Origin of the sequence: Paenibacillus sp. V4I7 (assembly GCF_030817275.1) — a bacterium.
In the GTDB taxonomy this organism is placed as follows: Bacteria; Bacillota; Bacilli; order Paenibacillales; family NBRC-103111; genus Paenibacillus_E.
Genome location: NZ_JAUSZD010000002.1, coordinates 4553165 through 4783850, shown reverse-complemented (window position 1 = coordinate 4783850; position 230686 = coordinate 4553165). Strand labels below are relative to the sequence as shown.

Annotated in this window: 171 protein-coding genes and 7 pseudogenes (2 of these 178 cut by a window edge); 149 read left to right on the top strand and 29 right to left on the bottom strand. The window is 45.4% G+C overall.

Features of this window, described 5'->3' with window-relative positions; all coding sequences use genetic code 11:
* The 9 genes from QFZ80_RS22795 to QFZ80_RS22755 all read left to right on the top strand — a co-directional run.
* Nucleotides 1–461 carry the end of a sensor histidine kinase gene (locus QFZ80_RS22795; protein ID WP_307561191.1) on the top strand. The gene continues 1285 nt to the left of window position 1, outside the view, so 461 of the gene's 1746 nt are visible here — the last part of the coding sequence; the start codon falls outside the window, past its left edge; the stop codon is at nucleotides 459–461.
* A 10-nt stretch (nucleotides 462–471) separates the two neighbouring features.
* On the top strand, nucleotides 472–2073 hold the full coding sequence (locus QFZ80_RS22790; protein ID WP_307564199.1) for a response regulator transcription factor: 1602 nt from the start codon (nucleotides 472–474) through the stop codon (nucleotides 2071–2073).
* Nucleotides 2074–2265: 192 nt separating this feature from the next.
* Nucleotides 2266–3195, top strand: coding sequence for an ABC transporter permease (locus QFZ80_RS22785; protein WP_307564197.1), 930 nt, complete (start codon nucleotides 2266–2268; stop codon nucleotides 3193–3195).
* 16 nt (nucleotides 3196–3211) lie between these two features.
* Entirely contained in the window at nucleotides 3212–4096 is an 885-nt protein-coding gene (locus QFZ80_RS22780; RefSeq protein WP_373460428.1) for a carbohydrate ABC transporter permease, read from the top strand.
* An 81-nt stretch (nucleotides 4097–4177) separates the two neighbouring features.
* Nucleotides 4178–5698 (top strand): ABC transporter substrate-binding protein, encoded by a 1521-nt coding sequence (locus QFZ80_RS22775; protein ID WP_307561186.1) that lies wholly within the window; start codon nucleotides 4178–4180, stop codon nucleotides 5696–5698.
* Between the two features lie 86 nt (nucleotides 5699–5784).
* Nucleotides 5785–8490, top strand: a complete 2706-nt coding sequence (locus tag QFZ80_RS22770) for an alpha-L-rhamnosidase (RefSeq protein ID WP_307561184.1) — start codon at nucleotides 5785–5787, stop codon at nucleotides 8488–8490.
* Between the two features lie 33 nt (nucleotides 8491–8523).
* Entirely contained in the window at nucleotides 8524–9423 is a 900-nt protein-coding gene (locus QFZ80_RS22765; protein WP_307561182.1) for an alpha/beta hydrolase, read from the top strand.
* A gap of 29 nt (nucleotides 9424–9452) precedes the next feature.
* Nucleotides 9453–11741 carry a glycoside hydrolase family 3 C-terminal domain-containing protein gene (locus tag QFZ80_RS22760; RefSeq protein WP_307561180.1) on the top strand — a complete coding sequence of 763 codons (2289 nt, stop codon included), beginning with the start codon at nucleotides 9453–9455 and terminating at the stop codon, nucleotides 11739–11741.
* A 15-nt stretch (nucleotides 11742–11756) separates the two neighbouring features.
* On the top strand, nucleotides 11757–13418 hold the full coding sequence (locus QFZ80_RS22755) for a glycoside hydrolase family 3 protein (protein ID WP_307561178.1): 1662 nt from the start codon (nucleotides 11757–11759) through the stop codon (nucleotides 13416–13418).
* A gap of 106 nt (nucleotides 13419–13524) precedes the next feature.
* Here the strand turns inward: QFZ80_RS22755 and QFZ80_RS22750 are convergent.
* A pseudogene (locus QFZ80_RS22750) lies at nucleotides 13525–14065 on the bottom strand (TylF/MycF/NovP-related O-methyltransferase); the annotation flags it as partial.
* Nucleotides 14066–14389: 324 nt separating this feature from the next.
* Between QFZ80_RS22750 and QFZ80_RS22745 the strand changes: the two are divergent.
* The 9 genes and pseudogenes from QFZ80_RS22745 to QFZ80_RS22705 all read left to right on the top strand — a co-directional run bounded on the left by QFZ80_RS22745 (nucleotide 14390) and on the right by QFZ80_RS22705 (nucleotide 29402).
* Complete coding sequence (locus QFZ80_RS22745) at nucleotides 14390–15172, top strand: squalene/phytoene synthase family protein (RefSeq protein WP_373460427.1); 783 nt, start codon at nucleotides 14390–14392, stop codon at nucleotides 15170–15172.
* 14 nt (nucleotides 15173–15186) lie between these two features.
* Nucleotides 15187–15822 (top strand): annotated as a pseudogene (locus QFZ80_RS22740) (methylated-DNA--[protein]-cysteine S-methyltransferase); the annotation flags it as partial.
* Between the two features lie 384 nt (nucleotides 15823–16206).
* Nucleotides 16207–18468, top strand: coding sequence for an AraC family transcriptional regulator (locus QFZ80_RS22735; protein WP_307553877.1), 2262 nt, complete (start codon nucleotides 16207–16209; stop codon nucleotides 18466–18468).
* A 213-nt stretch (nucleotides 18469–18681) separates the two neighbouring features.
* A complete protein-coding gene (locus tag QFZ80_RS22730; protein ID WP_307553879.1) occupies nucleotides 18682–20199 on the top strand; it encodes a DUF3502 domain-containing protein in 1518 nt (505 codons plus the stop codon).
* A gap of 196 nt (nucleotides 20200–20395) precedes the next feature.
* A complete protein-coding gene (locus QFZ80_RS22725; protein ID WP_307553881.1) occupies nucleotides 20396–21316 on the top strand; it encodes an ABC transporter permease in 921 nt (306 codons plus the stop codon).
* A 14-nt stretch (nucleotides 21317–21330) separates the two neighbouring features.
* Nucleotides 21331–22206, top strand: a complete 876-nt coding sequence (locus QFZ80_RS22720; RefSeq protein WP_307553882.1) for a carbohydrate ABC transporter permease — start codon at nucleotides 21331–21333, stop codon at nucleotides 22204–22206.
* A gap of 68 nt (nucleotides 22207–22274) precedes the next feature.
* Nucleotides 22275–23948: a hypothetical protein gene (locus QFZ80_RS22715; RefSeq protein WP_307561174.1), complete on the top strand. Its 1674-nt coding sequence runs from the start codon at nucleotides 22275–22277 to the stop codon at nucleotides 23946–23948.
* A 49-nt stretch (nucleotides 23949–23997) separates the two neighbouring features.
* A complete protein-coding gene (locus QFZ80_RS22710; RefSeq protein ID WP_307561172.1) occupies nucleotides 23998–25221 on the top strand; it encodes a glycoside hydrolase family 130 protein in 1224 nt (407 codons plus the stop codon).
* Nucleotides 25222–25454: 233 nt separating this feature from the next.
* Nucleotides 25455–29402: a discoidin domain-containing protein gene (locus QFZ80_RS22705; RefSeq protein WP_307553888.1), complete on the top strand. Its 3948-nt coding sequence runs from the start codon at nucleotides 25455–25457 to the stop codon at nucleotides 29400–29402.
* A gap of 168 nt (nucleotides 29403–29570) precedes the next feature.
* On the opposite strand, the gene QFZ80_RS22700 is transcribed toward QFZ80_RS22705, so the two are convergent.
* From QFZ80_RS22700 to QFZ80_RS22690, 3 genes are read right to left on the bottom strand one after another with little or no spacing between them, the layout of a single operon-like run.
* Complete coding sequence (locus tag QFZ80_RS22700; protein WP_307561170.1) at nucleotides 29571–31205, bottom strand: type 2 periplasmic-binding domain-containing protein; 1635 nt, start codon at nucleotides 31203–31205, stop codon at nucleotides 29571–29573.
* 28 nt (nucleotides 31206–31233) lie between these two features.
* Entirely contained in the window at nucleotides 31234–32115 is an 882-nt protein-coding gene (locus QFZ80_RS22695; protein WP_307561168.1) for a carbohydrate ABC transporter permease, read from the bottom strand.
* A 12-nt stretch (nucleotides 32116–32127) separates the two neighbouring features.
* On the bottom strand, nucleotides 32128–33096 hold the full coding sequence (locus QFZ80_RS22690; protein WP_307561166.1) for an ABC transporter permease: 969 nt from the start codon (nucleotides 33094–33096) through the stop codon (nucleotides 32128–32130).
* Nucleotides 33097–33346: 250 nt separating this feature from the next.
* On the opposite strand from QFZ80_RS22690, the gene QFZ80_RS22685 reads away from it, so the two are divergent.
* From QFZ80_RS22685 to QFZ80_RS22640, 10 genes and pseudogenes are all read left to right on the top strand, one after another.
* A complete protein-coding gene (locus tag QFZ80_RS22685; protein ID WP_307561164.1) occupies nucleotides 33347–35575 on the top strand; it encodes an AraC family transcriptional regulator in 2229 nt (742 codons plus the stop codon).
* 348 nt (nucleotides 35576–35923) lie between these two features.
* Entirely contained in the window at nucleotides 35924–37846 is a 1923-nt protein-coding gene (locus QFZ80_RS22680) for an alginate lyase family protein (RefSeq protein WP_307561162.1), read from the top strand.
* 221 nt (nucleotides 37847–38067) lie between these two features.
* On the top strand, nucleotides 38068–39288 hold the full coding sequence (locus QFZ80_RS22675) for a metallophosphoesterase (protein WP_307561159.1): 1221 nt from the start codon (nucleotides 38068–38070) through the stop codon (nucleotides 39286–39288).
* Between the two features lie 210 nt (nucleotides 39289–39498).
* The gene (locus QFZ80_RS22670; RefSeq protein ID WP_307553903.1) at nucleotides 39499–39618 is read left to right on the top strand and encodes a sporulation protein YjcZ; all 120 of its coding nucleotides are present in this window, start codon (nucleotides 39499–39501) and stop codon (nucleotides 39616–39618) included.
* A gap of 249 nt (nucleotides 39619–39867) precedes the next feature.
* A complete protein-coding gene (locus tag QFZ80_RS22665) occupies nucleotides 39868–40083 on the top strand; it encodes a CDGSH iron-sulfur domain-containing protein (protein ID WP_307553905.1) in 216 nt (71 codons plus the stop codon).
* A gap of 297 nt (nucleotides 40084–40380) precedes the next feature.
* Complete coding sequence (locus QFZ80_RS22660; protein ID WP_307553907.1) at nucleotides 40381–40815, top strand: SRPBCC family protein; 435 nt, start codon at nucleotides 40381–40383, stop codon at nucleotides 40813–40815.
* Between the two features lie 147 nt (nucleotides 40816–40962).
* Complete coding sequence (locus QFZ80_RS22655) at nucleotides 40963–41910, top strand: hypothetical protein (RefSeq protein WP_307553909.1); 948 nt, start codon at nucleotides 40963–40965, stop codon at nucleotides 41908–41910.
* Between the two features lie 68 nt (nucleotides 41911–41978).
* Nucleotides 41979–42188, top strand: a pseudogene (locus QFZ80_RS22650) (ATP-binding protein); the annotation flags it as partial.
* Nucleotides 42189–42408: 220 nt separating this feature from the next.
* Nucleotides 42409–43842: a DHA2 family efflux MFS transporter permease subunit gene (locus QFZ80_RS22645; RefSeq protein ID WP_307561157.1), complete on the top strand. Its 1434-nt coding sequence runs from the start codon at nucleotides 42409–42411 to the stop codon at nucleotides 43840–43842.
* Nucleotides 43843–44071: 229 nt separating this feature from the next.
* Complete coding sequence (locus tag QFZ80_RS22640; protein ID WP_307561154.1) at nucleotides 44072–44311, top strand: hypothetical protein; 240 nt, start codon at nucleotides 44072–44074, stop codon at nucleotides 44309–44311.
* A gap of 182 nt (nucleotides 44312–44493) precedes the next feature.
* Here QFZ80_RS22640 and QFZ80_RS22635 read toward each other — a convergent pair whose 3' ends face one another.
* A complete protein-coding gene (locus QFZ80_RS22635; RefSeq protein WP_307564195.1) occupies nucleotides 44494–44976 on the bottom strand; it encodes a hypothetical protein in 483 nt (160 codons plus the stop codon).
* Nucleotides 44977–45268: 292 nt separating this feature from the next.
* Here QFZ80_RS22635 and QFZ80_RS22630 point away from each other — a divergent pair, with 292 nt between their 5' ends.
* From QFZ80_RS22630 to QFZ80_RS22615, 4 genes and pseudogenes are all read left to right on the top strand, one after another.
* Nucleotides 45269–45715, top strand: a complete 447-nt coding sequence (locus QFZ80_RS22630; protein ID WP_307561152.1) for a stalk domain-containing protein — start codon at nucleotides 45269–45271, stop codon at nucleotides 45713–45715.
* A gap of 5 nt (nucleotides 45716–45720) precedes the next feature.
* Nucleotides 45721–46197 carry a DinB family protein gene (locus QFZ80_RS22625; protein ID WP_307553916.1) on the top strand — a complete coding sequence of 159 codons (477 nt, stop codon included), beginning with the start codon at nucleotides 45721–45723 and terminating at the stop codon, nucleotides 46195–46197.
* Nucleotide 46198: 1 nt separating this feature from the next.
* A pseudogene (locus QFZ80_RS22620) lies at nucleotides 46199–46279 on the top strand (hypothetical protein); the annotation flags it as partial.
* A gap of 61 nt (nucleotides 46280–46340) precedes the next feature.
* Nucleotides 46341–46856: an AAA family ATPase gene (locus tag QFZ80_RS22615; RefSeq protein WP_307556032.1), complete on the top strand. Its 516-nt coding sequence runs from the start codon at nucleotides 46341–46343 to the stop codon at nucleotides 46854–46856.
* A 173-nt stretch (nucleotides 46857–47029) separates the two neighbouring features.
* On the opposite strand, the gene blaOXA is transcribed toward QFZ80_RS22615, so the two are convergent.
* Nucleotides 47030–47827 (bottom strand): class D beta-lactamase, encoded by a 798-nt coding sequence (gene blaOXA, locus QFZ80_RS22610; RefSeq protein ID WP_373460141.1) that lies wholly within the window; start codon nucleotides 47825–47827, stop codon nucleotides 47030–47032.
* A gap of 173 nt (nucleotides 47828–48000) precedes the next feature.
* Here blaOXA and QFZ80_RS22605 point away from each other — a divergent pair, with 173 nt between their 5' ends.
* A complete protein-coding gene (locus tag QFZ80_RS22605) occupies nucleotides 48001–49371 on the top strand; it encodes an aminotransferase-like domain-containing protein (protein ID WP_307561149.1) in 1371 nt (456 codons plus the stop codon).
* A 109-nt stretch (nucleotides 49372–49480) separates the two neighbouring features.
* Here the strand turns inward: QFZ80_RS22605 and QFZ80_RS22600 are convergent, their stop codons facing one another.
* Complete coding sequence (locus QFZ80_RS22600) at nucleotides 49481–51286, bottom strand: SgrR family transcriptional regulator (RefSeq protein ID WP_307561147.1); 1806 nt, start codon at nucleotides 51284–51286, stop codon at nucleotides 49481–49483.
* A 233-nt stretch (nucleotides 51287–51519) separates the two neighbouring features.
* Here QFZ80_RS22600 and QFZ80_RS22595 point away from each other — a divergent pair, with 233 nt between their 5' ends.
* A complete protein-coding gene (locus QFZ80_RS22595) occupies nucleotides 51520–52191 on the top strand; it encodes an NPP1 family protein (RefSeq protein ID WP_307561145.1) in 672 nt (223 codons plus the stop codon).
* 79 nt (nucleotides 52192–52270) lie between these two features.
* On the opposite strand, the gene QFZ80_RS22590 is transcribed toward QFZ80_RS22595, so the two are convergent.
* Nucleotides 52271–55864 (bottom strand): family 10 glycosylhydrolase, encoded by a 3594-nt coding sequence (locus QFZ80_RS22590; RefSeq protein WP_307561143.1) that lies wholly within the window; start codon nucleotides 55862–55864, stop codon nucleotides 52271–52273.
* 595 nt (nucleotides 55865–56459) lie between these two features.
* On the opposite strand from QFZ80_RS22590, the gene QFZ80_RS22585 reads away from it, so the two are divergent.
* The 5 genes and pseudogenes from QFZ80_RS22585 to QFZ80_RS22565 all read left to right on the top strand — a co-directional run bounded on the left by QFZ80_RS22585 (nucleotide 56460) and on the right by QFZ80_RS22565 (nucleotide 60777).
* Nucleotides 56460–57098: a cell wall hydrolase gene (locus QFZ80_RS22585; RefSeq protein ID WP_307553927.1), complete on the top strand. Its 639-nt coding sequence runs from the start codon at nucleotides 56460–56462 to the stop codon at nucleotides 57096–57098.
* Between the two features lie 127 nt (nucleotides 57099–57225).
* Nucleotides 57226–57411, top strand: a pseudogene (locus QFZ80_RS22580) (helix-turn-helix domain-containing protein); the annotation flags it as partial.
* Nucleotides 57412–57536: 125 nt separating this feature from the next.
* On the top strand, nucleotides 57537–58790 hold the full coding sequence (locus tag QFZ80_RS22575) for an MFS transporter (RefSeq protein ID WP_307561141.1): 1254 nt from the start codon (nucleotides 57537–57539) through the stop codon (nucleotides 58788–58790).
* A gap of 92 nt (nucleotides 58791–58882) precedes the next feature.
* Entirely contained in the window at nucleotides 58883–59335 is a 453-nt protein-coding gene (locus tag QFZ80_RS22570; protein WP_307553931.1) for a GNAT family N-acetyltransferase, read from the top strand.
* Between the two features lie 176 nt (nucleotides 59336–59511).
* Nucleotides 59512–60777, top strand: a complete 1266-nt coding sequence (locus QFZ80_RS22565) for an FAD-binding protein (RefSeq protein WP_307553933.1) — start codon at nucleotides 59512–59514, stop codon at nucleotides 60775–60777.
* A gap of 200 nt (nucleotides 60778–60977) precedes the next feature.
* Here the strand turns inward: QFZ80_RS22565 and QFZ80_RS22560 are convergent, their stop codons facing one another.
* Nucleotides 60978–61952 carry an AraC family transcriptional regulator gene (locus QFZ80_RS22560; protein WP_307561139.1) on the bottom strand — a complete coding sequence of 325 codons (975 nt, stop codon included), beginning with the start codon at nucleotides 61950–61952 and terminating at the stop codon, nucleotides 60978–60980.
* A gap of 138 nt (nucleotides 61953–62090) precedes the next feature.
* Between QFZ80_RS22560 and kdgD the strand changes: the two genes are divergently transcribed.
* From kdgD to gucD, 3 genes are read left to right on the top strand one after another with little or no spacing between them, the layout of a single operon-like run.
* On the top strand, nucleotides 62091–63017 hold the full coding sequence (gene kdgD / locus QFZ80_RS22555; protein ID WP_307553938.1) for a 5-dehydro-4-deoxyglucarate dehydratase: 927 nt from the start codon (nucleotides 62091–62093) through the stop codon (nucleotides 63015–63017).
* Between the two features lie 13 nt (nucleotides 63018–63030).
* Nucleotides 63031–64026: a mannonate dehydratase gene (locus tag QFZ80_RS22550; protein ID WP_307561137.1), complete on the top strand. Its 996-nt coding sequence runs from the start codon at nucleotides 63031–63033 to the stop codon at nucleotides 64024–64026.
* Nucleotides 64027–64028: 2 nt separating this feature from the next.
* Nucleotides 64029–65486 (top strand): alpha-ketoglutaric semialdehyde dehydrogenase GucD, encoded by a 1458-nt coding sequence (gene gucD, locus QFZ80_RS22545; protein ID WP_307553942.1) that lies wholly within the window; start codon nucleotides 64029–64031, stop codon nucleotides 65484–65486.
* A 121-nt stretch (nucleotides 65487–65607) separates the two neighbouring features.
* On the opposite strand, the gene QFZ80_RS22540 is transcribed toward gucD, so the two are convergent.
* Nucleotides 65608–67932 carry an AraC family transcriptional regulator gene (locus QFZ80_RS22540; RefSeq protein WP_307561135.1) on the bottom strand — a complete coding sequence of 775 codons (2325 nt, stop codon included), beginning with the start codon at nucleotides 67930–67932 and terminating at the stop codon, nucleotides 65608–65610.
* A 229-nt stretch (nucleotides 67933–68161) separates the two neighbouring features.
* Here QFZ80_RS22540 and QFZ80_RS22535 point away from each other — a divergent pair, with 229 nt between their 5' ends.
* The 4 genes from QFZ80_RS22535 to QFZ80_RS22520 all read left to right on the top strand — a co-directional run bounded on the left by QFZ80_RS22535 (nucleotide 68162) and on the right by QFZ80_RS22520 (nucleotide 79221).
* Nucleotides 68162–69664 carry an extracellular solute-binding protein gene (locus tag QFZ80_RS22535; protein WP_307561134.1) on the top strand — a complete coding sequence of 501 codons (1503 nt, stop codon included), beginning with the start codon at nucleotides 68162–68164 and terminating at the stop codon, nucleotides 69662–69664.
* Nucleotides 69665–69688: 24 nt separating this feature from the next.
* Nucleotides 69689–71266, top strand: a complete 1578-nt coding sequence (locus tag QFZ80_RS22530) for a glycoside hydrolase family 43 protein (protein ID WP_307561132.1) — start codon at nucleotides 69689–69691, stop codon at nucleotides 71264–71266.
* 268 nt (nucleotides 71267–71534) lie between these two features.
* Nucleotides 71535–77492: a pectinesterase family protein gene (locus QFZ80_RS22525; RefSeq protein ID WP_307561130.1), complete on the top strand. Its 5958-nt coding sequence runs from the start codon at nucleotides 71535–71537 to the stop codon at nucleotides 77490–77492.
* 178 nt (nucleotides 77493–77670) lie between these two features.
* Complete coding sequence (locus QFZ80_RS22520; RefSeq protein ID WP_307561128.1) at nucleotides 77671–79221, top strand: glycoside hydrolase family 28 protein; 1551 nt, start codon at nucleotides 77671–77673, stop codon at nucleotides 79219–79221.
* Here the strand turns inward: QFZ80_RS22520 and QFZ80_RS22515 are convergent.
* On the bottom strand, nucleotides 79211–80056 hold the full coding sequence (locus QFZ80_RS22515) for a helix-turn-helix transcriptional regulator (protein ID WP_307561126.1): 846 nt from the start codon (nucleotides 80054–80056) through the stop codon (nucleotides 79211–79213). The two genes, QFZ80_RS22520 and QFZ80_RS22515, sit on opposite strands and share 11 nt — an antisense overlap.
* A 93-nt stretch (nucleotides 80057–80149) precedes the next feature.
* Here QFZ80_RS22515 and QFZ80_RS22510 point away from each other — a divergent pair, with 93 nt between their 5' ends.
* From QFZ80_RS22510 to pdxA, 11 genes are all read left to right on the top strand, one after another.
* Nucleotides 80150–81733, top strand: a complete 1584-nt coding sequence (locus QFZ80_RS22510) for a glycoside hydrolase family 43 protein (protein ID WP_307561123.1) — start codon at nucleotides 80150–80152, stop codon at nucleotides 81731–81733.
* A 448-nt stretch (nucleotides 81734–82181) separates the two neighbouring features.
* Complete coding sequence (locus tag QFZ80_RS22505) at nucleotides 82182–83696, top strand: extracellular solute-binding protein (RefSeq protein ID WP_307553959.1); 1515 nt, start codon at nucleotides 82182–82184, stop codon at nucleotides 83694–83696.
* Nucleotides 83697–83769: 73 nt separating this feature from the next.
* Nucleotides 83770–84723, top strand: a complete 954-nt coding sequence (locus tag QFZ80_RS22500) for an ABC transporter permease (protein ID WP_307553961.1) — start codon at nucleotides 83770–83772, stop codon at nucleotides 84721–84723.
* A gap of 29 nt (nucleotides 84724–84752) precedes the next feature.
* A complete protein-coding gene (locus tag QFZ80_RS22495; protein ID WP_307553963.1) occupies nucleotides 84753–85625 on the top strand; it encodes a carbohydrate ABC transporter permease in 873 nt (290 codons plus the stop codon).
* Between the two features lie 21 nt (nucleotides 85626–85646).
* On the top strand, nucleotides 85647–87077 hold the full coding sequence (locus QFZ80_RS22490; protein WP_307561121.1) for a family 43 glycosylhydrolase: 1431 nt from the start codon (nucleotides 85647–85649) through the stop codon (nucleotides 87075–87077).
* On the top strand, nucleotides 87074–88168 hold the full coding sequence (locus QFZ80_RS22485) for a hypothetical protein (RefSeq protein ID WP_307561119.1): 1095 nt from the start codon (nucleotides 87074–87076) through the stop codon (nucleotides 88166–88168). The genes QFZ80_RS22490 and QFZ80_RS22485 overlap by 4 nt, the downstream gene beginning before the upstream one ends.
* A gap of 28 nt (nucleotides 88169–88196) precedes the next feature.
* Complete coding sequence (locus QFZ80_RS22480) at nucleotides 88197–89297, top strand: glycoside hydrolase family 88/105 protein (protein WP_307553969.1); 1101 nt, start codon at nucleotides 88197–88199, stop codon at nucleotides 89295–89297.
* A 20-nt stretch (nucleotides 89298–89317) separates the two neighbouring features.
* Complete coding sequence (locus QFZ80_RS22475) at nucleotides 89318–90271, top strand: pectinesterase family protein (RefSeq protein WP_307561117.1); 954 nt, start codon at nucleotides 89318–89320, stop codon at nucleotides 90269–90271.
* A 179-nt stretch (nucleotides 90272–90450) separates the two neighbouring features.
* Nucleotides 90451–92295, top strand: coding sequence for a sigma-54-dependent Fis family transcriptional regulator (locus QFZ80_RS22470; protein WP_307561115.1), 1845 nt, complete (start codon nucleotides 90451–90453; stop codon nucleotides 92293–92295).
* Between the two features lie 223 nt (nucleotides 92296–92518).
* The gene (locus tag QFZ80_RS22465; RefSeq protein ID WP_307561113.1) at nucleotides 92519–93832 is read left to right on the top strand and encodes a four-carbon acid sugar kinase family protein; all 1314 of its coding nucleotides are present in this window, start codon (nucleotides 92519–92521) and stop codon (nucleotides 93830–93832) included.
* On the top strand, nucleotides 93829–94827 hold the full coding sequence (gene pdxA, locus QFZ80_RS22460) for a 4-hydroxythreonine-4-phosphate dehydrogenase PdxA (protein ID WP_307561111.1): 999 nt from the start codon (nucleotides 93829–93831) through the stop codon (nucleotides 94825–94827). Before QFZ80_RS22465 ends, pdxA begins: the two co-directional genes overlap by 4 nt.
* Before the next feature lie 188 nt (nucleotides 94828–95015).
* Here the strand turns inward: pdxA and nagA are convergent, their stop codons facing one another.
* A complete protein-coding gene (nagA, locus tag QFZ80_RS22455) occupies nucleotides 95016–96161 on the bottom strand; it encodes an N-acetylglucosamine-6-phosphate deacetylase (RefSeq protein ID WP_307561109.1) in 1146 nt (381 codons plus the stop codon).
* Nucleotides 96151–96945, bottom strand: a complete 795-nt coding sequence (locus tag QFZ80_RS22450) for a DeoR/GlpR family DNA-binding transcription regulator (RefSeq protein ID WP_307553981.1) — start codon at nucleotides 96943–96945, stop codon at nucleotides 96151–96153. Before QFZ80_RS22450 ends, nagA begins: the two co-directional genes overlap by 11 nt.
* Before the next feature lie 316 nt (nucleotides 96946–97261).
* Between QFZ80_RS22450 and QFZ80_RS22445 the strand changes: the two genes are divergently transcribed.
* The 12 genes from QFZ80_RS22445 (at nucleotide 97262) to QFZ80_RS22390 (ending at nucleotide 122690) form a co-directional block, all read left to right on the top strand.
* On the top strand, nucleotides 97262–99610 hold the full coding sequence (locus tag QFZ80_RS22445) for an AraC family transcriptional regulator (RefSeq protein ID WP_307561107.1): 2349 nt from the start codon (nucleotides 97262–97264) through the stop codon (nucleotides 99608–99610).
* Nucleotides 99611–99768: 158 nt separating this feature from the next.
* Nucleotides 99769–103200 (top strand): hypothetical protein, encoded by a 3432-nt coding sequence (locus QFZ80_RS22440; protein WP_307561105.1) that lies wholly within the window; start codon nucleotides 99769–99771, stop codon nucleotides 103198–103200.
* A gap of 157 nt (nucleotides 103201–103357) precedes the next feature.
* Nucleotides 103358–104344: an ABC transporter permease gene (locus QFZ80_RS22435; protein WP_373460139.1), complete on the top strand. Its 987-nt coding sequence runs from the start codon at nucleotides 103358–103360 to the stop codon at nucleotides 104342–104344.
* Nucleotides 104345–104362: 18 nt separating this feature from the next.
* On the top strand, nucleotides 104363–105250 hold the full coding sequence (locus QFZ80_RS22430) for a carbohydrate ABC transporter permease (protein ID WP_307553987.1): 888 nt from the start codon (nucleotides 104363–104365) through the stop codon (nucleotides 105248–105250).
* Between the two features lie 62 nt (nucleotides 105251–105312).
* A complete protein-coding gene (locus tag QFZ80_RS22425) occupies nucleotides 105313–106911 on the top strand; it encodes an ABC transporter substrate-binding protein (RefSeq protein ID WP_307553989.1) in 1599 nt (532 codons plus the stop codon).
* A 300-nt stretch (nucleotides 106912–107211) separates the two neighbouring features.
* The gene (locus tag QFZ80_RS22420) at nucleotides 107212–110478 is read left to right on the top strand and encodes an alginate lyase family protein (protein WP_307561103.1); all 3267 of its coding nucleotides are present in this window, start codon (nucleotides 107212–107214) and stop codon (nucleotides 110476–110478) included.
* On the top strand, nucleotides 110468–112849 hold the full coding sequence (locus tag QFZ80_RS22415; protein ID WP_307564193.1) for an OmpL47-type beta-barrel domain-containing protein: 2382 nt from the start codon (nucleotides 110468–110470) through the stop codon (nucleotides 112847–112849). The genes QFZ80_RS22420 and QFZ80_RS22415 overlap by 11 nt, the downstream gene beginning before the upstream one ends.
* A 134-nt stretch (nucleotides 112850–112983) precedes the next feature.
* A complete protein-coding gene (locus QFZ80_RS22410) occupies nucleotides 112984–116484 on the top strand; it encodes an OmpL47-type beta-barrel domain-containing protein (RefSeq protein ID WP_307561101.1) in 3501 nt (1166 codons plus the stop codon).
* Between the two features lie 377 nt (nucleotides 116485–116861).
* Entirely contained in the window at nucleotides 116862–118928 is a 2067-nt protein-coding gene (locus tag QFZ80_RS22405; RefSeq protein WP_307553994.1) for a glycoside hydrolase family 31 protein, read from the top strand.
* 51 nt (nucleotides 118929–118979) lie between these two features.
* A complete protein-coding gene (locus QFZ80_RS22400; protein ID WP_307561099.1) occupies nucleotides 118980–120581 on the top strand; it encodes a glycoside hydrolase family 43 protein in 1602 nt (533 codons plus the stop codon).
* A 20-nt stretch (nucleotides 120582–120601) separates the two neighbouring features.
* Entirely contained in the window at nucleotides 120602–121456 is an 855-nt protein-coding gene (locus tag QFZ80_RS22395; protein WP_307561097.1) for an alpha/beta fold hydrolase, read from the top strand.
* Between the two features lie 43 nt (nucleotides 121457–121499).
* The gene (locus QFZ80_RS22390) at nucleotides 121500–122690 is read left to right on the top strand and encodes a glycoside hydrolase family 88 protein (protein ID WP_373460138.1); all 1191 of its coding nucleotides are present in this window, start codon (nucleotides 121500–121502) and stop codon (nucleotides 122688–122690) included.
* A gap of 123 nt (nucleotides 122691–122813) precedes the next feature.
* Here the strand turns inward: QFZ80_RS22390 and QFZ80_RS22385 are convergent, their stop codons facing one another.
* On the bottom strand, nucleotides 122814–123674 hold the full coding sequence (locus tag QFZ80_RS22385) for a helix-turn-helix domain-containing protein (protein WP_307561094.1): 861 nt from the start codon (nucleotides 123672–123674) through the stop codon (nucleotides 122814–122816).
* A gap of 161 nt (nucleotides 123675–123835) precedes the next feature.
* Between QFZ80_RS22385 and QFZ80_RS22380 the strand changes: the two genes are divergently transcribed.
* Nucleotides 123836–125710, top strand: coding sequence for a beta-L-arabinofuranosidase domain-containing protein (locus tag QFZ80_RS22380; protein ID WP_307561092.1), 1875 nt, complete (start codon nucleotides 123836–123838; stop codon nucleotides 125708–125710).
* Here QFZ80_RS22380 and QFZ80_RS22375 read toward each other — a convergent pair.
* Nucleotides 125664–126578 (bottom strand): AraC family transcriptional regulator, encoded by a 915-nt coding sequence (locus tag QFZ80_RS22375; RefSeq protein WP_307561089.1) that lies wholly within the window; start codon nucleotides 126576–126578, stop codon nucleotides 125664–125666. The genes QFZ80_RS22380 and QFZ80_RS22375 overlap by 47 nt on opposite strands.
* A gap of 107 nt (nucleotides 126579–126685) precedes the next feature.
* Here QFZ80_RS22375 and QFZ80_RS22370 point away from each other — a divergent pair, with 107 nt between their 5' ends.
* From QFZ80_RS22370 to QFZ80_RS22290, 17 genes are all read left to right on the top strand, one after another.
* Complete coding sequence (locus QFZ80_RS22370) at nucleotides 126686–127807, top strand: glycoside hydrolase family 88 protein (protein WP_307561087.1); 1122 nt, start codon at nucleotides 126686–126688, stop codon at nucleotides 127805–127807.
* Nucleotides 127808–127834: 27 nt separating this feature from the next.
* Nucleotides 127835–128860 carry a dienelactone hydrolase family protein gene (locus tag QFZ80_RS22365; RefSeq protein WP_307561085.1) on the top strand — a complete coding sequence of 342 codons (1026 nt, stop codon included), beginning with the start codon at nucleotides 127835–127837 and terminating at the stop codon, nucleotides 128858–128860.
* 40 nt (nucleotides 128861–128900) lie between these two features.
* Complete coding sequence (locus tag QFZ80_RS22360; protein WP_307561083.1) at nucleotides 128901–132302, top strand: alginate lyase family protein; 3402 nt, start codon at nucleotides 128901–128903, stop codon at nucleotides 132300–132302.
* Nucleotides 132303–132490: 188 nt separating this feature from the next.
* Nucleotides 132491–133933: a glycosyl hydrolase family 28 protein gene (locus QFZ80_RS22355; protein WP_307561082.1), complete on the top strand. Its 1443-nt coding sequence runs from the start codon at nucleotides 132491–132493 to the stop codon at nucleotides 133931–133933.
* A gap of 111 nt (nucleotides 133934–134044) precedes the next feature.
* Nucleotides 134045–135847, top strand: a complete 1803-nt coding sequence (locus tag QFZ80_RS22350; RefSeq protein ID WP_307561079.1) for a cache domain-containing sensor histidine kinase — start codon at nucleotides 134045–134047, stop codon at nucleotides 135845–135847.
* Nucleotides 135822–137417 (top strand): response regulator, encoded by a 1596-nt coding sequence (locus QFZ80_RS22345; RefSeq protein ID WP_307561077.1) that lies wholly within the window; start codon nucleotides 135822–135824, stop codon nucleotides 137415–137417. Before QFZ80_RS22350 ends, QFZ80_RS22345 begins: the two co-directional genes overlap by 26 nt.
* Before the next feature lie 252 nt (nucleotides 137418–137669).
* Entirely contained in the window at nucleotides 137670–139001 is a 1332-nt protein-coding gene (locus QFZ80_RS22340; protein WP_307561075.1) for an ABC transporter substrate-binding protein, read from the top strand.
* A 75-nt stretch (nucleotides 139002–139076) separates the two neighbouring features.
* Nucleotides 139077–139982, top strand: a complete 906-nt coding sequence (locus QFZ80_RS22335; RefSeq protein WP_307554022.1) for a carbohydrate ABC transporter permease — start codon at nucleotides 139077–139079, stop codon at nucleotides 139980–139982.
* 1 nt (nucleotide 139983) lies between these two features.
* On the top strand, nucleotides 139984–140820 hold the full coding sequence (locus QFZ80_RS22330; RefSeq protein WP_307554023.1) for a carbohydrate ABC transporter permease: 837 nt from the start codon (nucleotides 139984–139986) through the stop codon (nucleotides 140818–140820).
* Between the two features lie 382 nt (nucleotides 140821–141202).
* A complete protein-coding gene (locus tag QFZ80_RS22325) occupies nucleotides 141203–143308 on the top strand; it encodes a DUF4185 domain-containing protein (RefSeq protein WP_307561073.1) in 2106 nt (701 codons plus the stop codon).
* A 217-nt stretch (nucleotides 143309–143525) separates the two neighbouring features.
* Nucleotides 143526–145208 carry a sensor histidine kinase gene (locus QFZ80_RS22320; protein ID WP_307554027.1) on the top strand — a complete coding sequence of 561 codons (1683 nt, stop codon included), beginning with the start codon at nucleotides 143526–143528 and terminating at the stop codon, nucleotides 145206–145208.
* Between the two features lie 36 nt (nucleotides 145209–145244).
* On the top strand, nucleotides 145245–146711 hold the full coding sequence (locus QFZ80_RS22315; RefSeq protein WP_307561071.1) for a response regulator: 1467 nt from the start codon (nucleotides 145245–145247) through the stop codon (nucleotides 146709–146711).
* Nucleotides 146712–146807: 96 nt separating this feature from the next.
* Entirely contained in the window at nucleotides 146808–148781 is a 1974-nt protein-coding gene (locus QFZ80_RS22310; RefSeq protein ID WP_307561069.1) for an ABC transporter substrate-binding protein, read from the top strand.
* A 104-nt stretch (nucleotides 148782–148885) separates the two neighbouring features.
* Nucleotides 148886–149884, top strand: a complete 999-nt coding sequence (locus QFZ80_RS22305) for an ABC transporter permease (protein ID WP_307554033.1) — start codon at nucleotides 148886–148888, stop codon at nucleotides 149882–149884.
* Between the two features lie 13 nt (nucleotides 149885–149897).
* Nucleotides 149898–150722, top strand: coding sequence for an ABC transporter permease (locus QFZ80_RS22300; protein WP_307554036.1), 825 nt, complete (start codon nucleotides 149898–149900; stop codon nucleotides 150720–150722).
* Nucleotide 150723: 1 nt separating this feature from the next.
* A complete protein-coding gene (locus tag QFZ80_RS22295; RefSeq protein WP_307561066.1) occupies nucleotides 150724–151722 on the top strand; it encodes an ABC transporter ATP-binding protein in 999 nt (332 codons plus the stop codon).
* The gene (locus QFZ80_RS22290; protein WP_307561064.1) at nucleotides 151712–152689 is read left to right on the top strand and encodes an ABC transporter ATP-binding protein; all 978 of its coding nucleotides are present in this window, start codon (nucleotides 151712–151714) and stop codon (nucleotides 152687–152689) included. The genes QFZ80_RS22295 and QFZ80_RS22290 overlap by 11 nt, the downstream gene beginning before the upstream one ends.
* Before the next feature lie 23 nt (nucleotides 152690–152712).
* On the opposite strand, the gene QFZ80_RS22285 is transcribed toward QFZ80_RS22290, so the two are convergent.
* Nucleotides 152713–153600 (bottom strand): helix-turn-helix domain-containing protein, encoded by an 888-nt coding sequence (locus QFZ80_RS22285; RefSeq protein ID WP_307561062.1) that lies wholly within the window; start codon nucleotides 153598–153600, stop codon nucleotides 152713–152715.
* A 173-nt stretch (nucleotides 153601–153773) separates the two neighbouring features.
* Here QFZ80_RS22285 and QFZ80_RS22280 point away from each other — a divergent pair, with 173 nt between their 5' ends.
* The 13 genes from QFZ80_RS22280 to QFZ80_RS22220 all read left to right on the top strand — a co-directional run bounded on the left by QFZ80_RS22280 (nucleotide 153774) and on the right by QFZ80_RS22220 (nucleotide 170640).
* Nucleotides 153774–154856 carry a glycoside hydrolase family 172 protein gene (locus tag QFZ80_RS22280; RefSeq protein ID WP_307554044.1) on the top strand — a complete coding sequence of 361 codons (1083 nt, stop codon included), beginning with the start codon at nucleotides 153774–153776 and terminating at the stop codon, nucleotides 154854–154856.
* A gap of 416 nt (nucleotides 154857–155272) precedes the next feature.
* Nucleotides 155273–155710, top strand: coding sequence for an RbsD/FucU family protein (locus QFZ80_RS22275; RefSeq protein WP_307561060.1), 438 nt, complete (start codon nucleotides 155273–155275; stop codon nucleotides 155708–155710).
* Nucleotides 155711–155744: 34 nt separating this feature from the next.
* Entirely contained in the window at nucleotides 155745–157538 is a 1794-nt protein-coding gene (locus QFZ80_RS22270) for an L-fucose isomerase (protein ID WP_307561057.1), read from the top strand.
* A 55-nt stretch (nucleotides 157539–157593) separates the two neighbouring features.
* On the top strand, nucleotides 157594–159267 hold the full coding sequence (locus QFZ80_RS22265; protein ID WP_307561054.1) for a ribulokinase: 1674 nt from the start codon (nucleotides 157594–157596) through the stop codon (nucleotides 159265–159267).
* A gap of 145 nt (nucleotides 159268–159412) precedes the next feature.
* The gene (locus QFZ80_RS22260) at nucleotides 159413–161191 is read left to right on the top strand and encodes a cache domain-containing sensor histidine kinase (RefSeq protein ID WP_307561051.1); all 1779 of its coding nucleotides are present in this window, start codon (nucleotides 159413–159415) and stop codon (nucleotides 161189–161191) included.
* A gap of 21 nt (nucleotides 161192–161212) precedes the next feature.
* Complete coding sequence (locus tag QFZ80_RS22255; protein WP_307561049.1) at nucleotides 161213–162781, top strand: response regulator transcription factor; 1569 nt, start codon at nucleotides 161213–161215, stop codon at nucleotides 162779–162781.
* 1 nt (nucleotide 162782) lies between these two features.
* The gene (locus QFZ80_RS22250) at nucleotides 162783–164129 is read left to right on the top strand and encodes an ABC transporter substrate-binding protein (RefSeq protein ID WP_307554058.1); all 1347 of its coding nucleotides are present in this window, start codon (nucleotides 162783–162785) and stop codon (nucleotides 164127–164129) included.
* An 88-nt stretch (nucleotides 164130–164217) separates the two neighbouring features.
* Entirely contained in the window at nucleotides 164218–165549 is a 1332-nt protein-coding gene (locus QFZ80_RS22245) for an ABC transporter substrate-binding protein (protein ID WP_307561047.1), read from the top strand.
* 79 nt (nucleotides 165550–165628) lie between these two features.
* Nucleotides 165629–166516, top strand: coding sequence for a carbohydrate ABC transporter permease (locus QFZ80_RS22240; protein WP_307561045.1), 888 nt, complete (start codon nucleotides 165629–165631; stop codon nucleotides 166514–166516).
* A gap of 20 nt (nucleotides 166517–166536) precedes the next feature.
* Nucleotides 166537–167340: a carbohydrate ABC transporter permease gene (locus QFZ80_RS22235; protein WP_307556040.1), complete on the top strand. Its 804-nt coding sequence runs from the start codon at nucleotides 166537–166539 to the stop codon at nucleotides 167338–167340.
* A 35-nt stretch (nucleotides 167341–167375) separates the two neighbouring features.
* Complete coding sequence (locus QFZ80_RS22230) at nucleotides 167376–168470, top strand: glycoside hydrolase family 172 protein (RefSeq protein ID WP_307561043.1); 1095 nt, start codon at nucleotides 167376–167378, stop codon at nucleotides 168468–168470.
* 166 nt (nucleotides 168471–168636) lie between these two features.
* Nucleotides 168637–169614: a LacI family DNA-binding transcriptional regulator gene (locus QFZ80_RS22225; protein ID WP_307556042.1), complete on the top strand. Its 978-nt coding sequence runs from the start codon at nucleotides 168637–168639 to the stop codon at nucleotides 169612–169614.
* A gap of 240 nt (nucleotides 169615–169854) precedes the next feature.
* Entirely contained in the window at nucleotides 169855–170640 is a 786-nt protein-coding gene (locus QFZ80_RS22220) for a TetR/AcrR family transcriptional regulator (RefSeq protein WP_307561041.1), read from the top strand.
* Between the two features lie 70 nt (nucleotides 170641–170710).
* On the opposite strand, the gene QFZ80_RS22215 is transcribed toward QFZ80_RS22220, so the two are convergent.
* From QFZ80_RS22215 to QFZ80_RS22205, 3 genes are all read right to left on the bottom strand, one after another.
* Nucleotides 170711–171499: an ABC transporter permease gene (locus QFZ80_RS22215; protein ID WP_307554068.1), complete on the bottom strand. Its 789-nt coding sequence runs from the start codon at nucleotides 171497–171499 to the stop codon at nucleotides 170711–170713.
* The gene (locus QFZ80_RS22210) at nucleotides 171496–172386 is read right to left on the bottom strand and encodes an ATP-binding cassette domain-containing protein (protein ID WP_307554070.1); all 891 of its coding nucleotides are present in this window, start codon (nucleotides 172384–172386) and stop codon (nucleotides 171496–171498) included. Before QFZ80_RS22210 ends, QFZ80_RS22215 begins: the two co-directional genes overlap by 4 nt.
* Nucleotides 172387–172652: 266 nt before the next feature.
* A complete protein-coding gene (locus tag QFZ80_RS22205; RefSeq protein ID WP_307554072.1) occupies nucleotides 172653–173345 on the bottom strand; it encodes a YceI family protein in 693 nt (230 codons plus the stop codon).
* 416 nt (nucleotides 173346–173761) lie between these two features.
* Here QFZ80_RS22205 and QFZ80_RS22200 point away from each other — a divergent pair, with 416 nt between their 5' ends.
* Entirely contained in the window at nucleotides 173762–174376 is a 615-nt protein-coding gene (locus QFZ80_RS22200) for a PH domain-containing protein (RefSeq protein WP_307554073.1), read from the top strand.
* Between the two features lie 122 nt (nucleotides 174377–174498).
* On the opposite strand, the gene QFZ80_RS22195 is transcribed toward QFZ80_RS22200, so the two are convergent.
* Nucleotides 174499–175368, bottom strand: coding sequence for a LysR family transcriptional regulator (locus QFZ80_RS22195; protein ID WP_307561039.1), 870 nt, complete (start codon nucleotides 175366–175368; stop codon nucleotides 174499–174501).
* A 184-nt stretch (nucleotides 175369–175552) separates the two neighbouring features.
* Between QFZ80_RS22195 and QFZ80_RS22190 the strand changes: the two genes are divergently transcribed.
* The 5 genes from QFZ80_RS22190 (at nucleotide 175553) to QFZ80_RS22170 (ending at nucleotide 180272) form a co-directional block, all read left to right on the top strand.
* Nucleotides 175553–176923: an MFS transporter gene (locus QFZ80_RS22190; protein ID WP_307561036.1), complete on the top strand. Its 1371-nt coding sequence runs from the start codon at nucleotides 175553–175555 to the stop codon at nucleotides 176921–176923.
* 103 nt (nucleotides 176924–177026) lie between these two features.
* Nucleotides 177027–177944, top strand: coding sequence for an NADP-dependent oxidoreductase (locus tag QFZ80_RS22185; protein ID WP_307561034.1), 918 nt, complete (start codon nucleotides 177027–177029; stop codon nucleotides 177942–177944).
* Nucleotides 177945–178232: 288 nt separating this feature from the next.
* On the top strand, nucleotides 178233–178742 hold the full coding sequence (locus QFZ80_RS22180; protein WP_307561032.1) for a GyrI-like domain-containing protein: 510 nt from the start codon (nucleotides 178233–178235) through the stop codon (nucleotides 178740–178742).
* 234 nt (nucleotides 178743–178976) lie between these two features.
* The gene (locus QFZ80_RS22175) at nucleotides 178977–179879 is read left to right on the top strand and encodes an aminoglycoside phosphotransferase family protein (protein WP_307561030.1); all 903 of its coding nucleotides are present in this window, start codon (nucleotides 178977–178979) and stop codon (nucleotides 179877–179879) included.
* Nucleotides 179880–179894: 15 nt separating this feature from the next.
* Nucleotides 179895–180272 (top strand): GNAT family N-acetyltransferase, encoded by a 378-nt coding sequence (locus tag QFZ80_RS22170; protein WP_307561027.1) that lies wholly within the window; start codon nucleotides 179895–179897, stop codon nucleotides 180270–180272.
* On the opposite strand, the gene QFZ80_RS22165 is transcribed toward QFZ80_RS22170, so the two are convergent.
* The 4 genes from QFZ80_RS22165 to QFZ80_RS22150 all read right to left on the bottom strand — a co-directional run bounded on the left by QFZ80_RS22165 (nucleotide 180243) and on the right by QFZ80_RS22150 (nucleotide 183905).
* The gene (locus tag QFZ80_RS22165) at nucleotides 180243–180662 is read right to left on the bottom strand and encodes a DUF1801 domain-containing protein (RefSeq protein ID WP_307554087.1); all 420 of its coding nucleotides are present in this window, start codon (nucleotides 180660–180662) and stop codon (nucleotides 180243–180245) included. The genes QFZ80_RS22170 and QFZ80_RS22165 overlap by 30 nt on opposite strands.
* Nucleotides 180663–181224: 562 nt before the next feature.
* The gene (locus tag QFZ80_RS22160) at nucleotides 181225–181413 is read right to left on the bottom strand and encodes a hypothetical protein (RefSeq protein ID WP_307554090.1); all 189 of its coding nucleotides are present in this window, start codon (nucleotides 181411–181413) and stop codon (nucleotides 181225–181227) included.
* Nucleotides 181414–181500: 87 nt separating this feature from the next.
* On the bottom strand, nucleotides 181501–182070 hold the full coding sequence (gene sigZ, locus QFZ80_RS22155; RefSeq protein ID WP_307561025.1) for an RNA polymerase sigma factor SigZ: 570 nt from the start codon (nucleotides 182068–182070) through the stop codon (nucleotides 181501–181503).
* An 86-nt stretch (nucleotides 182071–182156) separates the two neighbouring features.
* Nucleotides 182157–183905, bottom strand: coding sequence for a methyl-accepting chemotaxis protein (locus tag QFZ80_RS22150; protein WP_307561023.1), 1749 nt, complete (start codon nucleotides 183903–183905; stop codon nucleotides 182157–182159).
* A 253-nt stretch (nucleotides 183906–184158) separates the two neighbouring features.
* Between QFZ80_RS22150 and QFZ80_RS22145 the strand changes: the two genes are divergently transcribed.
* The 5 genes from QFZ80_RS22145 to phoU all read left to right on the top strand — a co-directional run bounded on the left by QFZ80_RS22145 (nucleotide 184159) and on the right by phoU (nucleotide 188590).
* Nucleotides 184159–185157, top strand: a complete 999-nt coding sequence (locus QFZ80_RS22145; RefSeq protein ID WP_307561021.1) for a PstS family phosphate ABC transporter substrate-binding protein — start codon at nucleotides 184159–184161, stop codon at nucleotides 185155–185157.
* 206 nt (nucleotides 185158–185363) lie between these two features.
* Complete coding sequence (pstC, locus tag QFZ80_RS22140) at nucleotides 185364–186248, top strand: phosphate ABC transporter permease subunit PstC (protein ID WP_307564188.1); 885 nt, start codon at nucleotides 185364–185366, stop codon at nucleotides 186246–186248.
* Nucleotides 186248–187117 (top strand): phosphate ABC transporter permease PstA, encoded by an 870-nt coding sequence (pstA, locus tag QFZ80_RS22135; RefSeq protein ID WP_307554098.1) that lies wholly within the window; start codon nucleotides 186248–186250, stop codon nucleotides 187115–187117. Before pstC ends, pstA begins: the two co-directional genes overlap by 1 nt.
* A 23-nt stretch (nucleotides 187118–187140) precedes the next feature.
* A complete protein-coding gene (gene pstB, locus QFZ80_RS22130; protein WP_307561019.1) occupies nucleotides 187141–187893 on the top strand; it encodes a phosphate ABC transporter ATP-binding protein PstB in 753 nt (250 codons plus the stop codon).
* 37 nt (nucleotides 187894–187930) lie between these two features.
* A complete protein-coding gene (phoU, locus tag QFZ80_RS22125; RefSeq protein ID WP_307554101.1) occupies nucleotides 187931–188590 on the top strand; it encodes a phosphate signaling complex protein PhoU in 660 nt (219 codons plus the stop codon).
* A 143-nt stretch (nucleotides 188591–188733) separates the two neighbouring features.
* On the opposite strand, the gene QFZ80_RS22120 is transcribed toward phoU, so the two are convergent.
* On the bottom strand, nucleotides 188734–188922 hold the full coding sequence (locus QFZ80_RS22120) for a hypothetical protein (protein ID WP_307561017.1): 189 nt from the start codon (nucleotides 188920–188922) through the stop codon (nucleotides 188734–188736).
* A gap of 85 nt (nucleotides 188923–189007) precedes the next feature.
* Here QFZ80_RS22120 and QFZ80_RS39125 point away from each other — a divergent pair, with 85 nt between their 5' ends.
* The 13 genes and pseudogenes from QFZ80_RS39125 to QFZ80_RS22060 all read left to right on the top strand — a co-directional run bounded on the left by QFZ80_RS39125 (nucleotide 189008) and on the right by QFZ80_RS22060 (nucleotide 200128).
* Nucleotides 189008–189115: a PCYCGC motif-containing (lipo)protein gene (locus QFZ80_RS39125; RefSeq protein WP_373460136.1), complete on the top strand. Its 108-nt coding sequence runs from the start codon at nucleotides 189008–189010 to the stop codon at nucleotides 189113–189115.
* Nucleotides 189116–189162: 47 nt separating this feature from the next.
* Nucleotides 189163–189492: an ArsR/SmtB family transcription factor gene (locus QFZ80_RS22115; RefSeq protein WP_307554107.1), complete on the top strand. Its 330-nt coding sequence runs from the start codon at nucleotides 189163–189165 to the stop codon at nucleotides 189490–189492.
* Nucleotides 189493–189507: 15 nt separating this feature from the next.
* Entirely contained in the window at nucleotides 189508–191742 is a 2235-nt protein-coding gene (locus QFZ80_RS22110; RefSeq protein WP_307561015.1) for a heavy metal translocating P-type ATPase, read from the top strand.
* Between the two features lie 27 nt (nucleotides 191743–191769).
* Nucleotides 191770–192478: pseudogene (locus QFZ80_RS22105) on the top strand (NAD(P)/FAD-dependent oxidoreductase).
* A 267-nt stretch (nucleotides 192479–192745) separates the two neighbouring features.
* On the top strand, nucleotides 192746–193198 hold the full coding sequence (locus tag QFZ80_RS22100; protein ID WP_307554111.1) for a MarR family winged helix-turn-helix transcriptional regulator: 453 nt from the start codon (nucleotides 192746–192748) through the stop codon (nucleotides 193196–193198).
* Nucleotides 193188–193502, top strand: coding sequence for a hypothetical protein (locus QFZ80_RS22095; protein WP_307554113.1), 315 nt, complete (start codon nucleotides 193188–193190; stop codon nucleotides 193500–193502). The genes QFZ80_RS22100 and QFZ80_RS22095 overlap by 11 nt, the downstream gene beginning before the upstream one ends.
* Nucleotides 193503–193606: 104 nt before the next feature.
* Entirely contained in the window at nucleotides 193607–193939 is a 333-nt protein-coding gene (locus QFZ80_RS22090) for a metal-sensitive transcriptional regulator (protein ID WP_307554114.1), read from the top strand.
* Between the two features lie 17 nt (nucleotides 193940–193956).
* Nucleotides 193957–194160, top strand: a complete 204-nt coding sequence (gene copZ, locus QFZ80_RS22085) for a copper chaperone CopZ (RefSeq protein ID WP_307554116.1) — start codon at nucleotides 193957–193959, stop codon at nucleotides 194158–194160.
* A gap of 96 nt (nucleotides 194161–194256) precedes the next feature.
* Nucleotides 194257–196686, top strand: coding sequence for a heavy metal translocating P-type ATPase (locus tag QFZ80_RS22080; RefSeq protein WP_307561013.1), 2430 nt, complete (start codon nucleotides 194257–194259; stop codon nucleotides 196684–196686).
* 24 nt (nucleotides 196687–196710) lie between these two features.
* On the top strand, nucleotides 196711–197331 hold the full coding sequence (locus QFZ80_RS22075) for an NAD(P)/FAD-dependent oxidoreductase (protein WP_307554119.1): 621 nt from the start codon (nucleotides 196711–196713) through the stop codon (nucleotides 197329–197331).
* A 24-nt stretch (nucleotides 197332–197355) separates the two neighbouring features.
* On the top strand, nucleotides 197356–198051 hold the full coding sequence (locus tag QFZ80_RS22070; RefSeq protein ID WP_307554121.1) for a response regulator transcription factor: 696 nt from the start codon (nucleotides 197356–197358) through the stop codon (nucleotides 198049–198051).
* 128 nt (nucleotides 198052–198179) lie between these two features.
* Nucleotides 198180–199115 (top strand): sensor histidine kinase, encoded by a 936-nt coding sequence (locus tag QFZ80_RS22065; RefSeq protein ID WP_307554123.1) that lies wholly within the window; start codon nucleotides 198180–198182, stop codon nucleotides 199113–199115.
* Nucleotides 199116–199255: 140 nt separating this feature from the next.
* Complete coding sequence (locus QFZ80_RS22060) at nucleotides 199256–200128, top strand: FixH family protein (protein ID WP_307561011.1); 873 nt, start codon at nucleotides 199256–199258, stop codon at nucleotides 200126–200128.
* Nucleotides 200129–200425: 297 nt separating this feature from the next.
* Here the strand turns inward: QFZ80_RS22060 and QFZ80_RS22055 are convergent, their stop codons facing one another.
* Together QFZ80_RS22055 and spoIIP are read right to left on the bottom strand one after the other, a co-directional pair.
* Nucleotides 200426–201289 carry a cupredoxin domain-containing protein gene (locus QFZ80_RS22055; RefSeq protein ID WP_307554126.1) on the bottom strand — a complete coding sequence of 288 codons (864 nt, stop codon included), beginning with the start codon at nucleotides 201287–201289 and terminating at the stop codon, nucleotides 200426–200428.
* Nucleotides 201290–201559: 270 nt separating this feature from the next.
* Nucleotides 201560–202747, bottom strand: a complete 1188-nt coding sequence (spoIIP, locus tag QFZ80_RS22050; RefSeq protein ID WP_307561009.1) for a stage II sporulation protein P — start codon at nucleotides 202745–202747, stop codon at nucleotides 201560–201562.
* Between the two features lie 145 nt (nucleotides 202748–202892).
* Here spoIIP and QFZ80_RS22045 point away from each other — a divergent pair, with 145 nt between their 5' ends.
* The gene (locus tag QFZ80_RS22045) at nucleotides 202893–203786 is read left to right on the top strand and encodes a F510_1955 family glycosylhydrolase (RefSeq protein ID WP_307554130.1); all 894 of its coding nucleotides are present in this window, start codon (nucleotides 202893–202895) and stop codon (nucleotides 203784–203786) included.
* 88 nt (nucleotides 203787–203874) lie between these two features.
* On the opposite strand, the gene QFZ80_RS39345 is transcribed toward QFZ80_RS22045, so the two are convergent.
* Nucleotides 203875–204186, bottom strand: a complete 312-nt coding sequence (locus QFZ80_RS39345) for a four-helix bundle copper-binding protein (protein ID WP_483874743.1) — start codon at nucleotides 204184–204186, stop codon at nucleotides 203875–203877.
* 225 nt (nucleotides 204187–204411) lie between these two features.
* On the opposite strand from QFZ80_RS39345, the gene QFZ80_RS22040 reads away from it, so the two are divergent.
* The 24 genes and pseudogenes from QFZ80_RS22040 (at nucleotide 204412) to QFZ80_RS21925 (ending at nucleotide 229150) form a co-directional block, all read left to right on the top strand.
* Nucleotides 204412–204753: an ArsR/SmtB family transcription factor gene (locus QFZ80_RS22040; RefSeq protein ID WP_307554131.1), complete on the top strand. Its 342-nt coding sequence runs from the start codon at nucleotides 204412–204414 to the stop codon at nucleotides 204751–204753.
* 70 nt (nucleotides 204754–204823) lie between these two features.
* Entirely contained in the window at nucleotides 204824–205006 is a 183-nt protein-coding gene (locus QFZ80_RS22035; RefSeq protein WP_307554133.1) for a hypothetical protein, read from the top strand.
* Between the two features lie 81 nt (nucleotides 205007–205087).
* Complete coding sequence (locus tag QFZ80_RS22030; protein WP_307561007.1) at nucleotides 205088–206476, top strand: NAD(P)-binding domain-containing protein; 1389 nt, start codon at nucleotides 205088–205090, stop codon at nucleotides 206474–206476.
* Nucleotides 206464–207234 (top strand): annotated as a pseudogene (locus QFZ80_RS39120) (MFS transporter); the annotation flags it as partial. The gene QFZ80_RS22030 and the pseudogene QFZ80_RS39120, both read left to right, overlap by 13 nt.
* Entirely contained in the window at nucleotides 207211–207693 is a 483-nt protein-coding gene (locus tag QFZ80_RS39115) for an MFS transporter (protein ID WP_373460426.1), read from the top strand. The pseudogene QFZ80_RS39120 and the gene QFZ80_RS39115, both read left to right, overlap by 24 nt.
* 48 nt (nucleotides 207694–207741) lie before the next feature.
* Complete coding sequence (locus QFZ80_RS22015) at nucleotides 207742–208191, top strand: MarR family winged helix-turn-helix transcriptional regulator (RefSeq protein ID WP_307554141.1); 450 nt, start codon at nucleotides 207742–207744, stop codon at nucleotides 208189–208191.
* Between the two features lie 102 nt (nucleotides 208192–208293).
* Nucleotides 208294–209340, top strand: a complete 1047-nt coding sequence (locus tag QFZ80_RS22010; RefSeq protein WP_307554143.1) for an NAD(P)-binding domain-containing protein — start codon at nucleotides 208294–208296, stop codon at nucleotides 209338–209340.
* Between the two features lie 162 nt (nucleotides 209341–209502).
* Nucleotides 209503–211848: a helix-turn-helix domain-containing protein gene (locus QFZ80_RS22005; protein ID WP_307561003.1), complete on the top strand. Its 2346-nt coding sequence runs from the start codon at nucleotides 209503–209505 to the stop codon at nucleotides 211846–211848.
* Nucleotides 211849–212120: 272 nt separating this feature from the next.
* Nucleotides 212121–213080 carry an ABC transporter permease gene (locus tag QFZ80_RS22000; RefSeq protein ID WP_373460135.1) on the top strand — a complete coding sequence of 320 codons (960 nt, stop codon included), beginning with the start codon at nucleotides 212121–212123 and terminating at the stop codon, nucleotides 213078–213080.
* Nucleotides 213081–213139: 59 nt separating this feature from the next.
* A complete protein-coding gene (locus QFZ80_RS21995) occupies nucleotides 213140–214021 on the top strand; it encodes a carbohydrate ABC transporter permease (protein ID WP_307554146.1) in 882 nt (293 codons plus the stop codon).
* A gap of 61 nt (nucleotides 214022–214082) precedes the next feature.
* Nucleotides 214083–215219: an enolase C-terminal domain-like protein gene (locus QFZ80_RS21990; RefSeq protein WP_307554148.1), complete on the top strand. Its 1137-nt coding sequence runs from the start codon at nucleotides 214083–214085 to the stop codon at nucleotides 215217–215219.
* A gap of 53 nt (nucleotides 215220–215272) precedes the next feature.
* Nucleotides 215273–216817 (top strand): extracellular solute-binding protein, encoded by a 1545-nt coding sequence (locus QFZ80_RS21985; protein WP_307554150.1) that lies wholly within the window; start codon nucleotides 215273–215275, stop codon nucleotides 216815–216817.
* Nucleotides 216818–216935: 118 nt separating this feature from the next.
* Nucleotides 216936–217997 carry a DUF4037 domain-containing protein gene (locus QFZ80_RS21980; protein WP_307554152.1) on the top strand — a complete coding sequence of 354 codons (1062 nt, stop codon included), beginning with the start codon at nucleotides 216936–216938 and terminating at the stop codon, nucleotides 217995–217997.
* 242 nt (nucleotides 217998–218239) lie between these two features.
* Complete coding sequence (locus QFZ80_RS21975) at nucleotides 218240–218380, top strand: hypothetical protein (protein ID WP_307554154.1); 141 nt, start codon at nucleotides 218240–218242, stop codon at nucleotides 218378–218380.
* Between the two features lie 19 nt (nucleotides 218381–218399).
* Nucleotides 218400–219161, top strand: coding sequence for an SDR family NAD(P)-dependent oxidoreductase (locus QFZ80_RS21970; RefSeq protein ID WP_307554156.1), 762 nt, complete (start codon nucleotides 218400–218402; stop codon nucleotides 219159–219161).
* Between the two features lie 36 nt (nucleotides 219162–219197).
* A complete protein-coding gene (locus QFZ80_RS21965; protein WP_307554158.1) occupies nucleotides 219198–220295 on the top strand; it encodes a mandelate racemase/muconate lactonizing enzyme family protein in 1098 nt (365 codons plus the stop codon).
* A gap of 500 nt (nucleotides 220296–220795) precedes the next feature.
* A complete protein-coding gene (locus QFZ80_RS21960) occupies nucleotides 220796–220894 on the top strand; it encodes a YjcZ family sporulation protein (RefSeq protein WP_307554160.1) in 99 nt (32 codons plus the stop codon).
* A gap of 273 nt (nucleotides 220895–221167) precedes the next feature.
* A complete protein-coding gene (locus QFZ80_RS21955; protein WP_307561000.1) occupies nucleotides 221168–221488 on the top strand; it encodes an NIPSNAP family protein in 321 nt (106 codons plus the stop codon).
* Nucleotides 221489–221501: 13 nt separating this feature from the next.
* Nucleotides 221502–222452, top strand: coding sequence for an aldo/keto reductase (locus QFZ80_RS21950; protein ID WP_307554164.1), 951 nt, complete (start codon nucleotides 221502–221504; stop codon nucleotides 222450–222452).
* Between the two features lie 56 nt (nucleotides 222453–222508).
* Complete coding sequence (locus QFZ80_RS21945; protein WP_307560998.1) at nucleotides 222509–223270, top strand: SDR family NAD(P)-dependent oxidoreductase; 762 nt, start codon at nucleotides 222509–222511, stop codon at nucleotides 223268–223270.
* Nucleotides 223271–223291: 21 nt separating this feature from the next.
* Nucleotides 223292–224155 carry an NAD-dependent epimerase/dehydratase family protein gene (locus tag QFZ80_RS21940; protein ID WP_307560994.1) on the top strand — a complete coding sequence of 288 codons (864 nt, stop codon included), beginning with the start codon at nucleotides 223292–223294 and terminating at the stop codon, nucleotides 224153–224155.
* A gap of 665 nt (nucleotides 224156–224820) precedes the next feature.
* A complete protein-coding gene (locus tag QFZ80_RS21935) occupies nucleotides 224821–225654 on the top strand; it encodes a helix-turn-helix domain-containing protein (protein ID WP_307554170.1) in 834 nt (277 codons plus the stop codon).
* A 240-nt stretch (nucleotides 225655–225894) separates the two neighbouring features.
* The gene (locus QFZ80_RS21930; protein ID WP_307554172.1) at nucleotides 225895–227325 is read left to right on the top strand and encodes a LamG-like jellyroll fold domain-containing protein; all 1431 of its coding nucleotides are present in this window, start codon (nucleotides 225895–225897) and stop codon (nucleotides 227323–227325) included.
* Nucleotides 227326–227359: 34 nt separating this feature from the next.
* Complete coding sequence (locus QFZ80_RS21925) at nucleotides 227360–229150, top strand: family 43 glycosylhydrolase (RefSeq protein WP_307560991.1); 1791 nt, start codon at nucleotides 227360–227362, stop codon at nucleotides 229148–229150.
* 120 nt (nucleotides 229151–229270) lie between these two features.
* Here the strand turns inward: QFZ80_RS21925 and QFZ80_RS21920 are convergent, their stop codons facing one another.
* Nucleotides 229271–230686, bottom strand: partial view of a chitobiase/beta-hexosaminidase C-terminal domain-containing protein gene (locus QFZ80_RS21920; RefSeq protein ID WP_307560989.1) — the final stretch only. It continues 1845 nt past the right edge of the window; only the last 1416 of its 3261 coding nucleotides appear in the window; the start codon falls outside the window, past its right edge; the stop codon is at nucleotides 229271–229273.

Sequence of the window (230686 nt, the reverse complement as noted above, 5' to 3'; positions counted from 1 at the left end):
AACTGCTTCATACTCAGAACTACTTGCGTATTCAAGAGCTCCGGTTTCCGGGGATTTTATCGTATCAGATCGAAGCGCCAGATGCTGTTCTATCGCTGCAGATTCCTCCGCTTGTCATTCAGACGATGGTGGAGAATGCCATTAAACATGCTGTTAATATGGATGAACAGATTCGGATCGATATCCGGGTGAATACGGAGGAAGACGAAGAAAAGCAATGGGTGGTTATTCATATTGAGGATACAGGCGAAGGCTTTCCGGATCCTATTTTGGAATTATTGAAGAGCAATATGGATCTGACTAGTGAAGAAGGGGAGCACATCGGGATCTGGAATGTCAAGCGTAGACTACACTTGTTGTATTCCGATAAAGCTTCTATTGATTTCTATAATGAAGTCGGCAAGGGCGCGTGCGTACGAATCCGCATACCGGCAGATGTTCCACCAACAGGAGGTGAGTAAATTGGTTCATGTGTTAATCGTCGACGACGAAGTGCACGCGGTGAGAGGATTACAAGCCGGCGTTGACTGGGATAAGCTCCATATTTCTACGATTTATACGGCCCATAGCATGAAGCAGGCGCAGGAGATCTATGCCACATCTCCGATTGATTTGATGATCTGCGATATCGAAATGCCCCAGGGCTCTGGCATGGATTTGTTGAGCTGGGTCAGAGAACATTATCCCCGAACAGAGACGATATTTTTAACGTGTCATTCCGATTTCTCTTATGCGAAGCGTGCAATCCAATTGGACAGCTTCGAGTACTTACTCAAGCCTGTCGATTACGAGGAGCTTGAAGATGTGATCCTGAAGGTTTTGGTCAAAATTAAAAAAGATCAAGAGCTTCTTTCTTTCGAAGAGACCTATAAGCATTATTACCAGCTATGGGAGTCTCATCAGCCATTGATGAAAGAACGCTTTTGGCAGGATCTGATTCAACAATCGATTCCCTCCACCAAGGAAAAGATAACGGAGCATTTACAAAAGTATAATTTATTGTCTTTGGATGCCATGCGGTTTGTGCTGATTATGATTCGCGTTAGGCGTTGGCATAAGAATCTGAATCAGCGTGATGAACGAATCATGGAATATGCATTGAAGAATGCTGCAGAAGAGAAAATTACGCGAAACAACCCGCATACAGCGATCATTTCTCCGAATAATGGATGTCTGCTGATTATGGTTCCTTACGAACGCCAACATCAAATGAAGGAGCTTCGAGAGGTATGCGAGGAATACGTGAAATCTTGCAATCAATACTTTTACTGCGATCTATGCTGTTACATCAGCGAACCCGCCTATCTTCATGAAGTCGTACCAATGGTGCGTAGAATGGACGATCTGGATCGAGACAATGTCTCTATGGTTAATGAAACCATTGTGCTTTGGGATGTGCGGAAAGGGGAATGCAGGGTAGTGCTTCCATCATTGAATGACTGGGCAGAGTGGATGAAGCAGGGGTCAAAGGAAAAGCTGCAAACCGAGGTTAAGTTATTGTTCAAATCGTTAAGGGAGACCAGAGAAGGAATTGGCGCTCCGCTCTTGCACAGCTTCTATCAGGATTTTCTCCAAATGCTTTTCTTCGTTCTTCAAATGAAGGGATTACATGCGAATAAAGTGTTTGCAGCTAATCTATTCACGGAAAAGCCGGAATTGGTACTGAGATCTATAACCGCTTTGGAAGAATGGGTGCAATACGTTATCGAGGTGGCTATGAATCAGATCCATTCGACGGAAGGCGGCATGTCTGTTGTTGAAAAGGTGAAACAATACGTTGCAGCTCATATTTCCGTATCGGAATTATCCAGGGATGTTATCGCGGCACACGTATTTTTAAACCCTGATTATTTGACAAGGGTGTTCAAAAAGGAAACGGGCTTATCGATTTCCGACTATTTGCAGCAGCAGCGGATCCAATATGCCAAGGATTTACTTGCGAGCTCGGATAAATCCATTATCGATATAGCGCTATTAGCGGGTTATTCGAATGTCTCTTACTTCTCGACGCTTTTCAAGAAAGCTGTTAGTATGAATCCCAATGAATACAGAAAGCAATTTGAGAAAAGATAGAAAGACTCTACCCTAAAAACATAGGTGTGGAGTCTTTTTTTTCGAAAATGTCGGAATACCTAAAGTATAAAGTCGTATTCGTGGTGAGCAGGCTAGTTAAACTTCTTCTATACTAAAGCTATAAAGAGAAGGAGTTGACATCAGATGAACACCAACGCAGAAGTTTTATATGAAAACGCAAAGGCTGTAAGGATGCCGGGTACACTACATAAGACGTTGAAAACGTTTAAACGCTACCGTGCGCTTTTTCTAATGGTCTTGCCCGGCATGATTTATTTGATTATTAACAATTATCTCCCAATGTTTGGGATTGTGATCGCATTTAAAAATATAAACTACCGCAAGGGGATATTTGGAAGTGATTGGGCTGGTCTCAAAAATTTCGAATATTTGTTTAAAACCGCAGATGCTTGGGTCATTACCCGAAATACGATTCTGTACAATGGACTCTTCATTATCATCAATTTGGCTCTGGCTGTCGCTGTAGCTATTTTACTGAATGAAGTGAAAAATCGGTTCATGTCCCGTTTTTACCAGAGTATCATTCTATTACCCTATCTGATCTCGATGGTTATCGTCGGATATTTGGCACTTGCCATGTTAAATGGTGAGAACGGATTCTTCAATCATCAAGTTTTACCGCTATTCGGAATCGAGCCAATCTCCTGGTATTCAGAACCTAAATATTGGCCATACATCTTAACGATTGTGAATATTTGGAAAAATGTCGGTTACTTATGTATCATCTTTTTGGCAGCCATTGTTGGGATCGATAACGAATATTATGAGGCAGCGACGCTAGACGGCGCGAACAAATGGCAGCAAATCCGCACAATAACGCTACCGCTTCTATCACCGGCAATCATTATCATGGCCTTGTTAAGCATTGGTCGTATCTTCTACTCTGATTTCGGTTTATTCTATCAAGTGCCTCTAAATTCAGGCCCATTACAACCAACAACGGATGTTATCGACACGTATGTATACCGGGGGTTAATGACGCTTGGCGACATCGGAATGTCTTCAGCAGCAGGATTCTACCAGTCAGTCGTGGGATTCGTTTTGGTGCTAGTATCTAACTTTATCATTCGCCGCAAAAGCCCGGAACAAGCATTATTCTAAAAGAAAGGAGCGTGCTATCATGAAATCGAATCACATGAATCAATACGCTGTCAATCTGATCTTTATTCTCATGGCATGTGCCAGCATCTTCCCTTTTGTCCTGCTTGTTATGGCCTCCTTTACCGATCAGAAGGCAATTATTAACGATGGTTATTCACTCTTACCAAGTGTGTTTAGTTTAGAAGCGTACAAGTATATGATGCAGAGCTCATCTTCATTGATTCGGGCTTATGGCATCACGGTTTTCATAACGATCTTCGGAACTGTTGTAGGCTTGGCCATCTCGACGATGCTCGCCTATCCTTTGTCACGCAGTGATATGCCGCTTCGCAAAGTGATGTCGTTTCTCGTATTTTTCACCTTACTTTTTAACGGCGGGCTTGTGTCGACCTATCTGATTTACACCGAAGTTTTCCATATCAAAAATACGATTTGGGCGCTTATCATCCCAGGATTGCTTACGAACGGTTTTTACATTTTATTAATCAGAACGTTCTTCAGCACTTCGATTCCGGCAGCGATTATTGAATCGGCATATATTGACGGTGCTTCTGAATTCAAGATTTTTTACCGCATCGTGCTCCCGCTTTCGCTGCCAATTCTGGCTACCATCGGACTGATGCTGGGTATATCCTATTGGAACGATTGGTTTAATGGATTGATCTTTGTAACCGACAGCAAGCTCTTCAGTATTCAAAACATGCTGAATCGGATGCTGAGCGATATTCAGTTCCTTCAGAAGAGCAGCATGACTAATGCTGCACAAGCTTCTTCGAACATACCGACAGATTCAGTTCGCATGGCTATAGCTGTTATCGGAATCGTTCCGATCTTCTGCGCCTATCCGTTCTTCCAGAAATTTTTTGTCAAAGGTCTTACGCTTGGCGCTGTAAAAGGTTAACGCTCAAGGCTACTCTTGGATCCTCGGATTCGATTAGTATAGATCAACCATAATTCATACACATTAGGGGGATTATAGACCATGGAAAAGAAATGGAAAAAAGCTAGTGGAGTACTAAGTGTTGTTCTTGCAGCGTCTACCTTGCTTTCAGCTTGCGGCAGCAGCAATAGCGATGATGGGAATAAAACAACGACAGAGAGCGCTAAGCCTGGGAACTCCAAGCCATATGAAATCACGATGGCGTATATACAGCTAAATGACATGCCTGAAGCGAATCTCGTGTCTGAGGCAATCAGCAAAATTACCAAAGAAAAAATCAATGCAACTGTTAAGCTGGTGCCGATCAGCATTTCCGCTTGGACGCAACAAATGAATCTGATGCTGGCAGGAAGCGAGAAGCTTGATCTGATGGTCTCCTCCTCAATTATTGGCAACTTTGGCAGCCAAGTCGCTAAAGGACAATTAGAGCCATTAGACGATTTGCTTAAGAAACATGGAAAAGGTCTTGTAGACACGGTGGGCATGGATTTGATTAATGGATCCAAGATCGACGGTAAAGTATATGGGGTTCCAAGCTTGAGGGACATTGGTTCCGATAACGGCATTATTATGAGAAAAGATTTGGTGGACAAGTACAAGATTGATTTGAGCAAAATCAAAACTTGGGCGGATCTGGACCCTGTGTTCCAAACGATCAAAGATAACGAGCCAGGACTGGCGCCATTGGTTCAGCAAACGAACACGGGAATGCCTGGAACCAATATGTATAATTCTATCGTTGATACATTAGGCGACAACCTGGGTGTCATTGCTGATCCTGGGAACAGCACTAAAATTGTGAATCTGTTCGAAACGAAGGAATTCACGGATGCCATTGCCTTAGCTCGTAAATGGTATCAAGCAGGCTATATTATGAAAGATATCGCCACTTCGCAAGAAACGGGAGTTAACCTGGTTAAAGCGGGCAAAGCCTTTTCTTACACATCCAATATGAAGCCGGGCTTCGAGGCGCAAGAAACGAATTTGTCCGGAAAAGAAATGGTTGCTGTTCGATTGACGAAACCTTTGCAAACTTCCGTATCGATCACAGGTTTCATGATGTCGATCACTAAAAACAGTCAAGACCCTGAGAGAGCTATGCAATTCTTGAACATGATGTACACCGATAAGGAGATTGCCAACTTGGTTTCCCTTGGTATTGAAGGTAAACACTATGTGAAAAAATCGGATAACATCATTGCGCTTCCAGATGGCGTGAAGCAAAGCGGTTACCAATTCAACCAATGGGAAGTCGGCAATAACTTCCTGACCTATGTATGGGAAGGTACCGACCCGAAAATTTGGGATTTAACGAAGGCGCACAACGACAAAGCCATTAAATCGAAAGCAGTCGGCTTCACATTTAACGTAGATCCGGTTAAAACAGAACTTGCTGCTGCGACTAACGTGATCAATCAATATAAAGTAGGCCTGGAAAGCGGTACGTTAGACCCGGCATTGACGGCCGAATTCAATGCGAAGCTTAAAACGGCCGGTCTTGACAAGATCATCGCTGAGAAACAAAAGCAAATTGATGCTTGGGCTAAAACGGCAGGAAAATAAAGATGAACTTGAACCGTACTCTACAACAGGTGGGGTACGGTTTTCTCTTAACAGATAGTGAATTCAGAGCAGGAGGTTACATAGTCATGTTTAAAGTAAAGGATCTTCGTTGTGAATATCAAGTGAATCCGATTGGATTGGATCACAGATCACCAAGGATTAGCTGGCGGTTGCAATCCTCTGAAAGAGCAGCGGTACAATCGGCTTATCGTATTGAAGTGGCAGAAGACGCGGATTTTCAGAAGTCAGTTTGGGACTCTGGAAAAGTGGATTCAGAGCAATCTGTTCATGTGGAATTGAAAGAGCTTCAAGTGGCTTCGCGCAAGCGGTATCACTACCGCGTTCAGGCTTGGAACCAGCATGGACTAAGTTCTGGCTGGTCTGATCAGGCCTTCTTTGAAACCGGATTCAAAGATCATTCGGAGTGGAAGGCCGAATGGATCAGTTCTCCCGCAACGCTTCCAGCGGGCTCCGATCAAGTTCCGATGTTTCGACGTGATTTTCACATTGATGGTGAAGTAAGCTCGGCCCGTGTTTACGCTTCAGCGCTTGGAATCTATGAATTAGAGTTGAATGGAAATCGGGTGGGGGACCACTATTTTGCACCTGGATGGACCAGCTATAAGCATCGCCTTCAATACCAAACTTATGATGTTACTGAAATGCTGAGCAGCGGAAAGAACGGAATTGGCGCCCTATTAGGCAGCGGCTGGTACAAAGGCGTTCTTGGCTGGGATGGGAATAATGAGCATTACGGAAACCGAACTGCGCTTTTGGTGCAAATCCACATTGATTATGCGGATGGAAGGCAAGAGGTCGTCGTTTCTGATAGCAGTTGGAAGGTGTCAGGAAGTCCGATCCTGATGTCGGAAATTTATGACGGTGAAACGTATGATGCGCGGCTGGAGCGGACCGATTGGAGCCGTGGAGATTACGATGACAGTGGATGGCATCCTGTCGATGTGATCGAACCAAGCAAAGATATTTTGGTCGCACAGGAGAACGTGCCCGTCCGTAAAATGGAAAGCATCCAACCTATCGAACTCATCACCACCCCCAAGGGAGAAACTGTCATCGACATGGGCCAAAATATGGTCGGATGGATCCGGTTTACCGTCCAGGGAGAGGCGGGTCAGGAGGTCAGCATCCATCATGCCGAGATCTTGGATCATGAAGGCAACTTCTATGTGGACAACATCCGTAAAGCGAAGCAAACGATCCACTATGTGCTCAAAGGAGGAGAAAGAGAAACTTTCGAACCTCATTTTACTTTCCAAGGTTTCCGCTATATTCGGCTTGTTGGGTTTCAGGAACCGATCCGTCTTGAAGATTATACCGGTATCGTGCTGCATTCAGATATGGAAACAACGGGAGAATTCACTTGCTCCGATCCGCTTGTCAACCAGCTGCAGCATAATATTCGGTGGGGGCTAAAAGGGAATTTTCTGGATGTTCCAACGGACTGCCCGCAGAGAGATGAGAGGCTGGGTTGGACAGGGGATGCTCAGGTGTTTGCCCGTACGTCCGCTTATTTGTCGAATGTCGTGCCTTTTTTCCGGAAGTGGCTTCATGATTTGAAGGTCGAGCAGATGGAGCTCGATGGGGGCGTGCCGTTTGTGGTTCCCAATATTTTGAGTGAGAAGGCGCAGTCTGCCTCAGCTTGGGGGGATGCGGCGGTCATCATTCCATGGACACTCTATGTATGCTATGGGGATAAGCGCGTGTTGGAGGAACAATATGACAGTATGAAAGCATGGGTAGAATTCATCAGACGTCAAGGCGACAATGAATATTTGTGGAATTCCGGTTTTCATTTCGGGGATTGGCTTGCTTTGGATTCCCGGCCAGACAGCTATATAGGGGCTACGGCTCGGGACTTTGTTGCAACGGCCTACTATGCTTATTCCACATCATTGGTGCAGAAAGCAGCCGTGGTGCTGGGTAGATCAGAGGAAGCGGAACATTATGCAGACCTGCATACGCGCATTCTTGATGCTTTTACGCAGGAATTCGTCACGCCTAATGGCCGTTTATCTGTCCCTTCACAGACAGGACAGGTGCTGTCGCTAATGTTTGGACTTGTCGAGGGCGAAGCCAAGGAACGTGCCGTGCAGAAGTTGCTGGAGTTACTTGAAGAGGAGAAGTTTCATCTTACAACCGGATTTGTTGGCACTCCTTATTTGAACCACGTACTGAGCGATAACGGCAAATCGGAATTCGCTTATAAGCTGTTACTTCAGCAGGATTATCCGTCCTGGCTGTATCAAGTGACCAAAGGCGCCACAACCATCTGGGAGCACTGGGATGGGATTAAGCCGGACGGCAGTTTTTGGAGTCCAGATATGAATTCCTTTAACCATTATGCTTACGGAGCCATTGGAGACTGGTTGTACCGTGTTGTTGCTGGAATTGATACGGATGAGAGGAATCCTGGCTATAAAAGAGTAATCGTTCGCCCGATGCCTGGAGATGGTATGACATGGGCAGAGGGGCGTATCGACACGATGTACGGAGAAGTTAGCTGCCGCTGGACGAAATTGGATGGTGAACGATTGGACATTCAGGTGGTGATTCCGCCGAACGCAACGGCTGAGATCCGCCTGCCTTATGCGCCCGAGAGTGGAGTGACCGAAAGCGGAACAGCACTTAAAGAGGCTGCGGGCATTTCGAATGTTGAGGTTGAGAATATGGGTGTAACGTTGGAAGCAGGTTCAGGGACATACAGCTTCAGCTATGTGTTGACGCAGCCTATTCCACCACTTCCGGAAGTTAAGCCATTTGTATTTGGCTAAGCAAGTCCAATTCATAGATTGGGGTGTCATGGTATGCATGTAGAAACCATTCAACTTTGGGATGAAAGTAATAGCGCTCATTTAACTGCCTACATTCTTGATAATTCTCAGGAATTCAAAATGAATCAAAACCGTCCGGCAGTCATTATATGTCCCGGAGGTGGATATTTATGGACTTCAGACAGAGAAGCGGAGCCTGTTGCCATGCGTTTTGCCGCACAAGGCTATCATGTTTTCGTGCTTCGATACACCACGCATTATTCTAGTAGACCAGACTTTCAGAACTTGCCGCCAGGAAATGAACTTTCCATGCAACCGCAGCCGCTGTTTGATTTGGCAAAAGCGATCCTAACTGTGAGGAAGCAGGCATCGGAATGGTTCATTCATACAGATAAGATTGCTGTATGCGGTTTTTCAGCGGGCGGTCATTTGGCAGCTAGCTTGGGCGCACATTGGCAGGATGAATTTTTAGCGGAACGACTGAGAGTTGATAAAAATCTACTGAAGCCTAACGCACTTATTCTGGGTTATCCTCTTGTTGACTATGTTCTGATGAAAGAAGAAGCAGAAGCGGATCCGAGCGAGATGGCAAGAGGGGGCATGGCCTACGCCATTAAAGCGGCATTTGGAACGACCGACCCTGCACCCGAAGAAATGAAGAAACACAGCCCAGTTAATTTTGTATCTTCCAATATGCCCCCGACATATATTTGGCACACCGCTGATGACCAACTGGTTTATGCTGCTAATGCCTTACAACTTGCATCAGCATTAGCGAAGCATAAAGTGCCCTATGAGCTGCACGTATTTGAGAATGGGGTCCACGGTTTGTCATTAAGTGATGAGACGACCTCAGCAGAGCCTGCACATGTGAATCCGGATTGTCAGATATGGGTCGACCTAGCTATGAAATGGTTAAGCAAGCGGTTTTAAACTATTTATTAGTTACAGGAGGAATAGCTATGAATTCGAAAATTAAAGAACTAATTTCCAAATTAACGTTGGAGGAAAAGGCCGGCTTATGCTCGGGTTTGGATTTCTGGCATACCAAAGGGATAGAGAGGCTTGGGATCCCATCACTTATGGTGACAGACGGACCTCACGGCTTACGGAAACAAAAAGAAGATGCGGATCACCTTGGCCTTCATAACAGTGTACCTGCTACTTGCTTCCCATCGGCCGCAGGCATGGCCGCTTCTTGGAATCGGGAGCTGATCGGCAGAGTAGGCGAGGCATTAGGGAAGGAATGCCAAGCGGAAGACGTTGCGGTTCTTCTTGGGCCGGGAGCCAATATCAAACGGTCGCCTTTGTGCGGCAGAAATTTCGAATACTTTTCGGAGGATCCGTACCTTTCTTCGGAAATGGCGGCCAATCATATCAAGGGCGTACAAAGTCAGGGCGTTGGCACTTCGCTCAAGCACTTTGCCGCGAATAACCAGGAGCATCGGAGAATGTCCGTTGATGCCGTTATTGACGAGCGGACACTGCGGGAAATATATTTAGCCAGCTTTGAAGGCGCAGTTAAGCAGTCACAACCGTGGAGTGTGATGTGTTCCTACAATCAGGTCAATGGTGAATATGCATCGGAGAATGCGTTTTTGTTGACTCAGGTTTTGCGGGATGAATGGGGTTTTGAAGGCTTTGTGGTTTCAGACTGGGGTGCAGTTAACGAGCGCGTAAAATCTCTTCAGGCTGGATTAGAACTGGAAATGCCCTCAAGTGCCGGAATCGGTGACGCAAAGATTGTTGCAGCAGTAAAAAGCGGCGAGCTTTCGGAGGAGACGTTGAATCTTGCGGTCGAGCGGATGTTGACCTTCATCTTTAAGGCAGCAGATAGCAGTAAGACTGATGCTGTTTACGAGTCTGCAGCTCATCATCGATTGGCTCGAGAGGCTGCCCATGAAAGCATGGTGCTTCTCAAGAATGAAGGGGGTATTCTACCGCTTCGTAAGCAAGGGAAGATTGCTGTAATTGGTGAATTTGCCAAGAATCCGCGTTTCCAGGGCGGCGGCAGCTCCCATGTCAATCCGACCAAGCTGGATGATGCGCTAGAAGAAATGATGAATGTCGCAGGAGATACGGCACAAATCAGTTATTCGCAAGGCTACAAGCTGGATAGCGACGAAATCGATGAAGATTTGGTAAGGGAAGCAAAGGAAACAGCGGCAAAAGCGGATGTGGCGGTCCTATTTGTCGGATTGCCTGATCGCTATGAATCGGAAGGGTATGACCGCACGCATATGGCCATTCCCGTCAATCATCGTGCACTAATCGATGCCGTGGCGGAAGTTCAAAGTAACCTCATCATTATCTTGAGCAACGGCTCTCCGGTTGAAATGCCTTGGATCGGCAAAGTAAAAGCTGTGCTGGAAGGATACCTGGGGGGGCAAGCTTTTGGCGGTGCGGTAACAGACTTGTTGTTTGGCCTCGCGAACCCGAGCGGCAAGCTTGCGGAAACGTTCCCTGTGAAACTAAGTGATAACCCGTCCTTCTTGAATTTCCCTGGTGAGGGCGACAAAGTGGAATATAAAGAGGGCGTATTTGTCGGTTACCGTTATTACGATACCAAAGAGATTAAGCCTTTATTCCCATTCGGGTTCGGCCTTAGTTATACCAATTTCGGATACAGTGACCTGCGTGTAGACAAATCAGCGATCAAAGATAATGAGAAGGTTACCGTTCAAGTATCTGTGAAAAATACAGGCGGCTGTACAGGAAAAGAAATCGTTCAACTCTACGTCAAGGACGTTCAGAGCAGTGTCAATCGTCCGCAAAAAGAATTGAAAGGCTTCCAAAAAGTCGAGCTGCAGCCAGGAGAACAACAAACAGTTACCTTTGTTTTGGATCAAAGGGCTTTCGCTTACTACAACGTTCAAATCGGCGATTGGCATGTGGAAACCGGGGCATTTGACATCTTACTTGGAAAATCTTCGCGAGATATCATTCAGCGCACAACGATCGAGGTCGAATCTACTGTCACCCTTCCCGGGGCGTATAATCGCAACTCATTAATCGGCGACTTGATGGCAAATCCGTTAACGGCTGATAAAGCGAAAGAATTTATTGGGAGATTCGGCTTTGACGCTCTCTTAGGAGATAACCCAGACATGCTGATGGCTATGATGAGATATATGCCGCTGCGTGCAATGATTGGCTTCGGACAAGGGAAATATTCCGAAGAGATGTTGGCTGACGATTTAAAGAACTTGAACGCCATCCCGGAAAGAAAAGTAACCGTTAGTACGCGATAAAAAGGGGAGACAGGTATGGTTAATCTGAAAGCAAAACCGTTTCATTTGGACGAAGAAGCGATTCAGTGGGTCAACGAAACTTTACGTGGATTATCTTTGGAAGAAAAAGTGGGCCAACTATTCATTACTGTAGATCTTCCGTTTGATACTGGGGCCAAAAAGAATTTGCTTGGTATTCGCCCAGGGGGAGTCCATGTATTTGGATTTTCCCCGCATGCAACGAAGCAGCATCAGGCGGTTTTAATTCGTGACTTGCAAAAGCGCAGCAAAGTACCGCTGCTAGTTTCAGGCGATCTTGAGAATGGGGGACAAGGCGGGGCAACCGATGGAACGAACCTTGCGTCTAACATGCAGTTGGCCGCGGCAAACGATCCAGACCTCGCAACCGCGTTTGGAGCTTCCATAGAAGTTGAGGGTTACGCAATGGGGTTCAACTGGGTGTACGGACCGGTCATTGACATCAATTACAACTATCAGAATCCCATCGTCAACATCCGTGCATTCGGCGATACGCCCGGTATCGTGGAACATACAGCGCTGCCTGTCATGAATGCTATTCAGAAGAACAATCGGATGGCTGCCTGCGTGAAGCACTGGCCTGGTGACGGCATGGATGACCGAGATCAGCATAAGGTGCTGACGAATAATACGTTAACGATGAAAGAGTGGCGTGAGACCTACGGCCGTGTATATAAATCGGCGATCGAGAACGGGGTCAAGACGGTTATGAGCGCTCACATCGCACTGCCAAGCTATTATGAAGAATTGGGAATCACGGACATAAGAACTAAATATACACCGGGATCCTTATCGTACGAATTGAACACGAAGCTTCTGCGGGAAGAGCTCGGGTTTAACGGACTTATCGTTTCCGATGCTACATCGATGATAGGCATGACGTGCTTTGGCCGACGTAAAGATATCATTCCGCAGTGTATTGCGTCGGGCGTGGATATGTTCCTGTTTACGAATGATATGCACGAAGATTTTCAGGCCATGCTTCAAGGCGTCCATGATGGCATACTCACGGAGGAGCGGTTGAATGAGGCGGTCACAAGAATACTGGCTCTAAAAGCGTCACTCGGTCTTCACTTGCCTCAGGCGGATGAAAGGGATCTTGACGTGGTAGGTTCAGCTGAACATTTGCAGCTGGCAGCGGAAATTGCGAGCAAATCGGTAACACTGGTCAAGGATACCCAGGGCCTTCTACCTTTAACACCGCAAAAGCAAAAGCGTATTTTGCTGTTAGCTGCTTCGGATGAGGCTTCCTTTTTTGCCGATAAGGCCGCAACGGGTGACGAGTTTGCCCGGATGCTGAGTGAGGAAGGCTTCACGGTTGTTCGGGAATATGAGGTAAAAGAAGAGGGCAACGAAATAGATGCTGTTATTTTTCTTGTTCAGAAATCACCTGGATTCATGCAAAATTCCATGCGTCTCTCTCCACAAGAAACAGGAGGACTTTTCAAATGGTACCCTACACAGGTGCCAACCGTATTTATCTCGCTGGGAAATCCGTACACGCTCTATGAACTTCCGTCTATGCCTACGATGATAAACGCATATAACGCTACCTTGGCGGTACAGAAAGAAATTATTAGATGTATGGTTGGCAAGCAGCCGTTTCAAGGAGAGTCTCCAATCGATGCTTACTGCGGTCTTGAGTGGGCCAAGTTATAGGGGCGAAGTAGTGAAAAAGTAATGAGGAACCGGCCATTTGAACGATGATTAATGTATTGAAAACCAATAGTTCAACTTTGAAAGAGCCGCCACCCGACAGCTCTTTGCCTTTGGAGACGCTCGGGTACAGTTGATACAAGCAATCCATGGTCGAACTGTACATATCTCCGTCAAATCTCAACACCGCAATCTTTTTAATCGGAGCGGAAAGTAAAGTGTCTTTATATCACCCCTTTAGAAATCGGACTTGACCATCTAAGAGATCAATAATTTCGAAAATTTTCTGTTACCTCTTCCAAAGAAACTTTCAGAAAATCAAAAGTATGATGAATTTCGCCGCTATCTTGAAACCATTCCGGTCTGGGCAATCCTTCGAAAGAGTCGGCTACCCACAAACTTCTATCCTTGACCCCGTTAACTTTGAGATAACCCCGCATAAAAATGCAAGCTCCGCCTCTCTAGACCCCGGTTTCTATGAAATCGCCCTCTATATGGTCATTCAATACGGTCTGCATGTATTGCTGCAAATTTTCTATGCGAACTCTGCCGATCATGCTATACGCGATAGGAGGCCAGTCAAAACCTATACGACGCACGTCACGGTTAGGATGAAATCGTTCAACAATCTCCAAATCCTGGGCACGCAGTTGATTCGTTCCGCAAAGTAAACCAAACGAAAACCGAGAGTTAGGAAAATGTAACATGTTTGAAATCTTATTTTCATGTGGCATTAATGAATCAAGCTTATAATAAAAATTGACCCCCTTTAAAATATAAAACTTAGACCCACAGCCCGTTGCTGTGGGTCTCTTTGTGCTATTGGACTAAAAGGCAGTTTAGTAAAGTAATGGTTATAGTATTTGGCTTGACAATATCAAGGTATGTTATCATGATATTAAGCATGAATAATTTATAAGCTAAGCTAATCATTGGAGGTAGTATCCATTAATAACGTCGTCCTGAATAATGCAATGACCATGTTGAAGAAAACGAGCCGTACTTTTTATATTCCGATAAGTTACTTGGATTTAGGATTGAGGGAGGCTGTAACGTCTGCCTATCTGTGTATGCGAGCTATAGATGAAATCGAGGATCATGAAGAACTCACAGACCAATTGAAAGTGGAATTATTACTCGGGATACACGAGGCATTCCAATCCCCATATATTATCGAAGCAACACAAAAATTACTCTCACCGTATGGGGCAGTATTACCGGCAGTTACAATGCAACTCGATGAGTGGGCGCTTCTTTGTCCATCTTCCGCAGCTCCAATCGTATATCATTACATCGCAAAGATGTCGTTACAAATGGCCGAATGGGTTCAGAACGGGTGGAACATTCATACGGAAGAGGATTTGGACCGCTATACTTATAGTGTGGCTGGTATGGTTGGAGAAATGCTATCAGAACTATGGTTGTGGCATGACGGGACGCAATCCGATCTAACGAAGGCGATTGCCTTCGGAAGAGGACTTCAGTCAGTAAATATCCTTCGAAACAGAGTGGAGGATCTTAAACGTGGCGTTGACTTCTTTCCTGACGGTTGGGGATTCAAAGAGATGCAACAGTACACACGTCGCAATTTACAACTCGCCGACTCATATGTCGCAGATCTGAAGGAAGGTCCAGCGTTGAATTTTTGCAAGATACCATTAGCGCTAGCTCATGCTACGGTAAACCTCATCGCTGTTGGTGGAAACAAATTAACGAGAGATGCGGTTCTAAAAATTGTGAGTCGTGTGACTGGATAACATGATTGTCCAACTTGAAAAGCATTAGATCAGGGGAAACGATCATTTATACACAATTAGCATCCGGTTATGATTCCAGCAGCGGCTTTAGAGACGCTTTCTCGCGCATCATGGGTACATCGCCTACTAGGTTAGAAGATAGCCTGGTACTTAAAGCAGCTTGGCTGGATACTCGGCTTGGTCCCATGATTGCCATCGGGGATGAGAGCATGCTCTATCTTTTAGAATTTGTTGATCGCCGTGGCTTAGAGCTCGAAGTGGAACGGCTTAGAAAAAGAACTAAATCAGCAATTATCCCTGGTCTAACAGAGCCAATTCGGTCGATTGAAAGGGAACTTACTTATTATTTCGACGGTACACTAACCGAGTTTAAAACCCCTCTCTTTTTAATGGGATCGACTTTTCAGAAAAGCGTCTGGGAGCAATTAATAAAAATACCGTCAGGGGAAACTCGTTCCTATTCTGACATTGCCATTTCACTCGGTAAACCAACCGGCTATCGCGCTGTAGCTCAGGCTAATGGCGCAAATCAACTGGCTATTGTGATTCCCTGTCACCGTGTTATTAACTCAAATGGTGAGTTATGCGGTTATGGCGGCGGATTAACACGTAAAAAGTGGTTGTTATCTCATGAAAAATATGGAGGATAGACATATGAATCTCAACTCGAGCAAGCCCGACATCTTCATGAGTTACATGGAAATGGAGAGCCGTCAATAGTATGGTACCGTCTGAAACACCCACACCTCACAAAGGAAGGCCTTCACTCGTAAAAGTGGAGGCTTTTTTTATTGCTAAATTAATTAGGAAAGAGAGGATGAACAAATGTCATGAATTTGATGGAATTAACAGTTAATCATCGAATGAGACTACTATGGTGAGAAAATGAGGGGGATTTGGTGTGGACTGATTTAAACGAAGATGACTCTGCTCATGTAATAAAATTCGGACTTCTTTGATAAGATTCATACTGGACAAAGCAGGTAATCTGTCATATTGTTTTCGTGGGATATATTGAGAAAGAAGGGTATGCCATGTGGAGCCGGTTAAAGCCGAAGAAGATGTATTTAAACATATTTATGTATTCATGCATTGCAGTGAGCTTACTTACCCTAGTGTTCACCGTGTTCCTGAGCCAGCAGTTCGCTAAAAGCGCAATGGATGAAATGGACAAGTCCAACCAGGTGAAAATTAATCAAATCGTTAAAACCTCGGAATTTACCCTGCAAAAAATACGCCAGTTTGCGCTAAGAATCTATTCGGATCAAAGTATTGCGCTCTGGATGAACATGGAAAAGGACCAGTACTCCCCATTGACATTGGATAAAGCAGCGACAAGTGTAAGGGAATTTATGAGCAGTGAGCCTTTCATTCGAGGCATTTATTTAATTAACTTTCATATTGATCAAATCTACACTTCTGAATCGAGCATCTATACGACAAAGAATTTTTATGACCAAACGATGTTGGACTACATTAAGAATCAAAAAACGCCGTATCTGCAGTATGTTAACCATGAGGTGGGAGGAGAATCGTTTCTTGCACTTGTCGTACCAGCAGCCGGACCTAATCAGAACTATCAGGGATTTGTTGCAATTCTGTTCAGTAAACCATTGTTGAATGAGAACATGCTGCAGATTTCAGCAGATGATCCCAATAAAATTTATATTGAAGGCAAAAATAAAGAGTTCATCCTGGGGAATACGGACCCTGCGTTAACCAAAGCGCTAATGGAAGTAGATAAAACGGCGGCAGACCAGGGATGGAAATGGAAGACTGGCAATGAAACCTGGTCCATTCAGTCGGAACGGTTCCCTGTAGAAGGATGGAATATATATCACATGTCGCCGATCTCCTTATGGCAAGATAAGGTTGCTAAGATTCGTATCCAAATTATTGGTTCTTCGATCTTTATGCTGTTAGCCTTGCTGTTATATTTGTTTTGGCAATCATACCGCAGCTTAAAGCCTCTTAGTGACTTGGCAGCTCAAATACGAAGCAAACTAGGTAAGGAACATGCTATCCTACAAGCATCAAATGCCGGCAATGAAATGGCATGGATTCATTCCGGTTTCCATTCGCTTGTTGCGAAGATCGAACAATTGGATTCATCGATCAAGAGCAGCAAAGCTTTGGTGAAGGATGATTTCTTGCGTCAATGGATTCTTAATTCGAAGTCATCCAAACCAATTGAAGAGTTTATTAGGAACCAAACGCAAATTCTCCAAACGGAATGGTTTCGCATGGCGGTCATTCGTCTGGAATCGTACGGACGCTTCGAAGAACAGTTTGACTTTGCTTCGCGCAAATTATTGCGCTTTGCATTAGGGAATATTATGGCAGAAGTTCTTTCGAATCACGGGTTTGTTGCGGAAACAGTCGATTTCGGCTCTGATCACATTGTGGCGCTCATTTCTTTGTCTACTTCAGAGGAAGAAATGGCACTAGCAATAGGAGCGATGGATGATGTAAAGGTTCAGATCAGTCGATGGCTTAAGCTGGAAGTGCATGCAGCTATCAGTTCCGTGCTTGATGTTGAGGAGAATCTGCAGATTATCTATAACCAGCTTTACGAACTGACGTTAATGGGATTCATTAATCATGAGGATAGGGTGTTTACTTCTGATGATCTGGAGCGATATGAACGAGGCAAAGACAGTGATCTCGATGAAGCATTGCTGAAACAGGTTATTCAATCTGTTCAGCTTAAGAATGATAAAGCACTTGAAGGTTATTTGGATCACCTCACCGTGCATATGCAGGAACTAAGTTATCAGGAATGCAAACTGCAGTTGACTCACATCATTTATTCAATCATGAAAAGCTTCAAAAACTATAAAACGTTTCAAGGGATGAAGAGTATCCATTCTTTTCTGGAACAATTTGCCACCTTAGGTGAAGTGAAATCGTGGCTGTACCAGGTGATGCTACAAACCATAGAACAGAACCGCAAGAAGAATGCTTTGAGCCGAAAGGATGAGGTTGCTGCGGAGATGATTGAATATGTACGTAATCATCTTCACAATCCGATGCTTTCCGTCGATGACATTGCCGCACATGTCTCCATGTCTGTGAACTATGCCAGACAAATATTCAAGGATCATTTTAATTGCTCACTATCCGATTATATTACAGACCAACGGATTGAGCATGTCATCAAGCTGCTTACAACGACCGATTGGACCGTTGCTGATATAACGGAACAGTCCGGATTTCAAACCAAGAGTACCTTCTTTGCGGCATTCAAGCGAGCAACCGGGATGACGCCGAACCAATACCGTTTGGGAAAAACATGATTTAGTGCATTGAAATTCGTACTCTGATTGTTGGGAAATTGATACTCCGCCCTTTATAACATTTCATACCGATTGATAGATACCGGACTGTACGGAAGCTGAGCAATCCGAGTATGATCTAGTACGAACCGAGCACACCGGATACACGAAACCAAAATGCGAACCATGGTTATGTCATTGCTCGGTTGATCATAAAACAGGAGGGGTTAAACAGTGAAGTCAAGAAGTAAAGGTATCTTATTAATGGTGACATCGCTAATACTGGCAGGAACATTGGCCGCCTGCGGTTCGAAGGAGGCTGCAACTTCCGAAACCACCAAACCGGCAGCTTCCACGGTGGCCAAATTAGATCCGGTTAAACTGAAAATCATGTTCCCGGGAGATCCGCCGGCCAATTGGAGTGAAGTGAAGGGAGAGATGGAGAATCGTCTTGCCGGTTCGCTTAATGTGAAGCTGAACGTGGTGTTTATTCCATGGGCGGATGTCCTTCAGAAACGCCAAGTCGCATTATCCTCCGCGGAAGATTACGATCTGATCTGGGATAATAATCCGTATCAAAATATTGCTGCTGGGCTCTACGAACCATTAGACTCAATCATTGATAAGTATGGACCTGAGATTAAAAGCAACCGCTCTGCGCAACTGCTAGAAGCCAACAAAGTGACCGGTAAATTGTACGCAGTACCGCTTGAAGTGAATTTCATTCGTCCGTGGACGTTTGTTATACGCAAGGACATCCGAGAGAAGCTAGGCATTGCTCCGATCAAGAGCTACGACGATCTGGTCAAATTTATGTATGCTGTGAAAGAGAAGGCTCCGGAGATCACCCCGTACATTCCGAACGGCACCGAACATACTGGTTTGAAGATGGCAAGTATGCTGGATCCGAAAGCCAATCTTGCCGCTATATCGAATTATCCTGGACTGTACACCAAAGGCAATGATGGAAAGGCCTATAATATCTTTGATAACATGGATCCTATGATCATGAAAAATTTCGAACAAAATTACAAGATCTACCAGGATGGGATTCTTGCCAAAGATGCCCTCATTCTTAAAAATGCGGAATTTGCTAAAGGAAAAGCAGCTGTAGCAACCTTCAATGATTTCGGTGTAGCTCTTAGCACCCGAACTTCTCTGGAAAAGTCAGTTCCGGGAGCCACCGCAGAAGCATTCAGTTTCTATGATCCCAGCATGAAGCTGGCCTCAACGTTCAAAGCAGGAAATTTCATTGCCGTCCCCGTGGTCAGCAAAAACAAAGAACGCGCCATTCAATTCGTCAATTGGTTAAACCAGAAGGATAATTACGACTTGCTTGCCTACGGAATAAAGGGTAAAAACTGGGAAGATTCGGGCGAAGGCCTTTTTAAACCCATCAAAGAAAGCCCTTATGCAGGCATTCCTTTCGCATGGGGTTGGAACTCCAAGCTGGATCGCATCGATGCCAGCTTGCCGGAAGATGTGATCAAGCTGAATAAGTGGCAGCGGGATCCCAATAATTTTACGGCGGATATTCTTGCCGGATTTACTTTCGATCCAAGCCCGGTATCCAATGAAATTGCACAATTGAGCACTGTGGGTAAAGAGTTGTATGATCCGATAGTCATGGGTCTGGTGGAACCGAAAGATGGTTTAGCGAAGTTTAAGGATAAAGCATATGCTAATGTCAAGAAAGTCCAAGTTGAGTATCAAAAACAGCTGGATGCGTACCTGGCCAGTAAAAAGAAGTAAACTGCCCTAAAAGCCGGCGACCTAGATTCTAGGTTCGCCGGCTTTTCATATTGGTAAACTCCGGACTTTCGTTGTGATAGAATTCAAACCTCTATGGGCTGTTACAGTTCAAACTCATTGATAAAAGCAAGACTATACGCCAGCTCCACGAATGGGTAAGATACAAACACATACGAAAGGAAAGGTGAGCATGAACATGAGTATTATACGAGAACTCAGGAAGAACATATGGCTATATGCTATGGCGCTTCCTGTAATTGTGTACGTATTTATATTTTCTTATTTGCCAATGTCTGCACATCTATTGGCCTTTAAGCAGTTTATACCTGCTAAGGGGATCTGGGGAAGTCGATGGGTGGGATTTGACAATCTTACATTTTTTTTCACAGGACCTGATTGGTTGGCGGTTACATTAAATACCGTATTTTTGAATCTTTTATTCATTACGGCAGGCACCGTGAGCTCTTTATTAATTGCCCTGCTGCTGAATGAAATTAGACAAGTTTTTTTCAAGAAGGTAACCCAATCACTTGTGATTTTGCCGCATTTTATTTCCATTATCGTTGTTAATCTGATGGTCTTGAATTTCTTTAACGGGCAGGACGGCATGATTAATCAGCTGCTGAAAGATGCCGGCTTTCAGACGGTCGATTGGTTTCAGACACCATCGGTCTGGCCTATGCTTTTGACCATTATATTCGTATGGAAGGGAGCCGGTTGGGGTTCGATTATATATCTTGCGACGATAACCGGCTTCTCAGAAGAATATTATGAAAGCGCAAGAATTGACGGCGCCAAGCGCTGGCAGCAGATCTGGCACATTACCCTGCCGTTGTTGCGGCCGACCATTATCGTACTGACGCTTCTCGCTTTGGGACAGATCTTCTACGGTGAATTCGGCTTGATTTATGGAATTATTGGAGACAATTCTCTGCTCTACAAGGCTACGGATGTCATTGATACTTATACGTACCGATCCTTGAGGGATTTCTCGAATATGAACAGCTACAGCAATGCTGCGGCAATAGCATTATTCCAGTCGGTCATGGGTTTTATCACCATTCTTTTCTTCAATTGGATTGTCCGCCGAGTTGATAATGACTCCAAGTTATTCTAGAGAGGAGCTTTAGTATGATATTGAAACAACGAGATGCATCCCAATGGACCGTGTCCGCCGTAGCATATGTATTCATAGGTTTTTTTGCCCTTATTTGCCTTATTCCTTTCTGGCTTGTGTATATCGGATCATTCACAGCGGAGCATCAGATTGTTAAAGGCTTTCAAATGTTCCCTACGGAATTTACGCTTGATTCCTATCGTTTCTTATTTAATGGCAGTCAGGTGTACCGAAGCGGCTTTGTTTCCATATTCGTTACTGTGGTTGGTACCATCGGGGCAGTGCTCATGACTTCCATGTTCGCTTATGTTACAGCTCATCTGAAGGTGAAGTATCGGAATTTCCTTTCCTTTTACATTTACTTCACAATGCTTTTTGCGCCTGGTCTAGTAGGCTATTATTTGCTCATCTCCAACTGGCTGAACTTGCGGGACTCGTTATTAGCGCTGATCTTGCCCCAATTGTTCTCCGCATTCAACGCATTCTTAATGACATCCTATTTCCGAACGCTTCCATTTGAATTAAATGAGGCGGCGACCATGGATGGAGCGCATGAGCTGTATATCTTTTTCCGCATCATCTGGCCGATTTCCATGCCTGTGATTGCAACGATCACGCTGTTCTATGCGCTTTCCTATTGGAATGACTGGTTCAATGCACTGATGTTTATTGACGATCCGCATAATCACCCACTGCAGATGATGTTAAGAAGAGTTGTGTCCAATGCGCAGAATTTAGATTATTTAAATACGAATGTAAATATTCCGGTTTCAGCGGCAGGCGTTCAGCTTTCGACGGTATGCATCACGATTGGACCGATCATATTCTTATACCCATTCCTGCAGCGTTATTTCATCAAGGGTATGACGATTGGTGCGGTTAAGGGATAGTCTTAAGTACACACATTTTAATCTGCGGAGGATAACTTATGTCGGCTCTCAGCAATAAGGAGCATCTAATGGCAAGTCTTTCGGAACGGGAAGCTTCATACAATCCCGCGGTGAAACTGCAGTATGGACCGATTACGAAAACGTACCATACAGCTCTTAAAAAGGATTCCTATCCTTTTGTGCACAGCACCTACTTGTCTGTTATATATGCGTTAGATTTGTTGGACAGTTCGCTACCTCATTATTCGGAACGGGCAGCCGAAATATTATCGGTCATTTTGCAATTGCAGGATAAGCGTCAGGATAGTCCTACCTATGGTATTTGGTCCTATTATTATGAGGAGCACTTGGACCAGATGGAAGCTCCGGATTGGAACTATGCCGATTTCATCGGCAAGAAGTTGGTCTTAATGCTGAAGCGCCATGGGGATCGCTTAAGCGAAGTGCTCAGACAAGGATTGTCAGAAGCAATAGGGTATGCCTGCCAAGCCATCGTGAAACGGGATGTCGGCCCTAGCTATACCAATATAGCGGCCATGGGGGCTTTCGTTACACTCGTAGGCGGAGAGGTCACTAGACAAGAGACATTTGTACAATATGGCCGGAATCGACTGCAGCGGCTTTATGATTACACCATGAGTCTTGGCACCTTTGTCGAATTTAATAGTCCCTGCTATACGCCGATTACGATCGAGGAGCTTCACCATATTCATGAGGAGACCAAGGACTCCATTTCCATCAAATTAACAGAGCAGCTGCTTCACGTCGCATGGAAAATGATAGCTGAACGTTACCACCCGCGTACGAAGGAATGGGCGGGGCCTCATAGCCGCTCCTATTCTCCTATGCTAAGTGAGAGCAGCTTTGAGTACGGTTTGCTAAGAGATGCATCTGAGAACAATTCTAACCCTCAAGCAATTCGTTGTCCCGAGGAACTGTTGCCTTATTTCAGCTTGGAAGAAGAACGGGTTCTCCGCTGCCCAGTATTCGACGAAGAGGAGATGGGCTACCAGAGCTATGCCACCACGTACATGCAGGAAGCATATTGTTTAGGTTCTTTTTCAAAGGACATGATGTGGAATCAGCGCCGGAATCTGATTGCATATGTGGATAACCATGGTAAGGCCGCCTATATACAGCTGCGCTTTTTGAAAGATGGCATGGACTTTTCGTCGGCTGTCTTCACGGGAGTACAGGATAAGAGTGATATCGTATTCGGAATCAATATGGCTTTGAATTTCGGGGATTGGCACCCTGTACTGGACCCTGTTAACGGTGTGTTTGAGGCGGAGGACCTTCGGATTCGTATAGAAATTGGAGGTTATATCGAGGGAGTAGATTGTTTCTCCGGCAACACGCTTGATTACGATGCTGCAGTTGTCATCGGGGGTCAAACTTTGCGGGTCAAGCAGTTGTCCATCTTTTCGGACATGGGAGTGCCCCGTATTGCGATCACGAGATCAGAGCAAGAAGGCACCCTAGGCATCGATTACATCATCTATGAAGGACCGAGGAAAGAAGTTAATTTCCATGAATGGAACCAAGCGGCATGGGTGTTTTTATTTACATTATCAGCGCAAGCGGAAGAACTGCAAGCGGGCAGCGAATATAACGATGGTTCACTATACGCCTGGTGCGAGAAGCAAGGACGGAAGATGGGCATCACCATCCCTGTGAAACCGGAACGAATTGAGCAGCTATTCCGAAATAATGAAGTCTCTTTTATGACAGAGGATGTGTAGAAATGACTTATGTGAGCAAGCAGGTCCCAAAAACAGGAGGAACATCTTCATGAAGCCGCATTTCCGATATTCCCTGCAGCCGGTGCTCGAACCGGTTCCTGGTTGTGAGTGGGCAAGCAAAATGGTGCTAAACCCAGCTATTGTAAAAGATCTGGCTTCTGATAAGCTGCATATGCTCTTTCGGGCTACGGGTCCATGGTCTCAAAAGCGCAAGGAAGGTAAGCACGACCCATATCCGATCTTTCTGGGGTACGCAGTAAGCAGCGACCTAGGCAAGACGTGGGATGCCGACTTTTCCAGGCCAGCACTTGCTCCTGCTCTGAATGAGGGGTTCGAAGACATCTACATTACAGATATACACGGTAATCGGGTGCGTGATTATTCCAACGGCTGCATCGAGGATCCGCGCATATTTCCAGTGGAAGGGGAGCTGTATCTTTCCGTGGCATGCCGGATGTTTCCGCCGGGTCCGTATTGGCTCATTGATCAGGAGCCTTCGGTTGATACACGCAACGACTATGTGCCGGAGTGGGTGAAAGAAGGTGATGATGCATTCAGCGTTGCAGCGCGCACCAACAATACCGTAACCGTCTTGTATAAGCTGGATTTGGATAGGCTGAAAGCAAGCCGCTATGAAGAAGCTCTTATCTATGTATGCCCATTGACGGAAGGTCATGTAAGCGATAATCGCGATGTCTTCCTGTTCCCCGATAAGATGCGAATTGATGGGAAAATGCAATATGTGATGCTTCACCGTCCGATGAAACCTGCATTATTCCCGCAAGGATCTCAAGTAAAGAAACCGTCGATCTACCTCGCTGCAGCGGAGAATTTGGAGGACTTCGCAACGGACCGGGTAACCCACCGACTGCTGGCAACCAGCCAATTCCACTGGGAGAACAACCGGATCGGAGCAAGCTGGGCGCCGCTCAAGATTTCAGCTAACGAATGGCTCGTTTCTTATCATGGTAAGAAGGATATCCACTTTGGGTATACACAATCCTTCCTGATTGTACGCGAGCAGGATAACGACTTCCCGGTTGTGACGCATCGATGCTCTGAGCGTTTAATGTACGCCGGGCAGGCTTGGGAAATGCCGAGCGATTATCCTACGCCATGTTTGTTTACAACAGGTGGAATTATTGCAGGAGATGATCTGATTATGTCTTATGGCGCTGCAGATCAAAAGGTGGGTATTTCTTGGGTGAATTTCGCTGAGCTGGTTGCGTATGTTAAGCAATTTGACGCTAAAGGCCGGAAGATGGAGGAGTAATACAGACGAGTAAAGTATTGAATTGGCGCAAGAAATCGAGGGTATCGATGATGCGCCGATTTAACCCCATATTATGGAAGCGCTTATATATCTAGGTAGAATGAGAGGGGGTGGTCGATATACAGCATCAAAATCAATGTTTCATGAAGAGGACTAAACAGATGCATTCGAAGTAAGTTTTTCTCGTTTGTAAGCGTATTCTTAAAAACTTGTAGGAAGAAAGAGGAGATTAAATGATGGGAATATGGCGTAAATGGCGTAAATGGTATCCGACCCGTGTTTTGACAGTATTTCTAGCACTCATCATGGCAGCAACGTTTATCCCTGCCGGAGGTGTTCATGGGTCAGGAACTCTGCTTAAAACCGGCAATTATAGCTACAGCGTCGCACCGAATGGGGGCAGTTCTCCGGATAAGGGAGTAACCGGATTGATATCCTCGGCCAATGGCGTGCTGCTTGACGGATCAACCACAACGTATGCCGGATTCATGGGGAGCGGCACGGGTACCCCAGGGAGCGTACAGGTCGTATTTGACCTGTTGAAGGATTACCCGTTGGACAGTATAAACGTCGTGCTGAACTCACCCAATTCGTTTTGGGGATTTAATGAGTTTACGGTAAAATACCGCCCGGAGTCTGCGGAATATTACTATATTGCTGACAAACACACCAGAACACCAGGAATAACCTCAACGAGCCCAAGCTCAGATTGGAACTATTCGGTCAACATACCGATGTCGAACAAAACGGCCAGATTTATTATCATCGATATTAAGCGTCCTCATGCCTTTCAGCATATCCCCCTCACCGAAGTTCAAATTTATAAAGGGACCGGACAGGAAGGCGTGAATCCCGGACCTGCGCTTACTGCGGAGCAAATGGTTCTCGAACTGAACAAAGACAGCATAATGGCAGATAATTTGCTGAAAACCGGCAATTATTACTTTAGTGTTGCCCCGAATGGAGGCAATAGTCCAGACAAAGGAGCAACCGGGCTCATATCCTCAACCAATGGCGTGCTGCTTGATGGATTAACGACAACGTATGCAGGATGGACGGGGAGCGCGACTGCCCCAGGAACTATACAAGTGGTATTTGACCTGCTGAAGGACTATCCGCTGGACCGTATAAACGTCGTCCTGAATTCACCCAATTCGGCTTGGGGATTTAAAGAGTTTACGGTAAAATACCGCCCTGAGGCTGTAACGGATTATTATTATATTGCTGCCAAACACATCAGAACACCTGGAATAGTCTCGACAAGCCCAAGTTCAACCTGGAACTATTCGGTCAACGTACCGATGTCGAACAAGACGGCTAGATTTATTGTCATCGATATTAAGCGTCCTCATGCCTTTCAGCATATCCCCCTCACCGAAGTTCAAATTTATAAAGGGATCGGACAGGAAGGCGTGAATCCCGGACCTGTGCTTACTGCGGGGCAAATGGCTCTCGAACTGAAAAAAGACGGCTTAATGGCAGACAAGTACGGGCAGTGGGTTTATGAAACCTGGCCTGGAAAGGTAACATCCGACGAGCAGCTGCAGCAGGAATATACGAATGAGGCGAATGCACTGTCAAATGTTTCACTTGATCTTGCAAAATTCGATCCGTACGGCGGGATTAAAAGTGGAGGAAGTTATACAAGCAGCGGTTATTTCAGACTTCAACAAATCGATAACAAATGGTGGTTTGTTACCCCGGACGGGTATAAATTTATTCTAAAAGGTGTGGATGCTACAAGTATTTGGGAGTGGGGATACGGGACGCCGCTTAAAAAAGCTGACGGTACTCCGAGAGGGGTGTTTGAGGAACTTCCCGATCCGGTCGCTTATGCTCCTGCTTATGTAAACGATTCTAATGGCGAAAGAGTAAGCTTCGTTATCGCCAATATTATGAAAAAATACGGCAGCAACTATGAGTCGAAATGGGAGGATATCACAAAGAAACGTTTGATAGATTGGGGCTTTAACGCCTTCAGCAAGTGGACCAGACCCAAAAATATAACTTTTCCGTACATTAATGTCCTGCAAGACCCCGGCGGCTTAAAAAGGATTCAATGGACTTACGATGTTTTTGACCCGCAGAGTGAAGCCATTATAGAAACGGCATTGACCCCTCAGCTTGATAAAGCGAAGAATGACCCGTGGCTAATCGGTTATACTTACGATAATGAGGCCGGATGGACAACCGATATTGTAAAAGATGTACTGACATATAATTCGACTTCTGCGGCTAAAAGCTCTTTTGTGGCTTTTCTCGCACCAAGGTACAACAATGATATTACTGCCGTCAACCAGCTTTTGGGTACGAGCGCGGTATCGTTTGACGAGTTAAAGAATATTTCGATCAATATAACCAAGGTGCCTGCTGCGGATGTATCGGAATATATCAAGCTGGCATCCAGAACTTATTTCTCAACGATCAAAAATATAATCAAAAGACATGATACAAACCATCTGTTCCTAGGTTCGTCTGTAGTTCCCACTTGGAGGACCAGTCTGGAATGGGATTCGGCGGCAATGGAGTTTGTAGATGCATTTTCAGTGGACAATTACACGAGCGATCCAAGTTGGATTTCCAGATATGAAGCTTTCGGAAAACCGCTATTGAATCTGGAATATACATTTAGTACTACAGCGCGGGGGTTGTCACCCGTAAATGGGGGTACAACTGTAGCAAGTATAGCGGATAGAGGCATGGCTTACAAATCTTTCGTGGAAAGCGAAACATCACATCCGTTATATATTGGCTCAGGCTGGTTTTCGTACTTCGATCAAGCGGTTACATGGCGTAAAGACGGCGAGAATTTCAATATTGGCTTAGTAAACCAACAGGATCAGCCCTATACGGATATGGTAAATATCATGAAGATCGTCAATGCCGGCTTGGAGAATGTGCATACTTACGGAGTGAACCTCGCATTGGACAGACCGGTTACGGCCAGTTCATCCAAAACGGCTGCTTTAGTTGCCGGTAACGCATTCGATGGGAAGACAACTACAAGGTGGGGATCGAATTATACCGACAATGAGTGGATATATACGGACCTCGGTACAACGAAGAATGTGAGCAGGGTTAGACTAAACTGGGAGACAGCATACGGTAAAGAATACAAGATACAAGTGTCCGACAATGCTGTTGACTGGACTGACGTCTACAATACCCAAATAGGTAATGGAGGAATAGACGATATCTCTTTCTCGACAACCAGCGCAAGGTATGTAAGGATGCTGGGTTTACAAAGAGGTACCGTTTACGGATATTCACTATGGGAATTTGAGGTATATGCGCAGCCTGGAGCTGCGCAGGATGATATTCCGCCGATTACGACCGATGATGTGCCTTCAGACTGGAAGAATACGGATGTAACGGTAACGCTTGCCGCTACTGACGATCAATCCGGTGTCGAAATCACGAAATACCGGAATAATGACGGGCAGTGGCAACCGTATTCGAGTCCGATTACCGTTTCCGCTGAGGGTAATACCGTTCTGGCGTATATGAGCGTCGATAAGGCCGGAAACGCTGAATCCCCGAAGAGCCTGTCTATCAACATAGATAAGACGGCTCCGGTCACTACAGCCGAATTACCTTCGGCCAATGCCAACGGATGGTATCATTCGGATGTAAAGTTGACCTTAAATGCGTCGGATCCATTATCCGGTATCGATAAAGTTCAATATCGGATCAATGGCGGCCAATGGCAAACCTATGATGGCGCCATAGACGTTTCAGCTGAAGGAACGAATACAATAGAGTATCAAAGCAAGGACAAGGCAGGAAACACGGAAGAGCTAAAGAGTGAAGTCGTGAAAGTAGATAAAACAGCACCGGAAATGCAAATGAATCAGGATAAAAACGAGCTGTGGCCGGCTGATCATAAAATGGTGACCGTAACGGCCGACACTTACGGCGCAATAGATCCAATTTCCGGCATTCAGTCTATTGTTTTAAAATCCATCACCTCTAACGAACCAGATGATGGTCTTGGAGACGGAGACACCTCGCAAGATATTCAAAATGCGGACTTTGACACACTGGATTATATGTTTGATTTGAGGGCTGAGCGATCCGGAAGCGGAGGAGGACGGGTATACACCATTACTTACGTCGCTACGGATTATGCAGGTAACGTGAAAACAGTAACATTGACGGTAACCGTTCCGAAGAACCAATGACAAGGATGATCTGATAAACAATGGCTCTCGCACTAATTGTGGGGGCCATTTATCGTTATATTTTTACAATAATGGAGCTGAACTCGGAAACATATTGGGGCACCTCTGCGGGAACGAATGTGCAGGGTGCCCCGATTGTTCTTAATCTCTCTTCCAGATCAGCTTCCTCTAACGGGTACCGCTGGAATATCTTTCGTACGCAGCTTTATAGACGGACAAGTATTGGTCTAAGCCCATTTTTTGAACAGTCGCCACATATTTATCCCAGTCGTCGAAGGAAGCCGTTCCGTTGATAAGGTTAGCCTCGGTCTCGGTGATGAACTTCTGAATGTCGGCACCCTTGGAGCTCATAAATGCTGTTTCCTCTTCCGTGAAGTTAAAGCTGTACCACATTTCTTTAACGAGATTCTTGGACGCTTTCATACCTGCATCGACCGATTCCGGCAGGCTTTCGGAGCCTTTAAAATATTTCTCCTGTACATATCCCGGATAACTGCCTCCAGGCCATGTCGTGAATTTGGCTACCGCCTGATCCAGGGTCAGTCCGTTCGGATTATTCTTCACTTCGTCAGTAAACTCCAGCTTGCCGTCTGGCTTTTGCGTATAGGTGACATCCTTTTGTCCCATAAAGTAGAAGGTAGCTCCTTCATCTCCATAGAAATGATCGATCCAGCGGAGCGTAGCCTCCGGATTTTTGTTTTTATCCGTAATGACGAAGGCCCCAGGCCATGCTATTGGATTTTTCACAGATACAAACAACTGATCCCCGTGAGGACCTTTTAACGCTCCAAGTCCCACAAAGCCCTTCTGATTCATGACCGCTTGGGGATGAGGAACGAATGCCGCTCCCAGCAGACCTTTCTCACCTTTGGCATAAAGCGCCGTATCCTTCAGCGTGAAGATCTCTTTATCAATCAATCCCTCTGAGTACAGCTTGTTCATATACTGCAGCACTTCTTTATACTTCGGATCGGTCCGGTAGAACCTCAGATTGTTGGAAGCCGGATCCATGTCTACGTACGGGTGGGCGACGGCTCCCCTGTTGCCGAAGCCCCAGCCACCGCCGATGTAGCGTTGAATCGTTTGAATACCGAACATACCGCTTAACGGGACCTCGTCCTTCTGGCCGTTGCCGTTCATGTCCGAATCTTTTACAGACTTCAAATAGTTGTAAAACTCCTCTGTGGTTTCGGGTTCTTTCATATTGAGTTTATCCAGCCAGTTCTTGTTGATCCACAGCGGCGTACCGATCAGCATAGGCAAAAATTCCGGACTATATATGGAAGGAAAGGAGTAAATGCCGCCGTCCGGCATCGTTAATCCCTTTTTCAAATCAGGATATTTGTCCAAAAGCTTCTTGAAGTTAGGGGCATTCTTCTCGATCAGATCATTCAGCTTAAGGAATACGCCTTGGCTGCCGTACTTCATCAGATCCGCGACAGGCACTCTCGCCGAATAGAAGGCATCCGGATAATCTCCGCTTGCCAGCGCCAGATTCCGTTTCTCAGTAAGACTTCCAAAGGGAACCAGTTGGAACTCCGCGTCGATGTTGGACATCTTGGCATACTCTTTCCAAACTGTCGTATCCTCGAATTTGTTGCCGTTTTGCGGTGATTGGCCGGTAAACAATGTGAGCTTAAATTTCTCTTTCACAATAGGAAAACCGGTGGCATTTACATTCTGCGATGCTTTGTCTTCCGTTTTGGTGGACTTTCCTCTATCTTCCATATTTCCGCAGCCGCTCATCAATCCAAAAGTAAGTACTGCGGACATCGCCAAGGCCGTCGTTTTGGTTGCTTTCATAATAAAAATACCTCCGTTTTATATTTTTCTATCCTTTGAGGGCGCCGACCATCACGCCTTTATTGAAATATTTTTGCAGGAACGGATACAAAATGAGAATCGGTAGATTCGCCACAATGACGATAGCGTACTTGATGGATTCCACGTCGAGCATCGAATTGGACAGAGACCCCTCAGATACGTCAACCATATCCTTGGTTTCCCCCTGTATCAGAATCTCCCGTAAAATGAGCTGGAGCGGGTACTTGTCCCGATCCGACAAATAGATCAGCGCATTGAAGTAAGCATTCCAGTGCCCCACACTATAAAAGAGTACCATAACTGCCAGGATGGGTGCAGACAGGGGAAGCACGATTCTCAATAAAATTCTCAGGTTCGAGCAGCCGTCGATGGCAGCAGCTTCCTGCAGCTCAAAGGGCAGCCCGCTTTGAAAAAAGGTACGCATCAGCATAATGTTCCAAACGGAAACGGCGCCTGGAAGAACCATGACCCAGTAGGTATTCAACAACCCGAGCTGCTTGATCAGCAAATAGGTAGGGATCAGTCCTCCGCTGAAAAACATCGTAAACACCATGAAGCCTGAGATCCAATGTCTGCCCATAAAATTTCGTCGTGACAGGGGAAAAGCAGCCGCTACGGTAAGCGCAAGATTAATGGCCGTTCCGCTCACCGTATACAGGATCGTATTGCCGTAGCCCTGTATAATCTCCCGGTTCTGAAACAGTTTCTCATAGCCCCTCCAAGATATTCCCTTCGGCCAAAGCCAGATGTCTCCGCTCAGCACTAGCTGTGGACTGCTAAAGGAGGCAATTAGCACGAAGTACAAAGGGTACAGTACAAGCAGCATTACGATTATTAAAAGGCAATATACCGATATGATAAAAATTCGGTCCATCAAGCTTTGCTTCATTGGTTTTCTCCCTTACCATAGGCTGGTCTCGCTAACTTTGCGAGCAATGGCGTTAACCACAACCAGCATCACAAAATTAATCAACGAGTTAAACAGGCCGACTGCCGCAGAAAAACCATATTCCGCTCCGAGAATACCGCTTCGGTACACATGCGTGGAAATCACGTCGGAAGCCTGCATATTCAGCGAGTTTTGCAGCAAATAAATTTTCTCGAATCCGACGCCGAGTACCGTACCCATATTCAGGATAAGTAGAATAATAATGGTAGGCCGCAAACCCGGTATATTTATATGCCAGATACGCCGAAGCCTGCTGGCACCGTCCATTTGGGCGGCTTCGTGAAGATGGGGATCGATCCCCGCCAAGGCAGCGAGATAAATGATGGAATTCCAGCCCATTTGCTGCCACACCCCGGATGTAACGTACATGCTTTTGAACCACCCCGGATGCGTCAAAAAGGCAATCGGTTCTAAGCCCAACCAAGCAAGAACATGATTGACGAGACCATTTTCTTGGGATAGGAAGATCATCATCAGCCCAACTACGATCACGGTGGAGAGAAAATGAGGGGCGTACAGGATGGTTTGCACCCATTTCTGGAAACTTTTTCGCCCGATTTCATGAACCATCAGCGCAAGTAATATAGGTACTGGGAATCCTGCGGCGATCTGAAAAACCCCGATGGAGAAGGTATTGGTAAGGATTCTCCAAAAGTAGAAGCTTTCAAAGAACCGCTCGAAATGTTCGAAGCCGGTCCACGGGCTCCCCCAAATTCCTTTTGTCACGAAAAAATCTTTGAAGGCAATCTGTATTCCGTACATGGGCACATATTCGAACAGGATGAAGAAGACGATCACCGGAAGGATCAGCATATATAAATCCCAATTTCGCTTAATACCCTTCCAGCGGTTTTTCCAGCGCTGCCCGCTAAGCTTTTTTACCGGATACGTCTTGCTGCTGCTAGGTACTGTTTGCTCCAAAAAGTCACACCTCCTTTCATCGCTTTCAAGGTTGATGATAGTAGGTGGCCGGTAGAAATGAAATTGACTCTTTTTTAGAGAATAGACACTTTCTTTGATTCATGCATGGGAGAAATGGGTTAAGCCCTTGCGGCACAAGGAAATGATGAGTTTTTTAGGGAGGATGATAAGGTTTTGTAAATGTGTTGCCTGTGGCCTTCGCGACCTGCTAGCATGAATATAGAAGATTTTGAGGTTAGGGAGGGGTATCATGGAACTCATGAATCAGAAGCGAAAATCGTTTCTCGTACGAATATTTATCAGCTTTTTGACCATCATTGTACTGTTATCCGTCTTTAATTTTCTATTATTTTCTTTTTTTCAACAGAATATAAAACAGGAGATTATTCGTTCCAATAAGCATGTGCTTACTCAGGCTTCGGAGCATTATAACAGTCATTTCAACCGTCTAAGAACCGTGTTGTTTCAAATGTATCACGACAATACCATTACCAAATTCAACGGGCAGCTGCTTTCGAACGAAAGCGGGAAAGCCAATTATTTTCTTGTGGTCGATATGGTACGAAGTCTGAGGGAAACCGCTGGCAACCCGTTATTTTACCTGGATAATCTTATGGTGCTGTATCGCTCGAATCTGTTTATGGCGGACAAGGAAGGCAGCAGCACGGAAGTCGTCCTTGATTCCCTGCCGAACTTTCATGCGCCTTACGACCTGTCTTATTGGAAGAAGGAATTCGACCGTCCGGGGAACTATCATATGCACCCGGCGCAGGCATACCCGCTCGATCGCTTTAGTAAGGACAAAAAAACGTACATTCCATTCTCCTTCAAGCTGCCGGACGCCAATTACGAATTAATCGCTATGCTGGACGCAGACAAGCTGAACCAGACGCTGCTAGGTGATGTGCCGTTTGTTATTCAAACCGAGGAGGGAGAGACCCTCTATCGTTCAACGTCCTCCGCTTCCATAGAAGAAATTCCGGTCTTCACTTCGGGTGAATCGTACAAACTGTTTCAAAACTGGTATTTCTTTATCCATGAGGATACGGATAATCACCTCCGATACGTAACAGCTGTCCCTTACGCTAACATCGCGGCCCAAATATCCAATCTTAGGGTTACTCAGATCGTCGTTCTGTTTACTTCCATAGCCATCGCACTAGGCATGTCTTACTGGTTCAGCCGGCGTCTTCAGTCACCAGTGAAGCGGATTATCGCCTCTTTGCAGCACCCGGAAGATCAGCATCTGCGGATGGAATCCGCCATTCATGAGTTTGAAACGATCAGCAATTACATTGACACGTTGAAGGAAGAACGGAAAAAGATCCATAACGAACTGAAGAGTAGTAACTCGCTACTGACCAATTACGGATATATCGCCAAACTGAAATCGCTGCATACCGGCATCTCGGGGTGGCGCGATTTTGCCCAGACGGAGGGGCCTTTCTTGCTGATCTTATACCAGCTGAATGCAAGAAGCTCCGAAAGGCTAAGCGTTGATATCAAGCGTTATATCGGGGAATACATTGAAATCGTCCTCTCCGAGTATGAGTTGAACGCCTATACGTTCCAAATTGAGAACGATCAGATCATTTCCGTCGTATTCAGGCAGGATAAGCCGGACCGGATGACGGAAGCGCTGCTGCAGGTAAAGGAAACACTGGATAAAGACCGTCATGCTTGTCTCGTTATGATGGCGGTCAGCTCTGTGTTCGAACAAAGTGCCGAGCTGAACATGGCCTACGAGCAGGTGTCGGATATGCTTAAGCAGGTCCGTACGATGGATGAAACGCAAATTATCGTCAAGCAGGAACCGACTCCGTCCTTGTTTGTTTTTCCAGCTGCGCAGGAACAAGAATTGTACGCGTATCTTCAAGCCGGCAATGAAAAAATGTGCCTGCATGTGGTTCATCGTATGCTGGAGGAGATGGAGCGGAGCCAAGTGACATTGGCCCAGTTCCGTCAATTCAGTGAGGCATTAGCCTCCCGTATCGTGAATACATTGGAGCAAAATGAAGCGGATAGCGCAGTAAGGAACCAGGTCGTAAGCCTGCGGAAGGAATTGAATATCTGCTTTACTTTGGCGGAATTCAAGATGTGCTTTGACATGCTTGTTCCTAAATATGCAGATTGGGTTCGGGTGAAGAAGGAAGAGAAAGACGAAGTTATCGAATATGTCATGAAAACCTTGGAGACTCAATATTCGGATGACATTTCATTAGATCTGATCGCGAATAAGCTGGACATGTCCAGTGCTTACTTGTCTGTATACATAAAGGAGAAGACGGGGACGAATTTCAGCGATCATATGAATCGGATTCGGATTCAGAAGGCAAAGGAGCTGCTTGTCGGCTCCGGTCTCAGTATTCAGATCATCGGGGAACAGATCGGCTACCGCAATGGCACCTCGTTCATACGGATGTTCAAGAAAATAACCGGAGAAACGCCCGGAGAGTTCCGGCGCTGCCAGACAGTTTGAATTTGGTCGATGAATCGTGCGGTTGGGGAATGGATGAAAGGTATCAATAATCGATTCCCCAAAAGGTTAAAATCGGAAAGTAATTTTTTGCGAGAAGTTAGTTGCTTAATAGTTAACACAAAAAGAGCTGGATACTTGCTAATAACAAGCATTCCGCTCTTTTTGTGACTCTGCAGCTCAGCGAACGGATCCAAAAACAAACCAAGGCAGATTCATGCTTTTATTGAGAAAAAAAGTATCATTCTCCCCTTAGTAAAGTTGAAAAGCCTATCTCTTGCGATTCGCGCACTCTATTATAATGTTCATATAAATAGAAAGTAGAGACTAAGCCTAAGAGGAGGAACTGAATTGAATTATTATTTAACGAATCAGGAATTGATAGATACTGGGAAGCATTATCTTCAAGAGTATCCAGAGCTTGCAAAGGCTTCCATCGAGAAAGCAGAGCAAGCATGTAAGAATATGTTCCTCGTTCCCTATACCATGGACATGGATCATTGGGTTCACATGGGGGATCCAATAGATTGGTTATATAATCCTTCTAAGGATCTCGAATTCACGTGGGTACTTAATCGGCATTGGTACATGCTGGATTTAGGCAAAGCTTATTTGATGACGCAAAAAGAGGAGTACGTCCATACATTTATCAAACATCTGAGAGGCTGGTGGCTGCAAAATCCCGTTCCGCAGAATCCTTCCTATGAGACAGCTGCTTTTTTTCAACAACCGGGACCTTGGCGCTTATTGGAGGTGGGTCTACGTGTTCAATCATGGATATCCGCTTATAAATACATGGAAAAAAGTCCGGTTATTTCAGAGATCTTCCGAGAAGAGTTTTTATTGGCACTAGTTGAACATGCGAATTATTTGACTAGTTATTTGGGGAGCACTGAAATCAATCATGCTATCATGCATATGCAGGGCTTATTTATGATAAGCGTTTTTTATCATGACCACCCTAGAGCCTCATTTTGGCGGCAATTTGCAATCGAGCGACTGGAGTTGTGCATGGTCCATCAAATTGGCCCCGACGGCGTACAATGCGAGTTAACGACGCATTATCATAATGGAAGTATTGAGATGTTTGGTGCTCCCTATTTACTCGGAAAGCTATCAGGCAATCCGATGTCGGAATGGTATGCGAACAACCTTCGCAGAATGGGAGCTTTCACACATGCGATGATCAGACCCGATCACGGGTCTACAGCTGCAGGTGATTCCGACCTGATAAGTTCAGGTACGGAGCGTCTTGCTTTACTGGGTGCGATTCTAGAAGATGAGCAATTTATCTCAATGGGCGAAGTTAGCGCTGAAATTCTCTGGATGTTTGGTAGTGAAATGTATGAAACGTTCAAAAAACAACAGCTGTCCTTTAATCCACAGCGTCCTACTACTGTATCTTTCCCTCGAACGGGGTTTTACATCATGAAGGATGAACAACATTATGTATTTTTTGACGCCGCCTCCATGGGAGGGGCACATGGACATGCAGATGCTCTAAATTTGGAATGGATGTGGAAGCGTAACTTGCTCTTTCTCGATCCAGGAAGGTATACCTATGAAGAAGGGGAGTGGCGCCGTTATTTCAAGAGCACCCGTGCGCACAATACCATTACTGTGGATGGGTTGGATCAGACGCCTTATGTTTCCTCACAGGAATGGGGAACACCGCTTGCGGAATGTGTGACGAACCGATGGATCACGGGGGAGGAGTATGATTTTATCGATGCCTCCCATAATGGTTACATGAGGCTTGATGCTCCAGTTCTTCATCGCCGATGGCTGCTGCTTTGGAAAAAGAGCAATCTGATGATCATCGTGGATTGGCTGGATGCCGAAGGGGGACATGACATTGAACAGAGGTTTCAACTTCCTCCCTCTGCGAATGTTCGAATCTCAGATGGAGGCAATACAGATATGAGAAAAGCAACTGTTGACTATTCCTCAACCATTCAGTTAGATATGCATTGGAAGACAAGCTGCGATCATACAGCTGATTTTGCTATTGGCAGCGAGAAGGGATGGGTATCTGAAATATATGGAGTCAAAAAGGAAACATCCACAATTGTCGGTAAAGGAACAATGACCGGTAAACTGGGCATTGTGACCGTATGCACGCCGGTTGACTTAGAGGAAGATACGGACCCGCCACTAATAACTCGACTGGAGATTGACCATATTCGGCAAGATGTATCGATCTCAACTACAGATAAGGCGGGAAATTTGGATATTCATCTTGATTGTAACGAAATTTCTCATCAATTTAAATGATTTAGTCGTATTGGAAAGAAGCCGCAGAGATATCTTCGCGGCTTCTTTCTGTTAATCGAGGATGCAGTTCCCATTTCGATATGAAATACTTGGAACTAATCTTCGCTGACTGTAAAGACATCATTTACATAACCTTTAGATCAAGGTTATATTCACCGTACATTTCTTCGATAAATTGAGGGGGGGGCTTATCCCAATAAATCACAGGAGGTATTTGTTCGATGAGCCAAGATGAAGCAAGTAAAAGCATGAGCAGGAGGGATTTTATTAAAGTCGGGGGGGCGAGTGCGCTGGCGCTCACGCTCGGATCGGCGGGTGTTCCCGTCGAATTGTTTGGCGGAGGAGAGGTACAAGCCGCAACCAACGACAATGTGAAGCTGCAATTTAACTCTGACGGAAAGTTCAAAATCGTTCAGTTCAACGACACGCAGGATGACGAAAATATCGATCGACGGACCGTGGAGCTGATGGAGAAGGTACTCGACACCGAAAAACCGGATTTTGTCGTACTTAACGGCGACAATATTACCTCTGGCTGCGATACGGCGATGGAGATGAAGCAAGCGATGAACAACATCGCCCAGCCAATGGAACAACGAGGAATCAAATGGGCTGTAACCTTTGGGAATCACGACGAAGACTCAACTCCGAACGCGGGTCTATACGAAGAGGAAATGCTGCAATTTTATATGGCGTACAAGCATAATGTGAACCAGCCCGGAGAAAGAGGGGTTACCGGGACAGGGAATACCAACCTGTTGATCCAGTCCTCCCAAGGGTCGAAGGCGACTTTTAACCTCTGGCTGTTGGATAGCGGAAGGTATGCGCCGGATACAATTGCCGGTCAAGACTTCGAAGGTTATCCGACCTGGGACTGGCTGCGGTTGGATCAAGTGGCGTGGTACTACGAAACCTCCAAAAAACTAGAGGAGAAACTGGGTTATAAAGTGCCGTCACTCATGTTCATACATATCCCGCTCTGGGAGTACCGATTCATGTGGTATGCCAGCGTGGACGGAAGATCCGAGGCTGACCATGCAAGGGCCGTTGGCAAACACCAGATTGTGGGGGAACGGAACGAAGACGAATGCCCCGGTCCGATCAATAGCGGCATGTTCTCGGCGATTTTGGCCCGAGGCGATGTCAAGGGCGTTTTTTGTGGCCATGATCACGTCAATACGTACCACGGCAACTACTACGGCGTACTGCTTGGCTATTCCGGAAGCACGGGTTTCGGCGCTTACGGTCTTCCCGGAGCGGATCGGAACCGGCTGCGTGGCGCCCGGGTATTCCATCTCGACGAACACGCCGAAAACGTTCTTATCGATACCCATATGGTGTATGCCAAGGAATACGGCATCGATCTTACCGCGAATGACCAAAGCGCGGAGCCCGCGCCAATCCCGGAAAACAAGAAGCAGGAGAAGATTGTGAAGCCTTAAGCCCCTCGATCGTCAAGGCACCGTACGGCCGGGATCGCCTCCCCGCTGTACGGTGTTTTTGCGCGGCCGCATTGGGGGAAGAAATACCGAACATTACGTTTACGCGTTTCCTCAGCATTTGCCTCACAATGGTATACGTCCAAGCAAGCACTATGTACCGAACATATATTTATACCGTAGTGAAAAAATCACTGAAGGGAATGAGTAGACATGGGAGCAGTAGGTTATGGTGTAGGTTGTGGTGAAGGTTATGGTATGGGCAAAAACGTAGCATTTATTTTGGTTCTTTTTATTCTTTTGGTAATCATCACATCAGCTTTTGCAATTTAATCCAACAACATAAAAATATATCTTGAAAACAAGACGGCCCTATCGCGAAATAGATGCGAACACTGGCCGTTTTTTCTCGTTGTTCTTATCATAAAAAAGCTACCCTTAAACTTTGCTCTTTATTTGATTTCATTGAAGTAAAGTGCAGGATTGTTGTGTCGATCTGCCATAGTGAACGATTGGCTCGTCTTTTTCTGGTGATTGCTGGATATACTTGTATATTAACTATCGTACATAGGAGGCAAAGTAATGGCAGACGAAAACAAAGTGACAATTAAAGTGAATGACAATGGATCGCTTCGGGTGACCGGGCCGGTCGAGCTGGTGGACGCAGAAGGTAACCCGTTCGAGCACAAAGAATCGTTCTCGTTGTGCCGGTGCGGAGGATCGGGCAACAAGCCGTTCTGCGACGGCACGCACAAGTCGATCGGCTTCGAAAGCACACCGAGAGCAAAGAAGGAGTAAATCGTGGCAAGCGACAACCCGGTCTAGCATGAAAGGTTTAAACGGGTTTAGACCACGCCCAGTTGATTACTAGCTGCCCGTGGATGCACTAACGGTGAACGACAGCTGAATAAAGACACAAAGGCAGCCGACCAGACGATCGGCTGCCTTTGTGTTGAGCTTCAGGATCGCAGTTCAGAGAATACCAGTTTAATTTTCGAAGAAACTTTTAGAGTCATGGCACTTCAAACATATCGACAGCAGTAAATGATTATGGTAATATTTGAGAATAATAGATTCATCTCAGGAGGTTATATAATGGGAACAAGTAATCAGGCAACGATTACGGTAGAAACAATTGTTCATTCTCCCGTCGAAAGCGTGTGGAAATATTGGACGGAGCCGAAGCATATTATGCTATGGAATAAGGCTTCGGATGACTGGCATACTCCATTCGCCGAGAATGATCTGAGGGCCGGCGGTAAATTCGTCTCGAGAATGGAAGCCAAGGACGGCAGCATGGGATTTGATTTCGGCGGTGTATACGACGAGGTGAGCATGAACGAGAGCATCTCCTATTCGCTTGGCGACGGTAGAAAAGTGAAGATCACTTTTATTGGCCAAGACAACGACACGAAAATTATAGAATCGTTCGAAGCGGAAGAGACCAACGCCATCGAGATGCAGCAAGCCGGATGGCAGGCGATTTTAGATAATTTCAAAAAATATGTGGAAACGGCTAAAGAAGAATAAAAAACTTTAGCAGCCCTAGAAGCGCATGCCAACATTGGCATGCGCTTTGCTATGTACGCCCTTAACGGGCAGGATAGTCGAAATGATCTCGCGAATATTTGGTGTAAATAAACGAAGCAGAATTTGTGAAATAGGGGGGGGGATATTATGTTGAATCAATCCATTTTGAGGGACGGGTTAGCGATCATCTCTTCATGCAAAAAAGAAACAGGTGACATTTGGCAGGCTCACTTTGGTGCTGCCGCTATCAGCAGTTATTTTTTCGTTAGATCAAATAATCTGAGTCAAGAACTGACTCGACTGGTAATTTCGCAGGCAGAAGCGATGGTAAAAATGATTCATGGGACGAACGGCGTTCAACGCCGTTCCGGTTGTGGCGAGCAAACAGCCGTAAATGCTATACTTGAGGCACTTGATAAAACGATCGATCAGCTACATTGGGTCGGTCATAATGTGATATACAGCGCAGCGAGTTTGTTGGCCATCCATGAACTCAAAGGCTGGGGAAGTACTGAGGATATCTCAGGAATAACTGATCTCATACGCGCGTTTGAGAGGACGATTCCGGGACGGTCATGGATAGGGTTCTCTGCATCCGAAGTGAAAAGGATGGAGATTACAGACGAAGATGGTTTTCCGGCCATATCGAATCCCAATGAGCTTTCAACATTTGTGCTGAAACAATTGGCCGAGTTTCCCGTCATTTATCGCGCAGAATCTCATCATGATTTGATTGGTCATATGCTGACTTTTTCACATGCGTTAAACATCTTGTTTGACCTAGGCCATATCTCCTTTTTCGAAAGAGGATTACCGCCTATAATGAAGCTGATTAAAGTTCTGCGCAACAGCCGTAACGTTAAACCTGGAGATTCAATCAAATTGGTTTCACCTGTTGATCAACTGCCTTTGCAACCGGCGAAACGGGCGAACGTGCTGCCGATAGAGATTAAGTTTTGGGAAAAGGACTATAGCGAGAATGATTGGGATTACGGACACGTATTTAAATTTCCCCATAGTTTTTATGACCATTTACGACGAATGGAGCAAAAGAAAGAATCGTATATTGAAAACTTTCGGTATATCATTGTTTAATCGACACACCTCGAATCACGAATGGAAAAACGTGCTTTATTCTTTGAGCGGAAAATGACGATCTAAAATTAATCTGGGATCGATTTTACAGGGTAGAAAAATCTCGAGATCGAAAAACAGGGGGAACCGGACTCGGCTTATCCATCGTAAAGAATATACTTGAGATGCATGGAAGTTGGTTTGGTGTTGAAAATACAACGTATGGGGTTTGTTTCTATTTCACTTTAACAAGTCCCTCAGATACCTCTTTAGACTTGTCATTTTTGAGCAGAGGTTGACGAAGCAAGCCCTTTGGTAATCTGAACACCTTTAAGTTCCATGCTACGATATCGTAGCTTATCGGTGCTTTAAGGTGTTTTTTTGTAGAACTGAGAAGTAAAAAATTGTTTAATTTGTTTTTGGACTTGTATAAGTGCCAACTCTGTTGTATTTTATAGCGGAACCGAATAGATAGAGAACTATTCAAAGTAGTTTTCAGGAGAGGGAAGTGAAAATCATATGAAGCAATATAATACGCGGGCTATAATGGCGTCTCTGCTCATTTGCGGCTTCGTAGGCATGTTCAGTGAGACGGCACTCAACATAGCAATTAGTAATTTAATGGACGTGTTCCAGATTTCGGCCGCGACTGCACAGTGGTTAACGACAGGTTTTTTGCTGACTCTCGGTATTCTGATGCCGATGACAGGTTTACTGCTACAATGGTTGACAACTAGGCAGCTTTTCATTGTTTCGCTTGCAAGCTCGATCGTTGGGACATTGATTGCAGCGCTTGCACTCAATTTCGAAATGCTGATGGTCGCTCGCGTTCTGCAGGCAGCCGGCATGGGTTTATTGATTCCGCTCATGTTTAATACGATTCTCGTAGTTTACCCTCCGGAGCAGCGTGGGGCAGCGATGGGCTTCGTTGGTCTAGTTATCATGTTCGCACCGGCGACTGGCCCTACTGTGGCGGGTATTTTAATCGAATATTTAACATGGCATTACATTTTCTGGCTGTCTCTTCCATTTTTGGTCATAGGGCTATTGATAGGATTGAAATACCTGGAAAACGTCACCGAGGTCACGAGACCGCGCATTGATCCATTGTCCATTATTTTGTCAACAATAGGCTTCGGCGGCGTAGTCTTTGGCTTCAGTAAGGCAGGCGAAGGGGAGGGAGGCTGGACTAGCGCGATCGTGCTCTCATCGATCGTCATCGGACTTATCGCGCTTGTATTGTTCACACTGCGCCAGATGTTAATGCGCGAGCCGATGATGAACTTACACGTCTTCAAGTACCCTATGTTTATCGTGGGGCTGCTTCTTGTGCTGTCGTGTATGATGATCATCTTATCGAGTATGATTATTTTACCGATGTATCTGCAGAACGGGATGAAACTATCCGCGTTCGCTACCGGGCTCATGCTGCTGCCTGGCAGCGCGTTGAATGGTATCTTGTCGCCACGTATGGGACTCTTATTTGATAAGTATGGGCCAAAGTGGCTCGTAATCCCCGGCCTCGTCATCGTAGCGGTGATGTTATGGTTTTTTTCCAGTATATCAGTTGCATCTTCTATAGCCTTTATCGTGGCCTTGCATATTGGTCTCATGATTGGTATCTCCATGGTATGGATGCCGGCGCAGACAAACGGACTTAACCAACTGCCGCCGGAACTTTACCCACACGGAACGGCAGTCATGAACACGCTGCAACAGGTCGCAGGTGCGATCGGTACGGCAATCGCAATCAGCATCCTTACAAGTGGCATGGAGAAATATTTGATCAGCTCTCCAGTGCCGAGTGAACCGGTCGAGATGGCTAAAGCCATGATGATCGGTTCCCAGAACGTGTTCATGTTCGCGATGATTGTGACAATCATCGGGCTAGCCGTGGCGTTCTTCATCCGCCGCGTCATCGTTAAGCATGCGACGATGAATTCGATGCATTGACGTTCCTTTAAGGGGACTGAATGCGTATAACATAAACGCAGTGTTACACTGCCGATATCATTCAGAATATCCACCATATTGTTACAAAAAGTGTTGAACTACGAGAAACTATAGTGGAGGAGTTCGCTTAGCCGCGGCTCCTTTTTTTGTAAATGTAGCGCGAATAAATATCAGAGGTATTTATTTCCTGAATTTTCCTAATGAAAGAAGAGTACGAGGGGTGAGTCGTATGGGATTACTAGGAATTTCTGAAAGAATCGACGAGTATCGGCTACAAGCTATATCTAACGACATTCTCAAAATCGATGATGGTTTCATTACAGATAGGTACTGCGATTCCATTGGATCGCCCAACCGCAATTTCGTCACTGAAGGGGTCTACCGTATATCGGGAACAACCGATATCGGTAAAGGAGTGATCCGTTCGTGGAAGCTCGTTCTCAAAGTCGTAATTGCCGAAGTGAATTGAATCAAAAAAAGTGAAGCGTCAGGCAACTTGCCCAACGTTTCACTTTACCTTTATTTAAAACCCTGCCTAATAAATGAACCAATTTATGGTATGATTTTGATTTGAATTGTGTTAGGTAGATTTACACCTTCGCAGAGATTCAAGTTATCTGCAACTACTTTCACAAACATGTGGGCTTTTCACTACCTCGATTTCTTTCTGTGCTTGCTAATCCATTTATTCAAAGCAGTTCCGCCTCCACCGACAGCGTGCTGCTGTTTGGTACCTGGACTTTCAATTGCAGAGTTAGTCCCGCTCGTACTGTATCTTCCGCCGCCGCTTGCCACCTGGGTAGCCGAGGCGTTAGCGGCATTTCTGGGAAGCTTGACGATTTGATCATTAAGGACAATGATAATTTCTTTGCCGCAACGACGCGTTCCGAACCGGGAATTACCATGATAAAGTCCGTCATTGGCGCCCTTCAACCATTTGTTCTTGGCTTTTCCTCCTGCCCCGACGCTCTGTTGCTGTTGAGTATTCGGGGATTTAATAGCGGCGTTGTTGCCTGCAGCGCTGCTGCGGCCTGCACCGCTTGCAATTTGCGTCGTGTTGGGGGCGTTGGTAAATTGATGGTTTACGACGAACACCAGTTTGTCAATTCCAGTGATCGGCGTTCTTGCGATCATGCGTTTTTTACCTTTTTCTATAATAATCGTGAGTCGGTCTGATTTCATAACCACATGCATCCTCTCCATCGGGTTTTCTTAAGTATATGTCCACATCAAGAATCCGTAAGGGATATCTGTCAGGTAGTTAAAAAAGATGTGATGCCTATAGTGGAAAAGAAGGGAACAAACGCAGGGCACTCAAATTTGTGTTCTAAAATTTCGCCTTTGCAATGATACATTGAACCGTATCACAAGTCATTCACGAACGGGAAACTATAGTTGAGGGGCCTTGTTCGCGGTAGCTCCTCTTTTGTTAATTAAAGTAGCAGATAGGATTGTAAATATGAGAAAATATGCCATTGGGCTTTTTGCAGGAATATTATTATCATTCTGTACGATTGTTAGTGCTTCTGAAACAATCCAAGCTTACTTGTTTCCTTCAAAGATTTTTATTAATGGTGAGCAAACGGAATCTGGACCAATGTATGAAGTATTAAATTATAAAAATTTAGCCTACGTTCCAATCCGTTTTTTCTCTGAGAATATGGAAGCAAAAGTTGATTATTTAGAGAACCCAAGAACCATATCTGTAACTTACGAAGACATGTATTTACTGGACCTGAAAATCCTCGATGAAGTCTCCTTTAGTGGGGTAAAGTTACTCCAACCCGAAGAAGATGTAATAAGTGCATTAGGTACAGGCCAGAGTATTGATGGTTGTTTTTTGGATAAATTCCTTACTATAAGAATGGAGTGAATGTATTGCAAACCATGTTCCATTACAATTGGCAAGTCAGGGAAGATTGGTATCGGTGGTGTGAAGAGATTTCGCCGGAGGACTTACTTCGAGATCGAATCGGAGGGGCAGGGGGAATTTTGCGTACACTTTTCCATATCATTGACGTAGAGTGGAGCTGGATTCGATCCTTGCAAGGGAAGCCAGATTTCCAAGAAAACTTTGAAGCTTACAATACACTGGAGATGATCCGTAAGCTGGATGCCGAATTCCAAAAGGAAGTAAGACCATTTGTACTGAATTGGGAGGAGAAATTGGAAATAAAGATCTTTACTGACATAAGGCAAGATGGTAGTACCGCATCTTATACATGGGGGGAAGTCATGCGTCATGTAATCGCCCATGAAATACACCATATTGGGCAACTGTCAGTTTGGGCGCGTGAAATCGGCAAAAAGCCGGTTTCTGCCAATTTGATCGGCCGTGGGCTATCCATTTCATAGAATGAATCCTAAGGATGATGAATTTTTAAGTAAAGCTAAAAAGTGGAAGGAAGAATATGAGAAGTTGAGAAATATCGTTCTTTTCTCAATGGAAAGGGATTAAATGATTAGTGAAGGAACTTTCACAAAAAGTGGGGATCCATCTGAACGAGAATATTCCGAACAAAATACATATCATAGGTTCAGTCGGGAGCGGAAAAACCACACTTGCTAGAAATTTATCCCTTAGGTATGGCATTCCGCATTATGAATTAGATAACGTGGTTTGGAAACGGCATAAATCTGAAGATATAAGAAGAACTGACGAGGAAAGAAATGAGTACTTAGACAATATAATCCGTTCTAACCGATGGATTATAGAAGGTGCTCATAGCCATGATTGGGTTTTAAAAAGCTTCCAGAATGCCGAATTAATCATTTTCTTGGACACCCCGTATGCGTTAAGAATAATTAGGATTATTAGAAGATTTATCCTGCAAAAACTAGGGGTCGAAAAAGCGAACTATACACCAACAATCCATATTTTCATGAAGATGTTTGAATGGAATGCTGGATTCGAAAAAAATAGTAAACCGTTAATATTAAAAATGTTCCGTCAGAATAACATGAAGTCTTTGATTTTAAAGGATAACAGTAAGATTGGCCAATACTTTAAATGAAGTCCAAGAGTAAATGTAAACGTGTGAATTGGCTTTCATTTTGAGGAACAATGGGAATTTTTTGAACGTCGTTAACCTAACGGAGAACGATAATTTGAAGTAAATTAGGCGTTCACTCTACGGAGTGAACGCTTATTATATTTTCTTGTATGGGCGTTTTTATTTATTTGCATTTATTCGTTGATGATCTTCATTTTCTCCAAGGATTCCATCGTCAGCTGTTTTGCTTTCGTTCCGCTACCGGCTACATTAGTCGCGAAAACCCAGGTATCCTTATTTGTTTCAATATATCCTACATACCATCCCAAGCCCATATCCGACAATCTTGTACCTGTTTTGCCATGTACGATATATTCGTCTTGTTCGTCATCGATCATGATTCGTTTGACCGTCTTCATTGTTTTTTTCTGAAAAGGTAAATCCTCTTCCACCAGTTTTTCCATAAATGCTGCCTGCTCCTGAGCGGAGATCTTTAAGCTGGTGTTCAGCCAGAAGGTATCGATTCCTCCTGTTATGTCTCGATTGCCGTAATCAATTTGATTAAGATAATCCTCCATAGTTTCTTTGCCGATATCGCGGGCCAACTCCTGATAATACCAAATGGCAGAATGTCTCATGGCGGAACCCAACGTATGATCCCGGTTCCAACCCTGGAACTCTCTCTCGACACCGTCCCATCTCTTAATGTCGTATTCATCGGCTACGACTTTCACTTCCAGTCCGATTAACGCATTCGGAACTTTAAAGCTTGACTCCGGGGTGAATCGTTCCTTGCTTCTTTCCGGATTATAAGCATATACTTTATCTGATTTCAGGTTTTTGATTACTAGAGTCCCTTGGTTAGCCTGGAAGACATCTTCCAGTTCAAGAGTGATGATCTTCGGGTCTGCATAGGCATACGTCGTGAACGTGATGAATACGGCAGTAAGTAGAGTAGCAACAAAAAACAAAAGACCTTTTAACCTCTTCATTTGCATCACTCCTATTAGTATCAATTTTTTCGGGAAAGATTTCGATGGCCATCGAACAACGGTCCCCAATCCAACATGCATCTTGTAACCATGAGTCTACTTAAATCGGTATAACTTGTAAATCAAGTTTTTCTTGGTTTGTACCTGTACAGATAGAAGGGGGAGCGAACAAATTGATCTATGCAGTGGTCATGAACTATATTGAAAAACAAATCGAGGAAGACGAATTAAAACCGGGGAACAAGCTGCCGTCTATCAGGGCTCTGGCCGAGCAGTTCTCATGTAGTAATAACACCATCATAAAAGCTTATTCCGAATTGGAAAAGAAGCATATGATCTATTCCGTTTCCAAGAGTGGTTATTATGTTGTGGAACGTTATCATTCCCGTAAACCCGGTCAGATGGATGCGAGAACCATTGATTTTCTATCGGCCGGTCCTGACAAGAATGCGATGCCCTATCGAGATTATCAACACTGTATTAATCAAGCCATTGAAGTATATAAAGAAGAGATGTTCACTTATTCGGATATCCAAGGGATATATTCGCTGCGAGCGGAGCTAGCCCGGCATTTGCAAGATCTTCAGGTTTTTACTGTACCCGAAAGAATATGTGTGGTTTCCGGTTCGCAGCAAGCACTCCATCTGTTTGTTATGCTTCCTTTCCCCAACGGAAAAAGAGATATCTGTGTCGAACAGCCCACTCACTTCAGCTTAATCGAATCAATCAAGCTTCAAGAAGTCACGGCATTCGGGGTTGAAATAACTTCGAAGGGAATAGACATGGAGCGTTTGGAAAATCTGTTCAAATTCAAAAATATCAAGTTCTTCTACACGGTCTCAAGGTTTCAAAATCCAACCGGATATAGTTACTCGAACGCGGAGAAACGGAAAATCGTGGAGTTGGCTACAAAGTACGACGTCTATATCATCGAAGATGATTACATGGGGGACCTTGATTCCAACCTGAAGCAGGACCCTATGTTTGCTTACGATCCATCAGGAAGAGTCATTTATACCAAAAGCTTTTCCAAAGTGATGCTTCCTGGTTTGAGACTGGGTCTCGCGGTTATTCCGGATTCCTTGCGAGCCTCGTTCTTACGCGCCAAATTTGCTACGGATTTACATACACCGGTGCTCACACAAGGGGCTCTGGAAATTTATCTTAAAAGCGGTATGTTTAAGGCTCATATTCAACGTATGAGGTCGATCTACAGCAACAAAGCAACATTATTGCAAAAAGCTTATAAAGAGTACTTGCCGCCTTCCGCTGCATATTCGGGTTCCCTATCCGGTTTTTACTCGACAATCAGGCTACCAAATCCACTGAATGCAAAGCAATTTATTACGTATATGAATAAGGAAAATGTATACATGGACGACGCAAAAAAGATGTATCTTCCTGAATTTGAAAAAGAAACGTTAATTCGACTGAGTGTTTCTCAAGTGGAGGAGGAAATGATCGGCATCGGAGTCCAAAAAATCGCTGATGGTATCAAGGAGTTGCTGAATACGACATCGTTGTTTTCCCATCGCTCCAATTAATCTGTGCAGGATGAAGGCAGGTCGGTAGCCTGTTGAGGAGGAATCACGAAATTCCCCTCGAATTAGTAACTATATAAATACCGCCCAACTTAAAGCGGTATTCTTTTGATCATTTTTCTAGCCAAATTTGTTTAAAGTCAATCCAGCCGTTAGAGTTGAATGAAGCACCTCTAACCGAAGGATGCATATAAGTATTCAGCTGCCGATGATGCAGGAAAATGATATGGCACTCTTCCCGGAGCCGTGTTTCGATATCGCGCAAGTGGCTTCTACGGGCTTGAGCGCTGTCAGAGCCAAGAGCCAAGTCAATCTGCGCAAGAATCCAGCTTTTGAGTGAAGGCGCCAGATACGTACTGGAGATGCATTCCTCATGTTCATACATGTCGATCTCGCAGACGTCTTCTTCGGCCAGAATGATCCCTGAAATAGTGAAATCGGCGCTGGATATGATTTCAGGATCTAAAACTTGCGACCAATCCGCCAAAAACAGGTCGACAGCAATGCCAAAGCTATTCATGCGCGTCGCGACCCATCGTCCGTCTCGTTCATACTTTTCGTGTACGACAAGTCGAAGTTTGGTCCCGTCGTAGCCGGATTGGGACAGTGCATGGTAGATTTCCGGAACGGTTGCGGTTTGGCGTTCATATTGCATGCTGTCTTCCGGGCGCAATGAATAAGCCGGCAGCACGCGTTCTCCACCTAATTCAGCTTGCATGGCTACGGGATCGAGCAAGAGCCGCACGGCTTTACGGAAGGTCTCGTTCTGCGTCCACCCCTGTTTATTCCCGTTCCATGTCATCATCGTGCAGCCGTTGCACAACCGGGCGAGAGCTTGCCATTTTTCTTCTGGATTCTCTTCCTGCTCCGATTTATCTCCATCTTGAGTTTGCATCACGGAGGGCAAGCCAATGGTTGACATCTGTTGGCAATCCTCCGGCATGATGATGATATCGACGCCATCCAGGTAGGGTCTTCCCGCATAATAGGAGGTATTGGCCGCCAATTCGATGCGATGTGGAGAAAAGGAGACCAAGTGGAATGGTCCTGTGCCCGTCGGCAGTCGCCAATAGTCTTCTTCACTCTGTTCGTCCAAATCCAGAGGCAAGATAGATGAAGCGGCCGAGCATAAAAAACGATCGAAAATCCGATTCGGTTGCGACAGTACAAAACGCACAGTACGCGGCCCCAATGCTTCCACAACCGAAAGACTTCTCATCATCCAGCGGTTCGGCATGTTTTGAGAGCGAAGCCGTTCGAAGGTATAGACCACATCCTGAGAGTTCAGTTCACGACCTGAATGGAACAAGACGCCTTTGCGCAAATAGAAAGTCCATTCCATTGCCTGTGAATCTGCGTTCCAGGCATGAGCAATTCCGGGAACTATCCGATCTACTGTCTCGTCATAAGTGACGAGACGATCGAAGATTTGCCGGATGATGTGTGAGTCGAAGGCATAATTCACTTTAGCAGGATCGAGCGTTTGGACGCTACGGTAGACGGGAAAACGAAGCGTATCGCATTCGGTAAGACCTCTCACCGTTTCCTTCTGATAGCCGAATCTCCCCTTCAGCCATTCGAGGAACTTGATCTTGGCTTCGGTCCCTTCACCGTAATTGCTGAGCACTTCGAACGATGTGCGGTAATCGCCAACATCGGCTTTGGACGTAGCCAGGTTGAGCAAGAAGTTTTCCTTATGCACCTTGAAAATTATGTGTGATCGATTACCGCGACCGCGGCCCGGCAGCCAATTTACGAGACAGTCTTCCTCTAATTTCTTCAGCACAAGTTTCGCGTTTCTTGGCGTGCAGAATAGCGCATTGGCCAACTCTTCCAGAGTTGCCACTACAGGTTCGCCATTCGAGTTTTCACCGCCAAAACGGTCGTATAAAGTCAGATAGCGTTCAGCTACCAGCATGCCGATCACCCCTTTGGTCGCTAAAAATGCAGAACATCATAGTAGATTATTGAAGTATAACATTTTAGGATATCTGAGACTACGGCACAATGGTGTGAAATGCAGATAAGTAAATATGAACCACAGTTCCCTATAAAAAGCGAGAAATAAACGTAGGTGATTTAACATATTAATGCAAATCATTTTACTTGAGGGACTTTATGTATTCTTAGTTATTAAGGGGGAGCCATCCTATGGATTTGCAAACTATTCAGGTTTACGCGCCTTATCTGTACTTTGATAAAAATGAACCCTTTTTTCCGGTTCGGGTCGGGGTAACGGTTTTTGAACAGGAGGGGGTCTCCCCATCCTTTCGAAGATCGTTTCCATTTAATGATATACGTTTGAAGAAAATTATTGAATACGCAATTTATTGGGATTATGATATTCAGCATTTGTATGAATTGGAGCATGTATGGGTTTACATAGGCCATGATGGAAATGTCATCGATTGTGAAGCGAGCTTTCACGGCAAGTATTTGAAAGGGCTCCTGAAGGACCGAAGCAATTTGCTCGATGGGACGCATGTGCGGCTGTTTTCGCAGCCTGGGAAGCATGCATTTAGTCCAGTAGCTGAGTTTTTGGAGCTCGTTCCACACTTTATGACTGCAGTAAACGAAGATGCTGGTGTTGATGGTTTGACCATTCCTTATTTTCTGGAAGGAACGATTATGACGAACGAGGAAACGAACAAGCTGGTAGAGACTTATTTGAAATCTTGTGCGTTTACACCTGCCTTAGTATATAAGGAATACCGTTTGGACGAGGAACTTTTTGTGCCTTGGTTTAAGCTGTTAAAGGAGATTCCCGAGAGGATTCAGACAAAAATTGCAGATCTAACGGAATTGTATGGGAAAAAGTCATGACTTCCGAGAGGTCAGGAATTTCATTGGCAATGAATCGAAAACAGACCCCACACATAATGCGTGGAGTCTGTAATCATTTTTATTGAAGAGCTCGAACTAACCTTATAAGAATGTCCGCTTGTTCCATTGTAATTCGCTTGCCTGTTTGAGCATCAATCTCATGAATGAAAGCATCGATTTGCTGGTGTTCCAGCTTTTTCAACAGTGAATTCTCGATACCTTGTTCACCAGATCCCGTGACGAATTCACGGATTAAGTTCGCGAGACTGTTCTCAGTAACCTGCACCGTGTACGAAGTAGAACCTGTTCCTACGTTGCCTGCATGATCCGTAACTTGAACCGAGACATTGTGGAGGCCGAGCTCCAACTGATAAGCAGGAGCACTGACCAACGGCTCTGCGCATGGATTATAAACAATGCCGGATACAGTATCCACTGCTGTGCAAGTGATCGATACCATCTGATCGACGGTATACGCTTTCGCTCCGGTGATTTGTACCGTCGGTGCCGTTCGGTCTATCGAGATTTGCATCGTCCGTGTTTGTTCTACGTTGCCGGCGCTATCCGTTGAACGGTATAGCAATGTATGATCCCCATCGGCAGTTAAGGAGATCGGTGAGATATATAAATTCCAGTTTAAGCCGTTATCAGTGCTGTAATCTGTTTGCTTTACACCTGTTAGATCGTCACTTGCCGATAGTTTAATCCGAACTTCCGACACATACCAATCGTTATATTGGGTGCCTTCGATGGCAGATGCAGAGACAGGTGGCGTAACGTCCAGGATGTTGGTCATCGTAACGGGGTTGCTGGCAGCACTTTCGTTATGAATCCGGTCAACCGCTGTTACGATATACGTATATACTTTTCCATCTGTCGCATTCTTGTCTAAGAAGGTGAGATCGAAACCCGTTTGTGTACGTACTTTTGCAACAATATGAGATGGATCCTGCAGGTCTAAGGCAGCCCCTCCGTCAAAACGATAAACGATATAGTAGGCTATGTCACTTGATTGGGCTTTCTTCCATGTAATCTCTGTCCCTGCCTCTTTTCGAAGTGCGGATGCCAAGACCGGCGCATCGGGTGCAGCCTGATCCAACCAAGGCATCACAGGGGCTAAAGCCGGGTACCGATAAAAGTCGTTCTTCAATCGATTCGTGAATCCGAGAGGATTGTCTTTAAACCATTGAGCACTGAAAAATATGCTTCCGTGCACTTGATCAAAGTTTCGATTATAAGCGACTTGGTTAGGCATTTCGTCTGGGTTTTGCCACGCTGGATCGGCCGATCCGATCCGGTAGACCGCTTGACCGCTGTACAGGTGGACATTTTTTCCGGTCGTCACGCCGCTCCACCACTCGATTAACTTATCGTAGGATGCCGGTGAATATCCCATATACCAGTAGATTTGCGGCGCAATATAGTCGATCCACGCTTGATCAACCCATCTTTTCGTATCCGCATAGATAGCGTCGTAGCTGCTAAGTCCGTTGGTATCAGAGCCGGAAGGATCTTGGCTTTTGTTTTTCCATATCCCGAAAGGACTAATCCCAAACTTGACCCAGCGTTTCTCTTGTTTGATGGCGGCATTCATGTCCTGAACGAACGTATTTACATTGCTGCGTCTCCAGTCCGCTTTGTTCGGGAAAGAGGAGCCATATTTCGCATAGGCGTCTTGGTCCGGGAAATCCACGCCGGTTACTGGATACGGATAAAAATAATCGTCAAAATGTACAGCGTCGATGTCGTAATTTTTCACCACTTCCATGATGCTGTCTGAGATGAACTGTTTTGCTTCCGGGATCCCCGGGTTGAAGTAAAGCTTGCCGCCATATGTAACGACCCAATCAGGATGCTGCCGTGCCGGATGATTGGGAACCAGCTTATCAATACGATCCTGCAGACTGATCCGATAAGGGTTGAACCAGGCGTGGAATTCCATATTCCGCTTGTGGACTTCCTCCAGCATAAACGCGAGAGGATTATAGCCCGGGTCCTTGCCTTGTTCACCTGTCAGCCATTCCGACCAAGGGGCGTACGCCGAGGGATAAAAGGCATCTGCGGTCGGCTTCACCTGAACGATGACCGCATTCATGCCAGCCGCTTGCAGCTCATCCAACTGCTCGATAAAATCGCGCTTTTGCGCTTCCGCTTCGACAACGCCTTTTTTCGGCCAGTCGATATTATCGACGGTAGCAATCCAAGCGGCTCTTAATTCTCGCTTCGGCACAGTCGCCACTTTGTTCACCACCAGGTAAAAATCACTCGATTTGCCTCCGTACGTCGCCGTAATTCTCGAGGTTCCCATCTGCATTGCTGTAACCATTCCGCTTGCGTTAACGGAAGCGACACCAGGATTACTGCTTGTGTAGGCAACGCCACTTGTCAGTTCGACCGGATCAGGAAGCCATGTGTAAGTGCCGACCACTTTCGTTTGCCTGGACTCTCCGACGGTCATCGCCTTCAGGCCGGTTAACTCGATTTTTTGCAATACCGGAACCGGATTCGTTACCGTGAGCACGTATTCTTGGGAGACACCACTAATGGAAGCAGTGATCGTCGTCGTACCGGCCTTCACAGCTTTAATGAGTCCGGAGGCATCGACAGTCGCAATTTCGGGGCTGCTGCTCTGGAAGTTGGCTCCGGTCAGAATAGATACCGGTTCTGCAGCGCCGCTGTATGCAGCGTACACTCTCAGCCGGTTTGTCGCGCCGGTTTCGAGCTTGGATAGCGCTGAAAGCTCCAATTTCTGTGGAATCGGCGCTTCTTCGGTGACCGTTAACGTATAAGCCGCTTCCGGTGCATTACCGTATACTGCAGCAATCGTTACCGTGCCTGCTTGCAGTGCCCGGACAGTTCCGTAAGGTTCGACTGTCGCAATCCGTTCATCGCTGCTCCGATAATTGATTCCGCTTACGATAGGAACCGGTTCGGTGCCGTTTTGATAAGTAGCGTTAACAGTTGCTTGCTTCGTATCTCCCACCTGCATGGGCGGAAGTCCAACTACGTCGAGACCAAAGACAGTCGAGTCCGTATAGTAGGCATTCAACTGGTCAAACATCAGCACACCGCTGTTTTTGTTGTTGACCTTCGTTTCTACGACATAAATTTGATTGATCTTAAGAGGAGCTATGAGATTGTTAGGCACAGTGGTCGTGACATACTTCCAACCGCTCCAATTAAGACCGTTGCTGGTCGTGAAATCAACTACAGGTTTCGTCCCGTTCGCATCCTGTAGTTGTGCGCGCAGCCAATGGTTGTTTCCGTCGCCGTAGACCCACACCCCCAGCTTTTTCGGAATCCCTTGAAGTGTACGCCCGGCTGATCCGCTCGGGTCTTTGAAGTTGATATATGCTGCCGACGTTCCCGGCATCCCCGTGAAATCGTAAGCTAATTTTACAGCATGGTAACCATAATAGATCGTCTCCGGTCTGCTGATTAAGCCGATACTGACGGACTTGGCTTGTGCAGAGGAAGCAGACAGGCTTGTTGTCTGTTCAAAATTTTCCACATTGGCATAAGCCGGCGAACTTGCAGAATCGATTTCGACTACAGAATCTGCATACACGGAAGGTAATACATTGCCAAATCCCGAGATGATTGTACCAATAAAGAAGATAAATGCTGTTAGAATGGGAATCAAAATGGTCAGCTTTCGTGAACTATTTGTCACCTAATCACATCCTCCTAAAAGTATGAAACCGCTCTCAAATGCTGTACTCAAAATTCCTTGTCCCATCTCCTCCTCATCGTATCGGTTCGGTTTGGTAAAGATTAGGTATGGTTCATTTCTAGACTATTAAATTTTATTACAAAAATCAATAAAAATATTAAAATTTAATTTCATTAAAAATGGGTGAAATGAACACTTAGTTTTAGACTAAGTAGTCATTTTATTGATTAATACTCTAGGATGATAAGTTTCATTCACCTAACGGCAAACGATAAAGGAGGAGCTTTTTCGCGGCAGCTCAGGGCTTGAAAAACTTAACTTGTACATTCCTGTTTTGTACTTGGGATATGATCCTATTACGGAGAGCCCGCAGAACGTTAGTGGAGGAGCTAGCCTATTGGCATAGCTCCTTTTTGTGATTTGCGACCCTAAATAGGTGTTTCTCCCGAAGTGTATAAGGGACAGCTTGATGCTGTTCTCTATTTTCAGAGCGTGTAAGGCAACATCTTGAGTCGGATCAACACCCCTAAATTTGTAATGCTGCATGTCGTTGCCATGTGCGGCGCGTAAAAGGAAGAGGAGGTTATCTTGCAACATGAAGAAGAAATTACAAGCTCTTATCTGTGTCTGTTCCCTTGGTGTAATGGGGATGGCCGCACCGGTCGGTGCGCAATCGTTTGGACAGGGCACACAAAGTGACCAAGTACTGGATTTGCAAGAACGATTAAGCGCATTGGGTTACTTTAAAACAGGAATTACCGGTTATTACGGTAATCAGACTAAGAATGCGGTAAAGAAATTTCAAGCCAGCTATGGCTTGTCAGTTGACGGTGAAGCCGATTCCTTAACTCTGTCTAAATTAAAAAAAACGATTTCACCCCAACAGTCGGTGCTGGATGAATTGGCGCGAATCATTCATTCCGAAGCCCGAGGGGAGCCCTTTGTTGGACAAGTTGCCGTGGGAGCTGTCGTTCTTAATCGAGTTCAGTCCGAAAAATTTCCTGATTCCATCACTGAGGTTATCCATCAGCCAGGTCAATTTTCAGCCATTGATGATGGCCAGTTTAACCTTAAACCAAATTTGTCAGCCTATAGCGCGGCAAAAGCCGCTTTGAATGGTTTGGATCCAACAACTGGGGCCCTTTATTTTTACAATCCTGATATTGCCCAGGCATCTTGGAGCAAAAAAAGAACCGCCAAGATTACCATTGGTAACCACGTATTTACCTTTTAAGAGTAGATATAATGACAAAAGTCGCGTAAATCGCGGCTTTTTTTTATTAATGACATTAAATAGCTTGAAATTCGATTCAGAACATAACAAAGCATTGGCATATATTGAGGCATAGCTTGACGATGAAATCGACTTTCAATAAGTGGCTAGAATCGCATGCTGTTCAGAGCATCAATTCAACCGGATGTTTTCTTTCCTCTCGGGAATTGGCTTAGCGGAGTATATTCGGTGTAGACGTCTTACCTTGGCGGCGATGGAGCTGCAGTCCAGCAATGTGAAAGTAATCGAAGTTGCTGTGAAATACGGCTATAATTACAGGCTGCGACAGAGAAATCAAGCAATTTTTCAATTTAGGTCTTTCCGAAGAAATAGGATTGAACCGGATGCCGCCGCCATGTAAGATAAAGCACATACAGTAGCAAAAGGAAAGGTGCATCCATGTGGACGTATACCGTAAATTTAGTTCGTGATTTATCTCCTGACGTGAAGCGTTTCATCGCGACCGAGAGTTTGTTTGGCATCGGAGTAGGCATCTTCGGCCTCATCCTGAATTTACATCTCTTGAACCTCGGTTTCTCCAAAGGTGACATCGGTAGAATAACGTCGCTGGGGGCGTTGACAATTGGCCTAGCCAGTCTGCCTGCAGGTTTCATCGTGAAGAGCGTCGGGCGCAAAACGATGCTCGTCACCGGCATGCTCCTAGCATTCCTTTCGCTCACTCTCTTCGGCTTCGGAACCAGCCTTGGCGCGGTTACCACAGCGCAGCTCATCTGGTCACTCGGCATTACAGCGATCGTGAACTCCGAAATTCAGCTGATTTTCCAATATTGCCGAAGCAAGAAAGAAGAGACGAGCGCGTATTCTTTGTTATTCGCCGTATTTACTTTTTTTACCGGCCTCGGCACATGGCTTGGCGGCTACCTGCCGGATTGGCTGCCAGGGCATACCACGTTGTACCAGTATGCATTCTTCGTTGCCGGCGGATGCTTGGCGCTCTCAGGCATATTACGGGGAATGCTGCTTCCATCTACACATGCAAGGGTGAATAGCGCTGCAGCAGATGAGGTCAGTGGTGTTCAACCAGCGAAGCCTCCGGACCGGCCGAAGAGAGGGCATGCGATGTATTTTCTGCTGCTGCTTTCGCTGCTTATTTTCAACTCCGGCTTTACGTTCGGGCTGCTTAGCCCATTCCTGAACGTCATTCTGAAATTCCGGTTTCAGATGGAGGACGGCAACATCTCCATTTTGCTCGCGTTGTCCGGATTATTCTTCTTTATCGGCTCGATCGTTATGCCGTACGTTGTAGAGAGATGGGGCAGCCGCAGGACGTTTGTGTTCCTGTTTCTGTATAACATGTTTGTCGTGGCGTTGATGGCGCTCACCATGCCGGCCTTTGTATTTGCGGTACTGCTACTCATTCGCGGGACGGGCTTCACCATGTTAAACAACTTAATGGACAGCGAATGCATGTCTGCTGTCGCCGAAGAAGACCGCAACTTGTTTGCAGTCATGCGGACGGTATCGCGCAGCATCGGCAACACTATCGCCTCTTACTGGGCGGGCTACATTTTGGCTGGAAATCATTATTCGCTGCCCTTCCTTCTTACGGCGGTTGCCATACTGGCTGGGTATGCCGTTTATGCGTGGTTCGTGCAGGGCATGCTGGATCGGAGACTGCAAGCACAGTCTTGACGTGGTCGCGAATTTTAGCTACATCCTTATCTTCAACTAACGGAAACTATACTTGAGTACGGGCAATGATGGTTCAACAAAGGAGGATTAGAATGGAAATACGCAAGTTAGATACTTACGAGTCGCCTCCAATGGAGCTGTTATTGGTAGCTGACCCTTCTGAACAGATTGTTAACGAATATCTTAAACGAGGTCAGTGCTATGTAGCAGAGATGAATAACACTATTTTAGCAGTTTATGTATTATTGCCTACAAGACCTGAGACAGTTGAGTTGGTGAATATTGCCGTCAGCGAGAACCACCAAGGTAAAGGGATAGGAAAGAAGATTGTACAGCATGCAATTAAAAATGCTAAGTTTCAGGGTTATAAAACAATTGAGATTGGCACTGGGAACTCAGGAATGGGACAACTCGCTCTATATCAAAAATGTGGTTTTAGAATAGTTGGGATTGATAGGGACTTCTTTGTAAAGCATTACTCTGATGAAATTTTTGAAAACGGTATACAATGCAGGGATATGATACGTTTATCTCAAGACTTATGAGGAACTGGACATGATTTTTTCGAACGCACTCCGAAAACACCAAGAGAAGGCTGCCGATTAAATTGTGAAACGGAGGCCTTTTCTCATCTAATTAGCCTTTAAAGCATGACAAGGATTTCAATAGTCCTATATCGAATTTTTATACACTATAAATACTTTCGAAGGTGTGTGAAGATATGAAAAATAATTGGAATTGGGCTGGCAACTACAAGTATAGTGCCTCTGAACTCCATGTTCCCACAAGTGTGGAGCAAGTACAGGAATTAGTGGCTCGCAGTAAGCAAATAAAGGTGCTTGGCACACGGCACTCGTTTAATAGCATCGCCGATTGTGCCGAAAGCCTTCTTTCACTTCAGAAACTTAACCGTGTGGTAGCATTAGATACTGTAAAAAATAAGGTAACTGTTGAAGCAGGAATCCGGTATGGAGAGCTATGTGAACATCTTCATAACTATGGTTATGCGCTTCACAATTTGGCGTCGCTGCCGCACATAACCGTTGCAGGTGCATGCGCTACGGCAACGCATGGTTCTGGTGATCGGAATGGCAATCTTGCTACAGTGGTTGATTCTATGGAAATCATTCAGGCGAACGGGGACATGGCTGTATTCTCCCGCGAGCAACAAGACATCGCAGGTTCAATTGTTGGGCTTGGAGGATTGGGCGTAGTCACTAAAATTACACTGGATGTGATCCCAACATTTCAAATGAGTCAGCATGTTTACGATAATCTGTCTCTAGTGCAACTAAATGAGCACTTTGACGATATTTTTTCCAGTGCATATAGTGTTAGTCTATTCACCGATTGGAAGAATGCGAATTTCAATCAAGTATGGATAAAGCAGAAACTGACTGATCAAGTCTCTGACCAGGTAGCACCTGCACCTGAGTTTTTCGACGCACAATTAGCAACTTCACCTCGGCATCCAGTGCCAGGACATACAGCGGAGAATTGCAGCGAGCAGATGTGCATCGCGGGACCATGGCACGAGAGATTGCCGCACTTTCGCATGGATTTCACTCCGAGTGCTGGAGAGGAGCTGCAAAGCGAGTATTTCGTGCCGCGACAAGATGCCTATCAGGCATTAAATGCACTTAATGGCATACGGGAGCAAATTTCGCCACACCTTTATGTTTCTGAAGTTCGTACCATTGCAAAAGATAATTTGTGGATGAGCCCTAATTACAATCAGGATTCAGTTGCTATTCATTTTACGTGGAAACCGAATTGGGAGGCAGTCAAACAAGTTCTGCCGATGATCGAAAAGCAACTTGCGCCTTTCCGGGCTCGTCCGCATTGGGGAAAGCTGTTTACCATGCAACCCGCTCAGTTGAAACCGCTCTATGAGAAGCTGCCAGACTTCCGACAACTGCTCCTTCATTGTGATCCACACGGAAAGTTTCGTAACGACTTTTTGAATAAATATTTGATGGAGAAATAGATTTGGTAAAGGGGAATGACAACCCCGGAAATACAGTGACACAATTGGGGTTGGGATCATGTCCGACCGGGTGATGAAATCATTCCAGGAATGATACTGGCCCATATGGGAGAGAGCATGTATAGCGGTTGTTTTCGCAAATCCATACAGGATGCGCAAACAACCGCTATATGCTTTGGGGAAGGGAATGAGGAGAAGCGTTAATCGGGACGATCTTGCTGTTTATATTTTTGATAGCGAGTCGCTACCTGCTCTAAATACTTGTGAATCCATGCATCTACGGATGCGGAGTTCAAACACTTTTTGCGGAAGCTGCTGGGCGGAGTACCCATTTCCCTGGTGAAGACCTGCGTAAAGTAATGGATGCTTTCAAAACCGGTATCTTCAGCGATTTTTTTCAAAGGGATGTCCGTATATCCTAATAAATAAGCAGCTCTTTTGATTCTTTCGGTTTTAACGATCGAAGGAAAGGATTGTCCCAATTCTTCTGCTATTAGGCGGGACAACTGACGTTCTGACAAATGGAGGCTTTGAGCTACATCCGAAAGCACTATTTTATTGGAGAGATTCGTCTGTATATAGGCTTTGGCCATTTTAAGTGTTCCTTGTAATTCCGAGCCAGTAGCGGATGAAGCCGTATCGCCAGAGCGACAATGATGCAAAAATAGACTGATACAGCTTATGATAAGCGAATAGGCCAACTGCTCCATGGATTCTCTATAGCGAATGCTAGAATCGGAAGCTTGGATGAGCAGGGCTTGCCAAATTAACATAGGTGCAGTTTGGTCTGCATTCGGGATGAACAAATGAGGATAAGAGCATAATTGCTCAAAATCACGTATAAATGGTTGACTCGATTCTGACGCTATCGGCTCAAGTGCTAGAAATAGAAGCAGCATGCCTTCTTCACTTTGAATATAGTGACGGCTTTCGGGCTTGGAACAATAGAGCGTTCCTGCCCGGAGTGGATAGGTAACACCATCGTGAGAGTATACCCCTTCTCCTTCTACGACATAACAAATCTCGAAAAAAGAATGTGCATGGGGACTATTGCCTTTATGCTGCGGCTTCGCTCCCCAGTAGTGAACAAAGATGGATGCAGTGGCTCCTTTTAACTGAACCAGGTTTTGGTTGAGATACAGGTTACTTCGTGAATAAACAGAATGACTCAGCACGTATGTGATCTCCCCTCTGGCAGGCTGATGTTCATTATATCACGGAATTTTTTAAAAAAGCGGCATGTTTTTATAAAGACTGCTCCCGCTCGAATCTCCTATAATGAGATGAAAGCAAACGAAAAGGGGCTGTTACGTATGGGGAGCGATAAACATATTTCGCTTGCAGGTATTATGGGTTTTCCAGTTACGCCGTTTCATGATAGCGAGCAAGTGGATGAGAAAGCATTCGAGGCCAACGTCCGATTTTTGCTCGACAATGGATTAGATTCTATATTTGTTTGCGCTGGTTCAGGTGAATATCAATCTTTGGATTTGCAGGAATATGAACAGTTAGTTTCCACCGGAGTATCTACGGTTGCAGGACAAGTACCCGTGTTTGCAGGTGTCGGAGGAAATGTCAAAGATGCGGTGGAACGTGCTCAATTGGCGGAACGGCTTGGAGCAGACGGCTTATTGCTGCTGCCGCCATACCTCATTATTCCAGAGCAGGAAGGTCTGTACCAGTACTATCGGACGATTGCTCAGAGCACGGACTTATCTGTTATCATCTATCAACGGGATAACGCGATCTTCACACTAAGCACGATAGAAAAGCTGGCATCCCTTCCAAATGTCATTGGGTTCAAAGATGGATTAGGAAACTTCGAGTTAAATATAGAATTCGTACAGTCGCTGGGCAGCAAGCTGCAATGGATGAATGGGATGCCGCTTGCTGAACTGACGATGCCGGCATACGCAGCGCTTGGATATCATTCGTATTCATCGGCTATCTCCAATTACATGCCACAAGTATCGAGAAAGTTTTACGAGAGCTTACTTGGCGGAGATCAGGCTTTTGTTCAAACCCTTTACCGTGAAGTGCTCTTACCGATCCACCGCATTCGTCAACTCCGTAAAGGGTATGCGGTTTCACTCATTAAAGCGGGTATGGACATCGTCGGTTTGCCCATAGGGTTATCTGTTCGTCCGCCGCTAGTACGGGTAGAAAGAGAGCATTATGTGCTTTTGGAATCGATTATTAAACGGAGCATAGACCTTATCGCTATTTCCAATAAAGGTTAGGGGGAAGTCATCCATGATGAAGGTATCCGTTCAAGTTCCAACTTGTGAATTGTCAGATAGCGATTTAAGACAAATGTGCCAACTTGGGGTTGACTGTATTGATTTTACGCAAGGTGGTTCTTTTCCAGGCGTCCGTGAACAAGGGTATCCGGATCTAGATAAGCTGCTTCAATTAAAACGCAGGATTCGCTCCCATGGGATGGAAATTAATCGGGTGACGCTTCCGAATATGACAAGCAGCTTTATGTTGGATGAGCCTGGCTCAGAGATTCAATTGGACAACGTATGCAGCGCTATTCAAACATTCGGTGAAGCGGGAATTACCCTTGTCCGGCAGCGGTTTGCGGGCGATGTGTTTCCCTATATGGCGGAGGAATACACAGCCGTGCACCGAGGGGGGACACTGGTACGCGGGGAGTCTATGAAGCGAAGTCCTGACCAACAGCCTCCCACAGTGGAACAACTAAATGAATGGTGGAAGCGCTTCGATATCGTATTCGGGAAGTTAGTTCCGCTTGCCGAAGCGTATAATGTGAATTTAGCCGTGCATCCTTCAGACACACCCTACCATAATACGCCTTTTGGGGGGCTGGGTTTAAATCGAGTGATCGATGCTTTCCCAAGCAGGAATGTAGGCCTTGTCTACTGCGTGGGTACCCGAGGAGAGGCAGGGGGCACACCGCTTGTTCTGGATGAAATTTATCAGTACGGACGCAAGGATCGGATCTTTCTTGTCCATTTCCGCAACATCCGGGGCAGCCTGGCGACAGCGGGTGCGTTCGAAGAAGCGATGCTCGACGATGGTCATATGAATATGGCGAAAATCCTATTAGCTCTTCATAAAGTTGGATATAACGGTTGTATCAATCCGGACCACATTCCAATGCTGGAAATGGATCGCGCACCTCGGCCTCAATCCGGCATGAGTTGGGTCGGATGGGCTTATGCTGTTGGTTATGTGAAAGCTCTCTTGGCGGCTTTAACTGAATTTAGAGGTGGGAGGGATTAAACGTGACGGAGATTAAAACTTATCTAAATTATGTAAATAGCGCGTGGAAAGCAGCATCCAGCCAAGAGGTGGATGCCAGTATGAACCCGGCCAATCGCCATGAAATCGTCGCATACGTTCAAAAGTCGTCCACCCTTGATCTGGATGAAGCCGTAACCGCAGCTAAGATGTCACTGCAGGGATGGCGCAAATTGTCGGGGGCAGCCCGTGGCGAATTTCTGTTCAAAGTAGCGGATCGATTGGAACGCCGTTTGGATCAGATTGCGGAAATGATGACACGTGAGATGGGGAAAACGCTGCCTGAGGCAAAAGGGGAAACGGCGCGTGGCGTGGCGATTCTTCGCTACTACGCAGGTGAAGGGATGCGGAAGATTGGCGATGTTATCCCGTCTACGGATAATGCCGCTTTAATGTTTACGACGCGTGTGCCGCTTGGCGTTATTGGTGTTATTACCCCATGGAACTTTCCAGTTGCCATTCCGATTTGGAAAATAGCGCCTGCCTTAATCTACGGCAACACCGTGGTGTTTAAGCCTGCTCAGGAAACGGCCGCAACGGCAGCGCTGGTCATCGAATGCTTCCATGAAGCGGGTCTTCCCTCCGGCGTCATTAATATGGTGACGGGCCAAGGGGGAGTGATCGGACAAGCGATGGCCGATCATCCGGACATTGGCGGCGTCACATTCACAGGATCCGACCGAGTAGGGAAAGGGGTGGGGCAGAGTGCTCTGGCGAGAGGAGCCAAGTACCAGCTGGAAATGGGCGGCAAGAATCCAATTATCGTGGCGCATGATGCGGATCTGGACCTTGCGGTCGAGGCGACGATCAGCGGCGGCTTACGATCCACAGGGCAGAAATGCACAGCTACGAGTCGGGTCATCATTCAGAGCGAGATCTATGAAGCGTTTAAGATGAAGCTGCTGAAGAAGATTGAAGCGATTCGAGTGGGCCCTGGTTTGGACGCAGAAACTTGGATGGGGCCGTGCGCAAGCGAAAACCAGTTCCATACCGTTCTGTCTTACATCGCCAAAGGCGTGGAAGAAGGAGGTACCTTGCTTTGCGGAGGCGGTAAAGCTCAAGGACAAGGGTTGGAAGCCGGATTCTTCATTGAACCTACGGTCTTCGAAGACATTTCCAGTTCCATGACGATCGCGCAGGAAGAAATATTCGGTCCTGTGCTAGCTTTGATCAAGGTAGATTCGTTCGAGGAGGCAATCCGAATTGCCAATGACGTGAAGTTTGGACTCAGTGCGTCGGTATTCACACGGGATATTTCGAAAATGCTTACGTTCATGCATGATATCGATGCCGGACTTGTGCGGATCAATGCCGAAAGCGCAGGCGTGGAGCTGCAAGCACCGTTCGGAGGTATGAAGCAGTCCAGCTCAGGTTCGCGTGAGCAAGGGCAGGCTGCCATAGAATTTTACACGGATATTAAGACTGTATTCATTAAATCCTAAAATAGATGAACTAGCCAGCTGCTGCAGCTGGCTAGTTTTATTATGGGGTGAGTGATGCTTACCCGCATTTTACATTAACAAGAGAGGAGTTCTTTTGTCAAAAGGGTGCGAAACCGCCGAATTACTTATATTTATTTTGCGCAGAGAACTGGGTACGGTATTGGCCCGGAGTCATTCCTTCTAGCTTTCTGAAGAAGCGGATATAGTTTTGGGCATTCGTGTAAGTTAGTTTCTCAGCAATATCCTTGATGGGTAAATTCGTTTCTACCAGCCATTTCTTGGAGATTTGGAAGCGATAGTCAGCTAGGTATTCACTAAAAGACATATTCGTTTCTTTCTTAAAAACACTGCTTAAATAGAAGACGTTATAATGCATGCGTGAAGCACATTCTTCTAGCGTTAAATCTCGCTCGTATTCCTTATGAATGATATCGATGATTTGTTCGGACAAGTTCTGGTATTGGGATTCCTGCCGATCCCGGAAAACCTGAATCATGGGCAGAATAATTCGATCCTTGAACCAGGTTTCGATTTCTGAGCTAACATAGAGCTGAAGCAGTTCCTCGTATAAGGAGCCTTCTTGCAGATTTAGCTGTTCGAGTCGAATGCCTGCTTCCTGCATGACGATCATACAATTATTCAATAGACGAACTAAGGAAATCTGATATTCGTGAGGTGATCGTTCTTTTTGGAAAACTTCTTTCAGCCATTGGTTAAGCACAACGGAAGATCGATCCTCATTTGCCAACTTGATGGAATCGATAAGCTCGTTCTCCTGCAGCTTCGGGTAGGCATAGATAAGCGTATGTTTTCCTGCGTTGATACTCGCATACGGGATAATGACGCCTTCCCCTAACGTGAGCCTGCGCTTCAAAGCCTCAAGTCCTTCCTGATAAGCTCTTGGAGCTTTGTGGATATGGGTGAAGGGCAGGCTTATCCCGATGCTGACGTCAAGTTCCAAATAATTGCGGATCATTCGCTGGATCTCTTCCGTCCATTGATAGAGCTGGTTACAGAATGCTTCGGTTGTGAGGCCAGAGCAGCCGATCGTCGTAGTTAGTGTTTGTTCGACGATAACCGGGGACAAGCAGTTATCACCCGGGATCAGCTCCTCAATAATATTTTTAATGGCAAACAAAAGTAGATCCAAATCCGCCTGTTCATACCGCGTTTCCTTCAGTAGGTCGATCTGCAGGGTAAGCGTGGAAAGATTGTTCCAGGAGGAAATCTGCTTCGAATATCCGAAGCGTTCAAGACTTTCTTCAAGCTCTCTGTTGCCGACGATTCCCTGATACAGCTTGGCAAGAAAAAAGCTGCGTACCTGCATCCCGGTTTGGTAAAGCTCTCCATGAAGCTTGGAATTAGAAGCAAACAAATCTCTGAGATGCTCGTCAATGAATAGTAACTCGTTCTTATGCGGCTTGTCAGAATTGGGAAGTCGATCTGCGATTCCTTTCAGTATCCCGTGAATAGGGAAGTACATTCTTCTGCTACCAAACCAGACGAAGAAAACGCTCAGCACAATGATTCCCAATAACACGTAGAGAGTAAACCAGCCAATGGCTCGTGCTTCCTTAGTCGTAACAGCAATATCCGTTATCGAAACATAGGTCCAACCGTTAAACTCAGATCGAATAAAAGTAATCGTAGAGTCTTTGTCATTCGAATTGGACTGAAATTGACCGGATTTCCCCGCCAGGAGGGCGAGATCCGTTTCTGGTATGATGCCTGATTCCGTTACGAATTGCCCGACTTTAGCTTCATCCGAATGGATGACGATCCGATTGCTTTGGTCAAGCACCATCACATTATGGGAATCCGAAGGAGCTCCCATGAGGGCCGCTAAACGACACTGCGGGATAGCGGCAAATAATAGCCCTCTTTTTTCCGAAGTATGTAAAGGCATTTTTTTGATCAATGTAATCATGTATTTGCAGCCGGAGCTTTCCGTATCTGCAGCTCCTAGGGAATTGTTCGGCAGAAGCAGCCAGTTTGAATTGAATGGCAAATTCGAGTAGAGGAGCAATGAATTTTTGAAAGCGTATTCATTTAAGTTGTACAATCCCGTGTTCGTGATCACCCAATTATTAGTTGAATTTACCAAAATGATATCCGTTACCATGGTCTTTGAGGACTGCTGATATGAAAGCTCTTTACGAATGGCATTATAGGCCTGAAAATCATAGGTGGTCATGGGCTTGTACAAAGCGTCCAGCATTAAGGTTGAATTGATGAAGTTATTGAGGGAATGGTCCAATGTTTGCAAAGTTTGCTCCAAATTGCTGCTCGTTTGTTCCATAAGCTGCACATTGCCTTGATTGACATGTTGTTGAATGGAGTGCGATGATTTCATGTAGGAAAAGAAACCAAGCGCCAGAAGTGGAATAATGCAGATGGCGCAACTGAATAAGATGAGCTTGGTGTAAAAGCTTTGTTCGCGCAGCATAACCCGCACTCCTTTCTTGGCCGGTATCTAGTTCAACCTAGTTACTCTATTCTAATGAAAAAGCCCGTTAGGGGCAATAATCACTTCAAAATGAAAATAATCATCAGATAATAAAAAGGCCTGCAACCCCTGTAAAACTGCGGCCTAATCACATGATTATATACGTAACCTGTGTTAATTCATATGATTAAGTTATGAACATCAATCACTCAGATTAAGGAGGCCCAAATTGACAAAGAAAAATACCGCCATATTGCTCTCCGCTTTAACGGCGGTTTCCCTGATAGCCGGATGTGCCAATAAGATCGACTCAAGTGCTGAAGCAACGAAATCAGAAGGTGAAGCTCCCAAAGGTCCGATCAAGATTAGCATCATGGCTGATTTGCAAACGACCGAGGTACCATCCGATAAGCTCGAGAAGGTTCTTGAGCAAAAAACAAATTCCGAACTGCACATTCAATGGGTGCCGGACGGTTCTTATGATGAGAAATTCCAAGCTGCTTTTGCAACGGGCTCCCTGCCCCAGGTTGTTTATTTGAAGAACGCGGCTTCCTTTACACTCGTGCGCGACGCCGTTAAGAATAATCAGTTTTGGGAAGTCGGTCCGTTCTTGTTGGATTATCCAAACCTGAAGAGCTTGAATCCGACAATTCTTAATCATACGGCTGTTGGAGGGAAAATTTACTCTCTATACCAGGAAAGACAGCCAGCTCGTGCGGGTTTCATTTACCGGAAGGATTGGGCCGATAAGCTGGGACTCACTGCACCAAAAACGGTAGACGAGCTATACACGATGCTGAAGAAGTTCAAAGATGCTGATTTGGCTGGCGGCGGCAAAACGATCCCACTGTCTGACCGTAATGATCTCATTTACGGCGCCTTCAAAACTGTTTCCATGTTCTTCGGAACACCGAACGGCTGGGGAGTTCAAGATGGCAAATTGATTCCTGACTTCATGACCAAAGGTTATGTTGACACCATGAAGTTTATGAAGAAGCTCCGCGATGAAGGCCTGATCAATCAGGATTTCCCGGTTACGAGCAAAACGGATCAGCAGAACCTGATGGTTACCGGCCGCTCAGGACTCTATATTGGGACGATGGGCGATGTCAAAGGACTTCAAGAGAAGACGGTGAATAACGTTCCGGAAGCGGAGTATGAGGTAGTGAACGATATCCAGGGCGTTGACGGCAAGAACATTACATGGGGGCTTTCAGGCTACGGAACTGTTGTCCTTTTCCCGAAATCTTCCATTAACTCCGAACAGGAGCTCAAGAGTATCTTAGGCGTCATGGATAAGTTCTATTCACCTGAAATAGCCGATCTTCTCAAGTACGGTCTCAAGGACGAGCATTATGCATGGAAGGATGGCAAAATAGTTCCTTCCACGGACAGCAAGCTAATTGAGAAGGAAGTAAGGCCCTATCTGAATATGGCACTGTACGAGTCAACAAATGTTACGCCTGCGTACTATTCTCTTCCTGTTTTTGAGAAAGCCATCAAGCTCTCGAATGGAGCCGTGAACTTTATGATTACGGATCCTACGATATCCTTGGACTCCAAAACATTCAATGAAAAGGGCTCCAGACTTCAGGATCTGATGAAAGATGCCACTTACCAGTTCATTTTGAACAAAATCGACGAGGCAGGCTTCCAGGCTGCTGTGAAAAAGTGGGAAAACGACGGCGGTCAAAAAATCATTGACGAATTTAATGAGCAGTACAAGAAGTAACAATCAAAAAGCGGAGGATTTTTCATGAAAACATTTCGAAATCCCATCTTACCTGGTTTTTACCCGGACCCATCCATTTGTCGCGATGGGGAAGATTATTACATGGTCACCTCATCATTCGAGTATTATCCGGGTGTTCCGATTTTTCACAGCAAGGACTTGATTCATTGGCGGCAGCTTGGTCATGTCCTGGATCGTCCTTCGCAGTTAAATCTGGACGACACACCATCCTCTAGGGGGATTTATGCTGCGACAATCCGTTATTCTAATGGCATGTTTTACGTAGTTTCGACGTTTGTCGTTAGCGCTACTGGGGAACGGAGGAACTTTTATGTCACGGCCGAGGACCCAGCAGGTTCATGGTCAGATCCTGTCTGGTTGCCCGGTGCTGTCGGCATTGATCCTTCCTTATTTTTTGATGATGACGGGAAGGTCTACTATACGGGCAACCGTAAGCCGCCTGAAGGGCAGCAATATGAGAAGCACGTAGAAATCTGGCTGCAAGAATTGGATTTGGAAGAGAAGCAGCTGACAGGACCGACATACAGCTTATGGGATGGAGCCCTTAAACAAATTCATGCGACGGAAGGACCCCATCTTTACAAGATTAACGGTTACTATTACTTGGTCGTTGCCGAGGGTGGAACGGGTCACACACATTCAACGACGATTGCCCGCAGTAAAACCTTAACCGGCCCTTATGAGGTGGCCAAAACAAATCCGATTTTGACACACCGTCACCTCGGTCGGAGCTATCCCATCGTAAATGTGGGTCATTCGGATTTCATTGAAACGCAGAACGGCGAATGGTATCTCGTTTGTCTGGCATCCCGCCCTTACGGTGGTAATTACCGTAATTTGGGTAGGGAAACATTCCTCGTACCGTTCGTCTGGGAAGACGGCTGGCCGGTGGTGAATCCAGGTAAAGGAATCGTTGAGTTCGAGCTGCCGTCGCCGAATTTGCCGTTGCGACGATGGCCGTCACTCGCAGCCTGCGATCATTTTGATGCAGAGATCCTTGAGGATCGGTGGAATTTTATCCGTACGCCACGGGGGGATTTCTGGAGTTTGTCGGAGCGGCCAGGTTACCTGCGTCTACGACTGAAGCCTGAGACGATCACGCAAGTGGCGAATCCAAGCTTCATAGGCAGGAGGCAGCAGCATATGAATTTTGCTGCACGAACTGCATTAGAATTTACTCCACTTAACGAAGGGGATGTGGCTGGTCTGGTGCTTCTGCAAAATGAGGATTACCAGTATCGCATGGAGTCGGCGCTAATCGATGGAGAAGGTGTCCTCCGCCTGATCAAGCGGGAAGCGGGTAAAGATGAAACGCTGGCCCTCCGTCCTTACCAGGCAACCGGGAGATTGTATCTCATGGTCGAAGCGATTGAGCAGGCTTATAGTTTTTACTTTGCCACGAATACTGAACAGTGGGAGCTCTTGTACGATTGCGCCGATGGCCGAATTCTTAGCAGTGATGTGGCGGGAGGTTTTACCGGGGCTTATCTTGGAATGTATGCAAGTTCCAACGGGCAGCTCAGTACGAACCAGGCGGATTTCGACTATTTCGAGTACATTGAAATTTTCCCGAACAACTGATGAGAGATAACAAAAAGATTGCTTACTACTTGGCCTTACTGGTCAGGTGGTTGGCAATCTTTTTCCTTTTTAGAGGCAATAATCATTGCAGAGCGAAAGTAATCATCGGATTTGAAATGGACTTTTATCCCCAGTTAGAGCGCGGACAAATCCCAGGATTATATACGTAACCAGGGGCTCCTGTTTATGATTAAGCCATCAGGTGGACGTTCGTTTCTTACATGCAGTCGAAGGTCCACCATGAATTCACTCGTAAGGGGGTATTTAGATGAAGAAGTGGTTGCCGAAACTCTTAATTGCTTCAATGCTTGCTGCAGTTATTCCTGTAAACGCTGTCAATGTTTCTGCTGCAGGAGCATTACCAGCTTTTCCGGGAGCTGAAGGAGGCGGTAAATATGTGAGCGGTGGCCGAGGGCAAGTGGTGTATGAGGTTACTACGCTTGAAGACTACAAGAGTAACGAAACACCAATTCCAGGCTCGCTGCGCGACGCGGTTAGTCAGAGTGATCGGACCATCGTGTTCCGTGTAGGAGGCACTGTCCGCCTCAAGGAAAGTCTAAAGATTAAAGGTTCGAATTTGACCATCGCAGGTCAAACCGCTCCCGGTGACGGGATTACGGTAACTGACTATACGACGAATATTGAAGCGGACAATGTGATCGTAAGGTATATGAGGTTTCGTTTAGGTGACCGTTATCCAAGCGAGGATGATGCGTTCGGGGTCCGTTACCATAAAGACATTATGATTGATCACAGCTCATTCAGTTGGTCAGTCGATGAAGTCGTCAGCTTGTACGATAATGCCAATACGACCGTGCAGTGGTCAATCTCCGCAGAGAGCATGCTTATGACTTCACATCATAAAGGGCGCCACGGGTACGGGGGTATTTGGGGAGGCAATCAAGCAACGTATCACCATAACTTGATTGCCCATAGTGTAAGCCGGAATCCGAGATTTCCAACGGTCATCACCCAGTACCCGGATATTACGGAGGCATCCAACAATATCATCTACAATTGGGGCTTTATGTCCACTTACGGCGGCGGTGATGGGCAGTATAATTTGAACAACAACTATTATAAGTTTGGTCCTAACACTTATTCTAACGTTCGTAACTTGCTGTTCGGCGAGTTAGGCTCTCCAAGCAAAATGTACATTAATGGCAATATGATGGATGGAGATTCTTCCGTAACGGCCGATAACTGGAAGGGCGTTCTATCGGTTGCGAACCCGGCATCAAAGCTTTCTGATCCGGTAGCCGTGAACGGCGGATACATGTCCGAATCGGCGCAAGCGGCTTATGAGCATGTGCTCGCGAATGTGGGAGCCAGCTTGCCCAAGCGTGATGCCTACGATGCGAGGGTTATTCATGATGTGATACACCGTACAGGGCAGCATATTAATTCTCCGCTTGAGGTAGGCGGATATCCCGATTACCCGGAGGTCATCTCTGCCGTCGTCGATCAAGACCACGACGGCATGGACGATGCGTGGGAAGCTGCAAAAGGGGTATCTCCTGCCAATGCCGATGATCGGAACGCAACGAACCTATCTCCAGAAGGGTACACGAATCTGGAGGTATATCTCAACGATTTGATTGTTCAAGGAACCGCCAGCAACAAAAATACGGATAATCCGGCCGTTTCCATCACCTCGCCGGTGAATAACAGCCTGAAGGAAGCCGGAAGCCAAATTACGGTGGAGGCAAGCGCATCCGATAGCGATGGTATTGCCAAGGCGGAACTGATTATTGACGGAGCAAAAGTAGCAGAGGATACGACGGCTCCGTACAGCTTTGATTGGAGTAACGTAACGGACGGTACTCATTTCCTTGTCGTTCGCGCTACCGATACCATGGGGCTGTCCACCCACTCTGACAATGTCGCCGTTCATGTGAACACGAGCGGCCCGATTACTCCGTGGCAATCGCAAGATATTGGCAATGTCGGCATTCCTGGCCATACGCAGCTGGGAGGCGATGCACAGACCGTCACAGTGAAATCGGCCGGCGATATTGGAGGAACCGCGGATTCGTTCCACTTCGCCTATCAGCCGTTGACAGGGAACGGCGAGATTATTGCGCGAATCGAGCACGTTACGCCTACCGACGATAATGCGGAGGCAGGTGTCATGGTCCGCGAATCGCTGAATGCTTCCTCCAAGATGGCAATGCTCTCGATCCCTTATGTCAAAATGGGGGAAAAAGGCGTCATGATCAGCCGTTCGTCGACGGGCGAAGAGTCGGCGAGAATCGAGCCGGACGATTTCATTGCAACCCCATATTGGGTGAAGCTTGTACGAATCGGCAGCCAGTTGACGGGCCTGATTTCTTCAAACAAGACAAACTGGAAGCAGATCGGATCCCTTGATATACCAATGGCGGAAACCGTCTATTTCGGTTTAGCGGCAGACGCCTCGAAGGCACCGGACGATATTCATAAGTACAACACGTCTGAATTCAGCGGTGTGGAGCTTCATACGCTTGCCGCAGACTTTCCAATGCCACCGCAGGCGCTGACGGCAACAGCAGGAGAAAAGAAGGCGGTGCTGGCCTGGTCCCCGGTAAGTGAAGCAACCGGTTATCATATCAAACGAAGCGATACTCCTGGCGGTCCTTATACGACGATTATGTCAAACATTGCTTCACTGTCTTTTACCGATTCGAATTTAACAACTGGTAAAACGTATTATTATGTCATCAGTGCTGTAAATGCGCATGGTGAAAGCTTCGATTCAAAGGAGGTCAACGTCACTCCTACCGGTGCACCGGAGGTCGTTTGGCTCGTTGCGGATGATTTCGAAGGAGATGCTATCGGAGAGATGCCGACCGGTTACACCTTAATCAATCCTGTTCCGATGACAGCCACGAATAAAGTGATCACACAGACGGTTCCTGGGACAAGTGCGGGAAACAGCTCATCCAAAGCGATGCAGCTTTATGATACAGGCTCGGTTAACACCAGGACAGCGAAGAGCTTTACTCCGCAAAAGGGCACAGTCATCATCGAAGCGGATTACATGCAGCAATCGATGATCGGCTCGGCCGGCCTGTTTCAGTTGCAAACGCCGGATGGCGGCAAAACACCTTTGTCATTGGAAATCCGCAAACCGGCAAATGAAAGCAATAACGTGTTTGTCATCAATAATGGCGGTTCGTATATCAAGGTGACAAACGAGCAGCCGTCATTAAATCGTTGGATGAATATCAAAATCGAAGCGAACGTCTTGACGGGTAAAGCAAAAATTTATGTGGATAATGTTCCGGCCGCGACTCCGGAGATCGACTTCCTCAGCACGGCGCTGGCGGATACGAAGGCAAAGGGAATAGGCCGCATTCATTTCTCCACGCCGGGCTCCGGAACAGGGAGCCCATATTGGGATAACGTGAAGGTGTATGTAGAACCGGTAGCCTCACCAAAGGGATTGGCTGCGGTGCCGGGTAACGCACAGATTCAATTGAATTGGGATGCGGCGCAAGGAGCTGAGTCCTACACCGTAAAACGGAGCACGGCCAGCGGAGGTCCTTATCAAACGGTAGCCTCCGGTATTACGGCTACATCCTATATCGATGCAGGGCTTCAGAACGAAACGGCCTATTATTATGTAGTGACAGGAGCCGGCGCTTTCGGTGAAAGCGCTCCGTCCAACGAGGTGAAGGTAACGCCGTCACAGTCAGCGGAAAAACCGGAAGCTCCTGCCGGGCTTATGCCGGGCGTAAGAAACAGTCAAATAGATTTGAGCTGGCACAGTGTAAATCATGCGGTTTCTTATATGGTCAAGCGAAGCCCAACGAGTGATGGTCCGTATACGAAAGTTGCTGAAACCACCGCTACCTCATATCGCGATGGCGGTCTGAGCAACGGGACGACGTACTATTACGTGGTTTCCGCTAAGAGTGTTGGAGGAGAAGGCCAGAATTCCGCACCGGTTCAAGTCCAACCTGCTGCGCCAGTCGCCGCTCCTGCGATCAATGTTTTATGGGGGAACGGTCAGGCTGAGCTTCGTTGGAACGCAGTGGATGGCTCTTCGACCTATACAATTCAACGCGCATCGGCTTTTGAGGGACCTTACATAACCCTTCAGCCGATGGTTACCTCCACAAACTATACGGATACGGGGCTTGAAAACGGTAATGTTTATTATTATAAAGTAACGGCCTCGGGCGTAAATGAAACGAGCTTGGAATCCGCCGTCGTTTCCGGACGACCTGTGGAAGATATTGGAATTCCGGCGGCTCCGGCAGCAGTAAAGGCAGTAAACAGCGCAAACCAGGAGATTAGCCTGTCGTGGAACCCCGCCCAGGGTGCGGCTGCTTACCGCGTTAAAAGAAGCGAAGTCGAGGGCGGCCCGTATCAGGTTGTGGCCGAAACGGTTGCCGGTACTCGGTATGCCGATAACGGGCTAACCCAAGGGAAGACTTATTTCTACATCGTTACGGCCGTCAATGCCAATGGAGAAAGCTATAGCTCGGCACAGGTGAAGGCTGATGCGGTTCCGGTAATTACGGTAGCGAAGGATCAGAGCGGGCAGTTCAGCACTGTTCAAGCGGCTGTTGACTCCATTCCGAACAATAATCCGTCCCGTACCGTTATTCGTGTGAAAGCCGGAGAATATCGGGAGAAGGTTCTCATCGGCACCGGAAAAACCAACCTTAGCCTTGTCGGCGACGGTCCGGAGCTTACGAAAATCATTTATAACGACTCGGCCAGCAAGCCTGCACCTGGTGGGGGCACGATAGGCACCTCAGGCAGCTATACCTTAAGCGCACAAGCGAACAATTTTGTGGCCCAGGATCTGACGATTGAGAACGATGCGGGCTTGACGGCGGGCCAGGCGGTAGCTTTGCAAGCCAGAGGAGACCGCCAGCAGTTCCGGAATGTCCGGCTTGTCGGCTTCCAGGATACGTTATTGGCAGATGGCATAGGAAGACAATACTTCGTTGACAGCTATATCGACGGCTCAGTAGATTTCATCTTCGGTTCCGCAACAGCCGTGTTCGATCGTGCGGTTATTCACAGCAAAGCACCAGGCTATGTGACCGCAGCCTCTACGCCTCAGGGAGCAAAGGGCTATATCTTTGTGAACAGCAGGCTGACGGCGGATGCAGGGCTAAGTGGGAAAGTAGACCTTGGAAGACCGTGGAGACCTTACGCGAATGTGGTATATATCAATAACTTTATGGATGATCATATCCGGCCTGCAGGCTGGAATAACTGGGGCAATGCTGCAAACGAAGCTACTGCCGATTACGGCGAATATTTGAGTTACGGACCGGGAGCCAACCCGACGGGGCGGCTTTCCTGGACAAAGCAATTAACGAAGGAGGAGGCTGCCCAGTACACAGTGACAAAGGTTCTTGCCGGTAATGACGGTTGGAATCCTGTGTCAGAAGATATTAGGCTATTGAACAGCAATGCGGCTTTAACCGGCATGATGATAGACGGCACGCAACTGGCAGACTTTACGAAGCAGAAGTACGATTATGTCGTTACACTGCCTTATGGAACGACAAACGTTCCACAGGTTAGTGCAAATGTGAACGAAGCTACTTCAACTGTTCAAACGGTACAGGCGGATAAGCTGCCAGGCAAGGCCGAACTGAAGGTGACGGCGGAGGATGGAACGCAGCGTATTTACAGGATAAGCTTTGAGGTAGATCCTGACCGTGTACCTCCGTCGGCTATCGTTACCTACAGTACATCACAGTCGACAAATCAACCTGTTACGGTGACGATGGAGCCAAGTGAACCTGTATTTGTAACAAATAACAACGGATCGTACAGCTATACCTTTATGACCAACGGCAGCTTTACCTTTGAGTTTACAGATGAAGCGGGAAATAAAGGAACGGCAACGGCTGTCGTGAGCAATATCGACACAGCAGCGCCGACTTTGGAAGTGATTCCGGATCATCTATCTTTATCGCCTGCGAATCATAAGCTGGTATCCGTCCATATGAATGTTTACGGACAGGATGAGGGTTCCGGCGTAAGTACGATCGTACTGAACTCGATTACAAGCAATGAGCCGGACAACGGCTTAGGCGATGGAGATACGGCGGAAGATATTCAAGGTGCCATCTATGGAACCTCGGATACGGATTTCCTGCTGCGGGCTGAGCGCTCAGGCAAAGGAATGGGCCGCATCTATCGGATTACGTATACGGTGACAGATCTGGCAGGAAACCAAATGACGGCTGTTGCCGAGGTTAAAGTGCCACATTAAGCGGTTAATAAATAATGGAATGGAAAAACGGGCAGGGTTCGTCCTGTCCGTTTTTCTGCCTTATTTGGACAATTATATATAATTTCTTGATATTATGTCATGGATATAGCAAGAAAATGAGTGATAATTTGCTATATAATTTGAAGTGTGATTATGCTTGGAAAGGAAGGGGTTTGTTATGAATCAAACGGAAATTGTGAACCAACCATACAGCGCAATGCCAGAGGTGATGCTTCCTCGTATTCCGGACCGTACGTTTACTCTGACCGATTTTGGTGCTGTCGGGGATGGGCAAACGGACAACTCGGAGGCGTTCCGATCGGCTATTCAGGAGGTAACTGAAGCCGGGGGCGGGAGGCTAATCATTCCTGTCGGTTTGTGGTTGACTGGTCCACTCAAGCTGACGAGCAGACTGGAGCTGCATGCGGAGGCAGGAGCTACAGTATTGTTCAGCAAGCGTTTCGAGGACTATCCGCTGCTGCACTCGCAATTTGAAGGAAAGCCGGTCGTACGCTGCCAATCTCCGCTGGATGCAGAGGGGCTGGAAGATATCGCTATTACGGGAGGCGGCATTTTCGATGGCGGCGGGGAAGCTTGGCGGCCAGTAAAGAAATGGAAGATGACGGAGAAGGATTGGAACCGCCTCAAGAGTAACGGTGGTGTCATCGATGAATCAGCGGGCATCTGGTGGCCTTCTGCAGCAGCCATGCAGGGAGCAGAACTAGTAGAGAAGCTGATTCAATCAGGCGAGCAGGATCCACAAGCTTACGTCCCAGCACGTGAATATTTGCGTCCAAATCTGCTTAGCTTCCGTCGGTGCAGCCGTATTTTGCTGGAAGGAGCCACGTTCCAAAACTCTGCCGCATGGAACCTGCATCCTTGGGCATCTGAGCATATGACGATACGCCGGGTCAATGTGCGAAATCCCTGGTTCGCTCAGAATGGTGACGGCTTGGATGTAGATTCGTGCCGCTATGTGTTAGTGGAGGACAGCACGTTCGATGTCGGTGACGATGCCATATGTATCAAATCAGGCAAGGATGAAGCGGGACGCGCGCTTGGCATGCCGGCCCAGTATGTGACGATACGTCGATGTACGGTTTACCATGGGCATGGAGGCTTCGTTATCGGAAGCGAGATGTCGGGCGGCGTCAGCGATATCCATGTCACGGATTGCACGTTTATCGGAACCGACATTGGCCTGCGTTTCAAAAGTGCAAGAGGACGCGGTGGCATCGTTGAGCGTATAAGGATCGAGCGCATTCGCATGACGGATATCGTAGGGGAGGCCATCTCCTTCCATTTGTTCTACGAGGGTGTAGAAGGGTCTGGTTCGGCACAAGAGGAGATGCATCCCATATCGGAACAAACACCGGTTTTCCGGCAAATTGTCATAACTGATATTGATTGCGCCGGCGCGAATAAGGCTTTCCTTATCAATGGTCTGGCTGAAATGCCGCTGGAGGATGTTACCCTGCGCAATTATCGCGTTTCCTCGGTGCAAGGCGTCATTTGCCATAATGTCAAGCGGTTGCTGCTTGAGGGGATCGATCTAAAGCTTCGACAAGGGCCGCCGATAAAACTTCATCAAGCGCAAGGTGTTTGCATTAAAGACTTAACCGTAGCAGGAGCGCAAGAATTCGATTCCCTGCTGGTCGTAACGGGGGAGAGGACAGAAGGAATTGAATGGGAAGGGGAGGATGAGGTTTCTTCCCAGCTTACCTTCTGATGTGCTGCTTCCGATATTGCAGCGGTGAGCAGCCGCTTACCTTTTTGAACGTTTTATTAAAATGGGAAATGTGCTCGAAGCCGACGTGCTCGGCGATCTGCTGAATTTTGTCTCTGGTTGTTCTCAGCAGCTTTTGAGCCTCACGTACGCGAATGATTCGGATATATTCACTTACATGAAAGCCTGTTAGCTTCAAGAAGACACGACTTAAATACGACGGGCTGATATAGAAGTTCGCGGATAGCTGCTCAAGTGTAATCAACTCGCTGTAATGGTCATGAATATAAGCTGTAATTTCGGATACCTTCTGGTGCATCGGATGCTGAGGTTCGGTCGAATTATCCTCTAGTGAGCCGATCCGGTGCAGGCGGATGAGCAAGCCGATCAGAAGCTGCCTGATATAGGATTCGTAAAAGGCTTGATGCTCCTTGCACTCGGAAAGCATGTATAGAAGCGAATTCTCTAGCTCCGCTTGCTCTTTTAGCGGAACGCGCAGAAGAGTGGATTGGAGAAAAGGGCGAAGCTCCAGCACTTGACGGTCGGGCATGGGAATGAATCCGGAATCGAAATGAACGAGCACTCTCTCCACATGCTCGACCTGGGAGCTTGCCGTCGAGTGCAAATCGCCCGGAATGACGATAACCATATCGCCCTTTTGAGCAGTGAATACCTTGCCGTTTATAAAGTAGATACGTTCGCCTTGCAGCAAATAATACAATTCAAAACTTGTATGCACATGTGGGCGAGGCATGATGGAATAGCCCGTTTGCTGAAGCTGCTGAATGGCGAAAAGCTGGTCATGGGTCGTAAACTTTTGTCCGATTCGATCACTCATAGGGAAAGATCCTTTCATTAACTAATGAACATCGCAGTTTCGATCTATTATTTGTACATAGTAGCACAGGTGAAATCGAAAGGGGAAACGAAAATGGAAACGAAAATGGAAAGAAATCAAGATAGTATCTCCATTTGGGCAGCTGATCTGGGAAATGGTAACTTCAGGAATCCGGTAATTTACGCCGATTATTCGGACCCGGACGTAGTTCGTGTCGGTGAAGATTTTTATATGACAGCATCGAGCTTCAACAGCTCACCCGGATTGCCGATTCTTCATTCCAAAGATCTTGTCAACTGGCAGATCATCGCACATGCCGTGGACCGGCTGCCCGGCGGTTATGACAATGTGGTGCGGCATGGGGATGGCGTATGGGCTCCCAGCATACGGTTTCATGACGGTAAGTTTTGGATCTACTTCAGCGCACCGGATGAGGGTATCTATATGACGACTGCGGAGGAGCCGAAAGGACCGTGGTCCCCACTTCATCTGGTGAAGGAGGTCAAGGGCTGGATCGATCCGTGTCCATTCTGGGACGAGGATGGTGAGGCTTACTTAATACATGCTTTTGCGAAAAGCCGAACTGGAATCAAGCATAAGCTTAAGCTGTGCCGTATGAGTGCGGACGGCAAAGAGCTTCTGGACGATGGTGAGGTCATTTTTGATGGGGAAGCCGATCATCCGACGATGGAAGGACCAAAATTGTATAAACGCAACGGGTATTACTATATTTTTGCGCCTGCTGGGGGTGTTCCTACTGGGTGGCAGACAATTCTTCGTTCCAGAAGCATTACGGGACCTTATGAGGATAAAATTGTGCTTCATCAAGGTGACACTGAAATTAATGGACCTCATCAAGGCGGTTACGTCGAATTGAGTTCCGGGGAGTCGTGGTTCGTACACTTTCAGGATCGGGAAGCATACGGGCGTATCGTCCACCTACAGCCGATCCGTTGGGAGAACGACTGGCCTGTGATGGGCATCGATTCGAACGATGATGGGATCGGAGAGCCTGTGTTGGTGCATAAGAAGCCGGATGTTGGGCGGGATTGGCCGATTACCGTTCCTACTACGAGCGATGAATTCGAATCGCCGTCTCTGGGTCTGCAATGGCAGTGGCAGGCGAATTGGAAGACATCTTGGTATTCCTTAAAAGATAGCCCAGGTAAGCTCCGTTTATATGCCGAGCCTCTGCCGATTGGCGTATCGACGCTTTATCATACGCCTAACGTTCTGTGTCAGAAGCTTCCGGCCCCCGCACTCACTGCGACGGCGAAGCTGACGTTCCAGCCTGGAACAACATGGGATCGAGCCGGTTTTACTGTATTTGGGCATGAATACCGATATATGGTGATGAGTCAAGATGAAGAGCGGTTCCTGCTTACTTATGTTCAGGGAAAGGGAAGCAAGGAAGGCTCGGAAGAAGAGATATTGGAGAAAATTGAACTCCCGGCTGGTGTGAGCACTGTTTATTTCAAAGTAACCATTGTGCTGGAGGCGGAGTGTTCGTTCGCATATAGTTTGGACGGCGAGCACTTCGTACTGATCGGCGATCGTTTCACTGCGGTGCCTGGCGGTTGGGTCGGTGCGAAACTCGGATTATTTTGTTTACAGCAGCAAGGGCAACCAGGGGGAGGTTATGTGGACGTCGACTGGTTCCGGGTGAAAGAGCAATAATTACGAATACGGCCTTATAAAGCTCGTTTGATGAGTTTTATACGGCCGTTTTTTTTAAAGTTTGATAAAGTATAAGTTTTCTGAGGCACGAGAGATCTCCTTTTGGCTAAGTTCAAGCTGTAAAGATATTTTTCATCGTTACAGATACGAGGGGGATGTGGAATCGTGTCTGTAACCATATATTTCATCTTTACAGACGGGATGATGGCGGATGGGTATCTATCCGAGATGTATCCGGAATATGAAAGAGGTATAGCGCGCTTGAGTTCCCTTAAATAGGACTGGATGGCAATAATCACTTCAAATCAAAAATAATCATCAGATTATAAAAGATCAAGTATCGCCTGTAATTTCACAGACAAATCTCATGATTATATACGTAATCTGCGCTTCTCATTATGATTAAGCCATCAACATCCATCAACACCAATTCAAGGAGGTCCACAAGATGACAAAGAAGAAAGTCGCCATTATCCTTTCCGCACTGACGGCAGTTTCCATGCTGGCCGGATGCGCCAGTAAAACAGACACAGGTTCCGAAGCAGCGAAAGCAACAAGTGAAGCACCGAAGGGTCCTGTCAAGATCAGTATCATGGCCGATTTGCAAACAACCGAGGTTCCTTCCGATAAGCTTGAGAAGGTTCTTGAGCAAAAAACAAATTCGGAACTGGACATTCAATGGGTACCGGACGGTTCTTATGATGAAAAGTTCCAAGCTGCATTTGCAACGGGCTCCCTCCCCCAGGTTGTTTACTTGAAGAACGCGGCTTCCTTTATCCTCATGCGCGATGCCATCAAGAATAACCAGTTTTGGGAAGTCGGTCCTTACTTGAAGGATTATCCGAACCTCAAGAGCTTGAATCAGAAAATCCTTAATAATACAGCCGTTAGCGGGAAAATTTACTCTCTGTACCAGGAAAGACAACCGGCTCGCGCTGGCTTGATCTACCGGAAAGACTGGGCCGATAAGCTTGGACTCTCCGCGCCAAAAACGGTAGACGAACTATACAACATGCTGAAAAAGTTCAAAGAAGCGGATTTGGCCGGCGGCGGCAAAACGATCCCTATCTCAGACCGTAACGATTTAGTGTACGGCGCCTTCAAAACACTCTCCATGTATTTCGGAACACCGAACGGCTGGGGAACTCAAGACGGCAAGCTCGTTCCTGAATTCATGACCAAGGGATATACGGACACGATGAAGTTTATGAAAAAGCTCCGCGATGAAGGCCTGATCAACCAGGACTTCCCGGTTACGAGCAAAACGGATCAGCAGAACCTGATGTACACCGGCCGCTCAGGACTATATATCGGGACGATGGGCGATGTCAAAGGCTTCCAAGAGAAAACGATGAAAAACATACCGGAAGCGCAGTACGAGGTAACCAATGACATTCAGGGCGTTGACGGCAAGAACATTACTTGGGGGCTTTCTGGCTACGGAACTGTTGTGCTTTTCCCGAAATCTTCCGTTAAATCCGAACAGGAATTGAAGAACATCCTTGGTGTCATGGATAAATTCTACTCTCCTGAAATAGCCGATCTACTCAAATACGGTCTCAAGGACGAGCATTATACGTTGAAAGACGGCAAAGTAGTCCCTTCCACGGACAGCAAGCTGATTGAGAAGGAAGTAAGACCTTATCTGAACATGGCGCTGTACGAGACAACAAACATAACACCTAGCTTCTACGCTCTGCCTGCTCTTGAGAAGGCAAACAATCTTGCAAATGAAGCTGTTAAATTTATGGTAACGGACCCATCCGTATCTCTTGACTCCAAAACGTTCAATGAAAAGGGTGCCCGGCTCCAGGATCAAATTAAAGACGCTACGTACCAGTTCATCATGAACAAAATTGACGAGGCAGGCTTCCAGTCGGCAGTGAAGAAGTGGCAAAATGACGGCGGTCAAAAAATCATCGACGAGTTCAACGAGCAGTTCAAAAATAACGGTGGAAAATAATCAGCGTTAAAAGGTGGAGGCTGCTGAATGACTCAGCGGCCTTATCTTTCAACAAGGAAGGAAGGCCCACATCATGAACCATATAGCTGCTCGGTCTGAGCTGACATCAGTCCCAAAGGCGAAAAACCCGTTCTGGAAAAGGGTTCTCCGGAACAAATTTATTTATCTTATGGTTTTACCAGGCTTTTTATATTTTATTATTTTCAAATATATCCCCATGGCTGGACTCGTCATCGCATTCCAAGACTATCAGCCTTACAAAGGTTTTTTGGGAAGTGAGTGGGTTGGGCTGGAACACTTTCGTCGGTTGTTTACCGATCCTGGGTTTTGGCAGATATTTAAGAACACACTGATTGTGTTCGTGGTCAATATCGTGTTCTATTTCCCAATACCCATTATTCTATCGGTCATGCTGAATGAAGTAGCGAATGGTTACTTTAAACGGCTTGTTCAGACGATCGTTTATATTCCGCATTTTCTTTCATGGGTCATTATTGTATCCATCTCTTTCGTCATGTTGACCATGGACGGAGGGATAATTAACGAAATTATGGTTATTCTCGGCTTACAGCCTGTCAACTTCCTTATGAACTCGGAATGGTTTTATCCCATGTATGTTCTGCAAGTGATATGGAGAGAAGCGGGTTGGGGAACCATCGTTTTCCTAGCAGCAATGGCGTCTATTGACCCGGGCCTTTATGAGGCGGCACGTATGGACGGAGCCGGCCGATTCCGGCAAATCTGGCACATCACGCTCCCTGGCATCCGCAATGTCATTGTGGTGCTGTTGATTCTCAAAATCGGAAATGTGCTGGATACCAGCTTTGAACATATCTATCTGATCCTCAACTCCATGAATAAAGACGTGGCGGAGATTCTGGATACGTTTGTATATACGGCAGGATTAAAACAAGGGCAGTTCAGCTTCAGTACCGCCGTCGGCTTGTTCAAATCTGTCATCGGCTTTGCCCTCGTGGTAGGATCCAACTGGCTGGCGAAGAAATTCGGCGAAGACGGTGTTTATTAAGAACCGCTACATATGAAGGAGGACTAACTATGGTTACAGATAAAACATTCGCCGGCAAGATGTTTGATCTTTTCAACATCCTTTTGCTTAGCCTTATCGCTATTTTGATGCTGCTTCCGTTCCTTCACGTGGTAATGGGGTCGTTTACGACTGCGGAAGAGATGGCACGCAAACCGTTTGTCCTGTTCCCGACCGTTTTTACTTTTGATTCCTATCGATATATTTTTTCAACGAACACACTGTTCAAAGCCATGGGGGTATCCATCGGCGTTACCGTCGTGGGCACGCTGATCAGCATGATTCTCACTTCAATGATGGCCTATGGCCTTACGAGAAGGGATTTGGATGGCCGCAAAACGATGAATCTGATGATTGTGTTCACGATGCTGTTCCACGGCGGCTTGATTCCTTCCTTTCTGATCGTGAAGAACCTTGGATTAATCGATACGTATATGTCTTTAATTCTTCCTGGAGCGATCAGCGCTTTCAACCTGATTATATTACGGAGTTTCTTCCAGGGCTTGCCTGACGGGGTAGAGGAATCGGCCAAGATCGACGGCTGCGGGGATTTCGGCATACTATTCCGGATCGTTCTGCCTCTATCGATGCCGGCTCTGGCTACGATTTCTTTGTTCTACGCTGTCAACTACTGGAACTCTTACTTCGGGGCGATTATGTTCATGAATGATGCGGACAAATGGCCGATTCAAGTTCTGCTGCGCCAAATTGTAATTGCGGCAAGCGGTATGGCGGCTGATACGAGCAACGAGTTCGTCAAGCCGCCGGAGCAAACGATAAAAATGGCCGTTATTGTGGTTTCCACTTTGCCGATCCTTATTGTTTATCCGTTCCTACAGAAATATTTCGCTAAAGGCGCTTTAGTAGGCTCCGTTAAGGGGTAATTGAATTGGAGGCTGTCATTGATGAAGCAAAAAAGCGCTTATCCTTTGCAGGCAATGAGAGGCAACTACGCGGATCCATCAGTTATTCGAGTCGGCCGTGATTATTATATGACGCATACCTCTTACAAGTATTTGCCGGGGCTGCTGATTTGGCATTCCCGGGATTTAATCAATTGGAAGCCGGTTTCAGCTGCTCTTCGTCAGTATATCGGGGATGTTTGGGCGCCTGATTTTGCAGAGCATAATGGAACTTATTATATCTATTTCCCCGCAAACCGGACGAATTGGGTAATCACAGCACCGTCGCCATTAGGACCATGGAGCGATCCCATCGATCTTAATATCAAGGGCATCGATCCGGGACATCTTGCTGCACCGGACGGCAAGCGGTATCTGCATCTCTCCGGCGGGGATTTTGTAGAGTTGGCACCGGACGGTCTGTCCGTGATAGGATCGCCAAGACATGTCTACGATGGTTGGAAATATCCGGAGGATTGGGTGGTGGAAGCCTTCAGTTTAGAGGGTCCTAAAGTGACATACCGGGAAGGGTACTATTATTTAACCGTTGCAGAGGGAGGGACGGCGGGTCCGCCTACCGGTCATATGGCCGTATCGTCACGATCTGTTAACCCTTGGGGGCCTTGGGAGCATTCGCCTTACAATCCGATCGTAAGAACGTTATCTCGGAACGAAATTTGGTGGTCCAAAGGACACGCTTCTTTGATCGATACCCCGGATGGGGATTGGTGGGTGTTCTATCACGGTTATCTGAACAGCTTCCATACATTAGGCCGGCAAACGCTGATTGAGCCAGTCGAGTTTACGGAGGATGGTTGGTTTAAACCATCAGGTACGGCAATGAAGATGCGGTCGGAACCGGATAGCGGAATGCCGAAGGAGGACGACTTTACCGGGACAGAGTTGGGGCTTCAGTGGCAGTGCAGCGGCCATCCTCCGGAGGAGCGTTTTCGGGTTTCAGAAGGAACTCTTATTACAGCCGGCCGGAAGGAAAAAGAAGAGGGTTCGCCACTTTTGTATATGCCGGGTGACGAGAGCTATGAGGTCACGATAGAAATTGCCGCGACCGATGAGGCGGAGGGTCGGCTCGTACTTTACTATAACGATGAAGCCCAGCTCGGTCTGGGAGTTACGACGTCCGGAGTCCGTCATTTCCGCAGCTTCAAGAACTACAGGTCCATCCCGGTGCAGGGGAGCAGCACCTTATTACGTATTCGCAATGATCATCATATCGTTTCCTTCCATTACAGCGAGGACGGTATGATTTGGAATCAGTATGACAAAACGGTGGATGCCTCCGGACTTCATCATAATACGCTGGGCGGATTCCTAAGCTTACGAATAGGACTCGATGCCGTAGGTAACGGAACGGTGATATTCCGTCGATTCCGATACCGGCCGATCGGTCGAAAGAGTGGGGAGGATTTGCGTTGAACCGAAGCATCGAGAATATTTTAAAGGAAATGGATGGGGTATTCGAAGGTTTTTTTACATGGCTGGAAGGACAGTACGACGAGACAACAGGGGGCTTCTTCTATGCCCGAAGCTCTAAGGAATCAGGAACATTCACGCCTGACATTGAGTCTACGTCGCAGGCCGTCAATATTATGGAGCGCTGCGGGATTTTGGAGAAACTGAGTCCGGAACGCAAAGAACGTATGGTACGCTTTTATCAAGCGAAGCAGGATCCAACGTCCGGGAATTTCTATGATGAAGACCCTAACATGCGATTGGACGATGTTATGGTGGGCCGGGGCATCGGCTACAGCCTTCATTCCATGGCTAAACTTGGAGGGGCTCCGCTTTACCCCCTATCGAAGGAGCGGCAAGCTTCTCCTGAATATATGAAGTCCCCAAAAGCTTACGGAGAATGGCTTCGAAGCATTAGTCTAGCCAACAGTTGGCGTGGATGCGATCGGCTTTGTAATTCAGCCCCGTACCTTGGACAATTGACGAAAGAGGAGCGGGAGCCGTTTCTGAAGGAGGCACTTGGCTATTTCGATTCCATTCAGGACAGCCATACAGGGCTATGGGGAGAGGGGGACTGGTATGTCCGGATTTCGGGGACCTTCAAGCTTCATACTTTTTATAACAGGTTTCAAATTCCTCTTCCGCGGGTCAGGGAAATGTATCAAAGCATCCAATATTCACTTCGAAACGACGATGCCAAAGATATGTGCTATATCCGCAATCCTATTAATCTTCTGTCTTCTATGAAGCTGAAAGTTCCGGCTGAGGACATGCGAGAAATAACTGAAATCACACTGGCCAATATGATTAGACTGAAGCAGAGTGACGGCGGATTCTCCAGAGAGCTTGGTCATTCTCCCATTGCGCCTAATGTGGCGCAGGTGAAAGCAGAGGAATTTTATCCCGATATGCCGATCGCCGTTCCACTGGGATTGGGGCTCGCCGAGGGAGATATGAATGCGGGAACGCAGGCGATTCTCATTCGGTGGTTATGCCATGAGCTAGCCGGATTGAAACCGAAGCCGCTTCCCGTTCTTACACGATTATTCGAATAATTGCTGCTCGAAAGGAGCTTTACCTATCATGAGTCTTATGAAAGATACGTTACCGCAAACGCCCGTCGAGTGGGCTAAAGCCGCCTGTGATTCCTTGATGACCAAATTTAAACCCGAGGAGCTGCCGCCTGCCAAAAGGTGGCATTATCATGCGGGTATTTTTTTATACGGAATGATGCAGGTCTGGGAAAAAACAGGGGATGACGTATACCTGAACTATCCAAAGGGTTATGTCGATTCTCTCGTGGATTCGAATGGAAATTTTTTCTTTGCCCGAGATGAACTGGATGCCATTATGGCCGGTTTGCTTCTGTTTACGTTGGATGAAGAATTTGATGATCGGCGGTATCGGGTGGCGGCGGAAAAGCTGCGTCAGCTGTTCAACACCTTGAACCGAACAACGGAGGGAGCCTTTTGGCACAAGGATAAATATCCTTACCAGATGTGGCTGGACGGCCTGTACATGGGTGGCGTCTTTGCAGTCATCTATGCACGGAAGTACGGAGATCTACAGCTGATAGAAATGGTGCTTGACTGGGAACATTTAATGCGAAAGCATATGTCGGATGAGCGTACTGGGCTTCTGTATCATGCTTGGGATGAGAGTCGACAGTTTCCTTGGGCGAATCCAGATACCGGGTGTTCTCCTGAGTTTTGGGGTAGGTCTCTTGGTTGGTATGGGATGGCGCTGGTTGATTTCCTTGACGAATTACCGGCGGATCATCCCGGCCGGGAGAAATTGGGGCAGGTGCTGCAGCGCTTCGTTCACGGTCTAATCAGATTTCAAGATGAGAAGACGGGGTTATGGTATCAGGTAGTGGATAAAGGGGATCGGCCAGACAATTGGTTGGAAACCTCGTGCAGCAGCTTGTTCGTTTATACCATTTCTAAAGCGTATCAGCACGGATGTGTGGATGAAACTGCCTTGGAAGCTGCGCGCCAAGGATTCCGTGGTTTGACGGAGCGGGTTTATTTTGATGAAGAGGGTCGTCTTGTCGTACCGGACATTTGTATAGGTACTTCGGCAGGCGACTATCAAAATTATATTTCCCGTCCGGTAAGTGAAAACGACCTTCATGGAATGGGCGCCTTTATTCTGGCCTGTGCGGCCATGGACGGCTTAGTTTAAAGGAACAAGAGGAGAGAAACATGGACAAACTCATAGTGGATGCCGGCGGCGGCGGCCATTTTCGAACTGTTCAGGAAGCGATCAACGCTGTGCCTGACCATTCGGAGAATCGTACTGTTATCTATATCCGCAAGGGGATATACCGGGAGAAGCTTATAGTCCCACAGAGCAAACGGAATCTTACCTTGCTTGGTGAAAGCCAGCAAGAGACGGTGTTGGTATATGGCGACTACGCACGCATGAAGGATGCCGAGGGACAGGAGATCGGTACCTTCAAGAGCTGCAGCATGTACATTTATGCAGATCTGTTTCAGGCGGAGAACCTGACGATAAGCAATGATGCGGGCTGTGGGGATATTGTGGGTCAGGCGGTTGCCTTGCATTCGGAGGGAGACAAAGCCGTCTTCCGCAGGATCCGCTTGCTAGGCCGTCAGGATACCCTGTATACACCTGGGAACGGACGGCATTATTTCGTGGATTCCTATATTGAAGGAACGGTAGACTTTATTTTCGGTTCGGCGACGGTCGTTTTTGAACGCTGCGAAATTCGAAGCATAACCCGTACCGGCGATGAAATGAACGGCTTGAATCCGAAAACCGGCTATATTACCGCATCGAATGCACCCGAAGGGCAGTCTTACGGATATGTATTTCTGAACTGCTCGTTGACGGGAGCCGCTCCCGAGCACAGCGTTTTCCTAGGCAGGCCTTGGCGGGCTTATGCACATGTCTTGTTTCTCCGATGTGATATGGAGAAGCATATTCATCCGGATGGCTGGAATAACTGGCGTGATCCCGCACGAGAGCTGACGGCCCGTTACGGGGAATACGGCACAAAGGGGCCGGGAGCCGACCCGGAGAGCCGGGTACGTTGGTCACGGCATCTTACAAAAGCGGAGGCAGATGCAATTACTGTACAGACTGTGCTCAGCGGCATAGACAGCTGGGATCCGGAGGGGGAACTCCATCCATGAGGGCCGCAATTCATATTTACTTAGCAGGAGATTCGACAATGTGCTGCTACGATGAATCCGTCGCACCATAGGCGGGCTGGGGAACGATAATACAAAAGGCTACTCTATCTAAGGGTGGCCTTTTGTATTATAATTTCAGAAAAAGTGTTTCATTATGAAACGATTAAGGGGTGCAGGAGATGAAAATTAACGTTTTAGCCATAGCTCCCTACGTTGGGTTAAGAGATCTTTTGCTCGAGATGGTGCAGGAAGAAACAGCTATTCACATGGATGTGGAAGTGGCTGACCTGCAGGAGGCCATACCGCTAGTGCAGCTTGCTGAAGAACGCGGTTACAATATGATCGTAAGTCGCGGAGGCACGGCCAGCCTGATTCGCCAGCATTCTTCCCTTCCAGTAGTGGATATCCCTGTATCTGGTTACGATATTTTACGAGTGTTAACGCTCGTTAGGAAAGCAAACTCCAAAGTAGCCATCATCGGTTTTCCTAACATATGTAAAGCTGTGTCAGAGGTGTCAAGTCTATTAGAGTTTAAAATCCCTACATTTTCTATCGGGGACCCGTCGGAGGTAAAGAGTGCGCTGCGGCAAGCTTTTCAATCTGATGTGAAAATCGTACTGGGCGACGCCGTTACGGTACGTGCCGCGCAGGAGATGGGTTATCATGGGATCTTGATTACTTCGGGACGAGAATCGGTAAGCGACATGTTTCAAGAAGTGAGTAGAGTCTTTGATGTATATAGACGAGGGCAAGAAAAGGTGATGTTTTATCGGGAAATATTGGATAACGACGCAAGGGCTATCTTTGCTTTGGATCAAAAGAAGAACGTGACATATATAAATAAGGCAGCAGGTAACATGATAGGCGGAAAGCCGGAAGAAGATGTGTGCGGTAGCAGTATACAATTGCTTTTTCCTGTCCTATATAAATTAATTCAACAATTTGAAGAAACGCCGGGCACTAAGGACCTGCTGCAGCAATTCCTTCACGTGAACGACCAGCAATATAAAGTCAGCGTCACGGCTCATGGAACAGTAGGCCCTTTTCATTACTTGGTTAGCCTAGATTCCATTGAAAATTGGAGAAATGAGCGAAGATTTGCGGCTTATATCCCTTCAAGGATCACTACCTTTAATCAGTTAGTCGGTTCGAGTTCTATCCTCAAGAAAACGATATTACGGGCTAGTAAGTATGCACAAACCAACCGTAATGTTTGGATTTCAGGGGAGAAGGGAACGGGCAAGACTATGTTTGCCCAAGCAATTCATTCCGCAAGCAAGCGGCATGATCTGGGTTTTTATATGATTTCGTGCGAGGAGATGACGGAACAGGAATTGGATGGTTTGTTAATGGGCACCAAAGAGGAGCTTAGTTTGCCGGAAACAGGTTTCGCGGGGACCTTATATCTGAATAATGTGGACAGGCTAGATCGTGTAGCGCAAGATAAATGGCTCCAAGTCGTTAAACACTATAAGAGCATCCGCTTTGTAGCATCCTCTTCGACCACATTGAACCGACTGAGAAGCAGGGCTGATGTTAACCATGATCTCATTATGGCTCTTAGTGAGCTTCATTTTACGATCCCTCCGCTGAGGGAACGTGTGGAGGATTTGGATGAGATTGTAAGAGTGATCATTGCCTCATATAACTCACAATCAGGCAAGCAGATCGTAGGTTTTCGCGATTCGGCGATGGATGAACTAATGCAATATCATTGGGCGGGCAATCTGCGTGAACTAGTAAACGCAATTCATGAAATGCTTATATTAACCAAAGGGAATTATGTTGAATCCAAAGAAGCAGCGTTGGTGATTGATCGGTATAGGCAATCTGCGAACCTGAACATAGCGACGGCTTCCACACAAATAGATCTAAGAGGAACTATGGAGGAAATTGAACGGCGAATCATCACGCATGTCCTTCAGGAGGAAGGAATGAACCAGTCCCAAACTTGTAAAAGGTTGGGCATCAACCGCACAACGTTGTGGAGAAAGCTAAACAAAACGTTGAATAATGAAACATAATTACTATTGAGTTGATCGATAGAATCTTTGTATAATAGAAATGTAGCGCTTGCGAAATGCAAATGTGTTTCAAAATGAAACAATAAATAGGGGTAACACTTATGAGAATTAAGGCGGACCATTGAACGAATCCCTGGCGTTATGATGATTATCAACGATAGACTTCAAAGCTACTCCGTATATTTTGAAAAAGGGCGGCACACTTTTAGAAGGAGGTAGGAAAGTGGAACGGATATCCATTATTGCAGATGATTTGACGGGCGCATCGGACTCTGGTGTCCAATTTGCCAGAAACGGGTTGAAGACGCAGGTTATCTTTGATTGGATGTCTATCTCGGACGTAGACAATGAAATAGATGTCATTGTAATTGATACGGACAGCCGCTCCATAGCGGGAGAGATGGCCTATCAAAGAGCCAAAAGCGCTGCACTCGCACTAAAGGATAAGGGCTTTACTTGGATTTATAAAAAAATGGACTCGACACTTAGAGGTAACCTTGGACAGGAAATCAAAGGCGTCATGGATGCTTTCGGTTTTGAGGCAGCTTTTATCGCACCTGCATTTCCGAGAATTGGTCGAGCGACAGTGAATGGGATTCACTATTTGAATGGGATTCCTATTCATGAGACGGAAATGGCAAGAGATCCGAAGACTCCAGTACCGGATTCGGACATCGCACGTATCCTCCTTAAACAATCAGGGAAGAGTTGTGCCAATATTGATTTATCCTTGCTGCATGACGGTCTAGATTCGGTGAGCCACTATATTAAGGACGCAATAAAGAACAACACGAAATTGTTCGTTTTCGATGCTGAAACCGACGAGGACCTGAAACGCATCGCCGCACTTATTCAATCATTCGGCTCCCGAGTTCTCTGGGTAGGATCTGCAGGTTTAACAGAGTTTCTGTTACCGATGGATCGTCCTCAGAAACAAGAAAATCATCACAAAAAACCATCTGCGCAAGGACCCGTAATGTTGGTTGCCGGCAGTATATCGAATATTACTCGCGAGCAAGTAGCGGAAGTCAACCAACAAGCGAATGTGACAGCATTAGAAATGAACCCGCTCGCAGCCATTGGTACACCTGAAGTGAGAGATCAAGAAATTGAAAGTTGCCTAGCTAAATTACTGTCCGCCCTTTCCGAAGGGAAGGATGTTTCTTTGCACGCAGGTACTTCGCCTGAGCAGGTAAACGCAGCAAGAGAAAAAGGGGCAGAACTAGGATTAGAGCCTTCGGACGTATCCAATCGTATCGCAGACACTCTAGGGGTCATTACAAGCAAAGTTGTTTCAGCCGTGCCGCTCAAGGGACTCGTACTGACTGGTGGCGATACGGCCAAGGCGGTCTGCAGAAACTTAGGCGTACATGGTATTGAACTGCAAAATGAAGTGGAGCCAGGCATTCCTTACGGAACGTTGCTTGGAGGGGATTGTTTGGCGACGGTGACCAAAGCTGGAGCTTTTGGAAACAAAAAGTCTTTATTACATGCCATGCAATTTATCCATCTTGAGAAAGGGGAGAAACAGAAATGACGAAACCGGTCATTGGTATTACTATGGGGGATGGAGCAGGTGTCGGTCCCGAGATCATTATGAAGGCATTGGGGGATAAGGATGTCTACGAAGGCTGTCGCCCATTCGTCATTGGAGATGCCAAAATTTTGGAGCGAGCAGGACACGTTGTCCAGAGTCAGCTGCAAATTCGTTCGATATCGTCCCTATCGGAGGCGAAGTATGCTTTTGGAGTTGTGGACTGTTTGGATTTAAATCTGCTGCCTACCGACCTGCCTTTCGGTCAGGTTTCGGCCGAAGCGGGACACGCTGCTTTTATGTACTTGAAGCAAGCAATCGAGATGGCTAATGAAGGACAAATCGATGCCATTTGTACAGCTCCCTTGAATAAAGCAGCTCTGCATAAGAGCGGTCACATTTATCCTGGCCATACCGAGATTTTAGCTGAATTAACGGGTACGCAAGATTTTGCTATGATGCTATCGGCACCTAAGCTGAAGGTCATTCATGTGACAACCCACATAGGTATTATTGATGCTGTCAAAATGATTGAACCGCAGCGCGTATATAATGTGATTCGCATGGCTTATGAAACACTCCAAAAGGCGGGATATGTGAACCCGCGAATTGCCGTGTGTGGCATAAACCCTCATGCCGGAGAAAATGGTTTGTTCGGATACGGTGAAGAGGATGAGAAGATCGTCCCAGCAGTGGAGCGTGCGCAAAAAGAAGGAATTCAAGTCCAAGGACCGCTCCCGGCAGATACGCTCTTTTTCAGAACGACAAGAGGGGACTTTGATATTGTGGTTGCTATGTATCATGACCAAGGGCATGGTCCTGTCAAAGTGCTTGGGTTAGAAGCAGGGGTCAATATTACTGTAGGATTACCGATTATTCGTACCAGTGTCGATCATGGAACGGCTTTCGATATTGCCGGCAAAGGGGTAGCCGACGAGCAGAGCATGAAGGAAGCTCTGCGTCAGGCGATCGAATTGGCACCGAAACGTAACAATTAAGCTATAGCATAACCCTAAGCTGAGCTTAATCCCAGAAATGTTCATATGTAAAAAACCCCCGGTGGGGGTTTTTGTGTTGCAGACAGCGAGGAATCGCACGGAGATATAATCGTGCTCCTGATTCATTGAATCTAGTTTCCAAACGCAAACTGTGAAGGACAGCTGCTTAGAGGGAATTTACCCAAACATTAGATGATATGACCCCTAATCATTGTCCATTGCACTTGGAATTGTTCATTTAACAAGACAAGATCAGCGTCAAAGCCCTTGGTGATTCTGCCTAGGGTATTAAGGCTTAATATTCGTGCAGGTGTGGTTGAAGCCATTTGAACCGCGTCTTTTAAAGGAATGCCGGTTTCAATGGTTAGACGCAGTGCCTCATTCATCGTAACCGTACTGGAGGCTAAAGTCCCATCCTCTAGTCGAGCTACACCGTCGGAAACCGTAACATGATGGCCGCCGAACACATAATTCCCATCACCAAGTCCCATGGCTTGTAAAGCATCTGTGATAAGTACCATGCCATCGGGTCCTTTCAGACGATGCATCATTCGAACGATTGCAGGATGCAAATGAATGCCATCCACAATCGCTTGGAGGCTTACATGTTCTTCTTCAAAAGCGGCTACAACCAGACCTGGATCACGATGATGAATCGGACGCATGCCATTGAAACAATGCGTTACGTGACTCGCTCCGGCCTCGAAGGCTTGCTTTGCTTCCTCGTAGGTGGCATCCGAATGCGCAACGGCGATGATGACGCCCTTTTCTTTCAGAAAAGAGATGAGCTCCATCCCGCCAGGTAATTCGGGGGCTATTGTAACCATCTTAATCAGTCCATTTGCTTCGTTAAAAATCTCTTGCATTTCAGTAAGATTCGGATGTCGTAAAAACCGTTCATTCTGCATACCTTTACGCTTCGGATTCAGGTAAGGACCCTCTAGATGAAGCCCGGCAATTTTGGCCCCGACTTCATGCCCGATTACACGTTTCACACTACGAATCATGGTTAGTAATTCTTCAATTGTAGAGCTAACAGAGGTAACCAGAAACGAAGTGCAGCCCGTTTCAGCACAAGCCCGCGAAACCTCCTGAATACTCTGTTCACTGCCATCCATCATATCGAACCCGTTAGCACCGTGGATATGCACATCGATCATGCCAGGTATCAATAAATGTCCTTGGCCATCTATAAGTTCATATTCGCCCACCGGAAGAGAAGAAAGACCACTTTCTAGCTTTTCAATAATTCCGTTTCTTATCCAAAGTGTGGCAGGTAGAACAAGGTCGTCTGGTTGAACCACGTTTACGTTGTGCAAAATTTTAAGACTCATCTTTGTTATCCTCCTCATCTTTGTCTTTCTCTTCACATTGAATAATCGCTATATTTTTATGATGGAGTACTTCTTTTATTTCGTTAGGCACCTCTTGATCGGTAATCAAAATATCCACAAAGTCAAAATCTAAACGATAAACCGATTTGCTTGTAAACTTCGTGAAATCTGCTACGACGATTACCTGATCCGATCTGCGGGCCATCTCTTTTTTTACAGAAACATCATCTTCGTAAGGAAAGTAAAGCCCATCAGCTTGTATAGCTGTAGCTCCGATAAATGCCTTATCAGCTCTTAATTCTCTTAACTTATCAATGACGGAAGGTCCATATAATAACCGATTTTTGGTATGTAAATAGCCGCCTAGCACATAAACTTGCAGATCTTCCCGACCTGAGAGAATCCCTACAATGTCTATGGAGTGTGTGACAGCCGTAATATTTTTAGCTGAAATTTGTTCTGCTACAGACTGTACCGTAGTTGATACGTCTAAAATGACTGTTTCCCGATCTTGAACTAGTTTAGCTGCGATCTTCCCAATTTTTCTTTTACTGTCTGTTTCGTCAATTAAACGTTCCTGATAGGTGGCTATTTCCTTCTTCAATTGAGGCAAAGCGACGCCTCCATGTGTACGAATGACGACCCCTTCTTGTACTAATTTAACAATATCTCTTCGGGCTGTATCCCTAGAAACATCTAGAAGAGAGCAGATATCCATAACACTCATCGCATGGTGTTCTTTAATATAGTCGAGTATTTTCAGTAATCGTTCTTCTTGATACATCATCATCACCTCTTATAAGTAAGTTTATCATGAATTTTAAGTGTATAAAAGTAATTTTTAAGTATTTGTAAGTATTTCAAAGTCATTTGCTGCGCGAGCAGCACGACTATTTCAACTTGCCTAGCTTATTTGTTTAGTCGAGGCAATAGATGCCACTTCTAAAAAAAGAACAGTTTTGTCTATAAAAACTTCATTCATTGAAAATTAAGTGGTGATATGCTATGAGAAGATGGCAGCGATTTCATTATTTCTAGAAAACTATTCCCGTATAATATTAATTCGACAAATGTTACAATAAGGCCGGGGGGGAAAGAATATGATCAGTTACATCAAGTCGTTCATGCGCAACAAAAACTTTCTGATCCGGATTGTTTCGTCTTATGTTCTTTTCGGACTGCTGGTCATTGTGGTCTTGACGTTAGTTATTACTTCTAAAGTTTCAAGGAATTTGACTGATGAAATCAATCGCTCCGCGGATCGCTCCGTCGAGCAGTCATATAATGCGGCGAACATTTTGCTGAACTCAATGTATGAAAATTTTGCTAGCGCTTTCCAGAACGCTGATGTACAGTACGGTTTTTATAACGTGGATTTCAATACAACTGAATTGGGAAGAATAGGCAGCAAGTTGTATGAACTCAGCAATACGAATCCATTGATACACTCGATTTATTTGTTAAATTATCAAAAAAAACTCGTTTTCTCATCTATATCTACTGTTCAGACCTTTGACGATTTCTACGATCCAGGAATGATTCAGCTGCTGGGTAATTTACAGGTGAATAAATCCGGCATATTTTTTTCGCGCCATATTCAGCATGACATCAACGGGCGAAAGTATGACAAAGATCTGGTCTCCATTGTTTATTTGAACTCAATCGGGAAGAATGCGAACGGCGCTATGGTATTGAATCTGGATCAGCAAATCTTGCAGAGAATGGTCATGAACGGGGCGGGCAGCAATTCTTTTCAAACGATGATTCTGAACAAGCAAGGTACGGTCATTTCGCATACGGACAGTGCTATGATCAACTCGAATTTGTCCGATCAAAGCTATGTGCAGGGAATCAGCGCTTCGAGCGAGCCCAGAGGCACCATTGAAATGACGAAGGACGGCCAAAGCTACCGCATCTCTTATATCAAATCCGACAGCTTGGGCTGGACCTTCATAGGCGTTATCGATTATGAGAGTCTCCTCCGCAATGTGAAGGAAATGAAGCGGTATATTTTATTGGTAACTGGTGTCCTGCTATTGACCGTGATCGGGCTCGGGGGCTTCTTTACCCGCCTCATTTACGGTCCGATTCATCGTCTGATCCGAAGCGTTCGCGACTCTTCCTCGGATTCATGGGAGAGGCAACCCGTTTCTGAGCTGGACTTGCTGAGTGGGACATTTGCTTATTTGGAGAATAAAATTCAGGATTTGCAAACCAGTGTCACGGACTATCATTCTGCGAAACGCAATGAAGTGCTGCGGCTGCTGACATCCGGCAGCCTGACGGACGATGCCGGAATAGCCCGTAAGCTCAATCAAGTAGGCATCGCATTCGAATATCCTCAATTTCTCGTATGTTTGCTGCGAATCGACTCCTTTCGCAGCCTGCAGAATGCCTATAAGCAAACGGATATTTCTTTGTTCAAATATGCGGTTTCCAATATCGCCGTTGAGCTTGGATCGAACACGTTCCGGACGGTCTGCTTCGATTGCGGGGAGGATGAGATTGCGCTAATCGCCAATATCCCGGAGGATATGACGAATGCGGACCAACGACTTGCAGCCGCGCTTCAGGACATTCAGACGAATGTACGCAAATATTTGAAGCTGTCGATTTCCGCAGCATCGGGTACGTTTGTTCATAGTTTAGCGCAGGTCAAACTATCCTGGAGCGCCGCCTATGACGCCTCACGATACAGAATTGTGCTTGGACCGGGTTGTTTGATAGGCCAAGATTTTCCGGAAACACGAGAACCGCTGCAGGAAAGTCATGTCATGTTGTTGGAGAAACAAGTGACTGACAGCATGAAACTGGGGGATTTGGGGAAGACAAGAGCGGCTGTTGGTGAGTTTATTGCTAATGTGCGGACGGCTTCATTCGACGAGATGATGCTGGTGTTTACCCAGTTGCTGATCGCGATCGTACGGATTTCCAAATCGATGGGAGCGGCCGATCATGAAGAGGCCCGTATGGACATCGGCTCCCTTAGCAAGCAGTTATATTTGATGGAGACGATGGAAGAGATCGAGCAGTGGTACTTAAACATATGCGAGAATTCGATCAGCCAGAGAGACCAGCAATCGCTGCAGAAGAACAAATGGATTGTCGACAAAGTGATCCAGTATATTCATGAAAATTACAGCTCCCCAGGCTTGACCGTTGATACACTTGTGGAGGTCGGAGGATTATCGACCAATTACATGCGCAAAGTGTTCAAAGATATCGTAGGTCAAACGATGACCGTCTATTTGACGGAGTACCGATTCACGAAAGCGAAGGAGCTGCTGATTCAGACGGATTTGCCGGCGAACAGGATCGGCGAGATGGTAGGATTCGAGAACACGAATTATTTCTATGTGTCGTTCAAGAAGCACTGCGGCAAAACCCCCGACCATTTCCGCAAGCAATCGAAATATAGCATGATAGATGAAAGTAAAATTAACATTTAATGAAAGTGGTTGGATTTTAAAGCTTTGAATCGTTGCCGATCGTTTATTATGATCGAAACTTGAACTATGACTGGGCCTTGAGCTCGACTACGATAAGAGTCGAGCCCAAGGCCCAGTTGTATTTATTTCTAACATAACGATTCGGAAGGCGTGATTGAATGACAAAGACTATAGAGAATCTCTCCTTATGGACAGGGATGAGCGGATCCGATATGGATTATTCTCTTCTAAGCCATGAGGCGGAGGCGATCTTCGAATACGATAAGGCACAGGATTGGCGGCCATGGGACGCTCTTTCGTTAGAAGTCTATCTCCCTAAGAATACGACGGCCCTTCTGACGTTCCGCATTTATCCGATCTCTATCGGCAGACCGGAATATATTCCTTATACAATGGCTGCTGCGGCAGTGAGCGGCGAAGGCTGGACCTCGATTGAGGTATCGTTCGATCAATTCGATTATTCCCATGCTACACCCGCATTTTGGCGCATGGTCAGCAGAGTCGGCGTGAAGGCACATTTCTTGAATGGCGGGCAAGCGGATGAGATTCAGGTCAGAAGGCTTCGGCTGAAGACGCTAGGTCGGATTTCCTTACATGCGCAGCAGCTGTCCCGATCGGCTGAACTGGGAGAAACCGTCGTCTATGACCTGACGGTCCGCAATGAAACGGACGAAACGCAGGCTGTAGCTCTCGGCTTGGAACGTTACGGGTACGAATCTATGGAGTTGCTGCTCGAACCGAAGCTTCTTCTGCTCGGTCCCGGACAATCGGGCATGGCATCGCTGCAGGCGGCCGTTCACGATGGAGTAGCTCCGGGCGGGTTTGAGAAACATAACGTAACTGCAATACCGAACGGCAATGCCAATTACGCCAAGCGACAGACCTTATACACCGTACGAAAGCTCCGGCATCCTTATATCATTCACACGGAAGCCGGATGGGAGCAGGTCAAGCGAAATGCAAAGGACTACGATTGGGCGATGAGAGAGCTGGACAATTATATCCGGATGGCGGAGGAATGGGTTGTCCCCGAGGCGCAGGGAGCTGGGAAGCCTCATGCCTTCGACCTGTCGCAGAGATTTAAGCTACATGCGGCGGGCGTGGCATGGAAGCTGACAGGACGCGCGGATTTGCTCGAAAAGGCGGTACTGTTTCTACGGCGATTCGCAGATCCTTTGACCGGATACCCGGCTACGGATGCTCCGGTACTACACATCTATGCCTCCCGCGAAGAGAGGGCATTGCCGACTCCTGGAGCAGTCAAGGTAAGTACCGGCGGGCTCATACATGAAGGAGAAATGATGTTGGACATCGCTTCCATCTATGACTTGGTCTACGATGCGGAATGCTGGACGGAAGAAGACCGTCGCAGGATCGAGGCGGCGTTCCGACTCTTTATCGAGAAGGTCGATTGGATGATCACCGACGGGGATACGAATAATATTCCTTCCGGTGGCATGGTCGGTGCGTTCCTGTGCAGCTTAGTCATTCAAGACATGCATTGGATTCAGCGCTTTCTCCACGGACCGGGCGGTTTCGTTGATATGGTGGGAACCGGGGTCATGGATGACGGCTGGTATTTTGAAGGGGCAACTAACTATGTCGTCTTGTTCGCTGATATGTTTACGCGCTTGGTTCAGGCCTGCGAGCCTTGGGGTCTTAATCTGAAAAACTGGAGTGTGCCGCCCTCCTACCAAAGGAATGCCATGCTTTCTCCTTGGTCTATGCCGAACGAGAAGCCCTTTCTCGGCATGTCCTTCGAAAAATTCGGGCCTGTTCGCCGTAATTACAGATCGGTGCGCGACGTCTGGGATGCGATGCTGCCTTTCATCGACGACCGCGGCATTCTGTTCGGCGCCAACGACTCTACGGCGAAGGATATGGTGAAGTGGTACGATCTGGCTTATTATGTTTGGCGCGAACCGAAATATACATCGGTACTTCGCAATGCGAACAGGCGCGATTTGATCTACGGAGTCGGGGAATTGCCCGAGCCGCCGGAAAGCCATGACGAACGATCCGTATATGCCGCCAACGTCGGATTGGCTATGCTGCGCTCCCGTAAACCGAATGTTGCGCCTTCCTCACAGATCCAGGCTGTTGTGAAATATGGCAGTCACGGCGGTTATCATGGACACTTCGACCGTATGGGACTGGCCGCTTTGATGCGGCATGGCAGAAACGCATACGGCCCGCTCGCTTCTTGGTTCGGCTATCATTCGTTTATGTTCAAGATGTGGGTGCAGGCTTCCGTGTCCCACAATATGGTCGTTGTCGATCAGCGTATGCAGGAGCCGGTACCATCAGAGCGTCTGTTGTTCTACAGCGGCTCGATGCTGAACGTTTGTGCCGTCGAGACGTCGGCGAGGTGGAGCGATCCGCCGTACGGAGGCCAGACGCCGTACCCCGAGACGTTCCCAGAGGAACGGGGCCTAATCGAAGGCCGCGATGTTCCGGTTCCCTCCATCGCTCGGAAGCAGGGAGATATCGGGACGTATTCGGAGCGGGTTCTGCAGCGCAGGCTGGTCGCGGTGACGGATGATTACGTCATCGTAGCGGACTACCTGCGGGGGGAAGAAACGCATACGTTCGACTGCCTTCATCATTATCAGGGCTTCCATGACCTTACGTCAGAGCGGAAGCGGCACATTCGCCATACGGGCCAAATGAACGACGATCCTTACGGCGCCTGCCAGTTCATAACCGACTGCGATTGGTATGAATGCGAAGCTCCTGTGCAAATCCGTTTTTCCCACCAATACGACCGGGTAAAGGACGATAGTGACGGCCGCCACGCCATGTACAATGAAAATGGCCCTATGAATCTCCATGTGCATTCGCTATGGCCGCGCCAGCAGGAGGTTATGACCGGTTGGTATGCAGAGGCCGACCAGATCAACAAAACGATAAGCTACAAGGTTTCAGGAGACGGAGTAAAGCTGACGGAAGGACGTTTCGGCGCCTGGATATTGGGGAAAAGAAGCGTACAGATTGATCTTTCGGGCGTGAAGGAGCTTAAACTGCAGATCGAAACGGATCGAGCAGCCAAGAAAACCGTCTTCTGGGGAGACCCCTTTGTGCTGACAAAGGACGGCCGCCGGATTCACCTCTCCGAATTGCCTGCTCGTTACGACAATGTAGATCGCGGGAACGGCATCGGAATCGATTACTATGGAGGTCCTGTGCATCTGGTAGGGGAGAACTATGATGGTGCGCTGCCGTTCGAGCCGCTAGATTCTGGGCGGCCGGCCGAAGCTGTATTCGACTTGAACGGTCTCGATGTCGTCAGCTTCGAGGGGACTATCGGTGGCGATTATCCGCTAGGCAACGATGCCGCTCGCAGGAAAACCGTGAGTGTCCGCAGCGTCGGCAAAGAAGCGTACTTCCTGACGATTCTTGAACCGCACGAAGGAGATTCGGCAATTGTATCTGCTGAAGCTTCCTCGCCGGGAGAACTGACAGTTCGTCTCGCTAACGGACGGACTCAAGTGTTGTCGATCCGAGGCCTGGAAGGGGACAGGGAAGGCATTCACGTTCATGCCCGGGAGCTTGTAAACGGCATTATCGTGCGGGAGGAAACAGCGGAATGAACACTAAATCGTTACGATTCGACCAAAGTAGTGAGATTTTACACCCTGATTTGATGAGCAATTAATGATTTTATACGAAATCCAAACTTTCGCCGGACCAACAATGATCCTATAGTAAGGGTATTGTTCGAGATGAGATAAAGTAGGAGGGGACAGAATGAACGAAACTATATCGTCGGCAGTACGCCCTGAATACACAGGCAGCCGCAGCAAGAAAAATCGCGGAGTCGTCGGGCGCTTCTTTTATGAACTGCTCCGCAATAAATTTATGTACGCTTTAGCCCTTCCCGGGATAATATGGTTCTTTGTATTCGCTTATCTTCCAATGGGAGGCATTGTTATTGCTTTCCAGGACTTCAAAGTGGTAAAGGGGATAACGGGCAGCAAGTTCGTCGGATTTAAAAATTTTGAGTTTTTCTTTCGATCAAGCGATTGGATCAAGGTAGTGAGCAACACGTTGTATCTAAATATTTTATTTATTGTGATAGGAACAATTGCCGCCGTAGCCATTGCAATCATGGTGACGGAAATCGGCGGGAAGATGTTCAAGAAAGTATCGCAGTCGGTGATGATCTTTCCTCACTTCCTGTCATGGACGGTTGTGGCCATGTTTATGACCGCATTCGTCGCGACGGATGGAGGCTTTATCAACCAATTTCTCGGGGTTTTCGGTATCGCGCCGATCACTTTCTTGTCGTCGCCGCAATATTGGCCCGTCATTCTGGTGCTGCTGAAAATTTGGCATGGCGCAGGATTCGGCTCCATCATCTACATGGCCACAATTGCCGGAATCAACCCAGAGATTTACGAATCCGCTTCGATGGACGGTGCCAGCCGCGGGCAGAAAATTCGCTTCATTACGTTGCCGTTATTAAAACCGACGATTATCTTGCTGACCATCCTTGCGGTAGGCGGCATATTCAACGGCGATTTCGGCTTGATTTATGCGATTATCGGACGTAACCCGATGCTGTACCCAACAACGGACGTCATTGATACTTATGTATTCCGCGCCTTGATGGACCTTGGAGATTTGGGGATGTCGGCCGCAGTTGGCTTTTTACAATCGTTCATCGGATTCGTGCTTGTCATAACCGTCAATGCTGCCGCCAAGAAAGCGGCGCCGGATTCCGCCATTTTCTAGCAGGAAGGGAGTTTTAGAATGATCAAGGAAAGTATACCAGATAAGCTGCTCAAAGCGGCATTTTACGTCATCATCGCTGTCTTTTCAGTGTATTGTCTCGTTCCGTTCTATGCCGTTGTGGCCAACTCATTTACTTTAGAGTCTGAAATTGTAAGGAACGGGTATATGCTGTTGCCCAAGAAATTCAGTCTGGAAGCCTACAAGCTGATTTTTCAAGACAATACCATCTACAGAGCTTACGGCGTGACAATGTTCGTTACATTAGTCGGCACGGCATTGTCAATGCTGTTCACCTGCGCATTGTCCTACGCCATCTCATCGAAAGCGGTAAAGTACCGTAATGCAATCGCTTTCTACGTCTATTTCACGATGCTGTTCCATGGCGGCTTGGTTACCTCCTATCTGCTCATATCCAAATATTTGGGCATGAAGGATTCGATTTGGGTGCTGATTATTCCCAGTATGATTAGTGCATGGAACATGTTTCTGCTGCGGAATTTCTTCGCTACCATTGACGAATCGCTCTCGGAATCCGCCAAGATTGACGGAGCCAACGATGCCTATATTTTGTTCCGCATCATTTTGCCGATTTCGCTTCCCGCAATCGCAACGATTGGGCTGTTCTATGCGTTAGGATACTGGAACAATTGGTTTAACGCGCTTCTCTACATTAATGACTCGGATAAGTATCCGCTGCAATATTTGATTCAGCGCATCATGAACAATTTGGATTATATCAACCAGGTGTCTCCGAACGCCAACGTAAACATTCCGAATTACGTTGCTCCAGCGATAACAGTTCGATTGGCAACGACGATCGTGACGATTGGTCCGATCATTCTCCTGTATCCGTTTCTTCAGAAATATTTTGTCAAAGGCTTAATGGTTGGCGCAGTTAAAGGCTAAAAACGCCTATTTGGCGGTTTAGTATAGATGAATTAAAGATAATAAAGGGAGGAATAACAAACATGAAAACGAAAAGAATCTCAGTTGCACTCCTTGCACTAACCGTACTCGGGGCAACGGCATGCAGCAACAGTGAGCAGAATCAGGCAAGTCCAGCCGTGAACGGCTCTGGAACGCAACCGGCGCTGGCGCCGGTTACGTTGAAGGGAATGTTGTTCGGCGATCAGCCGAAGGACTTACAGCTGGTATTCGACGAATTTGAGAAGCGGACGAAGGATACCCTGAATACGAAGCTCAACATTCAATGGAATCCGATCAGCGATCATAAACAGAAGGTTAAGCTGATGATGGCCGCCGGCGAAGAGATGGATTTTGTTTTCGAGGCCGATTTTATAAGTCTGAAGGAGCTTGTGCCGCAGGGCGCCTATGCCCAACTCGACAAATACTTCAATAATGATGCGTATCCGGGTCTCAAGAAAGCGTTTCCGCCGGAATTTGTAGAATCGAACAAGCGGTTCGACGGACACCTGTACACGATTCCGTTCACGCAATATTTCTATGATATTCCTGTCGTCTACCTGCGCAAAGACCTGCGCGAGAAATACGGACTTCCGCCGATCAACAGCTACGACGATCTGCAGAAATTTTATGATAAGGTGCTGGAGAACGACAAAGGTATAACACCGCTTGCATTGCGCGGCAATAGAGGGTTCCAGGAAATTTTTCAAGGAGAAACTCCTGAGCTGCCGAATGTGGCGCAAGTCTTGGGGGGGCTCCCATCTATTGTGAAATTATCTGATGATTTGAAGAAAGTTGAGACCATTGTCTCGGTAGGCGATCCAGCATCGGAGTGGGCCAAGCTGCCAGCGCCTTACAATACGCCTAAGACTGCATTCCCTCATTTAGATAAGTGGGCGGAGTGGAGCAAATACTTGGAAAAGGACGTCGTCAGCCAGAAGGATGATTTGGGTTACTTCATGTCCGGCAAAGCAGCATCTTATTATTCAACCTTGAACGCTTTCGCAAAAGACAGGAAGAAGCTGAGGGATACGATCCCTGGAGCGGATTTGGAAATGTTCGTGCTCAAAACGAAAGTTCGGGAGATGAAGCCGCATGCAATCGGTGTGGACTATGTATCGAACAACTCTGTTGCGATCCCGGCCACTTCTAAAAATATCGACAGAACGATGAAGTTCTTTGACGCGGTGTTCAGCAGCAGAGAAAATCACGATCTGCTTGAATACGGCATACCGGGCAAGCATTGGGAAGCGGTTGGCGACAATCAGATCAAATTGCTCGACGAAGCGAAAAATTACAATTTCCCTGGCTATGAGCTCACATGGAATCCTTCGATGATCCGACTGAGCACCGATCTGGACGAAAATACGAAAAAGTATTACGAATATTCAGCGAAACCGGATACGTATTATACGCCGACGCTGAAAAAATTCAAGTTCGACAATACCGCCGTTAAATCGGAAAGCGCCAACATTGCTTCCAAAGTTGATCCATTCATCCAACTTCTCAAGACAGGTCAAATCAAGGATTGGGAAGTGCAAATGGCCAAGCTGAAGGTCGAGCTGGATGCGCTTGGCGGTGACAAAATCGGCGCTGAATCGAAGAAGCAAATTCAAGCTTACCTCGACAAGGGCGGCAAGTAATTAAGTGTAGGCAGGTTGGCCAACCGATCTCATCCGTTAGAGATGGGATCGGCTGCCGCCAAGCCCTTCGCAGCAAGAGAGGGAGGAGATAGACAGGTTTATACGGACGATAGTTCGGGTGGGATTTCTCATTTTCATTAAAAGGAGGACCTGTATCGTTCAACTCGGCACTCGCTCTTACTCCAAATAAACATACAAGAATTACATGTATGCGACAAATATCTTTGCTAGTACAAAGAACCTTATCCCCATCTGCCTCGGCGAATGCCAAGAGGCTATATCTTTTCAAGGAGGAACCACATGATGCGTAAGACTACTTTTCATATAGGAGTTCTATGGAAGCGTTTACTAGCGGTAGTTGCCGTAGTGAATATGATTGCAACGCTTATGCCGATTAGCACGGCTACGGCTGCGGACGAAACCGTCAGCGCAGGATATCAAGTCGAAATCAATGAAACGATCACCAATGGCTTTACCCACCCGGGTGTCGGCTTAACGAAAGCCACACTTGAAAACATGAGAACACAGGTACTGGCGCAAAAGGAGCCTTGGTACTCCTATTATAAGGCAATGACCGTATCTTCTACCTCTTCAACAACGATTACGTCGAGCAACCAAAGCTCCACAGATCCGACAAAACCGGCCGTCACTTCTTTTGACAGTCAGGGCTTTAATCAGAGATTTATACAAGATGCTTTGAAGGCGTATACACAGACGCTTATGTATTATGTTACCGGCGATGAGGTTTATCGGGCAAATGCGATGCGCATTATCCGTATTTGGTCCCAGATGGATCCTGCGAAATACGTGTATTTTAATGACGCGCATATTCACACGGGAATACCTCTCAATCGTATGGTAGCTGCGGCCGAAATCTTAAGGTACTCCAGTTCCCAAACCGAAGAGCTGAAATGGACGGATAAGGATACGGCCGATTTTACGGCTAATCTGATTACTCCGGCAATCGAAACCTTTCAGCATGAAAATAACCATTTTATGAATCAACATAATTATCCGCTGCTGGGGGCAATGGCAGGTTATATCTTTACCGAAAACAGAGAGAGATATAATGAGGCTGTCGAATGGGCAACCGTTAATAAGATGGCTGTCAATCAGGGCTTCAATGGATCCATTAAGCAACTATTCCGATTGATTGATACCAATGCAGCGACAGGCGAGAAATTGGATAAGCCGGTCGTTCAGCATGTGGAGATGGGTCGAGACCAAGCGCATGGCGCCGGTGACTTAACGAATTCGGCCATCCTTTCTCGTATGTTTCTTGCCCAAGGCACCAAAGTCGACCCGGTGGAAGGCACTGTATCCACACAAGACAATGCAGTAGGTTATTATGAGTTTCTGGATGATAGATTTTTAGTGGCCGGCGACTTCTTTTGGAAGTACATGCTTGGCCATGACACACCCTGGGTGCCAGTTCCATACTCCACTTACCCTGATGGAACGGTAAGAGGCATCTACCAAAAGTTCTCGGACTCTTATAGAGGAAGAACGAATACCGCTTTATTTTGGGATATGTACTATTACTATACGTATGTGAAAGGGATTAATGTAGCAGATAAAGCGCCTTACTTATATGATGCATTTACCAAGAGAAGTCCATCCAATTATTACTATAAAGGGGCACTTACTCAAGCTTGGGAAAGCGTGGATGGAGGCGGAGACTTCTGGATTTATATGCCAAAGGCGGCTGAGTCTGAGGGGGCGAAGTATCTTCCCAAGGAGCAAACAAGCGCTGCGCTGGTAGAAGTAGAAGACCGTTATACGGCATTTGACAACAATACGGCTACCAAGCAAGAGGGAGATACCTCCTATGTGGAGTTTACGGCAACAGCTCAAGGAAGTGAAATTGCCGTACAGAATCTATCCTACGCTGATCGTACGAATTCCCGTCTTATTGGATTAAAATTTAGAACGGGCGGCCCGGCTATATTAGAGTTAAGTAACGGCGTAACAACGCCATACTATACGTTGGCGCTGCCGAATACGAAGGGTCAATGGAAATATATAACCTATGATATGGGAATTAATAATGTTTCCTATGGTCAGCTCGATGGCGATTACAGCCTCGTTTATATGAATGTAAAAGGAGCAGGCACGACGGTTGATTTTGACCACTTCAATGTTCAGGCAGGCACTGGGCTGACACCTCCTTCATTTAAAGCTGGAAATTCGGATTTGAATATTTTTGCCTTTGTCGGGTCGCCATTGACTTTGGACTTCTCAGCTACGGATTCTGGTACGACGGATACGGTTGCTTATCAGAGTGGCAATAAGCCGGAAGACGCCGATTTAAATGCGAATACGGGCGCATTTTCGTGGCAGCCGACGCAAGCCGGAGCGTATTCCTTTATCGTTGAGGCTTCTGACGGCACAACGATTGCAACCAAGAAGGCCAATATTATTGTTGGTAGTGACAGGGCTTCTGCCGTACAAGCGGCTATTGCGCCATATAATCCAAACATAAGTTACGTTTCAGGATCGCTGAATAATTTTAATACCGTATATAATAACACCATAAGTCAGATTCAGACTGCGTCAGATAGCGCCTTTTCTCAGCAATTGATAACCCTGAGGAGTGCGGTCGAAAGCCTTCAATTGTTAACGCCTTCATTACAAGCTGACGGAAGTATGGCTTATACCAATATGATTACATCCAGCTTTGGCAATTCGATCTCTCTCCTCGTGGATGGTAACAATAATACTTTTCCAGTCTATACGCTGGCGCCGTATCCGAATTTGTACCATATCTTGGATTTCGGGCCGGATTATAAAGTAACAGCTGATGCTATTGCTATGCAAGGCAGAATGAATTTCGTGGATCGTATGGCAGGCATGACGGTATTCGGGTCCAATGACAAGGAAAACTGGACGCGGATAACACCGGAACAAACAGCGTTTACGGATGGCTTTTCAAAATTAGACGTAGCCGATGCCTACAAAAATGAGAAATTCCGGTTTATCAAGTTAGAAATGATTGATCCACAGCCTGATGTTCTTCGCGGTAATATACAGAACTTGCTTGAATTGTCCGAATTAAGAATCTTCGGCGAGCGCCATGAGATTAATAACAAGCTAGAGTCGGTTTCGATAGGTTCAGATAAGAGCGTCAATGGCAGGATAGTTCTAGGCAATACGGTAAAATTAACGATTAAAGCAAAAGAAGCCATCAATAACGTTAGTGTCAAAATTCAAGGCCAGGATGCAGCGGTTAGCACGCAAGATAATATCAATTTTACGGCCGTGGCGACTTTGAATGAGAATGTACAAACGGGTATAGTGAAATTTGCCATCGACTACAAAAAGAATGACGGAACCAATGGAGACACAACCTATTTTACAACCGACAACTCCAAGCTTTACCTTGCCGATGAGTCGGATTTGATCCGCAATGTGGTTAGTATTACCAATTTAATTGATTCTACTACAAGTTCAGGAAGAACAGCAGCAGAAACCTTGAAACAGACGAATTATCTATTTGACAACGATTTAAGCACGCTCTTCCGATTATCGTTTAAACGGCGGGGGATCTGGAAGCTTCATTACATTTGATTTCAAGGAAGGTAATCAAACTTCGCTTTCGAGTGTAGAGCTTCTTGCAAGACAAGATAATAATCTATACAGCAGAATCAGGGGTGCAGTGGTTCAGGGATCCAACGATAATGCTACCTGGACGACTCTCTCGAAAGCAGCAACATCTACGATAGATTGGCAAACGCTGGCGATTAGCGGCACAGAATCTTACCGTTATATCCGTATTCTCAATCCAAATGGATGGTTTGGAAATATGGCTGAATTGAGATTCCATGGTGTTGTTAAGTCCCTAAGCAAAATCGAATCAGCTTCATTGAGTTCGGATCAAAACCTCAATAAAAGGATTGTTCCGGGCAACACGGTCAAATTAATAATCAAAGCAAAAGAAGCGATCAATAACGTCAAGGTTGCCATTCAAGGCCAAGATGCAACGGTTAGCACACAAGACAATATTAACTTCACGGCAGTAGCGACGTTGAATCAAGGCGCAGCAGCAGGACCAGTGAAATTCACCATTAATTACAAACAGCAAGATGGAGCGGATGGATTCCCCATCACAACTACATCGGATAACACCACGCTGTTCCTGGCTGACGAGTCGGATTTGATTAGCAATGTAGCTAGTATTGCCAATTTAATCGATTCTACTTCAGGAAGAACGGCAGCAACCACATTGCAACAGGTGAATTATCTGTTCGATAGCAATTTAAATACGAGTTCCGATTTCCGTTTAGGCAGCAGCTCCGGAACGGGAAGCTACATCACATATGACTTTAAAGCAGGCAATCAAGCTACGCTTTCAAGTGTAGAATTGCTGGGAAGACAAGACCAAAATTTATTTACCAGAATTAATGGTGCAGTGGTCCAGGGATCCAACGATAATACGACTTGGACGACACTTACAAAAGCAGCGGTATCTACAGCGGATTGGCAAAGCTTTGCGATCATCAGCAAAGTACCGTACCGTTATATCCGTATTTACAATCCGACAGGGTGGTTCGGTAATATGGCTGAACTGAGATTGCATGGGGCAGTGAAAGCGGCCGACCTGACGCCTCCGGTTACAACGGATGATGCACCGCAGGGATCGGTCAACAAGGATACGAAGGTAAGCTTCAATGCGACTGATGCAGATTCCGGCGTTGCCTCAACCTTTTTCAAAGTAGACGGCGGCGCGCAACAAACCGGGAATTCGGTTACTTTGACTACTGAGGGAACGCATACGTTAGTGTATTGGAGCGTGGACTTGGCAGGCAATGTGGAACAGCCGCATACGGTTGCAGTAAACATTGACAAGACGGCACCTGCCGATGCCACTTTCTCCCCAGACGTTACAGCGCCGACCAACAGTGATGTTACTCTCACGATCGGCTATCCGGCTGATGCCGCTGTGGTGGAGTACAAAGTTGGCGAAAGCGGTACATGGACAGCTTACGGGGCTCCCGTGGTTGTTTCCGCAAACGACACGGTGTATGCAAGAGGAACGGATGCTGCAGGTAACGTAAACAATGTAACCAGCTATGAGGTAAACAACATTGATCATGTAGCACCGGTAGATGCAACTATAGCTGTAGAAACCACAGCGCCAACCAACCAAGGTGTTACCGTAACGATCAGCTACCCGGCAGACGCAGCGGTGAAAGAATACAAAGTTGGCGAAAGCGGCACATGGACAGCATACTCCGCTCCAGTCATTGTTTCTGATAATGAAACCGTGTATGCAAGAGGAACGGATGCCGTGGGCAATGTGTCGAATGTAACGAGCATGACAGTAAGCAACATTTACAAGATTGCCCCCGTCACAACTGCAACGTTAAGTCCGGCTGCGCCTAACGGGAATAACAGCTGGTATACGACAGCTGTATCGGTAAGCTTATCCGTAACCTCCAATGTTTACGGAGGAGCAGTGACAACGGAATATCAGGTGAATGACGGGGCTTGGACTACCTATACCGGTTCTATTCCTGCCTTCAGTGAAGGGATGTATAAGTTCGGTTACCGCAGCAAGGATCAGGCAGGCAATGTAGAAGAACTTAAAACCGTCGAGTTTAAAGTTGACAAGACAGCGCCAGCGCTATCCGTGCAGCTGGATAAGACGTCGATTTGGCCGGCGGAACATAAAATGGTGACGATTAATGCCACGCTGAATCCGAGTGATGCTACATCGGGTGTTGAATCTGTGGTGTTAACCTCCATCACGAGCAATCAACCGGATAGCGGCCAAGGCGACATTCAGGCCAATTTCGGTACAGCCGCCACTTCATTTAGTTTACGTGCGGAAAAATCACGTATCTATACCATCACTTATACGGCAACCGATAAAGCGGGTAACAAAACGGTTGTTCCTGTAACCGTTACGGTACCTCATGATCAATCCGATACTGAATAATTAAATCGTTGCCGATTGTTGATTTTAATCGAAACCTGAACTATACCTGGCTTTGGGCTTGACTATGATAGAGCCCAAGGCCGGGTTACTTTAATTGCTTACACATAATCACGATAACTTGGAGGAGAGTTGACATGCGAATCAACCGATTGAGAAAAAAACTTGTCTCGAAACTTATTTTAGGCTTGGCCTTGCCTCTAGCTTTGTTCGCGGGAGCCGTCGGCCAGCCGCAGACAGCCGCTGCCGACGTAAGCTTTGTCCATCCCGGAATGATCTTTACACAGGCTGATCTGGATCGCATGAAACAGCTAGTTGCTTCCAATCAAGCTCCGGCAATTTACGAATGGAACAATTTAAAAGCGAATCCAACAGCTTCTTTGAATTATGCTCCATCCAATTATCATCCAATTGTTTACAGAAATGATGCTGTGAATGGAAATAAAGGAAATACCGATCTGTATTACAGCGCATCGGCAGCCCTTCTGAATGCGATCGAATGGAATATTAGCGGAGATCAAGCTTATGCGGATCATACGATCCAAATTCTGAACGGCTGGTCCTACAATTTGACCTCCATCCAAGGCCATGACGCCCAATTGGCGGCGAGCATCTACGGGTACAAGCTGCTGAACGCCGCCGAGATCATTCGGTACAGTAATGCGGGGTGGTCCTCTGCGGATATAAGCAAATTCACCGACATGATGACGAACGTATTCTATCCGCTAACAAGCACGTACGGTCAGGTGAATGGCGGCTGGGCAAACGGAAACTGGGACGCCGTCGATACGGTCTTCAATCTTTCCTTCGGCATTTGGACGGGAAATAAAGAAATTTATAATCAAGCCGTAGACTATTATAAGAATGGTGCAGGCAACGGAACCGTCATGCATTATATCCAAAATGACGACGGCCAGGTTCAGGAAAGCGGCCGTGACCAAGATCACACTCAGGGGGGTCTCGCAGGTCTAGCCGAAGCGGCGCAGATTGGCTGGAATCAGAGGGCAGCGGTTCCTAGCGGTGGCGATATGTACTCGTATCCGAACAATACGTACCGGTTACTCAAAGGCATCGAATATACGGCGAAGTATAACTTGGGCTACGATGTTCCTTATACACCAATCCCAGGTGTAGGTTACACGCTGGACGACATGTCGAAGGGCTTCTCATGGATCCCTGGTTTGGCGATTTCGCCGAGAGGCCGGGGGAAATTCAGTCCGATATTCCATCAGGTCTATAACCTCTATGTTAATGAGACTGGTTTGCCGGATTCCATGCTGCCCTATACCAAACAAGTGATAGCGAGACAACCGTTTCAAGCGTTTGCCCTAGACTTCCCGTCGTACGGGGGACTGTTATTCAACAGCCAAGATACCCCGCATTCCGATCAGTGGGGCAAGTCGGAGACAATCACGATTACGAATCGCGGTGCAGGCAAATCTATCGTTGTCATTAACGATCAATCACCGGCTTCCGTGGAACAGCAGTTCATCTCTGCGGCGGATGCCAATGTACGCGGAGGCACGTCTTCCAATATCAACTATGGCCCGGACGCAACGATGACGAGCAAGCTATCTACAGCAGATTTCACGCGGGAAGCCTATCTCAAATTCGACTTGAGCGGATACGCAGGAACCAAGGTCGATTCCGCTACTGTGAGGCTGTACGCCACATCTGTAGGCGCCAATGTAGGCAATACGGAGGCCGATTATGTAGCGGACGATAGTTGGATCGAGAGCGGCATTACCTGGAGTACGAAACCGGCCTCCGGCACCGTTCTTGCCACTTGGCCAAAGCCGAAGGCAGCAGGCTTTATCCAGTTTGACGTGACGAATCAATTGAACGCCGAACTAGCCCGATCCGGGGATAAGAAGCTTTCCGTCCGAATTCAATCTCTTCTTAATGGCGATGGAGTGGACTACAGCACCAAAGAGGCAACTACAGCAGGCAACCGTCCGACACTCATCCTCAAGAACGAGGCGAAGTCGTACCAGTATGCTTTGGAATACCTCGGCACAAGCAATTTGTACGCTTACCGGTCGCTTGCCAACAATAAATATTTGACCGTGATGCCGGACGGCACACTAGCGGCCAATTCGAACACCATCGGAACTGAACAAACGTTTGCTTACAGCAATAATGGTTCAGGCAACGTCATGAAGTCGATGGTGAACGGCAAATATGTGGCAGTCGATTCGGCAACGGGACTGTTGAAAGCGAATGTGGACAATGTAACCAACGATTACGGGCGCTTCGATTATTTAACCCCGCTGGATTCGCCGGTTACAACAGCCGAATTGTCAAACACGGCACCCGACGGGCAAAATGGGTGGTATGTGCATCCGGTTTCATTGGCGTTAACGGCATCCGCTTCGGTGCTTCCAGTGAAAAACACCGTTTATACCCTTGATGAAGGTCAAACTTGGCAAACCTATACGGGACCGATTGCGTTCAATCAGGATGGCTTGTATTCGGTTTGGTATGAATCGAGGGATAGCGGGGGCGGCGTAGAATTTGCCCGGAACGTCTCATTCAAGCTGGATGCGACCGCTCCGGCCGATGCCACCTTCGATGCAGATGTGGCAGCGCCGACCAACACCGACGTTAACGTAACGATCAGCTATCCGGCAGATGCAGCGGTGAAAGAATACAAAGTGGGCGAAAGCGGCAACTGGACAGCTTATGGGGCTCCCGTGGTTGTTTCCGCAAACGATACCGTGTATGCAAGAGGAACGGATGCTGCAGGCAATGTATCTAATGTAACTAGCAAAGAGGTCAACAATATCGATCATATAGCACCGGTGGATGCAACATTAGCTGTAGATACCTCAGCACCGACAAACCAAGGCGTCACCATAACGATCAACTATCCGGCAGATGCAGCAGTGAAAGAATATAAAGTGGGTGCTAGCGGCACATGGACAGCGTATACCGCCTCAGTCGTCGTTTCGGAAAATGACACCGTTTATGCAAGAGGAACGGATGCCGTAGGCAACATATCCAACGTAACCAGTCTTACAGTAAGCAACATTTACAAGATTGCCCCTGTAACAGCCGCAACGTTAAGTCCGACTGCCCCTAACGGGAAGAACAGCTGGTATACAACGGATGTTACGGTAAGCTTATCCGTTAGCGCCAATGTATACGGAGGAGCTGTGACAACCGAATATCAAGTAAATGACGGTGCCTGGATCACCTACACAGGTTCCATTCCGGCCTTCGGTGAAGGGACTCATAAGGTCGGTTATCGCAGCACGGATCAAGCAAGTAATGTAGAACAACTCAAAACCGTCGAATTTAAGGTTGATAAGACGGAGCCATCATTAATTGTCCAATTGGATAAAACGTCTATTTGGCCGGCAGAACATAAAATGGTGACTATTAATGTTATATTAAATTCGAGTGATGCTACATCGGGCGTTGAATCCGTAGTATTAACGTCCATCACGAGCAATCAACCGGATAGCGGCCAAGGCGACATTCAGGCCAATTTCGGTACAGCCGCCACTTCTTTTAGTTTACGTGCAGAAAAATCACGTATCTATATGATTACCTACACGGCAACCGATAAAGCGGGCAACAAAACGGTTACTTCCGTAACCGTCACTGTGCCTCATGATCAATCCGATAATCAATAGGAAGAAAGAGAACCTCCATCTCCACTTCATTCTAGTGGAATTGGAGGTTCTTTTGTAATTGATAGGGATGAAAGAAAAAAAACATACCTCCGAATGTCGTGCGTCTGCTGATTAACAACGCCGGTTCCTTGCCCTTCGTGAACAAAAAGTATCTCGCAGCACTGATGCCAGTGATAATATCCTTTAAAATCATGGTTCAAAATAAACGGGTTCGACTGCAGGTTCATAATTCCCCAAAGTGGATAAGATTCAAACATTTTCTCATATTTTATTATAACTTTTTCGATGGTCGAAGGGATATAATCAGAACAAATATCGTTTGATGTTGATGAAATTATTGGCTCGTTTCTGGGCAAAACACAGAAAGAAGGTTAACGATGGACAAAATAGCAAACGGCATATGGAGAGTGCGTTTCGGACAGCCCGAAGCCCACACTCCGGTTAATCATCGTGAAACGGAAGTGAAAACGGAAGAACTCGGGAAGCTCGATTGCCAAGGAGTTTCCCCCTTCTCACTTAGTGACATCGTGATAAAGCAATCGGCAAGAGGGATTTATCTTGAACTTCCTCTGAAAGCCGATGAACATATTTATGGTTTCGGACTGCAGCTGCACCGTGTGGATCATACAGGCAGAAAGAAAGTGATTCGCGTCAACAGCGATCCCGTGGCCGATACAGGAGATAGTCATGCACCTGTACCGTTTTATGTAACAACCGCAGGATATGGCGTCTTTATTGACACTTCGCGCTACGCAACTTTCTATTGCGGGACTAATTTGCGTAAAGGAGCTTCGGAGAACAAGAAATTCGAACAGAAGGAAATCGGAACCTCTGAAATAGAATTGTACGGCTACCAGTCTACAGAGGGGGATCGATCGGTTGTTGTCGATATTCCGTCAGCGGAAGGTATTGATGTATATTTGTTTGAAGGTCCGGACATGGTGACTGCCGTACAGCGATATAATCTGTTTTCTGGAGGAGGCGTTCTACCTCCTATGTGGGGTCTCGGGATGTGGTACCGGGCTTACAGTGCAGCCTCACGTGAGGATGTCATGCGGCTTGCCAAGGGCTTTCGGGACGATAAGATGCCGGTCGACGTATTTGGGTTTGAGCCCGGTTGGCAAACGAAGGCATATTCTTGCTCTTTTGTATGGGATGAAAGCCGTTTCCCGGGCCATGAAGGGATGCTCGATGAATTATACGGTATGAGTTACCGGGTCAACCTCTGGGAGCATCTCTTTGTGCATCCGACTTCCCCCATGTACGAAGAATTGATGCCTTATTCCGGTGATTACGAGGTTTGGGAAGGACTTGTCCCTGACCTGTCCGTAAAGGAAGCCAGAGACATCTTCGCCAAGCATCATTTGAAGGAGTTTGTAGAAAAAGGGATATCCGGATTTAAATTAGATGAATGTGACAGCTCCGACTTTGTGCATTCGAATTGGTCCTTCCCGGATATAGCGCAATTCCCCTCAGGGATGGACGGGGAGCAGATGCACAACCAACTGGGAACGCTGTATCAATCCGCCATACAGGCTCCTTTCGAAGCGCATGGCCGAAGGACGCTGTCTCAAGTCCGATCCTCCGGATCTCTTGCTTCGCCGTTTCCCTTTGTGCTTTACAGCGATCTATACAATCACAAGGTGTTTATACGCGGTGTCGTGAACTCCGGATTCTCCGGGCTTCTCTGGTCGCCCGAAGTCCGTCAAGCGGAATCCCCCGAAGATTTGATCCGCAGGATTCAAACGGCAGTCTTCTCTCCAATGGCTCTGCTCAACTGCTGGAGAATTCCGAATCCGCCATGGATGCAAGTGGAACGTGACAAAAACATACGTGGTGAATTCCTCGATAACTATGAAGATATTCGAGACATTTGCCGCACATTGTTCGAAATACGTATGACATTGATTCCTTACCTATACACAAGCTATGCGAAATATAGTATAAAAGGGTTGCCGCCTTTTCGGGCGCTTGTCATGGATTACCCGGATGACCCAAATACGTACGAAATCGACGATGCCTACATGATGGGAGATTCTATCCTTGTGGCGCCAATCATAACAGGTACATCAGAGCGCGACGTGTATCTGCCGAAAGGCCGCTGGCGGTGTTTCTGGACAAATGAGGCCTTCGAAGGCGGACAAGCCTACACCTTTGCGCCAGGCTTGGAACGTATTCCGGTCTTCGTGAAGGATGGTACACTTCTACCGCTTGCTAAACCTTTGCCATATATTTCAGATGATGCCACCTTCGACATCACCGTTAGAGCTTATGGAGACAGACCGTCAGATTGCTTCCTTTATGAGGATGACGGAACAACATTCGAATACCGTGAAGGCAGCTTTAATTGGGTGAAGCTGACTTGGAACGAAGGTGTTGATGTTGAACGCATAGGCAACTATAAGGGCAAACGATATCATATAACCGGCTGGGAATCCGTTTAAGTTGAAGAACAAAACGACATATATGTAAAAAGAATAGCAGGAGGAACAAAAATGACAAAATCAGAAGCAAAGTTGAAAATTACGAATCCCGTGCTGCCGGGATTTAACCCAGACCCATGGATGCTGCGGGTCGGTGATGACTATTACATTGCGACATCGACGTTCGAGTGGTTTCCGGGGGTTGCGATCTATCATTCGCGAGATATGGTCCATTGGCAGCTGCTAACCCATCCTCTATCAAAGGCCGGTCAGCTTGAACTACTCGGAGTGCCGAGCTCCGGCGGTATTTGGGCGCCGAATCTGACTTACGATAACGGTACGTTCTATCTACTATATACGAATGTAGTGGGGCGCAAGGGCGTTTTTAAAGACTTGCACAATTATTTGATTACGGCTGATAATATCATGGGTCCATGGTCAGAGCCGATCTATCTGAACGCCAAAGGATTCGATCCGGCATTTTTCCACGATGACGATGGACGCAAATGGCTGATGCAGATGCGGTGGGATTTTCGGACAGGCCGTCCGCGCTTTAGCGGTATTTTGATGCAGGAATACAATCATGCCGAGGGCAGGCTGGTTGGAGAGGAGTCGGTCATTTATCGAGGAACCGAAATTGGCGTCACCGAGGGTCCAAGTATGTTCAAGAAGGACGGTTACTATTATTTGATAACTGCTGAAGGTGGTACTGGATGCAACCACGCAGTTACTGTCGCCCGTTCCCGTAATATCGAAGGACCGTACGAAACAGCTCCGGATAATCCGATGATGACGACGGCTTATGATCATGAACATCCGGTGCAAAATGCAGGCCATGCGGCCTTCGTAGAGACACAGAACGGAGAATGGTATATCTCCCATCTGGGGATACGTGTATTGCCTGATGGAAGACGTTTGAACCCGCTCGGACGCGAAACATTGATCCAGCGGATCGTATGGACGGAAGATGGATGGCCCCGTCTTGATAACGGCACCCGATTACCTTCACTGGAAGTTAAAGCTCCTGAGTTGGAGCCGCATCCGTTCGCACCTTTACCGGAGAGGGACGATTTCGATGCTCCTCAGCTGAATATTCATTTCAGCACGCTCCGAACGCCGGCTGATGAAAGCTGGCTCTCTTTGCAGAAGCGTCCGGGCTATCTTCGCTTACGCGGCAGGGAGTCTCTGAATTCCTGGCACAAACAAAGTATGGTGGCGCGTCGTGTGCAGCACTTTGAGTTCGAAGCGGAAACATGTGTCGAGTTCGATCCGCAATCGTTTTTTCATATGGCCGGTCTCGTTTGCTACTATGACGAACAGGATTATTACTATCTGCGCATCAGTCATGATGAACACTGGGGCAAACATATCGGCGTCGCCAAAAGTGTCGGGGGTAAATACGAAGAGCTTCTGGATAGCGTCGTTATTGCTGATGGCTGGGAACGCTGCTATTTGCGAGTGACGATTGAGCACGGGAAGCTTCAGTTTGCCGTCAGCGCAGACGGAAGCAATTGGTCTACCATCGGGCCTGCGCTCGATTTCGGCGTCCTTTCCGACGAATACGGTGGAAAGCTAGGCTTTACAGGTGCAATGGTCGGCGTATGTGCACAGGATATGAGCGGCGGCGGACATCATGCCGATTTCGATTATTTTACTTACCGTGAACGGGTATGACCGAAAGGAATAGGATTAACATGGACAATCTTCAAATCCATTCAGGGCGTCTTGACATCGGTGGAAAAGAGCTCTACTACGAAGTCTCCGGATCAGGACCAGCTGTCGTCCTGCTTCACGGTCATTCCGTAGATCGTAGAATGTGGGACGCTCAGTTTGCGAGTTTAGCTACCCAGTATCAGGTACTTCGTTATGACTTAAGAGGCTACGGCCTTTCCGATATGCCGCAAGAGGGAGAAGATTATTTGCATGCCGAGGATCTGTACAAAGCAATAAATCATCTGGGCATTAAGCAAGCACATATCGTTGGTTTATCCTTGGGGGCCTTTGTAGCACTGGACTTTCTGTATCTACATCCGGATCATGTGATGACTGTCTCCGTTGCGAGCGGAGCCATCTATGCGAATGAGGAAGATGAGTCTGTAAACAATGAACTGTTTCAGGATGCAGATTCTGCTCACGAATCCCAATCGTCAAGACTAGGGCGTAACGACCCGGTGATCCAAGAGAATGTAGACGAATGGTTCATTAATCTGATGGACAGCTGCGGGAAGTACAAGGATGAAATCCGTGGCCAGCTATGGAGAATGATTGGCGACTGGTCTGCATGGACGCTAAGGCATCGAGAACCTAAGTGCCTGATCGGTTCTGATCTCGCACGCGGCTTTCGCGCACACGGTGTGGAAAAGCCCATTCTTGTCATCATTGGGGGGGACGACTCGGAGGGCAGCATCCGTTCGTCGGAAAAGCTGCTCGATCTTGTGCGATCCGCTCGCAGAGCGGATATCGCAGATGCAGGTCATTTTTCCAATATGGAGCGGCCGGAAGTTTTTACGAACGTGCTGGAGCTTTTTTTTGAAGAACAGGAACAGTGAGAATATGAAGATAATCTACAATGAAAAGAAAGAGTGATAACCTGTGCATGCGATTAATTTGGAACCATTGTGCCGTCTGGAGCAGTTTGGACAACCGCCAGTCATAGATTCAACATTTGCAGAGGAAGCCATTGGTTTTATCCTTAAGCAAATCGATCGTAATCTGGAAGCATTCACGCATCAATTTCCGGCGCCTGCAAGCGAAAATCTTATTTATCCGGGCATTGACAATGTGGAGTGGACTTCGAGCTTCTGGACAGGTATGCTTTGGCTTGCTTACGAGTATACCGGGGATGACAAATACCGCCATGTCGCGGAAAGCCAACTTCATGGCTACAAGGAACGCGTGCAGAAACGGATCGAAACGAATACGCATGATATTGGTTTTCTGTATTCCCTGTCTTGTGTCGCCGCTTATAAGCTAACCGGCAATGAAGAGGCTAAGCAGACAGCTTTGCTCGCAGCGGATTTATTAATGGAACGCTACTTTGATAAAGCAGGCATCGTGCAGGCTTGGGGAGAACTCAGCGACCCCGAACAGCAGGGCAGAATGATTATTGACTGCAACTTGAATCTACCGCTTCTGTACTGGGCGACTGAAGTGTCGGGCGAACCGAGGTACGCCGAAGCAGCGAGAAGTCACGTCAAGCAGGCAGCTGCTTATATTGTCAGAGACGATGCATCAACGTACCATACTTATTATATGGACGTGAAAACCGGATTGCCGAGATTCGGAAGAACTCATCAAGGCTATGCCGACGATACATGCTGGTCGCGTGGTCAAGCCTGGGGAATCAGCGGCTTCCCGCTCAGCTATTTATATACGGGTGATACAGAACTGCTCGAATTGACTAAGAAGCTGTCAAACTATTTTCTTAACCGTCTGCCGGACGATCTTATTTGTTACTGGGATTTGATCTTCTTGGAAGGCAAAGAACAGGAGCGAGATAGCTCAGCGGCTGCGATTGCCGCATGCGGTTTGCTCGAACTCTCCAAACAATTGCCGCTTCTAGACCCGTCGAAGAACGTCTACGAGAATGCGGCACTGCATATCCTGAAATCACTGCACGAAAACTACACGGCCAAGAATTACCCAGAGTCAAATGGCGTGTTGATTCACGCCGTGTACAACAAGCCACGCGGAATGGGCATCAACGAGTGCAACATTTGGGGCGATTATTTCTATTTTGAAGCATTAATTCGCATAGAGAAAGATTGGAAGCCCTACTGGTAATCGAGCTGGCAAGGGACCGGTTTTAAATGGATATAAAGATGATATGAACAACAAAAGGGGGCGACGAATGTTTAAATTCGATCTGCCCCTTTTTGATATTATGCAGCTTTTCAAATCCTTGGTTTAAGACTTGTAGAATTGCCGCATGTACGCTGAAGGCGATTCGCCATACACTTTCTTGAACACCCTGCTAAAGTAAAAAGGATTCTGATACCCGAGCCGCTCACTAATCTCCGCTAAGTTCAACGAGCTTAGTCGCATCAGCTCGATTGCCTTGTTCAACTTTAACATCGTATGAGTCTCTACGATGCTTTTGCCCGTTGCTCTTTTGAATGAGGCAGAAATGTAGCTGTAATTCATATTCAAGTATGTTTGCAGTCTGGCTGCTTCGAAAGGCTCCTCGAGATGTGCCACCAAATAGGTCATGATTCGTTCGGTCGTCCGACGAGCAGCTTCGGTGATTCCGTCCTGATTGGAAGCGGCCGCATGCAGTTCGAGGAAGAATTGATAGACGTTCAAGCTTGCCCGTGTCATCTTGTGAGCACCCTGATCAAGCATTCCATGGATCATAGCATGCAGTCTTTTCTCTGTTCCTATGGGCGCTGTAGCGAATTTGGGCAGTACGATGCGGTATTGATAATGATCGGGATAGTAATACTCCAGCTCGGGACGCGGGGTATGGTCTTTGTAATCCTTTCGTTCGTCAGCGACTGTGTCGAAATGAATCCAATACCAGGAAGTTCCCGCCAGCGTCTCAGGTAAGCCCCAGTGGTGTAAGCCTTTATTTAAGAATAAGTACTCTTGTTCACCTACAACATAGGAAGATCCTTCCTCGATGACTTGCATACCTCCTTTGGCGACATAGAGAAATACATGGTAGTCCAACATACGGTCGGGATGGGTATATCGTGTATCCGTTCGGTTCAAGCCAATATCCCGGATCAACGGGAATCGGTCTGCAGTTAAATCAACGAACTTGTCCATAGAGTGAATCCTCTCTCAGAATGTTTGCTGTTCAATAAATAACAAAAAAAGTATATGAAAATTCAAAATATAGTGCATGGAATGTAGTATAGCATAACTTTAAAATGAAAAAGAAAACAAAAAAAAGGAATGGATGAGAAATGATGAGAGGAAAGACGGTCATGAGAGATTTTCAGGCGGGACACGTTCGATTGCTACCGGGTCCACTCAAGAAGCGGTTTGAACTAAATAAACAGTACATGATGAGCCTGACCAACGAGAATTTACTCCGTAGTTTTTATCTGGAAGCGGGACTGTGGAGCTATAGCGGCAACGGCGGCACTACTAGCGCTACGACCACAAGCATGGATGGTCCGGAGCATTGGCATTGGGGTTGGGAATCGCCAACCTGCGAGCTGCGAGGGCATATTATGGGTCACTGGCTTTCGGCAGCTGCGCGCATCTATGCGCAAACTGGCGATCCATTAGTGAAAGCAAAGGCTGATTATATCGTAGCTGAATTGAAGCGCTGTCAAGAAGCGAATGGAGGGGAGTGGCTTGCTGCGTTCCCAGAAACATATATGGAGCGCATAGCTAGTGGTAAATTCGTATGGGCACCTCACTATACGATTCATAAACTGCTTATGGGATTATATGAAATCTATGCAATCACGGACAATGAGCATGCGGTACATCTGATTTCAGGCATCGCAGCCTGGTTTTATCGCTGGACGGGACAATTCTCGCAGGAGCAGATGGACGAGCTGCTTGATCTTGAGACAGGAGGCATGCTGGAAGCATGGGCAGATCTGTACGGTATCACAGGCGATGAGAAGCATCTCGAGCTCATACGAAGATACGATCGGCGGCGATTTTTCGATGCACTGATTGATGGAAAAGATGTGCTGACGAACAAGCATGCGAATACACAAATTCCTGAAATTCTTGGTGCTGCACGGGCTTGGGAAGTAACAGGGGATGAACGGTATCGCAAAATAGTGGAAGCGTTTTGGGCAATTGCCGTTACAAATCGCGGTTATGTCGCTACAGGGGCAGGTGACAATGGCGAGCTATGGATGCCGGCAAACGAAATGGCTGCCAGACTCGGCGTCGGTCAGGAGCACTGCTGCAACTACAACATGATGCGGCTTGCTCATGTGCTTCTCCGATGGACTGGTGATCCCATTTATGCCGACTATTGGGAACGTCGGTTTATGAATGGCGTACTTGCTCATCAACATGGGGATACAGGCATGATTTCATACTTCCTCGGCGCAGCGGCAGGCAGCAAAAAAACATGGGGCTCGCCGACTCAGCATTTCTGGTGCTGTCACGGTACGCTGATGCAGGCTAACGCATCCTATGAGTCGCAAATTTTCATGGAGGAAGAGAGCGGAATCACCATCTGTCAATTGCTACCCTCTGAGCTGCACTGCGATCACAGCGGCAATGCGATAAGTATTCGTTTGGAGCAGGAAGGACAACACGGCATTTATCCGCTTAACAACTGGTCCGTTGAAGGTATGACCGCGATTACGAAAGTGAACATTCCGTCCATTCCGGTTCAACGTCCTGATAGTTTCATTTATAAAATTACCGTCAAGGTTGAGCAAGCTACTACATTCACATTGAAGCTGCGAATGCCTTGGTGGCTGAAGGGCCGGCCAAAGATTTCAGTGAATGGCATCGAACCGGAGCAGAAAGTAGTAGAAGCATCGTCCTTCTTCCGACTCACCCGAGAATGGCTTAGTGGCGATACGATTACTCTCGAACTCTCGAAGGCTCTAACAGCTGAGCCTCTTCCTGGAGAGCCAGGCACCTATGCGTTCTTAGATGGTCCGATCGTGCTTGCGGGATTAACCAGTGAGGAGCGGGTGCTTTCTGGGGACCCTTCTCGTCTGGAAACGATGTTGGCTCCTGACCGAGAGCGGAACCACGGCTGGTGGAATCCCGGATATTACCGCACGAAGGGAGTGGACCACGGATTTAGGTTCATTCCTTTATATGAGGTTAAAGATGAAAGCTATTCGATTTATTTTCCAATCCAGACGTCTTAAGAGATGGTGCGTTTCTATCATTCCTGTATTTAAGCGGAGTTGTTCCGATCACCCGTTTAAAGAGTTGAATAAAGTAAGAGGCGTTCGGTATGCCGATTCGAATACCGATTTCCTCGACTGCCAAATCCGTCGTCTCAAGCAGTCTGCAGGCTTGTTTCATCCGTCTGGCCGTCAAGTAATCTGTTACGCTGCTGCCTGTCTCCTGACGAAAAACTCTAGAAATGTAGCTCGTGGATAGATGTGTTTCTTTTGCCAAATTTTCAAGACTAACGTCATCCTGATAATGCTTTTCGATCCAACTCATAATCGTTTCCGAGTAACGCGGATTTCTTCTCAGCGCCTCTTGTACATCTTTCACTTTCCCGTACACACTGTCCACAACATTCAAAAGTTGTAGCAAAAGCAAAGTGATATCTTCACAATCGCGAAAGTTGTCATCGTTATTGCGATCAAAGGATGAGTAAATCCATTCTATCGATTCTGCTTGTAGGGAAAGATCATAAGCATGATTACGGTCTCTACCTTGCCATAATGCAGTAAAAAGGGCGTGTTTTTTCGGAAAAGGACGTAATTGTTGTTCAATGAGAACAGGATCCACATAAAAAATGGATCGAACATAGGGTGTTTCAGAACTAACCATAGCGTGGATACGATGGAGTTGAAAAGGCTGGAAGAAGAAGAACATTCCTCGTCTGATTTCGTAAGCCTGGCGATTCAGGACGATGCTGCCCTGTCCTTCGTGTACGAAGACTGCTTCACAGCATTGATGCCAGTGATAGTAGCCTTTGAAGCCATTTTCGGATCGAAGGTGATAATCCCAAACGATGTCTTTATGATCAAAGATAACAGGTTCGAATAGCCGGTTCATAGGACTACCTCCTATATGACAAAATATCAACATTTATTGATATTGTATCATAACTTTTGTGTGAAATGGTGATCTATAATGGATAAAAACAGATGGAGGTATTCATAATGAGTACAGCATATTGGCAAGAAATCATGGTAAGACTCGATAGTAAAGTTACACGTACGATGGATCAAATGGGTACGAAATGTCCGCATTTCGCAGGAGAAGATGGCAAGTTTGATGACATCGGCTCCGATTGGTGGACGACTGGCTTCTGGCCGGGCATACTGTGGATCATGAATGACATGACAGGTAAAGATCACTATAAAGAGGCTGCCTGGCACTGGGATTGCCTTCTGGAAGAGTGGTTCGTGAAACCAACGGAGGAGCTTCATCATGATGTAGGATTTCAATTTCTGCCAACAGCTGTTATCAAAAATACATTAACAGGGGATTCGGATGGATTCCGCCGAGGGATTGAGGCAGCGAATTTTCTAGCAGCACGTTATAATCCTGTTGGGCGATTTATTCGAGCCTGGAATAATGGACCTGACGGTAAACCAGTACCCGGTTGGGTCATTATCGATTGCATGCTGAACATCTCACTTCTGTTCTGGGCTAGTAAGGTGACTGGCGATCCTAGGTATAAACATATGGCGATTCGTCATGCCGAGACGACGATGGCGTATGGCATCCGAGAGGATGGATCGACGAAACACATCCTTTCATTCGACGCCGAGACGGGTGCTTATATCGAAAACTTTGGCGGCCAAGGCTTATCTCCGGAATCATCGTGGAGCCGCGGTACGGCCTGGGGATTATACGGTTTTGTGAATACATATCGTCACACGGAGGATGAGCGGTTTCTTCATACAGCGAAGAGGATCGCGCATTACTTCATTGCAGCGCTGCCTGAGGATCATGTCCCGTATTGGGATTTCCGTTTGGAATCGGAAGAGGGCATGTCGAGGGATACCTCAGCAGCGGCCATTGCCGCTTCAGCCTTTCTTGATCTCGCGGATTTCGTGCCAGCAGGAGAAAAGAAATTATACGCCGGTGCAGCAGAGCGGATCCTGCGTTCGCTGACTGAAAACTATGCGACTTGGGATCAGCCGGAGCACGAAGCCATTCTGCTGCATGCTACTGGCAGCGGCACTTCGTTTATTGATGTCTCGCTTATTTATGGCGATTATTATTACGTGGAAGCGATATCCAAGCTTAATGGATGGAAGCACCGCATCTTTTGATGGATGTGTTGGAAGAGAGGAAGCAGTATGAACTGGACAACGGATGAATTTCTGAAGCGATTGTACGAGGAAACGAAGAATGAGCGGCTTAAGCTGCGGTCCGGAAAGAAGCATACCGGAGTAGATCGGCAGGAGCTGTGCGGCCGATTAAGGAAAGCGCTGGGAAGTTTTCCTAGAACGGTAACACCACTTCAACCAATTGTGCTGGAGAAGGAGGATTACGGCGATTATTATCTTGAGCACATCAAATATACAACCATGGAATCCGTAGACGTCCCTGTCATGGTGCTGGTACCGAAAGATGGAAAAGGCTCATGGCCTGCGGTGCTGGCTTGCCATGGACATGGCAATGGTCAACGAGACGCTGTTGGTCTTGCTCTGAACGGCAGCGTGCTGGGCGAACCCGGAATCCATAACCGTTTTGCTGTCGAACTGGTGAAGAGGGGGCTGCTTGTGGTCATCCCGGAAATCATGGGTTTCGGAGTGCGTCGGATGGCGGAAGAGATCATAGCGAATCCGAACTACAGCTCCTGCGGTACGCTGTCGTCCCAATTGTTGATGTTCGGTAGAACATTGGCGGGCATGCGGGTTTACGAAGCCATCCGGGCGCTGGATTACATACAATCTCGAGATGATGTCATAGCTAGCCGCATCGGGATTTTCGGCTTTTCCGGAGGCAGTCTGATCAGCGCATTTACAGCAGGACTAGATGATCGGATTAAGGCCACCGTGCTTGCAGGGTGGACGAGTACGTTTCAGGGAAGCATTCTTGCCATGCATCATTGCATCGATAATTACTTGCCCGGTATCCTGCTCGATGCCGAACAACCGGAGCTCATCGGCTTAATAGCCCCTCGTAATTTGTTCGTAGAATCAGGCGAGAACGATCCAATCTTTCCGGTAAAGAATGTTCGCGAGGCTATTGCGGAGCTTAAGGAGATTTATAATGGCATGAATGTTCTGGATTGTTTCCAATCGGATCTTTTTCCGGGAAGTCACGAAATATCGGGACGTAAGTCCTTTGATTGGCTTGCGGAGTGCCTGCGATCATAAGGGAATTCGTTGGAAATTAAAACCATAGTGAGGTGAGCTCGTGTTAAATCGTATTCATCTTTTGGAAGATTGGCATGTCGCAGGACAACGAAGCGATCATGGTTATGATCTAAGGGAGACTGTAAAAATAGAATATCCAACACCCGCAAATGCTGTAGGCTGGTATCCCATCGGTTTTGAAAGAGGCAATGACTCTTCGCTTGAAGCAATGGGTTGGCATGGATTAAAGCTTCATTTGAATGCGTATGCGGAGGAAACAGAAATAAAGGTCAAAGCTAATTTTATCGATAATCGGAGTGTTAACGCGAGAATTGTACTCGCTGGGTCTGGAAAGCATGATGTAAAGCTGAAGCTGTCCGATTTTGAAATAGAAACGAGTAAAGGGGATATATGGAGATTTCTGAAAAGTTTTGAACTGCAAGGGAATGCTGAATTGATTTCGGCTAGCTTTCATCGAGGAGATCAGATATTTGTTGAAACGAATGTGCTGGGTAAATCTGGTGATGTAGGGGAAGAAGTCGTATACACGATGAGTGTGTATAATTGTTCGGAAGCCAAACAAAATGTTATCATCAAACAAGTATTTGAAGGCTGGGAGTCTTTATTTCCTATTGTTACACCAGCCCAATTTGTTTTAGAGCCGAATGCCAAGCAGGACATAACAGCGATCGTAAAAGTACATGATTATATGGTAGCGGGCGGGCATGAAAATACGCTCCTTAAATTTATTGCTAATGGTGACAGTGATCGTGCTGTTACCGTAGAGTTCAAAACGTTAAGAAGATTGCCGCATCCTTATATTTATCATAACGAGCAGCAGTGGAAAGAAACAAAAGAGAAAATTGATAAGTATCCGAAATTCAAACCTGCGTATGATCAATTAATAGCAACCGCGGATGCATGGGAAGTCAAACCACCAATTGAAGAACGAGATTACTGCTATAACACAAGTGAAGAGCATGATATTATGTCAGCCGCCTATGCTTATGCGCTTACCGAAGACATCAAATACGCTGAGAAAGTGGCTAAATTTCTACGCTATTTCATAGATGAGGAAATAGGGTATCCGAAAAAGAAAAAAGGCTGCAGCCAGAGCTATGTTCAGGAAGGACATTTCTTCCAGCACCTAGCGATCCCTTACGATATTATTCATCAAGCAGGTGTTTTGACGCCTGAAGAACACCAAGGGGTAGAAAAAACGTTTCGCATCTATATGGATATCTTAGATACACATTTACATCAAGGACATATTTCTAATTGGTTATTATCAGAAATAACAGGCGCTTTTTATTGTGCGCTGGCTATAGAAGATATCGAACGAGCCTTACGGTTTGCATTCGGCATGGGGGGCTCCATTCATCACTTGAAATATGGTTTGTTTAATGATGGTTGGTGGCATGAATGTTCCGTTGGGTATAACACATGGGTATCCTCGATGTATATCCACACCGCACATGCCTTGCTTCCTTTCGGAATTAACATTTTGCATACGCATTACCCGATCCCATTTAATGATGAAATCAATAGTACCTATAACGGTGAAGATGTAAAAGTAAGATTCGGCATGTATAACAAAAAGTGGGGTGGCAATAGAAAGAACTATGTCTGTATCAAAGACATGTTCGATGCGACGATCCCATTTTTGGATTACAGGGGGGTCCTGTTTGGTATTAGTGACTCTGATGAAAAGAAATTAGAGGGAGTGCACTTTGGTTCGACTTTCGACTTGGCTTATAGCTATTATAAGGATCCGGAATACATCCCTGTTATCCATCAAAATGTCAATGTGGACCCGATATTTGGACATGCCGAATTGCCGGAGTATCCTTCTTCTTACGTTAAGAACAATGCATATGCGGATAATGTTGGCATAGCGATGTTAAGAAGTCAGACTGAACATAGAGAGCAGAAGGACCAAATTCAAGCGGTTATGCGATATGGCTCACATGGGTATGCTCATGGACATTTTGATCGTACGGAAATCTTATCTATTATGCGTTATGGGCGCAGCTTTTATAACCCTGAGCATGTATGGTGGGGCTATCCGCATTTTATGTATAAATTCTATGTCCAAAACTCGATGACCAAAAATATGGTCGTAGTCGATCAAAAAATGCAGGTGCCCAGTGATTCCAAAAGATTGTTATTTTATAGCGGTAAAGCGATACAGGCTGTTGCAATAGAGACAAATTCGAAATGGTCTTATCCTCCTTATGGCGGAATGATTTACAACGAGACAAAAACTTTAGAAGAAAGATGCAAAATGAATGCGAGTTCATTGCCAGAAGTGAAAGATGCTCCACCTTATGGTGAATTGTCAGAGTTCACAGAACCAATCACACAAAAAAGAGTGATGGGGGTAACCGACGATTATATCGTGATATTTGATTACCTTAAAGGCGAAAAAGAGCATCAATATGATAGCTTGTTCCAAATTAAAGGTTTTAAAGGGATAAAGTCCGATACCTTGAGCGAACTGCAGCATACTAGCCAATTTACCGAAAACCCTCTATCTGATGCACAATTTATAACGGATTGCCATTGGTATGATGTAGTTGGGACAAGTGTCGCAAGCTTTGAAACCATCTTTGGGGAAGGCGAAGATATGCGTGGCACTCGAACCGCCCATAATACACCAGGCTTATTAAAAATGGATGTACACACCGCTTGGCCTAAACAATCGATTCAAATCATTGGCAGAACTGCAGAGGATCACGGATATATGATACCGATCGAGTACCGAGTAGAAGTAGATGGTGATGTAAAAGCAGAAGGTGAGTTTGGCGCATGGCTCCTAAGCGAAGGGAAATGTGACATCGATCTTCAGGGGGCTAAAACATTAACGCTAAGAGTCAAAAATAATCCTACCTACAACGAACAAAAGTATCCGCAAAAAACAAAACAAGGGCTTTTCTGGGGTGAGGCATATGTGGTCACTGCAGATGGCGGGAAGTTTAATCTTTGCGATTTAGACGTAGTCTACGAAAATATTGATCGTGGCTGCGGTATAGGTAAGGACTACGAGGGTGGACGGGTTACGATCGTAGGGAATGAATACCCGAAGGCCATACCTACAAGTCCAGTTGACCATGACAAGGTGGGCATCCTAACCCTTGATTTATCAGGAATAAATGCTGTGCGTTTTGTAGGATTGATTGGAGCCGATGCCTTCCCTGGTGATGAAGCCCAAAGACGCAAAACGTACGCTGTAAGGACGAAAGGTACCATTGGCCGATATATCACCATCGTTGAACCTTTCGAGACGGAAAGCATGATCCTATCCGTGCAGGCTGCCGATGCAAATACGGTCGAAGTGATTCTTAAAGACGGCAGAATACAAATCATAACGGTCAATCAAATTGAACATGACGAAATAACTGTAAATATCTTGGAATACAAAGATGGTATTCTCATCCACAATGAATTAGTGTGTGGTAAGTAAAAAATAACTGCATAATTTGAGTATACACGATGAACTCTCTGTGGAGCTGTAGCGGTTTCATCATCCTAAAAAACCTCAGTTTGATCTTAAAAAACAGCATTTCAGGAGGTTCACCCTCATGATAAGCTTGGAAAGCGTATTGATCTGGTGGGTGCATCTGGAAACTTAATGATATTCAGGAGGAAATAATGACTAGCAGATTAATAGTTTATGAGGCGCCAAAAGGTGCTATTGGACGGAATGACTTCACTGTAAAAGTACGTACAACGGGTCAAGAGTGGCAGCAGCTGTTCGTTTATGAAGTGAAGGTAGATATGCATAACGTTCGCTCTGCATCCATGGTTTATTTCGACATGGAAGGAACGATCGAGGTTCAGGTGACAGTGCTAAACCAAGAAGTCGACCAAGCGGTTATACGTCCGCTATCCACCCATGTTCCATTTTCGATGAATGAGAATGTTGTTACTTTTACATTGGATCGTCCACGTAAGCTGTCCATTGAAATCAACGGTGAGCGATTTAGTAACCTTCATCTTTTTGCCAACCCCATAGAAGAGAGTGTGCCGCAGCAGGACGATCCGAACGTGCTTCTGCTAAAGCCTGCCATTCATCGTACCGAGGATATCTATCGCTTGGCCGCAGCACCTATTCTACCAGGAGGCCATACGCCAAAAGTCATTTACTTTGCTCCAGGTATGCATTATTTGGAGGAAACCATCCTGCGAATACCGTCAAACACGACCGTTTATATAGCTGGAGGCGCAATCGTAGTAGGATCGCTCGTTTGTGAGCATGTGGAGAATGTCCAGATTCGGGGCAGAGGGTTCCTTTATTTGTCTGACTTTCATCGGTTCTCTGCGTTTCGAGGCATCCGAATCCTGTTTTCCACGCATATATCCATCGAAGGCATCATGACGTTGGATCCACCGCATTATAGTATTTATATCGGGAAGTCGGAGCATATCCATATTCGTAACTTCAAGTCGTTTAGTACGCGCGGTTGGTCGGACGGCATCGATATGATGGCGAGCTCTAACATCGAGATTGATGATGTCTTTTTACGCACATCCGATGATTGCATAGCCTTTTATGGTACACGCTGGGATTATCATGGAGATGCGAGAAATCTGACGGTGCGCAATTCGATATTTTGGGCGGATGTCGCTCATGCGTTGATGATCGGAACCCACGGTGACCATGACCAGGATGGGGATACGATTGAGAATGTGTTGTTCGAAAATATCGATATCCTGGAGCACCATGAGCCGCAGGTTAATTATTGGGGAGCCATGGCGATTAACGCCGGAGATAAGAATACAGTCCGAAATGTGACCTATGATAACATTCGGGTGGAGGATTTTGAATTAGGTCAATTGTTTGACCTGCGTGTCGTTTGGAATAAGGACTACAATCCAGTTGCAGGCAACCGAATTGAAAACATTACGTTCCGGAACGTCTCGTATAACGGAAGGAATACGAACCCGAATCGTATTCATGGATTTGATGCAGATCGCGCCGTAGAAGGCGTCCAATTCATCAATCTTCGGATTAATGGTGAATTGATCCTGAGTATTGAGCAAGGAAATATAGATATGAATGAGTACACAAAGGATATTTCCTTTCATTCCTAAATAAGAAAATCCTTGTATCTTTGAGATATAGGGATTTTTTTGCGGTGGTAATATAGGAGCTTTTTGTTATGATAGTCTTACAAGGATTGCGTTTAGGAATGAGGTGAGATTTTGAAAAATAGGACACTGCTGCGACTACGCAAAAGCATTTTCGCCAAGTTTACCCTTTCGTTTATTACCGTTGGGCTAATTCCGCTGCTTGTTTTAAGTTATATTTCACTAAATACGTTTAGTAATTATATGGAAAAATATGTAATTAACAACTTCGAACAAATGCTCTTATTTGCCGGCAAAAATGTGGATGACATGTATATGAAATACAATAATATTTCCAAACTGATGTATTCTTATGGTGTTGGCGGTATGTATGGACAGCTTGGAGAGGCTATCGCGGCTCAGAATCTTGAAGTTGATACGAATTCGGTTAAAATCGTGGACAATTTCCTGCTTACAGCGTTATATACGGATATCCATCTCCAGAGTGTGTTTTTTGTCTATCCGAACGGGAATTTCCAAAGCCTCAATAAAGAAAAGAAGCCATTAGATTTTGATTACGACTACCCGAATAAAGAGTGGGGGAATGCGCTGCTGCTAAATCGCAACCAACTCACCTATTTTCCTACTCATCCTGAAAGTTACTATCTGGGATCAAATACGCAAGTTTTAACCTTTGGACGGAATTTGATTGATGTGCTTGGGGCAAAGGGGCTTGAAGGGCGAATCGTAGGGACATTCTTCATGGATGTCGGGATGGAAGCATTCGATGAAATTTTCAATCAAATGATGCTAAATCCCAAGGATGTGATCTACGTGTTAGATCAGAACAATACGGTGTTATACAGTAATAACAAAGCCAATATTGGGTTAACCTATACCCCTACGGAATCCAGTGACTATCTTTATAGGCAGCAAGATAATGTGAATGTTTCCTGGAAAATTGTAGGCGAGCTTTATAAGGAAGAGATGTTTCAGAAAATTCAGCAAATCATTGGAACCATCACGATTGTGATCGGGTTATGTATGGTGTCACTAATCATGGTTGCCGTATGGTTCTCCAAACGGTTCTCTAAACCGATTCGCAGTATTACAATAGAAATGGCAAAGGTAGAATCAGGCAATTTTGATACGCAAGTGACCGTGCAATCGGTTGATGAGCTCGGTTTATTGTCCCGCGGCTTTAACAAAATGGTGGTTCGTCTGCAAGATTACATCAACGAGGTATATGTCGCCCAGATTAAGCAGAAGCAAGCGGAACTTAACGCTTTAAAGAGTCAAATCCGGCCGCACTATTTGTATAACACCTTGGAAGTCATTCGAATGAGTGCGGTAGCCAATGACGATAATGAAGTTGGGGATATGATTTTATCACTATCACATCAGTTGAAATATGTGTTGGATTACGGCCAAGAAACGGTGACTCTGCAAGAAGAGAAGACGAACATAGAGCAGTATTTCCGGCTTATGGAGCTTCGTTATGGTGAACACAAGCTAGCCATGGATTTCCGCTATGAAGGGGATGTCTTGGGCTGCGTGTTACCGAAACTATCAATACAGCCCATCGTTGAGAATGCGGTGTATCACGGTATCATGCCTAAGTCTGGCAAAGGAACCATAAGAGTTATAGCTGAGAAGCTATCGGATCATCTTCTTAGCGTAACGGTCGATGACGATGGTATTGGGATGACGGAAGAAACACTGCAGCAGGTTCGTCAGAAGTTGGAGAGCAGCTATTCGGTGGAATCAGGGAGCAGCAGCATCGGGTTAAAAAATGTTCACGATCGCATCGTAACGTTGTACGGGTCGGATTACGGTATTGAGATTACTAGTAGTAAGGATATAGGTACCTCCGTAAGGATGGTTATTCCGCTTGGACAAGAGGTGATTACGTATGCTGAACGCCATACTAGCCGATGATGAACCGATTATTATTAAAGGCTTGAGAAAGCTGATCCCCTGGCAAGAGCTCGGCATTCAAATCATTGGGGAAGCAAGGACGGGAAAAGGGCTCATTGAGCTCATTGAGAAGGAAAGTCCGGATCTGGTCATAACGGATATTAGTATGCCCGATGGTACAGGGATTGATGTTATTAAGGAAGTACAAAAGCGTAGACTTCATACGAAAATTATTTTTATCAGCGCGTATCAAGAGTTTTCTTATGCCAAGGATGCGCTAGCGTTCGGTGCTGTAGATTATTTAGTGAAGCCTATCGAGAAGAACCTGCTTCTTGAAGCCGTGCAAAAAGCTGCAGCCCTGCTGCAGGAAGAAAGCGAAGAACAAACCTTCAAAGGCAAGTTAACTGTTTATGAGAAAAAGGATAAAAACACGCAGCTAGAGGAATTGTTCGATCGGTTAACGGAAGGCGATATCCGTATGGAAGAAGCAGCACGCAAGCTGCAGGCTTTAGACGCGCACTTCCCTCAAGAATGTTTTACCATTATGATGCTAGAGATAGAGCAGCTTCAGGTATTAAACAGTAAATGGGAGGAGCATGAGAAACGTCTATTGCTATTTGCGATTTCGAATCTGACCGATGAGCTGCTTCGTGAATATGGATTGGGATTAGTCATTCGTAAGTCTGATAACCTATGCGCGATCGTCAATCATCCGGCAGAACGTGGTATATTACCTTTAGCCGAAGAAATTCTGGACAAGGTCCGTTATTTTTTGAAAATAAGCCTTACCATTAGCGTAGGAGAAACGGTTTCGGACATCAATCAAATCAAGAGCTCTTACTCATCAGCGGTGCAAGCGCTTAAAAGCAGCTTTTTCACCGGCGGCGGCAAAGTGATTCCGCGGCTATCGCTGCCCATAGCAGGACATGAATCGGAACGACAATTGAATGAGATTCGACAATCCATCATGCAAGATCTGCTTGCTAAAAAGAGAGAGCAGCTGACGCTGAGAATGGAAGAATTGTTCACTCAAGTAGAGGCATTAGCTCGTGGAAGTAAAGAGGCAGCAGTGATGAGCTGCTATACGGTACTCATGGAGCTGACAGAGGAGTTAACTGGGGTCGGCATAGGGCCTAGCGCTTCGAAGCAGGAGCAGCAGGAGTGGACTCTTTCGATGCATGCGTTCAATTATTTCGAGGAGTTGAAAGCATTTATAACCTCCAAAATCACAGATATGCTAGAGCAGCTGCATCTAGCAGGTGGAGGCAAGGAAGCTCAGCAAATGAAGTTTGTGAAAGAATATATGGAGCAGCATTACAGTGAAAACATTACGCTCGAAAGCATTGCCTCCATGGTGTATATGAATCCCTATTATTTCAGCAGCTTTTTCAAAAAACATACGAATGAGAATTTTAAACAGTATTTGACCGATATTCGCCTGAAGCAAGCGGTTAAATTATTACTGCAAACGGATTTGATGGTTTATGAAATCGCTGAGCAGGTCGGGTACAATAATGCCAGGCAGTTTAGCGATATGTTCAAGAAAAGCTATGGCAAGCTGCCTCAAGAATATAAGACACGGAAAGAATGACATGCGCTTGACCCTCTTTAAATGATCCTCTACCAGCTGATAATAGAAGTTGGTGGAGGTTTTTTCTATTCTGAGTTTGTTAAAACGACATTTTTCAACACATCTTAAAATCATGCATATGGAACTTAAAAAACTTCATTCTAAAGCAAATTTGCATGTGTTAAATTGAAATCACGGAATAGATGCAGGGCCGAATCAGATGTAAATCGACAGGTCACCGTCAATGGATTCATAAAGGGAGGATTATCAGACATGTCCAAAAAAATGACAAAAGTATTAGTAGGAACGACAGCGATTGCTCTTGTTCTAACAGCATGCGGCGGAAAAGAAACTACGAACTCAAGCTCTCCAGCAGCTTCAACAGCTGCAAGTGCAGCACCTAAGAAAGATGTGACCTTCAGCGTTATTTACGCGACAGGTGATCCAGCAACGAAACAAGCGGTAGCTAATTCGATATCGGCCTTTACCAAAGCTAATCCTCATATCAAAATTAAAGATCTTAGTGAAACTACATCGGCTTCCTACCTGGATTTCTTGAAAACGAAGGATGCAGTAGGGGAATTCCCGGATCTGGTTGAAATGCGTGACACGCAGCTATTCGCTGATAATGGTAAACTTGCAGAATTACCTAAGGAATTGCAAGGTTTGTTCGAATCGATTCCTCAAGTAAACGGTAAAGTCTATAATGCGCCAATCGCTCTGGAACCGCCACACGGGATTATTTACAGCAAAAAAGCTTATGCAGATGCAGGTATAACAGAAGAGCCTAAAACTTACGCAGACTTTCTTGCAGCACAGGAGAAGTTGAAGGCCAAAGGCATTTCGCCGATCGTGATGGGCGGCAAGGATATTTTCCACTGGGGCTTCTGGATTAATAAATTTTTCATGGACGAAGTTCATGGCGATGACCCTAACTGGAATTCCAAGCGTTCTAAAGGTGAAGTAAGCTTCGCGGACGCAGGACCTACGAAAGCGATGACTCTTTTCACTGAACTCTTTACTAAAGGATATGTAGATCCGGGCTTTATGAGTACAGCTGATAACCAAACGGCTTCGATGCTTGTAACAGGCAAAGCGGCCAGCTTGTTCTCCGGTCCTTGGATGTTCCCGCAAATTGCGCAAGCGGATCCTAAATTCGAATTTGGTTTCTATCCGGTTCCAGATCAAAAAGGCAGAATTATTGTCAACGGGTTGGCGAAACCTTCTGGATGGACGCTATCCGCTGCGGCAGCTAAAGATCCGGATAAAGTGGCAGCGATGAGCGAATTTATTAAGTTCTTCTTCAGCAAAGACAACTATGCGGCTTATCTGAAATCAGCGAGCGCAATTCCTTCTACCAAAGAGAAAATCAGCTATGAAGCCAGTCCCCAGCTTAAAGAGGTTCTCGATTTGATGGCTGATCCGAAGACAATTAAATCCCTTCAAATCAATGCGTTCTGGGGTGAGAATCAAATGCCTCCAACATGGCGCAACTGGTTCTATAAGCTTGCTCAGGATTGGATAATTAAAAAGGACTTCAGCGCAGATTACATGAAAAAAGCGGACGCGGAATGGGATGCTGCCGTTAAAGCAATGAAAAAATAATACTCGGCTACAAATGAAGGAACCTCTGCAGGCAGCGGAGGTTCTCCTTCTTTAAGCCTATTGGAGCGTGAGAGAATGGCAACCACCATACAAAGAGAAAAGAGAAAGAAGTCGTGGCTTTCCTATTCCGTACTATTTCTTCTACCAGCTTTTATTCTATATACCATGTTCGTAATTGTTCCTACATTTGGCAGTTTGTATCTAAGTTTTACTTCATGGGATGGAATAAGTAATGATATCCGTTATATTGGCTTTGATAACTTTGTAGAAATGTGGCACAGTGACCGCGTGCATAACGCTCTCAAAAATACACTCATTCTTTCCATTGTTTTGGTTGTTTTAGAGAATATCATTGCTTTAGCCCTGGCTATGTTGGTTGATCAAGTGAAATGGTTCAGAAACCTCTTTAGAAGCATATTTTATTTGCCAGTTCTATTAAGCGGTATCGTATTGGGTTTCGTTTGGACAATTATTTTAAACTATAACTTCGGTGTGCTTACGCAGATACTGGATAAGTTAAACTTATCTTCTCTAAAGCTTGATTGGCTTGGAAATCCAGATTATGCACTCATCGCTATCATCATCTTTACAGTTTGGAAGGCATCAGGCTACTATATGATTATTTATTTAGCCGGTCTTCAAGGGATCCCGCCTGAATTAACCGAAGCGGCAAGTATTGATGGAGCCAACCGCTGGCAGCAATTCAGACATATCACATTTCCTTTGCTTGCGGGTGCCTTTACGGTATGTATGATGCTGTCGATGATTGGATCTTTGAAAATATTCGATCAAATCGCCGTTATGACCGATGGTGGTCCTGGTTTCTCGACAGAAACATTGACTTATATCATCTATAAAGTAGGTTTTGGTGAGTTAAGACAAGGTTATGGAACGGCACTATCGCTTGTACTATTCATATTGATCATGATTGTCTCGATTATTCAAATTAAGGTTCTTCGCAAAAGGGAGGTTCAGATGTAACATGAAAACACTAAGACAAAAAAAAGGGTTAGATCTGCTCCTCTTTATCATAACCTTATTTATCGCTATTATTTTCTTTTTTCCCATTTATTTCACTCTCATATCGGCATTCAAAAGCAATGGAGAGATCTTGCGAGATGCGATCGCATTTCCAACCAGCTTGTATGTAGAAAGCTTTAAATATTTATTGACAGAGACTGATTTTCCTCATGCTATGTTGAATAGTATTCTATTGACCCTAGTCTCGATTATTTGCATGGTCGGTGTTATTCCAATGGCGGCTTATGCGATTGAACGAACGAACAAAATGTGGACATATCTTGTGTATGTATACTTTCTAGCCGGGATGATGATTCCTTTTCAAGTGTATATGATTCCGTTGTTCAAGGAAATGAAAATGCTAGGGTTGTATGGAAGTTTGGGATCCCCGGTTCTTATCTATATTTCCGGTTCGGTTGGGTTCGGATGTTTGCTGTATACGAGCTTTTTGAAGGGAATTCCTCGCGAGATTGAAGAAGCCGCTGAGATTGACGGATGTTCCAAATACGGTATATTTTGGCGAATTGTATTTCCGCTGCTGGGACCTTGTACGGCGAGTATGGTGGTACTTCAAGGCCTCGGAATTTGGAACGACTTCTTGATGCCTAGCCTCGTGCTTCCATCCGATAAACCAAAAACGATGATTGTAGAAATATTTGGTTTTGTAGGTGAATATGCGTCTCGATGGGATATGGTGTTTGCCGGTACGGCCATGTCTATCGTTCCTGTTCTTATCGCATTTATCGCGCTGCAAAAGTATTTCATCAAAGGAGTCGCAGCAGGAGCCACAAAGGGCTGACGGAAAGATGTAACCGATGTGGGATACCAAGTTACTCAGAATCAGGGAGATATTACCCAGGAAATAGTTGCAGAGTCAGCTGAAATTTATAATAAGAGGAACAAATCGAAGCCTTTTAAAGTGGATTATATTCACTTGAAAGGCTTTTTTGATTGTATGTACTCGGCAAAGTACGTATACGTTTTCGCGAGTAGCAAGAATGGACAATGAATAACAAATACCAACAAAGAAAATAGGTAAGTAGTCTGATAATATTAGCCATGTAATCGGAGAATGGTTACGGTTACAAGGAGGTGTGACATGCCTTGTTGAATGAAGGTCGGAGAACATAGCCTCAGCAGAAAATCCGAGAGTATTTTAAAAAAGAAGGTGGCTAAGTGATATGAAGACATTTAGGAAAAAAAGCAAATGCGTAATTCTGGTTTCAGTGGCTTCTTGCTGGATGCTTGCAGGTGCGCCGTCATTACCGGCGCACGCAGTCGTGCCGCAGGACAGCACTTTTTTCTCCACAACAGCAATCGAATCGTCGGATACAATCAATACGGCTTCACAAGGCGACTTATGGGCATCGTGCTGGGCAGATGACGGCCATCTGTATGCGGCCAACGGAGATGGAAAAGGCTTTACGCTCGGTTCGACATCACCAAACAGCATACCGCCTGCGCCACCGAACCCTGACATCGCTGTCAACCGCATTTCCGGCAGCATTGGCAGCCTTAGCGGTGCGACGCTTGCCACTAATCATGCAGTTGGACAAATTTGGAACACAAGTGGCTCTTACAACCGCAAGCCGACCGGGATGGTGTGCGTGAACGGAGAACTCTATTTGGCCGTGCAGGATTTAAACCTCGACTTCAATGATGCGCCGAATGCGACGATCGCGAAATCGACAGATCACGGTACGACTTGGACATGGAACACAGCAGCTCCGATGTTTAACAATCATACATTCACTACAATTATGTTCCTTGACTATGGACAAAATTCAGCGTGGAATACGTTTGACAATTATGTATACGCTTACGGGCTCGATAATAACTGGCGGGATTCGTTCGACAATACGGTGTCCGATCCCAACAAGCTGTTCCTCGCGAGAATACCGAAGTCGAGTATCCAAAACCGTACGACTTGGGAGTTTTACACCGGAGACTTGAATGGGAACGCGACCTGGTCGAGCGATATCAACCTGCGAAAGCCTGTGCTTCAGGACGACCGGCGCATTTACGCAAGCACCCGCGATTCCGCCCATCCGAGCAATACGTCAGTCTTGTCGCAGGGCGGTATTGTCTATAATAAAGCATTAAATCGTTACTTGTATACGTCGTGGACGGAGTACACATTTGAATTTTACGAAGCGCCGCAGCCATGGGGGCCGTGGAAAAAGTTCATGACCAAAGATTTTGGCGGTTATCCTTGGTCGGATACGAAGAATGGCGGATACACGACGGTTATCCCTTCCAAATACATTAGCGCCGACGGGAAAACGATGTACGTACAGTCCAACACATTCGTCGGCGGAGCGACCAATTATAACTTCTCGCTGCGCAAGTTCGTCGTAGAACCATACGTTTCGACTACAGCGGCGAACTTGAAAAGTGACACGATCAATTTGGCAGCTCCGGCAAACGGTACGAAGCCTATCGAGAAGGTTGCGCATTACGGCAATACACAATTCTACAATGACGACAGCACCACGCAAAATGAGGATAGCTGGGATCAAGAGAATAAGACGACAGACTGGTGGGGCTATATGTGGCCTCGGAATTACAACATGAACAAACTCGTTTACACAACCGGGCAAATGTTTAGCGACGGCGGCTGGTTCAGTGGCGACTTGAAGGTGCAGATACGCCGTAACTCGCAATGGGTAGACGCAACGAACGTGCAGGTCGGGCCGAATTACCCTTATAACAATACGGCAGGTCCCAATAAGTCATATACGTTTACGTTTGACGACACTTGGGGAGACGGCATACGCATCATCGGTACGCCCGGAGGCAGTGCAAAATTTACCTCCATCAGTGAATTGGCGGTCTACTATGCCAGCGGTGTCGTGCAGGATGCGGGCTTTGAGAATCAAGCGAATTCAACGGTTTCCGCACCTTGGACTACGGATGGGCCGGACAGCAAAGGCATCGACCGAGGCAGCGGTTTTGCGCATAGCGGGGCGAATAACGCCTGGATCCGAACGTCGACAACGAATTGGAACGCCCTGATGCAGCAAGTGAACGTGCTGCCGAACACCAATTATGTGCTGAAGGGCTGGATTCGGAACTCGAACAACTTCTCGGGCGGTTTCTTCGGCGTACGCAACTCGTCTGGAGGCGTCATTAGCGAAGTTAATTATGGAGGTTTACTGAACTATACACAGCAAACAATCGCCTTTAATTCTGGCTCTAATACATCCGTCACACTTTTCGTTGGCTATTGGGCTCCGGGGGTTGACTCATGGATTCAAGTTGATGATATCGTTTTGGAAAAACCATAGCAGAACAAGGATGGTGAAAAGCATGTATCGATTCAAAATACTCGCTTCACTCATCGTTGAATCAATTTCTTACAGGCCGCCTCTTACGGGTGGCCTGTTTTTTTACGTCATCATTCAATTGAGCAATTTGGGATAAGTTTTGTTCAGTTCGGCTAAATCTTTATTTGATAAATGGGATTACAATTTGAGTATGAACCTCATTGCAAAGGAGAACGGCATGCATACTTCGCTCAAGTCGAAGATCATCCTATTTTTTATACTTTTTTCTAGTCTTATCTTACTGTTGCAGATCGGGATATTTCAGCATTGGATGGGCGCCATTATTTTGAAAAAGTCGGACACCTATTTTCAAGAAACCGTTAATCAGGTTGGAAAACGGGTAGAGCTTCAAACGAAGCAGTTTAATAATTTGGCAGTGGGGATGAGAAATAATCAAGTTGTGAAAAATTATTTATCGGATCTTAAAAATCATACGATTAATTACAATATCGCCAAATACAAAATCAGTAATGAAATATTAAGAACAACCAATATGGAATGGATAGACAATATCTACATCTTTCCAGTCAGCACACAGCCGATTAATTTATACTACTCGACTGCTGTTTTTGAAGCGGATGAAACGATTAAAAAGTTGTTAAATGAGGGTTTCAAAAACAATCCAGATGAAATGGTATGGACGGATTTACAGTCGGAACCGTATTCTTTCTCCGCCCTTTGTCTGATTCATGAAAAAGATCGTTTGGGCATACTCAAAATTAGTCTGAATGAACTCCTTTTTAGTCAGATTTTAGATGAAGTGCATCTGGGAAAGGAAGGGAAGGCCTACCTTGCCAAAGATAATACGATCATTTACGCGAAAAATCGGGAGTTCATTGGAAAACCGGTGTCCGTTCTGGACAATATGCTCAGTACCCAAGTGGAAGTTGAGCTCGAGGAAAAGGGGTGGAAGATCATTGGAGCTGTGCCTCAAGCCGAAATTCTACATCAAATCGACCAATTCAATCGGATTTTTATTTTCATGGTCATCTGTATTCTAGCGGCTATTATGGCATTCGCGATCGCTACGGCACAGGTCGTTTTGCGGCCTTTAAGAAAGATCATGAGAGGGATGGAAAGTGTTCAGCAAGGCAACTTACACGTTGTTCTGGATCATAAGAGCAATGATGAATTTAGAACGATCTTCTCTCATTTCAATTACATGGTAGAACGGATTAATCATCTCATTGAAACGATCTATCAGCAGCAGACACATCATAGGAAAGCAGAATTACTGAGCTTACTCTCCAAGTTAAATCCTCATTTTTTGTACAATTCGTTAGATATGATTTATTGGAAGGCCATTATGAAAGAAGAAGAGGAGATTGGAGGAAGTATTGTTGCCCTCTCCAATATTCTCAGGTACTCGATATCGCATCAAAATGAGTTTGTGACAGTGACGGAAGACATGGAACAGTTAGCGAATTATTTGATGATCCAAAGAATGAGATATGAAGATAAATTGCAATATGAATTTGAGATTCAACATGAGATAGTGGACTATAAAATTCCTAAGCTGGTCATTCAACCATTGGTTGAAAATGCCATTAAATATGCCTTCCAGGATATGAAGCATGATGGAATTATTCAAATTCGGGGTTATATGGATGCGGATGGTTTGTATTTTGAGGTGGCCGACAATGGGATTGGCATGTCAGAGGGGAAAATTCAGATGCTCTTGTCAACTTGCGAGTCTGTAAGCGAGGAAGCGGGGTTGGGGATCCAACTCGTTCATCAAAGAGCGAAGTATATGTATGGAGAGGAGTATGGGGTTTCTATTGACAGTGTAGTCGGAAAAGGAACAACAATTAAAGTGAGACTGGGCATAAGAAAAGAGATAAATCTGGCGGCAGTGATGTGAGCGCTATCATTAAATATAAAGAGGGGGTACCTTTATATGCTCAAAATGATGCTCGTTGATGATGAGAAGACTGTTTTACATGGAATTTCACATATTTTGAACAAATATTGCCCGAATTACGAAGTAATAAGCATGGTTCAAAGCGCTGCGGAGGCACTGACCATTCTCCAAGATGTTTGCGTCGATGTCGTGATTACGGATGTGAAAATGCCTGATATGGATGGAATTGAACTTACAAAACAGATTCGGACGTTATACCCGCAAACCGAAGTGGTTGTTTTGAGCGGATACGACGATTTTGAATTCGTCAGACAGACAATGAAGAACGGGGCGTATGATTATTTATTAAAGCCGTGTCACTATCAGAGTATTTTGGATATTTTACGTAAGCTTGAAGAAGGTATCGTGCAGCGTGATAATAAAGCGGTTATTTCGGAAGAGCAAGAATGGTTCGAAAAGTATGCCGATTACGATAACCTAAAAATGGCCGTTGTTTCCGTTCAAGGATGCACAGATTCGGGATTTATGGAGCATCTCAAACAAGAATTGAAGAAAGGGAATATGCCCAAGGAATTTGTTGAATGTATCGCGGTTGATCCTCATTACGTAATCCTTTTTCAACATTCCTTAGATGTAACCGCAGCAAGGCAGCGATTTTACGGTTATCGGCAAAGCTTGTTCCAGAGAGGTTATTCCACGAACTGGGTCGTTGCCGACTGCCATCATGGCCCGGCGCGCTTGAGTCATACGTTTGATTTTTGTGTGGAAATGATTGACTTTTTACAATTCAATGAAATGACCCTAGTTTTGGATGTGGAGATGTACCAGAAATATGTGGACAAGCAAAAAACGCTGCATTTTAGCCATTACTTTTCAAGCGAAATACTGGGAAAATATTTGTTGAATGGAGATTTTGAAAAATTGAGTCACTATCTAGAAACGAAGTGGAATCAACTGTATCACAGGGATTCTTTCTGGGATCCGAAATTGCTAAAGAATGAGGCAGTGAAAGAAGTACTGTATTTGGAACATCAATTGATGGATCATGGACTTCAACCTATTAGCGGTGAATTTGCGGATTATATTGAAAAAATCAAGCTGTTGCCCACCTGCCGAACGTTATTAGATTGGTTGAAAAATATGATCATGGACATCGTTACGAATTTGCATGTCGAAGGGCCTACGCCTCAATACATTCATGTTGTGAAGAAATATATTGAAACTCATTATATGGAAGATCTATGCTTGAAGACGGTTTCGGACACCGTGTTTCTGAATCCATGGTATTTTAGCACCCAATTCAAGAAATATATGAATATCACTTTCAGTGAATATTTGAATCAAGTCAGGGTGCGTATGGCGAAGCAATTTTTAAGACAAAGGGATTTAAAAGTGTATCAAGTGGCAGAAATGGTAGGTTTTCAAGATGCTGCTTATTTTAGCACTGTGTTTAAAAACGTTGAAAATATGAGCCCCAAGGATTTTCAGAAAACGGTTTCATAAAAGTGCTAATGCTTTTAAAAGAAATCAAAGATTATTAAAATTTTTAATTTTGCACAGCTGATACAATCTAATAAATCGTACAAAGGAGGAGTCGAAGTGAGAAAAAAGCAAGGTTTTATCAGCTTGGTTTTAGCGTTAATGCTGCTGATGAGTGCATGCAGTGAAGAAGCATCTAACACGCAAGAGCCTGCAAGTACGGACTCGGATAAACCAACGGCAAGTGCAGCTGCAACCGCTGCAAACACTGTGGGCGGCGGGAAAATGACCGATGTCGGTACGCCAAGAAATCAAACACTGATTGTTGACATTTTGAGCGGTAAAACCGCTGACCCGGATCTGGTGAATCCTTACGTGCCAGGTGCGGTGCCGATGGATGCCGGGTTCCATCAATTGATTTTCTCTAGCTTATGGGAAATTAATACAGAAAAAGGGGAACAAATTCCTGACTTGGCGGCGACATTTCCGGAGCCTCTGGACAACACCAATACGAAATTCAAATTCAAGCTGCAAGAGGGATTAGCTTGGTCCGATGGTGTGGAATTCACGGCAGATGACGTCGTGTACACGTCAGATATGATCATTAAAACGAAAGAACTCGGATATAGCGGTTATTACGCGAGCCTCGTGAAAAGTATGAAAGCGCTAGATAAATATACGATCGAGGTAGAAACGGTTAACCCTGAAACTAGATTAGCCCAAAAATTAGGTGTAGTCATCTGGGGAACTGCCTTCCGAGTCATGCCTAAACATATTTGGGAAAAAGAAGATCCGACGAAATTTAAGTTCAAGGATCCTGTCGGTCTCGGACCGTATACGTTGAAATCACGTGATCCACAGGGGAACTGGTTCCTCTATGAGAAACGCAAAGACTGGCAAAAGAGCGATATCGGTAAAATCGTTGGTGAGCCCGGCGCGCAATACATCCTGTTCAAGTTCTTCGGGCCGGAAGAAAAACGGATCATCGCATCCATTCAACATGAGATGGACATTCTGCAGGATATTACGCCTGAGAGTTGGGATGTACTTCGTCAAAAGAACAAAACGGCTCTTGCCTGGTATGAAAACTTCCCTTACGCAGATATGAATGACCCTTGTGAACGAGGTATGTCTTTTAACGCTTCGAAAGCCCCGTACAACAATGAGGACGTACGCTGGGCGATGGCTTTGATGACGGATATCAAGAACGTATCCTTGGCTACTTTCGGCGGGATGCTGAGAGTTTCACCGATTCAACTTCCGCCGATCTCTGTGCTGCAAGAGAAATACCACAAGCCTATGGTAGGTTGGCTTAAAGACTTCCAACTAAGCGACGGTTACAAGCCATTTGACGAAAGCTATGCGACAGACATGGTGGAAATGTTGAAGCAGCAAGGCATTAAAGGTTTGCCGACAGATACGAAAGAAGCTGTGAACACCTTTGGGGTAGGTTGGTATAAATACGATCCTGCCCAAGCCGGTAAACTGCTTGAAAAAGCAGGATTCAAGAAGCAAGGCGACAAATGGTTGAAACCTGACGGCACACCATGGAAAGTGACGATCAACGCACCTGCCAACTTCGAAGTGCAATCTATGCGACTTGCATTTGCGGTAGCAGACAGCTGGAAAAAGAACGGCATTGACGCAAATGTTCAACAAATGGATGGCGCTACATTCTGGGATAGTGAATCTACAGGCGCATTTGAGGTTGGTTCCTATTGGCCGGCTTGCGGTTTGCTGCCTGACAGCACCGCTAACTTCCAAGGATGGCATAAACAATACATTGTTGATAACGGAAAACAAGCGCCAGGTAACCGCAATCGCTGGGCCAACGACAAAGTAAGCTCATTGATCGACGAGTTAGCCGGCATGCAAAGCAGCGACCCTAAGGTTATTAGCCATATTACTGAAATCAATAAGGAATTCGTTAAGGGTATGCCGTTCATCCCTATGTTCGGCACCTCGAAATTCGTTCCTGTCGATACGTATTATTGGACTGGTTTCCAAACATCTAAAAATGCATTTGAAGGCCCGTGGTGGTGGTGGTCACAGTTTAAATACTACACGCCTCACTTCAAGCCTACGGGTAAGTAAAGCCTTATTTACCAACATAGGTCGCATACCGGGCCCGTTTGGCTCGGTATGCGATTTTAGCCTTACCATTGGATCTAGATGTTAAAAGAGGGGAAGTGACTCCTGTGGGATTTTATAAGTTTTTGCTTTCCAGAGCAATAACGTTTGTACTCGTCGTATTTATCGGCATCACAACGGTGTTTTTTGTGCCGAGATTTTTACCTTCTGATCCCGTGGAAGCAATGATCGGTCGAATGACTTCCAAATCGGCTTTTATGGAGCCGGGAGCAGTTGAGTCCATGCGTAAAACATTAAACGAATCGTTCGGTTTGCAAGGTACGATCGTGCAGCAATATTTCGGTTTTATCAAAAGAGTTGTTTTTACCCATGATTTCGGACCGTCTCTGGCCAATTACCCGACACCGGTAAACGAGCTCATTGGTCGTGCATTGCCGTGGACAATGGGATTGCTGCTTATATCCACATTGATTTCCTGGCTTATCGGAAATGCCATCGGTCTCTTGTCAGGATTCCGCAAGGAGAAAGCGTATTCCAAAGTACTGGAAGCCATTTCTATCGCCTTGTATCCAATTCCCTATTATATATTTGCGTTAATTTTAATCATGCTTTTTGCTTACATCATTCCCATATTCCCGCTTTCGGCGAATTTTATGGGGAAAGGCTTTTCCTGGGAGCATATCAAGAGTCTGCTTGTGAACTCGGCGCTTCCGGCGCTTTCTATTATTTTAGTCGGAACCGGCTGGTGGGTCATTAGTATGAAAACATTGTCTTCTGGCATTGCAGAAGAAGATTACGTGCACTTCGCCCGCTTGAAAGGGCTGAAAGAAAGAAAAATCATGACCAAATATGTGCTGCCCAATGCCGCATTGCCTCAAGTTACCATGCTTGCTCTGCAGCTCGGGAGTATTTTTAACGGCGCATTGATAACGGAATACTTATTCGGCTATCCGGGGATAGGAACTTTAATCTTTGGAGCCATTTTGCAATCAGATTATAATTTAATTATGGGAACGATTACCATTTCGATTATTGCTGTGGCAGGCGCGACATTTATTATAGATTTCTTGTATCCGTTCCTGGATCCCCGGGTGCGTTATAAGTAGTGGAGGAATACGCATGAAAAATTGGAACTTTCGTTTGAAAACCGGGGTGTTCATTTTGGGGATCTTTCTGATTTTAGGATTTATCCTTCCTCTTTTCCACCCGGGCAACCCCACCGAGTGGGGGACATATCCGAAAAACTTAAAACCGAGTTCGGCTCATTTTTTCGGTACGACCAATCTTGGTCAAGATACATTTTGGTTATTGGCTAAGTCTGTACAAAACTCCTTTATTATAGGGATTGTGGTTGCCTTTTTCGCAACGGTGATTGGCGCGCTGCTCGGTCTCTTGGCTGGATTTAAAGGTGGCTTTCTCGACAGAGCGATTACGTTGCTTACGGATTCTTTTATCGTGATCCCCTCCCTGCCGATATTGATTCTATTAGGGAGCTTGATGAAAGGAAGAGCCTCGTTATTTTACATCGCACTCGTATTAATTATTTTTAACTGGCCGTGGCCGGCAAGACAGCTTCGTTCCATGGCATTATCGTTGAGTGAGCGAGAATTTATCAATACCGCTGTGTTTTCAGGTGAAAGCACAATGAAAATTATTGTGAAAGAAATATTTCCTTATGTGGCGGGTTGGTCCGTTGCGAACTTCGTTAATACGATCCTGGTTGCCATAGGCTCCGAATCCGGTTTGGCCGTAATCGGAATGTCCAGCAACGAGAAAGCGACACTGGGAACGATGATCTACTGGGCAAACCAGCATCAGGCTATGTTAGCCGGACGATGGTGGTGGATCGGTTCACCCGTAATCGCCATTGTTTTGATTTTCATTGCTCTATTCCTGACTATGACAGGATATCAACAATATTCTGCGTTAAGGAGGGGGAAATAACATGCTGCGATTAAATAACGTAAGCGCACAATACAACATGCTGACTGAATACGTGAAAGCCGTGGACCATGTCAATTTTGAAGTTCGAAAAAATGAAATTTTTGGCATTGCAGGTGAGTCGGGCTGCGGCAAATCGACATTATTGAAAGTCATGTACGATTTGATCAGCTATCCCCTGGAAATTTCAGAAGGCTCCGTAGAGATCCATTCGACAGATAAAAATGGCAATCCGCTGGTTTATCAAAACGGTGACATCCACAAAAGTTGGTGGAAGATCATTTCTTATGTACCGCAGGGTGCGATGCACGTAATGAATCCTGTGGCCAGAATCAAAAGCCAGTTTTTCGATGCAATCAGCAAATACCATGATAAAAAGAACAAAAAAGAGCTGGAAGCCGAAATCGCGGCCTATTTGAAAGAATTGGAGCTTTCGCCTGAAGTGTTGAACGCTTATCCCCATCAATTAAGCGGAGGGATGCGGCAACGTGTGTTGATTGCATTGGCTACATTTCTCCATCCGGAAATTGTACTGGCTGACGAACCGACAACTGCACTGGACGTTATCGTCCAAAGAGGAATTTTGACCATGCTGTCCCGCGTCCAAAAGAAAATGGGGAATTCAATGGTTATCGTTTCCCATGATATGGGTGTCCATTATCAAATCACGAATCGAATGGGCATTATGTATGCGGGGCAAATGATCGAAGTTGGGCCGACGGAACAGATCTTTACTAATCCCCAGCATCCCTATACCAAAATGTTAATTAGCGCACTGCCTAAAGTAGGTGACAACAGTCAGAAGGAAGGAATTCCTGGCACGCCTCCTAGTTTGAAACAGCCCCTCGCAGGATGCAGGTTTGCGGCAAGATGCCCTGTTGCTATGGACTTATGCCGTACCAGGGAACCGGCCCGATATGAGATTGGGGCAGATCATTTTGCCAGCTGCCACTTGCTGAGTGATGTGGATATTGCCGCGGAGGTGGAGAAGCATGGCGCATAATCGCTTAGAAATCAATAATCTTTCGCGGCAGTTTAAAATCGGCGGCATGCTGCTGGGCAAGAAAATCGTAGCTGTAGACAAGATCGATCTGATACTGCCAGGAGACAAACCGCAAATTTTGAGTATCGTAGGCGAATCCGGATGCGGGAAAACGACATTGGCCAGAATGATTCTGCGCCTGCAAGAACCGTCATCGGGCGAGATTAAGTTAGATGGAATCCCTTTGACTCATTACGACAAACGAAAAAACCGAAAAGAGTTCCTAAAGAAAGTACAACCCATTTTCCAGAACCCCTTCACCTCATTCAGTATGAGAAAAACGGTGGACACCTATTTATTTGAAACGGCATTGAACCTGGATATCGCCAAGAATAAACAAGAAGCCCAAATGGTTGTGAGTGAAGTCTTGCATTCAGTCGGGCTTGAACTTGACCATATTAGGGGGAAGTATCCGAATCAATTTTCAGGTGGAGAGCTGCAAAGGATTTCTATCGCGCGGGCATTGATTCCTAAACCGAGTTTGATTGTCGCCGATGAACCTGTAGCGATGATTGATGCTTCCATGCGTATGAATATTGTGAATTTGTTTAAAAAGCTCAAAGACGAGTACAAAGTTAATTTTATTTACATTACGCACGACCTTTCAACGGCCTACTATGTTAGCGACTATATTGCGACGATGTATCGCGGGCAATTAATTGAATTCGGCGATGCGAAACTTATATTAAATAAGCCATCACATCCGTATACGGAATTATTGTTAGATTCAATACCTAGAGTGGGAAAGAAATGGAACGAAGATAGGGTGCTTCCTGATATGGAAGACAAGGAGTACGGGCTTGACGGCTGTAAATTTGCAAATCGCTGTACGTATGCCAAGGATATTTGCCATTCGAGAGTGCCTAAAAAAGTCCATATCGACAAGGAGCACATGGTTCTCTGTTTTAAGCACAATGATTACAGCTAAATGACAAAGGTGTGGATTCGCCGCTAGACACCCGGGTACGTCTGCATGAATTGCCTAGGTGACACACCTTCTGACTGTTTGAATGCCTTACTGAAGGCGAATACGCTGCTATAGCCGATCTTTTCGGCGATGGAAGTCAAGGAAAGCTGGCTGTAGATCATGAGTTCCTTTGCTTTTTCAAACCGATATTTCATTTGAAATTGATGGGGGGAGAGTCCAAATTTTTGCTTGAACAGTCTTGAGAAATGGTAAACGCTTAGACAGGCTATTTTTGATAAATCATCAAGACTGATAGACTGACCATAGTTTTCTATGATGTGCGTAACGGTGTTTTCCAAAGCGGTTTGATGAAGGATAAACGGGGAACTCACGGCCGGCTCCAGGCCTTTCAAGATCAGATAAAGGATTCTGAGTGTCAGGGATTTTTGAAGGATGGGGAAGTCCGTATCACTTCTTTCGTAGGCATGAATCAATTGAATCAAGCTTAGATGAATCTCACTGTGATTCTTAATCCGTATGACATCGGGAATGTTTAAAATATGGCCGAGCACGTCCGGACGAATCCAGGTAGTCTCGATTTCCTGACATTCGGTCTTCCTTTTGAAATTAATGGGAACATCCTCAAAATTGTCGTAGTACAGCACATCGAAATGAATGTGCGGCATCCAGCTTTCACCGACTGACCCTAGAAATTCATGTTCTTTCCCAGGTTTAAAAAGAACGATGTCGCCCGGCTCAAGGGCGTAGACCGTTTCTTCAATCCGGACACTAAGTACGCCTCGTTCCAAATACAAGAGCTCATAATCGAAAATAATTCTTGGTTTCATCTTCATCTCAGGTACACGATGGTTCCACGCTCTGCGTACGTTCGGAGAGAGATGCATGAGGAGATTTTTTTTATCAGTTTCCATGAAAATCTTCGCCTCCAATAAAGCAAGAATGGACATGTTTTAACAATTACGGGCAAAGCATAGGACGGACAAATTTGATACTATTATTACCGTAAACGTTTACATTATATATGGATTAACAGGTGGAGAGCAAGAGGTAACCCTTAATTAAAAACGGATAGGAGAGAGACGGCATGGTTATGTTTAATGGTTTGGATATGGGAATGGGAAGTTTGGCGCGACTATCGAATGCCAAGACTCGATCCATCAGCGCGGAGAATTTCCAAGGTGACAATGGAAAAGGGGGCATGGCGGTAGAGGGAACGGGCGCCGATTGCGCAAGGGATTTGGGCATCGGCTGGAAGTTATCTCCATCGGTAGAGATTGAGGCCGGAGCGATTTTTACAATGGCGGAAATCGAAGGGCCGGGAGCCATTCAACATATATGGTTAACCTGCTTCCCCAGCCATTGGCGCAACCTCATTATCCGTATGTACTGGGATGAGGAGACGGAGCCTTCCATCGAAGTCCCGCTCGGCGACTTTTTTTGCAATGGCTGGCAGGAACGATGTAATGTCAATTCGATTCCGATAGCTGTCAACCCGGCAGGGGGAATGAACAGCTACTGGTTAATGCCTTTCCGCAAATCTGCCAAGATTACAGTTGAAAACCTTGAACCGGATAAGATCGTTCTGTATTACCAAGTCGACTACACGTTGACTGAAGTACCGGAAGACATGGCTTATTTGCATGCGCAATGGAGAAGAAGCAACCCTGTCCCTTATAAGGGTGTTCATACGCTTATCGACGGCGTGAATGGTAAAGGACATTACGTAGGCACTTACTTGGCTTGGCAGGTCAACAATACAGGCTGGTGGGGAGAAGGAGAAATTAAATTCTACATGGACGGTGACGATGAATTCCCGACGATATGCGGTACCGGAACCGAGGATTATTTTGGCGGGGCTTGGAATTGGGAACAGCCGCAAGGGCAGTATGGCACGTATTCGACACCATTTCTGGGGATGCACCAGGTCATTAAGCCTGACGGTCTGTACCGCAGCCAGCAGCGCTTTGGCATGTATCGCTGGCATGTGATGGATCCGATCCGTTTCGAACAGGAGCTAAAGGTGACGATCCAAGATTTGGGTTGGCGTTCCGGAAGAAGATATTTGCCGCAGCAAAGCGATATTGCCTCAACTGTGTTCTGGTATCAGGCTGAGCCTCATGTGAAGTTTCCTGAGCTGCCAGGGAATGATGAACGTGAAGTCATTTAACGATGTGGCCGATAGGACGGATCGTTTGGCTGAGCTAGGCATGGACAGGATATAGCAAATAAATAGGTTACAAACTATAAAGGCACAATTCAGACCACCTGTTCGGACTATTCATGTCCTTAAAGGTGGTTAGTTGTGTTTGGGTTCATAAAAACAACGGAGGATTCTGCAGTTTTTTTTTGCAATGGTATGACCTGCGAATATTTCATTATATATGCAACGAAAGTGGAGATGTAACGGGAAATTTTTTAGGCGGGGGAGACTATTTTTGTTCTCGAAAAATGCGTGGGATGAATAAGAAAAATGTGGTTGACAGACGAATGTTTGCGGAATTAGAATATGTGTAAACGATTACGTAATCGATTACACATTATTAAATTAGATCCTTGCAGCTGTAAGAAGAGAGGTTGAGAATCTTGTTAAAAGGGATACCGAGTCTTATATCACCCGAGATGCTTAAAATTCTCATGGAGATGGGACATGGGGATGAACTTGTTCTAGGCGACGGCAATTTTCCTGCGGCCAGTTGCGCCAAGCGACTATTAAGGGCAGACGGGCACGGAATATCCGCGTTTCTTGAGGCTGTGCTTAAGCTTTTTCCTCTCGATATATCTGCTGATTCAGTCACCGTCATGCAAGTAGATCCCGGCGACCCTGTTGTGCCTGGCATTTGGGAAGATTACAAGCAAATTGTTCAGCGTGCCGCGAATCAACCTGTTCCAATCGTGGCGTTGGAACGTTCCGCTTTTTATGAGCGATGCAGAAATGCTTACGCGGTAGTGGCTACCAGTGAAGGCGCCTTATATGCCAACGTAATGATAAGAAAAGGTATCGTTACATCAGATGACCAGTAACACACAAATTTCAGAAAAGCTGGAGTGATCAATCATGGGAATTGTTAAAGTTGAAAATCGTTTGCAAGGTTCTATGCCGAAAATCGGTATTCGTCCTGTCATTGATGGAAGAAGAGGAGGAATCCGTGAATCGTTAGAAGATGTCACGATGGATATGGCCGTTACAGTGGCTCGTTTCTTGAGCGACCATTTGAAACATTCGAACGGGTTGAACGTGGAATGCGTAATTGCTGACACCTGCATCGGCGGTGTTGCGGAGGCTGCACTGGCAGCAGAAAAGTTTACGCGCGCGGGCGTCGGAGTAACGATCACAGTAACTCCTTCCTGGTGCTACCCGACTGAAACGATGGACACGGATCCTCATTTGCCCAAAGCGATCTGGGGCTTTAATGGAACGGAACGTCCTGGGGCCGTATACTTGGCTGCAGCATTGAGCGCTCATAACCAGAAAGGACTGCCTGCATTCAGCATTTACGGCAAAGATGTGCAGGATATGGGGGACAATTCCATCCCTGAGGATGTACAGGCTAAATTGTTGCAATTCGCCAAAGCGGGTCTTGCCGTAGCAACAATGCGAGGGAAGTCGTATTTGTCGATGGGATCTGTATCGATGGGAATCGCAGGCTGCATCGTAGACGAGAACTTTTTCCAAAACTACTTGGGCATGAGAAACGAGTACGTGGATATGAGCGAATTCGTGCGCAGAATGGAACGAGGAATCTATGATCCTGAGGAGTTTGAGAAAGCTCTCGGGTGGACCAAAGAAAACTGTCAAATTGGTCAGGACGTGAACCCGCCGCATTTGACAAGGACGGATGAGCAGAAGCAAAGTGATTGGGAGACTGTGGTGAAAATGACGCTCATCGCCCGTGACATGATGGTGGGCAATCCGAAGCTCGCGCAATTGGGTTACGGCGAGGAAGCGCTCGGACGCAACGCGATTGCAGCGGGATTCCAAGGCCAACGGGCTTGGACGGATCACTTCCCGAACGGTGACTTCATGGAAGCAATTTTGACCAGCTCCTTTGATTGGAACGGCATCCGCGAGCCTTACATGCTTGCGACTGAGAACGATACGCTCAATGGAATTACGATGCTTTTCGGTCACCTCTTGACCGACGCGGCACAAATTTTCGCTGATGTGCGCACGTACTGGAGTCCGGATGCGGTGAAGCGCGTAACAGGCCATCAGCTGACAGGAATGACAGCAAACGGAATTATACACCTCATTAACTCCGGCCCGGCGGCACTGGATGGAACCGGCAGACAAGAGAAAGACGGAAAGCCTGCCATGAAGCCGTTCTGGGAAATTACGCAGGACGAAGCGAAGCAATGTCTGGAAGCGACGCAGTGGTGCCCAGCCGTTGACTTCTTCCGCGGAGGCGGGTATTCCACCGACTTTACGACACGCGAAGGAATGCCGGTTACCATGGCTCGCATTAATTTGATCAAAGGGCTTGGTCCCGTTCTTCAACTTGCTGAGGGCTATACGGTTGAGCTCCCGGACGACGTTCATGACAAGCTCGACCAACGTTCGAATCCGACATGGCCGACGACATGGTTCGTACCGAACCTTACGGGTGAAGGTGTCTTCAAGAATGTTTACTCTGTGATGAATAACTGGGGTTCCAATCACGGCGCGCTCAGCTACGGCCACATTGGAGGCGATTTACTTACGCTGGCAGCTATGCTGCGCATTCCGGTTTGCATGCATAATGTTCCGGAAGATCGCGTTTTCCGTCCGAGTACGTGGACCGCATTCGGCGTGATGGAACCTACGGGTGCCGATTTCCGCGCATGCGCGAACTTCGGGCCGTTATATCGTTAACTAGCTTACGCTTACGAAGAAAGTTTTGCTAAAGCAAAACTCTAAGGAGGTACTTATGCCAGCATCAAACAGGCTTTATACAATCGGAATTGACTATGGAACCCAATCGGGCCGCGCGGTGCTCGTTGATATTCAGAATGGACATGAGGAAGCCGTACATGTGACACCCTATCGCCACGGCGTGATGGATGAGTTTCTTCCCTCTAACGGCATGAAGCTGAAGCCGGAATGGGCTTTGCAGCATCCAAATGATTACTTGGAAGTGCTGCGCACTTCCGTACCTGCCGTGATCAAAGCTTCCGGGATCGATCGGTCTCAGGTGATCGGCGTTGGCATCGATTTTACGGCTTGCACCATGCTGCCCGTAGATACGGAGTTTCAACCGCTTTGCCTGAAAGACGCATGGAAGGAACGGCCCCACGCATGGTTAAAGCTATGGAAGCACCACGCGGCGCAAGAAGAAGCGACGGCTATTAATAAGCTGGCCGAAGCCCGCGAAGAACGGTGGCTGCAGCGTTACGGTGGCAAGCTATCCTCGGAGTGGATGCTGGCGAAGAGCTTGCAAATATTAAAAGAAGATCCAGAAGTCTACACGGAGGCGGATTTATTCGTGGAGGCCGCAGACTGGATCGTCGCGCAAATGACAGGTCAGTTGAAAAGAAACAGCTGCACAGCCGGGTATAAATCCAATTGGCACAAAAACGAAGGATATCCATCCAGCGAGTTTTTGGAGCAGCTGCACCCCGGCTTAGCAGATTTATATGCGACGAAGCTGCGTGGTGAGGTATCGCCACTCGGAAGCTTGGCCGGAAGCCTGCTGCCCGAAATTGCCGAACAAATGAATCTCTGCCCAGGAATTGCGGTTGCAGTGGGTAATATTGACGCGCATGCCGCAGTACCTGCCGTAGGCGTAGTTTCTCCGGGGAAGATGGTCATGGTGATGGGCACATCCACTTGCCACATGCTGCTTGCCGAGGAAGAACGATCCGTTGAGGGCATTTGCGGCGTTGTGGAAGACGGCATTATTCCAGGTTTGTTTGGCTACGAGGCTGGACAATCAGCCGTAGGTGATATTTTCGCATGGTTCGTTGAGGAGTCCGTACCGGCATATGTGCAAGCTGAAGCTCAAGAGAAAGGCATTTCCATCCATGAACTTTTGGAGGAAAAGGCTTCGCAGCTGCAACCTGGCGAAAGCGGGTTGTTGGCGCTGGATTGGCACAACGGCAATCGTTCCACCTTAATGGATGCAGACTTGACCGGATTGATACTAGGGATAACACTTAGCACGAAGCCTGAAGACATTTATCGGGCGCTTCTCGAAGCCACAGCTTTCGGTACGCGTACGATTGTAGAAGCTTTCCGCAAGGGTGGCCTGGACGTGAACGAACTGTATGCCTGCGGAGGCCTGCCGAAACGCAATAAGCTTCTCATGCAGATTTACGCGGATGTAAACAATATGGAGATCAGGCTGTCTGACACCGAATTAACTCCCGCTATCGGTGCAGCGATGTTTGCAGCGGTTGTAGCCGGTTCTGAGGCAGGCGGTTACAGCTCTATCCAAGAGGCAGCCGTGTTTATGGCCAGAGTCAAAGAGGAGACCGTAAGCCCGATTCTTGAGAATGTTAAGATTTATGAGGACTTATACAACCAATATAAAAGGCTTCATGATGTATTTGGTAAAGATATAGATAGTGTTATGAAAAATGTGAGACGGATCAGAAACGCATAGATAGGCTGCAAGTGCTTTTACCTACCAAGGTGTAAAGCACTTTTTCTTTCATCTCGCAGATGGAGATGGATGATTTTTCTGACTGCGTTCCAGATAGCTTATGTTATACTTTTGTCAAAGACTACGTGAATTGGAGAAGGGGTCCATGCATCTATCGTTCCTGAAAACTTGGAATCTGCGGACGAAATTAATGATTATTCTCGTGTTGTTTATTTTATCGCCATTAATGATATTCGGCATCCTGTTCTACCAAAGCTCCAAAGACCTCGTGTCACAAAGAACGGATAAAGAGGGGCTGCAGGTACTCACACTCGTCAATCAAAACGTTAGCCAGCTTCTCAAGGGATACGAATCCCAATTGAACGATATTTATGAGCATGAAGATATCATTAAACAACTCAGTGATTCTATTGAAACGAAGTCAAGTGATCAGATATCACTGAGCGACGATTCCGTGAATCGCTTTCTTCGCGACTTCCTGAGAGGGAAGGATGATTTGGATTCCATCTATTTGTTCACGCTTAAAGCTACGTATTTCGGTGATTTTAAAGGACCTAACCTTTTTACGCAATTTTACCGAGATCATCCGATGTGGGATCGTTTCATTTCTTTAGGTACCGGACGGGCTGTTTGGCTGCCAAGCTATGAGCTTCCGCCTAATCAGTACAATTCCAAGACTTCGCATTATTTTGCAGTAGGCATGCAGGTCAAGGATGTGTATGATTCTCTTCAAACGTTAGGCACTTTAATTGCTAACGTAAAAATCGATGCTTTGGATAAAATCATCAGTAACGTTCAAGTGAGCCCGAATAGCGTATTATTAATTACCGATCATCAAGGCAACTTGATATGGAACCGAAATCCAGATGCCTACGGCATTAATTTGTCGACTTATCCTTTCTTTAATCAATTGGATCAACAGGAAGACGGGCGCTTTACTCAGGAAATTAACGGCAGTCCTTATCGAGGCACATTCCTGCGTTCCGCTTATAACGGTTGGTATTATTTCTCCTTTGTGCCGCAATCCGATTTGAACGCGCAAACCAATGATCTGAAGCGTTTCCTAGCGGCAACGGTCGTTGCCTTCGCCGCTTTATTCATTTTTCTGGCTGCATTTACATCGAATTATATTACACGTCCGATACGCCAAATGGCTCTAGCGATGAAGCATATTCAAAAAGACAATTTCGAAATGACGCAGCTAACCCAATCTTCAGATGAAATGGGCATGCTGCAGGCCGCGTTTCTCAGTATGCGTGGAAGGATAAATGAGCTGATTAAGGAAGTTAGATTGATTTCCAATAAGGAAAAAGAAGCTGAAGTCAGGGCGCTTCAGGCTCAGATTAATCCGCATTTTGTCTACAATTCACTTGATGCGATTAACTGGATGGCGATCGAGAATGACCAAAGCCGAATCAGCCGTATGATTACCTCTCTGAGCGATATTATGAGATATGCGATCAAGCCGGGCGAACAGCTGGTTACGATCGAAGAGGAGCTAAAGTGGGCGCAAAATTATGCTTACTTGCAAGAAATGAGATTTGAAGATAAATTTGAAGTCATTTTTGATGTGAAAATTGACACGTTGGATTTAAAAGTACCGAGATTGCTGTTTCAACCTTACTTAGAAAATTCGATCATCCATGGGATGGAAGATATCGATACAGGCGGCGTCATTCGGATCACGGTTCAGAGTACCGGGAGTGAAGAAGAGATGAAGCTTACGGTCATCGTTGAAGATAACGGCGGCGGTATTTCAGCGGATAAGCTCCAACAAATTAAAGAGCGCCGAAGCCATGGCATCGGCATTTACAATTTGGATGAGCGGTTGAAGATGGAGTATGGGCCGAGTTACGGGACGACGATACATTCGGTCTTTGGAGAAGGTACCATTGTCACCATTGTCCTGCCTTATATTCGTTAAGACACAACGGGGGAGATCAACATGTACAAGGTCTTAGTGGTAGATGACGAGCCGAGAGTTCGCAGAGGACTGACGAGTTTAATTCCGAAGCTTGACAGCGATTGGATCGTGATTGGTGAAGCCAAGAACGGGTATGATGCGCTGGAGGCGGTCAAAAAAGAGATGCCTGATCTGGTCATCACGGATATCCGCATGCCGCATATGAACGGGTTGGATCTTCTCAGTCATTTGAAGGAATATCCGGTACATGTCGTCATCCTATCGGGATATGGATATTTTGAATATGCGCAAACGGCAGTTAAATATGGCGCTTTCGATTACTTGTTAAAGCCTCTAAAGCCTGAGGACATCGAGAGTGTGCTGAAAAGAGTGAAGAAGGAACGACAATTGGTTCCAGCGGTATCTCAGACCAGCTCCAGCCGACCGAATTATTCGAAGCTGTGGAAGGATTGGCTGCTCGGACTCCAAGAGGAGAAAGAGCCTCCGGAGCAGCTCAGCCCTTTAATCCCTAACGATATTTCTACGTTTCGGATCATGGTCATTGAAGTGGATCTCATTGATGAACTGATCAACGAGGATCAATGGGGGGACAGACAGTTGGTTTTGTTTGCCGTCCGTAATATTGTCCAGGATGTTACCGAGATGAAAACAAACTCGGATTCTCACTTTTTATTCGTGAGCGGTGCTCACTTGTTCTTTCTCACGATTAATGAATACGATACGAGACAGTTAGCCAAAACAAGTATTGAGGAAGTCAGCCGCTGGCTCAAAATATCGATTTCCATCGGGATCAGCGACGTCACGGACTCTTACCTCGAGCTGCCGGAAATTCTGCAGCATGCACGCGTTGCCTTACAAAATAAATGGCTTTACGGGTGCGGAACAGTAAGCGATTACGACGATTTGAAAATGGAGGACATCATTGAGGTTGGTTACCCGAACGCGTTGGAAATGGAGCTAGTCAAGTCGATTCGAAGCGGTCAGTCCCATCAATCTTCGCTCGTTCTGACCAAGTTCATAGAAACGGTCAAACAAAGAAATGTTTCGTTCCGGTTGTTTCGGAGGTTTTGCTTACAATTGGTTTCCGCCGTTATTCGATTGACCTATGAACAAAAAATGTACGATCTAGTTCTCGCGAATATGGCTCGTCCTATCGACTTATTTGACAGGAACTTTACACTCGAAGAGTATGTTGAATTTATGTTAAGTCTTACCCAATCATGTATTGTGTCTATGGAATGGAATAGAACGCAGAAGCAGAATCGGACTATCGAGAAGGCGCTCTCCTACATGCAATCGAACTATTCGCAAGACATTTCGTTAGAAGACGCAGCGCGGCATGTGCAAATGAATCCGAGCTATTTGAGCTCTTATTTTAAACTCGAAACCGGCAGTTCGTTTGTTGAATATTTAACTGGGCTTCGTATGGAGAAGGCGAAAACATTGATGATGGATGCCCAATTAAGATTGTATGAAATCGCGCAAATGGTCGGCTATCAGGAAGTAAAATATTTTTCACGGTTATTCAAGAAAAAAATGGGTGTCACCCCCGTGGAATACCGACAGTTTTTCTTCCGGAAGGAGGATTGACATGAAAAAATCAATGGCAATGAGGGTAATGCTTGCCAAAAAGCTGCTGCTTGTAGTGGCTGTGTTCAGCATGCTAATTTCCTGCGAGCAAAGCACGGAATCAGCAAAATCACCGGAACTCGACAAGCTGTTTCGCCCGCAGGGAGGGCAAAGCAAGGATACGAATGCGCCTAAGAAGGTGCTTCGCTTATGGTCGTTCCATACGTCCAAGGAGTTTGAATTTTGGCAGGAGCTGGGCAAGCAGTATCAGCAGCTGCATCCGGATATAGAAATCAAAGTGGAGTACGTGTCCAGCGATGATTATTTTACGGGGGAAAGACTGCTCGCTTCATTTGCATCCGGAACGGGTCCGGATATCTTTTTTGTATCGTCGCCCATGATTAAACGTCTAGCGGATGTCAGCATGTTAATGCCGCTCGACTCGTTTTTTACACCGGCAATGAAAGAGGATTTCTACCCAGCAGCCCTGGATTCCGTTACTTTGTATAATAATATTTATGCGGTTCCGATCGAAACCGAATTAATGGGTTTATTTTACAATAAATCAATGTTTCAAAAGCATGAGATATCGCCGCCCAAAAACTGGAATGAGATGATGGAGGCGGCGCAGAAGCTGAGATCCTCACGTGTAAGCGGTTTAACGATAGAGACGTTCGGCGGTGTGTATCAGAACTTCTCCTGGCTTCCGTTTTTTTGGCAAACCGGTGCAGATTTAATCTCAGATGACGGTAAGAATCTCGGACTGAGCCATACGAAAGGCGAGGAGATGTACAATTTTTTTCGGGGTATGGTGAATCAAGGGTTGATTAATATGCAGCCATCACGGCCGGCAACGGATATTGGCATTTTGACGAATGGTGAAACGGCGATGCAGGTGAGCGGGACGTGGAATATTCGCATGCTGGAAACGCAATACGCCGATCAGCCGATCGGAGTCGTTCCTCTGCCGACGCCGGATGGCGGGAATCGTCTTACGATTGCAGGCGGATGGAAAATTGCGGTGAACTCGCGAAGCGATTATGCAAGCGAAGCCGCGAAGTTTGTGATGTGGGCTTTTTCCGGCGATACGAGCATACCGCTCAGATGGTGCAGCGATGTGAAGTTCGCTTATTCCCCGCGCAAGTCCGTCATGGAAGCGGGTTCTGACTATTACCGGCGCGGTCTTCGAGAGGTCTTTACGAATGAAATTTTCGGTACGGAGCGGATGGAACCGCAATATCCCGAAGAAATCAACCGGATATTTACCCAGTCGTTACAGAGCTTACTGTACAGCAGGCTATCCGGTAAAGAAGTGGCACAGAGCATGGAAGAGAAGATCGACCGCTTCCTGTCCAAAATCCAAAAATAGTCCACCTAGCTAAATTATTTCTCGTTATGTACAGTTGTCCCCCCGGATTATACTCAAGGTGTAGTCGAAATGAAAGGGGATACAACAGATGAAACGGAATTGGAAAACGTTAGGGGTTGCGGCGATTAGCTCCGTACTTGTTTTACAGCTAGGCTGTGGTTCATCACCGACAGAAGCTCCAAAAGCCGGCGAAGCAACACCGAAAGGTACAGAAGCCACCAAGGAAACAAGCTCCGCCAAGAAAGACAAAGTTAAACTGGCTTTCTGGGATATGCACACCGAAGCTGAGAGTAAGTTCTTCAAAGATTTGGTCGATGCTTACAACAAATCGCAAGATCAAGTGCAAATTGAGTATTCGACTTATGACCAGGCCTCCTACACGACGACCAAGCTCCCTACGGGTTTTGCAAGCGGTGCAGGGCCGGATCTCTATATGATCAGCCCGGGCGATTTTATGAAATTCGCCAAATCCGGTTTGATGAAAGATTTGACACCTGATTTCCCTGCAGGCGTGAAAGAGGATTTTCTTCCTGCATCTCTTGAAGCTGTAACTTATAACGGCAAGATCATGGCTCTGCCATTCGAATTGGAAACACTAGGTCTTTACTATAACAAGGAAATGCTGGATAAAGCCGGTGTTCAAGTTCCTAAGACATGGGATGAGCTTCATGCCGCAGCGAAGAAACTGACAACCGATAAGGTAGCGGGTCTGATTATTCCGCCAGACAAAGGACCATACTTCAACTTTATCTGGTATCCATTCCTGTGGCAGCAAGGCGGTAACGTGCTGAGCGCAGACGGAACCAAATCAACATTCAACACGCCTGAGACGGCCAAAGCACTCGATTTCTGGGGAAGCTTCTTCAAAGACGGTCTGTCTCCGAAAAAACTGCAGCTCGGTCCTTGGGAGATCGATAACCTGGGTAACAAAACTGCAGCCATGCAAATTGTCGGAACATGGGCGATCAATCGAATTGAAGAGAAATATAAAGATGTGCCTATTGGTCTAGCACCGCTTCCGATTCCTGCCGGCGGTAAAGCTGCAACGGATGCAGGGGGTTGGAAAATGGCTGTTAACGGTCAAAGCAAGAATGCGGCTGAAGCTGCCAAGTTTGTCATGTGGGCTTTCGGTTCATCGGATCTGAGCCATGCATTGAAATGGGGTACGGAAGTGAAGTTCGCTTACTCCCCGCGTAAATCCGTAGTCGAAAAAGGGAAGGACATTTACAACAAAGGTCTGCGTAAAGTGTTCACTGAAGAAATTTATAACTCCGCGATCCCAGAACCGCGTTATCCATCCGAAGTGGTCGAGGCCGTCGGTGATGCGATGCAGTACGTCATGTACGGTAAAATGTCAGGTGCTGACGCCGCCAAAACCGTCGATGCAAAAATCACGGAAATTCTAAGCAAACAGAAATAACAGGAATCTGGGGAGAGGGGCGTCTTGCTCCGTAAAACTGCAAGACGTTTCCTCCTTTTCAATTCGGGAGGGGTAAAGAGTGACTCCAAGACGCAGCAATGCCCGTATGATTCAAGAATGGGTTACAGCTTACAGTTTCTTGCTTCCCAACATTTTGGGATTAATGATATTTGTTTTTATACCGATTCTCTATGCTTTTTATGTTAGTTTGCATGATTGGAACGCATTATCACCTAAAGTGTATGTTGGATTTCAGAACTATGTCACCTTAATCTCGGATGAGCAGTGGTGGCATTCCGTAACACGAACATTGCTCTTTAGCGTTGTTTATGTGCCATTGTTGTTTTGCCTCGCATTGCTTTCTGCACTGCTTGTAAACGGGCTGCGGGGTAAATCAGTAGGTGTGGTTAGAACGATGTTTTTACTGCCATTTGCGGTCACATCGGTTATTTCAGCTATCATTGTCATGTTCCTGCTTGATCCGAGAAACGGCCTTGCCAATCAACTGCTTTCTCTTGTCGGTATCGGAAAACAACAGTTTCTCGGCTCTCCTACACAGGCCATCTTTTGTGTCATTCTGACATTGCTGTGGATCAACATCGGCTATAACATGACGATTTTTTTATCGGCTATTAAGGAAATTCCGATCGATTATTTCGAAGCGGCACATATAGACGGGGCTACCCGCTTTCAAAGCTTTCGCTATATTACTTTCCCTTTACTGAGAGAAACGAATACGTTTATTTTGATCGTCACGACGATCGCTTCTTTTCAAATTTTCGACCATATCATTGTTATGACAAAAGGGGGCCCAATGAATTCAACGGAAGTTAGCGTGCTTTATATCTTTAAAGAAGCTTTCCAAATGTTGAATATGGGGTATTCTTCTGCGCTCGCTTTCGTTTTGTTCTTGATCGTATTCGCGTTTTCTATGATCCAACTTAAATTTTTCTCTTCTAAAGATTAGGCGGTGCTACTTTGCGAATAATGAACCGATTCATAATACCGACGGTGTCGATTATTGTCGGGGTCGCCATGATTTTTCCAATTTACATGTTATTCATAGGCTCTCTTCGTTCCGAGACGCATGTTTTTGACATTCAACTTTGGCCTACGGAATTTGAGTTTGCCAATTTTGTTGAGGCTGTTACCTCATCGCATTTGCTCAGATCCATTATGAACTCCCTTATCGTGTCTACGAGCGTAACGGTGATTGCTATGCTGTTCCATGCGATGTCCGGATACGCGCTTGCCCGGTTTCAATTTCCCGGGAAAAATGTGATCTTCGCATGGATGCTCAGCACGCTAATGATTCCCTTTGCTGTCATCATGCTGCCGTTGTATTTGATAACGAAAAACTTAGGCATGACCAACTCATTTGCCGGTTTGATCATTCCTGCCATTTTTAACGCGTATGGAATATTTCTGTTCCGCCAGTTCTATCGGGAATTTCCAAAGGAGTTGGAAGAGGCAGCCTATATAGAGGGGCTTTCTCAGGCAGGGACGTTTTTCCGAATCGCATTGCCGCTGTCGATGCCGATTATCGCGCCATTAACAATCGGCTTTTTCCTGGCTAACTGGAATTCCTATATCTGGCCTCTTATCATTACACAAAAAGAGACGATGTGGGTCATTCAGGTTCAACTGGCTAATTTGGTTGGCGGGGGTTATGTGACTCCATGGAATATCGTGCTTGCAGCGGCGGTAATTGCTGCATTGCCTACTTTCTTATTGTTCTTCTTTATGCAGAGATATTTGGTGGAAGGCATCAAAATGACCGGTATCAAATGATGCCGGTTCCATAACAACTAGGAGCTGATACGATTATGTTAGGATCATCTTTAAGAGATTTATACCGAACTCGCCAAGGAAAGCGCAAAAGAGCTTCAAGTTATGATACAACGGGCGGGAATCGTGACTATAGCAAGCTTTATCCAGGAGAGAAGATCACAATTTTTGATGTAGACGGCTCCGGCTGTATTACCCATATCTGGATGACGATGGCGCCGCTCGACGACGCTGCGATCGAAACGTACCTGCACAGAAAAGTCGTACTCAAGATGTATTGGGATGGCGAAGAAAACCCGAGTGTACAGGCTCCGATCGGTGATTTCTTCGGTATGGGTCATGGCATTACGAAAAACTTCAGCTCAGCGCCGCTTGCGATGAGTCCGGAAGACGGAAGAGCGCTGAATTGCTTCTTCCCGATGCCGTTTGGAAGCAATGCCAGGATTGAAGTTGAATCCGATGCCGATCAACCGATCAAGTTTTACTTCTATGTCGATTACGAACAATATGCGTTCCCGATCGATAGCGAGCTTAGGTTTCATGCCATCTGGCGCCGCGAACTTACGGATGGTATCGAAGATACCATTTCCAATGCGCTTTTTGAATTCGGCGGAAAAAATATAACAGGCGACGGCAATTATGTGATGTTGGATGCAGTTGGAAAGGGCCATTATGTCGGCTGCAACCTGAACATTCATAACTTGCGTATGACGCGGGAATGGAACTGGTACGGAGAAGGGGACGATATGATCTTCATTGATGGGGAACCATGGCCCCCTTCACTCCACGGTACGGGGATGGAGGATTACTTTAATACGGCATGGTGCCCGCAGCAGGAACAATGTACGCCGAATCACGGTCTTATACTCGGTGGAGGCCCGAACTGGTCAGGCAAAATCTCAGCGTACCGGTTCCACATTGAAGATCCTGTGATGTTCGACACGTCCATTAAAGTGACAATTGAACATGGACATAATAACCATCGCAGTGACGATTATTCCAGTACCGCATATTGGTATCAGACAGAGCCTCATAAAGATCATCCCATTATTTTGCCTGTAGCAAAAAGATTGCCGCTTGCTGATATTTTAACCTTCAATCAGAATGACTTGAAAACATGTTTTGATTATTGATTATAATCCAATTGAATAACCGCTGCTCTCATTATTGAAGGCTGCGGTTATTCGCATTTACGGTCGTTGACGAATCAGAGTTCTCCAGATAGTATTAATGTGGTAACGTTAACATGGAGAATCGGCTCGATGACGCTGATGTAAAGGATGGATCCTCTTGGTCAAAATGACAATCAAGGATATAGCTAAAGAAGCAGGGGTGTCCACAGCAACGATTTCGCGTGTTATGAACAATTCCGGTTATGTGAGTGAGGATATCAAGCAGCAGGTGTTGGAAGTCATTCGCAAATTCAACTACCAACCAAATGCGATAGCCAGAAGCTTAAAACAAGAAAAATCACGCAGTGTGGGGATTGTTCTGCCTGATATGGCGAATCCTTATTTTATGAAAATTGCCCGTACGATTCAGCATCGCTGTTTCCAGCAAGGCTATCATCTACTCTTTATCGACACCGAAGAGAATCCTGAGAAAGAAAAGGAAGCTCTCGAATTTCTGATGGAAAAAAGAATTGAAGCTCTTATTCTTGCCGGTACCGGTGAAAACAGAGATCAAATTCAGGCAATCAGTGACTCAGGCATACATGTTATTTTGGCTGACCGCCGTTTTTCCAACCTGAAACTGGATACAGTAACAGAAGACAATATTTACGCCGCTAAGTCTGCCATTGAGCATTTACTGGAGAAAAAACATACGCGAATAGGTATTATTAATGGCCCCAAGACCATCAGCACCGCAAGGGAAAGAAAGCAAGGCGCGATTATCGGGCTGGAGGAAGCGGGGATTACGCCAACGAATGAATACATGTTTGAAGGTGATTACACTAGAGAATCGGGCATTAAAGCTATACGGTACTTCAGCCAATTACCTGATCGACCGACAGCTATTTTTTCAGCAAATAATGAAATGACTTTCGGTGTTTATTTGGGTTTACAAGAATTAGGAATGCCGCTGGATAGCATCGAAGTGGTCTCATTCGGCAATCTTGAATTTTCTTCTTTGTTTCATCATAAACTATCTGTCATTATGCAAAATCCTCAGGAGCTAGGGGAAACGATTGGTGATTTGTTAATTAAACGCTTAAGTGGTGAAACCGATCCTGTACAGAATAAAATCTTAATGCCACACCTTGTTCCGTCGAAGTAATAGTTATGATAATGATCTTATGGATCATTTTTTTGTTTTTTAAAGGAATGTAAACGATAACAAAATAAAGCGAATGAGGGAGCTAGCCACCCGGCAGAGAGAACGTATCCCCTTGTAAAACTTGATGTAATTATGGAAAGAGGGATGAACTCCATCTGAGCGTTATAATAGCGATTGTGATATACTGTATACGAAGTATACAATTTCGGGACTTACGCTGATGATGGAGGATCGAACAACATGGAGACCGGCGATGGGATCGATGAAGAAACATTAAATAGGTTACCGTCAGGGATTACCCTGAGCTGGGGAATCGTCAAGCAGCCTCGGAGGGGGCCCAAAGGCGAGCTTAGCGTCAAGAAAATCGTTGACGCAGCGATTGTCATTGCCGATCGGGATGGTCTTGCGGCTGTTTCGATGAGCAGAGTCGCCCAATCTTTGGGTTTTACCACGATGTCTTTGTATCGCTACATTACGAGTAAAGAAGACCTGTTGGTGCTCATGCAGGACGCGGTCTGCGACATTCCGATTCCACCTGAAGTAGCGGGTAAAACGTGGCGTCAGGAAATGAGGGAATACGTCTGGGCTTGCGTGGATGTCTTCAGGAAACATCCATGGTATGGCGATATCCCGATTACGAGCGTACCGCTCACGCCAGGCAATCTACAAGTGATCGATTGGATGCTTAGAATAATGCGGGATTTCCTGCTTAACGATTTTGAGAAAATGTCATTCCTACTGCTTGTAAGCAGCTATAGCCGGGCATGCGGCCTAATTGCGCGAGACATGGACCGTGCCATCCGTGAAGGCGCAAGTCCGGAAACGTTTAGCGGCGTGGGCTACAGCAGCGCCCTCAAACAGTTGGTCAAGCCAGATCGGTTTCCATATTTACATCCCATCTTGATGTCAGGTGCTTACACGGACGAAGCGGATAATCCCATTGGTGACGATCTCGATTTCGGACTCGAACGGATTTTGGATGGCATCGAGCATTATTTACAGCAAAAAATATCGGGTCAAGGATAAATGGCATCCAGTGCTAACATTTAAATAAAAACAGCGTTTCTGCATCGCAGGAACGCTGTTTTTATTTATTTTATCGCCTTCCGCCAATACGGCGGAAAGCGAGGCTGCACCAGCCGATCGCAATCACCAGGAGCGTTACACACCAACCGATGGCCCACCAGCCGTTATCCATCACCGGTGTGCCGGTTAACAGCCCGCGAATCGTCTCAATGACTGGCGTAATCGGCTGATGGTTAGCGACCCCTTGCAGCCACGCAGGCATCGTGCTAGTTGGAACGAAAGCGCTGGACAAGTAAGGGAGGAATAGCAAAGCGAAACCGTAGCCGCTGGCGGCGGAAGGGCTGCCCGTTACGAGGCCGATCGCGGCGAACAACCAAGTAAAGGTCAGAATGAACAATAAGATGACCCCAAGAGCTCCTAGCCATTCCAACAGGTTGGCGGAAGGGCGGAAACCGACAAGCAACGCCACCCCGATGACCATGCAAGTAGCGAGCGAATTCCGGACGAGACTAGCGGCGACATGCCCCGTAATTACGCTTATGCTGCGGATCGGCATTGTTCTGAACCGGTCGATAATGCCATTCGTCATGTCTGTTGCGACATCGACAGCCGTGCTGGACGAGCCGAAACCAGCGCACAACAGAATAATACCCGGCACGACATAATTCACGTAGTCGCCGCTCGGATCGATTGCACCGCCGAATACGTAGGTAAACAGCAACATTAACATAATGGGCAGCATGATCGCCATAAGGAGCGACTCGATGTTGCGCAAGCTATGAAGGATACTGCGACCGATGAAGACGGTATTGGTTGCTGCAAAAGAAGCGGGCTTTGGAACTGGTTGAAGATCGTTCATGTGAGTGAAGCCTCCTTTTGATCGATGGATGTTAAGGCAAGAAAGACGTCATCCATGCTAGGCTTTCGAATGAAGAGCCGTGTATCCGGTGGGCATAAGTGGGCGATCTCGCTCAACGTGTGGCGAACATCCTGAACACTGCCGCTCGTCGGTATGGATCGAATGACTTCGTCCATGTGATTCCGCAACTCGATGACTTCGCCGCCGACGCGCGCCTTCAAAGCCTCGGCGGAGCCGGTTGCAACGATTCGTCCGCGACCCATCACCGCGATTTCGTCTGCAAGCTGGTCGGCTTCTTCTAAATATTGTGTCGTCAAAAAAATCGTCATTCCTTGCTGCTTAAGTCGCAAGATGATTTCCCAAAGAGAGCGGCGGCTGACGGTGTCAAGTCCCGTCGTTGGTTCGTCCAGAAAGAGCACCGGACGGTTAACGACTAGACTTACGGCAAGATCCAACCTACGGCGCATGCCGCCTGAGAATGTTTTCACACGCTTGCCTGCGGCGTCTTCGAGATCGAAACGTTTCAGCAGCTCTGCTGTCCGTAAGCGGGACTCCCCCCGCGATAAACCAGACAGCCGGCACATCATGATGATATTCTCGTGACCAGTCAATACTTCATCAACTGCCGCGAATTGGCCGGTGAGACTGATCGACCTACGGACCTCGTATCGGTTGGATACGACGTCGTACCCTTCGATTCGTGCGAATCCCTCGTCCGGCTCGGACAGCGTTGACAGGATGTTAATCAGTGTCGTTTTACCAGCGCCGTTCGGCCCGAGCAGCGCGAAAATCGTACCTTTGGCTACCGCCAAATCTATGCCGTCCAGAACGATTTGTTTGCCGAAGCTTTTGCGCAATCCGTTTACTTCAATGGAATTGATATTCATTTTGTATCTCCCTTTTTCAAAATTGCGGATCATGTAAACAGTATATTATATACTCAGTTATTTATGATCGTTCTCTAGACCGATATTGGGGCAGAGTTGTTTCTATCATGCATCAATGTGATCTTAGTTTAGGTTAATAAAGAGTGTGAAAGTGGGGGCGATATGACCATGAGGGGCAAACAACGTATGCGCGAAGCTGTTAGTGACAAAAATAAAAAGAACAAAGTCGCAGAGAATGCGGCTTTGTTCTTTTTTGTGTAAGAGTATTATGAAGTTGTCTTCTTGCCCATGACCAGACTCAGAGTGATTGTCACATTATTCTCTGTGTCCAGAACAACGGTATGAGGATTCTTCATCCCAAAATCATCAAAAGTCACGGCCGTACTGCCCCCTAGCTTAATAACACCCTGGTTATAAGCAGCATCGGTCTTAAATACTACGTCTTTCGTTGTATTTTTAATTGTGAGGGTTCCTAGCATGTCAAAGGAAACTTTCTCACCTTCTTTCCATTCTTTAGGAAAGTTATCGATTGATTTGAGCGTAAACTTGGCCTCAGGGAACGTTTGTGCATTTAAGTATTGCTGACCTTTAATGTGACCGTCCCTTTGGGAATTTCCAGATTGCAGCGTATCGATACCAACGACGGCTTCAGCTTTCATTTTGGCCAGATCAGTGGTGTTTAATGCCCAGTTCCCTATCACTGTGCTGCCTTCGAAGTTTACTTTTTCCTTGGATGTAGTTACTGAGAAGTAGACTTTAGAATCTGGCTGAATGCTCCAGTCTCCGTTCAATTTACCTGTATCAACAGCAGCAGCTGTACTGACCTGAGTAGAAGCACCATTCACAGGAATAGCTTCTTGAATGGTCACATGATTACCGGCATAGTAATCATAAGCATAATAAGCTCCACCTAATACAACAACAGCTCCAACAGCCAACGCGGTTAGTTTAAGTTTCATCTTTATTCCTCCTTGTAGATGTAATCTAAAAAACTATTTTATAAATGAACTGCCTCTGTAACCTAACCTCCATTTCATGAACACTACATGGCGTAGTTTTCGATTGCAAAAAATCAAATCTATTAACACTACATTGTATAGTGTTGTTAAATTTGATTTTTATACTAACAATAGTATCTGAATATTTACTGAAAACAACCTTAATATAACCTGAAAATTTCAATTTTTCGCAGGATTGAACTCTTGCTGTAACCTCAAAGACATTGACGGACTCATAATACTCTAATCACAGCAATCCAACTACTTATGTAAATTATACCATTAATGTATAATAGGGTTAAACTAAGGGATCGATTTTTTAAATCCCGAGTTGGAAACTGACTTATCTTTATTTTCAAAATGAGAGGATGATTCCATTGTTCAAGAAGTTTGCGGCAGATGCATTAGGTTTAAGTGATATAGGTAAGGTTATTAGTCCGAGTGATTTCGACAAGGTAGATTCAGATGATTATGTCATGCATGAGGATGGCGAGAAGATTTTCTTCATCATCAAGTCGAAGAAGGACGAATACTGCTTTACCAACCTTGCCCTAATCCACCTTGATGGAGATAGTGCTATTAGCAGCAAGCGTATGCTGAAACGTTACAGCTACCATACAAATGCAATTTCCAAGGTGTATTTGGAAACTGCAGGAACTATCGATCTTGACGTCGAGATCAAGTTCATTATCGGTGACGTCAACTTCTCGATTGATGTCGACAAGAAGCAAATCGAGCAGATCAAAGACTTGTATAAAGCCTTAATTAAGATTTCCGAGACGGTAGCACATAACGAGGACTTGTTTAGTTATGCGAAGCAAAGCGTAGTTATTGCTAAGGAAGCGACAGGTCGTATCACAACTCAAACTACTTCCCCGGTAGCCCAATTCGATGCAATCAACGAATCAACCTACAATTGGTTGAAGAATAAGCACTCTGAGTTAAAGATCAAGGATTTCGGTTACATCTTCGAGCGCTATATCAACAACTAAATGTGAGTAAAATTGTTATCCCTCTGCATAAAAAATAACTCTCCAGACGTGGAGAGTTATTTGCATTTCTGTCCGCAAATTTCTATCAATTGAATTTACCCCTTCACCCGTAAGGAAAATCCTTATGAAGCAGCAAAATACTGGATCACAAAATCCCTGAACTTGCGAGCGGCCATGGAGAGGTAACGTTTGTTATGCCATACAATTTGAAAATGACGTTGGCAAACAGGATATTCAATGGACAACAGATGAAGAGGGGAATTCGGCCCTCCGCAATTGCCGACCAACGCAACGCCTAGTCCGGCGCGGACAAGATTGGATATGGCGGCAGGTTCGTCTACCCGACAGACGTAATTTGGCGATATCCCTACTCTACGGAAGAAATCATCATTCATTTTTTGAAAAGGAAAACCTTCTTTGTAACCGATAAACGGTTCATCAGCCACCTCGTTCAAGCGAACGCTGTGAAGGCCCGCTAATCGATGCGACGGAGGAACTGCCAGATATACATCTTCGTTTAATACGGACGACACACTGAAATCCGGCCTTTCCATAGGCAAAGGTGTAAAGCAAATATCCACTTCTCCGACTTCAAGGAGATGAGCCATTTCTTCCAGCGAGGCCTGAGTGATCCGAAAATTAACATTCGGGTGAAGAGTAAGGAAAGAGCTCAAAGGTTCTGACAGACGATCTAGCGTCGATGTCGCCAAATGAATGCTCCCGTACTCCAATCCCGCAAGATCGGATATTTCTTTCTGTCCTTCTTCCAATAGGGTGAGCGCCGCTTCCACTTTATCCAAAAACGCTTTGCCAAACGTATTAAGCCGAATTTGCCTGCCATGACGGTCAAATAGCGGCACGCCTACATCCTTCTCTAGCCGGGCGATCGTCTTGCTGAGAGCGGGCTGCGCGATCCGCAGATCTTGTGCTGCCTTCGTCATATGCTCCATTCTGGCAACCGTACGAAAATACTGCAATTGCAGCAGTTCCATCTATAATCCCTCCTCTTATATACTCAAAGGAATGTATGATATAGAGTAAGATGTATTTTTTATTTATCAATTATCCGCTGTAAAATCAAACTATGCAAGCGAAATAAAAAACTTCCCGGGAAGAAGGGCTTGCCATTCGAATTCGGTGTACGGAACTCCACCTTACGGAAAGCAGGATGAAGAAATGGAAACCGGAGTTCAACAGCAAGCAGGAGAAAAATTGATCCGAATTCTCGCATTCACGCTTGTCATCTCTGTGATGAGTGCGTCTATGTTCAATATCGTATTGCCCGAGATCCGCGCGGAATTTCAGCTTTCCTTCGCGCAAGTGAGTTGGGTTACGTCAGCCTTTTTACTAATATATGCCATCGGAACCGTGATCTATGGGAAGCTGGCCGACATCTATAAGCTCAAAAATCTGTTGACGTTCGGTCTGATCTTTTTTGTATTCGGCTCCCTGATCGGCCTCGTTGCCCAAGCTTACTGGATGGTTCTGCTTAGCCGGATTTTGCAGGCGGCAGGGGCTGCGGTAGTTCCAGCAACGGCCAGCATTATTCCGGTTCGTTATTTTCCTCCGGAGAGCCGGGGACGGGCACTGGGGATATCAATGACCGGTTTGGCAATCGGCGGTGCAATCGGCCCGCTCGTGGCCACTTTGGTGGTCAGTATAGTTCATTGGCGTTGGCTGTTCTGCATGCCGCTCTTTACTCTATTCACATTGCCCTACTACCGCAAATATTTGGATAATGAACATGAAGATGCAGGCAACATCGATTGGATAGGCGGCGGACTGCTCGCTGGAACAGCGGCGTTGCTGCTACTTGCGATCACGTACGAGGCGTGGATGCCGGCTGCAGGCTGTCTTATTTTGTTCGTCTTGTTTATAGCAAGAATCCGTTCTGTGGCGAAACCGTTCATCCGGCCAGAACTGTTCCGTAATAAAAGCTATTCCCTTGTGCTGGCGATTGCTTTTCTGACGACAGGGATCGGTTATTCACTAGCGTTTCTGAGCCCCCAGCTATTGTCCCAAGTCAACCATCTGGCACCGGGACTGATCGGCTTCGCGATAGCTCCGGCAGCCGTCACGACTGCAATTCTGGGTCGAAAAGCAGGCAAGCTGGCGGATGCAAAAGGTAATCCATTCCTTTATTACGTGGCATCTTTGCTGTTATTGACCTGTTTTGCTCTATTGTCTTCCTTTGCGGGAATCTCACCTGTTTATATCGCCGTCTTTCTGATCTTCGGCAATGTGGGGCAATCGTTCATGATGATTGCCTTGTCCAATACGATTTCCCGAACACTGCCAAAGGAACAGACGGGGGTCGGCATGGGACTGCTCGCGATGCTGAACTTTGTTGCTGGGGCCGTTTCCGCAAGTATTTACAGCACGACAATTGATCAAGGCGCAAGTTCCGTTTGGAATGCGGCAAATTCGTTTCCGGTCGCGTTCGTTTACAGCAATATTTATTTTGTTCTTGCCTTCTTGCATGCGATGATTTTACTGATCTATTATTTTCAATTCGGCAGAGCCGAACGCAAGAGGAAAGCGACATGACGATGATCTTATTCAAAAGCAAACAATCGTAAAGGATCCGTTCAGCGGGAAATTGTACGTTGCATTTTGACATTCTGATCGAACAAACAAGGAGGAATATCCTATGAGAGCAGCAGCATTTACTTCAATCGGAGGACCGGAAGTCATGAGAGTTATGGAGTTTCCGGATCCGCAGGCAGGTCCGGGTCAAGTTAGGGTCCGCGTGAAAACCGCTGGTGTACAGCATTACGACTGCGCCATACGCAGCGGCTGGACGCCATCATATGGGGTCGCGGTGAATCTTCCGCAAATTCCGGGTAATGAATTCGCAGGAATCGTGGATCAGGTTGGGGACGGTGTAACCGGCTTCTCCGTGGGCAACCCAGTGCTCGGCTTCACAACATTGAATGGCTACGCTGAATATGTTGTTGTCAGCGCCGATCAGATCGTGAGCAAGCCAGATACCATGTCCTGGGAAGAAGCAGGCGGGTTGACTGGCAACGGTCAGGGTGCTTACATCGCCTTGAAGGCGATTGGAGTGAAACCGGGCGATACAATCCTGATCAACGGCGCGGCCGGATCGCTAGGCGCTTTCGCCGTACAGCTGGCTAAGGAGTTGGGAGCCAAGGCCGTTATCGGCACAGCCAGCGAGAGCAACCACGAATTTCTCCGTTCGCTGGGCGCCATACCGGTTACGTATGAGGAAGGTCTGGCCGAGCGGGTACGGGCACTCGCACCGAATGGTGTTGACGCCGTGTTCGATACGGCCGGAGGTGAAGGGATTCGAGCGGCGGTGGAATTGGTGAGGGACAAGAACCGCATCTGTACGTTCTTCGCGTACGACCTCATTGAGGAGCTCGGACTTCGCGTCGTCCGCGGGGAACGTTCGGCAGCCCAGCTTGCAGAACTAGTGGATCTTCATTCAAAGGGCAGGCTTCACATCCAGATCAGGCAGATCTACATGTTGGACCAGGCGGAAGATGCACACCTGGCTATCGAAACCAGGCACGGTCGCGGGAAAATTGTGCTTAGGATTAATTAAGCTTTCAAATATGCGGGAAGAATCTGTCGCTCCCAATTTCCAAAAATGAATGGGATTGAAGTATTGGAAGAAAATGATTGTCATTCCGCTACGAAAACGAAAATAGGAGCTGCTTTGTAGCAGCTCCTATTTTCGTTTTCTTCAAAGATGTATTCGTATTAAAAACATAAAAAAACGTTTACAAGGGAACGTATGTACTCTATAATTTGCATATGGATAAAAATTCCATTATCAGAATAAGCAAGTGCGTAACATCCCCACATCCCAAAATAAGGAGAATAACCACTCATGATTATCGAAACTAAAATTATCGAAAAACCAGCCTTCATCGTTGTTGGAATGACCGAAAAGATTCATTTTGATATGTCTGTGCCACCGTCCGAGAACGCCATTGCCAAGCTGTGGGGGGAATTTAATAAGCGCATTCCAGAAGTTTCTAGTCAGCTCGGTTGGCGAAGCTACGGACTTATGCTGCAAAATCCGGACAATCCGCCCGGCGAACCATTCAATTATACGGCCTCTGTACAAATCTCTCAGGATGGTGACATTCCCGAGGGCATGACGCGCATCGAAGTACCAGCTGCGCGCTATATCGTGCTGACGCATCGGGGTCCTCTTGACGGTATAGGCGATGCCTTTGGGCATTTTTGGGGACATTGGCTGCCGAACAGTCCTTACGAATACGACGGTGGTTCCCGCACGGGTAAATATGAATTCGAGTTTTATGATCAGCGTTATACCCAGCCGGATGATCCCAACTCCGAGATAGACTTGTTTTTCCCTATTCGTACGAAATAAACCAAGGAAGCCAAGTGGTAGTCATCTAGGTTCCTATTACGCTAACGAAATTATTAATGGAGGAGTGTGCTTCGCGGCAGCTCCTTTTTGATTATTCAAGTAAGAGCAGGAAAGTTTAGCTATAGTTATCCTTTACTACGTTTGAAAAACCTTACTATGCTATTATGAAATGGAAATTTGCTTCATTCAGAGCAAGAAAGTGGATAAATCAAAATTGCGGAAGGATGTATTCAAATGAGCCAAGCGAATGAGATAGTGATCGACTTAGCTCTCGTGAAGCGGTTGATCGCTGCACAATTTCCGCAATGGGCAGACCATCGCATCCAGCCGGTCGAATCAGCCGGGACGGACAACACGATCTATCGGCTCGGCGAGGATATGACCGTACGATTACCCCGCGTCGAATGGGCAATTGCGCAGGTGGAGAAGGAGCACCGTTGGCTACCGAAACTTGCCCCGCTAACACCGCTTTCGATTCCTACCCCGCTCGCGATGGGGATGCCCGCCGAGGGCTACCCTTGTCGCTGGTCCGTGTATCGGTGGCTCGAAGGAGAGAACGCAACCATCGGGCGAATCGACAATCCGCACCAAGCAGCGACCGCATTGGGTCAATTCGTAGCCGCTTTGCAGCGGATCGATCCCGCTGGGGGGCCAGCCCCAGGACCGCACAACTCTGGCAGAGGCGTGCCATTGGCTATGCGAGATGCATCTGTCCGGAACGCAATCGCAACCTTGAACAACATGCTAGATACGGACGTGGCAACCGCTGCGTGGGAAGCAGCCCTCCAGGCACCAGTGTGGCAGGGTAAGGCAGTCTGGCTCCACGGAGACCTCCATCCGGGAAACCTACTGGTTGAACAGGGCCGGTTAACCGCCGTCATAGACTTCGGTACTCTGGGCGTAGGCGATCCTGCATGCGACTTAATGGTCGCGTGGACTCTCCTCTCCGCCGAAAACCGTGATTTATTCCGCGCAGCGCTAACGGTTGATGACGCGACCTGGGCTCGAGGTCGCGGCTGGGCACTGTCCTTCGGGCTGATCGCCTTCGCATACTACTTAGATACGAACCCCGTACTCGCTGCAATATCCCGACGCGCTATCGATGAAGTCCTTTTCGAACACACGAACGGCATATGACGTTAAGGTTTGAACATGCAAACCATAATTTTAATATTAAGAGGTACTCCTGGTACAGAAATTTTTGTGGCGGAAGAAGAAACGGGGGAGCTGCTCGGTTTTTTGGAAGTAAAGCCACATAAAGATAATTTAAGCGGTATAGAACAAGGTTATATAGTGGCGATTGCAGTTTCTCCACAAGGTGAAGGCAAAGGGGTCGGCAAGGCACTAATGACCAAAGCAGAAGAGTGGTCAAGCCAAAAAGGCTACCGACAGTTAATCCTGAATGTTTTTATCAAGAACGATCGTGCCGTGAATTTCTATAAACATCTAAATTATGAAATTGAAGTTGTGAAAATGGTAAAAGAGCTAAGTCTGAGGTTATTAATTCGGATAAAACTCTTTCAAAAATAGGATAGATTGGTTTATTAAGGCCCTTAATACCTCAACATCGATATCTGCTACTTTATTGATATATACACACGCTTTTCCTGCCGTATGTATGCCAAAGTCCTTTAATAACTCCTCTCGTTTGGTGTCACCTGTCGCAAAATATAAACTTATTTTGGCTTTTCTAGGTGAAAAACCAACTAGCGGTGCATCGCCCTCGTGACCGGATTCATATTTATAATGATAGGAGCCAAATCCAATAATACTAGGTCCCCACATCTTCGCTTCATAACCTGTCGTTTCAGTAAAAATATCTAATAATTTATATGCGTCTTCACGCTTCTTAACGCTTTCGACATTTTCAATAAACTCAAGGACACTGCTGTCCGTTTCTTTTGTTTTTAGTTCGTACATCGTAGAAACCACTCCTCGTCCATTATTATTCCCAAAACTTCAACCCATTTAAAAGTTTATCTATAAATGTTGGTATAAAATAGTTCCTATTAGACCCAGTTAACTTTTCAAAAAACGTTCTTGCTCGTAACGTTCATTTTACCAAACAAATGCCCCTTTATGCTACCGGAGAACAATAGACTATCATACACGCAGCCAAGTCGGATCGGAAAGTTTTAACGTCGCCGCCTATTGTGACTTGTAATGCCAAATCCATTAATTCCCGACTCTTTGCGAAATAGCTTTGATGTATAATCGTTGTTAGATGAAACAGGGAGGCATACGCGATGAAATATCACGTAATCAGCAAGAGAACGGGCAACGTACATCGCTGCACCATTCAGAAGTAAATGATATGGATTATGACAGTGAATGGCGAGTTATCGTATTCGGAACGGACCAAGAAACCTATTATTTACTTGCCGATTCGGCATTAATCATAGAGGAATAATGACGTAATAAAAAAACGCCAGTGCAGCGGGATATCCGTTACACTGGCGTTATTTTGTTAATTTAGATTGTACTAGCAGCAGGAATTTAAAGCAGTCTTAGTTGTAACTGAATTCGAATTACAACCACAACCATCCTGCCCAGCAGCCTTCGCATTCGCATCTTCTGAACAACACGCATTTGTCTCAATCGGTGCAGGTCCCCCACAACAGCTTTCATTTCTTAAATTTCCTTGTTCGTCCTTATTATTTTGTTTGCTCATATTCTTTTCCTCCCTAATGATTAAAGTGTGTGTTACATATCTGTAGACGCACGATAATACGTAAGGACGCAATTCGTTTTTATCTTATTAACAACAATCCGATGCGCTGCATTTAGTTTTGTTATTATTTCGAGAAGTGTAATCAATGATATTGCCTAACCGGTCAAATTCAAAATTACAACAATTAAGCAAGAGCTCTTTTAGCTTCTCCCTGCCGCGCTGTACTCTAGATTTTGCTCCAGAAAAAGAAATACCCAGTTGCTCACTTAGTTGTTTTTGAGTGTAGTCCCCTAATTCGGTTAGTTCAAGAGCGTGCTGATAATTATTGGAGAGCTGCCCGATCATGGGTCTGATACAAGAGGCTATTTCCTTAATAGCCTCATTGAGATCCTCAGTTTCCTCTAAAGGTAAATCTGTTGGTAATTCAGCCTTCAGTTGGAATTGTTCTCTTCTGTAATAATCAATAATGCTATTTCGAGTAATTTGATATATCCAAGATTGCAGCTTCTGATCGTCCTTTAGAGTATCTAGATTAGCGTCTATTTTGATAAAAACATTCTGTAGAATGTCATCAGCATCTTGCTCACTTTTTACCCGTTTAATAATGAAATTCCGCAAAGGACTATAAAATGATCTCCATACTTCTTCGGTGTTCATACTCTTCCCCCAGCATTGTTTTTATTATAGAGACGTACGAATTTGCAAATGGATGCACTTTTTCGAGAAATTAGAAGGAACTTGTTCTATTGATCGTCTTCATTTGAGATTTTAAACTTGCTGATTTCTTCAGACAGTTGTAAGACAAGCCCTAAGATATCGTCCGACTGCGTTGCGATATGTTGAATGGCTATATCTTGTTGAGTTGATGAGGAATTGACTTCTTCAACGCCTGCTGCAGTTTCTTGAGCAATGCCAGCTACTTGCTGAATCGATTCAACTAGTGTGGCGTTTTTCTCTTCCGCTTGCTCAATCAATACGTGTGCCTGATCGATTTGATTCGAAAGACCGTCCATGGATTCACGAATTTCATTGAAGGCCCCTAAGCTATCATTCATCTTTTGGTTTTGCTCACCAAAGGAGAGTTTAGCCGCAGCTAATGACGATTCAAGCCCTGACATTTGCGAAAGCAGCGATTGAACGATTTGATCAATTCCCTTGGAAGAATTATTCGTTTGCACAGATAACACCCGAACTTCCTCAGCAATGACGGAAAAGCCGCGACCATGCTCACCCGCTCTTGCTGCTTCTATCGCGGCATTCAAGGCTAACACGTTGGTTTGGGTGGATATTTCGGTGATGCTTCCTACGATTTTACGAATTTGCGCAGAGCTATTTGATAGATTTTCCATCGCCATGTAGACCTGGTGAAGGATTTCCTCGGAGTGAACCACCGCAGATTTCAAAGCTTCCATCGACTTCGAGCCGAGATGAGTATTATAAGCAGCTTCCCGACTAGTGTGGAGCATCATGTTTGTAGAATCGGATATTTGACGTATTTCTTTGGACAACTCAGTTAGAATAGCGCTGCTCTTGTCCGAATAGTCTGCCTGCTTCTCCGCTCCAGTAGAAATCTCTTGAATCGATCGAATGATGTCTTGATTGGCTGTAGCTGTCGCTCCTGAAAACTCTCGAAACGTTTGAGAGTGATGAGACATAGAGGAGGCAATCGTTTGTGTATGTTGCAGCATATTGCGTACTCCATCAATCATATGGTCAAAGTTTTGACTAAGAAGACCGAGTTCGTCTTTCGCCTTGCTGTTAATCTTATTGCGCAAATCCCCGCTTGCTATCTGTTTTACTGCGTTTTGCAAACGCTGAATTGGTTTCATGAAGGATCGAATAAGTACAAATGATATGAAAAGGGTAAAGAGTAAAACAAGGAACAAAGTAATAAGTGCCACTTTAACGGTGTTATCTAGAAGCTTGCCTGAGCTAATTACTGCATTTGCCGCATCATCTATATATGCTTGACTAAACTTGTCGACGAGTTCAAATATATATTCCTTATGTACTTGTGAAGAGGTATGTATAGCTTCTAATTGCTTAGCAATATCCTGAGTGGATAGACTTTTATTCTCAACAACGGAAAGCGCGGTATCAAATGTAACTGTATATTCCTTTGAAGTATTCGTTAGACGGGCGCTCCAATTTCGTTCGTCGGAATTGGAGGCGGTAGCTAAAATCTGAGCTACCAATGTATAAAACTCTTCTGATTTTTGTTTGAATGGACTAACAAGTTCCGTATTCTTTGAAATTATCATCGCGGATTTCAAAGCATCCAATTCATTTACCTTTATTTTGAGATTTAAAGAAAGCAATTGTTTATCTGACTGTATATTTTGAAAAGAAAACTGCCGCTTAATCTGATTCATTTGAGTTAAATTAAAAATAGATACAGCTGTGAAAATAATAAATAATAAAGAAAAGCTTACAATTAATTTGGCTTTCATAGTAAATGTTATCCTGTTCTTGAAATGAATTAATCTCTTCATAAGTTTCCTCCTATATATAGGTATGTCTATGTAATAGTTCAATTGTACTAGTAGAGGATTAATTCAATATCGTTAGTATGTTAATTTGATGTAAATTATTGTCGAATAAAGAGGGAATCTCGAACTCTATGAAAATAAACTCGAATTTCAGATATTTTACACTCCGTTTACAAATGTATTAAATAAAGAAAACAATTGCAGGGTATTATGAAGTAGTAGAGTTGAAAAAAGAAAATATTAGGGAGTGGTTGAATTGTTTAAGGTTTTTTCGCGTAAGAGTACAATCGCAATAACGTCCGTTGTTTTAGCTTTATCATTATCTGCGTGCGGTAAAGCAGCACCCGATCAAAATCAAGGTGCAGCACCAACTACAGGCACTACTGCAACAACTGCTCCGGCTCCTGCTGGTTTAAAAGGTGACATCAAGATTGATGGTTCTTCCACGGTATTCCCAATTTCCCAAGCGGTTGCCGAGGAATTTATGAAAAAAAATAAAGATGTTAAAATTACTGTCGCTGAGTCTGGGTCTGGGAACGGCGCGAAGAAATTAATCGCTGGTGAGATTGACATTGCTGACATGTCCCGTAAATTCAAAAAAGAAGAACTTGATGAATTAAAAACAAAGCTAAGTACAGAAGCTATCGAAATGCCAGTAGCTCTTGACGGTATTACTGTCGTTGTTAATAAAAAGAATACTTTTGCTAAAGAATTAACAGTTGATGAACTTAAAAAAATATGGTCCAAAGATAGCACAGTAAAAAAATGGAACCAAATTCGCCCTGAATTCCCAGACAAAGAAATCAAGTTGTATGGTCCAGGAACGGCATCAGGTACTTTCGAATTCTTTACGGAAGCAATTAACGGGAAAGCAAAAGAATCCCGCAGCGACTACACACCATCTGAAGATGATAATGTACTTGTAAAAGGTGTTTCTGGTGATGAATTTGCAATGGGTTACTTCGGTTATTCCTACTACAAAGAAAATGAAGCAAAATTAAATGCAGTTGCCATCAAAAAAGATGCGAATGCTCCTGCTGTCTTGCCTTCACATGAATCAATCGAAAAAATGACTTATGTTCCGCTTGCTCGTTACATTTATATATATCCGACGAAAAAATCTATGGAACAACCGCATATTAAAGAATTATTGAAGTATTATAACAGCGCTGATGGTGCAAAACTGGTTGAAGCTGTTAAATACATCAAACTTCCACAAGATACCATGAATAAAAACTTGGATCTTCTGAAATAATCTAACCATCCACCCAATACATGTAAGAAAAGCCGTGGCATCCATTAGAGCGCAAGCCCTATGGAATGTCACGGTTTTCATGATATTAAATGCAATAAGTGGGGGAAATGCTAATGGGAATGGAACATGTGATGAAAACTAAAACGAAAACGAATATCAACTCAACATTGGATCATCAAGAACAAAATAAGATAACAAGTTTTAAAATGAAAAAAAAGATGCTCTCATCTGACGTGCTGATACCGAAAATATTAGCATTTTTCGCAGGGATTTCTGTTTTAACAACGGTTGGCATTGTGTTTGTCTTGGTGTTTGAATCCATTGGATTTTTTAGAGAAATTCCAATATGGGATTTTATAAGTGGAACCAAATGGACACCTTTGTTTAGTGACCCAGAATTTGGCGTGCTTCCGCTAATCACAGGCACTTTACTTGTAACTGTTATTGCAAGCATTGTAGCTATCCCGATCGGATTAGGAAGCGCTATTTATTTAAGTGAGTATGCTCAACCCAAGGTTAGAAATGTCGTTAAACCTATTCTTGAAATTCTTGCGGGAATTCCGACGATTGTTTATGGATTCTTCGCTTTAACATTTGTTACACCAGTACTTAAATTTATCATTCCGCAAACTGAAATCTTTAACGCATTAAGTGCAGGTATTGTTGTTGGTATTATGATCATACCTATCATATCTTCTATGAGTGAAGACGCTATGGTTGCCGTTCCTGCCTCATTACGCAATGGTGCCTATGCACTTGGTTCGACCAAGCTAGAAGTAGCGATCAAAATTGTTGCCCCAGCTGCATTATCTGGGATTATAGCATCTTTCGTTTTGGGATTGTCACGTGCTATAGGGGAAACTATGATTGTGACCTTGGCAGCTGGTAACTTGGCTCATTTGTCCTTTAATCCACTAGAAAGTATACAAACATTAACTGCATATATTGTGTCCGTAAGTTCGGGAGATACACGTTACGGTTCTATTGAATATCTGACGATATATGCCGTAGGTATAACACTTTTCGTTATGACCCTTGTTATGAATATTCTAGCTGGTTATATCTCTAGAAAGTTCAGGGAGGAATATTGATGGCAACAACGGAAGAACTGCAGCATATCACGAAACGGAAAAGAAAGAATAAAGTCTATCATTCCCTGTTTTACATCTCAACCTGTTTTGGAGTTATAGCTCTAGCTTTATTATTAATACAAGTCGTTGTTCAAGGTGGTAGCTGGCTAAGTTGGGGCTTTCTTACCAATTTCGCTTCTCGCATTCCTGAAAATTCGGGCATAAAAGCAGCCTTAGTAGGAACATTGTGGTTAATGCTCATTACGGCTCCGTTGACGTTTATCATCGGTGTATCCACGGCTATCTATTTGGAAGAATACGCAAAAGACACAAGGTTTAGCCGATTTATTCAAACGAATATTGCTAATCTTGCTGGTGTTCCATCCATTGTTTACGGTTTACTTGGACTAACTGTTTTTGTACGGTTGCTTGCCTTAGAGCGAAGCGTACTATCAGGTGCTCTAACGATGACATTGTTGGTTCTCCCGATTATTATTGTATCTTCCCAAGAAGCGATCAAAACAGTTCCGCAATCGTTAAGAAATGCTTCTTTCGCACTTGGCTCTAACCGGTGGCAAACCATCGTTCGTGTTGTCTTGCCGTCTGCCATTCCAGGTATTATGACCGGATCTATTCTGTCTTTGTCCAGAGCAATCGGTGAAACAGCACCGCTTATTGTTATTGGCGCTGTATCCTACGTGGCATTTTTACCTAAATCTCCTATGGATACCTTTACTGTAATGCCCATTCAAATTTACAACTGGGCAAGTCAACCGCAAGCTGAATTTGCATATCTTGCCGCCGCGGGTATTATTATTTTGCTAATCATGCTGCTAAGCATGAATGCTTTCGCCATTTATTTGCGAAATAAGTATCAACGAAAGTTTTAGAATAGGATCAGGGGGATTACCATATGTCTATTGTTAACATCGATAAACTGAATTTATATTATTCCGAGTTTCATGCTTTAAAAAATGTCGGTATGCAAATTAACAAAAATTCGGTTACAGCTTTTATTGGTCCCTCGGGCTGTGGGAAGTCCACTTTATTGCGTACTTTAAACCGGATGAATGATATGATCAAAGGCATCAGGATTGAAGGCGATGTCCAAATTGCGGGTGAACAAATTTACCATCCAGACGTCAATGTAGAGCTTCTTCGCAAAAATATTGGCATGGTATTCCAGCAGCCAAACCCTTTTCCCAAATCCATCTATGATAACATTGCTTATGGCCCGCGTATTCACGGAATAACGGATAAAGCGCAATTAGATCATATTGTGGAAAGCAGCTTAAAAGCCTCTGCCCTTTGGACAGAAGTGAGTGATAACCTGAAAAAATCAGCATATGGCCTGTCGGGAGGCCAACAGCAGCGCCTTTGTATTGCCCGAGCGCTAGCTGTAAATCCACAAATTCTACTAATGGATGAACCAACCTCAGCTTTGGATCCAATCTCAACGTTAAAGATCGAGGAACTAATTAGAGAACTTAAAGATAAATATACGATTATTATCGTAACTCATAATATGCAGCAAGCTGCACGTATTTCGGACGATACCTCGTTCTTCTTAAATGGTGAGGTCATCGAAACCAATGTAACAGATAAAATTTTCACTACGCCATCCGATCAAAGAACGGAAGATTATATTACAGGTCGTTTCGGATAATTAAGTTAGCGAGAATCAGGAAAAGGGGAGCTTCATTTTGGATAATCGAATTAGTTATCATCAATCGTTAGTATCTTTACAGAAAGACCTGCTTAACATGGGGAGCCAAGTAGAGTATTTAATCCATCAGGCTGTTGAAGCACTCGCAAAGATGGATGACGAACTAGCGAAAAAAACAATTGAGCAGGATGATCTCGTTGACGAGATGTTGATACGTATCGAAGAGAGTTCTCTCCGATTGATTGCCCTTCAACAACCTATGGCAGGTGATCTCAGAATCATTAGCACGGCGCTCAAAATCGCTACGGACCTGGAGCGCATCGCCGATCATGCGGTTGACATCGCCAAGATATGTATCCGCATGAACGGTGAAGAATTATTAAAGCCACTCGTAGATATTCCTAGGATGGCAGAACTTACAAAAATTATGCTCCAAGAAAGCCTTCTATCCTATACAGAACGTAACATCCATCGCGCGGCGGCTTTGGCTGAGAAGGATGATGAAGTAGATAAGCTATATAGTAGTATTGTAGATGAGCTAACCCGGTTATTGGATGGTGATTTCATGAAAAACCGCCAAATAACCCAACTAATGAATGCAGCTCTATTCTTGGAACGCGTCGGCGATCATTGCACGAATATCGGCGAGGGCGTCATTTATATGGTTACAGGGAAACGCAACGATTTGAATGTATAGTTCATGATAGCCGGATAGTGTAACTGTCCTAATAAATTGAAAAGGAAGCACCTGATTCTCAATGACAGACCTGATAAAGGATCTGTTTGATATCGGCTGCTTCCTTTTTTGTTCCTATAAGAAAAGCACGAAGGTCTAATAGATTATTTACTTGTACCGTAGGGGTTGGCTATGATCGTACCATTTAACCACTCAAATTCATATTCAAATTGTTCCGTGGAATCGTATAATTCTGGTGAGTAAGGACCAACAACATGACTCTCTGTTGCAGCGACATCAATAGCAGATAGGAATAAAAAACAGACCAATGAAAGCACTACTTTGGATGTCATAGTTCAATGCCTCCGCCACTATAAGATATTTCAATTGTACGGTGCATATGTAATTGGAGTATTATCACTAAGTAAATAATTTGTTTTGAAATCAGTTATATGGGATGACCATGGTACCCGCTGCGGAGTTTGCATGCAAATTGCTGTGCAGTCCATAAAACCAAAGCTCCATCACAAATGTTGGGGTTTTTAATTTGACACATATATTAGTGAATATTAATTCGTGGGGAGGTAGTCTCAATGAATCAAATTCCATTAGAGCAATTAGATGTTAAAGCCAAGTTCATTCGCGGCTTTAGCGATAAGACACGTCTTCAAATACTGGCATGTATTAAAGATAAAGAAAAACCTGTATCTCAAATCGTTGATGAAATTCAAGGGAATCAATCGAACATTTCCCAACACCTCGCGTGTTTGAAGGGCTGCGGGATTATTGTTGGAAGGCAAGAAGGGAAATATGTGTATTACAGTTTAAGCAATGAGAAGATTAAGGAAATGTTACATATGTTCGATACGGTACTATCCCTAGTCCATGATGGTGTTACCAAATGTGATACAGACCTTTACTAAAACGGGGGGATTGAGATGTCGGACAAAGAACCGAAATTCAAAAAAAACCTAATCTTGCTGGATGTAAGTGCCAGTTCAAATACAAATGCCGGTTGTGAGGATGATTGTTGTAAAGTATCTGAAACTCCACAAGTACAAAATACTGCAGGCCAATCTGGTCAAAAATCAGATTTTCTGATCGGCGGGATGGATTGCACTTCCTGTGCAGTAACCTTAGAAAATCATATGAAAACCCTTCTCTCGGTCAAGAGGGTAAGTGTCAATTTCTCAACTGGAAAAATGACTGCTGAACACGACAGTTCAGTCGAAGAAATCATCAAAGAAGTATCCAAATCCGGCTATAAAGCTACGCTAGTTTCGAACAAGAGGAAAAGTGCTGAGGTCAAAACAGACAATTCAGGTACAAACCTTATAAGTTTATCAGGAGTTCTACTTATTTTTGGTTTTCTTGGCTCCTACGCGAATGTTTCACCAAGCTTTACTACTCTGCTTTACGCAGTATCGATTATAATAGGTGGCTATAAACCGGCTAGAAGCGCCTATTATGCTGTGAAAAGCCTTTCATTGGATATGAATGTATTAATGACTGCAGCTGTGCTTGGTGCCTCGGCAATTGGTGAGTGGTTAGAAGGCGCTTTGGTAGTTTGGTTGTTTGCACTAGGAAATGTTCTTCAATCGAAGTCCATTGAAAAGACTCGAAATTCGATTCGAAGCTTAATTGACCTAGCACCTCCCGAAGCATTCGTGAAAAATGGTCAGGAACTTGTCAGAAAGTCCGTAGAGGAGATTTCTGTTGGTGATGTCATTGTTGTTAAACCAGGCGATAAAATCCCGTTGGACGGACTAATAATTAGCGGAGAATCGAGTGTAAATCAAGCGCCAATTACAGGAGAATCCATTCCTGTTGATAAGCATGTTGGTGATGGTGTATACGCAGGTACAATTAACGAACACGGATCATTAGAGATTAAAGTAACCAAGTTGGTTGAAGATACGACCATCTCCAAAATCATTCACTTGGTCGAAGAGGCGCAAGAACAAAAGGCTCCTACGGAAGCTTTTGTAGATAAATTTGCTCGTATTTACACGCCAATTGTATTTATTCTTGCACTCGTCGTGATGGTTTTCCCCCCGCTTGTTGGTGTTGGAACATGGGGAGAGTGGTTCTATAAAGGATTAGAATTATTGGTTGTTGCATGTCCTTGTGCATTGGTTATTTCAACGCCAGTGGCAATTGTTTCAGCTATAGGAAATGCAGCCAAGAACGGGGTTCTTATCAAAGGTGGAGCCTTCTTAGAAATAGCAGGAAGGATTTCAGCGATTGCTTTTGATAAAACGGGTACTTTAACGGAGGGAAAACCAAAGGTATCTCAAGTTGTATTAGCTGGATCGAGTGAAATTGAGTTGCTCCGTATTGCCCGAACATTAGAGGAATACTCTACACATCCCATTGCAAAAGCAGTAGCCCAGTACGCCAAAGATAAAGGCGTCTCTACCCTTCTAGGCGATAAGTTCAGAAACATCGTAGGTAAAGGTGTTGGCGCGATTATCGGAGATAAGGAATACTTTGCAGGAAACCTTAAATTGTTCCAGGAACTAAGCGCTTCTCTAGGAGAACTAGAATCACGAATCTTATCCCTTCAACAAGAAGGAAATTCAATCGTTATTATTGGAACTAAAGAGAAGATATTCGGTTTAATTGCCGTTGCAGATGCTATTCGTCCTACTTCCGTAAAAGCTCTTAAAGGACTTCAAGCCGCCCACATCAACCAAGTTGTGATGTTAACAGGCGACAATGAAGGTACCGCTAAAAAAATTGCTTCTGCAACCGGGGTAAACCGATATTTTGCAGAGCTATTACCCGAAGATAAAGTAAAAGCCATTAAAGAACTTCAAGAAGAAGGCAACATTGTAGCGATGGTTGGAGATGGCATAAATGATGCTCCTGCGCTTGCAACTGCCAATATAGGTATTGCAATGGGTGGAGCAGGAACTGACACAGCTATGGAAACCGCAGACATCGTGTTGATGGCTGACAATCTAGGAAAACTACCCCATACTGTTAAATTGAGCCGTAAAACAATACGAATAATCAAACAAAATATTGGGTTTTCGCTCATCGTTAAATCTATTGCTTTGATCTTGATTTTCCCTGATTTACTTACCCTATGGATTGCTGTGATTAGTGATACAGGCGCAGCTTTAATTGTAATTATGAATAGTATGCGATTAGTGAAAGTTAAGGGGTGAAACGAATTATGAATGAAGAGGTGATGAATGAAAACTGAGATTGACGTCATAATTATTGGTGTTAGTCAAGCAGGATTAGCCGCGGCGCATTTCCTAAAAGAAAAGAACATATCTTTTCTCATCATCGGTAAAGAACAAAACATTGGCGATGTCTGGAGAAATCGCTATGATTCCTTAGTCTTGTTCACGCCTAGATGTTACAGTTCCTTGCCAGGTCTTCCGCTTGAAGGTGATCCTAACGGATTCGCTACCAAGAACGAGATGTTTATTTATCGATCGGGCATAAACTGAAGTTCTTTCCGCTCGATATTATGGGAAAAAGTATCTTTTGGTGGTTTGATAAGCTGGGTGTATTGAGCGCTAATATTCATAGTAAACTAGGTCAATTAATTAGTAACAGGGTGATCCGATATTTGGTCTTGAACTTAAAACCTTAATCAGAGAAGGAAAAGTAACAATCAAATCCAGAACTAATGGAACTCATCATAAATTAATATCATTTGACGACGGAAGTAAAGTGGAAGTTGAAAATGTGATATGGGCAACGGGTTTCCATTCGGATTATAGTTGGATCCAGATCCCTGGCATTTTAAACGGAAAAGGGAAGCCGATTCACAGCAGGGGGGTTTCAAAGGTTAAAGGATTATACTTTTTGGGATTACCGTGGCAATACAGAAGAGGATCTGCACTGATCGGTGGCGTTGGAGTTGATGCAAAGCATATAGCCGAGAATTAAGAATCAATTTTTTGATCGCTGGTGAAGGTCTTCAATAAATAAGATAAATCGAGCTTAATGAGCTCGATTTTCTTGTTTGATCACTGATATCATTAATATAATGTTTGATACGCCAACATGGTGCTGCATTGTTCAAATTCCAGTGAAACAAGTTCTTTAGGAGGTTTATGATGTTAAAGATTTTAAGTTTGATTTTGTGTATTTCCAATATCGAGTTTTATGTGTATAATACATTATATGTATTATACACATAAGGAGTTGGTTATTTTGGAAATAAACGATATTTTGGAACTTCGATTGAATGTACAAAAATTTATCAGGCTTTTTGGTTTATTAGAGCAAACCGTAACCCCATGTGGTTTTCAACTTTCAGTATCACAGGTATATGCTTTACAAGAAGTTGAGAACTCCACTCTAATACTTGGTGAATTAGCAGATAGGCTGCATCTAGAACGAAGTTCAGTAAGCCGACTTGTTGATGGGCTAGTAAAAGGAGGCTTCGTACGCCGGGAAATCAACGAACAAAACCGAAGAGAAATGTTAATTTCTCTTACAGAAAAAGGTGAACGGACAATTGAGCAGGTTCGTCAGCAGTCCATTCGATTTTATCAAAATGTTTTGCAACATATGACCAAAGATGATCAGCAACTGTTTCGCGAGGGACTTCATAAATTTACTGCTGCTTTATTAAAAAACAAGGGGAAACAGGATGAAATATAAAAAAAGTCAAACAGCTACAAGTATATTATCGTTTATTTTTTCCTTTCTGGCTTCATCCCATCATTGGCTTCATATGGGGATTTTACTTCTTTTGGGCGGCTCAACGAATATGATGGCGACAATGTCAGCAGCACTTTGGATTAGACGTATCATGATCATTGCAACCATTATAACGATGCTTGTATCGATGTATCGTTTATTTAAACATAAGTCTAAGGTGCCCTGGGTGATTATTATGACTTTTCTCTCTGCCACGATTTCATTAGGTTTTATCATGTATACTCTTGTGAAGTTTGGTTGGTAAACTCTATAAGTGGACCCAGTCAATTTTTATGGAAAAAAATCTTAAAAAGGGCTTGATATAGGGTAAGGGGGTATGGTATATTCTAAATGTGAGGAGGAAATGCTATGGAACAACATGATAAACAAGAATTAAATGAGGACGGTTGTCATTCGGGCAGTGATCGAAAAAGTCATCATTCTGATAAAACAAAAAACAATTTGATCTCTAGGCTCAATCGCATCGAAGGACAAATTCGAGGTGTTAAAGGTCTTATTGAGAAGGATACGTATTGTGATGATGTGTTAAATCAAATCGCCGCGGTTCAATCAGCTTTAAACGGTGTTGGGAAACTGCTTCTCGAGCATCATCTAAACAGCTGTGTGATCGAACGCATTCAAGAAGGCGATAATGAGGTTATTAAAGAGCTAATGGTTACCATGAATAAATTAATGAAATAATAAGGGAGAGATAAGACATGCAAACAGTTACACTTAAAGTTGAAGGTATGTCCTGCGGTCATTGCGTGAATTCCGTTGAAGGCGCAGTTAAGAAACTTGGTGCTTCCGGCAAAGTTGATTTGAATGGTGGATCCGTTACTGTAGATTTCGATGAGTCTAAAGTTACTTTGGACGCTATTAAAGAAGCAATCGAAGATCAAGGCTATGACGTTGCAAAATAAAGGATGATGAGCCGCTGCATGCGGCTCAATAGTAACACCTATTTTTTTTGAAAAAATTATACCCCATGGGGGTATGTGACTACAGGAGGGACTGAAATGGCGAAACCATTAGAGCAGCAACAAGCGAGTTTGCAAATTACGGGCATGACATGTGCGGCCTGCGCGAACCGGATAGAAAAAGGATTGAAGAAATTAGACGGTGTATCAGATGCCAATGTTAATTTTGCCCTCGAGAAGGCATCAGTGACTTATAATCCGAGTCAAATCAGCGTATCTGCCATGGAAGAAAAAATACTGGATCTGGGTTACAGCACCGTAAAGGATGCCGTGGATTTTAATATCGTAGGTATGACATGCGCAGCGTGCGCCACACGTATTGAAAAAGGCTTAAATAAAATGCCAGGAGTTAGCAAAGCTACTGTTAACCTTGCATTAGAAACTGCCCATGTTGAGTATAGTGCTGCGGAAGTTTCGGTAAGCGATATAGTTAACAAGGTCGATCAACTCGGATACAAAGCCGTACGTAAAGAGGAAGTGGCAGCTGAAGGCGATTATAAGCAAAAAGAGATACGCCACAAGAAATTACAGTTAGCGGTATCGGCAATCCTTTCGTTACCACTTCTGTGGGCAATGGTGAGTCACTTTACGTTTACATCGTGGATCTACTTGCCCGAGTTCTTGATGAATCCTTGGGTGCAGCTCGTGCTTGCCACACCTGTACAGTTTCTTATCGGTTGGCAATTTTATGTAGGGGCATACAAAGCCCTTCGTAATAAAAGCGCCAATATGGATGTGCTTGTTTCTCTGGGAACATCAGCCGCGTACTTCTATAGTTTATACCTAACGCTGCAGTGGGTAACTTCAGTTGATGCCCATCACCATGCGCCTGATATGTATTATGAAACAAGCGCGATACTTATTACTTTGATTATTTTAGGTAAATTATTTGAAGTGTTGGCAAAAGGGAGAACTTCTGAAGCCATCAAGAAATTGATGGGGCTTCAAGCGAAAACAGCGTTAGTCATTCGAAATGGTGAAGAAATGGCTATACCAGTTGAAGAAGTTATCATTGGGGATATTGTTCTTGTAAAACCGGGTGAGAAAATTCCAGTCGATGGTGAAGTTGTAGATGGTTTGTCCGCTGTTGATGAATCCATGCTTACGGGGGAAAGTATCCCTGTTGAGAAAAAAGCCGGTGACGCCGTTATTGGCGCTACAGTTAATAAAAACGGCAGCTTAAGAATAAAAGCAACCCGTGTTGGGAAAGAGACAGCTCTTGCTCAAATTATCAAAGTTGTAGAAGAAGCCCAAGGATCAAAAGCGCCTATTCAGCGTATCGCTGACGTGATCTCGGGTATCTTTGTCCCGATTGTTGTAGGAATTGCTGTTGTAACATTTCTGATTTGGTATATCTGGGTTGCTCCTGGTGAGTTTGCAACTGCGCTGGAAAAGGCGATTGCAGTCCTTGTCATTGCTTGCCCTTGTGCTTTAGGACTTGCAACACCAACCTCTATTATGGCTGGATCCGGTCGCGCGGCGGAATTTGGGATCCTATTTAAGGGCGGGGAACATTTAGAATCGATGCAAAAAGTGCAAACCATCGTGCTTGATAAAACGGGTACGGTAACGAAAGGCAAACCGGAACTTACAGATGTTCAAATTGAAAACATGGATGAAAAAGATACAATTCTTAGACTAATCGGCTCTGCCGAAAAACAATCAGAGCATCCGCTTGCTGAGGCAATTGTTGCTGGGATTGTTGCTAAAGGTATCCTACTTACTGCTACTGAGAAGTTCGAAGCCATTCCCGGCTACGGAATTCGAGCCATCGTGGAAGGCAAGGAAGTGCTGGTTGGAACCCGTAAGCTCTTGCAGCGTGAAGCCATCGACTTTGGAAAAGCAGATACGGCTATGGAAAAGCTTGAATCCGAAGGTAAAACCGCTATGCTCGTAGCCGTGGATAACAAGTACGCAGGTATGGTAGCCGTAGCGGATACAATCAAAGACACATCGAAAGAAGCAGTCACTCGCTTAAAACAAATGGGCATCGAGGTCATCATGATGACAGGTGACAACAAACGGACGGCACTTGCAATAGCACAGCAAGTTGGCATCGATCATGTTCTTGCGGAAGTTCTTCCGGAAGGCAAAGCCGAAGAAGTGAAGAAACTTCAAGAACAAGGAAAGATAGTGGCCATGGTGGGTGATGGCATCAACGATGCTCCTGCTCTTGCGACTGCAGACGTCGGCATAGCTATCGGCACCGGCACTGATATTGCGATGGAAGCAGCGGACGTGACACTGATGCGCGGAGAACTTACAAGCATTACAGACGCCATTTATATGAGTCGTAAAACGATGACGAACATTAAACAGAACCTGTTTTGGGCACTCGGTTACAATACGCTCGGGATTCCGATTGCGGCTCTTGGACTTTTAGCACCATGGGTAGCCGGTGCTGCTATGGCACTAAGCTCGGTATCCGTTGTGCTAAACGCCTTACGCTTGCAACGAGTGAAGTTATAATCGGCATACATGGGAGGGGAAGACATGCAGATGATGAAGTTTGCAGTTACCCCAGGGTTTCATACTGGGGGCACCTTATTTAAGCCAGAACAATTGGCTGTTCTTGGATCTATCGTCGGTGAGGATGCCAAAATAGAATTAACGACATTCAAACAATTGTATGTTGAAATGCAAGAAGAGAGAATGGATGAAGTGAAGGAAAAGTTGTCTGGCATCGGCTTAGAAATATATCCTACTGGCTTCGTGACCAAGAGCCTCATTACGTGTAACTTTTGCCGTGGAGCAGAAGATGCAGGGCTTGAAATGGCTGAATCGTTAAACAAAGCGATCTCTGGGATCGAAACGCCAACACCTATAAGAATCGGATATGCGGGTTGTGCGCTCGGAACGAGCGCACCGCTTTTGAAAGATATCGGTGTGGTCAAAATGAGAGATATGTTTGATATTTATGTCGGTGGCGAGCCCAAATCGTTAAAACCATCTTTTGCGGTCTTGCTAATGTCCGAAGTTCAAGCAGACAGGTTGATTCCGATAGTTCGAAAACTCATCCATCATTATCAGCAACATGGCAAAATGAAGGAAAAGTTTTCGAAATTTATCAATCGGGTAACAATCGAGGCATTGCGCGAGGCAATTGTAGAGTAAGTGTAACGGGGGTCTGTTCGATTTATGAAGACAATTTTAATCGTTGATGATGAAGAAAAGATTCGCGAAGTTGTTGCATCCTATTTGCAAAATGAAGGATATGCTACTATTCAAACCGGTACTGGGAACAAAGCACTTGAACTCGTTCGTGGCGGAAATGTTGATCTTCTTATTTTGGATCTGATGCTTCCGGACATGTCTGGGGAAGATGTATGCAGAGTGATACGGCAGTTTTCTCCTGTTCCTGTCATCATGCTAACAGCGAAAGTTTCTGAAGATGACCGCGTCCAAGGATTAACGCTTGGTGCCGATGATTATGTCGTGAAGCCATTTAGCCCACGTGAATTAACAGCAAGAGTAAAAGCCATTTTGCGTCGCACGCAAGATGATACGCTTCTTGCAGAAGTCATCTCGTTTCATAATGACGACCTTGTCATTCGGCCGATGAAACATGAAGTTTATAAAATTGGGAATCTGATTAGTCTGACACCAAACGAATATAAATTGCTACTGATTTTGGCGCATCATCCAAACCGAACCTTTACACGGGAGGAACTAATTGAAAAGTTGCTCGGGTTTGATTTTGAAGGTGATACTCGCTCGATCGATCAGCATGTCAAAAACCTCCGTCAAAAGATAGAATCAGATCCCAAAAAGCCTAAATACATCGTTACCGTCTTTTCCGTAGGCTACAGGTTTACTGGAGGCGAATCCTCATAAAAGGACTATATGCACGAATTGTCATCGCATTTATTGGGGTAGCCTCCGGTGTTTTGCTCATTTCAACTATAGCGTTTATCTTAGAGACTCACTACCACTTCTCCTTGTATCAACATCAGGCTACGGATATGAACTCTCCAGCATTTGATGCCCATTTTGAGCAGGCATTAGTACAGTCTGTTCTTTGGTCTGCCATCTTGGGTATTTTGCTCTCGGTTCTGTTAAGTCTTTTCGTCGCTAAGAGGATCACAGCCCCGCTGATACACATGAAAAAAGTCGCAGAGCAAATGGCAAATGGAGAGCTTAGAGCAAGAACGACAGTCAAAGGCAATGACGAGATCGCCGATCTTGGGGGCTCCCTTAATCATCTCGCCGAACAGCTCATCCACCAGGAGCAGTTACGCAAAACGATGACTGCTGATGTGGCGCATGAATTAAGAACGCCGCTTGCAACCCTTAAAAGCCACATGGAAGCGATGATTGACGGCGTTTGGATGCCAACTCCAGAGCGCCTTGAGTCTTGTTATGAGGAGATTGAACGTTTGCGGTTCCTTGTTGGTGATTTAGAGCAATTAACGGAAATGGAATCCCCACATTTCAAGCTGAAGCTGCAGGAAGAAAATGTTTCAGCAATTGTTCATCGTAATATCGAAGCAAGCCGGGCTTCTTTTGATCAAAAGGGAGTTAACCTTTTATTTGAAGGTTTAACAAAAGTTGAAGCTACCTTGGATAGGCAGCGTCTGGGTCAAATTGTGGTGAACCTTTTAACGAATGCGCTAAAGTTTACGCCTCAAGGGGGAAAAGTATCTGTTGAAGTGAAGGAAGAAGAACACGCGGTGCTTATTAGTATATCGGATACTGGGATTGGTATGAATGAAGATGATCTACGATTTATATTTGAACGTTTTTACCGTGTAGAAAAATCCCGCGATCGTAAATCAGGAGGGAGTGGGATTGGTTTAACGATTGTGAAAAAATTGGTGGAAGCCCATGGAGGAACCATTCGAATGGAAAGTCAGTTGGGTAAAGGAACATCTGTAGAGATACATTTACCTAAGACTTAGTACCGATCCTCACAAGATCTACACAAGTCCCTTTTATAATAAAGGTGATAGAAAGAGGAGAGACTTTGAGCTACGCTCAAAGATCCCAGAGCAGAGAGACTTTGAGCGTAGCTCAAAGATCCCTATATTAGGAGGAAATCATGAAAAAAGTAGCGATTTCAATTTTACTTACAGCTGCCCTCTTAACGGCATGCGGAGAATCAGGCAGTTCGACGGACCATTCTTCACATAATGAAACTTCAGGATCAACGAATAATGCTGCGCATGGTAATACAGCGGGAATGGATCATAGCGGGAAGGCAAAAGAAACTGACTCGAAGCAAGAAGATGTCCAGGCTCAGTTTAAGCTTTCTACCGATAAACCGCAGCCGAACCAAGAAACGGCGATTACGATTAAGATTCAGGACAAAAACGGCAAACCGATCGATAAGTTGGATACCGTCCATGAAAAACAGATGCACCTTATCATTGTAAGTAAGGATTTGTCATTCTTTAACCACATTCACCCTGAGAATAAAGGAAACGGCGAATTTACAGTTACGACTCAATTTCCAACAGCTGGCGATTACAAGGTGATTGCAGATATAACGCCAACCGGTATGGGGGCAATGAATAAGAGTCAGTGGTTTACAATCCAAGGAAACGTACCGGCACCAAAAGCTATTGATCCAGATGCAACACTAACCAAAGTGGTTGATGGAAAAGAAGTAACCCTTTCGATTGATCATCTAATGGCGAATAAGGAACTGAACTTGAACTTCAACATTAAAGATGCTCAGACGAAGCAGCCCGTAACAGACCTCCAGCCTTACCTAGGAGCTGTAGGACACGTCGTGATCTTAACCCAAGATGCAGAAAACTATCTCCACGTGCATCCGACAGAAGAAAAGGCAAAGGGACCTGATGCCAAATTTATGACAACATTCCCGCAAAGCGGCGTATATAAGATTTGGGGACAATTCCAGCAGAATGGTAAAGTATTTACTGTACCATTTGTTGTAAAAGTACCGTAATGAGTAATGCCCAGTTTTCTCGGAAAACTGGGGTGATGAGGCATCAGAGCGAAATCAATGCGAGGCTGAGGACCGCCCTGCGGAGTTCGCTCGTTTTTTTGCTGGGGAGTATGTGAATTGGAATGCGCCGACTTATTCAGTAATTCAAGAGCTATTAATTTTCCATTAATCGCAATAGCCGGAACAGATTGAATGCCGTAAGCTTTGGCTTTATCCTCGGATTCGGTGGTACCACATTTTTTATTTAAATCATAAACAATAACTTCACATTTGTCGTCGCCTTCATTATTTTTAGTTTTAGGGAGTTACAGTAAGCGTGATCACCATTCCTGATTCCTTATGACCCGGAAGCGTGCAGACAGCTTTATAGATGCCTGGTTTATCAATACGAATGACATCGCTATCTTCTGTTCTCGGCATTGCATGGATATGGATGTTCGCTCCTTCAATTTCAAAATCATGCTCATTTTTCCCGCTATTTACTAAAGTAACTTTTACATATTCATGAGCACTTATCGTTATGTGTTGAGGTGAAAATGCAAAATCAGTAGCTTTGATAACAAGTTCTTTTGTGTAATTGCTATTTGACTTTTCATGATGGTGATTTTCTGGGCTCATATTATCCATATGGGCGGGGAGAGGTTGGGAAAAGAAAAGGGAGATAAACAATAAGATATCAACTGCAAACATCGTTTGTGGTAAGAAGAATAATCGTGATCGCGGTGTTGAACCTAAATCTCTGACTTCTCCAATTAACATGATGAACAGAATGAAAATAATACATGCAGTGAATACCCCCGCAATTTTAAGTGTGGGTGTAATATACGCAGCTGGTAACATTGCAATTAGCATGGCACCCATCATTCCGCCCATCATGCCTGATAACAAGCCATCAAGTACAGCCATGGTGCTGATCGGAATTCCAGCCATAGCGCCAATCATTCCGGCAAGTAACATACTGATCATGCACGCTTGGAAAAAGTGTCCAGGAAATAATGCAGCAATTAGTGTACCTGCTCCAAGACCTATCGTCATTCCAAGACTCATGGCGCTCATCATACCTACCATGCAGGTAATTCTGGATCTAAATCGAATAATGAAAGCTATAATCCAAAAGGAAAGCAAGGAATATTCAATTATAAATATTAAGGAACCGGTCATCGTTTCTCCCCCTTTTATAGGATACATATGTAGGGTATAAGTGCAATATGTACAAGTTTTCGTAAAATCAAAAGATCACACGGTGAGTAATATAATTGATTAGAGAAGGAGTTTTACGTGAAAAAGTTGTTACTCGTTTTTATGTATTCCGAAACCGTAAAGTAGAGTTTTTTCACAAAAACATTTGAAGCGAATATTGGGTAAAGATGAAACAAAATAGAAAAGAACAGCCCTGACAAGTGGGTTATCCTTTTCTATTCATAAACATGCTTACTTTTTTGCAACGATTGTATTTCCTTCTACTGCGTCAAAATAAATATTAGATACTACTTCCGCTAATAGGTCGGCAGTTCGGTAAGATTCAGCTAATGTATTTTCCACTCCACCTATTTCAATTAATGTGCTATTCGGGTTCATAGATTGGTTGTACTCACCATTGCCATTAGAGTTTTTCTGATAAATCCCTTTCGAAATCCCTGGGTATTTTGCATTTAACTGATCATGGATCTTCTTCGTAAATTCCAAGTTTTTTTCCCAGTTAGGATTCTTTTCACCAATGACAAAATAAATTTGTGCGTAATCTTTCCCATTAATCGTTTTTGTCGTTTTTGAACGTTTCTGTGAATCTCTATGTATATCGAATAAATAATTGATGTTTGGATGAGAACTAAATGCTTCTTGTACGGTTTTTTTAGAGTATTTATACGAACTCGGGTACTTAAAATCTTTAACTGAAGAAGGATAATCTTTATCAGAGTGTAAAGTTGCTACTCCACGCTTTTCAAGTTTTTGCTTAATTCTTTCCCCCACAAGCGTTATGTTTTTATTCTGATCGAGTGCAAAATCAGGGTTTTTAACCCCTTTTAGTTCAGGTAACCAAGACTCTCGGTTATGGGTGTGGTAAATGAGTACAGCTTTACTTTTTGATGTCATTGCTTCTTTACTAGGTGGCTCAGTTTGTTCTTTTTGTTGATCGTTACTTTTTGTCTCTGGTGGGGATGAGGGTTTCGTTTTAAGTGCATCGGCTGGTACATCGTTAATATCCGACGGGTAATCAATATCAGATGTGTTTTCACCAACTAATAATTTTGAATTGTCATTATGAACATCTTGGGCATTATTTGATTTTTCAGGGGCATCCTGATTACTTTTTGGAGCTCTTTGTATTAAGGAATTGTATATACGTGTGGGAGAAAGAACTTCCTTTTTTTCATCCCTATTTAAGTTAGGAACTTCCATCGAAAATAAATTATATAAGATAGCGGGAGAAGCATTCGAGGTTAGTGAATGCATACTAGCAATTGGTGCTCTAGAAACTTTACTTTGTAGTAGAATAGAAATGCTAAGGAAAATAAAAAGAGTGAATGAAAATACAGATAAAAATAAAAATATTCGGGAATTTATAGCTATGTCACAAAGAAATCGCTTTATTTTATGATACAAGCTATACCAATTCATTGTTTGTTCCTCCGTTAATTTTTGAATCTATTAATTATTCTATGAGGAATAAACGAATGATAGAACTCATAAGAGTTTTGTGAATAGAAAAGGTGCTTCAAAATCATGACATAGAAAGTATCAAACCAAGAAAAGGGGAAAGAAAATGAAATATAAAGTTAATCTCGTTTCTTCAATAGTCGCAGCTTCATTAATGCTATCAGCTTGCTCTGCTTCTAAACTGTCAATGGAGCATATCCACGGATTGGGTTATAGCACAGATGGAAAACAAATTATGATTCCTGCGCATACAGGTTTGGTTGTTTATTCGGGAAGTAAATGGAGTCATGTCGACGCTCCGCAAAACGATTATATGGGCTTTGTCGCTGTTGATAATGGTTTTTATAGCAGTGGTCATCCCGGAGTCGGTTCTAACCTGAAAAACCCCATAGGAATCGTGAAAAGTTCCGATATGGGGAAAACAATAACGAAACTCGATTTGGAGGGCAGTAGCGATTTCCATGGAATGACGGTGGGTTATAAGACTCATACCATTTATGTCTTTAATGCACAACCCAATCCAAAGATGAAATCGGCGGGATTGTATTATACAAAAGATGATGCAAAAACGTGGAGTAAATCAGAAATGAATGGTTTTTCAGGAGAACCTTTAACCTTGGCAACTCATCCATCCGACGATAAGGTGATAGCACTCGGATCCAAGGAAGGATTATATCTTTCCAATGATTCTGGAAATCACTTCGAAAAGTTGTTTCCTGGATTAGTTGTAGCATCTTTAGCATTTAGCAATACCGGTGAATTGTTTATAGCGGCGACCAATTCTCCGACGATGTTTCAATTCAATCTAAGCAGTAAAGAAAAGAAAGAAATCAAACTTCCTACCTTGGATAAAGGGGATGCCATTTCTTATATTGCTCAAAATCCTACTGACTCGAATGAAATCGCGTTGGCAACTTTCAATAAAGATATATTTATAAGCAAAGATGTAGGAGCGAAATGGACCGAAATTGCCGATAAGGGCAAAGGAATTTCGAAATAATAGGAGGCTTTACAGAGTGATGTTGTAGTCAAAAAGAATTCCCCACCCATATCGGTGGGGAATTCTCATAATGAAAGGGTTTCTATTATTATGCTGCCATTGCAAACGAGCGGCATTCTCTTGCACAAACCAAGCACATTTGACCGCACATTTGGGATTCGTGGTCATTATGCCTCAAACATTCGTGGCCACATACATCACAAACATAAGCACAAAAATCACACATGGCTTTCATAACTGGGCTATGACTAGATATTGACCTTGCACATAAATGACAGATTGAAGCACATTCAGTTAAAAGTTTGATTTGATGTCTTCGTAAATGTGCATCTGCTCGATGAAGTAATAAATGAACGGTATGTTCACACATAGCAGCACAGTCATGAAGCATCTTTAGCATTTCAGGCGTCATTGTTTGAACTGGCACTTATAGCACTCCTTTAAGGAACTTCTAATTTTCCTTAATAACATATTCAATGTGCTGATGTCCCGATACGCTGGACACATATAAAATTACTTTAATCAGTTAATCAAAAAAAAATGATTATGTTATTGCAATCTGATTTGCGATGGTATATATTGTTATTAAATCAAAAATAATTGATTAATGAATCGGGTGATAATAATGAAAACCATAATCCCAATACATGAGGTAAAGATAAATACGTCACCAAACGACTCCTTTTTTGAAACGTATGAGGCAAAGTTTAAAGCCTTGGCGGATCGCAAGAGATTGCAAATCATGTATGAGTTAACACAGCGGGGAAAAACGTGCGTTTGCGACCTATGCGATATCGTGGAAATGGCTCAATCCAAGTTGTCTTATCACTTGAAGATCCTTTTAGACGCCAATCTAATTACAAAAGAAATCATTGGCACCTGGAGCTATTACGAGATCAATAATTCTGAAGTGAACGGGTTGCTTTCAGAAGAGCTGTGCTGCATTTTTAGACCGAGTCGTTCTTAATTTTTTTTAAACATTATATCAATTTTTTTTGATGTATAAATCAATATATTTTGATTAAGGAGTGGTTTACATGTTATTTCACGATATCAATCCACAACTGATGTATGTAGAACAGCAAGATAAACAAGTCATCATAGCGAAAGTGGCTCAAGCTCAGGGACAAAAACAATTTAGCTTTAACCTCAAAGAGTTAGTAAGGTTATTCCGTATTAACAAAAAACAAAATGTTTGCTGTGCATGTGCTTGCTCTTAAGAGGGAGTAAGTTTGCGTCTTTCGAAAATAGCGAACGTCTTAAATGATGATAAAGAAAACAAAAATATGGAGGTATCTTTAATGAGTGAAAATACAGTTCTATCTAAAGCGAAATTACCTGTAGCGATCATAGGTGCTGGGCCTGTCGGCCTTGCCGCAGCGGCACATTTAGTTACACGAGGAGAGTCCTTTGTATTGTTTGATGCAGGGAATGCGGTGGGGGCCAGTGTCCTTAAATGGGCTCATGTACGTCTCTTTTCTCAATGGGAATATAATATAGATAAAGCAGCGCGGCAGCTACTTGCTTCACATGGTTGGATAGCTCCGAATCATTCAGAAATCCCTACGGGATTAGAGATGGTTGAGAACTATTTTAAGCCTTTCGCCGAGTTGCCTGAAATCAAACCTTTCATAAACTTGAACGCGAAAGTGATCGCTGTGAGCCGCAAAGGCTTGAACAAGGTAAAAACATATGGCCGCGAAGACCTTCCGTTTGTCTTGCATGTTCAGAAGAATGGAGAGCACCTCATGGTTGAGGCCAAAGCTATCATTGATGCATCGGGTACTTGGACAAATCCGAATCCAGTCATTTCTGAAGGTGTATGGACACCTGAGGAACAGTATTTAAATAAACAAGTATTTTATGGTATTCCCGATGTACTTGGTCAGCATAAAAATCGCTATAGTGGAAAGAAAGTTCTTGTTGTTGGCAGCGGTCATTCCGCGATCAATACACTTTTGGAACTCGGGGAGCTTAAGGGGCAAGTACAGGAGACTGAAATTGTCTGGGTACTAAGAAAATCTAGGCTAGAGGATGTTTACGGGGGGCGGGAGCAAGATCAACTTGCTGCGAGAGGAGAACTCGGAACGCGTATTCAGAAGCTAGTTGAATCAGGAAATGTTAAAGTGATGACGCCATTTCATATTCAAGAATTAAAAAAGGATGGGGAAAAAATTCAGGTAGTTGGTTCTTTGAACAGCGAATTGATCCAAATTGATGCCATTGATGAGATCGTTTCGAATACAGGTTCCCGTCCCGATTTTTCCTTCTTAAGAGAAGTTAGGGTGACTGCAGATCCAGGCTTGGAAAGCGTCTTGGAGTTAGCGCCTTTAATCGATCCGAATGTTCATAGCTGCGGTACGGTTAGACCACATGGAGAGAATGAGCTAAGACAACCAGAGAGGGACTTTTATATTGTTGGGTCGAAGAGCTACGGTAGAGCACCGACTTTCTTGATGGCGACAGGGTATGAACAAGTAAGATCCGTAGTAGCAGCTTTAGTTGGCGATCGTGAAGCAGCTGAGAGGGTTGAACTTGAACTGCCTGAAACGGGAGTATGTAGTACCCAAAGTAACTCATGCTGTGGACCTGAAAAAAGCGAAGTTATGGAAGTGGAATCTGATGAAGTAAGTTCTTGTTGTTCACCAAATGCCAAACCGGTGGCATCGAAATCTTCATGCTGCAGCTAGAAAATGCTAATCTCAAACCTATAATTTTTTTGGCACTTATCACAGCGGTCTCACTATGTGGTGATTCGATGCTATACGTTGTATTACCGATTCATTGGTACGATGTGGGACTTACATCCCTCATTGAAGTTGGCATTTTGCTCTCGGTGAATCGCTTTGTGAGATTACCGCTCGGTCCCTTGATTGGATGGTTGTACAAAAAAAACAGTATCAGAAATGGTGTGTTTTTGGCCGTATTCCTAGCAGGAATGACTACATTACTTTATGGATGGGTAGATGGTTTTTATAGTTGGCTTATTCTGCGGTGTATTTGGGGTGTGGCTTGGTCGTTACTCCGTTTGGGCTCGTACTTCATGATCCTCGAACTATCGGATGATCTTAACCGAGGTTACTTCATGGGGACTTATAACGGGCTTTATTGAATAGGCAGTTTAGTGGGCATGCTTGCTGGTAGTATCTGTGTGGAGTTATTTGGATTACGGGCAGTTGCTATAACTTTTGGTGTTCTGGCATTCCTTGTACTTCCTGCTGTTTACAAGTTTGTTCCCAAGGCGAAAAAACAAATTAAATCGGAAGATGCTCCACTCGAAAAGAGGGTGCTTATAAAACTTCCAGCCTTGCAGGGGACTTTAATTTCTGTGTTTCTAGTTGGGATGTGTCTTGACGGCATGCTCACTGCAACGTTAAGTCACCTGATTGATGTTCATCATAAGACGTCTTTTATGTTCTATGAAATAGTTATTGGAGCCGCTACCCTAGCTGGTGCTCTCCAGGCGGTACGATGGGCGCTCGGCTCATTTATGTCTCCTTGGTTTGGTCGATTATCAGACCGCAAGTGGGGACGCAGACCGCTGCTTACCGGCTCGCTTGCTTTGGCTGCGATATGTATGGCTGCGACAAATTTTGAGATTCCTTTTGGCCTTTGGTTACTTGATCTACTAGCACTGCTCATTGTTACAACTTTGTTATCCACAATTATGGATGCAATGGTTTCGGATATCGCATTCGGATCTGCTCGAACATTTATAATGACCATGTATGTAGTCGTATCCGATGTGGGGGCGTCCATGGGACCGTTGTTTGGTTATGTATCTGAGCATTTCATTGGTCTAAGCATGACGTATTGGCTTTCTGCATCGCTTCTTTTGCTGCTAAGTATCTTTTGGTTTATGAAAGGTCATGTAGGAATGAGGAGGAATATCGTCGCAAATCAATAGTTGCATTTATCAATTAATATGTGTTATAAAATAGTTAGGTGATCGAATATGAACAATAATCCACAATTCCCAGATGTGAGAGAAGTGCTGCAAATACTTGTTCGGAGATTCGGACTGCTTCAGAAAGATGGCGCACAGTGTTGCGGTTTTTCTGTCATACAAAGTCATATCATTTATGAACTCATGAAGCATCCTAATATTGCTTTAAATGATTTAGCCCAAAACCTTTCCACCGATACAAGCACAATCAGCAGGCAAATTCAGCAATTGGTCGAGTTGGAGATGGTGCGAAGAACTCCTGATCCTAAAGATCGGCGTTATGTGGTTCTCTCCTTAACCTCAAAGGGGGAAGAGCAGCATCAAGCCATATCCAAAACAATGGACAATTATGTTCAAGGGATTTTACAACTCATACCGGAAAATAAGCGGGATCAAGTCATTGAAAGCTTAGGCCTTTTGAGTCAGGTTATGAATCAAAATTGTTGCTCCTCCTCTTAAAAGAGGAGATTATTTTTGGGATATTAGTTGCTATTATCAACTATTACAAAAATCATTTAATCAGGTGTCTTTAAAAAAGAAGAGTAAGGTTGTGAGGGAGTTATGTATCAAACCATTGTCATCGGCGGAGGGCAAGCTGGACTTGCAGCAGGATATTACCTTAGACAATATGGACTGTCATTTCTCATTTTAGAAGCAGGACCTGAACCAGTTGGATCATGGCCACATTATTACGATAGCCTGAAGCTGTTCTCACCCGCTAAGTATTCTTCTTTGCCAGGTTTCCCATTCCCAGGTGGGGGCAATCGTTATCCCTCGCGGGATGAAGTGATTTCATACCTTCGAGAATATGCATCTAAGTATAATATGCCGGTGAAGACAAACACTCGTGTTGAAAGAGTAGAGAAATTTAATGGGAGTTTTCAAGTTACGACAACGAGTGGGGAGATTCTTGAAGCTGAATCCGTTATTTGTGCAACGGGCTCATTTCATAAACCTTATATTCCTGACATCCCTGGATTACCAGAGTTTCGAGGTGAAGTTATTCATTCCTCTGCGTATCAGAATACTACTCCCTATCAAGGTCAACGTGTTATTGTAGTCGGGAGTGGGAACTCAGCGGTTCAGATAGGTGTTGAACTCTCGGAAGTATCCACTACGACCCTAGCGGTTCGGACACCGGTTAAACTTCTACCCCAGGTTAAATTTGGGCGTGATCTGCACTTTTGGTTGATAGCTACCGGTTTAGATAAATTCCCGTTTCCTTTGTTTGGCCGTTCTGTGCCTGAGCCAACTACTGTTATTGATTCAGCAGGGTTTAAACAACGATTAGAGAGCGGAAAGCCAAATCAAAGACCAATGTTTACCTCGTTGTACGAGGATGGTGTTATATGGGAAGATGGGGAGAAAGAGAGCGTTGATGCAATTATTTTTGCAACGGGCTTTCGGCCGAATTTATCTTTTTTGGCGGGATTGAATGCGTTGGATGATCGTGGTTTTCCAAAACATAAGGTTGGAGTGAGTCATGTTACGGATGGGTTATATATTGTTGGACTATCTGGGCAAAGATCAATTGCCTCTGCAACACTGCGTGGAGTTGGGGGCGATGCCCGATATGTTGTTAGAAAGGTGACCAGGAAAAAGCAGTAAAAGTGTTGTGACGTTAGTCGAGATAGAATGAGCGCTGACAATGGAGTCGGCTCTCTTTTGTTTGGAGTTGGAGGAAGAGTTGTCAATCCGAGAAGACTATGGCAGTATATATATGAACTTCGAATATTCTGACCTTTATGCGATAGGATGTGAAGTGAGAAATTGAGCAAGGCGAAAGGTAAAAGTAGAGGGATTATTTTCTGGAAAAATTTAGGCCTGGTTCTACTGATTACCTGCATCCCTATTGCTTTCATAGGCGCCATTCTATATTCCATGGGAACAAGCCGAATCGAAGCGGAAGTGAACAGAGCTCACCAGAATCAGCTCAATCAGTCGATTCAGCAAATGAATGATTACTTGATTAATCTGGAGCATTCTGTCGTGAGGCTTGCCTTCGATCGAAGCTTGGACGAAATGCTAGAGCATATGGATTTAATTCAAGAATTCAGTAAAACAAACGAATTAATGAAAACGTTCTCATTAATAACCGAATCGAATTCTCTTATTAACAGTGTAGGCTTATATCTGCGTGATGCCAATAAACTGATTGGCGATGAGGTCGGATTTCAATCCATAGGAAGCGAAGAGGACCGGAGGGTCCTGAATGCCTTGTTGGATAAAGAGCGAACGATCTATTGGGATTATTCATTAAGAAAGATCAATAGACCGGAATCCCAGAATAAAGCCATCATTATCAAGCTTCCCGGGGGACAAATGTACGGCTCTTACGGCGCATTTATTATTTATTTGGATCAGGATAAATTAAATGCGATGGTACATAAGCTCGTTTCAGGAGAAGGGGTTGCTTTTTTATTTAACGAATATGGTGACTTTTTAACTACACCTCCTGTTCAAGGGGAGAACGTTCATCAGCTGACTCTGGAGGATGCGTTAAAAAAACGAATTATGGAAGAAAATTTTAATGAGCATATGTTCAAATTTGACTGTCAGCATAAAACCTATACAGTTTCGTATGGGAAAATAGCTAAGCTAGGCAGCAAATGGACGGTTGTTTCCGCAACTCCGATGTCACAAATCACAGCTCCCGTGACTTACTTATCCAGTCTCATTTTATGGATCAGTATAGTAGGACTTTCAATTGGGCTACTCCTGTCATGGTTCGCTTCCAATAAAATGTATGCCCCGATCCATCGATTGAAGAGATTGTTCGAGACTTCTAAAAATGGTAGGACAGAAGAAAAGGATGAAATTATTTATATTGAAAATCAATGGAAGCAGCATTTGGAAGAACAGCAAGCGCTAGCTTTAAGAATCAAACAATCCATTCCAGCGCTGCGGGAAAGCTTTATTCTGCAATTTTTGCAGGGTCATCTTTACACCCACACGGAATCAGAGCTTATCGACAAGATGAAGCAGCTGGATTGGGATGTTAAGGATAAAAGGTTTGCTGTTATGGTCGCGCAGCTGCACGGCCTTTCGGAGCTAGGCGGGAAATTTATGGAGCGGGATGCGCAGCTTATTACGTTCGCTGCTTCCAATATCATTTTGGAACTTTGCTCAGAGAAGCTGAAGATGGTCCACGTCATCAACTTTCAGGATTTGTCGGCAGGTGTTTTCTTCGTACTGGACAAAAGCTATTCCAATGAGGAGATTAAGGCCGTACTCAATAAGCTGGCTCATGACTATATCGTTGCGGTGAATAACGTTCTTCGTCTCAAGATTACGATTGTTATGGGAAGAATTTCCGATTCTATCCTGGAGATGCCGAGTGTGCTCGATCAAACACGCAAAGCGCTGCGTTTCCGGGATCTCCATACTTCCAACCAAATGCTGGACATGAATCAATTTATGATGGAGCCAACGAGTCAGAAGCATTTTCCATCGGAACTAGAAAGAGATATCGTGCATGCGGTAAACATGGGTCTTGAAGAGGAAGCAGTACGTCTTATTAAGCAATTTATGCATGAGCTGCAGAGCAACAACAGCACCGAATTAATGGTTCATCAAGGGATGATGAAGCTGTTAGGCACTCTGCACGATACGATCATCAAGCATGATGTGAACCTGTACACGTTATATGAAGGGGTTCATCTCTATGAGCAGCTGATGCAGATATCGGAGCCGGAGCAAATTGTTGACTGGTTTCAAGGGAAGTTGATTCACCCTTTTATCAAAACGCTCAGCATAGCTTATGATAGCAATACGAGAGAAATCATGGATAAGCTGATGAGGCAAATCGAGAATGACATTCTCCTTGATATCTCACTTGACATGTATGCGGAGCAATTGCAGTTGAGCTCATCCAAGCTCAGTAAAGCGTTCAAGCATATCCATGGCACTAATTTTATCGATTTTGTTATTCGTTTAAGAATTGAGAAATGTAAAGAACTGTTGGTCACATCGGACATGAAAATTAATGACATTGCTGAGCTGCTTCACTATCAACCTTCCCATTTAATTCGTATCTTTAAGAAAAGTGAAGGGATTACTCCGAGGCAGTATCGCGAAAAGCACACCCAAGGAAATCAAGCAGATTCGTCTGCGTAATAAGGCGCCCTTCATACGGTATGAAGGGCTTTTTTTGTTCATTTCAAAAAAAGACGATGGCCGGAAATTTTTAAAAGACATAGCGATAATTTATTATTATTGCGGTTTGATTGAAAGCGCTCTAAAGTTTGAGATGTCACCAGATCACACAGCACAGACTGCCAAATGGAAGAGGGGGAATCAATCTATTCACTTCAAATGTTAAAGGAAATGCCTTAGGAAATGAAGACAGCAGCTAATCATTGTATGAACAAGAAAGGGGGAAAAGGGAGATGGCGATTGAAGTAACGAAGTCCATTTCACAGCCACTTGCCAAAAGAAAAAGGAAGACGATGCTCTGGTCAGATCTTAGACGTGATAAGTATTTATATCTGCTGGTGTTACCGGGAATCCTTTATTTTCTTATTTTCAAATATTATCCGATGTGGGGCATCGTCATAGCCTTTCAAGATTACTCCCCATATCTGGGCGTATTGAAAAGCACTTGGGTAGGGGGCGAGAACTTTATCCGATTTTTCACAAATCCAAGCTTCTACATTCTGTTTCGAAATACGATGATGATCAGCTTACTAAGCTTGGTGTTCTTCTTTCCTTTACCTATAGTTCTGTCGCTTTGCATGAATGAGGTGGGAAACAAATATGTTAAGCGAGTTATTCAATCCGTTGTGTATCTACCGCATTTTCTGTCCTGGGTTATTATCGCAGGGATCTCTTTTCTACTGTTTTCCCAGTCCAATGGCATCATCAACCTGATGCTCGAATACATGGGATACAGTAAGGTTCCTTTTCTAACGAGCGAGAGCTTCTTCTGGGGGTTGCTTACAGGACAGAATATATGGAAGGATACCGGCTGGGGAACCATTATTTTTCTGGCTGCCATAACAGGAATCGACTCTCAGCAGTATGAAGCAGCGAAGATGGATGGAGCAAACCGGATAAGGCAAATCTGGCACATAACACTGCCGGGTATTCGCAATGTCATTATTATTTTATTAATTTTGCGGCTCGGTCATATTATGGATGTTGGTTTTGAACAGGTGTTTCTGATGTCTAATGCGGCGGTATCGAATGTCTCTGACGTATTTGAAACCTATGTATACCGAAACGGCATTCAGCAGGGTCAATTCAGCTATACAACAGCCGTCGGTTTATTTAAATCTGTTATTGGATTAGCGCTTGTTGTTGGTGCCAACTGGATGGCGAAGCGTTTTGGAGAAGAAGGTGTGTATTAAGGAGAGGCAGATGGAGTTACGAGTAAGCTTCTAAGAAAACTTTTAGGAGGGAGCCAGAAATGAGAGAAAGCCTAGGGGATCGCCTATTTGGCATAGCTAACATCGTGCTGCTGGTTATGGTTGGAATCGTTACCTTGTTTCCCTTGTACTATGTATTCGTCGTTTCCTTTACGGAGCCTCATGAATACATCGAAAAGTATGGATTTGTACTTTTTCCGAGCAAATGGAGCTTAAGCTCCTATGAGTATTTAATGTCTACTTCGGCTTTTATACGGGCTACCGGAATCAGCACTTTTCTCGCAACGGTTGGGACCGTCTTAAGCCTCATAGTGACATCCGCCTTCTCATTCGGGTTATCCCGGAAAAGACTGCGTGGCAGAAAGCTGATGCTGTTCTTGGTTATGTTCACGATTCTTTTTAATCCTGGGATTATCCCTATCTACCTGTTGGTGCGTGATTTGGGTCTAATCAACAGTGTGTGGTCCTTGATCATTCCTGTTTTGACCAGCGGCTGGTATGTGATCCTAATGAAGAGCTTCTTTGACAGCATCCCTGTTGAGCTGGAGGAAGCGGCTTTGATAGATGGCTGTAATGACTTGAGCATTTTTTTCAGAATTATATTGCCGCTTTCTGCCGCTTCGCTCGCTGCGTTCGGGTTATTTTATGCCGTAGCCTACTGGAATACCTTCTTTAGCGCTGTACTCTATATAAATGATTTTACGAAAGTGCCTTTACAGATCGTTTTACGCAATATGCTCATTGACTCCGATACCGCAATGGGGGGAGCGTCGGCAGTGGAAATGGCTTCGGATAAACAGCTTCCTACTCAAACGATCAAGATGGCCGCTGTTGTTGTATCCACCCTTCCCATATTAATGGTATACCCTTTCTTGCAAAAGCATTTTACCAAAGGAGTTATGTTAGGGTCTGTCAAAGGATAGGCACGCTCTATTATTAAAATGAAAAAAGATACTATACACATAAGAAAAGGAGAATGAAAAAATGAAAAATAACTTGGAAAGCAGCTGGCGAATTGAGAAAATTGAGCGTGTGCTTATGAAGGGGGAACGCCGGAGATTGGCAGGCTGTAATGCTAGACTGGGAGTTCACGGCAAAGAAGTCAGCTTCCCGCTGCTCCGGATTACAATAGGTGGAATTGCAGGTTATGGTTGGTCCAATATTTCGTGTGAAGCCGCAAAAGATTTGATTGGGGCAACTGTTAACGAGATCTTCTCGGAGGAGCATTGGATTCAGGATCGCTTTCAGAAAATTCAGTTCCCGCTATTCGATTGGCTTGGACATGTAAGGGAAGTTCCAGTCTATGAGCTGCTGACGAATAAACAGTGGACAACTCCGCTGAGTGTTCCATGCTATGATACTTCCCTTTATTTTGATGACCTACATCTGAGCTCAGAGACCGATGCGGTACGCTTACTTCAAGAAGAAGCAATGCAGGGCTATAATGAAGGATTCAGGGGCTTCAAAATCAAAGTGGGCCGCGGCGCCATGCATATGGATTTGATGGAGGGTACGAAAAGAGATATCGCCATCGTCAATGGGATCAGAGATGTGGTAGGTCCAGACTGTCATATCTCCATCGATGCAAACAACGGATACAATCTGAACCTGACAAAGCACGTATTGAAAGAGACGGCTCAGTCCAAGCTGCTCTGGATCGAGGAAGCCTTTCATGAGGATGACAGGCTGTACCGTAATCTAAAGGAATGGCTGGCCGAACAGAAGCTAAATGTTCTAATTACGGATGGGGAGGGACTAGCAGCCGGACCTATCGTTGAATGGGCGGAGCAAGGCCTGATCGATGCCATCCAGTATGATTTGAAGGACTATGGCATTGTCAACTGGTTGAAGCTTAGCCAAAGACTTGCCAAAAGCGGTGTTAAAGCGGCTCCGCATAATTACGGCGGCTTCTATGGCAACTTTGCTTCCGCCCAGGTGTATCCTGCTATTGAAGGATTTATGTTTGTAGAATGGGATCAGGCCGAAATTCCAGGAATTGATACGTCCGGCTATTCGATTAAGGATGGCAGAATAGAAGTATCCTCCGCTCCGGGGTTCGGATTGCATATAGACGAAGCTAACTATACTAGTAAGGTCCGTGAAAACGGTTGGATCGTATAGTCATGCGTACCTTGTGAGCGTTTCAACGATGATATGAGGAGGATGAAATAACTATGAAAATGTGTGATACAGGTATTCTGAAGAAGCCGGCAACGACCTTTTTATCCATCCTAGTTATTTGTTCTTCACTTGCTGCAGGATGCTCCAGCCCGACAACTGCACCCACCAACGAGGCGAGCGGGAAAGGGGAGGCCAAAGAACCTGGCAAGCCATCTGAGATCAGAATCATGGCGGACTACACGATAGCTCAGCCTCCATCACCCGATAATCCGGTGCTGAAGGAGTTTGAGAAAAGAACCAATACGAAGCTGACGGTTCAATGGGTGCCAGGGGGCGATTATGCGGATCGTGTTAATGTGGCGCTGGCTGCAGGGGATATTGCTGATTTAATTAAAATCCCAAGCATCACAACTCCTTTATTCCGTCAAATGGTGAAGCAGGGCGCATTCTGGGATCTGACTCCTTTTGTAAAGGACTATCCGAACTTAGTGTCACTAGATCCTAAAGTATGGAACAATACTAAAATCGATGGCAAAAACTATGCAGTTCCAGCCGGACGGCCTCTGAACGGGGGAGGATTCTTCTCTATTCGTAAAGATTGGTTGGATAAGCTCGGCATGAAAATGCCTCAGACGATGGATGAGCTTTATACCGTAATGAAGGCTTTCAAGGATCAGGCACCTGACGGTAAAAAAGATACGGTAGGCTTCACAATGCGAGGCGCAAATGTTATAGAGGAAGTGTTTACAGGGACGGTTGGCAAATGGAAAGAGAAGGATGGCAAGCTCATCAACATGAATCTTGAGCCTGAGGTAAAGGAGTCATTAAATTATCAACGCAAATTGTATCAAGAAGGATTGATTCCGCAAGATTTCCCTGTCCTGAAAGAAACACAATTTTGGGAGCTCGCAACTAGCGGAAGAGCAGGGGTTACAGTAGAAACTCCTGAGGCGTTGTTCCGATATACATTGGACCAATGGAAGAAAGACCCGAATGTAGCATGGACCCCAATGGTGTCCTTAAGTCCTAAAGCCGGAGGAAAGGCATACGTATCTCAGAGCACTGGCATGAATGGCGTTCTGGCTATACCGAAAACAGTGCCTGAGGAAAAGATGAAAGCTATCTTGAAATTCATTAATTACGGCTCAGGTGGTGATGGTCTCGATTTGACACTTTATGGTATTAAAGATGTTCATTACAGTGTTGTGGACGGTCTGAAGGTAGCTAACGACAAGGCCGTAGCAGACAGTGTAGGAACCGCTTCTTGGGGGAAAATGTTCAGCACGCCTGTGGTGGATTTATGGCAATATGCGGCAGGTATGCCTAAAGAGATTTATCAAAGAAACATGAAAATTGCTGAAGAAAGAGGCAAAATTTCTACTGGTGATCCGGCCATTGGTTTGGTTTCTGAGACGGAGCTTAAGATGGGGGCAGACTACACGAAGAAAATTGCGGATATGAAAACGCAGGTCATTATCGGAAAAATTCCTATGGAGGAATGGGATAAATACGTCGAACAGCTTAAAAAGGACGCTAATTATCAAAAAATAATAGAAGAAATGAATGCAGAGTACAAGAAGCGGTCGGCTCAAAAGTAGTTTGAGTATAAAATGTTAGGAATGCCCGGTGAGGTTTGTCTAAAAGACATGCCGACACCGGGCTTAACTGGTGTTAAACTGTATGAAGAACTGGACGACGAATAAGGAGGCGTGGCGAATGTCTTTTATTAAAGGAATAGAATTATGCCGTCGGTTTCATATGGAAATCGTCGAACCTGTAATGACGGATTCCTATTCTTTCTTATCCTATTCATCAGCTCTTATCGGTCCCGGTAGTGAAGTACTCGGATATGATACGGAGATGTCAACGGATCACGATTGGGTGCCTCGAACATATCTTTTTCTTAACCAACAAGATGTTGGATATTCAGAACAAATACGAATATCTCTGCAAGAGAGAGCTCCGGAACAGTTCTATGGCTTCCCGATCGATTTAAGGAAGAGTCTAATTACAACGGTGCCGAGTTTCATCGAAAATTACTTGGCTATTAACATAAATGAACCATTCGAATTAGTGGATTGGCTTACGTTTCCTTCACAATCACTTCTCGAAATAATTAGGGGAGAAGTATATAAGGACGATAACGGTCAACTTTCCGCGTTACGCAATAAATTTGAATATTACCCTCCGGATATTTGGTTGTACCTTATGGCATCCAGTTGGCAGCGAATCGGTCAAGAAGAACATCTGATGCTGCGTTCTGGTTTTATTGGTGACGAGCTTGGCTCAGGAATTATAGCTTCACGCCTTATTCGAGATATTATGAATCTCTGCTTTTTTATGGAGCGTCAATATGCTCCGTATCCAAAATGGTTTGGAACGGCATTTAAGCATCTGAAGTGCAGTGATCAAATGATGCCTTATTTATGGGAGGCTCAAACAGGAACTCATTGGAGAGAACGTGAGCATGCATTGAATAATGCTTACACACATTTATCAAGAATGCATAATGGACTTGGGATAACAGAAAGGATTCCTGAAGAAGTTTCATTCTTTTTTGATCGTCCCTTTAAAGTAATGAATGGTTCAGAAGTTGCTAGCCTCATAGCAAATAAAATCAGTGATTCAGACATTAAAAAGTTATCCCACAAATGTTTGATTGGTAATATAGATCAGATTACAGACAATACAGATTTCAGAAAAATGAATAGTTGGCCCGAGGGAGAAGGGGCAAGAAATGTTTTGAAAAAACTGTATAAGTCAACGGAAAGGGATTAATAGACTAACAAAATCGACAAACTTGATTGAATTCAAAGTATATGGAAGCTTAATCCGCTATCCCAAGGAAGGAGAAAAGTACAAATACGAAAAGAAGCGCCAAAATGTTCACGCATCGGACTGCTTTTTTTCTTTGCATCAGAAAATCTATTTATTTCATCGAATAAATCATGTATGATATACGATATGAGTGAAGTGGAAATTAATAACATAAATCCCATCAAGATATTGAGGCAATTGATATGAAAAAGAGCCTAAGCCGCTATGTATTAACCGATGAAATCTATACATTAATAAAGGAACGAATCCTTAACCATGAAATTACTTCTGGTGGAAAAATCAATATTGATCAACTCGCCCGCGACACACGATATATGATTTGAAAGAATGGAGGCAACGATAATGAACCTACAAGGTAAGGTAGCCATTGTAACGGGAGGCGGCTCGGGTATCGGCGAAGCGATTGTCCGCTTGTTCGCTGAGCGAGGCGCAGCGGTTATCATAGCCGACTGGAATGAGAAGGGGGCATCGCAGCTAGCTGAGGAATTAACATCTTCCGGACATCAAGTCGTGGCGGTAAAAGTCGATGTTTCAAGAGATTCGGATGTCCGGGAGCTTATTCAAGAAACCCTACATAGGTTTGGGCAGCTAGATGTACTAGTCAATAATGCAGCGGTTATTTTACCTAAGTTTCTGGAAGACGTCGAGGAGGAGGAGTGGGATCGACTCTTCCATATCAATTTGAAAAGTGTGTTCCTGATGATCAAGCACGCCATTGCTGAATTAAGAAAAACGCGTGGTGCTATCGTTAACATGGCTTCCCTAAACGGTTTGGTTGGGCAAAAGATGAATCCCGTTTATGCTGCAACGAAAGGCGGTGTCGTCGCCATGACCAAGGCATTAGCACTCGACTATGCGCCAGATGGCGTCAGGGTGAATTGTATTTGCCCGGCCGGTGTCTCTACTCCTCTGCTGCAGAATTGGATTCAAGAGCAGGATGATCCGATTGCGACGATTCAGATTTTGAATGATATGCATCCCATTGGCCGACCGGCAACTTCGGAAGAAATTGCTCAAGCTGCGTTGTTTCTTGCAAGCGCTCAATCCGGTTTCATTACAGGTGTTGCTCTTCCCGTCGATGGTGGAGCTTCACTTGGCTACTAATAGAATGTACTCATAAAAACTAGGGAGATGGATTCAATGAAAATTACAAAAGTAGAAAGCTTTGTTTTGCATGTACCGATTACACCGCCAATTACAGACGCCATCAACGTAGCTACACACTGGGGATTAGCTGGTGTTCGCATCTATACAGACGAAGGCTTTGTTGGATACGGTTACACAGGTACTTGTGCCCATGGTGATGATATGATCGTCGATACGATCGATAAATACTATGCGCCGCTTTTGGTTGGGAAAGATCCATTTATGGTACGAGAACTATGGAATGACATGCGTTTTGGCAAAATGCACTGGATCGGCAGATCCGGCGTAACGCACATGGCGCTTGCAGCTGTGGATATCGCGATATGGGACATTATGGCAAAAGCTTCCAATAAGCCGCTATGGCAGTACCTTGGCGGGGCGAAATCGAAACCGATTAAAGCCTATAATACGAACGGCGGCTGGTTGAACTGGTCGAAAGAGCGTTTGGTTAAAGATTGTGCTGAAATTGTAGAGTCAGGCTTTACGGGTGTTAAAATCAAAGTCGGTAAACCGGATTCGCGTGAGGATTATGATCGTTGTAAGGCAGTACGTAAGGCGATTGGTGACGATGTGATATTCATGATCGACGTCAATCAACAGTGGAACATTAATACCGCAATGACGTGGGGCAAAAAGCTTGAAGAATTCGATTTGTTCTGGTTGGAAGAGCCACTTAATCCTGATGACATTATGGGCCACAAAAAGCTAGCAGACGAGTTAAATGTTCCGATTGCTTTAGGAGAGCATGTCTATAACAAATATGCGTTCAGAGATTATATTCACCAAGGCGCAATTGAATATTGCCAAGTTGACGTAACGCGTGTCGGGGGTATTACAGAATGGCTGCAAGTAGCAGGTTTAGCAGCTTCTTATGATGTGCCGATCTGTCCGCACGTGGGTGATATGGGCCAAATTCACCAACACCTTGTAGCATCTACACAAAATGCAATTATGCTTGAGTACATTCCATGGATTCGTCATATTTTTGAAGAGCCGGCTACGGTGAAGGAAGGGCATTATGTACTGCCTCAAATGCCAGGTGCTTCGACGACAATTATCCCTAAATATTTCCAAGAATATCGGATTAGATAAGGTAACGCTATACACAATCAGGATGGTGGTCGTTTTTGAAGATAGAGTCTATGCCTAATGGGGGGGGGATACAAATATCATTCCAAAATCAATCCAACCAAGGCTTGGTTATCTTCGTCCAAGATCAAGGTAACTGTCAATTCAGAGCAAAATTAATCATGGGACTACTGAGGGAATCGAACTGCTTTTTCAAAAATAAGAACAAGTATTGTGTGTAAATGATAAAAAATTATTGAGATATACAATCGGTGAAAGCTGAGACTGGACCCGCATATTCCTGTTAACCTTGAGTCATCGAAAGTTGAACTTTGCTAGGTTAAAAGAATGCATCAAGCCCTCTCAGTAAGGGCTTTTATATGGCGGACATAACTTGCCGTTACTTATATACGTTTTCGCTTTTCCTGGGCGTTTGCCTCCCAGTGGCAAACGTCCAAGCAAGCAGTATGTACCGTACATATAATTATACCGTAGTGAAAAATCACCGAGGGGAATGAGTACACATGGGAGCAGTAGGTTATGAAGGTTATGGACGTTCAAGCGCATTTATCTTGGTTCTTTTTATTCTTTTGGTCATCATCACATCAGCTTTTGTAATTTAATATTTAATCCAACAAAAAAATATCAAAAAAAATAAAGACGGCCTATCGCGAAATAGATGCGAACATGGGCCGTTTTTTCTCATTTTTCCACGAAAGCAACCGCGTAGTATTTGCATAGGCCGGGGCACATCTTAGCAACTGGTGATCTGATTTATTGCCTATTTTATGCCTACAGTTAACTTAAAGTAACTTAGTTTAAATTTATTCACTTCTTCTCATGACAGAAATCATTATTTATAATTGAAAATGTACGTGATCGGAGGTGAATGACGAATGATTTACGAATTGAGAATTTATACGATTCTTCCCGGAAGAATAGATGCGATTCGAAAGCGCTTTTCCGATCATACGTTTGGTATTTTTGCCAGACTCGGCATGCAGGTGTGTGATTTCTGGGAGGACGATTTGGAGGAACAACCCAAGCTATATTACACGATGAAATACGAAAGCATGGAGGAACGGACAAGACAGTGGGAAACTTTCTCGCAGGACAAGGAATGGAACGAAGTGAAACAACAATCCGAGCAGGACGGGAAAATTGTTGAACGCGTCGAGCAGATTTTTATGAAACGAGCGGAATATTTTAAAAAATAGAGGAGTTATACTCATGAGATATCGTAAACTTGGCAAGAATGGTCCGGAAATTTCAGTTATTGGCTTCGGCTCTTGGGCAATCGGTGGAGGAGGCTGGGCCAGCGCTTGGGGCAACCAGGACGATGATCAGTCAGCCGAAAGCGTGCGCGTTGCTTTGTACAACGGGATCAACTTTTTTGACACTGCGGCTGTCTATGGTCTGGGCCATTCCGAGGAAGTTATCGGGAAAGCGTTAAAGGGCGACCGTGACAAAGTGGTGTTGGCGACCAAATGCGGTCTGGTTTGGGATGAGAACCAAAACATTTCCAAGAACGGAACCTACGATTCCATCCTACGCGAAGCGGAAGCATCGCTGCGTCGTCTCGGTACCGATTATATCGATTTGTACCAAATGCACTGGCCGGATACAGATGCTAATGCTCCGGCGGAAGAGACTATGCGCGCCATGGATAAGCTTGTACAAGATGGAAAAGTACGTTATGTAGGCGTAAGCAATTACAATGTTTCGTTATTGGAAGCATCGCTTTCCGTAAGACATGTTGATTCTCTTCAGCCGCCGTATTCCATCCTGAGGCCTGCCGTTGAGAAGGAAATTCTGCCGTTCTGTCTGGAGAAAGGTATCGGTGTCGTCGCCTACAGTCCGCTAACTTCAGGTCTCCTGTCAGGAAATTATACCTACGACACCAAATTCTCAGATGATGATTGGCGCTCCCGCAACGCTGCACATACCGGGGAAGGTTTGAGGAAAAACGTGGATCGCGTCGAGAAGTTGAAAGTTATCGCGAGCCGGTTCGGCATGACCATGCCTCAGCTTGCCATTGCGTATGATCTCGCTCATCCAGCTTTGACCAGCGCTCTTGTAGGCGTTCGGAAGCCGAGCCACATCTTAAGCGTACTGCCAGCCATTGATGTGACTTTGGATGAAGCTACACTTGCGGAAATTCGTACAATAGCTGTCGAATAAGGCATGACACACTCTGCTATAAACACACGTTCATCCAGATCGGAGGAAGAGTCTTTATGAACATTGATTTGAGAGGTCAAACAGCGCTTATTACCGGGGCTTCAGGACAGCTTGGCCGTGTCATGACCCGAACATTGGCTCTATGTGGAGCGGATATTGTCATTCACTACAATCAGAATGAGTTGAAGGCGGCAGAGTTACAGGCTGAGATCGAAGGTATCGGGAGCCGGGCTGTTATTGTTCAAGCCGACGTGACCAAAGCGGATGAGGTCACCGCGATGAAGGAGCGCGCGCTCGGACTTACGGGGGCTGTAGATATTGTCGTTGCCAATGCCGTTGTACAGTACAAATGGACATCGGTACTCGATCAGCCAATGGAAGACTACATCAGCCAGTTTGAATCGTGCGTTTTACAAAGTGTACTGCTCGCAAAAGCATTCTTGCCGGACATGGTGAAACGCAAAAAGGGCAGAGTTATCGGTATTAATACGGAATGCTCCATGCAAAACTTCCCTTCCCAATCCGCTTACGTGAGCGGCAAACGAGGGATGGACGGGCTGTACCGAGTACTGGCAAAGGAAGTCGGCGAACATCAGGTGACTGTTAACCAAGTGGCGCCAGGCTGGACGATCAGTGATAAGGATCGGGAAAATCTTACGGAACGCCAAGAGTCGTATGAAAGCAATGTACCGCTGAAACGCCGCGGCACCGATCAGGAAATCGCCAATGTGGTAGCGTTTCTGGCATCAGATTTGGCGAGTTTTATTACGGGAGCATTTATTCCCGTGAATGGCGGCAACGTAATGCCGACGATATGAAACTAGGAGTGCGATATATCGATGAAAAAGCGAATAATCGTGACAGGCGGAAGCGGAAAAGCCGGTAAATGGATTGTGAAAGAGTTGGTTGAGCAGGGGTATGAGGTATTGAATTTGGATTGGAAGCTGCCGGAAGAACCCTTATGCAAGACACAGATTGTAGATCTGAACGATTTGGGTCAGGTTCACAATGCCTTATCACAATACAGTGTCAGGAATAGACAACCCGTGGAAGCGGTGATTCATTTCGCTGCGATACCGGAAGCGTTTATTTATCCGAATGACGTGACATTTCGGAATAATGTTATGAATACGTATAACATCTTGGAGGCTGCAGCGAATCTCGGTATCCGCAAGGTGGTACTCGCATCCAGCGAATCATCCTATGGTATCGTGTTTGCAAATCAATTTTTCGCGCCGAATTTCCTTCCAATTGATGAAAGCCATCCTCAATTATCGGAAGATAGCTATGGATTATCCAAGATGGTTAATGAAATGACTGGGGAAGCTTTCCATCGCAGGACAGGCATGCAGGTCATTTCCTTCCGTCTAGGAAATATTTTGGAACCGAAGGATTATCCGCGAGTAAGGCTAACCTTCGCTAATCCAGAAGAACGAATTCGCATTCTTTGGAGCTATATCGATGTTAGGGATATGGCAGTAGCCTGTAGATTGGCTGTGGAGAAAGATGGGCTTGGCGCACAATCACTCATTTTGGCAGCTGACGATACTTCATCCGATCTGTCTAGTGAAGAGCTAGTTCATAGGTTTATGCCTGAGCTTGCTAAACACGTCCAACATTTGCCTGGACGTGCCAGCTTTCTATCGAATGCTAAGATCAAAGCAGTTCTAGGCTGGAAACAGCAGCATTATTTCATGGAATAATAAACCTCAGCTTTTCGCTTGGAACAAGAGGCTGACTCAAAAGTAACATTATTGATGTGTGGGACAGAACCAATTGTTTAAAAATAGTGAATACTTGAATGAAAAAGGAGCTAAGCGGCTTGTATGTGCTTAGCTCCTTTGTTTTTGGCGTCCACTGCCGCTTTCTTCAGTAAGTTGTGGGCAAGCGAAAGTCGGCGACTTTTTGCACAACCACTTTTGTTGCAATGATGTATTTCATTGTTAGATTCAAGTTGAGGTAATTACGATTGCTGCATCGATGTTTTACATCGTTACGAGGGAGATTGGGCGAATAACTGTTCATATAAGGTTGATGGAACGATGGTTTACATTGTTGCAATGGAGCTCAATCATCGTTTTAATGCTGTAACGATACTTTTCATCATTGCGTCACAAGTCGGCAAACTCTGTGTGAACTGCCTATCTCTTAGACATCTTCGACTACTTTTTGGACAGCCACTTTCATCGTATTGTCAGGAAGTAGACGAACGGATAAAATGATAGCGTTACCATAGCTCGGATGGAAAGGGAGATGTAGGACCTAAATGCTCTTTCTTCCATCCAACTCCATGTCTCCATACTTGAAATTGTGCTAAAATATAGTCATGGGAACTAGGAACCAAGTTGTTAAGAGAGGTCCAATGACGATGATAAATAAACCCGGCAAGCATGGGCCCGTATATCACCTGCCTCCGTTAGGAGAGCCTCCTCTGAGCGTCCAGTTCTTAGGGGTTAATTACTGTGATACGGATTACCGCAATATTCGAAAGATTTCAAAAATTACCGTTTTCGGTTTTGTACTATCAGGGCAAGGCAGTGTTCAGGTCGGTCCCCAAGCCTATATGGCTCGTCAGGGAGACATGTTCATCCTACCTGCAGGCTATTACCATGAAGTTGCTTCAGACCTAGACCACAAGGAGCAATGGAGTTATATATGGCTAAACATTAGCGGAAGCTGGATTCTGAAGATGCTTGAAGTCTACCATCTGCTTTTACATGTCGTGACGTCCGATAGTGGATTGGAGCGCTTGTTTAAAGAGGCTATTGAAAGCGCTAAGCAAAAATCAGTAGAAGAAATGCAAAGTGAGCTTCAGATCATCCTTATGCGAATTATCGTCAGCCTCTCCGAAACTTTACGTAAAAAAGGGGAAGCGTTAACATCAACGGTTCAAGCTATAAAGCAATTTTTGGATAACAGCATCCTTCATCCTTTCGATCCTACCCAGCTCTCTTCACAGATGGGCATTTCCAATAAGCAGATAAATCGCTTGTTTAAAAGAGAAATCGGGACTACCATCTATAACTATGTCATCTCCAAAAAGATAGAATCCGCTAAACTGATGCTACTCGACACACATCTGACCATAAGTGATATTGGTTATAAGCTTGGTTATGTCGATCCCCATTATTTTTCGAACCTGTTCCATAGCAAAACCGGAGTGAGACCAAGCGACTTCCGAAAGCAATTTATTAAAATCTAATAAACATGCCGCGAATTGTTCAGGAATTGTGAATGATTCTTCACGGCATGTTTTTGTTTTATGGAACAATAATAGGCGTCCATAATCCTCACCCGACCGACCGTCTCTGGATGATGAAATTTTGATTCTTTACGTTGTTATGTCCATTTTCCTCACCTAACGTACCGTTTTCTCCATTTTAATGTTGTACAAACCACGATATACTTAACCTAAACACAATCACGAAAGGGGTAAACATCCATGCTTACTTCAAGCAATAATCATCAAAGCACATTTCTCATGGGGTATTTTCGCTCTGGTCCCGGGCAGAGTCACAAGGTTGAAGAATTGCATTATGCCTATAGTCGCAATGGCTTGCATTGGTATGAACTTAACGATAATGAACCGGTCTGGGCCTCCAGTTTAGGGGAAGGTATTTTGAGAGATCCGTTTATTAGCAAGGGGCCAGATGGTAAATGGCATCTTGTATTTACGATTCGCCCTCTTGGGCCATCGATCGGATATGCGACCTCGGATGATTTAATCCACTGGAAAGAAGAAAAAGCGCTGCCTGTCATGAAGGATATTCCAGATACCTTCAACAGTTGGGCACCTGAGTTTGCCTATGATCCTGTTCAGGAGGATTTTCTTATTTACTGGGCTTCCAGCGTAGGCAAAGACCTTAGTAACAGCAAGCACTATTGCACGCGAACGAAAGATTGGAAAACATTCTCCAAGACGGAATTGTTCTATGACCCGGGTTTTCAAACGATTGACGCAAGTCTCGCTGAGCATGAAGGGAAATATTACATGGCCATTAAAGATGAAAGTCATGTCTATGAGCCAATAACATATACGCATCCGCCGATGAACTTTTTGACTGTATCTGATCAACTAGAAGGTCCTTATGAAAGGATTGCGGGTGTTCAAACACCGGATTACACAGAGGGGCCGGAGTTTCTTTGGGTGGACAGCGAGAAGAAATGGTTGTTGTACTATGATTATTGGGCTTATGGCAAGTTCGGCGTGATGGAATCTACAGATATGATCCACTGGTCCAATGAATTGGATGAGGAGATGATTCGGTTCCCTTACCGTGCGAGACATGCAACCATGTTTCCTATCAGTGAACAGGAGCTTCAGCTTCTGTTGGATAAGTATGCTTTGCTGGTACAGTACAGGACGCCGACTTTTTCGCCTGTCAGAGTTGCAGCGGAGGGAACGTACGGCTTTTTCCACGATGCCTTTTCCATGCGATCCTTTACGATGGACATTCAGCCGCAGTCTGTTTCCGGCACTCACGTTTTGCTGGATGAAGGTGATTCAACAAACGGTCTATCGCTTCGTATACGGGATGGACGTTTGGAAGCAGCGGTTTGCTCTAACGGTAACCAATTATTCGTTTCCGGTGAGCCAGTGCAGCTGGAACTAGCGCAATGGAGCCATGTTGCGATGACCTATGATGAAGGAAACCTGTGCCTGTATATAAACGGAACCCTTGTCGGTGAAGGCAACGCTTCGTTTGCTTTAGTAAGAACCCATGATAGCGCAGGCGGCTACGGTGGAAGATTTGGAACAGATGCCTTTGGCGACCAAGGAAGCAAAGACGCTTTTGACGGAGGAATGAGGAATGTGCGTATCTACTCTGTTCCACTGCAGAGCGAGGATATTCGTTTAATTACAGGCTCCTAAAAGATTCTCAAAACGATAGGAAGGGAAGAAAACAATGAACAGCGATTTTATCATCCAGCCGCCTCATCCTGAAACGGAATGGTCCGCCTGTACAGGCTATTCTGAATCTGCAGTAATGATAGAACGAATTTTGGATGTGTCATTCAAAGATGCCAGTATTTGCACAGGCCCGGATCAGACGTACTATATGACCGGAACGACAGATGGCACATGCTTGCAGGTATGGATATCTACGGACTTAAAGTCATGGACGGGACCTGCCGTAGTATGGAATTTGGAGCAAGAGGGAACGTGGCAAAAGGAGAGCAAGGACCTCTCTCGTATTTGTGCTCCTGAAATCCACTATGTGAATGGAACGTTCTGGATCACCTATGGATTGAATCAAGGCGGCACCGGCCTGCTCAAAAGCTTGTCTGCCTCCGTCAATGGCCCTTACCAGGATATGGGGAAGATAACTTCTGACGGGAAGGATGCCTCTTTATTTGAGGATGAAGACGGGGTTGTGTATTGGGTTTACAGCAATGGCAGGATTGCCCGAATGAATGAGGACATGACAGGACTTGCGGAAATTCCCCGGATGGTAGAAGTGCAGCCTTGGAAGGTCGCGGGGCGAGAGGATCATCCATCGTACACCCGGAATTTACAGGTAGGAACGTACGGGGCTTTTTTATACAAGCGGGATGGGTACTACTTTATGTTTTGTGCAGATGCGCTTGAGAGGATGGGCAGCGATGCTGTTGATACCTTTGTGGCAGTGAGCCAATCGATCTATGGTCCATATAGCAGGCGGTATCTGGCGCTTCCTCATGGCGGACAAGTCTCCTTATTTATAGGACCGGACAATCAATTATACGCTTCCTTCACGGGCTGCGGCAGCTATTCACCGGTTGAGCATTTTCCTTCCGTTGTACCCATGTCCTTTGTAAGCCCGGAATTCATAAGGCCGATTGAGGAAGCGGTGCTGGAGAAGGGACTTGTGGGAAGTCTTAAACCTGTCGCGGACTTTCTGATTCGGGATCCTCATATTAGCAAAGGACCGGATGGAACATATTATTTGACGGGGACTTCAGACATGCCGCATCGAAATTTCTGGGACCGGAATAACCAGCTTCACTTGTGGAGTTCTAAAGATCTGAAGGAATGGAATCGTGTGGCGAAAGTATGGGATTTAGCCGAAAATGGTACATGGGAGAACAACATCTATGAGAATCCTTGTCTCTGGGCTCCGGAGATGATCTATTTGTACGGAACCTTCTGGATCACTTATTCTCTTCAAGGCGGAGGCACCGGGTTGATTAAAAGTGTATCCGGACATGCAGAGGGACCGTATATCGATATGGGACGAATGACGAATACGGATATCGACTCCAGTCTGTTCCAGGATGATGATGGTCAAGTGTATTTTGTATGGCAGGACGGTAAAATTGCCAGGATGAAGAAGAATATGACGGGCTTTGCAGAAGACCCCCGTAAGCTGTTAAGCTCAGATGGACAGCGCGTTGGATATGAGGGTGCATTTATCGTGAAGTATAAAGGTAAGTATATTCTTGGTGCGGCGGAATGGAATGGCGATAAACGAGTGGACGGCACTTACGATTTGATGTATGCCGTTGCTGATGATTTGTACGGCCCTTATACCCCGAGACAGTTGGCGGTACCTCACGGTGGCCACGGAACGATGTTTATCGATCATGACGGCAGACTCCTGTCTACATTTTTCGGTAATGATCGAACGGCTCCATTTCGGACCCGTGTGGGAATTGTCCTCCTTCAAGCCGAAGAGGATGGACAGGGGTTGTGCATAGAGCCTTGTTGTGAAATTTAGAAATCAGTCGAAGGGCTAGCTCCTTCATGTCCGTAATCCATGAAAGACGCCTCCATTACCACGATCTGAGTGGGGATGGAGGCGTCTTTCGCTGCTAAATCCAAGAATCACAGGGTGTAGTTAGGGAGCGGATGGTACAAGTACCGAATAATTCTGAACTAATTCTTCACTCTCATTCATTCCGCCCTTCACAGCGATGGCTCTCAGCGTTACAGGCTTTGTAATGGATATTGGCCCTTTATATTTCTGACTGCTTGGGCTTGGCGCGCTTCCATCCATAGAATAATAAATACGGGCTCCCTCCGTGTAGGTGGACAAGGTTACGCTCGTACCTGAAACGAGCTCTCCGTTGGCTAGATCCGCTTTGGGGGCGAAGACTTCCAACCGGGGGGGGTTCATTTCGAATGTAGTGATAGAATTGAATCTGGCGGCCAAATCGTTCGAATACAACCCTGCCTTTGCCGGTGAGCCGGCAAACGGATCGGCTTGCTTAAAGATGAGTTGATTGTTAACCCATACGTAAAGCTGCCCATCTTTGCGAACCGTGCGGTAAAAGTTTTGGGCGCTTATTTCCTCATGAACGGAGAACGCAAACGGGCGATTGATTTTTGCCGGAACCTTGAGGCGGATTTGATCTGTCGTCAGGTTCGAATTGAATTTGGCGGTCTGGTAGATGCCCTTCTTACCGTTGCCATCGTATGTAAATCCAGCAGGAGACCAGGCCCCCGTGTCTTTATTCCATGAATCGAATCCAAAATTAGATGAAGTCACATTCGGCAGTAAGAACGTGGTTTTTAAATATTTGAACTCTCCAGCGGTCCAAAGAATGTTCGCGCGGGACACTTCAGCTGGCGCCCGCAGCTTATACATATATTCCCGCTGCCCAATATCGCATGCCGGCGTAGCGGTTCCACCGCAGTTTAGATTGTAATTAGCCGGATCGTAATTGTTATGTCCATAAATCGTATCGCGAGCGGTTGAAGCGCTTTGAATAAGCTCGCTTTGACCATTCACGACTTTGTATAACTCGAATTGCCGGGTTTCAAAATTAGTGAATGCTGCTACGTAATTATTTTCATCTATATATTCAACGATAATGCCGGCTTTGCCTGTTGCAGGGAGTGTATCCGTGCTAACGTTAGCTGAAAACTCATACTCGCTTAAAGCATCACCTTTTACATTCAGAGACGGACCGGCAGCAGATGAGGTTAGGCCTTGTCCGGTCAAAGTCCATGGGCTGATCCAATTGTTGATCTGGTTTCCTGACTCGCTCCAGCCGGATGTCAAGGAGACGTTATCTATGCTGCACACGGAGTTTTGGCACACAAGCCCCACCTTGCCGGGTTTGTTCAACAAAGCATTTTCCATGACAGGCAGATCGTTATTCAGTTTATAATGATCCAGTTCCGCGAACAGCTTGGAGCCATTCTTATATACCTTAAGCGTATGAAATTGCTCGCCGAAATCGGCTGCGCGCGGGTCTTCATGAAGGAATTGGTACGTATAAGGGAGTTCCGCTTCCTGAGTCGAGGCTTG

Excerpts from the sequence above, each read along its gene's own strand:
- QFZ80_RS22765 (WP_307561182.1), top strand. The coding sequence starts at position 8,524 with ATGCATGTAGAAACCATTCAACTTTGGGATGAAAGTAATAGCGCTCAT.
- QFZ80_RS22575 (WP_307561141.1), top strand. The coding sequence starts at position 57,537 with ATGTGGACGTATACCGTAAATTTAGTTCGTGATTTATCTCCTGACGTG.
- QFZ80_RS22565 (WP_307553933.1), top strand. The coding sequence starts at position 59,512 with ATGAAAAATAATTGGAATTGGGCTGGCAACTACAAGTATAGTGCCTCT.
- QFZ80_RS22410 (WP_307561101.1), top strand. The coding sequence starts at position 112,984 with ATGCGAATCAACCGATTGAGAAAAAAACTTGTCTCGAAACTTATTTTA.
- QFZ80_RS22445 (WP_307561107.1), top strand. The coding sequence starts at position 97,262 with ATGATCAGTTACATCAAGTCGTTCATGCGCAACAAAAACTTTCTGATC.
- QFZ80_RS22370 (WP_307561087.1), top strand. The coding sequence starts at position 126,686 with ATGAGTACAGCATATTGGCAAGAAATCATGGTAAGACTCGATAGTAAA.
- spoIIP (WP_307561009.1), bottom strand. The coding sequence starts at position 202,747 with ATGAATTGGTATAGCTTGTATCATAAAATAAAGCGATTTCTTTGTGAC.
- QFZ80_RS22600 (WP_307561147.1), bottom strand. The coding sequence starts at position 51,286 with ATGCTGGTAGCTGAACGCTATCTGACTTTATACGACCGTTTTGGCGGT.
- QFZ80_RS22175 (WP_307561030.1), top strand. The coding sequence starts at position 178,977 with ATGAGCCAAGCGAATGAGATAGTGATCGACTTAGCTCTCGTGAAGCGG.
- QFZ80_RS22245 (WP_307561047.1), top strand. The coding sequence starts at position 164,218 with ATGAAACGGAATTGGAAAACGTTAGGGGTTGCGGCGATTAGCTCCGTA.
- QFZ80_RS22710 (WP_307561172.1), top strand. The coding sequence starts at position 23,998 with ATGAAGCCGCATTTCCGATATTCCCTGCAGCCGGTGCTCGAACCGGTT.
- QFZ80_RS21995 (WP_307554146.1), top strand. The coding sequence starts at position 213,140 with ATGAGAGAAAGCCTAGGGGATCGCCTATTTGGCATAGCTAACATCGTG.
- pstA (WP_307554098.1), top strand. The coding sequence starts at position 186,248 with ATGGCAACAACGGAAGAACTGCAGCATATCACGAAACGGAAAAGAAAG.
- pstC (WP_307564188.1), top strand. The coding sequence starts at position 185,364 with ATGAAAAAAAAGATGCTCTCATCTGACGTGCTGATACCGAAAATATTA.
- QFZ80_RS22055 (WP_307554126.1), bottom strand. The coding sequence starts at position 201,289 with ATGACCGGTTCCTTAATATTTATAATTGAATATTCCTTGCTTTCCTTT.
- QFZ80_RS22040 (WP_307554131.1), top strand. The coding sequence starts at position 204,412 with ATGAAAACCATAATCCCAATACATGAGGTAAAGATAAATACGTCACCA.
- QFZ80_RS22700 (WP_307561170.1), bottom strand. The coding sequence starts at position 31,205 with ATGAAAGCAACCAAAACGACGGCCTTGGCGATGTCCGCAGTACTTACT.
- QFZ80_RS22270 (WP_307561057.1), top strand. The coding sequence starts at position 155,745 with ATGGGAATTGTTAAAGTTGAAAATCGTTTGCAAGGTTCTATGCCGAAA.
- QFZ80_RS22250 (WP_307554058.1), top strand. The coding sequence starts at position 162,783 with ATGAAAAAATCAATGGCAATGAGGGTAATGCTTGCCAAAAAGCTGCTG.
- blaOXA (WP_373460141.1), bottom strand. The coding sequence starts at position 47,827 with ATGAAGAGGTTAAAAGGTCTTTTGTTTTTTGTTGCTACTCTACTTACT.
- QFZ80_RS21975 (WP_307554154.1), top strand. The coding sequence starts at position 218,240 with ATGAAAAAGAGCCTAAGCCGCTATGTATTAACCGATGAAATCTATACA.
- QFZ80_RS21955 (WP_307561000.1), top strand. The coding sequence starts at position 221,168 with ATGATTTACGAATTGAGAATTTATACGATTCTTCCCGGAAGAATAGAT.
- QFZ80_RS22490 (WP_307561121.1), top strand. The coding sequence starts at position 85,647 with ATGAAGCAAAAAAGCGCTTATCCTTTGCAGGCAATGAGAGGCAACTAC.
- QFZ80_RS22280 (WP_307554044.1), top strand. The coding sequence starts at position 153,774 with ATGGTTATGTTTAATGGTTTGGATATGGGAATGGGAAGTTTGGCGCGA.
- QFZ80_RS22075 (WP_307554119.1), top strand. The coding sequence starts at position 196,711 with ATGCAGATGATGAAGTTTGCAGTTACCCCAGGGTTTCATACTGGGGGC.
- QFZ80_RS22530 (WP_307561132.1), top strand. The coding sequence starts at position 69,689 with ATGAAAACATTTCGAAATCCCATCTTACCTGGTTTTTACCCGGACCCA.
- QFZ80_RS22215 (WP_307554068.1), bottom strand. The coding sequence starts at position 171,499 with ATGAACGATCTTCAACCAGTTCCAAAGCCCGCTTCTTTTGCAGCAACC.
- QFZ80_RS22290 (WP_307561064.1), top strand. The coding sequence starts at position 151,712 with ATGGCGCATAATCGCTTAGAAATCAATAATCTTTCGCGGCAGTTTAAA.
- QFZ80_RS22045 (WP_307554130.1), top strand. The coding sequence starts at position 202,893 with ATGAAATATAAAGTTAATCTCGTTTCTTCAATAGTCGCAGCTTCATTA.
- QFZ80_RS22670 (WP_307553903.1), top strand. The coding sequence starts at position 39,499 with ATGGGAGCAGTAGGTTATGGTGTAGGTTGTGGTGAAGGTTATGGTATG.
- QFZ80_RS22120 (WP_307561017.1), bottom strand. The coding sequence starts at position 188,922 with ATGACATCCAAAGTAGTGCTTTCATTGGTCTGTTTTTTATTCCTATCT.
- QFZ80_RS22230 (WP_307561043.1), top strand. The coding sequence starts at position 167,376 with ATGTTAGGATCATCTTTAAGAGATTTATACCGAACTCGCCAAGGAAAG.
- QFZ80_RS22265 (WP_307561054.1), top strand. The coding sequence starts at position 157,594 with ATGCCAGCATCAAACAGGCTTTATACAATCGGAATTGACTATGGAACC.
- QFZ80_RS22235 (WP_307556040.1), top strand. The coding sequence starts at position 166,537 with ATGAACCGATTCATAATACCGACGGTGTCGATTATTGTCGGGGTCGCC.
- QFZ80_RS22775 (WP_307561186.1), top strand. The coding sequence starts at position 4,178 with ATGGAAAAGAAATGGAAAAAAGCTAGTGGAGTACTAAGTGTTGTTCTT.
- QFZ80_RS22760 (WP_307561180.1), top strand. The coding sequence starts at position 9,453 with ATGAATTCGAAAATTAAAGAACTAATTTCCAAATTAACGTTGGAGGAA.
- QFZ80_RS22285 (WP_307561062.1), bottom strand. The coding sequence starts at position 153,600 with ATGGAAACTGATAAAAAAAATCTCCTCATGCATCTCTCTCCGAACGTA.
- sigZ (WP_307561025.1), bottom strand. The coding sequence starts at position 182,070 with ATGAACACCGAAGAAGTATGGAGATCATTTTATAGTCCTTTGCGGAAT.
- QFZ80_RS22500 (WP_307553961.1), top strand. The coding sequence starts at position 83,770 with ATGAACCATATAGCTGCTCGGTCTGAGCTGACATCAGTCCCAAAGGCG.
- QFZ80_RS22160 (WP_307554090.1), bottom strand. The coding sequence starts at position 181,413 with ATGAGCAAACAAAATAATAAGGACGAACAAGGAAATTTAAGAAATGAA.
- QFZ80_RS22080 (WP_307561013.1), top strand. The coding sequence starts at position 194,257 with ATGGCGAAACCATTAGAGCAGCAACAAGCGAGTTTGCAAATTACGGGC.
- QFZ80_RS22340 (WP_307561075.1), top strand. The coding sequence starts at position 137,670 with ATGTCCAAAAAAATGACAAAAGTATTAGTAGGAACGACAGCGATTGCT.
- QFZ80_RS22070 (WP_307554121.1), top strand. The coding sequence starts at position 197,356 with ATGAAGACAATTTTAATCGTTGATGATGAAGAAAAGATTCGCGAAGTT.
- QFZ80_RS22640 (WP_307561154.1), top strand. The coding sequence starts at position 44,072 with ATGGGATTACTAGGAATTTCTGAAAGAATCGACGAGTATCGGCTACAA.
- QFZ80_RS22645 (WP_307561157.1), top strand. The coding sequence starts at position 42,409 with ATGAAGCAATATAATACGCGGGCTATAATGGCGTCTCTGCTCATTTGC.
- QFZ80_RS22425 (WP_307553989.1), top strand. The coding sequence starts at position 105,313 with ATGAAAACGAAAAGAATCTCAGTTGCACTCCTTGCACTAACCGTACTC.
- QFZ80_RS22655 (WP_307553909.1), top strand. The coding sequence starts at position 40,963 with ATGTTGAATCAATCCATTTTGAGGGACGGGTTAGCGATCATCTCTTCA.
- QFZ80_RS21990 (WP_307554148.1), top strand. The coding sequence starts at position 214,083 with ATGAAAAATAACTTGGAAAGCAGCTGGCGAATTGAGAAAATTGAGCGT.
- QFZ80_RS22785 (WP_307564197.1), top strand. The coding sequence starts at position 2,266 with ATGCCGGGTACACTACATAAGACGTTGAAAACGTTTAAACGCTACCGT.
- QFZ80_RS21950 (WP_307554164.1), top strand. The coding sequence starts at position 221,502 with ATGAGATATCGTAAACTTGGCAAGAATGGTCCGGAAATTTCAGTTATT.
- QFZ80_RS22060 (WP_307561011.1), top strand. The coding sequence starts at position 199,256 with ATGAAAAAAGTAGCGATTTCAATTTTACTTACAGCTGCCCTCTTAACG.
- QFZ80_RS22595 (WP_307561145.1), top strand. The coding sequence starts at position 51,520 with ATGGATTTGCAAACTATTCAGGTTTACGCGCCTTATCTGTACTTTGAT.
- QFZ80_RS22385 (WP_307561094.1), bottom strand. The coding sequence starts at position 123,674 with ATGGACAAGTTCGTTGATTTAACTGCAGACCGATTCCCGTTGATCCGG.
- QFZ80_RS22585 (WP_307553927.1), top strand. The coding sequence starts at position 56,460 with ATGAAGAAGAAATTACAAGCTCTTATCTGTGTCTGTTCCCTTGGTGTA.
- QFZ80_RS22300 (WP_307554036.1), top strand. The coding sequence starts at position 149,898 with ATGAAAAATTGGAACTTTCGTTTGAAAACCGGGGTGTTCATTTTGGGG.
- QFZ80_RS22330 (WP_307554023.1), top strand. The coding sequence starts at position 139,984 with ATGAAAACACTAAGACAAAAAAAAGGGTTAGATCTGCTCCTCTTTATC.
- QFZ80_RS22225 (WP_307556042.1), top strand. The coding sequence starts at position 168,637 with ATGACAATCAAGGATATAGCTAAAGAAGCAGGGGTGTCCACAGCAACG.
- QFZ80_RS22525 (WP_307561130.1), top strand. The coding sequence starts at position 71,535 with ATGAAGAAGTGGTTGCCGAAACTCTTAATTGCTTCAATGCTTGCTGCA.
- QFZ80_RS39345 (WP_483874743.1), bottom strand. The coding sequence starts at position 204,186 with ATGCTAAAGATGCTTCATGACTGTGCTGCTATGTGTGAACATACCGTT.
- QFZ80_RS21965 (WP_307554158.1), top strand. The coding sequence starts at position 219,198 with ATGAAAATTACAAAAGTAGAAAGCTTTGTTTTGCATGTACCGATTACA.
- QFZ80_RS22515 (WP_307561126.1), bottom strand. The coding sequence starts at position 80,056 with ATGAGTGATCGAATCGGACAAAAGTTTACGACCCATGACCAGCTTTTC.
- QFZ80_RS22380 (WP_307561092.1), top strand. The coding sequence starts at position 123,836 with ATGAGAGATTTTCAGGCGGGACACGTTCGATTGCTACCGGGTCCACTC.
- copZ (WP_307554116.1), top strand. The coding sequence starts at position 193,957 with ATGCAAACAGTTACACTTAAAGTTGAAGGTATGTCCTGCGGTCATTGC.
- QFZ80_RS21930 (WP_307554172.1), top strand. The coding sequence starts at position 225,895 with ATGCTTACTTCAAGCAATAATCATCAAAGCACATTTCTCATGGGGTAT.
- QFZ80_RS22205 (WP_307554072.1), bottom strand. The coding sequence starts at position 173,345 with ATGAAACTTAAACTAACCGCGTTGGCTGTTGGAGCTGTTGTTGTATTA.
- QFZ80_RS22065 (WP_307554123.1), top strand. The coding sequence starts at position 198,180 with ATGAACTCTCCAGCATTTGATGCCCATTTTGAGCAGGCATTAGTACAG.
- QFZ80_RS21960 (WP_307554160.1), top strand. The coding sequence starts at position 220,796 with ATGGGAGCAGTAGGTTATGAAGGTTATGGACGTTCAAGCGCATTTATC.
- QFZ80_RS21985 (WP_307554150.1), top strand. The coding sequence starts at position 215,273 with ATGAAAATGTGTGATACAGGTATTCTGAAGAAGCCGGCAACGACCTTT.
- QFZ80_RS22395 (WP_307561097.1), top strand. The coding sequence starts at position 120,602 with ATGGACAATCTTCAAATCCATTCAGGGCGTCTTGACATCGGTGGAAAA.
- QFZ80_RS21940 (WP_307560994.1), top strand. The coding sequence starts at position 223,292 with ATGAAAAAGCGAATAATCGTGACAGGCGGAAGCGGAAAAGCCGGTAAA.
- QFZ80_RS22190 (WP_307561036.1), top strand. The coding sequence starts at position 175,553 with ATGGAAACCGGAGTTCAACAGCAAGCAGGAGAAAAATTGATCCGAATT.
- QFZ80_RS22660 (WP_307553907.1), top strand. The coding sequence starts at position 40,381 with ATGGGAACAAGTAATCAGGCAACGATTACGGTAGAAACAATTGTTCAT.
- QFZ80_RS21980 (WP_307554152.1), top strand. The coding sequence starts at position 216,936 with ATGTCTTTTATTAAAGGAATAGAATTATGCCGTCGGTTTCATATGGAA.
- QFZ80_RS22090 (WP_307554114.1), top strand. The coding sequence starts at position 193,607 with ATGGAACAACATGATAAACAAGAATTAAATGAGGACGGTTGTCATTCG.
- QFZ80_RS22725 (WP_307553881.1), top strand. The coding sequence starts at position 20,396 with ATGAGTATTATACGAGAACTCAGGAAGAACATATGGCTATATGCTATG.
- QFZ80_RS22115 (WP_307554107.1), top strand. The coding sequence starts at position 189,163 with ATGAATCAAATTCCATTAGAGCAATTAGATGTTAAAGCCAAGTTCATT.
- QFZ80_RS22400 (WP_307561099.1), top strand. The coding sequence starts at position 118,980 with ATGACAAAATCAGAAGCAAAGTTGAAAATTACGAATCCCGTGCTGCCG.
- QFZ80_RS21925 (WP_307560991.1), top strand. The coding sequence starts at position 227,360 with ATGAACAGCGATTTTATCATCCAGCCGCCTCATCCTGAAACGGAATGG.
- QFZ80_RS22015 (WP_307554141.1), top strand. The coding sequence starts at position 207,742 with ATGAACAATAATCCACAATTCCCAGATGTGAGAGAAGTGCTGCAAATA.
- QFZ80_RS22420 (WP_307561103.1), top strand. The coding sequence starts at position 107,212 with ATGATGCGTAAGACTACTTTTCATATAGGAGTTCTATGGAAGCGTTTA.
- QFZ80_RS22505 (WP_307553959.1), top strand. The coding sequence starts at position 82,182 with ATGACAAAGAAGAAAGTCGCCATTATCCTTTCCGCACTGACGGCAGTT.
- QFZ80_RS22770 (WP_307561184.1), top strand. The coding sequence starts at position 5,785 with ATGTTTAAAGTAAAGGATCTTCGTTGTGAATATCAAGTGAATCCGATT.
- QFZ80_RS22745 (WP_373460427.1), top strand. The coding sequence starts at position 14,390 with ATGACCATGTTGAAGAAAACGAGCCGTACTTTTTATATTCCGATAAGT.
- QFZ80_RS22440 (WP_307561105.1), top strand. The coding sequence starts at position 99,769 with ATGACAAAGACTATAGAGAATCTCTCCTTATGGACAGGGATGAGCGGA.
- QFZ80_RS22375 (WP_307561089.1), bottom strand. The coding sequence starts at position 126,578 with ATGAACCGGCTATTCGAACCTGTTATCTTTGATCATAAAGACATCGTT.
- QFZ80_RS22735 (WP_307553877.1), top strand. The coding sequence starts at position 16,207 with ATGTGGAGCCGGTTAAAGCCGAAGAAGATGTATTTAAACATATTTATG.
- QFZ80_RS22435 (WP_373460139.1), top strand. The coding sequence starts at position 103,358 with ATGAACGAAACTATATCGTCGGCAGTACGCCCTGAATACACAGGCAGC.
- QFZ80_RS22540 (WP_307561135.1), bottom strand. The coding sequence starts at position 67,932 with ATGCTGCGCGAACAAAGCTTTTACACCAAGCTCATCTTATTCAGTTGC.
- QFZ80_RS22195 (WP_307561039.1), bottom strand. The coding sequence starts at position 175,368 with ATGGAACTGCTGCAATTGCAGTATTTTCGTACGGTTGCCAGAATGGAG.
- QFZ80_RS22430 (WP_307553987.1), top strand. The coding sequence starts at position 104,363 with ATGATCAAGGAAAGTATACCAGATAAGCTGCTCAAAGCGGCATTTTAC.
- QFZ80_RS22110 (WP_307561015.1), top strand. The coding sequence starts at position 189,508 with ATGTCGGACAAAGAACCGAAATTCAAAAAAAACCTAATCTTGCTGGAT.
- QFZ80_RS22030 (WP_307561007.1), top strand. The coding sequence starts at position 205,088 with ATGAGTGAAAATACAGTTCTATCTAAAGCGAAATTACCTGTAGCGATC.
- QFZ80_RS22165 (WP_307554087.1), bottom strand. The coding sequence starts at position 180,662 with ATGTACGAACTAAAAACAAAAGAAACGGACAGCAGTGTCCTTGAGTTT.
- pdxA (WP_307561111.1), top strand. The coding sequence starts at position 93,829 with ATGACGAAACCGGTCATTGGTATTACTATGGGGGATGGAGCAGGTGTC.
- QFZ80_RS22345 (WP_307561077.1), top strand. The coding sequence starts at position 135,822 with ATGCTGAACGCCATACTAGCCGATGATGAACCGATTATTATTAAAGGC.
- QFZ80_RS22705 (WP_307553888.1), top strand. The coding sequence starts at position 25,455 with ATGATGGGAATATGGCGTAAATGGCGTAAATGGTATCCGACCCGTGTT.
- nagA (WP_307561109.1), bottom strand. The coding sequence starts at position 96,161 with ATGAGTCTTAAAATTTTGCACAACGTAAACGTGGTTCAACCAGACGAC.
- QFZ80_RS21970 (WP_307554156.1), top strand. The coding sequence starts at position 218,400 with ATGAACCTACAAGGTAAGGTAGCCATTGTAACGGGAGGCGGCTCGGGT.
- QFZ80_RS22755 (WP_307561178.1), top strand. The coding sequence starts at position 11,757 with ATGGTTAATCTGAAAGCAAAACCGTTTCATTTGGACGAAGAAGCGATT.
- QFZ80_RS21935 (WP_307554170.1), top strand. The coding sequence starts at position 224,821 with ATGATAAATAAACCCGGCAAGCATGGGCCCGTATATCACCTGCCTCCG.
- QFZ80_RS22685 (WP_307561164.1), top strand. The coding sequence starts at position 33,347 with ATGGAACTCATGAATCAGAAGCGAAAATCGTTTCTCGTACGAATATTT.
- QFZ80_RS22405 (WP_307553994.1), top strand. The coding sequence starts at position 116,862 with ATGGACAAAATAGCAAACGGCATATGGAGAGTGCGTTTCGGACAGCCC.
- QFZ80_RS22450 (WP_307553981.1), bottom strand. The coding sequence starts at position 96,945 with ATGTATCAAGAAGAACGATTACTGAAAATACTCGACTATATTAAAGAA.
- QFZ80_RS22255 (WP_307561049.1), top strand. The coding sequence starts at position 161,213 with ATGTACAAGGTCTTAGTGGTAGATGACGAGCCGAGAGTTCGCAGAGGA.
- QFZ80_RS22315 (WP_307561071.1), top strand. The coding sequence starts at position 145,245 with ATGCTCAAAATGATGCTCGTTGATGATGAGAAGACTGTTTTACATGGA.
- pstB (WP_307561019.1), top strand. The coding sequence starts at position 187,141 with ATGTCTATTGTTAACATCGATAAACTGAATTTATATTATTCCGAGTTT.
- QFZ80_RS22520 (WP_307561128.1), top strand. The coding sequence starts at position 77,671 with ATGAATCAAACGGAAATTGTGAACCAACCATACAGCGCAATGCCAGAG.
- QFZ80_RS22170 (WP_307561027.1), top strand. The coding sequence starts at position 179,895 with ATGCAAACCATAATTTTAATATTAAGAGGTACTCCTGGTACAGAAATT.
- QFZ80_RS21945 (WP_307560998.1), top strand. The coding sequence starts at position 222,509 with ATGAACATTGATTTGAGAGGTCAAACAGCGCTTATTACCGGGGCTTCA.
- QFZ80_RS22470 (WP_307561115.1), top strand. The coding sequence starts at position 90,451 with ATGAAAATTAACGTTTTAGCCATAGCTCCCTACGTTGGGTTAAGAGAT.
- QFZ80_RS22210 (WP_307554070.1), bottom strand. The coding sequence starts at position 172,386 with ATGAATATCAATTCCATTGAAGTAAACGGATTGCGCAAAAGCTTCGGC.
- QFZ80_RS22095 (WP_307554113.1), top strand. The coding sequence starts at position 193,188 with ATGAAATATAAAAAAAGTCAAACAGCTACAAGTATATTATCGTTTATT.
- QFZ80_RS22180 (WP_307561032.1), top strand. The coding sequence starts at position 178,233 with ATGATTATCGAAACTAAAATTATCGAAAAACCAGCCTTCATCGTTGTT.
- QFZ80_RS22665 (WP_307553905.1), top strand. The coding sequence starts at position 39,868 with ATGGCAGACGAAAACAAAGTGACAATTAAAGTGAATGACAATGGATCG.
- QFZ80_RS22475 (WP_307561117.1), top strand. The coding sequence starts at position 89,318 with ATGGACAAACTCATAGTGGATGCCGGCGGCGGCGGCCATTTTCGAACT.
- QFZ80_RS22675 (WP_307561159.1), top strand. The coding sequence starts at position 38,068 with ATGAGCCAAGATGAAGCAAGTAAAAGCATGAGCAGGAGGGATTTTATT.
- QFZ80_RS22320 (WP_307554027.1), top strand. The coding sequence starts at position 143,526 with ATGCATACTTCGCTCAAGTCGAAGATCATCCTATTTTTTATACTTTTT.
- QFZ80_RS22695 (WP_307561168.1), bottom strand. The coding sequence starts at position 32,115 with ATGAAGCAAAGCTTGATGGACCGAATTTTTATCATATCGGTATATTGC.
- QFZ80_RS22185 (WP_307561034.1), top strand. The coding sequence starts at position 177,027 with ATGAGAGCAGCAGCATTTACTTCAATCGGAGGACCGGAAGTCATGAGA.
- QFZ80_RS22720 (WP_307553882.1), top strand. The coding sequence starts at position 21,331 with ATGATATTGAAACAACGAGATGCATCCCAATGGACCGTGTCCGCCGTA.
- kdgD (WP_307553938.1), top strand. The coding sequence starts at position 62,091 with ATGGGGAGCGATAAACATATTTCGCTTGCAGGTATTATGGGTTTTCCA.
- QFZ80_RS22150 (WP_307561023.1), bottom strand. The coding sequence starts at position 183,905 with ATGAAGAGATTAATTCATTTCAAGAACAGGATAACATTTACTATGAAA.
- QFZ80_RS22325 (WP_307561073.1), top strand. The coding sequence starts at position 141,203 with ATGAAGACATTTAGGAAAAAAAGCAAATGCGTAATTCTGGTTTCAGTG.
- QFZ80_RS22260 (WP_307561051.1), top strand. The coding sequence starts at position 159,413 with ATGCATCTATCGTTCCTGAAAACTTGGAATCTGCGGACGAAATTAATG.
- QFZ80_RS22635 (WP_307564195.1), bottom strand. The coding sequence starts at position 44,976 with ATGATCGCAAGAACGCCGATCACTGGAATTGACAAACTGGTGTTCGTC.
- QFZ80_RS22335 (WP_307554022.1), top strand. The coding sequence starts at position 139,077 with ATGGCAACCACCATACAAAGAGAAAAGAGAAAGAAGTCGTGGCTTTCC.
- QFZ80_RS22000 (WP_373460135.1), top strand. The coding sequence starts at position 212,121 with ATGGCGATTGAAGTAACGAAGTCCATTTCACAGCCACTTGCCAAAAGA.
- QFZ80_RS22365 (WP_307561085.1), top strand. The coding sequence starts at position 127,835 with ATGAACTGGACAACGGATGAATTTCTGAAGCGATTGTACGAGGAAACG.
- QFZ80_RS22715 (WP_307561174.1), top strand. The coding sequence starts at position 22,275 with ATGGCAAGTCTTTCGGAACGGGAAGCTTCATACAATCCCGCGGTGAAA.
- QFZ80_RS22510 (WP_307561123.1), top strand. The coding sequence starts at position 80,150 with ATGGAAACGAAAATGGAAAGAAATCAAGATAGTATCTCCATTTGGGCA.
- QFZ80_RS22550 (WP_307561137.1), top strand. The coding sequence starts at position 63,031 with ATGATGAAGGTATCCGTTCAAGTTCCAACTTGTGAATTGTCAGATAGC.
- QFZ80_RS22220 (WP_307561041.1), top strand. The coding sequence starts at position 169,855 with ATGGAGACCGGCGATGGGATCGATGAAGAAACATTAAATAGGTTACCG.
- QFZ80_RS22010 (WP_307554143.1), top strand. The coding sequence starts at position 208,294 with ATGTATCAAACCATTGTCATCGGCGGAGGGCAAGCTGGACTTGCAGCA.
- QFZ80_RS22035 (WP_307554133.1), top strand. The coding sequence starts at position 204,824 with ATGTTATTTCACGATATCAATCCACAACTGATGTATGTAGAACAGCAA.
- QFZ80_RS22570 (WP_307553931.1), top strand. The coding sequence starts at position 58,883 with ATGGAAATACGCAAGTTAGATACTTACGAGTCGCCTCCAATGGAGCTG.
- QFZ80_RS22480 (WP_307553969.1), top strand. The coding sequence starts at position 88,197 with ATGAGTCTTATGAAAGATACGTTACCGCAAACGCCCGTCGAGTGGGCT.
- QFZ80_RS22295 (WP_307561066.1), top strand. The coding sequence starts at position 150,724 with ATGCTGCGATTAAATAACGTAAGCGCACAATACAACATGCTGACTGAA.
- QFZ80_RS22355 (WP_307561082.1), top strand. The coding sequence starts at position 132,491 with ATGACTAGCAGATTAATAGTTTATGAGGCGCCAAAAGGTGCTATTGGA.
- QFZ80_RS22495 (WP_307553963.1), top strand. The coding sequence starts at position 84,753 with ATGGTTACAGATAAAACATTCGCCGGCAAGATGTTTGATCTTTTCAAC.